Raw genomic sequence first — 230,686 nt, forward strand, 5'->3', positions numbered from 1 at the left:
GGGACCTGCTCGAGGAACTCGGCTGCGCGGGCGAGGTCGCCACCCAGGGCATCCCCTCACCGATCCAGGTCGGCAAACGGTGGGTGGTGGAACGCACCAACTCCTGGCACAACCGCGGATTCCGCAAACTGGCGATCTGCACCGAACGGCGCACCACCGTCATCAACGCGTTCATCGCTTTGGCGAACAGTGTCATCGTGATCCGCCGACTCATCCGCGAAGCCTGGCTGACCCACCGCTGGGATGCCCGGCCCCTCCGCTGCCCCTGAGCCTATTGGCGCATTTTCTTAGTTCCGCTCCGCCGGCCCGAGGCCGGTCGCCCTGCGGGGCCGGTGCCTGGTCCCATGGCCGCGGACTCCTTCGGGCGCCCCGGCTTTTACCTGCGCCATGCCGGCGCCTGTGATGCGATGGCCTCATCCCGGGTGTACAACAGGCGGCCCTGGGGCACCCGCCCCGGGGACTATGCGGCCTTCGCCGCCCGGGCCATCGGTTCCAGTGGTGGCCCGCTGCTCGCGGTGGTGGGGGAAGCTGTCGCTGCCATGGCGCTACTGCATGTCGCCGGTCGACGTGAGGCGGCCCGGGCGGGCACGAGTATGCTCATGCTCGACCTGGCTGCCGGAGCGGATCGCACTGCGAGTGCGGGGACATGCCCGCCCCCGCAGGGGGTTGGCGCAATGGGGCCACCCTGGGTCTGGGGCTGCTGCACTGGATCCCGCAGGTGGCGGCGGTGCTGTCAAAGCTGAGGGGCGGCTGGTGGATCAGGGGTCGATTTGGCTGGCTTCCCTGGACCGGGGCCCGGCCGGGTCCGACGCCTGCCTGAAGCTGCTGCGGGCCCATGGAGACATTGCCCGGGTCCGCACGGCGGGGGAGCTCGACGAGTTGGCGTTGGACGCCGGCATCGGCACCGTTTCGGTGCGCCATGCAGGATCCATGGCGCACTTGGCCATCTCGCGTGGGGAGCCCCGCCCGCCCTGTAGGATCAGGCCTCGGTTCCGCCGTCCACCCGCAGGATGACGCCGGTGATGAAGCTTGCCTGTTCCGAAAGCAGGAAGGCCGTTGCGTCGGCAATTTCCTCGGGACGGCCGAGTCGCTTCATGGGGATTTCCGCGGCGTAGCCGGCCTTGGCTTCGGGCGGCAGTGAGGCAAGAGCCGCCGTTTCGATGGCGCCGGGGGCCACGGCGTTGACGCGGATGCCCAGTGCCGCGTTTTCCTTGGCGACACTGCGGGTCAGTGAGACGACGCCGTGCTTCGCGGCACCGTACGGGGTGAGCTGCGGGGTGGCGCTGATGCCCGCCAGCGAGGCGATGTTGACGATGGATCCGTGGCCCTGGCCGACGAAGTGTGCAACCTGGGCCTGCAGGGAGAGGAACGTTCCGCGCAGGGTTACGTTGATGACGCGGTCCCACTCGGCCATGGTGATGTCCTGGACCGGCTTGGGCATGGCGCCGAGGCCGGCGTTGTTAACCGCCAGGTCCAGGCTGCCGAACGTCTCGACGGCGAAGGGGATCAGCGCCTGCACCTCGGCCTCGTCGGCCACGTTGGCGTGCTTGTAGGCGGCGCGCCCGCCGGCGGCCTCGATGAGAGCCACGGTTTCCTCGCCGGCGGTGTCGTTCACGTCGGAGACGACGATGGCGGCTCCGTCCGACGCCAGGCGCAGGGCGATGGCCCGGCCGATTCCTGCTCCGGCGGCGGTGACCAGGGCAACTTGGTTTTCAAACATCATGACGACACTCCTCTGAGAAAGAACTACTGTCCTTACGACAGTATATGCCTCTGCGTGCCCAGAGTGAAGGCACGGGGTTGTAGATAGTGGATTCCGGGTCGGCCGGCAACCCCGGCCGGCGGCCCGCGAGAGGCCGACGCATGCTGATGCCGTCCCAAAAATGCATTCTTGACCTGCGTTGATATGTAGGGCTTCGGGGTTCTGCCCGGATCGTCCAGAGATGCAGAGCCCTAGGTGATCGAGTTGCAGATCTCCTTGATCTGTTCGATGCAGGGCTCATTCTGCAGGCTGGTCGTATCACCGAGCGTTCCGCGCTCGAAGAGCTGGGTTAGCAGGCGGCGCATGATCTTGCCCGAGCGGGTCTTGGGCACATCGGGCACGAAAACGATCTCGCGCGGCTTGGCTATCGGGCCGATCTGCGTGGCCACATGCTCGCGCAGCGCGGCCGCCAGGTCCAGCTGCCGCTTTCGCGCCGCACCGGTGAGTCCGGTGCCGATCACCGAGGTGTCCAGCGGGACCACGAAGGCCGTTGCTGCATGACCGGTCTTCGCGTCGGTGGTCGGGCAGACCCCGGACTCGACCACGCCCGGGTGCGAGACCAGCGCGGATTCTATTTCGATGGTGGAGAGCCGGTGCCCGGAAATGTTGATCACGTCATCGGTTCGGCCCAGGATCCAGATGTCCCCGTCCGCGTCGAAACGTGCGCCGTCCCCGGCCAGGAACCAGCCCCGGTCCGCGTACTTCTCCCAATAGGAGGTGTAATAGCGTTCCGGGTTGCCCCAGATGGTGCGGGCCATGGCCGGCCCGGTGGCGGTGAGCACGATGTTGCCCTGGTGCTGGGGCCCCACCGAAATGGCCTCGTCGTCGACGATGTCAACGGCTACCCCGGGCAGTGCGCGGGTGCCGCACCCGGGCTTGTAGGTGTCCTCGTCCTGTCGCGGGGAGAGGATGGCGGCCCCGGTTTCGGATTGCCACCAGGTGTCGACCATTCCGATCCCCGCCGGTGTATTGCGGCCGACCTGTCTGCGCAGCCACTTCCAGGCCTCCGGGTTCACTGCCTCTCCCACCGTCCCGGCGAGCCGGATCGAGGAGAGGTCGTGGTGTTCAGGGACGCCGTCGGGGAACCAGCCCATGAGCGAGCGGACCAGCGTCGGGGCCGTGTAGTAGCTGGTGACTGCGTAGCGTTCGATGATCTCGAAGTGGCGGCCCGGGTGCGGGGCATTGGGCACCCCCTCGTAGATGACCTGGGTGACGCCATTGGATAGCGGACCGTAAATTTCATAGGTGTGCGCCGTGACCCAGGCCAGATCGGCGGTGCACCAGTGCACGTCATCGGCCCGGCGTGCCGGATCCGTGTTCGAGAACAGGAATTCGTGGCTCCAGGAGGCCTGCGTGAGGTAGCCGCCGGTGGTGTGAACCAGGCCCTTGGGCTGGCCCGTGGTGCCGGAGGTGTACATGATGAAAAGCGGAGTTTCGGCGTCGAAGGCCTGCGGCTCGTGGCGTGGCGATGCGGTATCCACCACCTCGTGCCACCATAGGTCCCGGCCCTCGGTCCAGGCGATGTCGCAGCCGGTGCGGCGCAGAACCAGCACGTGTTCGATGGCGTTGTCCCCGGAAACCGCGGCGTCCGCGTTGTCCTTCACCGGCACGGCAGTACCGCGGCGGTACTGCCCGTCCGTGGTGACCAGCAGCTTCGCCCCGGTGTCCTCGACCCGGAAGCGCAGTGCCTCGGCGGAGAAGCCGCCGAACACCAGCGAATGCACGGCGCCGATGCGAGCGCAGGCCAGGGTGATGACGATGGTTTCCACGAGCACCGGCAGGTAAACGACCACCCGGTCGCCCACCCCGATGCCCAGCTCCGTCAAAGCGTTGGCGGCCTTCGAAACCAGTGCCTGCAGGTCGGCATAGGTAATGGTGCGCATGTCCCCGGGTTCACCCTCGAAGTGCAGAGCGACCTTGTCCCCATTGCCAGCCGCGACGTGCCGGTCGGCGCAATTCACCGCGGCGTTCAACTTCCCGCCCTCGAACCAGCGCAATTCGGGGCCGCGTCGAGAGGGAACGTCGACCGGGGTGCTCGAATGCGTGGTGTGCCAGGGCTCGGCCCAGTCCAGGCGGCCGGCGGCGGCGTCCCAGAAGGCAAGCCGTTCGGCCTCGCTGGCATCGGGGCACGGCAGGTGCCGGGTGTTTTCGGCAGCGGAAAGGGCAGGTGTGTTCATGGCGGATCTCCATCGGTCCTGGCTGTAGCACCGGCCCCGGTCAGGGTGGTTGCTGCGGCGTCGTAGAGCCAGATCTCTCGGCCGCTCGGGATGGTTGCCGGCAGGATGCTGATCCGGCGGCTTTATGGCGTGCTCCCTCCGGTCCGAGGCATGAGCCGCGGACCGGGTGTCTTCCGGTGTTCGGTTCGGAAGGCGTGGAAGCCGGGGGTATTACCTGACGAGGTTCAGGTTGAAGACGAACCTCGGCAGCTGGCCGCGGTTGAAGTCTGCCTGCGCGCTGGAGGCGGCCATGATGTGGAAGACGAACAAGACAAGGCCCGCTAGGAAGAACAGGAAGCCCAGGTACGGAATGAACATGCCACCCGCGCAGATGACGCGCACCAAGGAGAAGTTCAGGTTCTGCCGGTGGTACTCGTCCGCCAGCTGGTTCTTGCCCTTCTCCGTGACATAAAAAATCAGTGCCGGAATCCAGGAGAAGAAGACGGAGAGCCAGAAGTTGAGCTGGACTGTGCCGGCTGCCGCGTGATGTGACGCCTGGGGGCTGTAGGGCTGCTGACCCTGCGGCAGATACTGCTGAGGGTAGCCCTGCTGACCCTGCGGCGGGTATTGCTGAGGGTAGCTCTGCGGGGGGTACTGCTGGGGTGGGTATCCCTGCTGACCCTGCGGCGGGTATAGCGGATTGACCGGAGCCGCCGGCTCGGACGGCGCAACGGGTTCCGGGACGGACGGCTGCGCGGATGCCCGAGGCCAGCTGCCGTCCCGAGGCGTCTCGGCATTTGGTTCTTCGCTCATGTTTGTCCTCCCATGACGCTTTGCTGATTGCTCCGGGCCATCACCGAAGCAGGTGTTGAGCCCAATCTACCGCCGATTTCCGGTGGCGTCGGTTATATTTCAGGCCCAACGGGCCACTGCCTTGGACTCCAGCAGGCCAAGCAGTGCATCGGTCAGTTTTCCAATGACCGCCAGCAGCACGATGGCCAGCAATAACCGGTCGGTGCGCCCGTTGTTCTGCGAATCGGTCAGCAGGAATCCCAACCCCATGGAGGAAGCGATCAACTCGGCCGCGACAAGGAACAGCCACGCCTGGGCCAAGGCCAGGCGCAGACCGGAGAAAATGGCGGGAACCACGGCGGGCAGCTGGACGGTGATCAGCAACCGCAGGCCGGAAAGCCCGAACGCGCGGGCCGCCTCGACCAGGTTCCTGTCTACATGGCGCAGGGCCAGGTAGACGGTGGTGAATACCGGGAAGAAGGCGCCGATGGCAATCAGCGTGATCTTCGAATCCTCCCCGATCTTCAGCCACAGGATCAGCAAGGGCACCCAGGCGAGTGACGGAACGGCGCGGAAGGCGCCGATGCTGGGGCCCAGTAGCGCATCTGCCAAGCGGGAGAGCCCGACCAGGGCGCCGGTCGCCAGCCCGAGTGCCGCACCGATGGCAAAGCCGATCAACACGCGCTGGGTGGAGATGCCGATGTGCTTTCCCAGCTCGCCGCGTTCAACCAGCTCGGTTCCGGCGGCCAGCACGGAAAGCGGCGAGGGCAGCAGGTTCGCCGACACCCAGCCCAGCGTGCTGGAAGCCTGCCAGATGACCAGCAGCAGCACCGGCACCACGGCGCCGAGCAGCCGCTTTCGCCCGGTCCCGCTGGCGCGGGGGCCGAGGCCCGGGGCGAGAGTAGTTCCCGGCCCGGCAATGGCCTCCTGGGCGACCGTGGTGCGGCTGGCTCCCAGCAGGCTCATCAGGAACCCTTGACCGCTGAGGCGTCGGCCTTCTTGGCGAAGCTGTCATCGATCAGAGAGTCCAATGCCTCGTCGACGTTCTTCTGCTGCGACACGTCGCCGGATTCGACGAAGATCGGGCCGACCTTGGCCAGCACCTTGCGCTGGGCCTCGCCCGGGACGCCGCTCACATCCAGGTTGGAGCGTTCGATGATGACCTTCTCGGCGACGCCCTGGTCGAGCCCGGCAACCCCGGCCAGGATGCCGGCGGTTTCCTTCTGGTGACCGGCGGCCCAGCCGCGGGCCTTTTCATACGTGTCGACGACGACCTGCGCGACCTCGGGGGATTTGGCCAGGAAGCCCTCGGTGGCGTTCAGGAAGCCGTAGGTGTTGAAGTCCAGCTTGCGGTAGAGGAGCGTGGCGCCCTTCTGCTCGGCGCCGGCCATGATCGGATCGAGTCCGCTCCAGGCGTCGACCGACCCGTTTTCCAAGGCGGTGCGCCCGTCGGCGTGCTGCAGGTTCTGCACCGTGACGTCCTTCGGGGACAGGCCCTCGGCCTCCAGTGCCTGGAGCAGGAAGAAGTAGGGGTCGGTGCCCTTGGTGGCGGCGATCTGCTTGCCCTTCAGGTCCGCAACGGAGGTGATCGGCGAATCCTTCGCCACGACCAGGGCGGCCCACTCGGGCTGCGAGAACACCGAGATGGTCTTGATCGGGGAGCCGTTGGAGCGGGCCAGCAGGGCGGCAGAGCCGGCGGTGGATCCCACGTCGATGGCGCCGGCCTTCAGTGCCTCGTTTGCCTTGTTCGAGCCGGCCGACTGGACCCAGTTCACCGTGATGCCCTGTTCCTTCAGTGAATCCTCGAGCCAGCCCTTTTCCTTGATGACCAGGCTCAGCGGGTTGTAGGTGGCGAAGTCGATGTTCAGCGTCTTGGTGGCACCAGCGGCGGGCTGGCCGGAGCCTTCCCCGGCACAGCCAGTGAGCAGTGCGGCGCTGGCGCCGAGGGCCGCTGCGGCCAGAAGCGTGCGGCGGGAGAAGAACGAGTGGTTCATGTTTTTTCCTTTGGGAATGGGCAGGCGCCGGAAGCCTGCTGGGCAGGGTAGGGGCAAGGGGGAGTCGCGGATGAGGGGGGGGCGCCCGGCGGTAGTGCCGGGCGCGAGAAGGGTGTGCCGCTAGTGGCGGTGGGAATCGACGCCGAGGCTCTGCAGCAGCGTGGAACGCATTCGTGCCAGCCCGGTGTCGGAGCGGTCGCGCGGCCTGGTGCCGGGGACCTCGAGCACCTGGGAGATGGTGGCTGCCGAATCGCCGTCGGTGCGGCCCAGAACCAGGATGCGGTCGGCCAGTTGCAGCGCCTCGTCCACGTCGTGGGTGACCAGCAGGACGGTGGCCGGGTAACTGCGGTGGACCTCGATGAGCAGGTCCTGCATTTTCAGCCGGGTCAGTGCATCAAGCGCGCCGAAGGGTTCGTCGAGCAGCAGGACACCGGGGCGGCGGGCCAGCGCCCGGGCCAGTGACGTGCGCTGGGCCATGCCGCCGGAGATTTCGCGGGGGCGCAGTGCCGCATGGGCGTCGAGCTCGACCAATTCCAGCAGATCGGCCACGCGGGCTCCCGCTTCGGCCTTGCCGGTTCCGCGGGGCAGTCCCAATGCGACGTTCTTGGCGATACTCTGCCAGGGCAGCAGGCGCGGTTCCTGGAACGCCACGGCGCAGCGTCCGTCGATACCGGAGACGGGTGTGCCGTTGATCAGCACGGACCCGGTGCTGGGGGAATCGAGTCCGGAGACGGCGCGCAGCAGGGTGGACTTGCCGCAGCCGCTCGGGCCCAGGATGGCTAGGATCTCCCCGGGTACCACCTCGAAGTCGACGTTGCGCAGTACCGTGCGCGCCGCCGGGCCGGTGCCGAAGCTACGGGACACGCCGCGGAAGGCAACGCCCAGTGCGGTGCTCGCCGCGGGGGCCGAGCTCGTGGCAGTCGAGTGCTCAAGTAGTGCTGTCATGGTTGACTCCATCGGTCCTGGCGGTAGCACCGGTCCCCCGAGGGGGTGGTTGCTGCGGCGTCATAGAGCCAGATCTCTCGGCCGCTCGGGATGGTATGCCTCAACTAAAGGGCATGCGGGGCGTCTGCGGCAAATCCGGAGCCTTGTCGCGAAATATTCGACGTAACACTTCCGTGTCGAACCTGCGTCGAATAATTCGTTTCAGCACCGCAAAAGGGTGTCGATTTATTCGATGCTCTTATCCGCTTCCCAGCAAAGCAAAAGGGGCACCGCACCCTGTGCTGACACTGGGTGCGGTGCCCCTTGGGGGGCCGGGCTAGGGCCCGCTAGCCGTTATTGGCGGCCCGGGGTGCTCCGATGCCCTGCTTGATCTGGTATGGTCCCGATGCCGACGGCCGGACATCGAAGTCGAACATCGCCGTGGGCAGGTACACCGTCGAACAGGAGTTCGGGATGTCAACGACACCCGAGAGCCGGCCCTCGATCGGTGCCGCACCCAACAGCAGGTAGGCCTGCTCCGGGGCGTAGCCGAACTTCACCAGGTAGTCGATGGCATGCAGGCACGCGCGCTGGTAGGACAGGTGCGAGTCCAGGTAGCGCTGTTCCCCGTCGAGCGTCACCGAGGTGCCGGAGAACGCCAGCCACTCGCTGAACTGCGGTTCCACCCGACCCGGCATGAAGATCGCGTTCTCGCTGACGCCATAGGTGTCCATGCCGCCCTTGATGATGTCAACGCGCAGGTCGATGAACCCGCCCATCTCGATCGCGCCACAGAAGGTGATCTCACCGTCGCCCTGCGAGAAGTGCAGGTCTCCGACCGACAGGTTCGCCCCGTCGACGAACACCGGGTAGAAGATGCGCGAGCCCTTGGACAGGTTCTTGATGTCCTGGTTGCCGCCGTTCTCCCGCGGCGGAGCGGTCCGTGCAGCCTCCGACCCGACGCGGCCCCACTGGTCGCGGTCCAGCCCGCCAAGTACCGCGTGCTCCGCCTCCGGCGGCAGCGCCAACGGGGGCATGCGATGCGGATCGGTGGCAATCAAGTCACCCTCGCGCTTGTTCCACTTCGCCAGCAGCTCCGCCGAGGGTGCGGTGCCCATCAAACCCGGGTGGATGAGGCCCTCGAACCTGACCTCCGGCACGTGCCGCGAGGTCGCGACCTGCCCGGTGAAGTCCCAGATGGCCTTGTAGGCGTCGGGGAACTGGTCGACCAGGAAGCTGCCACCGTTGTTCTTGGAGAAGATGCCGGTGTAGCCCCACCCCTGCCCGGCCAGCGGACCCGAATCCTCTTGCGGGATCGGACCCACATCGAGGATGTCCACTACCAGCAGGTCACCGGGCTTGGCGCCCTCGACGCGGAACGGTCCGGAGAGCTTGTGGACCGTCAGCAGCGGGGCGTCGAGGATGTCCTGGGCGGAGTCGTCGTTGACGATGGCCCCGTCAAACCATTCCCGGCAGTCGACGCGGAACGAATCGCCGGGTTTGACGGTGGCCACCGGCGGGATCTCCGGGTGCCACCGGTTGTGTCCGAGCTTCTCCTGGTCTTCGAACTTCTTGCCTGAATCGAGCGGAAAAAGTACTTCTGGCATGGTATTTCTCCTTAAGTGAACTCGTACTGGTTTTTGTTCTTCGGGCCCTAGGGCCGCGGAAGTTTCTGATGCAGCGGATTGGAGGTGTACCGGGCGGGTGCCTTCATGCCGCTGGAGGGGAGCCTGTTCGAGACCACCTCGGGTTCGTGGGCGCTGCGCTTGGTCGAATCGATCAGCTTGAACTCCGCAGAACCCGCGATCGACAGCTTCGGCGCGCTGATCCTGCGTCTGGACTGCTGCCCGCAGTCGGGACAGTCCAGCGACCCGGGGGCCTGGCTCATCGAAAAGGACGCTTCGAATGCTGTGCCTTCGGGGCAGCGGAATTCGTACAACGGCATGGAGGGCACTCCTGATGTGGGCGCGGACAAATGGTGGAAGGAAACTCGAATGGGTCGAAAGACTGAACGCCCGGTCAGCCGGCCTGGGTCATCGCTGCGGGAGCCGGCGCGTTAAGCGCCGCACGCCGACCCATGACGAAGGCGAAGATCAGGGCCAGCAGGCTCGCGGCGGCCATCCACAAGGCATTGGCCGTGGTGGATTTGAACGCGCCGGAGATCAACAGCAATGCCGGAATCGTGGCGGTGATGTGGGCGACTATCAGGGTGAACCAGCCGGTGGTGATGGCCAGGCTTTCCATATTCAAGCCCAGCAGCAGGAAGAACATGAACCAGAGAACCGCCCAGGTGTACCACATCACGGCGGAAACGGGGTCATCAAAGTGCACCAGCAGGACGCTGCCGATCACTATGGCGCAGACTGCCACGAACAGCGAGAACCAGCCCAGGCCTTCGCCGGGAAGTGAGCACAGCTGATTGAGGCCCACGTACAGGTAGGTGAAGCCAAAGAGGTAAAGCCCCGCTGCGCCAAAGATAATGGCCGGGTCTCCGTTGGCTTGGGAAATGATGATGGTGGGGAAGACCGTCTGCATGGCACCGACGAACAGGTTCATGATCGCGGCTGATTTTCCGGGAACCTTCCCGATGAGCATGAGGCCGTTGATGAAGAGAACGGCGCCAACGTATAGCAATCCGACATTACTCAAGTGAACATCCTTCAAACGCTTATATGGGTTGAGGGGTGGTGCGCCGGCGGACAAGGGAAGATGTCTCTGACCGGATCAATCACTGGCTTCCCATCAAGCTATCCTCAACACTCGGAGAACGTCAATGGGTGCGCGGGAAACGAAAACGACGAAAAAAGACGCGGGACATTCGCCATCGACAGGCCTAAGCGTGTAGACAGGTGTCATTACCATCCAGAGCGGCCGAGAGATCTGGCTCGATGACGCCGCAGCAACCCCAGCCCATTCAATGGGCGGAAGGTGCTCACGCCAGACCGATGGAGAGTGGACCATGGCCCTGGCGCCTGAAACAGTACGTGTACCAGCCGAAATCAATCTCGGGACCTTCGGAGCAGTGGACCTGGACGACCTTGGCGATGCGGTTCCGGCGCGGCACCTGATTAAACTCACCCCGGGCGTTCCCACCGGTTCGCATTACGACGAACTGGCGGCGATCTTCCGCCCGGTCTTCGCCCGCATTGCCGAAGGGGCGCGGGAGCGAGACTCTACCCGGACCCTTCCCTTCGAACAGGTGGGATGGCTGAACAAGGCCCGTTTCGGAGCACTGCGGGTTCCGGCCTCCCGGGGTGGCCACGGCGCCTCGCTGTCCGATGCGTTCCGGCTGCTGATTGAATTGGCCGATGCGGATTCGCAGGTCGCCCACCTGTGGCGCTCGCATATCGGCTTCGCCGAAACGGTGCTGCTGCTGCCCGACGACGAGCTGCGGGATACGTGGTTCGGGCGTTTCGCCGACGGACACATCGTCGGCAATGCCTACACCGAACGCGGCGGAAACACGCTGGGGACCCTCTCAACGAGGCTGGTTTCAGCCGGCGGCCGCTGGCGGGTCACCGGTGAGAAGTACTACTGCACCGGCACCATCTACGCCGATTGGGTGGCGGTTGCGGCCTCCCGCGAGGATGTCCCGGGCCGGCACATCGCCGTAGTGTCGACCCAACATTCCGGGGTGCGGATTTACGATGACTGGGATGGCTTCGGCCAGCAGCTCACCGGCACCGGGACCACGTCCTTCGATGCCGTTCCGGTGGACTCGCTGCTGCCGCAGGACGCAGACGGGGCCCACCCCGAATCCGCGATCTACCAGTTGGTGCTGCTTGCCGTGCAGGCCGGCATCACCCGGGCGGTGCTGCGCGATGCCCGCGAGCAGGTGCAGGTGCGCACCCGCTCCTTCAGCACCGGAAGCGGTGTGGTGCCGCGGCACGATGCCCAGGTGCTGCAGCTCATCGGTGAGATATCTGCCTCCGCTTTCGCCGTGGACGCCACGGTGCTGGCCGCCGTGGCCGAACTCGAATCGGTGCTCGCGGACGAGGCGCTGAACGCGGCCGAGCGTTTTGCCGTCGCCGAGCTCTCGGCCAACCGCGCCCAGACGGCGATCCAGCCGCTGGTCCTGGGCGCCGCATCGAAGCTTTTTGACGGGTTGGGGGCATCGGCCACATCAAGCGCCTGCAACCTGGACCGGCACTGGCGCAATGCCCGAACCGTGGCGACGCACAACCCGGCCATCTACAAGGCGCGCATCGTCGGGGACTACGAGGTCAACGGCACGGCTCCACGCAAGCTGAATTCGGTCGGCAATGCCGGCGCCCGCCACACTTCCACCCGGTTCTGAGCGGGCTCAACCCACCGCACCCACCATCCACCTCGCCATCGGCCCCGCACATCGCGCACGGCGGTCGATCCGCCCAGCCCGGGAATCATTGCCGGGAGCGGAAACCAAAGGAGAACCATGAGCAATTCACCGGCACGCCGACATATCCGCTTCAACGCCTTCGACATGAACTGCGTCGGCCACCAGTCACCCGGGCTGTGGCGCCACCCGCAAGACCGCTCGGCAGACTACACCGACTTGCATTACTGGGCCGACCTGGCCCAGACCCTTGAACGTGGACTGTTCGACGGGATCTTCATCGCCGACGTGCTGGGCAGCTACGACGTGTATGGCGGATCAGCCGCGGCAGCGCTGCGCCAGGGCACCCAGACCCCGGTCAACGATCCCTTCTTGCTGGTCTCCGCGATGGCCCTGGTCACCGAGAACCTGGGCTTCGGGGTCACCGCCGGGACCGCGTATGAGCACCCGTACCCGTTTGCCCGCCGGTTGGCGACACTTGACCATCTGACCCGCGGCCGGGTGGGCTGGAACGTCGTCACCGGGTACCTGCCCTCGGCGGCGCGCAATATGGGCAACGACGACCTGCTCGAGCACGATGAACGCTACGACCACGCGGATGAGTACCTCGAAGTCGTCTACAAGCTGCTTGAGGGCTCGTGGGAAGACGATGCGGTGGTGCGCGACGCGGCCACCGGAGTGTTCACCAACCCGGAAAAGGTCCACCCGATCAACCACGAAGGCAGGTATTTCAAGGTTCCCGGCATCGCCATCACCGAACCCAGCCCACAGCGCACCCCGGTGATCTACCAGGCAGGGGCATCCATGCGAGGCATTGCCTTTGCCGCCGGAAACGCCGAGGCAGTGTTCGTCGGAGCCCCGACCAAGGAAATCCTGAAGTCGACGGTGGCTAGGATCCGCGATGCGGTGCAGGCGACGGGCCGGGACCGTCACGACGTGCGCATCTACACGATGCTCACCATCATTACCGACGCGACCAGCGAATTAGCTGCGGCCAAGCACGAGGAATACCAGTCCTACGCTTCGGAGGAGGGCGCACTGGTGCTGCTCTCGGGCTGGCTGGGCATCGACCTGTCGGCCTACGGCCTGGACGACGAGATCGGTGATGTCGAATCAAACGCGATCAAGTCCGCCGTCGAGTCGTTCAGCAAGCTGCGCAGCGACGATGGAACCCCCTGGACGGTGCGGGACATCGCGGCGTGGGCGGGCATTGGCGGCATGGGACCGCGTGTTGTCGGTTCCGGGGCAGAGGTAGCGCGGGAACTCATCGCCTGGGTGGATGAGACCGATGTCGATGGCTTCAACCTGGCCTATGCCGTGACCCCGGGCAGCTTCGAGGACGTCGTTGAATTCGTGATCCCCGAGCTCCAGGCCTGCGGCGCGTACCCCACCGAATATGCCCCGGGCACGCTGCGCAACAAGTTGTTCGGACGCGGCGATAAGCTGCCCGAAACCCACCGCGGTGCGGCATTTACGACACGGAACCGGCTCGCCTCCCGGTAGCGTTCCGGGGCGCCGCCCGAACGGCTCCGGAGCTGTACCGTTGGGTCATGGACAACCACCTGCCCGGCGGCCACCTCAACGACCGGGAAACCATCAGCCGGCTGCTGACCACGCCCGCACGCTGGGCCGTGGTCGGCCTGTCGAATAACCCGCACCGGGTGGCCATCGGCGTCGCCTCCTTCCTGCAGCAATCACTGGGCATGAGCATCATCCCGGTGTCGCTCAAGGGCGATGACGTCCACGGGGAAAAGGGTTACCGGAAGCTCGCCGATGTCCCCGGACAGATCGACGTGGTCGACTGCTTTGTGAACTCGCAGAAGGTCGGCGCCGTGGTCGACGAGGCAATTGCCGTCGGTGCGCGCGCCGTCTGGCTGCAGTTGGGCGTCGTGGACGAGGCTGCAGCGGCTCGTGCCAAGGCAGCCGGGCTCGAGGTGGTCATGGACACCTGCCCGATGATCGAATACCCGCTCCTCTGACCGTATTTACCCCCTCCACCAGGGTCATCTGAAAAACCACACGTGCTAAACGTGCAACGAAGTTCATGCGTACGCTAGCCACGGCAATCAAAACAAGTTTGGCTCTCCTGACGTAAATGTGGGTGGTGTCATTTCTGGTATGGGAGCCGGGTGGTGACCGGTCCGCAGGCGAGCATGATCAGTGCCAGCGTGGCCTCCGGTGAATGGAACCCGTAGGAGCGTCTGGTCATGGTTCTGATCTTGTTGTTCAGGCCCTCATGCTTGCCATTGCTGATTCCTCGCGTCACCGCCTGGTAAATGCCTTCCATATGTCCGCGCAAGGTCGCTGCGGCCTTCCTGAACGGAGCCAGGGCGCTGGTGGTCGCGGCGTCGCACCAGGCGCTGATCATGCCCATGACGTCTTGGGTTTCAAGGTCCCCGGCGAAGACCTCCCGCAAGGACTCCTTGAGCAGGTATGCCTCCCAAAGTTCCCCTCCGTCCTGCTCCATTTGCTTCAGGGTCGCGCCCTGCTTTTCGGTGAGGTCCCCGGGATTTTTCAGCAGGGCCCAGCGGTTGCCCTTGTATTTTTTGGCGAAGGCCTTATCCGGTAGTTCACGGGCCTTTTGCCAGAAGGCACGACGGACGGCTTCCAGGGCGTTGGTGGCCAGCTGGACGCAGTGGAACGGATCGATGCAGATGGCGGCCTGCGGCGCATTCTTCTTCACGGATTTGATGAATGCCGCTCCCATGTCCATGCTGACCGCCTTGATGTCTTGGGTGTTTTCGGGGCCGATTTCCGTGAAGAACTGATCCAGGGTGGCGGCGTTCTTCCCGGCTGCTCCCCAAAGGATGGTGGAGGTTTCGTGGTCCGAAACCAGGGTGAGGTAGTTGTGGTGCTTTTTCCAGGAGATCTCGTCCACGCCCAGGTGCACCAGATTCTCAAAGCGTGTGTCGTCGAGTTGTTCCTCCACGACGCGTTCACAGATGGCTCCGACGGTGCGCCAGGCGATCCTGGTGAAGGCGGAAACGCTGGTCTTGTCCGCCCGGGTGACCAGCCAGGCGACGAGGTCCTCGAAGTCTCGGGTGAACCTCGCATTGGAGCGGGCGAAAGGCACGGCCTGGACCACGACTCCGTGTTCGGGGCAACGCAGCCGCCGGCGCAGCATTTTCAGGACCAGGGGGCTGCCGCCCAGATCCAGGTGCCTCCACCTGGATTCGGCCCACCGGGTGTCGTATCCGACCGTGGTGGCAAAGGGGCAGTGCGGGCAGGAGAGCTTCTTCCGGGCGGTGAGTTTCACCGTGGCGATGACCGCGCCATGACCATCGAATTCGACGTTGGTGATACTGGTGCCGCTGAATTTGAGGGCGCGATTGAGTAGAGTGGTAGCTCGCATGGGTAACTCCGGTTAAGTCTGATAGTTGAGGAACTTACAAACTTACCGGGTTGCCCATGCTTTCTCGTTTACCACGTTTTCCCTGACCCACATTTACGTCAGGAGAGCCACAAGTTTTGGGTGCTGGGGGGACCAAAGGAATATTGGCGATGCACGAACTGGGGGTTCACGCGTCGCGATCGGGCTGGATGGCAACCGGCCCGGTCACGGTGTTGGTTTTCAGCTGTGGTCCTCACCGCCCAGGCAGGCCGGCGATGAAACCGCGAACCAGGGCCCGACCGGCGACATCGCCGGGGCCGGGTCCACCCAGGGGCAGGCGGCATTGCAGGCCCAGGCGTCCCCGCGGGCTCTGGACCGGGACAAGGCCACGGAAGTGGAAGCCGTCAAGCCGGAAGCCAGCGGCGGCTATTCACTGCGGGTGACGCCCAGTCCGGCAAGCGGTACGACCCGCTGGCCCGGGGTGCCGATCGCCTGCACCACCACTGTTGCAAACACCGGTGGGCACACGCTGACGGGGATGGCGATCACAGCCCAGCCCGCCGGGTGGTAGCACCGGCGGCCCTCGAGCAGGACAGTGCGGAGCTCTCGGGTGGCACCTCGGACCCCGTCGGCAGCGCGCTGACCTGGACCGCCGGGGACCTGGCCGCTGGCGAAAGCCGGACCCTGAGCTACGCGGCCACCATTAACGATGGCGCCGCCGACCTGCTCCTGGTGAACGCCGTCACGAGAACCGGGAACGTCCCGGAGATACGCACCGAACACCACACCGCGGAATGCCATGGGGTCACCGATCCGGGATCCGCGGGCTGTGGTCATCGCGGCGGAAGAGTCGACGGCTGAGCTGCTGGTCGAGGAACCCGCGGTGGCATTGCCGGGTGCCGAACCGGTCCTCGTCCCGGCCTCCACATCGCAGGACGAGGCCGTCACTTCCCGGCAGAACGGTTCGTAGCCGGTACCTCTAGACTAGGGACGTGGACTACGAAGGATTGCGTGCGCTCTGCCTCTCGATGCCCGGCGCCTTCGAGGATTTTCCCTTCGGCCCGGAATCGGCAGTCTACAAGGTCCGCGGTCGTGCCGACGGACCGGCGAAGATGTTTGCCCTGCTCATGCAGGGCAACGAGGGCACCCGCATCAATCTCAAATGCGAACCTGTGCTCGCCGAACAGCTGCGTGCCGCCCACCCTGAGATCACCCCCGGCTACCACATGAGCAAAAAACACTGGAATACGGTGTCCGCGAACGGGGACCTGGATCGGGGCATGATCCACGACCTCGTCCAGGACTCCTGGGACCTCGTCGTCGATTCGCTGCCGGTGCCCGAACGCACGGCGCTGGGGTGGAAGCGGCTGGCGGGGCGTGGGTAGGCTGGAACCCATGTACTTCATCGTCGTGAAATTCCAGACCAAGCCCGAGCACACCGACACCTTCATGGAGCGGGTCGCCGACTTCACCGCGGCCACCCGCGCGGAGCCCGGAAACCTCTGGTTCGACTGGTCCCGCAGCATCGAAGACCCGGCCGAATTCGTGCTCGTCGAGGCCTTCGCCGATGACGAAGCGGCCGGATCCCATGTGAACTCGGAGCATTTCAAGGCCGGACTCGAATCAATGCGCCCGGCGCTGCTCGCCACCCCGAAGATCGTCTCGCGCAAGGTCGAGGGCGATAGCTGGGGCGACATGGGCGAACTGCAGATCGGCTAGTGCCCCCGATGCTTGACGTGCTCCGCGGAAAACTGCATACCACGTTCTCCACCCAGGGAAGCCACGGTCCGGTCTGGGAACGTGAGCTCGATGCCGGCGATGACGCCGGCTACTTCGCCCACGATTCCCCGGTCTGGGTAGTTCACGGCGGGATGAGCCCAATGGCGGCGGGCATCCGCGCGCTGCTCACCCAGGCCCTGCACCCCGGGGCCCTGGCTGGCATCGCCGAGCACTCTAACTACCAAAGCGATCCGCTGGCCCGGCTCGCCGGCACCATCCGCTGGATCTACACGCTCACCTACGGCGACACTAGGGCGGCGAATCGGGCCTGCGCCTGGGTGCAACGGCTCCACGTCCCGGTGACCGGCAGCTACACCTCCGGTTCGGGAGAGCAGCTGCAGTACTCGGCGAATGACCCGGGCCTGTCTGCATGGGTACACATCGCCTTTGCCGACGCGTTCTTGCGCGCCCATGAGATCTTTTCCGGCCCCGTCCCGCAGGGAGCCGATGCCTATGTTGCCCAATGGGCGAAGGCAGGCGAGCTGATGGGCGTTCTCGATCCGCCCCGCAGCGACGCCGAACTGCGCGCCGCCATCGCCGGGTACGAGTCCCGCGGCGAACTGGTCGGAGGGCCCCGTGTCGCTGAAGTCGTTTCGTTCCTGAAAAACCCGCCGCTTGATCCGATGATCCTGCCCGGCTACAAGCTGCTCTTCACAGCGGTGGTCGACACGTTGCCCGAAAGCCACCGCCGGCTGCTTGGCCTGGAACGCTCACGCCTGGGCCCGATCCCGCTGCCGAGCACCCTGGGCGGGAAGGCGGCGCTTGGCCTGGCCGGCATCACTCTCGCGAAAAAAGGCCCCGCTGAACTTGCCGCCCGCCGCCGCCTCTTCCGGCTCGGGGTGCTCAACGACCTGAGCTATCCGGGCCCCGGCCTGCTGACGCGCGTACCGGTGCCGCCGGGCTACCGCCTGATGACCCTGCGTGAACCGGTCGGCCACGGTCCCGCCGCCTTCGCCGCGCTCTTGGAGGGCATCATGAGCTGGGGCCTGCACGAACGCTCCGGGCTGCGCGTGCGCGCCGATGTCCCGCGCGTTGCCCTCGGCAGCCGCGTCGAACTGGGTTTCGGCACGGGCCCGGCGCGGATCACGGCACCCTGCCGCGTCGTGCGGCTCATCGACGAACCGACCCGCGCCGGCTTCGTCTACGGGACGCTGGCCGGACACCCCGAAAGGGGGGAGGAGTCCTTCGCCGCAGTGCTGGATGACGATGGCACCGTTTACCTGGAACTGCGCGCTGTCTCGCGGCACTCGAACTGGTTCTACCGGCTCGGCGCACCGGTCACCGAGTCTGCCCAGGCGCTCGCCACCCGGCGTTACGTCGCGGCTGCCCGGGACCTGGCGCGGCAATAAGGCGACCCCGGCGCCATCTTGGCACGGCCCGATTCCCTTGTCCCAACAGGTGAATATGGGTTATCCACAGGACTTGTGGACAGTTGACCCGAGTTACCCACAGTCTCTGTGGATAACCGGTGCTCGTTATCCACAGAGACTGTGGGTAACTTCGCTTCCGGTTATCCACAACGGCAGGGGATACCTTCCCTGCCGGCGCCGGATGCGCCATCGTGGAGACATGTCCAGCACCGGAATCGACCAAGCACTGACGGCATTCTGCCGCGCGCTCGCCCCGGCCGGGGATGACGTGGATGACGTGCGCCTGCTGTTGGGCCTGCAGGAATCGGCCCGCATCGTGGCAGCCCGGTTGGTCCCCCGGATCAGCACCCCGGTCCGTGCCGCAGCGCTGGTCCGCACCGCCGAACGCGCCCACCGCGACGCCGGGCACCTCCAATTCCAGGCCGCCGCCGTGGCCGCGCGTTGCCACATCGAGCACCTCACCGCCACTGAGCTCGACGGCATCGCAACGCTCTTCGCCGACACCGGGGAGTTCATCAGTGGCGGCATCCACCTGCCCGACGAACCGGACGCCGCACCGGCCGGCCGCCCGCCCTACGCCGATGCCGGCGCATTCCTGCAGGATCAGCTGAACCTGAGCCCCTTTGCCGCGGCGAACCGGATCGAGGCCGCGGGAAACCTAATTCCCCCGCCGGACCTGCGGGCCCTGCGAGATCCTCCGATAGGCGCCGGCCGTGATAAGGCCACCGGCGCCGCCTATACTGATTCAACTGCGGTTCAGGCTGTCGCGCCGGCCCGCTATCCGCTGCTGGCCCGCCTGCTGGAGGAGGGAAAGGCCGACCCGCGCGAGGTGGCCGCCGCCGCACGGAAACTTGGACAACTGCGCCCCGACATCGAACGACAGCCCGACCCGGCCGGCACCTTGGCCGACTTCGAGGCCCGCATTGCCTTTTTGTTGGCCGATACACATGCCGGGACGACCACCAAGCTGTTGCGGACCCTCGAGGCTGAACTCGCCACGAAGCCGGTGGAACCCGATGATGCGGCAAAGCGGGCCCGCTGCGGACTGACCTACCAGGGCATGAAATTTGGCCTGCACTACTACCAGCTGGTCTGCGACGGTGTCGACTCCGAGTACCTGCGCGGGTACTTCGACGCGCTGGACAACCCGCTGAGCAGTGCCGGACGGTCCCCGCGCCGGCCCCGTACCGAAGGCGCCGGCACCGCCCCGGGTCAGCCCCAGCGGGTGAGCACCGGCCCGGACGCCTCGCTACCGGGCAGGTTGCCGCAGGACGGAGCCGAGGACCCCGAGAGCGCCGGGTCCTTGGCTGCGGAGCCGGAACCGATCCCGGACTGGGCGATCGACCCGGCCACTCCGGCCGACCTGCGCCCCATTGCCGACTTCGCCGGAGACCCGCCGGCATCGGCAGCCGACTGGTGGCAGCCCGCCCCGACGCGCCCGGCCCAACGCCTTGCTGCGCTGCTGGAGGCCATGCGCCGGGCCGGCCGCCCCGAGATCGACCCCGGATCCGGTCCGGTGCTTCCCGCGGTGGAGATCCTCCTGCACATCGATTACGACTCGCTGCGCGGCCACATGGACCGGGCGGGAATCACGGCCCATGGCACGTTGCTCTCTGCCGAAACCCTTCGCCGGCTGGCTTGCAACTCGAACATCCTGCCGATCCAGTTCAGCGGGGACGGCGCGGTGCTCGACATCGGACGGAGCAAACGACGGTTCCCCGGCCACATGGTCCGCGCCATCGCAGCACGGGATGGTGGCTGTTGCTACCCGGGATGCACGATGGCGGCGGTGCGAACCGAAATCCACCACGTCATCTCGTGGCTGGATGGAGGGGTGACCAGCGTGGCAAACGGCTGTTGCCTCTGCGTCAACCACCATCACTCGCTGCATGCGGGGCGTTTCGCGATGGTGGTGCTCAAAGCGGTACCGCATGTGCTGCTTCCCCGGGACCTGGATCCCCCGCAGCTGCCGCGGCGCAATACCTATTGGCATCCGGACCGGCGTGCTGCCCGGCCCGCCGGATGAGGGGGACGGGTTACCGGCAGCTGTCCACCGGTTCCTTGCCGGCAAGCCGGTCGCCCGCCCATGCGACCAGGTCGCCGATCAGCGGCGAGTCGGCCTCCACCAGCGGCATATGCTCACGCCCCGGGTACTCCCGGTACTCCATCGGCTGTCCCGCCGCACAACGCTGCTTCACCCATTCACGCTGCATGCCCGGGAGCACCAGAGAATCGGCCTGCCCCTGCGCGACGAACAGCGGGTAGCCCACTGTCATGTCCGCCGAATTCCCACGCAGTTTCCCGCCCAGCGGACCGTCGATGGCAGTGTCGGGGAAGATCGGCTTGAACAGCTGGGTGCTGCCGATGACGCCGGCCAGCGCGTCGCGCCCGTCGAAGCACAGGTCGCCGATCCGTTCCACCGCCGGTACATAGCCCGGAGTCAGCTGACCCGCCACATCGAGCTCCGGATAGACCTCCTTCCAGGCTGCGGCAATGTACGCCGACACCACCTTGCCCGCGGCCCCGTCCTTGACCCCCTGGGCCAACGCCACCAGATTGGTGGCCGGAGCCAGCGCTGCGACACCCAGGATTCCTACCTCCGGTGCGTACTGGGCGGCGATCGCGGCCGACCACAGTGCCCCGTGCCCGCCCTGCGAGTTGCCCCAGATCAGGGTGTCACCGCGCAGGTTGAGCATGGGAACCTGCTGGGCCGCTGCGGAAACCAAGAGGGCGATGGCCACTGCGAGGGCCAGCACCGGAAGCGTTGCCCCGCGCCAGATCAGGGCGGTGAATCCGGCACCAGCCAGCAGGGCTCCGGAAGCGGCGTTCAGCCAGCCCGAGGCCCGCCATGGGGTGCCGTGTTCGGCGGAATCCATGATCCGGGTGATGCCGATGACCATCAGCCCGGCCGCTGACAGGATGATGAACAGCCGGACGGAGGCGGAGGAGTTCAGCGCAAGGATGCTGCACAGCATGACCAGTCCGAGGCCGAAAACGGGGTGGATCCAGCGCGGGAACCTGCCAATGGCCTGGGGCATGCCTGCCTTTCGTTGATGCGGCAAGCGGCGGTGCCCACCCGGAATCATTCTGCCGCATGTCCACATGCGGCTTCATGGAAGCTCCCGGTGACTGCCGGATTGTTTCAACTCCAAATCAACTCCAAGCCCAAATTTGGACTTGGAGTTAATTTGGAGTTCGGTGCACCTGCCGATTGAGCCGGTAGCTTCGGCCTCGGTTTGCTGCGGAGCATGAAAGAAGGGCGCCGGAGAAAATGCCCTCCGACGCCCTTCCGCGTGAACTACCTAGCCAAAGTACTTCGGCAGCGTTGCCTCGTGGGCCTCGCGCAGCTCGGCCAGGTCCAGGTCGAACTGGCCCTGGATCTCCAGCGAGGTGGCCGATGCATCGACGACACCGAGGCGAACGACCGGGAAGTTCCGGGCGGTGGCCATGTCATTGAAGCGGACCTCTTCCGAACGCGGGACGGCGACGATGGCGCGTGCCTGCGATTCGGAGAACAACGCGGTGAAGGCATCCACGCCGTCGCGGTGGCACAGGTCATCAAGCGCCACGCGGGCGCCGACGCCGTAACGCAGCGACATCTCGGACAGGGCCGCGGCAAGGCCGCCCTCGGAGAGGTCGTGGGCGGAGTCGATCATGCCATCGCGCGAGGCGTTGATCAGGATCGCGCCGAGGGTCTTCTCTGCCGCCAGGTCGACCTTCGGCGGAAGGCCGCCCAGGTGCCCGCGGATGTTCGCGAACTCCGAGCCGTCCAGCTCGTCGAACGTGGTGCCGAGCAGGTAGATGGCCTGTCCGTCGGCGTCCGCGCGCCACCCCGAGGGGGTGCGGCGGGCGACGTCGTCGAACTTGCCCAGCATCGCCACGACCGGGGTCGGGTGGATCGGGGTGGAGCCGGTCTGGTTGTACAGTGACACGTTGCCGCCGGTGACCGGCACGCCGAGCACCATGCAGGCGTCGGAGAGGCCACGGATGGCTTCGGCCAGCTGCCACATGACATCGGAATCCTCGGGGGAGCCGAAGTTCAGGCAGTCGGAGACGGCCAGCGGCACGGCGCCGGAGGTGGCGACGTTGCGGTAGGCCTCGGCCAGGGCCAGCTGTGCACCGTGGTACGGGTCCAGGAAGGTGTAACGGCCGTTGGCATCGGTGGCCAGGGCGACGCCCATGCCGGTTTCCTCGTCGACGCGGATCACTCCGGCGTCATCCGGGGTGGCCAGCGCCGTGTTGCCGCCGACGTAGCGGTCGAACTGGTTAGTGACCCAGGACTTGTCGCACATGTTCGGGCTGGCCATGAGCTCCAGCACGGAGGCCTTCAGCTCGTCACCGGTGGATGGCAGGTCGGCGCCGGCCTCCGAGGACTTGAACGTGTCGGCCTGCAGGGCATCCTGCCATTGAGGGCGGGCGTACGGGCGATCGTAGACCGGTCCGTCGTGTGCCACGGTGCGCGGGTCGACGTCGACGATGACCACGCCGTCCCACTTGATGATCAGGCGGCCGGTGTCGGTGACCTCGCCGAGCCAGGAGTACTCCACGGCCCACTTGTCCATGGCGGCTTCGAAGGCTTCCACGTTCCCGGGGGAGACCACGGCCATCATGCGTTCCTGCGACTCGGACATCAGGATCTCGCCCGGAGTCAGGGTCGGGTCGCGCAGCAGCACGGAGGTTAGTTCGACTTCCATGCCACCGTCGCCGTTGGAGGCCAGCTCGCTGGTGGCGCAGGAGATGCCCGCGGCGCCCAGGTCCTGGATGCCCTCGACGAGGGAGCCCTTGAACAGTTCGAGGCAGCACTCGATGAGCACCTTCTCGGCGAACGGGTCGCCGACCTGTACGGCGGGGCGCTTGGACGGCTTGGTGTCGTCGAAGGACTCCGAGGAGAGGATCGATGCACCGCCGATGCCGTCGCCGCCGGTGCGTGCGCCGAAGAGCACTACCTTGTTGCCCTTGCCCGACGCGTTGGCCAGGCGGATGTCCTCGTGGCGCATGACGCCCACTGCCAGCGCGTTCACCAGCGGGTTGCCCTGGTAGACGGAGTCGAAGACGACCTCGCCGCCGATGTTCGGCAGGCCCAGCGAGTTGCCGTAGCCACCGATGCCGGCCACGGCGCCGTGGATGACGCGGGCGGTGTCCGGGTGGTCGATGGCTCCGAAGCGCAGCGGATCCATCACGGCAACGGGGCGCGCGCCCATGGAGATGATGTCGCGCACGATGCCGCCGATGCCGGTTGCCGCACCCTGGTACGGCTCGATCATCGTCGGGGAGTTGTGTGATTCGATCTTGAAGGTGACGGCCCAGCCATCGCCCAGGTTGGTTACGCCGGCGTTTTCGCCGATGCCGACCAGCATGTCCTTCTTCATTTCCTCGGTGACCTTGTCGCCGAACTGGCGCAGGTGGTTCTTCGAGGACTTGTAGGAGCAGTGCTCGGACCACATGACCGAGTACATGGCCAGCTCAGCGGCGGTCGGTCGGCGGCCCAGGACCTTGACGACCTCGTCGAATTCGTTCTGCTTCAGGCCGAGTTCGGCCCAGGGCAGTTCGGTTTCGGGGGTGGCTGCGGCGTTCTCGACGGTGTCGATGTTGAACTTCTGGCTCACTTCTTGCCTCCAACGAGCTGGGTCAGGACGCTGGTGAAGAAGCCCAGGCCGTCGGTTCCGGTGTGGTCGGGGCCGAATCCGGCCTCTACTGCGTGTTCCGGGTGCGGCATGAGGCCCACCACGTTGCCCGCTGCGTTGGAGATGCCGGCGATGTTGCGGCGGGACCCGTTCGGGTTCCAGCCGACGTAGCGGAACGCGACGCGGCCCTCGGCCTCGAGGGCGTCGAGCGTCTTCTCGTCGGCGACGTACTGGCCGTCCTGGTTCTTCAGGACGATGGTGATTTCCTGGTCCTTGGCGTACTGGTTGGTCCAGGCGCTGGTGTTGTTCTCCACGCGCAGGACCTGGTCGCGGCACAGGAACTTCAGGTGGTCGTTCTTCACCATGGAGCCCGGCAGCAGGTGCGACTCGGTCAGGATCTGGAAGCCGTTGCAGATGCCCAGCACGGGCAGCTTGGCATCGGATTTCGCAGCGTCGACGATCTTGTCCATCATCGGGGCGAAGCGGGCGATGGCACCGGCGCGCAGGTAGTCCCCGTAGGAGAATCCTCCGGGAATGATCACCGCATCGACGTTCTGGAGATCGGCGTCGGCGTGCCACAGGGACACCGCCTCGGCGCCGGCAATGCGCACGGCACGTGCCGCATCCCGGTCATCCAGGGTGCCCGGGAAGGTGACGACGCCGATGCGGGCACCGTTCAGCTCGGTGCTCGGCGTGGAATAGTCGCCGATCAGTGGAAGTTCGGTGGCGTTCATTAGTCGGCGACGACCTCGACGTTGACCACGTCTTCGATGACCGGGTTCGAGAGCAGGGTTTCGGCCGCGGTGCGGGCCTGGGCCAGGATCTCCTCGGTCACCTCGCCCTCAACGGTCAATTCGAAGCGCTTGCCCTGGCGGACGCCGGCAAAGGCATTGAAGCCGAGTCGGGGCAGTGCGCCCTCGATGGCCTTGCCCTGCGGGTCAAGAATTTCGGGCTTGAGCATGACATCAACAACGATCCGGGGCATCCGGGTTCTCCTGTGGGCGGGGGTGGTTAAATGCCCACGGAATGCCGTCTCACACCAAGGCGATGGCGTTCCGCGAGCTTGCGACACAAGTCTACCGGGTTTGCCGGGCCGCCAATCCTCATTTTTTGTGGGCTAGAACACTGTGCTGCGCCTAGATGTAGCGGATGTCTACGTCGTGGTCGGCATTACTGGACAGGATTGCCTCTACGGCGCTCAGGCTCGCCCGCCCGGCGGCCCCGCTGTGGCGGACGAGCCCGGAGATCAGCACCTCCGTCAGGGCCATCGTAGGACTCAGGGCATCGAAGGCGGAGGGGGAGGCGACGGAGCAGGGCAGGACAATCGATGCATCGGTGCTCAGTGGACTCAGCCATGGGTCGGTGACCAGAATGATTTTGGCCCCGCGTTTGCGTGCCGCCTTGCCGAACTCCACGGTTTCGGGGGTGTAGCGGCGGAAATCGTATGCCACGACGATATCTCCGCGTTTCATATCGCGCAGCGTCGAGGCGCGGTCCAATTCGTTGCTCGAGACCAGAAAGGCCCCCGGGCGCAGCAATTGCAGGTGTGTCTGGAGGTATTGGGCGACCATGTGGCTGAAGCGGCCGCCGAGCAGGTGGACGGAACGGCCAGGTGTCGAGAGCATTTGGACCGCGTCTTCAATCAGGGCGCCGGGTACGGCATCGAGGCTCGCGCTGACCTGGCCGGCAAGAACCGCAGCGTCGGCGGCCAGCTGCACGGCCCCGGAGGATGGCTCCGGCGTATCGAGGGGGAACTGTTCCAGTGCCGACTTCGAGCGTTCTCCCAGCTCCGAGCGCAACTGGTCCTGGAACTCGAGGTACCCCTCGAAGCCCAGGAATATCGCGAACCGTGTCACCGTCGGTGCCGACACTCCTGCCCGGGCAGCCAGCCGGGCGGCCGTCTCCAGTCCCGCCCTGGGGTAGTCGGTGAGGATTTCCCGGGCAATCTCACGCCCCGCGGGTGTGAGCTCGCCGAGCTTCGAACGGAGAAGGTCGGAAACGGTGGCCACTGACATGAAATAATAATTTCATGGTGCGATTAGTTACGCAACCCATGAAATCCATATAACGTTGTGGACATTCAAGGTCGCCCGAGGGTATTCCTCTCGAGGCAACGGTCATGGCCGAAGTGAGGAAGATTTTGTGATTGATATGGATCTCAAGGCACCACCGCGCAAGCTCCGATCGTGGGAAGCTGCTGCGTTGTCCATTGGCTTCATGGGACCGGTGCTGGCCATGGCACTGAATGGAATCGGCGTAGCGGGCCTGGTCGGAACTGCCGTCCCGCTGACATTTCTTGTGGCCTTTGCGGGCACCTGCCTGATCGCCTACGGCTTCGTCAGGTTGACGCGGAAATTCAACCACGCCGGGTCCGTGTATGCGCTGGCCGGGCACACCATTGGCCCGCGCGCCGGATTCTTCGGAGGCTTCGCACTGCTGGGCACCTACTTGGCCTTTGCGGCCTGCACCCTTGCGGCGTGCGGGGTGTTCTTCGGCGCGTGGCTGGACCAGTCCGGCATCGCAAACAAGACTCCGTGGATCTTGGTCTCCGCGGCCGCCGGCGTCCTGGTCCTGCTGGCCAACCTGCGCGAATCACGGTTTGTCACCAGCATCCTGCTGGCCATCGGAGGAACCGGCATCCTGCTCATGCTTGGCCTGGGCGTCGTCATCCTCTACCAGGTCTCTACCGGTGCCGCTCCGGTTTCCGAACCGGCCGACCTCACTCCGTTCACGTTTGCAGGAACGACCCCGGGGATCATCATGACGGCCTCGGTCTTCGCTTTCCTCTCTTGGGCGGGCTTCGAATCCTGTGCCTCGCTGGGCGAGGAAACCCGCAACCCGAAGAAGGCAATCCCGCTGGCATTGGGCGGTTCGGTCGTGGGCGCCGGGATCATCTACGTCTTCATCATGTATGTCCAGACCGTAGGCTTCGGCAATTCCGCAGCGGGGGCCGCCGGGTTCGCGGCCTCCGAATCATCGCTCACCCAACTCGCGGCACAGTACATCGGCCCGGGCTACGCACAGCTGCTGGCATTCAGTGCCTTCGCCGTTGCCTTTGCCTCCACGCTCAGCTCCACGGCATCCGGTGCGCGGCTGGTCTTCGCCCTGGCACGTGACGGTTTCGGCCCGGCGTCTTTGGGAAAGCTCAACCCGAAGACCGGGACCCCGACCCGTGCCGTCGTAGCGGTGTTCGCCGTGACCCTGACGATGGCGCTGATCCTGTTCCTCAGCGGGGTCGGGGCCTTCGACAGCTACTACTGGTATGCGACGGTCGCCGTGTTATGCCTGCTCGTGGCCTACGGGACCACGACGGTCGGTGTGATCATGCACATCCTGCGCGCGGACTCCGGGATCCCGCGCTGGGAGCTGCTCATGCCGGTGCTGGGTCTGGCTTACCTCTGCTACGTCTTCTTCGTGCAGACAGTGGGGCAGGAAGCCCCCTACAGCTATTTCCCTTACATTGCGGCGGCCTGGTGCCTGCTGGGATTCATCGTGATCCTGGCACGGCCATCACTGGCCCGTTCCATCGGCGACCGCCTCGTCAACGAGCAGAACTAGGACTCCATGAACAACACAGAGCTGGCCTTCATCGCAACCAACGACCTTGGCGGGCAAACCCGGGGCCGGTCCATGTGGCTCGACGAGGTCGACCTGGACTCGGGCTGCGGCTGGGTCCCGGCAAACCTCGGCATTGGTCCCTTCGGAAAAATCATCGACGACAGTGGGTTCGGCTCGCAGGGTGACCTGCGCTTGGTCCCTGACCCTGCCTCCGCGACCCGTATCGAGGGCATCCCAGGGCGCCCGCCAATGACGCTATTCATGTCCGATATCAAACACACCGACGGCCGCGACTGGGCCTGCTGCCCGCGAAGCTTCCTGCGCGAAGCAATCAACGATTTCCGGACCGCCACCGGACTCGAGCTCTACGTCGCGTTCGAACACGAGTTCATGATGGTCAGCGACGAGGCTCCGGAGCCGCCGTTCTCCTTCCAGGCGCTGCGCCGCATGGAACCACTCGGGACCGGGCTGATGAACGTGCTCCGGGACGCAGGGATGGAACCGGAAACCTGGCTTCCCGAATACGGGGAGCACCAGTGGGAGCTGACGGTGCGCCCGAGCGACCCGCTGATGGCGGCCGATCGTGCGGTGATGCTGCGGGAGATCATCAGGGATTTCGCCCATGCCACCGGCCAGCGGGCCTCCTTCGCCCCGGTGCTGGAGCCCCAAGGCTCGGGCAACGGGGTCCACGTGCACTTCAGTTTCCGCGACGGCTCCGGTGCCCCGGCCATGTACGAGGCCGGCCGGCCGGGAAACATGTCGGCACTGACCGGCGCCTTCGCTGCCGGGGTGCTGGGCCATGCCAGGGCGCTGGTTGCGCTGTCGGCTCCGAGTGATATCTCCTACCTGCGCCTTGCTCCGCACAACTGGTCCTCCGCCAGTTCCTTCCTCGGAGAACGGAACCGGGAAGCGCTGCTGCGCATCTGCCCGACCATCGAGATCGCCGGACGAAACCCGGAAAGCCAGTACAACCTCGAATTCCGGGCCGGCGATGCCACGTCCAACCCATGGATCCTGCTGGGCACCTTGATTCGCTCGGGCCTGGACGGAATCCTTCGCGAACTGGACACCCCGTTCATCGTCGATACCGAACTCGAAGAGCTCAACGACGAGCAGCAGCAGGCCGCGGGCATCACGCCCCTGCCCAGCAGCCTGCCTGACGCACTGGCGGCGCTTGCGGCCGATGAGACCGTCTCCGGCTTCTTCGACCCGCAGCTGCTGGCCCTGCACCATGCCATTAAGGCCGATGAGATCCGGCAGCTGGCCGGACTGACCGACACGGAAAAGTGCGCCCGGTACGCCGCCGCGTACTAGGCCGCACAGCCCCTCCGGAATTCACTAAGGAACCACTCATGCCAGATATCTTCTTCGACCCCGCACTCGATCCGCTGACCGCCGGACCGCTGGTCGACCACCACTGCCACGGGGTCATCTCGCGGCAGATCGACCGGGTCGAGTTCGAGAACCTTTCCACCGAATCCAACTGGGCGCCCCCGGCTGGCAGTACGGTCTTCGATACTCAGCTGGGGTTCCTGATCCGTTCCCGCTGCGCGCCGCTGCTCGGCCTTCCGGCCCACGCCGCGCCCGAGTCCTACCTTGCCCGCCGCGCAGAACTCGGTGGTGCGGAGGTGAACCGGCGTTTGCTGTCCGCATCGGGAATCGGGACCTACGTCATCGAGACGGGCTACCGCGGGGATGAGATCACGACACCTGCCGAAACCGCGGCGCTGACCGCTGCCGGAAGCGCAGAAGTCCTTCGACTGGAGCGTCTGGCTGAACAGTTGCTGGATGAGGGAGTGCCCGCCGATGATTTCATTCGCCGGTACGACGATGTGCTGGCAGAAGCCGCTGGACACGCCGCGGGCTTCAAATCCATTGCCGCCTACAGGATAGGGCTGGATTTCGATCCCGCAGCCCCCGAGCACGAGGAGGTCCTGGCCGCCGTGATCCGATGGCGGGATGCCACGCCACAAGGCGAAAGTGCCCGGTTGCAGGACCCCGTGATCATCCGGCATCTGCTGGAGTGTGCCACGAAGCTCGGACGCCCGCTGCAATTTCACATCGGATACGGCGACGACGACGTGAATCTGGACCGCTGTAACCCGTTGCTGCTCACCGATTGGCTGCGCCGGATCCAGGACCGCGGGTCCGCGGTCATGCTGTTGCATTGCTACCCGTATCACCGGGAAGCCGGCTACCTGGCCCACGTCTTCCCTCATGTCTACGCCGATGTCGGACTTTCCCTGAACTACACCGGTTCACGGGCTACCGCGGTCCTGGCCGAATTCCTAGAGTTGATCCCGTTCCACAAGGCACTCTTTTCCTCCGATGCGTTCGGTCTGGCAGAGCTCTATCATCTGGGAGCCGCGTTGTTCCGTCGAGCCTATGGCGAGGTGGTCCGTCCCTGGATCGCCTCGGGAGACTGGTCGGCAGAAGATGCGCGCCGTGTCTTTGAGATGATCGGCTGGCGCAATGCCGAACGCGTCTATCGGCTAACGCGCCCATGACGACCACCAGCAGTGAAGCGATGCTTCGGGTGCTCCACGCGACGCTGAACATGGAGCTGGACGCCGAGCTGGAGCTGGGCATCGAGCTGCGGCACAGGGCACACGCAGAGCCATGCCTGTCCGGCGAGGAGGGGCCGGCGTCCGCGCTGCTGGCCAGGTACCTGCCAGGTGAACCCGAACCGGTGGCAGGAACGGGTTTCAGCCTGCGCGTGGGACCCGCCCAGGGAGTATCGATCGGTATCCGCACCGAGCTCGACGCACTGCCGATCGTCGAGGAAACGGGTGCGGAATTCGCCGCGTCGAACGGTGCCATGCATGCCTGTGGGCACGATGTGCATCAGGCGGCATTCGTCACCTTCCTGCGGGCAGCCTCCCGGGTCGACCTTCCGGTGGGGATTCTGGGCATTGCCCAGCCGCGTGAGGAAACCTACCCCTCTGGGGCAAAGGACGTTGTCGACTCGGATCTTTTCGAACGTCATGACGTGGCCCGGATGCTCGGCGTCCACGTCCATCCGGGCCTTCCTGCGGGTAAGGTCTCGACCGGGGCGGGCGGAATCAACGCATCTGCCGACGAATTCCTGGTGCGCATCGACGGACGCGGAGGGCACGGCGCCTATCCGCACACTGCGGTAGACCCGGTGCCGGTTGCGGCTCGGACCACGTTGGCGCTGTATGAAATACTTCGTTCGACCATTGATCCGGTCAACACCGCCACGTTGACCATTGGTCAGCTCGTGGCCGGTTCCGCCGCGAACGTTATTCCCGATACTGCCGAAATCAGGGGAACGGTGCGAGCCATGACCCCTGCCGACCGGGAGGCACTGCATGAGGGCATCGGACGGGTGTCAACGCATCAGGCTGCTTCGGCAGGTGCCACGGCGCAGGTGCTGGTGACTCGCGGTGAACCTGTCTTGTTCAACGATCCCGCGCTGGTGGCCGACCTTGACCCCTGGATCATCCGTTCCGGGATCGGGATCGTGGAACCGCTGCGTAGTTGCGGTGCCGATGACTTCTCATTCTTCACCGAACGGCTGCCCGGGGTCATGGCCTTCCTCGGTGTGGAATGCCAGGTCGCCGGGCAACAACCACCCCTGCACTCAAGCACCTTTCTTCCGGTTGATGAGACAGTCGACCAAGTGGCACGGTTGTTCGCGGCCATGTACGTGGGTGCTGTCGCCGGGTTGGCCTAATCTGGTGGAATGATCGAAAACGCACCTTGTCCCTGTCTCTCGGGAGATTCCTACGATGCCTGCTGCGGCAGGTTCCACACCGGGTATCTTCAGGCGGGGGACAAGTTCCGCTGGCCGGGTACCGCCGAGGCCCTGATGCGCTCGCGCTACAGCGCCTTTGCCAAGGGGGAGGCCGACTACCTGCTGGCCACCTGGCACCCGGATACCCGGCCAGGTTCGCTGGAACTCGACGGGGAGATGGAGTGGAAGCGGCTGGACATCCTCGATGTTCGCAAGGGTGGGCCGTTCGACTCGGAGGGCGTGGTGCTCTTCGAGGCGCGCTACCGGCTCGGCGGGGAACGCGGCGTTCAGCGGGAAGAGAGCAGCTTCCGGCGCATCGACGGTCGCTGGTACTACCTCGACGCCGTCGACTGAGCCGGCCCGCCGGAAATGGAAAAACGCTGCCCGGCAACTCGCCCCTGGAGGGGAGTTGCCGGGCAGTGTCGGTTCATCGGCCGGTTAGGCGCTGATGACCTGCGGCACGCCCAAGGCCTTGAGTCCGGCGACGCCGAATTCCAGACCGTAGCCGGACTGCTTGATGCCGCCGAACGGGATCAGCGGGTGCACACCGCCGTGCTTGTTGATCCATACGGTGCCTGCTTCGAGGCGGGCAGCGACTTCGCGGGCCTTGGCCTTGTCAGAGGACCAGACCGAGGAGCCGAGTCCGACCTCCAGGCCGTTGGCCTGGGTCAGGACCTCGTCGAGGTCCGTGTACTTGATGATCGGCAGCGCCGGGCCGAACTGTTCCTCGGCGACCAGCGGGTTGTCGTTGTCGATGTCGGCGATCAGCGTGGTCGGGTAGAAGTAGCCCTTCTGCTCCGGGTCCGGGTCTCCACCGAGCAGGACGCGGGCGCCGGAATCCTTTGCTGCCTGCACGAGGTTCGCGACGATGTCGAACTGGGCCTTGTTCTGGACCGGGCCGAGCACGTTTGCCTCGTCGGTGCCCACGCCCATCGGCATGGCCTTGGCGACGAGGGTCAGTTCGTGGCAGACATCCTCGTAGATGTCCTCGTGGACGTACAGGCGCTTGAGTGCGGCGCAGGTCTGGCCGGTATTGATGAAGGCGCCCCAGAACAGGTCCCCGGCGATGGCCTTCGGATCGGCGTCCGGCAGCACGATGCCGGCGTCGTTGCCGCCCAGTTCCAGGGTCAGGCGCTTCACCGTGTCGGCGGAGGAGCGGATGATGGCCTTGCCGGTGGCAGTGGAGCCGGTGAACATGACCTTGCCGATGGCCGGGTGCGAGGACAGTCGCGCACCGACCTCGCGGTCGCCGGCAACAACCTGCAGCAGGCCAGCGGGAAGCACCTGGTTCATCACGGCGGCCAGGGCCAGCACGCTGAGCGGCGTGTATTCGGAGGGCTTGACCACGATGGTGTTGCCCATGCGCAGCGACGGGGCGATCTGCCAGATCGAAATCATCATCGGCCAGTTCCACGGGCCGATGGCACCGACGACGCCGATCGGGCGGTAGTGCACCTCTGCATGGTTTTCGCCGTCATCGACGACGACCTCGGGCTCCAGCTCCAGGGCGGCGGCGGTGCGCAGCCATGCCGAGCAGCCGCCGACCTCGAAGCGGGCGTTGGGGCCGTTGAGCGGCTTGCCCTGTTCTCGGGTGAGCAGCTGGGCCAGCGCCTCGGCGGAGGCATCGATGGCATCGGCTGCGCGCACCAGGATCTCGGAACGCTCGGCGTGGGACTTGCTGCCCCAGGCAACCTGCGCCTGCGTTGCCGCAGCCACTGCCGCGTCGAGATCGGCAACGCCGTGCACCGGCGCATGGCCGACGATCTCGCCGGTGGCGGGGTTCAGGATTTCACGCGAGGTCGCGGTGGTGGGGGCAATGGCCTCAAGCAGGGTTTCCAGGGTTTCCATGTGACTTCCTTACCTGCCGCTGGTGCGGCGTGATCTGGCACTCGTTACTGCGGTTCTTCCTAGTATGGACGTCCTGATGGATTGCCCCCTTGACTTAGCGCGCAGTGAACTTGTCATTGCACGCACAGTTGGCTTGCGGTGCGCGGAATGCCCCGGGCCGCGGATGCGTTGAGAGGAGAACGGGGTCCCGCCCGGGCCGTGCTCGCGAAGGCCCCCGGGAAAGGCCAAGGCCAATCAAATGAACGGGTTGAAGCCATGAACCACTCGATGAAGGCAGTTTCCTACCGGGCCTACGGCGGGCTCGACGTGCTTGAGCTGGGCGACCGTCCAATGCCCCGGCTCTCACCTGGTTCAGTGCTCATCAAGGTGCGCGCGGCAGCCGTGAATCCGGTGGATTGGAAGATCATGGCAGGTGGCCTGGACCCCATCATGGACGTGCATTTCCCCGCCGTGCCCGGTTGGGACGTTGCCGGTGTGGTGGAGGCCGTGGGGTTCGATACCCCCGAGTTCTCCCCGGGGGACGAGGTGTACTCCTATGGCAGGCGTGATTCGGTGGGCGAGGGGACGTTTGCCCAGTACGTGGTGCTGCCGGCAGGCATCGTGGCGCACAAACCAGCCGAGCTGGATTGGGAACACGCGGCGGCACTGCCTCTAGCCGGGCTCACCGCCCAACGCACGCTCGATGCCCTCGGCTTGGGAGCCGGCGACACGCTGCTGGTGCACAACGGCTCGGGCGGGGTGGGCGGTTTCGCCATCCAGTTGGCGGCGCATGCCGGGGTCCGGGTCATTGCCACGGGATCCCCGGCCAGCCATGACAGGCTGCGCCGGCTCGGGGCCGAGCCCGTTTCCTACGGTCCGGACCTGGTCGCGGCGGTGCGTGTGCTGGCCCCCCACGGGGTGGCCGGCGTGGCCGACTTCATCGGCGGCGTGCTGGACCAGACCCTTGCCGTACTGGATGCGGAGGGGCGCCATGCCTCGGTGGCCGATTTGACGGTGGTCGCCCATGGCGGGCGTAATATCTGGGTGCGCCCGGATGCCCGGGAACTGGATCGGCTCTCTGCCCTGGTGGAGCAGGGCAAGCTGAGCATCGAGATCTCCGCAAGCTATCCGATGGAGCGGGTCGCAGATGCCTTCGCCGCCAGCATGGCCGGCAAGGCTGCCGGCAAGATCGTGCTGACACCGTTCAGCGCGTAGGAGCCGGGCGGGCCTAGCTGTGCTCCGGCGCGAACAGGGGCGCGTCGGGTTCGGCTTGGCGAAAGCGGCACCCCCAGGGTGCGTTGTTGGCTGGGTGCAGGATTTTTCTGCGGGTCAGTGGCCGACGGCTGCGGATTGCATATGCCCCCAGCAATGCCCCATGGATCTCCCCGCAATCCCCGCGAGGACAGGAGGAGCGCTTACCGGGCTCGTTCGACTGATCCGCGGTGGGCAGGAAAGCCTGCGAGAGGACAAGGCCAGCAGCAAGCATTGTGCCCGAGCCGCCGCCACGGAGTGTTTGCCCAGGCTCCGCACTTGATGTGCGTCAGCGTCTGGCGGAAATACGTCCCTGCCGTACTTTCCGAAGCATCGATAGGCTCAGCTCTATGGATACCCCAAGCACAGCCCAGATCAGCGCGCATGGAAGCGCGAATCCGCCGAGACTGGTGTTCCTCGCGAGCCTTTCCATTGAGGTTGCCACGCCGATAGAAGTCGGTCCCACGCTTGAGGGGACCCGCCGGGTCATCCCCATCCAGGGAGGAACGGTCAGCGGCCCCCGGCTCAATGGACGCATTCTCCCGGGAGGGGCCGACTTCCAACTCCTCACATCGGATACGCTCACCGAGCTCGAGGCGAAGTACGTCATCGAAACCACCAGCGGGGAGCGGATCTATGTGGCGAACTTCGGCCTGCGCACCGGGACGCCGGAGGACATTGCGGCACTCGTCCGCGGTGAGGAAGTTCCCCCGGAACGCATTTACTTCAGGTGCACGCCTCGACTGCTTTCCGCGGGTGAAGAATGGGGTTGGCTAGCCTCCAGAATAATCCTCGGTGTGGGCACCCGGCTCCCCACCGAAGTCCGGCTAGAGCTATGGATTGTCGAATAGCCCGGGCGCGCAGTTGCCGGTGAACCCGGAAATCCGGGAAACCGGCCTCGGGGTGCAGCGCTTATCGGTCCAGCGTGACGGTGCGCAGGTCCAGCCGGCGCAGCACACGGTCCACGAGCTCCGGGTCTGCGCCCGGTTCGTTGCGGGCCGCGAGCATTTCCTTCCGTGCGGAGTCCAGGGCCTCGCGCTGCACGTCGTCCATGATGGTCAGGATCCGCTTGATGCGCAGCATCTTCTCCGGATCGTCCTGGAAATCGCTTTCGAGGATGGTGTGCAGCGAGGACATGCGCCTGGCCAGGGCCTGGCGGCGTTCCAAGGGTAGGTGGGTGGCCGAGGGGGAGCGCTTCATGGCCTCCAGCGCTGCGCGTTCGGCCCGTCGGGCCAGGTGGCGCTCGGCCTTTTCCTCCTGGGCGGCATCGTTGGGCAGCTTGAGCTTGCGCATGAGGGCCGGCAGGGTGAGGCCCGGGGCGACCAGCGTGACCAGCAGGACCGCGCTGGCGCAGGTGATGATGAAGTTGCGTCCCACCAAAGGCTGCCCGTCGGCGAGGGTGCTGGGCAGTGCGAGGGCCAACGCCAAGGTGGCCAGGCCTCGCATGCCACACCAGGTCAGCACCAGCACTTCCTTCAGCGAGCCCGGTGTGCGGGTGCGCTTTTCGGCACCGCCGAGCTTGTAGATTCCCATCATCCACGCGAACCGCACCACTACCACCGCCGTGCAGACGGCGGCGATTCCCGGGACGAAGGTGAGGATGTTCCTGCCCTCGTCCTGCAGGATGTAGCGCATTTCGATGCCGACCAAGCCGAAAGCGACGCCGGTGGTGAGCAGCTCGACCACGTCCCAGAAGGCGGTGCGGGTGAGGCGTTCCTCGGAATCCTGCGGGCGTGCGCGGCGGCCGAGCTCCAGCGCGGTGACCACGACCGCGACGACGCCGGAGAAGTGCACCTCTTCGGCCAACAGGTAGACGGCGTACGGGGCGACCAGGGTGGTGGCCGAGCGGGCGACGAGGTTCGGCACGAAGCGGTTCAGTGCGCCCACCAGCCAGGCCATCGCCAGTCCGAGCACCACGGCGCCCGCGGCGCCGATCAGGAACCTCGGGGCGACTTCCCACCCGACCTCGCCGCCGCTGACCATGGCGGCCACCGCGGCCTGGAAAATCACAATGGCCATCGCGTCGTTGAACAGGCCCTCGGTCTGCAGCACGGTGATCAGCCGCCGGCGCATATGCACCTTGCCGGCGATGGCCTCCACCGCCACCGGGTCCGGCGGGGCCACGATGGCGCCCAGCGCGATGGCCGCCGGTAGTCCGATGCCCGGAACCAGCAGCCAGGTCACCCCGGCCACCACGGCCGTGGTGGCGACGATCAGCAGTACGGCCAGTAGCACCAGCGAACGCCAGCGGAGCTTGAAGATCGACCAGGAGCTTCGTTGCGCCGCGGCGAAGAGCAGCGGCGGGAGGAAGAGCGGAAGGATCAGTTCCGGCTCGATGTGGACCTCCGGAATGAAAGGGAGGAAGGCGATAAGGGCCGAAAATACCAGCATCAGGATCGGATAGGGCAGCCTGATGCGCTCTCCCAGCCCGACCACCAACACCGTTCCGAAGAGCAAGCCGACAAGGAGGATCAAGAATTCCATGGTGTATGCCTTTCCTGCACCAGTTTTTCATAGCCTGGCCGGAGCGGCGAAAGGATGTTGCGCGGTTACTCCCGCGCCCGGGGCGCCGGCGCCGTGCCGCGCGGGCTCAGGCCAGTGCCTCGGCGACCACGGCAAGCCGGGAGCGCAGGACGGAGGCCCTGTCGGCGAAGTCCTTTTGCGCCCGGACGTAGGCGGCTTTTCCTTCCGGGGTTTCGATCCGGATCGCCTCGTGGCCCCAGTCCGAGAGGTCGTACGGGGAGGCCCGCATATCCATGGTCCGGATCTCCCAGGCCAGTTCAAAGCAGTCCATCACCAGCTCGCTGGGCACGGCGGGGGTGAGCTTGTAGGCCCACTTGTACAGGTCCATGTTGGCGTGCAGGCAGCCGGGCTGCTCCAGCTCGCGCTGGGTCTCGCGGGTCGGCCGCAGCTCGTTAAGTTCGATGGCCTGCGGGGCATAGAAGCGGTACGCGTCGAAGTGGGTGCACTTGATCTTGTGCGCCTCGACTACCTGATCGGTGCCGGCGGAGCCCAGGCGCAGCGGCAGGTACTCGTGCCGGATTCCGTTTTCCTGCGACTTGTAGGCCATCGCCCATTCATGCAGCCCGAAGCAGGAAAAGTTTCCGGGACGGGCTGCCGTGCCGGACAGGATGATGCGGGCGAAGTCGATGGCCGGGCCGCGGGCCGCAGCAAACGCGTCGGCATCGAACATCACGCCCGGCTCCCCGGTGTCCGGGTCGGCATCCGGGCCATAGTACTTCCAGCCGAGCCGTTCGGTCGCTGCCCCGCCGGTGAGCAGCACGCCCCGTCCCGGATGCCAGCGGGCCAGCGCTCCGGGCTTCTGCGTGTAGTAAGTGAAGAGGAAATCCTCGATCGGGTGCCGTTTCCCGGTATTCCGGCGTTCGACGAAGGGCACGGAAAAGCGTTCGCTCCGGGAGCGGTGCGCCGCGGCCAGCGGAAGCCACGCCTCGGGGACCATGACGCGTACGGGGGAGGGAATCACGCCTTCCATTATCCGGCATCGGGCGTCGTTGGCTGGCCCGGCAGACGCGGAGGGGCGGGCACCGCCGGCGAAGGAAGGTGCCCGCCCCGTGGCGGAAGGCATGCGCGGGTTAGCGGCCGGTGCCGCCGTAGACCGTTGCATCCTGCTCGGCATCGAGGTCGAACGCCGCGTGGACGGCGCGCACGGCGGTGTCCAGCTTGTCCGCGTCGGTGACGATGGAGATGCGGATTTCCGAGGTGGAGATCATGTCGACGTTGACGCCGGCCTGGTGCAGCGCCTCGAAGAAGGTGTAGGAGACGCCCGGGTTCGAGCGCATCCCGGCTCCGACCAGCGAGAGTTTGCCGACTTTCTCGTTGTAGGAGATGTCCTCGAAGCCGACATCGGCCTGCGCGGCACGCAGCGCCTCCTGCACATGCTTGCCATCGACCATCGGCAGCGTGAAGGAGATGTCGGTGCGGCCGGTGCCGGAGGTGGAGATGTTCTGCACGATCATGTCGATGTTCGCGTGCGCGCCGGCGATGATCCCGAAGATCTGCGCCGCCTTGCCCGGGATGTCCGGGACACCGACGATGGTGACCTTGGCTTCGGAGCGGTCGTGGGCGACGCCGGAGATGATGGGCTGTTCCAAGGGTTCTCCCTCTTGAATCTTGATCTGGTCATCGGGGCTGGGCAGGACCCAGGTTCCCTCATTGGTGCTGAACGAGGAGCGCACATGCAGCGGCACCCCGAAGCGGCGGGCGTATTCAACGCAGCGCAGGTGCAGGATCTTGGCGCCGGAGGCGGCCATCTCGAGCATTTCCTCGCTGGAGATCGTATCGATCTTTTGCGCGGCCGGGACCACGCGCGGGTCCGCGGTGTAGATGCCGTCGACGTCGGTGTAGATCTCGCAGACGTCGGCGCCGAGCGCCGCCGCCAGGGCGACGGCGGTGGTGTCCGAGCCGCCGCGGCCCATCGTGGTGATGTCGTTCGATTCCTTGCTCATGCCCTGGAACCCGGCGACGATGGCCACATAGCCGCGGTCGATGGCCCGGCGCACGCGCTGCGGGGAGACCTCGATGACCCTCGCCTTGCCGTGGATCGAGTCGGTGAGCACTCCGGCCTGCGAGCCGGTGAACGACGCCGCCTTCGCGCCGAGCCCGTCGATGGCCATCGCGAGCAGCGCCATCGAAATGCGTTCGCCGGCGGAGAGCAGCATGTCCATTTCGCGGGCGGGTGCCTCGTCGGTCAGTTGGTTGGCCAGGTCGAGCAGCTCATCGGTGGTGTCGCCCATGGCCGAGACCACCACGACGACGTCGTTGCCCTCGGCCCGGGTGTCGATAATCCGACGGGCCACGCGTTTGATGCCCTGGGCATCCGACACGGAGGATCCGCCAAATTTCTGGACAATCAGGCTCATGCGTACGCACACTCCACTGCTGGGGTTTGGATGGGGTCCCGGTTTCCGGGGTCAGCCCAGTCTAGCGAGACGGCGCGCCGCGCAGGGACTTCGTGACCGGGGGCAGTCACAAACGGGTCATAAATTGCCCATCCGCTGGTCAATCGGCGGGGTCGGCAGTGACATCGTTGGGCACGGTGTCCAGCGCAAGGCCCTCTTCCCGGGCAGTCGTTGGAGTCGGAGCACATGCTTTCCGGGGCGGCCAGCTACTGCGTGAGCATGGACCGGCGGCCCTCGAAGGCCCGGCCCAGGGTGATCTCGTCGGCGTACTCCAGGTCCCCGCCCACGGGCAGCCCGGAGGCGAGCCGCGAGATCTCGATGCCCAGGGAACGCATGGTGCGGGTCAGGTAGGTGGCCGTCGCCTCGCCCTCCAGGTTAGGGTCGGTCGCGATGATGACCTCCTGGATCCGGTCGTCGGCGAGCCGGGTGAGCAGCTCTCTGATGTGAAGCTGTTCCGGGCCGATGCCACCGATCGGATTGATGGAGCCACCGAGCACGTGGTAGCGCCCATGGAACGAGCGCGTGCGCTCGACCGCCATCACGTCCTTGGACTCCTCCACGACGCACAGCACCGTGGGATCGCGGCGGTCGTCGCGGCAGATGTTGCAGGTGTCCTGCTCGGAGACGTTGAAGCAGACGGCGCAGAACTTCACCCGCTCCTTGACCACGCGGATCGCCTCGGAGAGCCGCAACATGTCATCGGCGTCGGCATCCAGGATGTGGAAGGCGATGCGCTGGGCGGACTTCGGTCCGATGCCGGGCAACCGCCCGAGCTCGTCAATCAGGTCCTGGACTGCACCTTCGTACACGGTAATTCACACTGCCTTGGCTGGATCACGATGAGGACTGGGGAATGATGTTGCCTTGATGGTCGCGCTCTTCGATCAGGCGCCCGTTGAGCAGGCGCTCGATGGCCGGGCGGCCGACCACGCCGGATTCTTCGATGGCGATGTCATCATCGCTGGGGATGTCCTCGACGTACTTCGATTCTACGGCCCGGCCCGGCTCCGGGGCGCTTGGCGCGTTGCCCCAGGTCCCCGGGGACGTTGCCGAGCTGTCGGGTGCCGTGCCGAACGCCGGACCCGGCTGCTCCGGTGCGAACGCCGAGGCGAATCCGCCCGATGCCGCAGGTGCCGAAGCTCCCGGGCCCTGGTTCATCAGGCGCTGGTAGCGGCTGACCTTCTGGCCCGGCCGGGTGTCGGAAGCAGCTGCCGGGGGCAGCGGCATGGTTTCCTGATTCGGTTCCGGTGCGGCCCACGTGGGGATGGCCATCGGTGCCGAGGAGCGGGGGGCCGATGCCGCGGTGTCCACCGGCGAGCCAGAACCGGCCGACACGGCAGACGCGGCAGACCCGGCCGGACCCGCGAATCCTGCCGGTGCCGGTGCGACGGGCAGGTCCTGCTCGCCCAGTGGCAATGCCGGCCCTGTGGTCGGGGAGGGCCGGGCTGCCCCCGGTGCCGGGAGGGAGGCCCCGGGGGCTCCTCCGGGTGCGGGGAACTCCCATTCCGGTACGGGCACGTTGTCCGCGCTCCAGTCGCCGGCGCCGTCATCCCAGGGTTCGTCGCCGAAATCGGGCTCCGGCCCGTAGCCCGGGTCCTCTTCGGTCGGGGCGGACGCCGGTGCAGGACCCCGGCGTCGGGAAGGTGCCGCAGCGGCAGGTGCCGGGGCAGCTGGAACGTCCTGAACGACCGGGGAAGCGGGGCTGTCGGCCTGCAAGGCGGGAGCCGGTACCGCAGGAACAGGAACGACCGGTCGCACCGTCTGTTCCGCGGGCGCGGGAACGAGAGGCGCAGGGGCCTCCGGGGGCTGCGTGGCAGCAGCCATCGGAACCGGGGCGGCGGCAGATGCCGGGGCCTGCGCGGTGGCGGGGCCATCGGGCGTGGTGGTGGGAACGGACCCCGTCGGGCGCGCTGAAGTCAGTGGAGTTACGGTCGAAGGCGCCGCCGGCTCCCGCCGGCGGTCAGCTTTTGGGCCCGAACCACCCGCCGGAGCGGTTCCTCCCGCGGTAATCACCAGTTGGCAGTCGACGCCGGTTACCCGGTTGATGCTCTGGCCAAGCAGCATCACGTTCTCCTGCTTGGCGGTGAAAGCGGTCAGCGCGCCGGTGTGGGCGAAGGAGACGGTGAGCGTGCGTCCGTCGTAGCCGGTCGGCGACGCATTGGGCTGGACCATCATCCAGAGGAACTTCTTCGCGTTCTTCAGGTCCTCGAGGATCTGCGGCCAGGCCTGCTGGAACGGTTCGATGGAACCGCCGGAGGCCGGGCCCCGGGTGTGCGCTTCGGGTGCGGGTGTCTGGGTGGCGGTGTCAGGGGCCTGCGGCAGGTCCGGCGGGGCCTGCTGTTGGGCCTGGCGCGCAGCGGCCGCGGGAACCTGGTCGACCTCGGGCGCGACGCGTTCCGGGACGATGCTGAACTGGGGAACCGGTGCGGCGGCCGGGGCGGGGGATGCCGCAACGGATGCGGCCGGGGTGCCGGTTGCCGGTTCCTGCTGCATGTCACCCCAGTCGCTGCCCCACTCGGCGTCGTTGGACGCGGGATCCGGTTCCGGGGCAGCGGGTTCCTGAGCCGTGGCCTCCTGAACCGCGGGTGCGGGATCTGCCGGGGAGGGCGCGGCCGACGGTGCGGGGCCGGTAACCGGTTCCGCACTGGCAGCGGGTGCGGTCGCGGGGACCGGTTCGGGTGTCGGGGCGGGGGTCCCCGGGGCTGCCGCAGCCGGCTCGCCGGCAACCTGTTGGCGGGCGGCACGCAGTGCCTCGCGCACGGCCGCTGCTCCACCGCCGAGGGGGGCCGAAGCCGAATCCCGGTCGAATCCGCCGGAGCCGTCGTGGGGGATCCGAGGAGCCGTGGCATCGACGGGGTCCGGTGCGGACCCGGTGGCGCCGGCCGCCATCGGGACGCCCGATGCCAGCAGGCGTTCGACCCGGTCGATGCGGGCGTTGATGCCGCGCTCGCCGGAATCGGTGGCGGGAAGCAGTAGCCGGGCGCAGAGCAGCTCGAGGTGCAACCGGGGCGAGGTGGCGCCGGTCATTTCGGTCAGCGCGGAGTTGGTGACATCGGCTGAACGGCTCAGCTCGGCCTGGCCGAGGTTCGCGGCCTGGGCCTGCATGCGCGCCAGCTGGTCCTCGGGAAGCCCGCGGATGATGCTGGCGGCGTTCTCCGGAACGGCCTTGACGATGATCAGGTCGCGGAAGCGCTCGAGCAGGTCCTCGACGAAGCGGCGCGGGTCGTGCCCGGTCTGCACTACCCGGTCCACGGCACCGAAGATGGTTGCCGCGTCGCGGGTGGCGAGCGCCTCGAGAACGTCATCGAGCAGCGAGGAGTGGGTGAAGCCCAGCAGCGAGACGGCCAGCTCGTAGTCCATCCCGTTTTCTCCGGCACCGGCCATCAGCTGGTCGAGCACCGAGAGCGAGTCGCGGACCGAACCGCCGCCGGCGCGGATCACCAGCGAGAGCACCCCCGGTGCCACGGCGACGGACTCGGCATCGCACAGGTGCTGGAGGTAGGCGTGCAGCGGTTCGGGCGGGACCAGCCGGAACGGGTAGTGGTGGGTGCGCGACCGGATGGTGCCGATGACCTTGTCCGGCTCCGTCGTCGCGAAGATGAACTTGATGTGTTCGGGTGGTTCTTCGACGATCTTCAGCAGCGCGTTGAAGCCGGCAGGGGTGACCATGTGGGCCTCATCGATGATGAAGACCTTGTAGCGGTCGCGCACCGGGGCGAAGGTGGCGCGCTCGCGCAGGTCGCGGGCGTCATCGACGCCGCCGTGGGAGGCCGCGTCGATCTCGATGACATCGAGTGATCCGGGGCCGCCGCTGGCCAGTTCCACGCAGCTGGGGCAGGTGCCGCACGGGGTCGGCGTGGGGCCCTGCGCGCAGTTCAGGCAGCGGGCAAGGATGCGGGCAGAAGTCGTCTTGCCGCAACCGCGGGGCCCGGAGAAGAGGTAGGCGTGGTTGACGCGGTCCTTCGAGAGCGCTGTCATGAGCGGTACGGTGACGTGTTCCTGCCCAATCACGTCCCCGAAATTATCGGGACGGTATCGACGGTAAAGGGCTGTACTCACACCCTCCAGCCTATCAGTCGGGGGACCCCCGGATCCCTTCCGGATTCCCGCCCGATGGCTACCGGCCGGACGGGGCTGCCGAATGGATCCAGGGCGCGCGCGGCAGCGCCGCGGGGTCGAACGCGGCAAGCGCCGCGGGAAGCGAAGAGGTGGGAAGGTTCAGCGAATCCAGGATCTGCGCACGCACCTGTGCCGCAGAGGTTCCGGCCAGTGCCAGCTGCGCCAGCGTCACCGCCCCGTCACGCTTGGCCAGGCGCGCGCCGGCGGCATTCAACGCCAGGGGGACGTGCGCGTATTCCGGTGCCCGATGGCCTAGCAGCGACGCCAGATAGGCCTGCCGTGGAGCGGAGGAGAGCAGGTCGTCCCCGCGCACCACCTGATCGATGCCCTGGGCCGCGTCATCGACGACGACTGCCAGGTTATAGGCCGGAACCCCGTCGTTGCGCAGCACCACGAAATCATCGACGGCCCCGGTGTATTCCCCATGCAGCAGGTCGGTGATGGTGAACTCGGTGGGCTCGGTGAGCAACCGCCAGGCGGCGGGCCGGACCTCGCGTTTGGCGGCGCGCCGGGCTTCGTCCAAGGTCCTGCAGGTGCCGGGGTAGGCGCCGGGTGCCGCGTGCGGGGCCGATGCGGCCTCTGCGATGTCGCGCCGGGTGCAGAAGCACTCGTAGAGCAGGCCCCGGGCCCGCAGCTGCCCGATGGCATCGTCGAAGAGGTCCAGGCGCTCGCTCTGGCGCACCACATCCCCGTCCCAGTCGAGTCCGATGGCGGCCAGGTCGTGCAGTTGTCCGGCCTCGGCTCCGGCCCGGGCGCGGTCCAGGTCCTCGATGCGCAGCAGGAAACCGCGGGAGCTGGAGCGGGCGAAGAGCCATGCCAGGATCGCTGTGCGCAGGTTTCCCACATGCAGGTCGCCCGAGGGGCTCGGGGCGAATCGTCCTGCTCCCATGGCCGCTCCTCGTCGTTTGCTGCGGAGACGTTAAAGGCCCCCCACGCACCTGCCAGAGCCCGCTTACCCTTGCTACCTTCCGGTCCTGGGGGAGTTCAGCGCGATGACACCACGTGGGGGGCCGTGAACCAGCATACCTGAAAAGCGGCACTGCCCGGGAACCGGGTTCAGCCGGGGGTCCCGCGGCCGGGATCGCGGTCGGCGTCCGGGCAGGCGGCCGGGGCCCCGGGTTCCCGGCCCGGCTCCGCTTCGGCACGGTCCTGCGGGGCTTCCGGGTGGACCTCTGCGGGGTCCCAGCCCAGCGCCTTGCGCGATGCGGCGTCCACCTGTGTTCCGGGGGGAAGCATCGGCTGCCGGAAGGGACCTAGTGCATCGGCCTGTTCCGGGACGTCCAGCACCACGACCCCGTGCGGGGAGCGCCACTGGAGCACACCGTTGCCGCGGTGCACCACCTCCCACCCCAGTACGTGCTTGTAGACCTGGTGCCGCCGGCAGAGCAATTGCGCATTGCCTGCCGAGGTCCGCCCGCCGGTGCCCCACGGCTCGATGTGGTCGAACTCGGTGAGTTCGGGGATCCTGCGGCAGCCGGGCATGCGGCAGTGCTCGTCGCGCAGGCGCAGGTAATCGCGCAGCGCCCGGTTGGGCCGGTAACTCTTGCGCCCCAGATCCAGCATGGCTCCGGTCCACGGGTCGGTGAGGATGCGTTTGAGCGAGGGAGCCCGGGCCGCGAGGCGCAGGGCGGCGCCGATCGGGATCGGCCCGTAGCCCTGCAGCTGTGCTATCCCGCGTTCCGGATTGCACAGCAGCTCAAGGGCTGGAATGCTCAGTCCGACGAAAAGCCCCCGTCCCCCGACCGGGGCACCGGGCCAGCCCTCGAGCACCGCATCGCGGAAGACGTCGGCCCGCAGCTGGCCCAGGTGCCGGCGTTCCTCGGGATCGCGCAGCGAGTTGGCGTGCACGCCCACCGTGTTGAAGATCGCCAGTACCTCCTCGGCCGGGAGGTACGCCTGCAAGATGGCCATACCGTCCTCCTCCGGCCACCAGGTCAGGGAGCGGCCGAGCTCGGCCCGGGAGCGGCGGTCGGTGATCGGCTCCGGGTGCAGCCGTTCGCGCTGGCGCTTGATATGCCGGGCCATGGAGGCATCGGACAGGGTCCCGGCCAAGCCCAGTGCCGACTGTCCTATCCGTCGTGCCGTCTCCCGAGGAAGCCCGCCGGTCTGCTTGACCAAGGTCGCGGCGGTGCGCCCGGTCATGTCGCCGCGGTAGAGGGCCAGCAGGGCGTCGTCGTGGACGTAGCGAAGTCCTTCGGCAACGGCCAGCGCGGAGAAGGCGCCGCGTTCGGAGGTGCGCAACGACAGCGCCGCTTCGGCCACCAGTGAGGAGCGGTTCAGGCCCCGGTCCAGACGCGAGAGCGGGTAGCCGTGCTCCTGGGTCCGCCCGTCGCCGGCGAATAGCGTCGGGTTTTGCTGCGCAAGCGGGGTGCTCAGCCCGCGCTGGACCATCTCGTGCGCATCGGCCAGCAGCGTCGCCTCCAGTCCGTCGAGCATCGAGCGGATCCGTCCGATGGCCGCCAGCTGGGCCAGGGAGCAGGCCGGTTCCGCCGGGGCCTCGGCGGCGGCGAGGTCGGCGACGGCCCTGGCCAGCGGCCCGGTGGACAGGCGGCGTTCAACTCCCATCAGCCAGGGCCCCTCGTCGGGGGCGAAATAGCGGGAGCCAGCCGGGGGGACGGACGCCTCGTCGGGCTCCGCCGCCGGTTGGTGAGCTGCGTATTTTCCCATGGGTTCATTCCAGCACCGCTGGGAGGGTGCGCCGGAAGGGGGTACTCCTTGGTGTGCATAAGCGGTGATTGGTTGTGCGGGGGCGGCATCGCCCGGTTTTCCGGGGCTTGCGGGATGCCAGTGAGCCCGATTCGTCGTTCGGGAAAATCTCCGCTATGCTGGTACCTGCTCTAGCAGCTACATGGAGGATTCGCCTAGCGGCCTATGGCGCACGCCTGGAACGCGTGTTGGGTTAACGCCCTCAGGAGTTCAAATCTCCTATCCTCCGCGGATACGATTCCGGCCCCGAACAAGGAAACTTGTCCGGGGCCGGAAGCGTTTAATCACGCACGACGTCCCCCGGTGGTCGCGCCGTTCGGGTATCGGCGGGGCTCATCGCGGCCGGGACTCGGCCGTCCACAAGGTAGAATCGCATTTCAACCCCGGGTCGCTTTACCCGGTGAAGTGTCTGTCGTGGGAGCAAGCATGGGTGTGGAAGATCGCCGGGTCGCCGTGGTCGTCGAAGACGATGAGGACATCCGCGGGCTCCTGGAAGCGGTTTTGCAGCAATCGGGGTTCCTCGTCCACTGTGCATCCGGTGGCGCAAGCGGCGTCGACATGGTCCTCACGCACCAGCCTGAGCTGGTCACCCTCGACCTCGGCCTTCCGGATATCGATGGTTTCGAGGTGGCCCGGCGCATCCGCGGCATATCGGATGCCCACGTGCTGATGCTGACGGCGCGCGCCGAGGAGATCGACATGGTGCTCGGGCTTGAATCCGGCGCCGATGACTACATGACCAAGCCGTTCCGCCCACGTGAGCTTCGAGCCCGGGTGGAAGCGATCATGCGCCGGCGCCATGGTGCTCTCAAGCGCGAGCAGGCTCCCGAGCCGGCCCCGCCGCTGGACGGGCAGCCCGACGTGCCCACTAATCCGGCGGAGGCGCCCGGATCCGCGGTGGAGCCGCTGCTGGAACTCAACGGCCTGTGCCTGGCCGTCCACTCGCATTCGGTAATGGTCGACGGGGCCGAGGTCGGCCTGACCCCCACCGAGTTCCTGCTGTTGAAGACGCTGCTCTCCGGCGGCCGGCGGGTGCACGCGAAGGCCGATCTGGTGCGCAGGCTGCGTGATGAGGACATGGACGCGGGAACATACGTGTCAGCGTCCGATGGCCGTGCCGTGGAGGTGCATTTGGGAAACCTGCGCCGCAAGCTGGGCGACAGCGCCCACGATCCGCGCTGGATCGAAACGGTGCGTGGGATCGGCTACCGTGCGGCGGCACGGCGCCAGACCCTCCGCACCTGCGGACCTAGGACGGAGTCGGCCACACGCCGGACAGGAACCGTTTCAGGTCCCTGACGGTGCGTGGCCCGATCTCCCTGACCTGTTCCAGCAGTGCAAGCTGTTCGGCTGGATCATCGTGCGCGAAGGCCAGGTGCAGGGCGGTGGCGACGGCGCCGAGCCGCAGGGCACCGCTCATGCAGGCGCTGGACTTCAGCGATAGCGCGGCATCCAAGCCCGCATCCCCGTCGTGATCGCGGATGGCCGCCTCGAGCTTGCAGATGCGCGCGGGCAGCATGGAGATGAAGCGGCATAGGAAAAGATTTGTCGTTTCGGTTCCGACGTTGACCATCAGGGTGTGCACGGTTCCCGAACACACCAGCTGCTGGCCCGGGGCGAAGACGACTGACATGAGTTCCAGTATTGGTGCCGATGCTCAGCATCCGCCCCACGGTTTGCGCAAGATCTGCTCAAGTTTGCCGTGGGATCTTGGGTAAACCTTGTGGCAATGTTTGCGTCGCCCGATGTCGGAACTTGATCCGGTGCGACCACACTAGTGGAGTAGCAACAACGGAATTCCGCTGATGGCGGTCGCCGGAAGTCGCAGGGTTCTTGGGGGATCCAGCGGCTTGGCCGGTGTGCAGCTGGTCGTTACAGCTTGAGGGTTGTGGCGGCCATTGCCAGGTGTTTAAGCGGCGAGTCCGAGGCCATCGACCGGCTTCCCGGCCCATTGGCTGCTATGCGGGAACCGTTAGCTCGGCCGAGCGCAGCGGCAGGTGCACGGTAAAGGTGCTGCCTACGCCGGGGGCGCTGGCGACCTCGATCTGCCCGTGGTGGGCGGCCACCAGCTCCCGGGTGATTGACAGCCCCAGGCCCGCCCCGGGAACCGCGGCCCGGCGCGCAGAGTCGGTCCGGTAGAACCGGGTGAAAAGCAGGGCCAGTTCGTCCGGGTTCATGCCCCGGCCGGTATCCCGAACCCGCAGCACCGCCTGCTCCGGGCCTGCCTCCAAGCTCACCGTCACCGTCCCGCCGGAACAGGTGTATTTCAGCGCGTTGGAGATCAGGTTGTCGGCGATCTGGGCCACGCGCAGTGGATCCGCCAGCGCCACCAGCATGGCGGGCAGCTCGGACACCAGCTCGATGCCGGCCACGGCGGCATGCGGCCTGGCCGATTCGATGCTCGCCAGGACCGTCTCGGAGAGGTCCATGTCGGTGAACCGGATTTCCCGGAGGACCGATGCGGAGGTAAGCAGGTCGTTGACCAGGTGCAGTAGCCGGTTCGAGTTCCGGGTGGCCACCGCCAGGTGCCCGGCGGCTGCGGCGGGAAGTTCCGGGTCATCGGCAACCAGCTCGAGGTAGCCGATGATCGATGTCAGCGGCGTGCGCAGTTCGTGGCTCACGCTGGAGAGGAACGCGTCCTTGGTATTGAGCGCATCCATCACGTCGCTCACGTCGTTGAAGATCACCACGGAGCCGGAATGCTCGCCCTGTGAGTCGCGCAAGCTGCGGGCCGAGGCGTTGAAGGCCCGCTGCCGGCCCGTTTCCCCGGCCCAGAACAGCTGGTTGGAGAATTCCTGGCCCAGGATGGCCCGGCGCACGGGCCGCTGATCCGCGGGCAGCGGATCCGGCAGCGGGCGCCCGGCTTCGTCGCTGCCGAACAACAGCATCTGGGCCTCCGTCGGATCCGGGTTGTCCTGCGGGATGCCCGAGCGGTGCTGTTGTCGCTGGAGCTCGTTCATCAGCATGTCGTTCCCGTCGCGGTCCACCACCACAACGCCGACGCTGACCGCGTTGAGCACCGCATCGAGCAGTGCGGCCTGCTGCCGGCTGGAGTCCAGCGCGGCACCCAGTTCACGGTCCTTGGACATGCGGCCGGCCTCGATCAGGACCGTTGTCACGGCCAGGGCGAAGATGACGATGGGTATCATCATCGGCCGCATGAGGTTGATGGGGGTGAGTCCCCGGCCCGAGTGCCAGACCTGCAGCCAGATGGCGGCCAGCGGGAACACCAGGGCTATGGCCAGCGTGGTCCGGGGAAAATATCCGGACCACGCAAGCCAGAAGACGGGGAAGGCTAGGAAGAGCGACATCCCGTTGAGCACGCCGAAGGTGCCGATCCCGATCAGCATGACGGCGAACAGGTTCAACGCCGGTAGCACCAGGTGCCAGCGCGGATCCCTCAATTCCCCCCCCCACGGCACCACCCAAGACAGCACGGTGATGGCGGCGACCGATGCGACGCCGGAGGCGAAGAACGGGTCCTTGAACAAGCGATCCGGGTCTACGGCCAGGGCCAGCAGGCAGCTCAGCAGCGTGGCCAGCGTGAGTGGAAGCTGCGAGAGTACCACCTTCTTGCGTAGCGAGAAGTGGTGAATCGGGCGAGTGCGAACCAGATTCCTGACCCTGCTCAGCAGCTGTGACATGCGTGGGATCCACCTTGGAGATTGAATGAGGGGGGCTGGAACTGCCCGGTTCCAAGTTCTTCGATTGTACGTGTGCTGGGCTGGGGGGACGCAGTGTGGTGAACTGGTACCGCCTCGGCACGCCGCCGGCGCCAAGCCCGGAAGCGTCACCAACTGCATCTGAAAGGTCGGCCTGATCCATGGGAAACCTGCTCGCAACGGAGATCACCTTCAACGACGGAAGCGTTTCGACGCTCGAGCAGTTCGCTGGAAAGGTCCTGCTAGTGGTCAATGTGGCGTCTGAATGCGGGTTCACCCAGCAGTATGCGGGGCTTCAGGAGCTTCATGAGACCTACCGGGACAGCGGCCTGGAGATCCTCGGGGTGCCCTGCAACCAGTTCGGCGGCCAGGAGCCTGGTACAGATGCCGAGATCGCTGCCTTCTGCTCCTCGACGTTCGCTGTCAGCTTCCCACTGACCGCCAAGACCGATGTCAACGGCGAAAACGCCCATCCGCTGTACCGCCAGCTGACCGCCTACCCTTCGGGCGAGGTGCGCGATGTGAAATGGAACTTCGAGAAGTTCCTGGTCAACCGCGACGGGCAGATCGTCGGTCGGTTCGGTTCGGCCGTCGAGCCGCTCTCCGAGGAGCTCGACGCGGCGGTGCGGGCAGCCCTGTGACGCCGGTGGCCCGCACTGCCGCCACCGGTCAGCCCAGCAGCGATCGCCAGTGGCGCAGGAAGGCCAGCCCGGCATCGTCATGGATGGTGGATTCCGGTTCGCCCAGTGTTGCGGCCGTCAGAATCGGGTAGGCCTTGGCCGGGACCCCGTCCGCCGGGCGCACATCGACATGGCTGACCTCATGCCCGTGGTGGTGCAGCCAGTCGGCCATGGCGTAATCGGTGCGTGAATCTCCGACGGTGTACCAGGCAGCGGGCAGGATCCCGTCGGCGGCAAGCAGCTCACAGGCCCTGGCGGCTCCGAGGTCCTTGCCGAGCCGCACCGATTCGATGTCGGTGGAGATGATGGTCGGGTCCACCCGGTAGTTGATGGCGTCGTCGCCGTCCGGATGGTGCGCGTCGAGCCTGGCGGCACCGAGCCCGTGCCGGGCCATGGCAGCGAGCGCATCGGCGTCGAAGTGCTGTTGCTCGGCCCGGTAATCGAGGTTGGACACGTCGATGTGCTGTTCCACCGAGACCATGGAGCGCTTCGTCTCGTCGAAGAACATGTGTGCGCAGTAGTGCTCGGCGACCAGCTGGCGGATGTCGGCTGCATACGCGGAGGGTACCGACAGCTCATGGTCGATGTGCACCATGCCGGGCCCGTCGGCGGTGAAACTGAACCAGGTGGCTCCCTTTTCACAGATGGCATGGATGCACAGGCCCGCCAGCATGCCAGCGGCGATCATCTGGTCCATGACCTGCTGCTTGATGAAGTCGTCAGAGCGCCCGGTGTTGAAGATGACGGGGATCCCGGCTACCGCCAGTTCCAGCAGCAGCCCGATGATCTCGGGCTTCACGTCGCGGGTGACGGGGCTCGCGATGGGCCCGTCGACGTCGAGGAGCAGGGCAAAGGCGGGGGTGGCGGTCATGCATCAATGATCCCAGCTTTCGCAGCGCAAGTGGTTCCCGGTGGCGGGCCTGGTGCCTAGCGCGCCAGCTGCGGGTAGTGGATCCGGGCGGTTTCCGGGTGGGCCCGCAACCAGCCCTTGAGCACGTTCGCCCCGTAGGAGGAGAGCATCGGGTTGGTCGGGTCCTCGGAGACGCCGCGGGCCTCGGCCGCCAGCTCGTCGGATAGCGGGATCGGTGCGATCACGGCATCGAGCCGCGGAGAGTAGAAGAATGGAACCGAGTAGCGGTCAACGCCGGGCGCCGGGGCCGTGACCCGGTGGATGGTGGCCATCAGGTAGCCGTTGGTGGCCACCTCGAGCATCTCGCCGAGGTTCACCACCAGGGCGCCGGGAATCGGATCGACCTGGATCCAGGCTTCCTGACCGTAGGGTTGGACCTCCAGCCCGCCCACAGCGTCCTGCAGCAGCAGGGTGATGAAGCCGTAGTCGGCGTGCGCTCCGACGCCCTGGGTCCCGGCCTCCGGGACCTGCCCGCCGACGTAATGCACCAGTTTGCCCATCCATGCCGGGACATCGGCGAACGGTTCGTCGAAGTAGTGCTCGTCGAACCCCAGCCCGACGGCCAGCGCGGAGAGCAGTTCCCGACCGACCGCATTCATCAGTGAAGCCCAGTCCATGGCGGCATGCGCGAGCGCGGGATAGCCGGCCGGCCACTGGTTGGGTCCCTGAAGCCCCAAGTACGGGCGGTCTGCCGGTACCTCGGCCAGTGCCGCGCGCTCGGGACCGAAGTCGATCTGCTCGCGCGAATCGGCCCGGCCGCGGGTGATTTCCTTGCCCAGCCGCGTGTACCCGCGGAATTGGGCCGACGTCCTGTTGTCCAGCTCCAGCCGTTCGGCCAGCGGGAGCTCGAAGAAGCCGGCAACGGTGTCCAGCAGGTTCTGCGCCTGCCCGGCCGACGCGCCGAAACCGGTGACTTGGAAGAAGCCGACGTGGTGCGCCGCGTCGCGCAGCCCGGCGATGAACCGGGGATCGAAGGAGCCGTCGGCGGTGCGCGCCGTGGAGAGGTCCAGGACCGGAACGGAGGTTCGTACTGTGCTCATGCTTCTAGCGTGCACCCGCCGGGCCCCCACGCAACAGGGGCCGTTACGCCAGGTTCCGTCGCATGACGGCATGCGTCCGGCACCCTTGACACGAGCGGGCCGGGTGGGTGTGCGGCGGCGCGGAGGAAATACTCCGCACGAATGATCCCACCGGCGTCCGATGTTCCCTAAGCTGGTGCAGTGATCTTCAAATCAGTTGGCGATAAGCGCCCGTACCCGGACCACGGCTACGTCACGCCCAAGGACTGGGCCGCCGTACCGCCGCAGCAGGTTCGGCTCGACGAGTTGGTGACCACCAAGAGCACCTTGGACCTTGCGGCGCTGTTGGCGGAGGATTCGACCTTCTTCGGTGACTTGTTCCCGCATGTCGTCCAGTGGCGTGGAAGCAAGTACCTGGAGGACGGTTTGCACCGGGCGGTGCGCACGGCGCTGCACCAGCGTTCGATCCTGCACGCCAGGGTCTTGGTGCTCGAGGGCTGACGGGGTGGCCGGCAGGGGGACAGATGGCGCCAACGAATGGCGTGGGCACCGGATCGTCACCGAAGATGAGCTGATCCGTGCCCAGCACCGGCTTTCCGATGAGCCGGCCTACCGCCGGGTCCGGCTGCGCCATGGGATCATTCTGGGTCTGCTGGCGGCCATCCTGGTGGGCGCCCTGCTCGGGGCCTACCTGGTCAAGACCGGGCAGTGGGTGCTTCCGGATTTGGCGCCGAAGCCTGCAGCTGTGGCACCCACCGCGGTTCCACCCTGTCCGGTACGGAAGTTCGATGCGCTCGAGCCGCGGCAGGTCAGGGTCAACGTGCTTAACTCGGCTGGCACTCCCGGGCTGGCCGGTGCGACGGCGACGTTGTTGAAGGAACGTGAATTCAGGATCGGGAAGACCGGGAACCTGACGTTGGATGATCCCGATGTCGTCGCGGTGATCCTCTCCGGCCCCGAGGGATACGCCCAGGCGCTGAGCGTTCAGCGGCAGTTCAAGGGCGCCGTCTTCATGCCGGATCCACGCAACACCGGAAGCACCGTCGATCTGGTGCTGGGCACCCGGTACAAGCAGATGATCGACCCGGCGCACGTGCAGGCCGGACCCGGAAGGTTGTCTTGTCAGCTCCCGAAGGGTTCGGCGACGCCGAAACCCTCCGGGACGAAGGCGGCTCCTTCCGGGAAGTAGGACGCTAGTTGCAGCCCTCGGGCCCGCACGCGGCGCCGTCGGCGGAGGCCGGTGCCATCATCTGCAGCGTGGTGCCGCCGATTTCCTCCCAGACCTGGGTCATGGCCTGTTCGAAGACCTCTACCGGTTGCGCGCCGGAAATCCCGTACTTGCCCTCCAATACGAAGAAGGGGACGCCGCTGATGCCCATCGCACGGGCCTGCTCGATGTCGGCCCGCACGGCGTCGGCGTACTGGTCCGAGGAGAGGACGGCCTCGACCTCGTCGCCAGGCAGCCCGGCTGCCACTCCGATCTCCGTCAGCGTTGCCGCGTCCCCGGTGTTGAGGCCCTTCACGAAGTGGGCGGCCAGCAGTGCCTCCTTGACCTGCTCGCCCTTGCCGTGGGCCTTGGCAAGATGCAGCAGGCGGTGTGCGTTGAAGGAGTTGGCAACCTTCAGGCCGTCGAAGTCGTAGCGGAGGCCCACCGCCGCGGCCTGCTCGGTGACATGTCCGAGCATCTGCTGGAGCTGCGCCGGGTCCATGCCCTTGGCCTTGGTGAGGTAGTCCAGTTCGGAGCCCGCATAGTTCTCCGGCAGGGTCGGGTCCAGCTGGTAGCTGTGCCAGGTCACATCGACCTTTTCGGCGAATGGCAGCGCGTTGAGCGCCGTTTCAAAGCGGCGCTTGCCGATGTAGCACCAGGGGCAGGCAATGTCGGACCAGATATCGATGTTCAGGCGTGTTTCACTCATGAAACGTTCAACAGGCCACCCGGGACGGGTATTCCCGACCGGGGGATAGGATGCAGGTGGCCGCCGTGGCCTTCCGCCCCGGTGTGGCGTGAGAAGCGATGGGGAGGCTGATCGGATGGCTGCATCTCTGGGCTGGCGCGGTATCGGCTATGCCGGCGGGTTGACCGGAATTGCCGGATTCGTCGACGGTGTGGCGTTCATTCACCTGGGCGGATACTTCGTTTCCTTCATGAGCGGAAACTCGACCCGCGCTGCCGCTGATCTGGCCCAGGGATGGATTCCGGAGTGGCTGCTCGCCGTCGAGCTGGTGGGCTCGTTCGTGCTGGGAGTCATGGTCGGCACCGTTGCCGGCCGGGTGCGGGATACACGGCGCCGGACCGTGGTCCTGTCCACCTCCAGCGCATTGCTGTTACTGTCGGCGCTCAGTTCACTGCCGCCGGGCGGCGGCACCGTGACGGCGCCGCTGATGGCTGCGGCGATGGGGGCCATGAACGTCACCTACACCCGGGGTGGGGAGGTTGCGGTGGGGTTGACCTACATGACAGGAACCCTCGTGAAGATGGGTCAGCACCTGACGACGGCACTGAGCGGTGGATCGCGCACGATGTGGATCCCGTATGCAGTACTTTGGTCGATGATCACGCTGGGGGCTCTCGCCGGCGCCTTGACGTACCGCTGGATCGGGCTGGACAGCCTGTGGGTGGCCTGCGCGGCGTTGGCCGGATGGACGGCGCTGGCAGCCTGCCGGGACCGCCGGGTGCGCCGCGCCTAGCCGGCGGGCCCAGGCCCCCGGTTAAGCAGTGGCCGTGGATGGCCCTGGACGGCGGTTCAACCGGCCATGGGCCAGGTAGTACACGCCGATCGCCAGTACGGTTAGACCTGAGAGCCCGGCGAACATTCCCGTATATCCCAAATATGGAATAAACAGCCCCAGGACTACCGGACCCAGCCCGATGCCGACGTCCAGCATCAGGAAATACGTGGAGGTCGCCACGCCCATCCGGGCGGGAGGGACTACCGAAATGGCGATGGCCTGCGCGCAGGGCATCAACGCACCGAAACCGAGACCTGCGAAGGCTCCGGCGCCCATGATGCTCAGGCTGCTGGGCTCCAGGGCCAGCGCCGCCATGCCTAGTGCGAACACCATCAAGAGTGGATACATCACCGCGTTGTCTCCGTATTTGTCCTGGATGCGGCCGGCAAACAGGCGCGAGACAAGAACCGTGAACGCATAGACCAGGAAGAACCAGCTGGCCGCCTCGGCCATCGATTCCTGAACCATGAATGGTGCCAGGAAGGACACAATGCCCGAATAGGCGACGCCGGTGACCAAGATGACCAGTGAGATTGGCAGTGCCGTGTGGTCAATGAGGGATCCGAGTGAGAAGCGGGAGCGGCTCCGCTTAGCGGGATGCCCTCCCGCCGTCCGCGGTGCTGCCTCGGGCAGCTTCAGGAAAACGGCGATCGCCAGGGCAATCGCCGAGGAAGCGGTGCAGAACAGGAAAACGGCGGTGAAGTTGCCGCTCGAGGCGAAAAGTACCGCCAGATAGGGCCCGGCGGCCGTGGACAGCGTGGTGGACAAGCCGAAGTAGCCGGTGCCTTCACTGCGCCTCGACGGGGGGATCAACGCCTGGATCGCGGTGGACAGGGCAGTGTTGCCGGCACCAAAAGCCATGCCGTGCACGAAGCGCAGGAGCAGCAGTAGACCGAGCGAACCGGTGGGTATATACAGCACCGAGCCGAGCACGAAGAAGGCCAGCGCGAAGACGAGCAGCCTTTTGCGCCCAAGCGAATCCATCAGCTTCCCGGCAAAGAGCCGCGCTGCCACCGAACCAATGATGAACATGCTCGAAGCCAGCCCTGCAGTGCTGTCCGAGGCCCGAAACCGTTCCACCGCATACAGGGCCATGGAGGTGATCAGCAGGTAGAAAACCATCGAGATGAAGAGGTTGGCGACGGACGCAAGAATGAAATTGCCGGTCCATAGCTTCGTCGGTGGGTGGATCTCCCCGGTCACGTGCTGCCCCTCGTATGCGTTTGTCGGGCTGTGAGACGCATACCGGAGGCCTCCGGGCGCATTCATCCATTATGTTCCACCTGTGGGTTACGGGAGGATCAAGACGGCCAACTGTGGGTACCCTCACGCGTGGCCGCTTTCACACGCGGCTGCCACGCCCACCAGCTGATCCGGAGGGACGGTGCTCTCCGATTGATGACGGGAACGCACCAGATTGATCAAATCTGGGCTTCGGGACAACCCCAACCGACTACTTCGCACAGGATCTAGGAATGAAAACAAGGTTTTTCCAAGGCCCCGAATAGACACTGTGTGCATCCATGAAGCTGATTCTCTTGGGGAGGACATCATGTCTAGGAATGCGAAAGATCTCAAACGTCATAATCGTTCAGTGCGGGGTAAACGGGGGCATCCGAGTGTGCCCCGAAAAATCCTGGCCGGGCTGCTCTCAGTGGTTCTGGGCGGTGGACTACTTCCGCTTGTCGGGGCACCATTTGCAGGCGCCGCACCAGTCGGCCAGGGCCTGACACTCAACGCCGGCGACATGAGGTTCATCCTCAAACAGATCAAGATCGCGGAAAACCACGCCATGAAGGAAGACTCGCAAGGAAACCCGGTAGCGGGCCAACCCCTGCTGGGCTCCGGTCCGAATCAAATTGCCAGCCCTCTGCTGCCCTATGGTCTGCGGACAGTGGACGGAACGGACAACAACCTCATCGTGGGGCAAGGCCATTTCGGTGCGGGAAGCCTACCCTTCCCGCGTTCAGCTCCGGCTGAGTGGCGCACCGACCAGGACGGCAAGTCCTATCAATCAGTGAATACATCGCTCCGGGACGCCGAACCACGATTCATTAGTAACGTCATTGTGGACCAGACGCCGAGCAATCCGGCCGCTATCGCCGCAGCAGGCAAGGCCCATCGTACGGTGAACGATGCCGCCACTGCGGTCCCCTGCACTGCCCCCGACACGCCAGCAAATTGCGTGAAGGCGGGTGAAACGCTGGACATCCCGAATGTCACAACGGACTTCGGCCTATCCCCGCCGTACAACGGCATGTTCGCCCTGTTTGGTCAGTTCTTCGACCACGGTGTCGATTTCACGAAGAAGACCAACAACCTCGTCATGATCCCGTTGGCCCCAGATGATCCGCTGGTGCTTGACGGCTCAGCCGGACAGGCTCCCTTCATGGTCCTGAACCGGGCAGAGAACCAGCCCGGTCCGGACGGGATCTTGGGTACCGAAGACGATGTCCAGGAAGCAACCAACACCGATTCACCTTGGGTCGACCAGAGTCAGACTTACGGTTCGCATTCCTCCCAGCAGGTTTTCCTGCGGGAGTACATGCTCAATGCTGCAGGCAAGCCTGTATCAACTGGTGATCTCATCGAGGGCGAGACCGGCGGAATGGCAACCTGGGCGAATATCAAGACCCAGGCGGCACAGAAGCTCGGGCTCGATATTTCCGATTCGGATATCGGAAACATTCCAATGCTGGCCACTGACCAATATGGACGTTTTCTGCGGGGACCCAACGGACTACCTCAGTATGTCGGCCAGGACCGGACCTTGACCGAAGGTAATCTGTCGGATCCGGTTGCTCCTCCTGCCAACGTTCAGCGCATTGGCTTGGCCTTCTTGGACGACATCGCACACAACGCCAATCCATTTGATGGCCGGACCGGCGCTGCCTTGACCCCAGACTCCGACAACACGGCATCTACGCCTTCATCGAACCAACCATCGGGAACCTACGACGATGAGATGCTTGATACCCATTTCATTGCAGGTGACGGACGTGTCAACGAGAACATCGGACTGACTGCGATCCACCAGGTCTTCCACTCGGAACACAACCGGCTTAGCGGCTACATGCAGGATCTGCTGACTTCCCTGAACCTCGACTTGAATGAATGGAAGCTGGATTCAGGGGATTGGAATGGTGAACGGCTCTTCCAGGCGGCACGCTTTGTGACGGAGATGGAGTACCAGCACATAGTCTTCGAAGATTTTGCCCGCAAGATCCAGCCGGGCATCAATCCCTTCAATGTCTTTACTCAGTCAGATACCGGCATCAACCCAGCCATCCAGGCCGAGTTCGCGCATGCCACCTACCGTTTCGGACACTCGATGCTGACCGATACGGTGGATCGGAAGACCAACGCGGGGGTCGACATCGGCGTTCCATTGCTGGATGCCTTCCTGAATCCTGCATCCTATTACGCCAGTGCAGCGGGGACGCTGACACCCGAAGCCGCCGCGGGTTCCATAGCGATGGGCATGACCGACCAGGTCGGTTCTGAGCTGGACGAGTTTGTCACCGACACCCTACGCAATAACGTGCTGGGACTGCCCCTCGATCTGGCCACGCTTAATATTGCCCGGGGACGCGACACCGGGGTTCCTTCGCTGAACAACTTCCGCAAGGAATTGTTCAAGACCAGTGGTGAATCCTCGCTCAAGCCCTATAGCAGCTGGGTGGACTTCGGGCAAAGCATGAAGCACCCGGATTCGGTGGTCAACTTCATGGCCGCCTACGGCATGCATGACACCATCCGGAACGCTACTTCGATTGACGCAAAGCGTGCTGCCGCGCAGCTTCTTTTCGACATGAATCCGGCCAACACGGCAACCCCAGTGGACTCCTACGACTTCGCCAATAGCGTCGGAGACTGGGCAACTGCCGGCGGAAAGTCAAAGACCGGCGTTGACGGAATCGACCTGTGGGTCGGTGGGCTCGCTGAATCCCAGAATCTGTTCGGCGGGCTCCTGGGCTCCACGTTCAACTACATTTTCGAACGCCAGATGACCGATCTGCAGGATGGGGACCGGTTGTACTACCTCTCGCGGACTTCGGGATTGAACCTGCGGGTACAGCTCGAGGGGAACTCCTTTGCAGAGTTGATCATGCGCAATACCGATGCCGTCGCGCTGAAGGCGGATGTATTCTCGGTTGCCGACTGCGAATTCGAGATGGCCAATATTGTGCAGACCACGGGAAACAACGTTGCCGACGACCCGGCCTCGGCCTGTGATGAATCCGCTCTGCTGATGCGCATGGCCGATGGCACGATTCGATACCGGATGACCAATACCGTTGACCGACCGGGCCTCAATGCCCAGTCCACCTACAACGGCGTGGCCGGACGCGACAGGATCTGGGGAGGCATCGATAACGACACTATTTGGGGCAACGATGGCGATGACATCATCGAGGGCAACGACGGTGCCGATACCATTCTGGGTGGTGAAGGCAACGACATCATCACAGACTCTCATGGAGACGACGTGATCAAGGGCGGTCCCGGAAACGACGCCATCGATGCAGGTCCCGGACTGGACATCATCATGTCCGGAGATGGAGACGATTTCTCCAACGGCGGTTTGAACGGGAACGAGACCTTCGCCGGAGAAGGCAACGACCTGGTGATCGCAGGCGACGGCCCGGACACGGTATTCGGAGGAGGAGGTGACGACTGGGTAGAAGGCGGAAACTCCAACGATCTGTTGCAAGGTGACAGTGGCGCTCCGTTCTTCGACGATATCAACAACCCCGGCCACGACGTCCTGATCGGTGACAGTGGCGAGGACGACTACGATGCCGAGGGCGGGGACGACATCATGGTCGCCGGTCCGGGCATCGAGCGCAACCACGGTGTCTACGGCTTTGACTGGGTCACGCATGCACGTTCCACCGAGCGAGGCGACTCGGACATGCGCATGGTCATCGTTGAGGGCCCCAACGCACTCAAAGACCGGTTCCTCCTGGTGGAAGCACTCTCCGGCTGGGATAAGGACGACATCCTGCGCGGCGACGACGCTGTTCCCTCTGACCCGGACACCGAAGTAGGCGTACCCGGGGCAAGCAACGTTCTCGATGCCGCGGGCATTGCCCGGATCAACGGTCTGAGTGATCTCCTGCCTCCGGGCACGACGAGCTTCGGCGCGGGAAACATCATCATTGGTGGATCCGGCAGTGACCAGATCTGGGGCAACGGAGCCGATGACATCATCGACGGTGATAAATGGCTAAACGTCAGGCTCAGCGTTCGTACGGACGTCAACGACCCGGCAACTGAAACCCGGACTGCAACCACCCTCAAGGATCTGCAAGCGGACATCATGGCCGGAATCATCGACCCGGGCAATGTCGCCATCGTCAGGGAAATCCTTTCATCCCCGGCGGCCACCGACATCGACACCGCCCATTTCTCCGGGGCCAGGTCCGAATACACCATCACTACGACCGGTGGGGTCACCATCGTTGCCCACCAAGACGGCAACGGCATTGATGGCACCGACCGTTTGACAAACATTGAACGGCTGCAGTTCAGTGACACCGTCGTCGACCTCACCGGTACGGTCGTTGAACCGGTTGATGCAGAGGCGCCGACCGTTACCGGACGGACGCCCGCGGTGAACGCCACGAACGTTCCGCTTGCCGAGAATGTCACGGTGACGTTTAGTGAACCGGTCACCGGGGTCAACGGGACTTCGGTCCGGCTGACCGCGCCCTCGGGAGCTACCGTGGCAGCGGTCGTGAGTTACGACGCCGCTACCCGAACGGCGACGCTGAACCCGAATGCCAACCTGGCGGCCAACACCCGTTATACGGTGGGGTTGACCAACGGGATCATGGATGGCACCGGGAACCTGTTGGTGGCCACGACGTGGAGTTTCACCACTGAGGCGGTCGTTGAACCGGTTGATGCAGAGGCGCCGACCGTTACCGGACGGACGCCCGCGGTGAACGCCACGAACGTTCCGCTTGCCGAGAATGTCACGGTGACGTTCAGTGAACCGGTCACCGGGGTCAACGGGACTTCGGTCCGGCTGACCGCACCCTCGGGAGCCACCGTGGCAGCGGTCGTGAGTTACAACTCCGCTACCCGAACGGCGACGCTGAACCCGAATGCCAACCTGGCGGCCAACACCCGTTATACGGTGCGGTTGACCAACGGGATCATGGATGGCACCGGGAACCGGTTGGCGGCCACGACGTGGAGTTTCACCACCGACGCGATGCCGACCATTACCGGGCGGTCACCCGCGGCGAACGCCACCGGCACCCTGCGGGGGGCTAATGTCACGGTGACGTTCAGTGAACCGGTCACCGGGGTCAACGGGACTTCGGTCCGGCTGACCGCACCCTCGGGAGCCACCGTGGCAGCGGTCGTGAGTTACAACTCCGCTACCCGAACGGCGACGCTGAACCCGAATGCCAACCTGGCGGCCAACACCCGTTATACGGTGCGGTTGACCAACGGGATCATGGATGGCACCGGGAACCGGTTGGCGGCCACGACGTGGAGTTTCACCACCGACGCGATGCCGACCATTACCGGGCGGTCACCCGCGGCGAACGCCACCGGCACCCTGCGGGGGGCTAATGTCACGGTGACGTTCAGTGAACCGGTCACCGGGGTCAACGGGACTTCGGTCCGGCTGACCGCACCCTCGGGAGCCACCGTGGCAGCGGTCGTGAGTTACAACTCCGCTACCCGAACGGCGACGCTGAACCCGAATGCCAACCTGGCGGCCAACACCCGTTATACGGTGCGGTTGACCAACGGGATCATGGATGGCACCGGGAACCGGTTGGCGGCCACGACGTGGAGTTTCACCACCGACGCGATGCCGACCATTACCGGGCGGTCACCCGCGGCGAACGCCACCGGCACCCTGCGGGGGGCTAATGTCACGGTGACGTTCAGTGAACCGGTCACCGGGGTCAACGGGACTTCGGTCCGGCTGACCGCACCCTCGGGAGCCACCGTGGCAGCGGTCGTGAGTTACAACTCCGCTACCCGAACGGCGACGCTGAACCCGAATGCCAACCTGGCGGCCAACACCCGTTATACGGTGCGGTTGACCAACGGGATCATGGATGGCACCGGGAACCGGTTGGCGGCCACGACATGGACGTTTAGGACGGGAGCCCGCTAGCCGTTCATCGAATGGCAGTGGCCAGGTTGCACATAATGCGACCTGGCCACTGCCATGATTTCTCCGCTCTGTTTGGCCATGGTCTGTGATTCGACCTCCGGCCAAGCATCCTCAGGGGGAAGTAAACGAGGCGCCGATCGGCGGATTTCACGTTGCTGAACGGGATCAAAATCTGGAATCAACTCATATCGGTGTTCGTTATGATCTCTGGCTGCGGAACCGAACGGGAGAGGGGGAGGAAGGTGCGGCCTGCTCCTCCCTGCGGGCCACCTATTTGAAGTCGCTTGCGGTCCCTGTCAGCCACGCGGGGATCGTCGGTACAGATATCTTTGAGTGACCGGGGTATCATCGGCGGGCGCCTGCGCCTCCATCTCCGGATTCCCAGAAGGATCCGTCCAAGTGGCGCGATGACTGAGATGGCGATCGGACTACGATCTTTACGAGAACCAGTCATTTCAATGAAAACCATGGTTGGGCGGTTCTAGTCCCCGACGCCGGATGGGGAAACTGGCAGGGTAGCAGTCAATGTAGTTCCCTGTCCGATTCTGGAACTGATGTCAAGGGATCCTCCAGTATCCGAAATTGAGTCGCGCATGATGGTCATCCCCAAATGTCCTGCTGGGGTTCCGGCCTCCGGATTGAATCCCACGCCATCGTCCTGAATCCTCAGGAAATGGAATTCCTCATTCGATCTTAAGGTGATTCGGACGAGGTCAGCCTGGGAATGTTTAAGGATGTTTGTCATTGCTTCTCTGGCAAAACGGTAAAGGAGTGCAGCTTGCACCGAATCTACCGGGGTGTCCTGCAACTCCATTCGTACATCGATCGATTTCGCGACCAGGGGTCCTCCCAGGAGCATCAGGGCCTTATTGAGTCCCAATTCCTTGAGATCTGAGGGATACAGCGAACTGGTCATCTCCCGCAGCCTGGTGACATTATCTTGGAGCAGTGTCCTGGCTTCTTTAAACACGGGGCGTTGCGCAGGCGGCCCGTGTTTTTCCTGGGACTCGAGCGCATATGCCAGGCCGGAAAGCCCCTGGATCACATCATCATGGAGGTGCTGAGCAATCCGCTTGCGTTCGATATTGGATGCGTCCAGCGACCGTTGGATTAATGATTGCTGGGCCAGTCGATGGCCTTGGATCCTGCGTGCAAGCCGAACTGCTGGAATCAATTGGGCTAGTTGGAGGGTCAACAAGGCTAGGATGACTGGCGGCAGAATGCTGAGCAGGATGCCGGCATGATGCCGACTGACCAGATCGGCATCGTAATATGCTTCCACGATCAGTGGTCGGCCGTCCGAAGCGGAGACGCCGACTAGGACGCCAACTAGATCGCCTGCATCGTTGTGATTCTCGTGTACGGCTTCGCTCTCGGCCGGAACTTCCATCGTGTTGTTGCTGCCGCGCAGCAGCTTGTGAGTGGGAACAGTAGACGTCGATAACTCACCAACATGGGAACTGACATTGGAATACACGACCCGACCCGAGTCGTCCCAGACCAAGATTTCCTCCACCGCGCCATGATCCAGCCAACCTTCCAAGCGGTCGTTGAGGCGCTCCAGTGAACCGCGATCTCCGGCCCTCAAATCTTCCGTAATCATCGGAGCAATTGCGAAATCAGCTAACCGTTGAGTCACGTTGTAGGCACTGTCTACGGTGTATTTCTCCGATACCGCACGAATCCAGAGCGTCGCGGGCGTCGCGACGACAATGACGGAAATCAAACCCATCAAGAGGAATCGTCGAATCGCGGCACGCACTTCGGAGTCGCTGTCTACCATCGTCGACGGCCTGCTGGTCGGCTGTCGGCGGCTCTCCGGGCTAGGCATTGTCTGCGGGCCCAAAAACACCAAGTTTCGTGGCAGCGGCTACAGCTTCCAGCTGTGAGTGCGACCCCAGCTTGGCCAAAATGGACTTTACATGTCCACGACAGGTATTCACTGAAATTCCTAGTCGTCTTGAGTTGGCCCTGACATCGTGTCCCTCGGCCATGAGGCTCAAGATTTCCAGTTCACGGGGCGTGAGACTCAGGCCGGTGGCATTTAGTGATTCCGGCTGTGCGTACTGGGCAATCAAAGCCGGGGGAACTATCATTCCACCGGGACGCGCATAACGCAGGGCGTCGAGCACGACGGCCAGCGAGCCTCCTTTGGCAAGGAACGCGGAGGCGCCGAACGAAGCTGCTTGTACTAATCCCTGAGGTGTTGGGTGACCAGTCAAGATGATGATCCTCGCGTGTGGCGCGTCGGCGAGTATCTTTGTGGCTGCTGAAATTCCGCTGCCGTCGGGGAGCTGGTGATCCATGATGACCACATCCGGATCAAGGATCAGGCACTGCTCGATGCCCGACGCTATGGTGCCGGCGGAACCCAGACTCAACAAGTCGGGCTCGCGATCCAGCGCGCCCGACAACAACTCGGCAAACGTGGCATGGTCGTCAATGATGAATACGCGTGTCTTGATGCAAGTATTTTGTGCAAGACTCGACATGCTTCTGCGCCCCCCATTGCCGCCCCTGATGGGAAGTATTGCATGGGTGACACCTATTTGACAGAGGCCGACCTTGCGCAGTGGAAGCAACGAGATGGATGAGACATCAACTCTGGGACCATTCCCTGTGCCGACATGGCTCGATTCCAGAATCAAGCGGTGGCGAGGGCCCACCTCAGGAAGGCATCCACTGCCTTGACTGCTTCATGCACCGACTCGTGAAGTCGGGGCGTGAAAAGCTGCGGTTCGGCAGTAGAAGGTTTTGCCGTTGCTGTCCGAAGCTCTTCATCCACCAACATCAGTGCCGAAAACACGTTGGATAATTCCCCGCCACACCATGAAGTCTTTTGCAGAAGCCTGGCATGTGCACCAATCAGAGCCGGATTAGGAGAGCACCCTAATTCTCGCCGGAATACCTGGCGACAACGTTCGTAGGCTTGCAATGCCTCCGCAGTTCGACCGGCACGTTCGAGCTCCATGACCAAGATGGTCCAGGCCCGCTCGCTGAGCCGGTCACCGGATAAGGCTTCAGTGGCCCAAGCGACTGACTCTTCTGGGCGTGAAAGTCTTGAAGCGGTTTCTGCCGCTAGTATCCGGGACTGGATCATTAGTGTCTCGTGGCTTAGCCGCTCACGTTCAGCCCATTCGGGTAGCGGTCCCTCGCCAAACAAAGGCTCGGTGGCGAGCTCAATGGCAGCGCACAGTAATGGGTAGGCTTTCTCGTCGGTTTCGGCCCGGTCGGCTGCTGCTCGTGCAGAGGCGAACGCGGTCAAATCAAGGTCGACCTGACTCCTGTCGAGCAGATAGCCGCCGGAAGTTGTCAGGATGGGACCGGACTTCGAGCGGCCAGGCTGTATGTGGCGCCGCAAGACACAGACGTAGCTTTCAAGGGTGTTGAGGGCTCCCGACGGAGGATGTCCGGCCCAAAGGCATTCGATGAGCGACTCCTTTGAAACGGGACTTCCCAAATGCAAAAGCAGGATTTCCAAGACCTGGCGGGTTCGCGCACCTCCAAGTTGCTGAGGGTCAAGGCAAATGTCGCCGCGTCTGATCCGCAGCGTCCCAAAGATTCTGACAGATAATACTTCGCTACGACACGGATTCAATTCCGATTTTGGCTTGCTCGCAATCAACGGTGTTCTCCCCCCAAGGTCAGGCTTCCATCCTCTGCCGAGGACGTAAAGCAGGTAAGCCCCGGTTAGGGGGGGGCTGGAACCCCTAATTGGGGGGGGTAGGACACTCTGAGCAAGGCTTCTTGAAATGTGAGCAGGCGTTAAATAACGGAGGATCCCCGAGCAGCTCTGCCAGTGGGGATCCTCCGTGGTGTGTGGGCGAGCGGCCGGGGCGGTGCTCCGGCCTCTCGACGGCGCGGCCGATCAGGCGATGGCCGGCTGTTTCGACTCGTGCAGGAAGCGGTTATAGGCCTGGACGGTGAGGAACGTCGGGAAGTCCTCGCGCAGGGCGCAGTTCTCGAAGATCTCGCGGGCATCCTCGAAGCGGTCGCCCTCGAACCGGTCCATCTTCTCGAATTCCTCCTCGGTGAGCTCCTCCATCCAGGCGCGGGTCACCAGTTCGCCCTCGTCGGTGACAGCCGCCTGCTGGATCCACTGCCAGATCTGCGAGCGGGAAATCTCGGCGGTTGCCGCGTCCTCCATCAGGTTGTGGATGGCGACGGCGCCGTTCCCGCGCAGCCAGGCCTCCATGTAGCGGATGCCGACCTCGATGTTGTTCCGGATCCCGCCCTCGGTGATCAGGCCCTTGGTGCCCGCGATGTTCAGCAGGCCCGCATCGTCGGGGACGACGTCCTCGCGCTGGCGATCAACCTGGTTCGGGCGGGAACCGAGCACGGCGTCGAAGACCTCCCGGGCCACCGGAACCAGATCCGGGTGGGCAACCCAAGAACCGTCGAAGCCGTCGTTGGCTTCGCGGGTCTTGTCGGCGCGGACCTTCTCGAAGGCCACCGCATTGACCGCCTCGTCCTTGCGGTTGGGGATGAAGGCCGCCATGCCGCCGATGGCCATCGCCCCGCGACGGTGGCAGGCACGAACCAGCTGCTCGGTGTAGGAGCGCATGAACGGTGCCGTCATCGTGACCATCGAACGGTCTGGAAGCACGAAGCGCGGGCCGCGGGAGCGGAAGTTCTTGATGATCGAGAAGATGTAGTCCCAGCGGCCGGCGTTCAGGCCCGCCGCATGGTCGCGCAGCTCATAGAGGATCTCCTCCATCTCGAAGGATGCGGTGATGGTCTCGATCAGCACGGTGGCACGGATGGTTCCCTGCTCGATGCCCAGCAGGTCCTGGGCCAGGACGAACACGTCGTTCCACAGGCGTGCCTCCAGGTGGTTCTCGATCTTCGGCAGGTAGAAGTATGGGCCACGGCCCTGTGCGATCAGGCGCTGGGCGTTGTGGTAGAAATACAGCCCGAAGTCGACCAGCGCACCGGAGACCGGTTTCCCGGCAACCAACAGGTTCTTCTCCGGCAGGTGCCAGCCACGCGGACGGACCACGATGGTGGGCAGGTCGGTGAGCCGCTCGCCGGTGAGCTTGTAGTCCCTGCCTTCCGGTGAGGTGAAGTCGATGGTGCGATCCAGCACGGCGCGCAGGTTCAGCTGCCCGTTGATGACGTTGGCCCAGCTCGGCGTGGAGGAGTCCTCGAGATCAGCCAGCCAGACCTTCGCGCCGGAATTCAGCGCATTGATGGTCATCTTGCGGTCTGTCGGACCGGTGATCTCGGTGCGGCGGTCTTCCAGGCCCGGGGCGACCGGGGCGACCCGCCAGCTGGTGTCCTCGCGGATGTGCGCCGTGGACTTCAGGAATTTCGGGTCCTGGCCGTTGGCGATGCGGGCCCGGTTCACTTGGCGGGTCTGCATCAGCTCGGCTCGGCGGGAGTCGAAGGCCCGGTGCAGTTGGGCGAGGAAGTCCAGTGCCTGGGGGGTGAGGACCTCTTCCTGCCGGCGGACCGGCGAAGCGATGAGGGTGATGCCGTTCAGGGTGATGGGATCGTTCATGGCGGTGGCTCCTTAGCGGGAAAAGTGCGGGGCGGCTGATGTGCGGGATTGATGGGCGGGCGACTTCGACGGGCGGGCGGTGCAGCCCGGCCCGGCCCGCCGGGGTCCTCTGCCCGGAAGGTTCGGCCTTGCGGGCGGAGGGTGGCTTGCGGCGTCCCGCTTCGGACGCCGCGCAGCCAGGGGGTTTAGTGGAACTGGCCGGCCTCGGTGGAGCCCGCCAGTGCCAGGGTGGACGCGTTCGGGTTCAGAATGCTGGCGATGTCATCGAAGTAGCCGGTGCCCACTTCACGCTGGTGCTTTGTTGCGGTGTAGCCACGGGATTCGGAGGCGAATTCTGCTTCCTGCAGCTCGACGTAGGCGCTCATCCCCTCACGGGCGTAACCGTGGGCAAGGTCGAACATCGAGTGGTTCAGCGAATGGAAGCCAGCCAGGGTGATGAACTGGAAGGTGAAGCCCATGGCGCCGAGCTCGCGCTGGAATTTGGCGATGGTGGCATCGTCCAGGTGTTTCTTCCAGTTGAACGACGGGGAGCAGTTGTAGGACAGCATCTGGTCCGGGAAGTCGGCCTTGACCGCTTCGGCGAACGTGCGTGCCAGCTTCAGGTCCGGGGTGCCGGTCTCCATCCAGATGAGGTCGGAGTACGGCGCGTAGGCCTTGGCGCGGGCGATGCAGGGCTCGATGCCGTTGCGGACCTTGTAGAAGCCCTCGGCCGTACGCTCGCCGGTGACGAATTCCTTATCGCGGTCATCGACGTCGGAGGTGATCAGGGTGGCCGCCTCGGCGTCGGTGCGGGCAATGACGACCGAAGGGGTGTTGGAGACGTCGGCAGCCAGGCGGGCCGCGTTCAACGTGCGGACGTGCTGCTGGGTCGGGATCAGGACCTTGCCGCCGAGATGGCCGCACTTCTTTTCCGAGGCGAGCTGGTCTTCCCAGTGCACTCCCGAAGCGCCGGAGCTGATCATCGACTTCATCAGTTCGTAGGCGTTCAGCGGGCCGCCGAAGCCGGCCTCGGCGTCGGCGACGATCGGGACCATCCAGTCTTCGACGGTTTCGATGCCCTCGGAGAACTCGATCTGGTCGGCTCGCATCAGCGCGTTGTTGATGCGGCGAACGACCTGCGGGACCGAGTTGGCCGGGTAGAGCGACTGGTCCGGGTAGGTGTGGCCGGAGAGGTTTGCGTCGGCGGCGACCTGCCAGCCGGAGAGGTAGACGGCGCGCAGGCCGGCCTTGACCTGCTGGACGGCCTGGTTGCCGGTCAGTGCACCCAGTGCGTTGGTATAGCCACCGGTCTTGGACTCCTCGGTGAGCTGCTTCCAGAGCTTTTCCGAGCCGCGCTTGGCGAGGGTGTTTTCCTCCTGGACCCGGCCTTGGAGCTTCACGACGTCCGTGCCCGAGTAGTCACGGGTGACACCGTTCCAGCGGGGGTTGGTGGCCCAGTCGTTTTCCAGTGCCGCGGCTCGTTCTGTGGGGTTCTGGTGCTCGGTCATCGTGCTCTCCTTCGGGTCTGCCGGTGCCGGCTCCGGGCTCGACTACTGCGTCGATTGCGGTGGGTTGTTCCGGCGTTCTTTCCTGTAAGCACTACTTTTCAGCACCTGCCAAGGACTTTCTAGCCCCTGTTGCTGGAAAGATTTGCGTTTCTTCGCGTATTCTCAAAAAGTGACGACTCCCACTTGGAATAGACCAGCAAAGCACCCGAGCGGCTCTTCTGCCCCGGAAACCGATGACGAACTGGACGTTATTTCGCTCGGACGCCGGATCAGGCACCTGCGCAAGGCCAAGGGCATGACCCTGGATGGCCTCGGCGCAGCGGTGAAGACGGCGCCAAGCCAGCTCTCGCTCATCGAAAACGGAAAACGCGAACCGAAACTGAGTTTGCTCAAGATCCTGGCCTCGACCTTCGGCGTCGGGCTGGACGAACTTCTGGGGGCCGAACCGCCGAGCAAGCGGGCGGCGCTGGAGATCGAACTGGAGCGCGCCCAGCGCGGGCCGCTCTACAAATCGCTGGGCCTGCCCAAGGTCAGGGTCACCTCGCGGTTGCCCATGGACGTGCTCGAATCGCTGGTCGGGCTGCAGGGGGAACTGGAACGCCGGCTCGATGAACAGGCCGCCACCCCGGAAGAGGCGCGCCGGGCCAACTCCGAACTGCGCGGTGAAATGCGCGAGAGCAACAACTATTACCGGGACATCGAGGCCGAGGCACAGAAGATGCTCGATGCCGTCGGGCACAGCGCAGGCCCGTTGTCCCACCATGTGGCGGCGGACATCGCCGAGCACCTGGGATTCTCGCTGCGCTTCGTCGGGGATCTGCCGCACTCCACCCGCTCGGTCACCGACCTGAAGAACCGGAGGATATTCCTGACCCAGGGCGGGAAATCGGACCACGACCCGCGCTCGGTGCTGCTCCAGGCCGTCGGGCACTACGTACTGGGCCATCGGACGCCGGAGGACTACTCCGACTTCCTGCGCCAGCGTGTCTACACGAACTACTTCGCCGCCGCCCTGCAGATGCCGGAAAAGGCCACAGTGGACTTCCTGGCGCGGGCGAAGTCCCGCAAGGAGCTCGCCATCGAGGACGTGCGCGACGCGTTCGCCGTGTCCTACGAGTCGGCGGCACACCGCTTCACCAACCTGGCCACCGAACACCTGGGCATCACCACGCATTTCCAGAAGGTGCACGAGTCCGGGATCATCCACAAGGCCTATGAGAACGACGGAGTCAATTTCCCCGCCGATCACACGGGGGCCATCGAGGGGCAGGCGGTGTGCCGGTACTGGACCAGCCGTGAGGTGTTCGATGTGGCGGACAAGTTCCGCGCCTACGAGCAATACACCGACACCGTCGCCGGGACTTATTGGTGCACGGCGCGGACCGAGAAGCACTCATCGGGCACCTATTCGCTGAGCATCGGGGTGCCGTTCGAGCATGTGAAGTGGTTCCGTGGCCGGGACACCACCGAGCGTTCGGCGTCCCGGTGCCCGGACGATACCTGCTGCCGGCGCCCCCCGGCGGATCTGTCGGCCCTCTGGGCGGGGCAGGCCTGGCCGGCGGCGCGAGCCAACTCGCATCTGCTCGCCGCGATGCCTTCCGGGGCGTTCCCCGGCGTGGACGAGACGGAGGTCTACCGCTTCCTGCAGGCCCACGCCGAATAGCGGCGGCCCCGGGCTCGGAGGGTCCCGTTGTGGTCGTTCAGGGACGTCGGCCTGACTGGCTCGAGGCTGGGTTCAGTCCATGTTCAATTCGACCAGCCCGTACTGCGTAGCCCGAATGAGGGTCTGTACGCGATCTCGGACGTCGAATTTGGCCATGATGCGGCCGAGGTGGGCCTTCACCGTTGCCTCGGTGATCTGCAGTTCCTTGGCGATTTCGGAGTTGTTGCGCCCCTTGGCCAGCGACTTGACGACATCGAGCTCGCGTTGGGACAACGGGACAGGCGGCTGGGGGGAATTGCCGTGGCCCAGGGCGCCGGTGCTGTTTCGGATCGTCTCGACCAGGTCCCGGGAGACCGATTGGGAGAGAGCGGCGTTGCCTTCGTGGACGGACCCGATGGCCGCTAGCAGTTCGGCGGGTTCGGCGTCCTTGACCAGATATCCGGCGGCTCCGGCACGAAGCGCGGGAACCAGGAATTCCTCCGAGGAGAAGGAGGTAATGGCCAGGACCCCGATCGTCGGATATTTCGCCGTGATGATTGCCGTGGCTTCGACGCCGTTCATGCGCGGCATCTGCATGTCCATCAGGATGATGTCGGGGGTCTCATGCCGGCAGAACTCGATTGCCTCGAGGCCGTTCGCCGCTTCGCCGATCCATTCGGTGGCCGGTGAGGTGTCGAGCACTATGCGTAGTGCCTGACGCATGAGATGTTCGTTGTCCACAACCAATACCCGAATAGCAGTCATAAGGTGCGAGTTTACTTGGGCTTTCCGCAAAGGAGCACCTGATCTGGGTCGTCGGCGAATAATGTAGACGAAAGTCGCTAACCCTAGGTAGCGCCCGACTGAGATAGTAAAGACATGAACCGTACTTCGCGCCTTGTCGCTACGCTCGCCGTTTCTGCTGCCCTCTTCATCCCCCTGGCCGCCCCAGCCAACGCCGCTGGACCAGTGCTGAAAAACCAGTTGGTCTCGGGCCCGATCTCGGCCGGCGGCGGAACCGGCGGACAGGTCAGCACCTACGGCGTATCGGATGCCGTGAACGACTGGATCTGCCGCAACCTCGGGGCATTGTGCCGCTGATAGGCCGCCATATTTCGTAGTTACGCGGTAGTCACCGATGATGGGGAGGTGACTACCGCTCAACGGCGTCCCCGTGCATGGGGAGCTCCCACCCTTCGCCACTGGGCCCTGATCGCTAGTAGTGCGATCACCCTGGTTTTTTTGGCAACCGATATTGCCACCTTTTTCAGCGAGCCGGACCCGGACCTGATAAGTCGACGGCTCGGAGGGATGTTTGCCGGCATCGGGTGCCTGGTGGCATTGAGCTTGATGTGGTTCCGTCCCCTTTACTCCGTCCTTGCCCTGGTTGTTGCCATGGCGCTGAGCGTGATGGCGGGAGAATATATCCTGACGCTTTTCGTCGTGCCGCTCATCCTTGTCTTGATAACCCTTGCGGAGGGCCGGAAGCTCTCGGTGCCCCTCTTGGCTGCGACGGGAGCATGGTGCCTGTCCATCGTGCTGGTGCGCCCCTATGACCTTGGGCTGCTGGTTCTGCTCGCGCCACTTCTGGCTATCGCTTATATATTCTCAAGGACGGCGAAGCGGGTGCTGGGCGAACGGGAACGGGACCGGGAGCGAATTGCCGCCGCCCGTCTGCGTCAGCGCGAGGCGGTCGAGGCCGAGCGCAAGGCGATTGCCAGGGACCTGCACGACATCGTCGCGCACGACATCACGATCATTGCGATGCAGGCGAGGGCTGCCGGCTTCTCCGGGAACGCGGACGTTGGCCAGGAAGCACTGAAAGTCATCGGTGATACTGCCAAGGAAGCCCTGCAGGATCTGCGGGTCATGCTCAATGTGCTGCGTACCGATGGTCCCGTGACGCGGACCGGTGAAGCCCTGGATGAATCGGCTGCCAATGCGGCGAGCAGCTTGGAAATCCTGATTGGCATCGAGCACTTCGCCAACCGGCTGACCGAGCTGGGCTACCGCGTGCGGACGGAGGCCGATCCGTCCATGGCAGGACTCTCGCAGAGCGCGCAGACCGCCCTGTATAGGGTGCTGCAGGAATCCACCACGAACATCGTCAAACATGCGGGGACTGGGGCCCTCTGCCGCATCGAAGCGACGGTCATCGACGGGCGGGCCCATCTGGAGGTGGCCAACTCGCTGACCCTGATGGGTGGATCGATGCTTGATACCCCGGGGCACCTCAGCTCGGGAATCGTGGGAATGGTCGACCGCATGGGTACGTTCGGCGGGACACTGTCGGCCGGGAAGGTGGATCGGGAATGGCTGGTGCGAGCCGCCCTGCCGATGCCGGCCTTGGCCTCCGGAAACCTTAGATCCACAAAAAAAGCCGAAAAAGACACAAAAGTGTAGACAAAGGTCCAATGTGCGGGGGATTGCTGGCTGGATAAACTTGAATCACGCCGGGAACATACCCGGCAGGGAAAGTTAGGTTGCACCGCTTCGGCGACTGCGTCGTATTTCCCATCCAGCTCAACACGTCAGATGGAACGCTGCTAGGCGATCGAATCCCCCAAGGTCGATCGCCGGGTGCTCGACCGGGACCCCCAAGACCTGTCGGGCAAGGCAATATAAGAGACAAGGGCTCCCCCGCCCCGAAAGTGCTCATTGCCTTGGCGTTCCATCGGACGTGTTGGTTCTGTTTAACGACCGCTTCAGCTGCCGGACCGGGTGGTCCACTGCCGTAGTTTCAGCAGTCGGACGGCGAAGCGGCATCCGCCCAGCTGCGCATCCCGCGAACGATTTCCTCCCCGGCCCGTACGCCGCGTCCCGTGGTGACGGTCAGTTTCCCATGGGTGAATCCGGTGCTTTCGAGCTCCCCATGGGCGGGGCGCAATGCGCGGTCGGCCGCCAACAGCATGCCCTGATCCAATAGCGAGTCACCCGCCGCCAACGTGGGACCGCCTCCCAAACGCAAAGCGACCTCTGCCAACGCGTCGTGCTTGGTGATCCCGTGGGGGACGCAATAGAGCTTACGGCCCTGCAACGACACGGCCCAGCCCCTCTCGTGGCACCAGTCGGTGAGCCCGTCCAGCACCTCCGCCGTGATCGCAGTGCGGTCTACCACGGCGTAGAGGAATCGCTTCTCCGCATCTCGCAGGCGCAGCATCCAGACGGCGAATTCCTCCCGGCGCAACTCGCGGGCAATCTCTTCCAACGGTGCCGCCGAGCAGGCGAGGATGGCATCGATCCGCGCCGTCCAGTCCCCGTCCACGACGCCATCGCGCAGGATGGTGCCACCGTTGCCGGTGATGGCATAGCGGGGGAGCGGGCCCGGGATCAGCATGCGCCGGTACTGCGCCGAGGTGCGGGTGGTCACCGGCACGAAATGGTGGGTCGCGGCGAGGTCGCCGAGCAGTTCGTGGGCGGCGACCGTGATGTAGGCGATGGGGCGGCCCTCGTGGATTTCCGCGACGCGCAGCGCGGGTGCGTCCGCGTCTTCCCCGTCGAGGTAGAGGGCGTTGAGCGAGAAGAACAGGGTGCGATCCAGGTCGCTGAAGACGATTGGGCGTCCCGCCGTGAGTGGTGGCCGGGTGGCGTCCATGTCAGGCCTCTTCCGTCGCGGTGCCGGTCAGCGGCCGGATGAGCCCGACGCAGCTGTAGGGAAGCCGCGGAACCTCAAGAATCTCCACGCCGCGTTGTTCGGCGAGCAGCAGCACGTGCCCGAGCTCCCGCAGGGCATTCGGGTTCACCAGCACCTTCCAGGGCACCCGGCGCAGCAGCACCCGAGTGGTCTCGCCGACGCCGGGCTTGATCAGGTTGATGTTTCCGATGCCGTATTCGGTGCCGATGGCCTCCACGGCGCGCAGCCCGCTGAAGGTGAGTGCCGGGGGTTCGGACAGCTGCTCCCGGGCGGTGGCCCGGGCGGTCTCCCGGACCTCGGGGAAGTGCGCGGCGACTGCGTCGATGAAACGAGTCGAGCGGTCGGCGTCACGGAGCCCGGCATAGAATTTTCCACCGTGGAAATCGTGCTCGCCGATCCATTCCTCGTTGAGCACTGTGCGTGACACCAGACCGGACACCGTCGAGTTCAGGCAGGCCGACGGCACCAGATAGTCGTCCCGGCTGCCGAAGATCGAGGCGCAGTGCCCGGGGTCGGCCAGGACCGCCAGTTCGGGGTTGAAGGAGCCGGGCCCGTCGTGGCTGAAGGCCGCCAGCGACGACACCAGGGTTTGCGTGACGGCTCCCTTGCCGGTCCATCCGTCGACGAAAAGGATCCGCGCCGGATCATAGGTCGCGGCCAGGTAGCGCAGCGCGTTGTGGTCCAGGCCCTTTCCGCGGATCACGCTCATGGTGTAGTGCGGGACATCGATCCCGTGGTTCCTGGCGATCCAGCGTTTCATCAACACGCCGACCGGGGTGCCGGCCCGGGCGAGGGACACCAGCACCGGGACGCCGTCGCGCTTGGCCATCGCGATCTCGGAGATCACGCCGACCGCGTGGGCCACCCGCTGCGCCGAGCGGGTGAGGGACTGCTCGAAGAGCCCCAGGTATGTGGGCGTGGGCTCGTATTCCACCGGCAGGGATTCGCAGTAGTGCGCCGCACCGCTCTGGATGTCCCGTTCGCGCCGCGCCGTGGGGGCTTCCAGTTCCAGGGTGCCTAGGTCCTTCAGCAGCCAACCGACATCGCTGGCGGCATAGGATCCGAACGCGGGGCCGCGCAGGGGCTCGGCGGCGGGAGGCGTCGCGGGGGGAGGTTCCGGAGCGGGGAACAGGGCCACGATGACCCGTTCCGCGGCGCCGGCCAGTGCCTCGGTGACGCTGCCGGGACCGGTGAGCTTCTCCGGGTCGGTGCCGGGTTCGGGCATCAGGATGATGGTCCGCGGGCCGCAGGCCCCCGAGACGTTGTAGGCGAAGCGCGGCCCGGGGCCATCGACCGTGTCATCGTGGCTGGTGAAGTCCAGCGCGCTGTTGATGGCGTAGTCTGCGCGGTCCATGGCGACGATGGGAGAGCGCGTGGTCGAGGAGAAGCGTACCGAGCCGGCGGCTGGACCGCGGGTGTTCAGCCAGTCGGCGACCAGCAGCGGGAAGTGTAGGAATTCCTCGGTGCCCAGCACCACGACGTCGTCGGCGGGGAGGCCGCCCAGCGCGTCGTTCAGCGCCGAGCCGGCGGCGGGGACCCGGTTGTCGGCGGGCAAGGTGCGGTTGCTGCCGTGGCGGTTCCCGGGAATCGTCCGGGAACCGTCTGCGGCGTTCAGCTCGATCAGCTCGATGGCTCCGGCGGGGCGCTGATGCGGGTTCCCCGCGGGGGGCAGCGTGTCAAGCAGCTGCCGGGCCGTTTCGAGCACGTCGTCCGGCAGGGCGACCCGGCCCCGGGCCAGAGCCACGACGCGGATCCGGGTGCCGAGTTCCGTGGCGATCCGCTCGAAGCGGGCGCGGTCATCCGCCGTGCGCATGTCCACCAGTGCGGCGACGACGTAGTACGGGCGCGGGGCGATGGCGTGCAGCTCGCGGATCGTGTTGATGATGGTGGTGCCGGTGCTCAGCTCGTCGTCGACCAGTACCAGCGTCGGGGACTGTGCGAGCGGACGCGGGTCGGTGGGCAGCAGCCGGTGCGAGGTGGCGTGGGAGTGCTCCTCTTCGAAGGCGCCGAACGCGGGGGTCCCGTTGCCGCTGTGCCGGGTGGAATGGATGTAGTAGGAGCCGATGGCACCAGCCACGAGTGCGCCGAGCCCGGTGGCGGTTTCCGCGTAGCCGAGCGTGGCCACCTCCGGGTGGTCCCGGCGCAGCGGTTCCAGCAGTTCCCGGGCCCGGGCGATGCGTTCGGCACCGGAGGCGTCCGTGGTGGTGCGCAGCGCGGCTCCCAGTTCGGCGGCGATCGCCGCCAAGGCGGCATCGTCGATCGCGGCCGTGGAGCAGGTGTCCGGCTCCGGTGCGAGAGCGCGCGCCACCAGCGCTCCGAGCAGCTCGCCGGCAGCAATCAGCAGCCCCGGATCGGTGGGAATGTGCTTGCCCAGGACGCTGGATACCAGGAGGTGGGCACGCTTGGGATTGCGGCGCAGTGCCATGCCGATCAGGTCCCGGGCGTCGAACAGGCTGCCGGTCGGGTCGGTGTGCACGCCGATTCCCAGCGTGTTCGCCACGTAGTCCCCGATCCAGATGGTGCCGTTCATCGCACGCTCGCTTCCAGCAGGTCGACGAAGTTGATATCGGGTGCCGCCACGCCGAAGGCGTCGGCTTTGAGCAGGGTCCGTTCGGCCCACGCCCGGTGAGGTTTGTGTTCGTTCATTTTGTTGCTGTACGGCGAGGCGGTGGCGCCACCGCCGGTGGGCGAGATGATGGCCAGTGCGTCGAGGTAGTCCTCGTGGCTGACCACCGAGAGCGCGTGGACTAGCGGGACGTGGCTGGGATGGATGACCGTCTTGCCGAGCAGTCCGTTTGCGTGGTCCAGTCCGATCTCGCGGATCAGCCCGTCCAGGTTCGATGTCAGCAGCCGCTGGCGCAGCGCATCCTCGTGGGCGGCGGCGAAGGGGGTGAGGCGCAGTTGCGGACGCAGCAGCCGTTCGTTGTTATCGAAGTGCTCCCAGACCGGACCGGAGATGACCAGTGCGTCCTCGGGCCGCCCCAGCATGTTCACGATGTCGGCGATCACCGAGGCGACGACCTGCACGTCGTAGATGGTCAGGTCGCGGGTGCGGCGCAGGCCGAACGCGCTGGAGAAGTCGGTGGCGCCGATGCGTACTGCCAGCACGTCGGCCCGGTTCTCCTCGATCACCTCCACGATGCGCGCAAGCGCCTGGGTACGGGTTTCACGGTGGATGATGGCGGGGGACTCGAGGATCGGCATGAGCCAGAACCTGGCATCGGTGGCGAGGCCGGGGGAGGACTGCGGGGCATCGAGGACCAGCCGGCGTACCTGTGCCAGTGCCTCGAAGTAGCGTTGCGCGGCGCCGGCCTCGTTCTCGAACTTCGGCACGGCGAAGCCCGAGAGCACCCGCATCGACGCCCCGCAGCGCCGGGCCAAGGCGAGCATCTGCTCCGGACTGCGCGGCCTCACGAAGAGCATCGGCACCGCCTCCGCGCCCGCGGACCCGGCCCGTCGGCTGTAGAGCAGTTCCAGCGCGGCGGCGACGTTCTCCTGTGCCGCCGCCACCTCGCCATCCGGGATGGAGTCCTCCAGGCAGATGACCATGCTCAGCACTCCCCGTGACCCGAGCTTGAGGATGTCGGAGGCTAGGTCCGGCCGGGTACCGGGGCTGTAGAGCGTGGCGCCCAGGGCGACGGCCAGCAGGGCCGGATCGGTGTCCAGGTCCAGCACGGCGGGCCGCCGGAAAAACAGGTGCTCGAGCTGGTCCTCGTCGAGGAAGCTGAAATGGCGCATGGGTGGTTTAGCTGGCTCCGGCAGAGGGTGGAAGGGGGACCGACATCTTGAACCCGAAGGCGCCCCAGATGGGGGCGTCGTCCAGGTCGGAAGGGGCTGGATCCGAACGCAGTTCGAGCAGGTGGCCCACGCGGGTCAGCAACAGGACGTTGCGCCGCCCGGGAGCAGGCTTCGGCAGTGCGAACGAGAGCCCGTCGTAGAGCGCGATGCTCAGCTCGGTGTCGGGGGCGCAGATGAACAGGGCTCGGCGCAGCTGGGCCACGTGGCGCAGGGCGATCAGCCCGCGGCCCGCCTCCAGGTCGACCAGCGGACGGTTCCCCGCTGTGGGGACGTAGCGGCCGAGCATCGTGCCGTTGCTCGAGGCGGACCCGGTGATGCCGGTGCGTGATTCCCACACGAGGGTTCCCCGGCTGATCAGTGACAGCGAGCCGATGGCCGACTGGCGCGCATTGAGGCGGACCATCGGGAGGGTGGCGGTGAGTTCGTGCACCTCGGCCGCCGTGGGTGCCGGGAAGGGGGCGGCCCGATCCGGGACCGCCGGTGGCGGGAGGACTGGCGGGGCGTGCCTGCCGATGGCCGCTACCGGAAGCGCGCCGAGGCTCAGCCCGGGGAACCCGGCGGGGGGCGATGCCGGCGCCGCTGCCGTCGGGGGCCGGACGCCGAGGCTCAGCCCCGGCGCGGGAGCCGCCGGCGCGGGGGTGGCAACGATTTCCGGGGGCATGGACACCGGTGCCGCGACGGGTGCGGCCATCGGGGCGGTAGCCCGGGCCGCCAGCGGGAGGGATGCCGGCCGCTGGTCCTCGGGCCTGATCCGTCGGGTCAGGAACGGCAGGTCGGGCCGCTTGTGGCGCTGGGAGATGTCCATGCTCAGATCGAGAGCCGGAAGTCGGCCGCGATGCCGCTCAGGCCATCGGTATAGCCCTGGCCGATGGCCCGGAACTTCCACCCGCCGGCATGCCGGTACAGGTCGCCGAAGATCATGGCCGACACGTTGGCCGCCGTGTCCGCGGGGATCGGGAAGCGCACCAGCTCGCGGCCGGAGGGGTCGGCAATGCGGATGTGGGCATCGCGCACCGAGGCGAAGGTCCCGGGCCCGCGCAGGTCTGGGTCGATGTAGACGACGAAGGAAATCTTGTGCACCTCGGCCGGGACGCGGGTGAGGTCGACGTCGATCTGTTCCCGGTCCTCGTCGCCGATGAACCGCACCGATGCCGCAGGGTCGATGATCTGGTTGAAGAACACCAGGTGCTCGTCGGAGAGTGCCGTTCCGTCCACCCCGCAGAGGATGGCCGTGGGGATCGGTTCGGACGCCGGGCCGCGGCTGGGCACGACGTTCCAGCCGATTCCGACCATGACGGATGTGAGTCCGGGGTTTTCCGCCGTCAGCGCGGCATTGGCCCCGGGGATCAGGATGGCCATCGGTTTCCTTCGTCTCGCAGTGTCAGTGCCGTGGTGTTGAATTTGTCCTGCAGGAAGCGGGCGTGGGTCGATAGTTCGGTGATGGCCCCGCTGCGCACCTGGTGGTCCAGGTCCAGTGCGGTGGAGTGCAGCACGGCCAGCTGCCCGGCGAAGAGCCGGGTAGTCCGTGAATCCTCCTGCCGGTCTGCTTGGCCGGTCAGCAGGTAGGTGTTCAGCGGGGTGGAGATGTAGTCGCCGACCATGGCAGCCAGCAGCACGCGCTGCTCGGTCGAGGCACCCTGGGACTTGATGTAGTCGGCCAGGGGGTGCAGTAGGTCATCGAGCTGGCGCAGCTGCGAGGAAATGATGCCCGGCAGCCGGTCCCCGGAGCCGCGGACCGTGGCCAGCAGCTGATCGAGGGCGGCCGCCAACAGCGAATCGTCGTCCTGCGCCGCCGCGGGGGCACCCGCGGGCACCCCCGGTTCGGGGATGCCGCCGCGCGGGGTGCCCCCAAACAGGGAACCGAATATTCGTGACGCCACCATCTGTGTCGGTGCCTTCCCGGAATCCCGCTAGTTGGTTTCGCCCTGGCGGGCGCGGTCCAGATAGGGGCTGGCCTTCTGCAGGCCGGCCTCCAGCGCGTGGACGGTGCCCTCCATGCTGGCCGCTGATTTCGCGCGGAACGTATCGATCGCGTCCATCGTCTCGAAGACGTTGTCGAAGGCCTTCTGCAGCGTCTCGACGCTGACACCGGAGCTGCCGGCCTGCTCGTGGATGCGTACTGTCTGCACCTTGAGCATTTCGGAGGTCTTCAGGATCATGTTGTTCGTCGTGGTGTTGATGGCATCGATCTGGTCCAGCACCATCTTCTGGTTGGCCAGCGCCTCGGCGACGATCACGGCGGTGCGCAGCGCCGCGATGGTGGTGGAGCGGGCGCGGTCCACGCCCTTGATCAGCTCGGTGTTGTTCTTACGGATCAGGTCCATGGCCAGGTAGCCCTGCACGGAGACGGCCAGCTGGGTCAGGATGTCCTGGTGGCGCTGGCGCACCGGGAAGAGCGCATCGGCTTCGAGTTTCTGCGCGTCCTCGATGCGGCCGGCCTGGCGGGCCTCGTCGATTTTCGCGACGCAGGCGGCATCGAGGGCCTTGGCGAAGACCGCGTATTCGCTGAGCTTCTCCATGGTTTCCCAAAGCTGGACCTTCTCGTTGGCCAGTGCCGCGTTGTCCTTGAGCAGCTCGTCCTGCCCGGCCATGAGCGCCTTGATGATGTGGTCCAGCTGGCCCTGCGCGTTCTCGTAGCGTTGGAAGTACTTGTTCAGCTTGTTTCCGCCCGGGATGAAGCCCAGGATTTTGCGGCCCATGCCCAGGTGGGCATCATTCGGGGCCAGGTCCTCGACGGTGCTGCGCAGCTCACCGAGGGTTCCGGCCACGGCGGCTTGGGCGCTGTTGCCCGATCGCTTGGCGCCGGCCAGCGACGTGCTCGAACGCTCAAGCATCCGCGAGGAGAAGGTGCCCGAGGCCAGCATCTCCTCACGCCCGAGCGCGGTGATGCCCTCGACCTGCGTGGTGAACTCCGGGCTGCGCGCATCGAGCGCGGCAATGGAGGACACGAAGGATGCCGCCTGCGCGTTGATTTCCGTTCGGCGCGCTTCCGGCACCGGAACCATGCCCGGCGCGTCGTCGGCCTGAACGATCATCGGTGCTTCGGGGGCCTGGAGCACCAGTGCTCCTTCGGATGCGTTCGGTGGTGTCAATGGGGTAGCCAAGTGCCTGGTCCTCTTTGCTGGTGGGTGGGGATGCGGAAATGGCGCGGACGCCGGTGGACGACACCTTGGTGAACGACGGGCCATCCACCAAGGTTCCCGTCCGGCTAGCCGAGCTGGACGCCGTGGTCGCCTGCGACGCCGGCCAGTCCGGTGGCGTAGCCCTGGCCAATGGCCCGGAACTTCCACTCGGTGTTGTGGCGGTAGAGCTCGGCGAAGACCATGGCTGTTTCCGGTGCAGCGTCCTCGCTGAGGTCGAAGCGCACGATTTCCTGCTCCGAGGCCTGGTTGACGACGCGGCAGTAGGCCCCGCGAACCTGGCCGAAGTTCTGTCCGCGGGCCTCGGCCTGATCGATCGAGACGACGAACATGATGCGCTCGACGTCGGCGGCGACCTTGCCCAGGTCGACCAGGACCTGCTCGTCGTCGCCCGCGCCCTCGCCGGTGCGGTTATCGCCCTGGTGCACGACCGAGCCGTCGGCCGCGGAGGGCTGGTTGTAGAAGATGAAGTCGGCGGAGGAGCGCACCTTGCCGTCGGCGCCGAGCAGCAGTGCCGAGGCGTCGAGGTCGAAGGCCGCGCCCGTGGTGGTCCGCGGATCCCAGCCGAGCCCGACGAGTGCCTGCGTCAGGCCCGGATCGGCCTTCGTCAGTGAGAGGTTGCTTCCTTTGGTCAGGGTAAGACCGGCCATGTTTGGCTCCTTCGTTGGATCGGTGACTGCTGGTGTGTGGGTGTAGGTGGGTGGGGGGCGGAGGGCTGTGGCCCTGCCGGATGGGGCAAGCCTAGTGCAGTGAGATGCCGAAATCGGTGACGATTCCGTGCAGCCCGGTGGCGTAGCCCTGGCCGATGGCGCGGAACTTCCATTCCCCGCGGTGGCGGTAGATCTCGCTGAAGATCATCGAGGTCTCCGAGGCCGCATCCTCGCTGAGGTCGTAGCGCACGACCTCCTGCTCGGTCTCCTGGTTGACCACGCGGCAAAAGGCGTCGCGGACCTGTCCGAAGTTCTGGCCGCGTTCCTCGCCCTGGTCGATGGACACGGCGATGACCACGCGGGCCACGTCGGCGGCGATCAGGTCCAAGTCGATCAGGATCTGCTCGTCGTCCCCGGCGCCGTCTCCGGTGCGGTTATCGCCCAGGTGGGTGACCGAACCGTCGGCCGCGACCAGCTGGTTATAGAAGATGAAGTCGGCCTGCGAACGGACCTTGCCGTTCTCGCTGATGAGCAGCGCCGAGGCGTCGAGGTCGAAGGCCTTGCCGCTGGTGGTCCGCGGATCCCAGCCCAGGCCGATGAGCGCCTTGCGCAGCCCCGGGTCGGCCTTGGTGAGGGAGAGGTTTCCGCCCTTGGAAAGGGTCAGTGAAGACATGTGTAAAACCGCCTGTATTGCTATTTAGAGGGACTGGGCAGCGGGAACGAGGAGGTCGGCCACGGTGCGGCCGGCGGCGCGATTGCCAATGGCCTGGAAGTTCCAGCCGTTGCCCGAGCGGGAGATCTTGGACATGACCATGGCAGTGTGGTCGCCGGAATCGGTGAGCTGGTAACGGGCGACCTCGTTGCCGGAGCCCGCCGAATCGTCGAGCAGGCGGCTGAAGGCGTTCTTCACCATGCTGAAGGTCTGGCCGCTGTAGCTGCTGATCACGAACACGATGTGGGCGACGTTGGCATTGACGGCGGTGAGGTCGACCAGGATCGTCTCGTCGTCGCCGTCGCCGGCACCGGTCAGGTTGTCGCCGGTGTGGACGGTGGAGCCGTCCTTGCTGCGCAGCTGGCCGAAGTAGACGTTGTCCAGGGCCGTGCCGTTGGCGTCGAAGAGGATCGCGGAGGCGTCGAGATCGATCTCGACGGTCTTCAGTCCGCCGAAGAAGCCGCGCTTGGCGGGGGCCGCCGAATCCCAGCCCAGACCGAGGCGGACCTTGGTCAGCGTGGCGCCGTTGCTCTTGGTCAGTGAAAGGGACTGGCCCTTCTGGAGGCTCAAAGCCATGGTTGGACTGCTCTCTGTTCGGCACTGCGGTGGTTGGTTCGGTCATGCTGTCGAGGTCGGCCGCTGGGGCCCGATGGATTCAGCCGGGTTCGTGGGGGAGCCGCGCCGTGGAAGGGGGCCGCGAGGGCAGGGAAGGGTGTTCGGAGCGCGCACAGATGAGGGTTCGGCGACGGGCGGAATCGACCTCGATGGCCGATGACCACTCGTTTCTCAGAATGAACACGATGGAAAGCTCCTACGGATCCGGTGCCGGTCCTCCGGCTTCGGGCCCCGGGCCGACGTTGGTGATGGGCTTCGGTCACAAATGTTCCCTGCTGGCAATAATAGACGCAATCCATGGGTAAAACCTGATGGCGCGGTGTGGATGACGGGTCCGGTGCGGCGTCCATGCCGGATTTCCCGGGGAAGTCCGGAGCTTAAATTACTGTCTGTACGACAGTAAAAGTGGTAGGGTGTTGTCAGTAGGACACCAAGGAGGGGCTCCGCGTAGCCGGAGACCACCAGCACGGAAGGAAGCGACCCAGCATGGGTGGAGACCACGAAACAGCGGGGCGGCCGCCGCATTCGGGCGACTACCGCTCGGACCTCATAGCATCGCTGACCCGGATCCTGGGCGAGTGGACGGCTCCCGAATTCCTGACGGCCGTTGCCGCCCGCGGGGGCGTGCACCTCGATGCCGCAGCCATCGTGACGGTGACCGTGCTGGCCAACCACGGCCCACAGCGGCCCTCGGCCCTGGCCGCGCACCTGGTGACCGGTGCTTCCAACGCCAGCAAGATCATCCGCCGCCTCACCGAGGCCGGGTTCGCCGTCCGCGAACCGGATCCGGAGGATGCCCGCGCCCAGCTGATCACACTGACCGAGGCCGGGCGCAAGGTCGCCGCCTCCTTCGTCTGCGCTGGCGACGGCCTGGTCGACGAGCTGCTCGAGGGCTGGTGCGCCAGCGACAGGGAAGTGTTCACCGACCTGCTGCAGCGCTTTGAAAAGGCGACGGTGGCTCTCGCCGCCGGACTCCGCCCCGCAACAACCCCCTAAAGCCGCACCACAAACCACCCGGAACACCAACGAAGGAGAATCATCGTGAACCGCACCTACGTCATCACCGGAGCCGGATCGGGCATCGGGGCCGCTACCGCACAGTTGTTGCGCGAACGCGGCGAAAACGTCATCGGAGTCGACTTGCGTGGAGCCGAGGTCGAAGCCGACCTCAGCACCCCGGAGGGCCGCACGGCGGCCGTGGCCGCAGCCGTCGAGCTGGCCGGTGACTCGATCGATGCCGTCATCGCCTGCGCGGGCATCGCCGCACCGTCGCCGCTCACGGTGAAGGTGAACTACTTCGGCGTCACCGAATTCCTGGAGCAGATCGCCCCGGTGCTGGCCAAGAGCCCGGCCCCGCGCGCCGTGGTGGTCAGCTCGATGGCCTCGCTGCAGCCGAACTCGGCCGAACTGGTCGAAGCGATGCTGGCCGGTGACGAGGAGCGCGCGGTGGAGATCGGTACCGCACTGAAGGAAGCGGGTCCCGGCCCGGCCTACCTGAACTACCCCTCCTCCAAGCGTGCCCTCTCGCGCTGGGTCCGGCGCGAATCCATCAGCGAGCGCTGGGCCGGGGCGGGCATCCCGCTGAACGCCATCGCGCCGGGAACGGTGATTTCGCCGATGACCACCGAACTGCTTTCCACCCCCGAGGGCCGCGAGCTGACGGACAAGCATGTGCCGATGCCGCTGAACTACCACTCGGAGCCGGTCGTGCTGGCCCGCCTGCTGGCTTGGCTGGCCAGCGAGGAAAACACCCACGTGACGGGTCAGACCATCTACGCCGACGGTGGAGCCGACGCGTCCCTGCGTGGGGATGATATCTGGGCCTGATCCCGGAGCTGTTCAAGGGCCCGGCGCCGCGGTAGCGGTGCCGGGCCCCCTTCGACACCCAGCCGTCCATGGGAAATGATGGGGAGATGGAAAACAGCGAGCAGCGACCCTGGGTCAAGAACTACCAGCCGGGGGTTCCGGCCGAGATCGAATTACCGAGCACGTCGCTGAGCGAGATGTTCGAGTTTTCGGTGGCCATGGCCGGGGACGCGCCGGCGCTGGAGTTCTTCGGGCGGCGCACCAGCTATGGCGACCTTGGCGGGAAGGTCGAACGTGCGGCCGAGGGCCTGCGCCGGCTCGGGGTCCGCTCCGGCGACCGCGTCGCGCTGATCCTGCCCAACTGCCCGCAGCACGTGATCGCGTTCTATGCGGTGCTGCGCCTGGGTGCCGTCGTGGTCGAGCACAACCCGCTCTACACCTCGCGGGAACTGCGCCACCAGTTCGAGGACCACCAGGCGAGGATCGTGATCGCCTGGGACAAGGTGGTGCCGGCGTTGCGGGAATTTCCGGCCGACGTGCAGCTCGATGCCATCGTCTCGGTGAACCTGCTCGATGCCTTCCCGCGTATCAAGGCGCTGGCGTTGAAGCTGCCGCTCAAGAAGCTGAGGGAAACCCGCGCCGCGCTGACCGGCCCGGCGCCGGGCACCACGCCGTTCGCCGATCTGATGTCCCATGGCCGGATCGATGCGGCGCATCCGCACCCCGGCGTGCATGAGCTGGCCGCGATCCAGTACACCTCCGGAACCACCGGCAATCCCAAGGGCGTGATGCTCAGCCACTACAACCTGCACGCCAACGCGCTGCAGGGCGAGGCCTGGATGCACGGGGCGCAGGAGCGCAAGGAGATCCTGTACGCGATCCTGCCGATGTTCCACGCCTTCGGGATGACGTTGTACCTGACCTTCGGCATCAGGAAGCAGGGGCTGCTGGTGCTCTTCCCGAAGTTCGACCCGGACCTGGTCCTGGCGGCGATGAAGAAGTCGCCGGCCACCGTGTACTGCGCCGTCCCGCCGATCTACGAGCGCACCGCGATGGCGGCCAAGGAGAAGGGCGTGTCGCTGCGCTCGACCAAGTACTGCATTTCCGGGGCGATGAACCTGCCCGACCACGTGGTTGAACTCTGGGAATCGGTCTCCGGCGGGCTGCTGGTGGAGGGCTACGGCATGACCGAGTCCTCCCCGGTGGCGCTGGGAAACCCGTTCCACCCGAGCCGCCGCGCCGGGACCATCGGCGTCCCGTTCCCCTCCACGCTGATGAAGGTCGTCGAACTCGAGGACCCGGACACCGAGGTGGAGCCGGGGGAGCCGGGGGAGCTGCTGATCAAGGGACCGCAGGTGTTCACCGGATACTGGAGAAACCCGGAGGAAACGGCGAAAACGCTGCTGCCCGGCGGCTGGCTGCGCACCGGCGACGTGGTCACCGTCGACGCCGACGGCTTCACGAAGATCGTTGACCGCTCCAAGGAACTGATCATCACCGGCGGGTTCAACGTCTCGCCCACCGAGGTCGAATCGGTGCTGCGCCTGCATCCGTCCGTGAAGGATGCCGCGGTCTTCGGCCGTCCGCTGGAACGCGGCGGGGAAATGGTCATCGCGGCGGTGGAGCTGGAGCCCGGTTCGGAGCTGGACGAGGATGCGCTGCGCGAGCATTGCCGCGGGCTGCTGGCCGAGTACAAGGTTCCCAGGCGCATTGTCGCTCTCGATGACCTGCCGCGGTCTATGCTCGGCAAGATCCTGCGCAAGGCGGTGCGCGAACAGGTGCTGCCCGCTCTCTGAGCACTCCGACCTGAGCGAACAAGTCGTGCCCAGGCTGGAAAACGTGGCGGGTCACGCCCCCGCCACCGGTGTTGTGCGAAACAATGGGGATATGGAGCACGTTGACCAGCAGCCCTGGGTTGAGCACTACCAGCCGGGAGTCCCGGCCGAGATCGAGCTGCCTACCGAGCCGCTGAGCGCGATGTTCGAGCGCTCCGTGGCCGAGGCGGGTGCCGCCCCGGCACTGGAGTTCTTCGGACGCCGCACCAGCTACAGCGAGCTCGGCGAACAGGTCGACCGGGCGGCCGAGGGCCTGCGCCGGCTCGGTGTCGGTGCCGGGGACAGGGTCGCCCTGGTTCTGCCCAACTGCCCGCAGCACGTGATCGCGTTCTATGCGGTGCTGCGCCTGGGTGCCGTCGTAGTCGAACACAATCCGCTCTACACCACCCGGGAGCTGGCCCACCAGTTCAGGGACCACCAGGCGAGGATCGTGATCGTCTGGGACAAGGCAGCGGCGGCGCTGCTGGCGCTGCCCGCCGATATCCAGCTAGACCACGTTGTCTCGGTGAACCTGCTCGATGCCTTCCCGCGCATCAAGGCGCTGGCGTTGAAGCTGCCGCTCAAGAAGCTGCGCGCCTCGCGTGACGCGCTGAGCACGCCGGCCCCGGACTCGCTGCCGTTCACCGGGCTGCTGACCCACGGCCGGATCGATGCGGCGCATCCGCGCCCCGGTGTGCATGACCTGGCCGCGATCCAGTACACCTCCGGAACCACTGGGCTGCCCAAGGGCGTGATGCTCAGCCATTTCAACCTGTATTCCAATGCGCTGCAGGGCGAGGCCTGGATGCCCGGGGCGCGGGAGCGTGAGGAAGTCCTGTACGCGATCCTGCCGATGTTCCACGTGTTCGGGATGACGTTGTACCTGACCTTCGGCATCAGGAAGCAGGGGATGCTGGTGCTCTTCCCGAAGTTCGACCCGGACCTGATCCTGGCCGCCATGAAGAAGTCGCCGGGGACGATCTTCAGTGCCGTTCCGCCGATCTATGAGCGCACCGCCGCAGCCGCCGCGCAGCAGGGCGTCTCGCTGCGTTCGGCCAAGTACTGCATCTCCGGGGCGATGAACCTGCCCCGGCATGTGGCGGAGCAGTGGGAGGCGGCGACCGGGGGCATGCTGGTGGAGGGCTATGGCATGACCGAGTCCTCGCCGATCTCCATGGGCAACCCCTTCCACGCCACCCGCCGCCCAGGCACCATCGGGCTTCCGTTTCCCTCCACGCTGATGCGGGTGGTTGACCTTGATGACCCGGCGACGGAGGTTCCCCGCGGCGAACCGGGCGAATTGCTGGTCAAGGGCCCGCAGGTGTTCACCGGGTACTGGAACAACCCCGGGGAAACGGCGAAGGCGCTGCTGCCCGGCGGATGGCTGCGCACCGGGGACGTGGTGACGGTCGACGAGGCCGGGTTCACGACGATCGTGGACCGGGCCAAGGACCTGATCATCACCGGTGGTTTCAACGTCTCGCCCACCGAGGTCGAAGCGGTGCTGCGGTCCTTCCCGGGGATCGGGGATGCGGCCGTGTTCGGACGGCAGCTTGAGGGCGGCGGCGAAATGGTCGTGGCCGCCGTGGAACTCGAGGACGGCACGGTGCTTGATGAAAAGCTCCTCCGTGACCACTGCCGGGTGCAGCTGGCCGCCTACAAGGTCCCGAAGCGGATTGTCGCCGTTGACAAGCTGCCGCGCTCGCTGCTGGGCAAGATCCTGCGCAAGGCGGTCCGGGAGCAGGTCCTGCCCGGGCTCTGATTCCCGGGCCGGCCGCGGCGGGTCAGCCGTGGCGCCGCAGGAACTCCAGCACCGGTCCGGCCAGCAGGGCGCCGTCCTGTTCGATGCCGCGTCGGGAATAGGCGACCTTGAAGGAGTGGTCCCCGCCCTCGGTCCACACCAGTTCGGCGTTCGGGCCGATGCGTTCCACCACGGGTTCGAGCTCCCCGGGCAGGGCAAAGGGATCCCGGGTTCCCTGCAGGAAGAGCAAGGGCAATTCCAGGCCGTAGAGATGGGCATCGCGCGGCTTCTGGGGCTTTCCGGGGGCATGCAGCGGGTAGCCCAGGAAGATGAGCCCGGCGGTTTCCATGCCCTGTTCCACCGCCATCGATGCCATGCGTCCACCGAAGGACTTCCCGGCTGCCCAGACCGGCGCCCCGCCTGCGCGTTCGGTCGCAGCAGCCAGGGCCGCCCGCCAGGCGGCGATGGCCACCGGCGGCCGGTCGGGGAACTTCTTGCCCGCGTCGATGTAGGGGAAGTTGAAGCGAAGTGTCGCGACGCCACTGGAGTTCAGCGCTTCGGCGAAACCGCCGATGAAGGGGTGGCCCATGCCCGCCCCTGCACCATGGGCGATGACCACCGTGGCCGACGGATGGTCGGGCCCGGAATGGATGGCCGAGGCGGGAGCCCCGTCGACGGCGAGGGTGAATGATTCTGCTGGTACTGGCATGGTTCCAAAGTTACCCGGCCGGGGCGCCCGGCGCCGGTGATCGGGGAAGCCGTCAGTGCGCGTGCGTGGCCGGGGGTCCATGCAGGTGGGCCCGTTCCCCGTCGTGGCTCAGGATGGTGAGGATTTCCACCGGGCCGTCGTGGGCGGTGATGGCATGCGGGACCATGGTGGAGAAGTCGGCCGCATCGCCGGCCTGCACCAGGATGGTGCGCTCGCCGAGCTGCAGCCGGGCGGTTCCGGCCAGGACGGTGAACCAGTCGCGGCCCGGGTGCACTCCCAGCTCTCCGGCTCCGGCGGGGAGTTCAGAGGTGATCCGCATCTTGGCGACCGTCACCCCGTGGAGCGAGCGTTCGTTGGACAGGATCCAGGTGGTCACTCCCCGGCTGCTGTCGGGCACCGGCCGGATGACCACATCGCCGTCGTCGGTGGACTCCACGAGCTGGTCGAGCGTGGTGTCCAGCGCCCGGGCCAGGGGAACCAGCTGGTCCAGGGCAATCCTTCGGTTCCCGGTTTCGATCCGGCTCAGCGTTGAGGGGCTCATATCGCACCGGGCAGCGAGGTTGTCCAGAGACCAGCCCCGGGCCAGCCGCAATCCTCGGATGCGTTTGCGGATCACTGTATCCAGATCGAGTTCTTGCGTCATAAGCAATAGTGTATGCCCCAAAGGCATTCGAGGAGTAGCTTTGAAACATGAGCAAGCACTCCCATCACCAGCACCACAACCGCGACCAACAGGGCGGGCGCCAGCAACACGGGCACCAGCACGACCACCACAACCACCGCGAAGAGGGGCTCGCGGAAACCCTGGACCTGGATGCCGTGGTCCTCGGCCCCTACCTGGACCAGGTCACCGAATGGGTGGCCGGGGTCGTGAACGCGGAACCGCGCCGGATCCTCGACCTCGGTGCGGGAACAGGCACCGGATCCCTGGCCCTGGCCCGGCGCTTCACCGCGGCCGAGGTTCTCGCGGTGGACAGGTCCCAAGCCATGCTCGAGCGGGTGACGGCCGCGGCGGGTTCCCGGGACCTGGGCGAGCGGGTGCTGCCCGTGCACGCAGACCTGGATGCCGGCTGGCCCGATCTCGACGGGGTGGACCTGGCCTGGGCTGCCTCCTCGATGCACGAGTTCGCCGACACCGAGCGGGTCATGCGCGATATCCGTGGCGCACTGAACCCCGGGGGCCTGCTGGTGGTCGTCGAAATGGACACCCTGCCGCGTTTCCTGCCCGATGACATTGGCCTCGGTCGGCCCGGCTTGGAGGCGCGCTGCCACGACGCGTTGTCGGCGGCGGGCTGGAACCACCAGCAGGACTGGCGCGCAGCGCTTGAACGGTCAGGGTTCGACATCGCCGCACAGCGTACCTTCGCCATCGAGGTCCGGACCTCGACGCCGGATGCGGCACTATATGCCGGCGGGTTCCTGGGCCGCATCCGCGCTGCCCTCCACGAAACGCTGGAGCCCGACGATCTCGCCGCACTCGACGCGCTGCTCGGTGATGGTCCGGAGGCCCTGGGGAACCGCCGGGACCTGCTGGTGCGCGGCAGTCGGACGGCGTGGGCGGCGCGTCGCCCATAGGGCCAGTACCTCGGGCGGAGGGACGCCGGGCGGGGACCTTGCCGGATCCGCGGTAACGGTAGGAGGGACAAGTCTTTACAGTCCATCGGCGCCGGCATGGCCATGTCAGGAATGGTGCCGGATTCGCGGAGTTGTGCCTGGCGTTGCCACGAACAACAGGTTCACTGCCACGACCCGGTCGGGAAATCGCCAGCATGCTCAAGGGACCAGCGGGTCGACCGTCGGGTGCTTAGGTCTTCGGCACCGTGAAACCCAGATCTGTATAGCCCGTGCGGCGCTTGGACCACGAGGATGCCAGCACCGGAGTTTGAACGTCGTGATAGTCGTGCACGACCGCGCTTTCCTTGCCCGGGTGGGACCGTGTCACCCGGCCTACATATTGGACTAGGCGGCCCTTGAAGGAAATTGGCGCGGCAAGGAAAAGCGTATCCAGCGCCGGTGCGTCGAATCCCTCACCGATCAGCGAGCCGGTGCCCAGTACGACGATGGCATCCCCTGGTGCGGCCGCGTTGATGGCTGCGACTGCGGCCGTACGCTCGGATCCCTTCAGCGAACCGGTCAGTAGGATCGGTTCGATGCCGCGGGCCGCCAGATCGAGAGCGAGCAAGTCCAAATGCCGTTTCCAGGTGGAAAGGACCAGTGACTTGGCGCCCGCAGCGTGGGCCAGGAGAACGTCGTCGATGATTTGTTTGCGGCGCTCGGCATCATCGATCAGGTCGCGGTAGATCCGGTGCAGCCCGCCGGGTTCGGATGGATCGGCGTCCCCGGTGTAGCGGAATGTGGTTTCGTGGAGGATGAGTTCGAGCTCCGGGGCCGTGGCGCCATGCTCATCCTCCGGAAGTTGACCCGCCACGGGACCGGTGTATTCATGGGTCGCCGTACCCAACTGGTGGTAGATCAGCTCCTCCAACCCGTCGCGGCGGTAGGGCGTGGCAGTGAGCCCCAGCCAGTAGGTGGCCGGGATGGCGTTCAAGACGTGGGTGAATGCGGCGGCCGGGATGTGATGGCACTCGTCGACGATGATCTGGCCGTAGCCGGCGCAGAGCTCGGCGACGTCCTTGCGCCGGGCGAGCGTGGGTAGCAAAGCCACGTCGATGACGCCGCGCAGCTTGGCCCTGCCGCCGCCCAGTTGTCCGGCCTTGCGGCCCAGCAGTAACAGGATCTGCGCCCGCCATTGATCGGCTAGGGCCTTGCGGTCCACCAGGATCAGCGTGCTTGTTTTCCGCGCCGCCGCAACAGCGAGTGCCATCACCGTCTTGCCCGAGCCCGGTGCAGCAACGAGCAGCGAGCTGTCCCGGGCCAGGGCGTGCTCGACAGCCTCGCGTTGGCCTCCGCGCAGGGTGCCGGTGAATTCGAGTTCCTGTGGTGTGCCGTGGTGGCGCTGGTCCTTGATGTGCAACGTGCTCCCGGCACTTTCGATGAGCTGTTTGAGCATCGGCAGGACACCGCGGGGCAGCACCAAATCGCCCTCGAGTGTTTCGTCGTAGCTGGTGAGGAAGCGTGGGGTGTCCCAAGTGGAGCGGCCCTGGCGTTGCTTTTCGTAGAACATCGGGTTGGGCAGCGAGGACGCATGCTTGAGCGCACTGGCCATGGCAGGGCCCAGGTCGGTGGCCCGCACCGTGATGCGCGCGGCCAGCGTCGCGTGGATCAATGCGGCGGGCAGCGGGACGATCTTGGTGGCCGTGGGCTGGCGGTACCGGGTTTTGCGCCCGGTGGCCGGGGTGGGCAGCTGTCGGATCAGGCGGTCGAGTTCCGCGGGGCTGAGCCGATCCAGCAGGGAAAGATAGGCCCACTGGTCCGGATGCGGTTCCAGGGTGGCGGTGTCCAGGAACAGGGTGGCGCCGCTTTGGCGACGTTTCCCCTGCAGTGGTGCGGCGATCAAGTTGCCCAGGCCCTTGCCCGAATGCTGGTCCTGGGAGGGGAAGAGCCGGTCATATGAAGCCAGCGACATGGAACCACGGATGTTCATGGCCTCCGTGAGCAGCCCGCTGGCGAGTTTGCGGGCCAGTACGGCCGGAACCTCCCGGGCGAAGAAGATCCAGACATGGGCGCCACGTCCCGATTGGGAGATTTCCAGCGCCGCCGGGATTCCCAGGTGGCGGGCTGCCTTCGTATAGGCAAGCGCATCGAGCAACGCCGGTGGCCCGTCGAAGTCGGCTGCAATGAAATGACAGCCATCGGATGTGCTCAGCGGGTAGAGTCCGAGGTGCTCCGAGCCCATCAGGTGGGCCTCGATGGCCGCCGGAGTCAGCGGCAGGTAGTTTGCCGTTTCACGGTCCATCCATTTGCGCCAGCCTCCTGGCACTGCAGGAACCCAGCCGGCAGTGCCAGCCCGGCGGTTTTCCCAGCGCAGGGCGTATATGTCGTCCCTGCCCCGGAAGAGCGAATGGAAGAAGGCGACCTTCGCCGCGGGTGTCGATGCGGCGGTGACCGGGCCGGTGTCGTGCAGTGCGAGGGCGGGCTGGGCATCGCGGGCCGCACGGGCCTCCTGGCCGCTGATCTGCAGAAGCCGGCGCAAGCGGGCATTTTCAGCGCGAAGATCGGCCAGCTCCCGGTCTGGAAGCAGGCGCTCATCACCCAGTGGCAGTTCCGGCTGCGTGGGAGAGGCCTCTGGCTTGGTCACAAAACCCATTGTGCATGAGAGTTCCGTCAAAGTGCCGTAAATCGGGCGAGTCAGCATGTGGATGCAAAGCAAGGAACCCCCGTCGCTCTTTCGAGCAACGGGGATTCCTTGTAATTCTTAGTGCCGCTTAACCGACTCGTGGGTCAGAGAAGCGGAGCGCTCTATTTAGAGCGGGCGAATGTTCTCTGCCTGGGGACCCTTGGGACCCTGAGCGGTGTCGAATTCAACCTTCTGGTTCTCGTCCAGCGAGCGGTAACCGCTGCTAGCGATGGCGGAGAAGTGTGCGAACACGTCTGCCGATCCATCGTCGGGCTCGATGAATCCGAAGCCCTTTTCAGCGTTGAACCATTTGACAGTGCCTGTAGCCAAGATAAATACCTTTTCCTCTTGTTGCGCAAAAAAACCGGGTGGCCGCGCAACCAGAACCAACCCGCTATAGACAATACGGGTATATCGGAGATCGCGCCATAGCTAGGGCGATCTAATTTCAAAATTCTTTCGTGAAAGTGACGGAAACGTCCCGCCTGAACTGAAGCCAGGCTCCGGACCCGGGTGTTCGAAGCGGCCAAAAATGAGCATATGCCCGCTTTTGGGGTTGTTTTTCAGGTCCTTGGAATCCTAAAACGAGCATCATTTTGGTATTTGGGGTGACGGGGATGATCTGTTGAATAAGTCCAAGGTCACAGTCCATTTTCGAGGAAATGGAGGTCGGCGGGGGCATGGGACCAGCTGACCTCCTGCCTGTGAAGTGGGGCCGGTAAGCAGATTGATGGGTCGAAGCGGCGTAAAGTTGCCCGTACTTCCCCAGGAATCGAGGCGCCCCCATGGGTGGTTTTCCAGAAATTTCTTCGAACCGGATTGTCGGTTTGGCCTTGGCGGGGGTCTTGGCTGTCGTGCTGGTCGGCGGAACATCCCAACAGGGACTCCCGCAAGCCGAAGCAACAGTCGTGGCGGAAACGGGAGGGGGGATGGCTGGACCGGCGACATCGGTGGCAGGTCCCGCCGTTGCTACTCCAGCGCAAACGCTGGCCAAGCTGACCCTGGATCAACGGGTCGGGCAGATTCTGATGGTGGGAGTTCCGGCCACCGGCGCCAGCGCATTGGATCTTTACTACCTGACCCACTACAAGATCGGGAACGTCTTCCTGAAGGGTCGCAACTATGCCGGAACTGCCTCGGCGAAGTCCGTCGTCGCGAAAATCAACGCGACAGTCAGCTCAACCACCACTGGATCCCAAAAACGCTTCATCGCCACCGATCAAGAGGGCGGCTACGTCCAGGTTCTGCAGGGTCCGGGATTCTCCGACATGCCCACGGCGCTCGGGCAAGGGGCCTGGCGGACGTCGACCATCCGAACCAATGCCACGAAGTGGGCCAAGCAGCTGAAGTCAGTGGGCGTCAACGTCAACCTGGCCCCCGTTGCCGATACGGTTCCCTCCGCGGCGTTCGCCCCCTATAACTCGCCCATTGGTTACTGGCACCGTGAGTTCGGCTTTAATTCAACGCAGGTCGGAAACGATGTGGTGGCCTTCGCCCAGGGGATGAAGGCGGGCGGGGTTGCGCCCACCGCCAAGCACTTCCCGGGGCTGGGGCGCGTCACCCGAAATACCGACACCTCGGTGAACGTCACCGATGCGGTCACCACCAGGCAAAGCGCCTATATCAGGCCCTTTGCCAAGGCCGTTGATGCGGGTACGAGGTGGGTCATGGTTTCCAATGCAAAATACTCGCGGATCGACGCGAAGAACATCGGCCCGTTCTCCCCGACGATCATGAAGACCATGTTGCGGGGGGATCTGGGCTTCACCGGGATCGTCATTTCCGATGACATGTGTTCGGCGAAGCAACTCTCGCCATGGACCTATGCCACCCGGGCCAGGAACTTCTTCAATGCGGGCGGAACCATGATGCTGTGCGTCAATGCATCGGCCATTCCCGTCATTCAGAAGTCGCTGGTTGCCGAGGCCAAGAGCAGCCCCGCCTTCCGGGCCAAGATCAACGCTGCGGCACTGAAGGTATTGGAAACCCGTGCCGGACATTAGCTGTCGCCGTCCCCCGGGTGTACCTGCAGCGCGGCGGGACCCTGCTCGAGACGCCACGTGATCAGAAAAGCAGAGTGTCGCGTTGCAATCCGGATCCAAACCCCCGTGGAGTCACTGCGACGATGGCCGCGGAGCGCCATCACGTCGAGCGTTCGCCACTTGCCCGGGGCCCCCGGCGGCGAGTCGGTAGCTGCGGTCAAGGGCCAACCACCAGACCGTTCATCTTCCAGCGGTCCAAGGGAGCACTCGCATGTGCCGCGGCTCCCATATCACGTCCGGGGCCTCGACGGTGATAAAGTCAGCTGAGATAGTTTTTCCTTTCCGCCACATGGCTGTGCCCGCCATCGCCGGTGCCGAAGGTCGAGAAACCCTCAAGATTTTTGAAGTCGCGGCCTCCCGTCGCGCACAGCATCCGCCGGATAGTACGAACGGAAATATTAATGAAGCGTCAGACCAAGCACAACAGCACCGAACCGCCGGCCCTCGCCAAGGGCGCCATGCGCATCATCGCATTGGGTGGCCTGGGAGAAATCGGCCGCAACATGACGGTCTTCGAAATCGCAGGCAAACTGCTGATCGTCGACTGTGGCGTCCTCTTCCCCGAAGAAGAACACCCGGGCGTCGACCTGATCCTGCCCGATTTTTCCTACCTGCGTGACCGCCTGGACGACATTGTCGGCTTGGTGCTCACCCACGGCCACGAGGACCACATCGGTGGCATTCCGTACCTGCTCAAGGAACGCCAGGACATCCCGGTGATCTCGGCGAAGCTGACCTTGGCCTTCATCAAGACCAAGCTGCAGGAACACCGCATCACCGCCAAGACCGTCCAGGTCAAGGAGGGCGAGCGAAAGAAGTTCGGCCCGTTCGACCTGGAATTCCTTGCAGTAAACCACTCCATCCCGGACGGCTTGGCAGTTGCCATCCGCACCGAGGCCGGCCTGGTGCTGGCAACCGGCGACTTCAAGATGGACCAGTTCCCGCTGGACAAGCGCATCACCGACCTGGCTGGCTTCGCCCGCCTCGGTGAAGAGGGCGTTGACCTGTTCCTGCCTGACTCCACCAACGCCGAGGTCCCGGGCTTCCTGGCGGCCGAGGCCGATCTGATTCCGGCCATCGATGCGGTCATGCGCACCGCGCCGCGCCGCGTAATCGTCTCCAGCTTCGCCAGCCACGTGCACCGCATCCAGCAGGTCATCGACTCGGCCCACCAGTACGGCCGCAAGGTCGCCTTCGTCGGCCGTTCGATGGTCCGCAACATGACCACCGCCCGCGAACTGGGTTACCTGAAGATCCCGCGCGGCGTCCTGATCGACTTCAAGGAAATCGAGAAGCTGCCCGCAAACAAGGCAGTCATCATCTGCACTGGTTCCCAAGGTGAGCCGATGGCGGCGCTGGCCCGCATGGCCAACCAGAACCACGTCATCGACCTGACCGAGGGCGATACCGTCCTCTTGGCCAGCTCGCTGGTCCCGGGCAACGAGACCTCGATCTACCGCCTGATCAACGACCTGACCAAGCTTGGCGCGAACGTCGTACACAAGGGCAACGCCAAGGTGCACGTCTCGGGCCACGCCTCGGCCGGCGAGCTCGTCTACTGCTACAACCTGGTCCGTCCGAAGAACGTCATGCCCGTTCACGGCGAGTACCGCCACCTGAAGGCCAATGCCGAACTGGCGATCCGCACCGGTGTCGACCCGAAGAAGACGTTCATCATCGAAGACGGTACCGCCATCGACTTGAAGGACGGCGTTGCCCGCGTCGTCGGCCAGGTTCCGGCCGCCTACGTCTACGTCGAGAACATGGTCGCCGGCGCAGCAACCGAAGAGGCGCTGCAGGACCGCATCCGACTGGCCGAGGACGGGGCGGTGACGGTGCTGCTGATCGTCAACCCGGACACCGGCAAGCTGGAAGAGGATCCGGAGTTCTTCACCGTTGGCTTCAGCTTCAACGACAAGGACGCCGAGAAGGCAACCGGTGTCGTCGAAAAGGCACTGGCTGGCCTGCGCCGCGAAAAGACCGGGCCGGATGCCGAGCGCATCATCGGCGAGTCGCTGCTGCGCTGGTCCGACCGCGCACTGCGCCGCAAGCCGGTCTACACGGTCATCACCGTCGACGCCTAAATCCTCTCGACACCTCCAGAGGCCCCGCACCCATGGTTGCGGGGCCTCTGGCCTATCCGGGACCGGTTGGTGCGCTGCTGCCCAAAGGCCGGAGGCCCCGGCCCGAAGACAGCCCTCAGCGTTTTCGCAAGGTGGTCCAGAGCAGGTATCCACCCAGTGCTCCGACCCCGCCGATACCTGCGCTAAACAGGGCTTTGGGCCAGTTCTGCCAACGTCCAGGCTGCCCGGCAACGAGTTCACCGATGGCGGTGATCAGCGCGGCGCTGACGATTCCCGCCACGATCCGGTTCCCGGTCCGATCTGCCTTCTCCAGCAACGCGTCCAGCTCTTCGGCACGAAGCCGGATGTCGAATCCGCCGCTATCGATGACCTCCATGACCCGTCGCAGCATATCCGGGGCCTCGGATCCCAGCAGTAGTGCCTCGGCGCCGGCCTTCTTCAGCCGTGCTGCCACCGCCTCCGGTGAGAAGGATTGCTTGACCAGACGCCGGGCAAAGGGAGCTAGTTCGGTGGTCAGCTCGAATCCGGGATCGAGTTGCTTGCCGAGCCCGTCGGCCATGATGAACATCTTCAGCATCAGCGCCGTCTCCCGCGGCAGGCGGAGGTTCTGCCGGCGCAGCACTGAGAGTACCTCCAGCACCACGGGCACGAGGGGGATCTCGGCGAGCGGCCGGTCGGTGTAGCGACCCAGCAGCCGGCCCACTGCGAGCTCGACCTCGCGCACGTTGGGTGTGCCGGGGGATTCGCACAGCTTGATCAGGGCCTTGGCCAACATGCGCGCATTCTGGTTTACGATGCCCATCAGGGCCTGGGCAAGCAGCGTCTTCTGATCCGCGCTGATCTTCCCGACCATGCCGAAGTCGATGATGGCCAGGCGCCCATCCGGCTCGACGAAGAAGTTTCCCGGGTGCGGGTCGGCGTGGAAGAAGCCGTCCTCCAGCACCATCTTCAGCAGCACGTTGCAGGCGCGGCGGGCCACCGCCCCCGGCTCCAGCCCGGCCTCGCGAAGAGCGTCGATGTTGTTGACCTTGATCCCGCCCATGAGCTCGATGCAGAGCACCCGCGAGGTGGTCTGCTCCCAGAAGATCCGCGGGATGCGCACGTCCGCATTGCCGGCGAAGTTCTGCGCGAAGCGTTCAGCGTTCCTGCCCTCGCCCACGTAGTCCAGTTCGGCACGTAGGCTCTGTGCGAACTCCTCGACCATGCCCGAGGCCTGGAACCCTGCAACCGCACGCGATGCCTGCTCGGCGCGCTTGGCGAACTCGGTGAGGATATCCAGATCCTGGTTGACCTGTTCGACAATGCCCGGACGCCGGATCTTGACCACCACGGAAACACCGTCGAGCACTGCCAGATGCGCCTGCCCGATGGAACCGGTGGCCAGCGGTTGATCGTGCAGGGTGGCAAGCAGCGTGGCGGCGGCCGGGCCGAGCTCGTCGGCGATGGCGGTGCGGATCTCGGTGGTGGGAACCGGAGGCGAAGCGTCCTGCAGCTTGGCCAGCTCGGTGACGAATTCCGGGGGAAGCAGGTCGGCGCGGGTGGAAAGGATCTGACCCAGCTTCACATAGACGACACCGAGTTCCTCTGCGGCGAGCCGGACCCGTTCCGGCAGCGAGGGATCGGTTCCGGCATCGGGGTCGTGGCCGATGCGCCGGTGCAGTTCCTGCGGCAGCCAGTGGCCCAGACCAGCCTGGGTGATGGCGAATCCAAGACCGTGCCGTCCGAGGATCTCCACGATCTGGAGCAGGCGGTCTTTGCGGGAGCTCATGAGCTGTGCCGTTGCCGTTGTTCATTCATGCCAGCTACCCTACAGGCCGCGGGCTGGACAACCCGGGCGGGGCACCTGGCCGTTCCCCGGCGGCGATTTGATGCGGGCATCGGAGCGTGGAAAGGCGCCGACCGACAGCCCGGGGGAAGGCCTGTGTCGATCGGCGCCGCTTACTCACTCATCACTCGCACCATCATGAGTCTCGCACCTTCATGAGGTAACTAAAACGATAATCGCGGCAGCTGAGTCAACGCTGTGTAAACCTTTGGAGATGACCGGCAATCTGAGCCGCGACGGCCGATGCTCGGGGCATGGAGACTCCCTCGGGCCCCGGCGTTCCGCTCTCTGACGGGATCAGCTCGGCGGTGAGCCTGCTACCTCTCCCTGGTGCCGGGCAGCCGCAACGGGCGGCTCTATGAAGGATGCGCCCCACCCGGATCCGTACTGACCGCGCTACTCGGCCTGCGATTCGCCGGGTCGCGGCGGCTAGTCCTCGAACAGCCCGCGCACGTCGTCCACGCTCAGCGCCGAGCCGAATTCGGCGTCGTCGTCCATCACCGAGGCAAACAGCCTGGCCTTCTTCTCCTTCAATGCCATGACCTTCTCCTCGATCGTGTCCTTGGCAACGAGCCGGTAGACCATCACGTTCTTGGTCTGGCCGATGCGGTGCGCCCGGTCCACCGCCTGGTTCTCCGAGGCGGGGTTCCACCACGGATCGAGCAGGAAGCAGTAGTCGGCCTCGGTGAGGTTCAGGCCGAATCCACCGGCCTTGAGGCTGATCAGGAACACCGGGGCCGTACCCTCGCGGAACGAGTCGATGACCCTGCCGCGGTTGGTGGTCGACCCGTCCAGGTAGGCGTATTCGATGCCCGCCGCGTCGAGGCGTTCGGCCGCCTTGCCCAGGAACGAGGTGAACTGGCTGAAGATCAGCGCGCGGTGGTCCTCGGCGACCAGGTCCTCGAGCTGTTCCATCAGGGCGTCGAGCTTGCTCGAGGGGACGCCGGCATAGGCCTCGTCGACCAGCGAGGGGTCCAGTGCCAGCTGGCGCAGCATGGTCAGCGAGCGGAAGATCGTGAACCGGTTCTTGTCCAGGTCCTCGAGCATGCCCAGCACCTTCTGGCGCTCGCGCTGCAGGTGGCGCTGGTAGATGACCCGGTGTTTGGGGGAGAGCGTGAGCTCCAGGACCTGCTCCTGCTTCGGCGGCAGGTCGGTGGCAACGACTTCCTTGGTGCGGCGCATGATCAGCGGCTTGATGCGGCGGCGCAGCTGGGCCAGCCTGGCCTTGTCGCCGTCCTTTTCGATGGGCTTGCGGTAGAGCTCCTCGAAGTTCTTCGCGTTCGGGAAGAGCCCGGGGGAGGCGATGGAGAAGAGCGACCACAGCTCCATCAGGTTGTTTTCCATGGGGGTGCCGGTGATGGCCAGCTTGAACGGGGCGCGGAAGGTGCGGGCCTGCTTGCTGGCGATGGTTGCCGGGTTCTTCACGAACTGGGCCTCGTCCAGGATCAGCCCGGCCCAGTCCGCCTTGTTGTACTCCTCGAAGTCGAGCCGGAACAGGCCGTAGGAGGCGATGACGATGTCCGATCCGGCGAGCAGGCCGGCCAAATCGGTGTCGTTGCGCGAAAGTGTCTCGGTCATGGCGCTCACGCGCAGGTGCGGGGCGAAGCGCCTGGTTTCGCTGGCCCAGTTCGGTACCACCGAGGTCGGGGCGATCACCAGGTAAGGCAGCTGGGTGCGGCCCTGCGCCTTCGCCGTGTTGTGGGCGTGGCAGATCAGCGCGAGGGCCTGCACCGTCTTGCCCAGGCCCATGTCATCGGCCAGCACGCCACCGAGTCCGTTGTCATGCAGGAAGGCGAGCCATTCGAAGCCCGCCTGCTGATAGGGGCGCAGCGTGGCATCCAGCTCGGCGGGCACCTCGGCGCGAGATACCGAGGAGATGTCGAGCAGGCCCGATACGGAGTCCTGCCAGCCCTGCGATTGTTCGGCAGTGGTGGCCAGCTCTGCGAGGTCCTCCCAGAGCGTGGCCTGGTGCCTGCTGATGCTCAGCGTCGTAGCATCGCGGTCCTGCAGCGAACGGGCCTCCTCGATGAGCCTGCGCAGCTGCTGGTATTCGGGCCACTGCAGCGAGAGGTAGTTGCCGTTCTCCAGCATCAGGAATTCCTCGCCGTGGGCCAGCGCCATGAACAACTCGTCGAAGGGGACCTCGGTTCCGCCGAGCGTGACCGTCACTCCCAGGTCGAACCAGTCGGTACTGTCGGAGTCCGATGCGGTGACCTTGATTTCGGGGGCTTCGGTCAGCTCGACGTAGTCAAGCGCGTCGCCCTCCTCGATCAGGGTGACCCGGTCCAGCGCTGCCAGCAGCGGCAGCGCATCGGCGGCAAAGCGGGCTCCGGCGACGTTGTGCAGCTCGACCGGAGCGCTGCTTCCGGGGATCGAGAGCAGCGGCCGCGGGAAGCTGGTTTCCCAGGCGGCGGAGAAGTCCTTGAGCGCTGCGGACACCTCGTGCAGGATCGCCGATTCGGTGTCCGGTTCCCGGAACGACTGCGTGTCGGTGGGCAGCGCGGCGGACGTGATGTTTCCGTTGAGCGTGTAGTCCCAGGTCCAGGAGAGTCGGATGCCGTGCACATCGGGGTTTTTGCGTAGTGCTTTTTGCCGGAAATGGGTGGCGGTCAGGCGCAGCCGCGGTGGCTCGTGGGCCGGGAGCTGAACCGAACCATCAGGTGACGCGACGGCGGCCCGGCGCACCAGCTCGGGGGCGAACGACTCGAGGAAGTCGGTGCGCCCGTTGCGCGGGATGTCGACGGGTTTTCCGGCTGCCAGCAGTCGGGCGGCGACCGGGGAGAAGGGTTCGGCCGCAGGGGCCAGATGCAGGGAGCGTTCTCGCAGTGCGATGTCCTCGTCCCCGTCGTACCAGAGCAGCCCGTGCCCCGGGCTGCCGATGATGTGCAGCCGGGCATCCGGGGAGAGGACGGCACCGGTGACGGCGGGTTGGAGGCGGATCTTCCCGTCGTTATCGAGTGCGTCAATGCCCAGCGTGACCGGCTGGTGAAAATCGAGCTTCTGCCCCTTGCCCGCCGCACGCAGGACGATGCCCGAGTCCTTGGCCTTGCCCAGCATGTCCCAGAGCAGCGGGCTGCCGAAATGCTCGAGGTAGATGATGGTATCCGCGTAGCCGCTCTGCTGGAGCGTGTAGAAGTCCTTCATCCACTGATTCTGTGCTTCGCTGAAGTCCTCCGACTGGTGGTCGTAGGCGTAGTAGTAGCCGCGGTCCTCGGAGGTGCGGAACGCGCCCCATTTCAGTCCGGCATAGACCCAACGGCCCTTGTCGTTCAGGGTGACTGGGCGCAGGCCCAGCATCACCGGCGACTTCTTGCGGTTCTTGTTCGTCTCGACCAGTTCGAACTGCACGCCCAGCGGGGAGGGAGTGGTCGGGGCCTCGTTTTCCTCCAGCAGCGCGGCGATCTTCCGTTGCCAGGGGGGAGGTGCCTTGACCTGCCCGATCGCCAACACCGTTTCCTGCGGGATGACCACGTAGGCCAGCAGCAGTGCGGCAATGTGCTTGCAGCGCTGCCGTACCGGGCAGCTGCACGCCGAGATGACCGGTTCGGGGAACTCGCCCTTGGTGAATGTGACAATCGCCGAATAGGGGACTTCGGCGTTGCCGACGATCTTTCCGCGCAATTGCCGGGCTTGTGGGTCCCAGATGTTTTCAAGGACCCGCTTGTGGGCCGTGTATTCAATGCCCCGCTGGTAGGTGTCGGCTCCAACGAAATTCCGGATTTGAAGCGCACCAAGTTGTGGCTGCGAAGGCAATGAAGGCATACACGGATTCTACCGGAGTGCGTAGTGCCCCACCGCAACCCAGAATGGCCAGGGTCTGGCCCCTTTGGCACTTCGGGAGCATGCTTGGGGGGAGTTTGTCATTCATTGAGCATGCTTCCGGGGGATGGCCGTTGGGTCTGGGTGTCGGCTTTCCGCTTTGGATCTTGAAGAAAACAGGGGACGACGTGGCTACTTACGAATATGCAACTGAAGAGACGACCCTCGGGTCAGCGCCCACGGTGCCAATTTCCAAGGGGCGCATCATCGTCAACTGGATCACCTCCACGGACCACAAGATCATCGGGTACATGTACCTGATCGCTTCCTTTACCTTTTTCTGTCTGGGCGGTGTGATGGCGCTTTTGATGCGTGCCGAGCTCTTCGAGCCGGGCATGCAGATCCTGCAGACGAAGGAGCAGTACAACCAGCTGTTCACCATGCACGGCACCATCATGCTGCTGATGTTTGCAACCCCGCTGTTCGCGGGTTTCGCCAACGTCATCATGCCGCTGCAGCTCGGCGCACCAGACGTCGCCTTCCCGCGACTGAATGCACTGGCCTTCTGGTTCTTCCTGTTCGGCTCGACGATCGCGGTCTCCGGCTACCTGACCCCCCAGGGTGCAGCATCGTTCGGCTGGTTCGCCTATGCACCGCTTGCTAATACCACCTTCACCCCGGGCGTCGGTGGTGATCTCTGGGTCTTCGGCCTGGCCCTCTCGGGCTTCGGCACCATCCTGGGCTCAGTCAACTTCATCACCACGGTCATCTGCCTGCGCGCACCGGGCCTGACCATGTGGCGCATGCCGATCTTCACTTGGAACACGCTCATCACCGCCATCATGGTCATCATGGCGTTCCCGCCGCTGGCCGCCGCACTGTTCGCACTGGGTGCCGACCGGCGGTTCGGAGCCCATATCTACGATCCGGCGGCCGGTGGACCCATCCTGTGGCAACACCTGTTCTGGTTCTTCGGTCACCCCGAGGTCTACATCATCGCGCTGCCGTTCTTCGGCATCGTGTCGGAAATCTTCCCGGTCTTCAGCCGCAAGCCGATGTTCGGCTACAAGGGCCTGATCTTCGCGACGATCTCCATCGCGGCGCTGTCCATTTCGGTGTGGGCTCACCACATGTACGCCACCGGTCAGGTCATGCTCCCGTTTTTCAGCTTCATGACGATGCTGATCGCGGTTCCGACGGGCGTGAAGTTCTTCAACTGGATCGGCACGCTCTGGCGCGGCTCGATCACGTTCGAGACCCCCATGCTCTGGAGCCTGGGCTTCCTGGTCACCTTCCTCTTCGGCGGCCTGACCGGCATCATCCTTTCGGCTCCGCCGCTGGATATCCACGTCTCGGATACCTACTTCGTGGTAGCCCACTTCCACTACGTGGTCTTCGGTACAGTCGTGTTCGCCATGTTCGCCGGATTCTACTTCTGGTGGCCGAAGTGGACCGGCAAGATGCTCAACGAACGCCTGGGCAAGATCCACTTCTGGATGCTGTTTGTCGGCTTCCACGGCACCTTCCTGATCCAGCACTGGCTGGGCGTCATCGGCATGCCGCGTCGTTACGCGGACTACATGCCCGAAGACGGTTTCACGCTCATGAACCAGTTCTCGACCGTGTTCGCCTTCATCCTGGGCCTGTCCATGATTCCGTTCTTCTGGAACGTGTGGAAGACGGCACGCGACGGCAAGAAGGTCACCGTGGATGATCCGTGGGGCTTCGGTGCCTCGCTCGAGTGGGCCACCTCGTGCCCGCCTCCGCGCCACAACTTCCACACGATCCCGCGGATCCGCTCCGAACGCCCGGCACTGGACCTGCACCACCCCGAACTGGGCCTGCGCACGACCCCGACCAACCCGGTGGCCAAGATCTTTGGGCCGGCAGACCAACGGGACAAATGACGATTAGAGCTGAGTGCGCCGAGTCGCTTTGGCGAGGTCTATAATCATGCCCGGAAGAGTGATGGTGATGCGGATTGGACGGCTAGAAGTTGAAGCACGTCGGGTGCAAACTGAATAAAAGTGATTAATTCATTGATTCTGCCGTTTTTTCAACCATTTATGAGCGAAAGTGTCGTGCCTCACTGTCGATTCGCGAGGGCCGGTTGCGGCGCACTCGCCAACCGGGCACCGTTGGTAGTCAAAGTGGGCTGAAGCTAACGGAATGGAGCAATGGATCATGGGCAGTGCAAAGGCGCCTGAGCATGTAGTCATCGTTGGTGCTGGATTCGTCGGACTATCGACTGCCTGGTACCTGCAAGAGCGCGGCACGAGGGTTACCGTGGTGGATCGCGGGGGCGTCGCCTCGGGTTCTTCCTGGGGAAATGCCGGCTGGCTGACCCCCGCATTGACCCTTCCGCTGAGCGAGCCTGCCGTGCTGAAATACGGGCTGAAGACCATGTTCGACCCGGCGTCCCCGCTCTACATCCCCTTCTCCGCAAACCCGCAGCTGTTGCGCTTCCTCATCGGCTTCGCCCGCCACTGCACGCCAGGTAAATGGCGTGAGGCCATGTCCGTTTTTTCAGAAATCGGCGCCACCGGACTCGATGCCTTCGACGAAATCGCCGAATCCACCGATGCCGGACCTGGCGTGAAGGAAAAGACGGTCGTCGCCGACCCGTTCCTCACTGCATTCAAGACGCTGGCTGACCGCGACGGTCTGCTGCATGAGTTCGAGGGTATCCGGGCCACTGGCGGCACGGTGGACTTTGACCTGATGACCGGCGATGAGATCCGATCCCTGGAACCCACGCTGGGCCACGAGGTGGTGGCGGGCGTCGCGATCAAGAACCAGCGCTTCCTCAACCCGCCGAAGTTCATGGACTCGCTGGCAGAATCGGTCCGAGCCCGCGGTGGGGAGATTATCGGTTCGTTCAACGTCACCGACATCCGCGACATCGGCTCCGGCGTGAAGGTCATCGGATCCGAGGGCCGTGAACTGCACGGCGACCACGTCGTCGTCGCCTCCGGCGCCTGGCTCAACCGGCTTGCCAAGGACTTCGGCGTCAAGCGGGTAGTCCAGGCGGGCCGCGGTTACTCGTTCACCGTGGTGCCCGAAAACATGCCCACACACCCGCTCTACTTCCCGGCCCAGCGCGTGGCCTGCACTCCGCTGGGTGACCGGTTCCGCGTTGCCGGAACCATGGAGTTCCGTGACGCCGACCACCCGCTGGAAAAGCGCCGCATCGAGGCCATCGTCGCGGCGGCCCGTCCGCTCTACACCGGCATCGACTGGTCGGAACGCAAGGAGGAATGGGTCGGTGCCCGTCCCTGCACCACCGACGGCCTTCCGCTGATTGGTGCCACACGTTCCCAACGCGTGCACGTTGCTGGCGGCCACGGGATGTGGGGCGTTGCCCTGGGCCCGCTCACCGGCAAGATGCTTGCCGCTTCCATCTGCGGCGAAGCAACCCCCTCCGTGATGCGCCACTTCAACCCGCTGCGCTAAATACCGACTGGTTTCCATCTGGCAACGTCCCGCCATTCCTCAAGGAACGACGGGACGTTGCCATGTGCCGTGAAGGCGGGCCCCGGTGGGAAGCGCGGCCTCCATCGGGGGCCTAGCGGGAAGAAGCGGGCGCCTGCTGTCCGAACTTGATGCCGAGTCGCTTCTCGCTCAGCCAGAGACTCAGTGAAATGCCGGCCATGGTAAACGCACAGGTCATCCACCAGGTGGACTGCCAGCCACCAGTGGTCGTGGCAATCCACGCCGCGATCGTCGGGCCCACGAAGCTGCCCAGGTTGAACAACTGCTGCATCAGCCCCATGGCGGCCGGTGCCGAACCGCCCTCCGGGGCCAGATCCACCGCCATGCGGGTCAGTGTTGCGGGGATGGCTGCACCGGTGAACGAGAACACCGCAACGCACAGTACCTGGAAGACCAGTCCGCCGGAGATCGACTCCCACGGCACGGCGAAGGCCAGCGTGGAGCTGGCGGCCATAAGTGTGAAACCGCTGATCAGGAGGACCCGCGGCGGGACCCCTCGTTGGAGCAGGGGTGCGGTGCAGATGTTGCCCACGGCGTTCAGCCCGCCCACCACTGCAGAAAGAATGCCGGGCCAGATGCCCGTGATCCCTTGGGCCTCGTAGATCCCGGGAAGGAAACCGACGACAGACACCCATTGGACGGTGTAGCAGGAGAAGGCCACGCCTGCCACCCACGGCTTGGGGGAACGGGCCGTGATCCCGATGCGTTTCAGCGCCGTGGCGGCGCCACCTGGGGCGGCCGGGGCGTCCACCGGAACGCGGCGCAGGATCAGCGGGATCGGGATCAGTGTCACCGCTGCCATGATGAACCACCAGGTCTGCCACGAAGCGATTTGCAGGATAAAGGCCGTGGTGATCAGGCCGACGAATGTCGCGAACCCCATGTAGGCGGTCCAGAAACCCATGGCGGTATTGAGCCGCCATGGTGTGGTGTGCAACCGGATCAGCCCGGGGGCCACGACCGTCACTAGAAGGAACCCCGCTCCTTCGAGCACCCTGGATGACATGAGCAGCGCCGCATCGTGGGAGAAGCCGCCCATCGCGGATCCGCCGATCAGCAATCCCAACCCGAGTATCAGGCAGCGGCGGGGACCGATGACCTCGGCGAGTAGCGAGATGGCTAGGCCGCCGAGCATGCCGGCAACCTGGACCAGGCCCAGCAGGACGCCGGCCTCTACGAGGGACAGGTCGAGTTGTTGCCGGATCAGGGGGACGGCTGCCGGGAGCTTCCAAATGTGCAGTGCGGCCACCACACCCGTGAACACGACGACTATCCAGATCGCGTTGCCGGAATCCCTGCTGGTGGCGTTGTTGACCATGCCTCCTCCTCACTGCGCGACGATGGCTGTATCACTTGTCACATGACACTATCGGGATAGTGAGGAGAAGGCCGATTACATGACGCGCGACTGCCCCATCTCCGGTGTGGGGACCGGCGAGGGCTAGCGGCTAGGCCTGCGGGTCGGCGTCCGGGGCTTCCGGCGCCGAATCCTTGGCGATTGGCGGGGTACCCGCGTCGGACGCCTGGTGACGATGGCCGAACGGGTCGATCCGGTAGGGGTGGCGCACTGGGATCCTGCCGCGCAGCCTGGCGGTGAGTTGGCGCAGGTTCAATAGCGGCGAGTCCTCGTTCGGGGCCTCGACCTCCAACCCGTAGAAGTCGCCGATGTGGTCGACGAACGCCATCCGCTTGGCCTTGTCGTAGGCCCGGGACTCACGCGAGAACGCCCGGTAGGTGGCCCAGCAGACCATGATCAGCACCACGCTGAACGGTAGGGCAATGATAATGGCCGCCGTTTTCAATGCTTCCAGACCGCCGGAGAGCAGCAGTGCGCTGGCCAGCAAAGAGGTCGCCAGCGTGAAGAAGATGCGCAGCCAATTCTTAGGTTCGACCTCCCCTCCACTGGCGAGCATTCCCATGACCAGGGCGCCGGAATCGGCGGAGGTGATGAAGAAGATGACGATCATGATGATCGCGCCGACGGTGAGCACGCTGCCTGCTGGCAACTGGGCAAGCGTGGAGAAGAGAGCTCCGGCGGTATCGACAGTGCCATCGGGGCCGACCAAGCCGCCGGGCCCATTGAGCTGCGAGTACAGGGCGGTGCCTCCCAGCACGCTGAACCACAGCAGCGTGATCAAGGTGGGGACCAGGATGACGCCGGCCACGAATTGGCGCACGGTGCGGCCCTTTGAGATCCGGGCGATGAAGATGCCCACGAACGGGGCCCAAGATATCCACCAGCCCCAGTAGAACGTGGTCCAGTTGGATTGCCAGGCCTCGCCTGCGTCGCCGGAGAAGGCGCTGACGTTGAAAGCCATTCCGAAGAAGCTCTGCAGGTAGTTGCCGGTGGATTGAACGAAGTTGCGCAGCAGGAACTCGGTGGGTCCGACGACCAGCAGGAAGACGAGGAAGGCGCCGGCCAGGATCAGGTTCGTGTTGGAGAGCCATTTCATGCCCTTGCCGACGCCCGAGAGGACGGAGACGAGTACGAAGGCAGTGACCACGATGATGATCACCAGGTCGATGGCCATGGAGGAGGTGATGAGTCCGGCGCTTTCCAACCCTGCGCTGATCTGCAGCACGCCCAGGCCCAGCGACGTTGCCACGCCGAAGATCGTGCCGACCAAGGCCACGACGTCGATGAGGTTGCCCACTCCGCCGCGCACACGGCGCCCCAGCAGGGGTTCGAGTGTCCAGCGGATGGAGACCGGGCGGCCGCGACGGTGGATGGCATAGGCCAGGGCTAGGCCGATGACCACGTAGATGGACCAGGCATGCACTCCCCAGTGCAGGAAGGTCTGGGACAGTGCCGCTTGTGCAAGGTCGCTCGGCGTTCCCGTGACGCCGGGTTTGGGGGACGCAAAGTGGCTCAGCGGTTCGCTGACGCCGTAGAATACCAGGCCGATGCCCATGCCGGCTGCGAAGAGCAGGGAGAACCAGGAACCGAGGGAGAACTCCGGCTCATCATCGTCCTTGCCCAACTTGATGTCTCCGAACCGGCCGAATCCGAGCCATAGGCAGAAGAGCACCAGCGAGGTGGCCAGCAAGACGTAGTACCAGTTGAAGTAGCCGACGATGGCGCCCTGGATACCGGCGAACAGGGCCTGCGCCGTATCGGGCACGATGATTGCGAACGAAGCGAAAACCACCACGATGATTGCGGCGGGCCAGAAGACCCAGCGGTGGACTTGAGGTTTTGATTTTGTCTCACTCATTTTGCCAGCGTAGGCCCATTTTCCGCTGTCAGCCGGGTTCGGGCGGAATGACTCGGGTGAGAAAAGTCAAACGAATGGTGAATTCACCCGGCGTGTCGCCGGGGTTTGGATGCGCATTGTCCTCCGGCCCGCTTGCTATCCAGCTCGGTCAAGGACCAACGGGCCGGCCACCGCGCGTGAGACACACGGCATGATCGACCCTGCCCGTTCTTGATCCTCCAGATACAAATCGCGGTGGTCTGGTTCGCCCGAGAGCAGTGACAGCTCACAGCTACCGCAGGTCCCGGACTCGCAGGAGCTGGACAGCTCGATGCCCGCGTCTTGCAAAGAATGCAGCAGCGTGCGGTCCGCCGGGACCTCGATGAGTTTTCCGGTGGGATTCCAGCGGGCGGTGAACGGGGCGGCCGCAGCAGCTCCCGTGCCGACCCCGGAGAAGTCCTCCAAATGGATATTCCGCCTGCGCCAGTGCACGGTCGAAAGCCGCACCTGTTCCATCAACGGGGCTGGCCCACAGCAATATACGTGCAACCCGTCATCCGGCACTGCCAAGTAGTCCCACAGGTCCGCCCGCCCGCCGCGCTCGGCGCTGGCATGAATGTCCACCCTGTGGGTGTCGGTTGGGAGAAGATCTTCGAGGTAGGCCATCTTCGATCTCTCCTTGCCCAGATACAGCAGTGTCGAGCTCGTTCCGGGGCGACGGGTCACGACCGTGGCCATGGAACGGATCGGTGTGATGCCGATGCCGCCGGCAATGAACAGGTAGCGTTCGGCCTTAACCAGCTCGAAGCCGTTGCGCGGCCAGGTGATGAGCAGATCTGTTCCCGGTGCCGCGTGATCAACCAGATCCATCGAACCACCACGTCCGGCTTCATCCCGGGACACGGCAATGACGTAGCGGTCGGTTTCCTCCGGGTCATTGGTCAAGGAGTAGCTACGCCGGATCCCGGAGGGCCCCTCGACGTTCAGGTGCGCGCCGGCTTCGAAGGGCAGCAGCGCCGATCCGTCCGGAGCCCGGAATTCGAATTCACAGATCACGTCGGTGAGCATGCGTTTGGCCGACAGGCGCAATACGGCTTCCCGTTTGCTCATCGGACTCCCTCCACGGCATGCTCCAACGCAATGTCCATGCCGGGCGCCAGGGTCCCGTTGCTGCGCACGTGGGCATAGAAGCCCATGATGGCGTGTCCGAAATGCTGCTTCAGCGCGGCTGGAATGCGTGTGTCGCGCCTGGCGGTAGTGGGGTTGGCGTCGGTCGCGGCGCACCTGACGGTTTCCTCGAACACCTCGAGTCGGGACCCTCCGATTTCCACTGTGCTTCCGAGCAATTCTCGCTCGGCAAAGGCCTCGGGGCCGTCGAAGTAGATGTTTGCGCGGAAGCGAAGCGGATCGATTTCGGTGCCTAGTTTGGCTTCGAGTGCGCGCACCGAGGCCAGATTGACCAACGATACGGCCTGCATTTCCTCGGGGCCGGCCGCGGCCAGGTCGGGGAAGCGGAGTCCAGCTTCGGAGGCAACCACCGGTTCAATGCCGCCGGGCAGGTCCAGAACCCTCGCCAGCAGGGCCGTGAGGGCGTGGCGGCCGGCCTCGGTAGAGAGATCGGCGTCGAGCAACCGATGGCCCTGGACGTCCACGGAAAGCACTGAGGATCCGGGTGCGAGGCGCGTCGATAGACCGGCGAGGCGCTCTTCGGTCACCAGCGCGTAAAACGCCTTTTTGCCCAGTAGCTGACTCGCCCCAGACCGGTAGGGCCCATCGGGGCGGGCCAAGGCAAAAATCCTGTCGGCGGGGAACCCCCGCCCGGCCACAAGGACCACATTCTCGAGCCGTTCCGGACTCAACCCCTTGACGGGGTATCGGAAGAGGGAATCGATGCGGCCAAGCGGGGTCGGCTTCACTAGTTTTTGGCTCGGGTCAGGAGTCGTTGCGTCGCAGGCCGGCACGGCCCATCGCATCGGTGTAAGCGGCAACCATTTCATCGAACCACTTCTGCTGGTTCGCCTCGGAGCCGATGAAGGAGCGACCGCCGGTGGAACGCACCGGATAGACCTTGATTCCACGTTCGCGCAGGATCAGGTCGCCACCGACCTTTTTGAAGTCGTTGATCAGGTTCACTGCCTGAGTCCCATGGGCGACGATGGCCGAGACGCGGTAGGTGAGTTCAAGGAACTGCTTGAACGGCTTCACACCCGTCTTGATCTGCTTGGGGGTCAGTGCCGTGCTCTGCTCCTCGGGCAGATCCCACGGGTGAACGTTCCACGGCATTCCGTACTTGTGATCCAGTCCGGCGGAGGCATAGACCTCAGACAAACGGATCGCCGTGGGGTCATCATTCTGCAGCGACAGGAAGCCGGAGCTGGTGCCTGGCCCCGGGGAAATCTGCAGGCTGATGATGCGGGTCTCATCGAGGTCGTGGACCGGGTCGATGAGCGGAACGCGGGAACCCGGGACGCTTTCCTGCAATTTCAGGCAGAGCTGCGTCACCGGCTCGATATTTTCGTCGTGGATCTTACCCATTTGGGCTTGCACGAAATCGGGTGAAGACATCAGCTGCATGAAGGCGTCCTTTGAATGGAGTTTTGGTCCTGCCGGGGCCGACGGCGCGGGCGCCGTGTCAGTCGTCCCCCTCCGAGCCTATGCCCGATTGCCCTCGGATGGGATCGTCGCGGTCAAAATGTTGCGTGGCGGCGGCGCCAGTGGACTGATTCCGTGCCGGTCGGAGCATGGCAACCGCCACTTCGCTGGCATGTGGGATGCGGGATCGATAAGTCCGAGAAATGACGTTGTTGCCGGCCAACGACGCGGAATCGATGTTTGTCAGCTTCTCGGAACGCCCGCCGAGCGCGCCCCGGGAAAGCCGCCGATCAGCCCGGGGTCCGGGTCTTCCCGCCGGGCGGGGGACGGCCTGGGGAAATCGCCAGAGTCCCGTGGTGTGTAGTCACTCTCGACCCGGGCCAGTGGCCTAATGCGCAAGCCTCAGACGTGGAAGGCCCGAGTAATGAGCATCCGAAAAATTGCCCCGCAGTGGTTGCTGGCGATGGCATTGGCTGCGGGACTTGCCGGGGTCGGCTTGGGTCCGGTGGACGCTGCTGCGCCCTTACCAGCCACCGCTTCCCAGGCAGCCGGCAGGGCGCTGGCGGCTGCGGCCAAGACAGCAACAACCATCAAGACCACGGCAAACGTGAACCTGCGGGTAAAGCCCGGGACGCAGCACGACCCTGTGGCTACCCTGAAAAAGGGAACCGTCGTTGTCGCAACCGGTAAGTCGAGCGGCAAATGGTGGCAGGTCACGGTCGGCAATAAGGGCGGCTGGGTCAGTTCAACGTACCTCAAGACCACCCCGGGCGTCGTGAAAACGGGGCCACTAAAACCCCAAGTGAAACCCGCTGCCGGCTCAAGCCGATGGAGCGACGGTACCCAGGCCATCTACGCCAAGGCCAACAAGACGTCGAAGCGGCTCATGGCCCAGACCAGTGGAGTCAAAGTCAAGCATCTCAAAACAGTTGGAAAGTGGTCCTATGTCCAGACCCACACGGGGAAAGGTTGGATTGAAGAGTCGGCGCTGGTAACCAGCGAGGCGAAGGCTATCGGTAATTCAAAAACCCACCGGTGGACTGTGGCCGATTCGCATGTGCGCAGCGGTGCCTCCAGGATGCATCGCTCCCCTGGAATCATCCCGGCCAACCAGAAAGTGGTCTACATCGAGACCGCCAACTGATGGTCGAAAATCAGGACGCCCAAGGGCACCACGGGGTGGATCAGAAACACTCAGTTGACCGCCATCGAATACCGCCCGTTGAAGGCGCTGCAGCCCAAGACCAAAGCGATGATTAGCGCGGTCAAGAAGCGATATGGAACATCGCTCACCGGGATCGGTGGAGTGCGCAACGGATCCAACGGCCACGGCGACGGACTCGCCGCGGACTTCATGCTGAGGGCCTACAACTCGGCGGCAGGGATCAAGGCCGGCGAAAAAATTGCCGCATATCTGGTGGCCAACCACGAGACACTGGATGTGGGTTTCGTTATCTGGCGGGACCGGATCTGGCTTGCGTACGACGGCCAGTGGGGGTCCTATTCCAAGGGCGGCTGGGGTAAACACCTGGAGGTTTCACGCGGCTGGAACACGACCACACGGCACATGGACCACTTCCACGCGGAGATCGAACGCTCCGTTCCCCGCAGCTAGCCTCGGAGGTACGGGGTGGGTCCCGGCCCGGGGGAACGGTGGTGTGTGCACCCGGGGTCGGATTTCAATTCGGGGCGGTCGCTCGGATACGTTGTCTTAGAGACCCTTCACCATCGTTGTTGGCACGCCCTTGTTCTTATCAGGGAGTCGAGGACCACCGGTGGCGATTGCCCCGCTGGAAGGAAATCGCGTTTCTCTTATGTCTGGAGCTCCCGCACCACAGGCCAAACCCAAGATTCCCTGGTTTTGGATCATGCCGATCCCCATCGCGTTGCTGATCGGCATCATCATCGGCATGCAGATTCCCACACCGGCCGGTTCCGCGGAGGCCCCGCCTGCTGCCATTGCCCAGCCGGGGGGAAGCCCCGACGCCGCCGAGGCCGCACCCCGGAAGATCAACGTCGAACGTCGTGAAGCAGACGACCCGACGGCCGTGGGTGACATTAACGCCCCGGTCACGATAGTCACTTACTCGGACTTTCAATGTGGCTACTGCGCAAAATGGGCCAACGACACGCTGCCGACGATCGTCCAGCAGTATGTGGATGCGGGAAAGGTACGAATCGAATACCGCGACATCATGTTCTTCGGTGAAAACTCACGCCAAAGTGCTGAGTTGGCCGTCGCAGCGGGCCATCAGGGCAAGTACCAGGAATTCCACGACGAGATCTTCGCCGATGGCGGTACCGCCAAGAACGCGGACTTTTCCGAAGCGGGGATCAAAGCCCTTGCCGCGAGCCTCGGGGTGGACCACGACCAGCTGGTCTCCGATGCCGGATCGAAGGAAACCTCCACCCTGGTCCAGAAGAACCACGACGAGGCAAAAGAGCTCGGCGTAACGGGAACCCCCACGTTCCTTGTCAATGGAACGCCCCTAGTCGGGGCCCAGCCGCTTGAGGCTTTCGTCAAGGTCATTGACGACGAGCTGGCCGGCTAGTCGGAAGGCAGCAGCCACATGGAAGTCGGGTTTGCCTACGCCCTCATGGGTGGAATGCTCGGGGTGTTCAGTCCCTGTAATGCGCTTTTGCTGCCCGCCTTCTTCGCAAACATCGCCGCTTCACGGGCCAAACTGCTGAGCCTCGGCACGGTGTTTCTCGCCGGGCTGCTCCTGACCCTGGTGCCGCTTGGTCTGGGGTTGGGCTGGCTCGGTGGAACGTTGAGCGTGGACCGCGGCGTACTGCTTGCAGGGGCGGGGTGGGTGCTGATCAGCCTAGGTTTGATCACTGCCCTCGGTGGTGGATTCGATGTCTCGCGATTCCTTCCGCGGGGCGGCCCGTCACCCGCGACCGGATCCCTGTTCGGCACCTTCGTCCTGGGTGCGGTATCGGGTGTTGCCGGGTTCTGCACCGGGCCGGTGCTCGGAGCCATCCTCACCCTCGCACTAACCTCGTCAACCCCGATAAAGGGCGGGCTGCTCCTGGGGCTTTATGGGATCGGCATGGTCATCCCGATCCTGATCATCGCCGCGCTGATCCGCAAGGCCGGGCACGGTTCGATCCGATGGATGCGAGGACGCAGCTTCTCGATGGGCCCGCTGAAGCTTCACACCACTTCGCTGCTGATGGGTGCCGTTACGGTTCTCGTGGGTTGGATGATGATCTTCACCAACGGCCTGGCATCGGTCCCCGAGCTGCTACCCTCGCCGTGGATCGCTTCGCTGGAGAACTTCGGCCGGTACCTAGATGCGGCCGTTCCCGCATGGGTCTGGACCGTGTTGGTGGGGCTCCTGCTGTTGGCCTGGTGGCTGAGGGAAGCTATTCGCCGATCCGGAAACGCAGCGAACGGTCCCGCTCCGGAGCCTGAAACGAGCTCCGCATCAGGGAAATAGGACTAGGTCAGGAAAAGGGCTAGCCGGGTTTGGCGCTCACCCTCTGCGGGTCCGCTGGTAGGCTCTAATCTAGAATCTATGTTCTAGGAAAGGTGGCTTGGATGTTTGGCAACAACCTGCCGATCCCTGCCGTTTCCGACACCACTCCGCGTGGATTCCCGTCTCCGGCGCAGGACTATTTCAGTGGTGGAATCGACCTGAATCGGCACCTGATCCGTGACCGTACCTGCACGTTCATCATGCGGGTCGAGGGAAACTCCATGGCCGACTCCGGTATCGCCAGCGGAGATGAAATCATCGTCGACCGATCACTCACGCCCAAGGACGGATCAGTCGTCGTCGTGGTGCTCGAGGGCGAGTTGTCGATCCGGCGGATCCGGCTTGGTGTCGAGGGGATCCGCCTGGAAACCAGCCGGACCGCAGACCCCGGGCTGCGCGTCGACGAACTGGCCGACCTGACCATCTGGGGTGTTGTCACCCGCTGCCTGCACCATGTCTAGGAACCCCATCGCGCTGGTGGACGTGAACAACTTCTACGTCTCATGTGAGAGGGTCTTCGATCCTTCACTGGAGGGGCGCCCGGTGGTGGTGCTCTCCAACAACGACGGGTGCGTCGTCGCGCGCTCGCAGGAAGCCAAGGACCTGGGTATCGAGACCGGGACGCCGTGGTTCAAGGTCAAGCCCTCGGCGGCGGCATGGAACCTGGTGGCGCGCAGCAGCAACTACGAACTCTATGGAGACATGAGTGCCCGGGTGATGGAGGTCGTGGGCCGCTTCGGCACCTGGCAGGAGGTCTACTCGATCGACGAGTCGTTCCTGGGCCTGACCGGCACCGAGGGACAACTGCGTGAGATCGGGGAAGAAATCCGGGCCGCAGTGGCGCGGCAAGTGGGGGTGCCTGTCTGCGTGGGCATCGCCTCGACCAAGACCCTGGCCAAATTCACCAACCGCATTGCCAAGCAGAACGCCGCCATGGGCGGTGTCTGCTCGCTGGATTCCATGCCGGTGGGGCAAGTGGAGACCATCCAGGAGCGGGTGCCGGTGACCGGGTTGTGGGGAGTGGGCGCGCGTACCGGAGACCGGCTCAAGGCCCAGGGCATCGTCTCGATCGCCGACCTGAAGCGGGCCGACCCGCTGGCGATCAGGAAGAAGTTCTCGGTGGTCTTGCAGCGTACGGTGCTCGAATTGAACGGAACCGCCTGCATCCCGCACACCGAGGAGCGGGTGGACAAGCAACAGATCATGTTTTCGCGCAGCTTCTCGACTCCCGTCACGACACTGGAGGAAATGGGACAGGTCTTCTCGATCTATGCCCAACGCGGGGCGGCACGGCTGACGGCCGGGGGCCAATGCGCCACGATGCTGACTGTCAGCGCCGGAACCAGCAGGTTCGCCGGCGGCGATGCGAGTTTCCCCGCAGTGACGTTGCGTCTGCCTGCTCCAACCAGCGATCCGATAGTGCTGACGCGGCTGGCCGTTTCGGCGCTGCGCGGGATGATCGTGCCAGGAACCTCCTATGTGCGAGCCGGTGTCATGCTCGGTGGTCTGGAACCAGCCCGGGGCCAGGAGCAGTTCGACACGTTTGTCGATGACCGCGAATCGCTGGACCTGGGCGGGCTGTTGGGCAGCGTACGGGCCAAATTCGGAGATACGGCGATAGGTCTCGGTGCCGGTGGTCTGGCCGAACCGCCGGGATGGTCAATGAAGCGGGAGCTCTCTTCTCCGCGCTACACCACCGAATGGGAGGACCTGCCAGTCGTTTCTGCCAGATAGCGGGCGGGTGCAGTTCCCCGCTTCAGACGGAAGACGTACCCGGGGCGGTGACCAGCCACAAGGGAGCGGTCGAGCCGGGGCGTCCCCACTGTGTGGTTTCCTCGGAGATCAGCCCCTCCAGCGCGTCGGACAGGCATTGTCGCAGGTGCCAGGGCACGGTGATGAACTCACCGACGTCCACGAGCCCGTCGGCTTGGATCCTCAACAGTTCCTCGCGCAGCAACTGTGCCAGGAAGGCCGAGGGGATACTGGGAACCCCTGGAAGGGCAAAGTCCCCGTTCCAGACGTCGATGGCCAGCGGGGGATCAGTGGAGGCCGCGCCGAGCAGCACCTCGAGCAGGAACGGTGAGATCATGTCGCTGAGGATCAGCAGGTGTTCGCCGCTGATCGACTTCTGGAAGTATGCGGTGGCGATAGTGCGCAATAGTTGTGCGCGGTCCGCGGGCGGCCCGTCGATCAGCAGCATGCCGTCCGGATTGCAACGGACACTGGTACGCGATTGACGGAGCAGTGGCAGATCCCGGAACAGTTCCCAGACCCGCATGAGTTCATCGATGGCCCCCATGGACCCGACCCTGCGCTCGGGAAAACGCGGCGTGGCCGGGAGTTCGATCGATCGGCCCACCAACCTAGCTCGCAAGCCCACACAGGCGGCCGCCTCGGGCACGTCCCGCAAGCGCAGGACAAGGGTGCTCGTGACATCTCGACCGGGGGCAATGAAACGGGCCATATCGGTAAAGTGCCGGGCAAAGGACGAATCAAGCAGCGCAGCATCGAGCTGGTCGGCGGGCAACTCCGGAATCCGAATTTCATATCCGGCGGGATCTTCGAACTCTTCGGCAGGCGCGGGGAGCCTGCTCGACGAAACGGCTGCGAGGGCCGCTTCATAGCTCAGGGGGTCCCCGGACCACTGCCCGGTATCCAGTAGGAACCGCAGGTACCCTGAAGCAACTAGGCCAAGCTCGGTGGCCCGCTCGGGCATGGTCGCTTCGAGATGACGGAGCGAAGAATGTAGGAACACGGGGTCCAAGTCCGTTGCCCGGGGATCCGTGGCCTGCTCGGAATAGGTTTCGAAGAGCGCCCGCAACAAGATCCGGCAGTCCTCAGTACCCAGCTGAAGCGTGCCCGTGGCGGCGTTCCAGTGGACGAAGTCGGATTCCAATGCATTCGTCGAACGTTCGAAGAGCACCCCGCAGATGGACACGACGTTGGTTACGGGCTGCCTATTGGCATGCTGGCCTGCCTGTTCCATGGTGGTGCCTCGCGTTCGCGTGGGGAGAGGAGCGGATGGACCTGGGTGCCGCCTGCACGGTGGGTTCAGCCTATTCCTTAGCGGGCCCGATGGAACCCCGAAACCGAAAAATATCCATCCGGATGGTCACCGGGCTGCAGCCGGACCGCATTCAGGGGCTTTCAGCTAGCCGGCACCTGCCCGGTCTGGTCCGCTGATTTCGTCGAAATACCGTGGCAGGTGCCTTTGCTCCGATATTTGCGCGGCGGTCCGGGTGTGCAAGGCTGGGGAAGGAAGACGCCGCTGTGCGCGGCGTCAGGCAAAAGGAGCAGGAGCAAGCAGATGCGCCCATCCTGGAGGGCCGGGACAGTCGGGCTCATGGCAACAACGTTGGTAGTGGGGATGCTCAGCGCCTGCGCAACGCCCACTCCACCCCCGACCGGCACCCCGGCCTCTTCGCCGAGTTCCACGCCGAGCGGGGAAAATGCGCCCCCGACCCAGTCCCCGACCTCAACCCGGAATCCGCCGTCCCCCAGCGCCTCGGCGATACGGCCGCCTTCGGCCAGCAGCCAGACAGCCAGCTCCGCGCCCTCGTCCGCTGCACAACGGGCGCTGGACGGCCTCAGCCTTGAACAGCGTGTGGGGCAGGTGCTGATGATGGGGATTCCTGCCACCGGCGCCGATGCTCCGACACTGCGGATACTGGGTGCCGATCATGTAGGAAATGTCTTCCTCAAGGGGCGCAGCAAGCTGGGCGTCTCCGGGACCAGGCACGTGGTTGACGCGGTGCGGGCCACCGGCGCACCCGCTGCTACCGGTGGCATCCGGCGCTTCGTGGCCACCGACCAGGAAGGCGGCGCGGTCCAGGTGCTCAGCGGCCCGGGCTTCAGTGCCATGCCTGCAGGAATCGTGCAGGGCGGCTGGACCGCCGACCGCCTGGAAGCCTCGGCCCGGACTTGGGCCGTGGAACTGGCCGACGCCGGTGTCGACGTAAACCTGGCTCCGGTCACCGACACCGTTCCCTCGGCTGCCTTCGCCCCGTCGAATGCGCCCATCGGTGCCTTCGGCCGGGAATTCGGCTATACCACCCAGACGGTGTCCACCCACTCGCTGGCGTTTTCCCGGGGCATGAAGTCAGGCGGCGTCCAACCCGTGGTGAAGCATTTTCCCGGCCTCGGCCGGGTCACCGCCAATACCGACACCACTGCCGATGTCCTAGACACGGTGACGACCCGGAACGATCAGTACCTTCAGCCGTTCGCGGCCAACATCGAGGCTGGAAACGGATGGGTGATGGTCTCCAACGCCCGCTATGAGCGCATCGATCCGGAAAATATCGCCCCGTTCTCGTCCAAGGTCATGGAGGGGATGCTGCGCTCGGACCAGGGGTTCTCCGGGATCATCATTTCCGATGACATGTGCAAGGCCGTCGCCCTCTCGGCGTGGGCGTACGGGAGCAGGGCAGTTAATTTCTTCAACGCCGGAGGCACGATGATGCTGTGCGTCAATGCTGCCGCTATTCCCGCCATCACCCGGGCGCTGGTCGCCGAGGCACGGGAATCATCGGCCTTCAGGGCCCGGATCGATGCGGCAGCATTGCTCGTCCTGCGGGCCAAGCTCGGGTAGGGAAGCGCGAGCCGGCGCGGCCTACCTGCCCAGCAGGGTCTTCAGCCGTCCCTGATTGAGAAGCCCGGATTTCTCGGCTTCTAGGAAGTATTCACGCTGCCAGTCCCGGGTCCTGCGGGCCTGGTTGCCGGGACATGGGGTCCACGGGGCATAGATGCGGAATCCGCGCTTGCCTTCCCGCCCGGGAACGGTGGCGATCCCGTGGCGTTCCAAGGCCTCGAAGGGCAACACGAACAGGCCGGATCCCAGGGCATCGACCAGATGGATCAGCGCCCCGTCGAGTCCGTCCGAGGCCAGCAGCGGACGGATCGGCCCGGATTCCGAGCGCCGCCACAGGGTCACGAAGGCGCCGGCCTTCTTCGGTGTGACAAGCGCCTGGCGGTAGGCCCACGCCAGTCCCCCGAGCCTGATGCTGTGGGCGGCGTAGCGGGCGCCTTGCGGATCGGTTTCGGCTTCGATCGCCGTTGTGTCGAGCCCGATCAGGCCGGGCAGTACATTTTCCGGGTTCACCCGCTAAGACTAGTGCCCGCACACCGCAGCGGCGCCCCGGACTGGTGTCCGGGGCGCCGCATAGGGGGGTGCTACGTGAGTGTTAGCCGTGGCCTCACTTGTGGCCGTGGCCCTTGGCTGGCTTCACGCGGATCGTACCGAGCTGGGCCCGGTCGCCATCGGAACCGCGCTTGCCGCTGAGGTCACCGGTGGCGTTGTGCAGGTGCAGGTACAGTGCCTTGGCTTCCTTCACCCCGGCCTTGGGGTGGGCGGTGAGCTTCTGCCGGTTCAGGTCGGTGAAGACCGTTCCGGTCCCGTTGCCCTCGAACCACAGGTTCGGGTTCAGCGCGTTGTACTTGATCCACCCCGTCTCATCGACCGGAACGTAAGCCCCGGTGTCGTCCAAGTTATAGGACGAATACGTGCTGACCCGGTACCGGATCGGTGCGCTGGTGCCGGTCAGGCCCAAGGCAGCCAACGACACGGGCAGCCCGACGACATTGGTGTCGAAGGTGTTTGCGTCGATGTCACCGGCCAGGCCGTTGGTGAACTGCAGATCAACCTGGTCCCCGGACCTCAGGTCGTAGGTGGCAACGACATCGAGATCCAGTCCGTCAACGGTGGTTGTGAAGACCACGAAGTCGGACTGGCCATCGTTGTCCACGTCGATGTCGACGTCGATTTCCGTTCCTCCGGCCAGGTGCGCCCAGTTTCCCCAGGTGCTGACGCCGAAGTTCAGCATGCCATCCGCCGCCCCGGCGCTGCGGGCGTCGGAGGAGGCGCCCACATATTGCAGGTCCATCTCGCGGGCTCCGGCAATGGTGTCGATGCTGCGCGGCTGGCGCTTGGACGTGGCTCCGAGCTCGAAGGCCGAAATCAGCGAAACGACCTGCTGGTCCCCGGTCCCCTGGAGGATGTCCCGGCCCGAGAGCTTGACCTCGGCGCTGTCGGACTTCTTGCCCGTGGTGGCCTTGGCAGTGGCGCGCATGTTACTGACGAGCTTCGGCGCGCCATGCACCGGAACGCGCAGCGTGGGTGCAGAGGAGGAAGCGAACTGCACGCGGCCCGAAATATCGGACACCCAGGCCCGCGGGACGCCGAGCTGTTCGCGGTCCATGGTCGGGTCCAGCGTCTTGGCGAACTTCTTCGGGTCGACTCTCAGCGTGACCTTGACCTTCGCCTTGCCGCCGGGCAGCACCGTGACCGAGCGGCTGTCCAGCGTGTAGCTGGCGCCGGGGATGGTGGTGGCCGGGAGGTAGGAGACCTTGTAGGTCTGGGTCTTTTTGGACTTGTTCACCACGGTGATCGACTTGGTGGACGTGTACTTCTTCTTGCCCACCTCGATGACGCCGAAGACCACGCTGGTCAAATCCGGTGCGTCGGTCGCAAAAGCGTAGGCCGGAGTGGAGACCGCGTTGGAGGCTATCACGCGGCCCGAGCCGACCCGGGCCGGTCCATAGACCGATCCGTTGGGGGCCCGGACGTCGGCCACGGCGGTGTTCATCACGATGGACTTGACCTGGTACGGGGTGTACTTCCCGCTACCGGCAACCAGGGCGGCAATGCCTGCGGTCAACGGTGTGGCCATCGAGGTGCCGGTCATGACTGCCGGCCCGTTTCCGGTGCCGACGCCTACCGAGCTGATGAGCGTGCCCATGGCCGCCACATCGGGCTTCACGATCCCTTCGGAGCCGTGGACGCCGCGCGAGGAGCTCGGATTCAACGTGTCCAAGGCACCGGATTCGGTGAAGGCGCTTCCGATCAGTGACGGGGACAGCTGGACCTGTAGCGTGCCCGCTGCAGCCGCCGGACGCAGCGCGTTGGAGTTGGCCAGGGTGAGCTGTGCACCGGGAATGGTCGCATTGCCGGCGATGCCGGCATCAAAGACGTTGACCTCGGAGTCAAGGAGCACCCCGGTGGCGCCGGCCGCCTGGGCGTTGTTGAACCGAGTGGCCGAGCCGCAGGGGAAGGCCCCATCTTGGCTCCATTGCAGCCAGACCCATTTGCCTTGCAGCGAGCCCGCCGCGAACGGCTGGCAGCCGAAGGCGTTGTTCTGGGGCCCCATGACGACATTGCCAGTCAACTGGGCTTGGGTTGCATTGGTGTAGTCGAAGTTGGCCGAGTACTGTCCGCCCTTGACCCCGGCCTGGTCAGCCGGTGCCAGGACGTTGATGCCGTCCAGCGTGATGTGGGAGCCGACGGAGTTTGCCACTGTCAGCGAGGACCGGGAATTGCCCGGGGAACCACCGATGTCGGTGATGTCAGCTGCATTGCCGGAGGCCACCACCGAGAGCACACCCTGTCGGGTCAACGCATCGACGATGGCGTTTTCCGGGTCGTCTGCGGGTGACTGATCCGAACCCAACGACATGTTCACGATCTGGGCCCGGTCATCGAAGTTACCGTCGTTGTTGGGGTCCAGCACCCGGTCCAGCGCCTGTCCGACCACGTCGGATGAACCATTGCAACCGAAGACGCGCAGGCTGACGAGCCGTGCCTCCGGCGCCGAGCCCGGCCCGATCCGCATGGCATGGACCTGGGCGGCGGTCAGCGATCCGTATTGTCCGCGGAAAGTTTTCCCCTTGGCGTTTACGCCGAAACCTGCAGCCGTGCCTGCCACGTGGGAACCGTGACCCTGGCAGTCCAATGGGTTGGAGTCCGGATGAGGGATCGGCTGGTAGGTGGCCGAAGTGGGGTCGGCATCGTAGTCGTCACCAACCAAGTCCCAGCCGCCGGCGAACTTGGTGGAGTCGAAGAGCCCGGAAGCCTTCGAAGGCAGCTCCTTGGAAGCCTGGGCCTTTTTAAAGGCCGCTACGGTACCGGGGCCACCAAAATCCGCATGGGTATAGTCCAGCCCGGTGTCCAGTACGGCTATGGTGACGCCCACGCCGGTCTGCTTCAGCGCCGTCCAGGAATCCAGTGCCTTGGTATCGACGACCGAACCCTTGTTGGTGAGCTTCTTCGGGACGATGGCACTGATCTTCACCACGTCTGCGCGGGAGGCCAGCGCGCGCAGGGCGTCCGCGTCTCCGCGCAGGGCAACACCGGGAAGCGTATTGGTGGTGTTGTAGATGACGTCGGCCTTCGCCTGCTTGGCCGCGGAATTACCCTGGGCCTTGATGCCGTCCCGGATCTTCTTGACCCGGGTGGGGTCCTTCTTGGGGGCTGCCAGTCCGCTCATGGCCGTGGCGGACTGCGTTTGCTCGAAGGCTCCATCGCCCGAGAACTGCACGAAGACGGATACCTCGCCCTTAGCTGCCGATAGAGGACCGGAGACCTTGAGGTTTTTCAGGCGGAGTGGTGCGGCTCCGCCAAGGGCCTGGGAATCGTTTCCTGGGGTGGAGTTGATCTTGGCCGAGCTGATGTTCAATGATGCGGCTGACGTGGGGACGGACATGGTGACGGCTAGCGCGAGGCCTGTTGCCGAAGCCAGGAGAGTCCTCGCGAGCCGGGGGCGGCGCGAGACTTTCATGATGCTCCTATAGATGCCGGTGGAGTGTGAATGCCAGTGGAGTGATGCGGAGCCTCGGCGACCACGGGGGCCGGACGCTCCTCGGGTTAGCTTATGTGAGCCCTGCCGTGTGTCAAGGGTTTGCTTGACGTTGTCATCACCGGGAGAACCCAGCGGAATTCCCTTGTCAAGCGCAATCCGAGGACCACCTGACACAATGCGAAAGGTGCTGATCGGAGCCTTAAATGCTGGTGGCGCCACCACTTGCCGGTGACGCCACTTGGGGGTTACGTTAGGGGGTTTAGCGGTTACCACCTTGCCACAGGGCGTCAAACGGGGCTGCCGAGGAAACCCGGTTCTTGATGCCCTCGGTTACGAAGGCCTTGGCGGTGCGCGCGGCCTCAAGCGGGGTGGCGCCCTTGGCCAGCTCGGCGGTGATGGCGGCGGCCAAGGAGCATCCGGCGCCGGAGACGGCAACCTCTCCGACCTTCGGGGCCGAGAGTACCTCGGTGACGGTTCCGTCGTAGAAGACGTCGACTGCCTCGGAGCCGGCAATCCGGACCCCGCCCTTGGCTAGGACCGCGGCGCCGGACGCCGCGTGGATCAGCCGTGCGGCTCGGGTGAGGTCCTCGACCGTGTTGATGGTGATGCCCGAAAGCGACTCCGCCTCGAAGTGGTTCGGGGTAACGAACGTTGCCAGCGGAAGCAGAATGGCCTTCAAGGCCTGGTCGGTGTCCAGTGCGTGGCCCGGCTCCTGGCCCTTGCAGATCAGCACCGGGTCAAGCACGATGTTCTTCCACTGCTGGGACCGCAGTGCCGTGGCTACTGTATCGATCGTGGCGGGGGAGCCCATCATGCCCAGCTTGACCGTATCCAGGTCTGCCGCGTAGCAGGTCTGCACGGCTTCCAGCTGGTCGGCAATGACCTGGGTGTCGACCGGGACGAAGCGGTGGTTCCAGTTGTCCTTCGGGTCGAAGGAGACGATGCAGGTCAATGCGGCGATGCCGAAGACGCCCAGTTCCTGGAAGGTCTTCAAGTCGGCTTGGGCGCCGGCGCCGCCGGTCGCTTCGGAACCGGCAATGGTCAAGGTGATGGCGGGACGGGATGCGGTTGTGCTCGAAGTCATGGCACAAGTTTATGGCCCAGGACACCGGGCTGCGGACAACGGTGACGCCGTAGGACGGCGCGCCGTCCGATCCTTTGGCCGGGGTCAGGCCCCACCCAAGGTGAGCGTCAGCAGCGGGGTGGCCTGCGACCAGCCCTCGGGCCGCAGTATGGCACGGCCGGTGTCCGCCTTCGTTGGAACCACCATGAACAACAGCCCATATCCGTGGCGTGCCGCTGCGGCGGCCAGGTTGGCCAGGGCGGCATCAACATAGGTGCTGGGGTCGACCCGGTCGCTGACCTGTGGTTCGCTGAGCAGCGCATGCCCCTCGCCGAAGACGATTCGGGCCCGGGCAACGGAGTGGTCGAAATCGGTGATTTCCACGACGTCGTAGTCATCCAGCGGCGCCTCGAAGAGCGTTGCCGTCTCCGGTAGCTTCGCAACCTGGGCGACATCCTCGGTCCGGGCCGCGAGCAACGTCCGCGTCTCGGTCGGGGCCCAGCCCTGACGGGCCAGCTCCTTGGCCAGGAAGGCGTCGGGCTGCCCCAATAGGGTCAGTCGGGTGCCGGGTGCTGAGGGGAGTGCGGCAAGCTGGTCGGCCAGGGCGCCGACCTCGCCCGGAGTCGGCCACCAGCGCAGCAGCTCGGGGCCGGTCAGGCCGCTTCCGGTCAGCACCATCGAGTAGCCGTCGACCGCCACCGGATGGAGGTCCCGGATCAGCGCGAGGGAGCGTACCCAGTGCGGGATCTTCTTGGATTCAGTGGGCATGTGCGGGCTCCGGTGTCGTGGTGGTGTCGGTGAGGTAGATGTTCCCGAGGACCGAGGCACGCCCGATGACGGCCAGCGAACCCGCGGCCAGCGCGATGGACAGCACGGCCCAGGTGTCCTTGGGCTCGTGCCTGGAGATGAACGGCGCGATGGCGAGCAGGCCGAAGACCAGGAAAAAGGCCACGCGATGCAGGGATTGCCGGGCGAGGGGCCGCAACGGCATGCCCGGTCCGATGGCCAGCGGCACGCAGAGAAGCAGGCTCCCCGCGAAGGCCGTGGCCCAAGTCCCGAGGAGACTGACCGTGGAGCTATCGGCACCGGCTGCCGCCCCGAAGGCCGTGGAGCACAGAAGGTAGCCCAGGGAGGCCAGGCAGAAGAGCAGGAAGGAAACCAGCCATCCCTTCGCCACGGCATACGGGCCGAATGCGACCAGATGCCGGTTCGCTACGGGGGCCCCCGTCGAGGTTGCCCGTCTACTCATTTCGCTCCTTGATCACTGGTGATTTGACTCTACGCGCATCGGTGGCTGGTGCCCAGCGATCGCGGGTCAGCTGCTGCTGCGAACCAGGGAGATGATGTCGTCCAGAATCGTGCGCACCACCGGCAGCCGGGAAAGTACGGCCAGCCGGGCAATGACCGGAGCCGCATTTCCGATCAACCGCAGGGTTCGTCGGGCATCCTCAGTGCCGTCGTAGGCCCAGAAGAGGATGATGCCGCGCTGGATGAGCCAGAGCAGCTGGGGAAGGTCCTGCCGGATGGCCAGCGGTGGCTGTGGCCGGCAGGTGGCAACTGCCTGGCGCCAAAGCCCGAACTCCTTGGCCTTGTTCACGTTTCCGGAGGCCGGGTCTCCTCCGGCGAAGGCTGCGCGGATGAACGCCGGGCCGAAGTCCCGGTAGGGGGCGAGGACCTCCAGTGTGGCCTCCAGGGTAAGCCGGACGTTGGTCTCCAGGTTGTTGCCTTCCTGCAACCGGGGCCATGCGAGGGCCCGCTGCCGGTCCTGCAGGAGGCGGAAGAGCTCGCCGACGAGCTGCTCCTTGGATTCAAAGTAGTAGTACGAGTTCCCCAGCGATAGTCCCGATTCTTCTGCAATGGCGCGCATCGTCGTGCCCTGAAAGCCGTTTTGGGCGAAGAGTTTCATGGCGGCGTTCAACAGCTTTTGCCGGGATTCGGTCCCTTTTGCGGTTTGCTTGGTCATTTTTTCCTTGTATTCAGGCGGGTCCGGGTCATTCTAACAAGAATTGAACATGTTCAAAAACTGGATTCGTGTCAGTAGAACCGAACAGCCGGTGAACAGCCGTGAACGGGTCGCGTGGGAGAATGGATGGTCAAGTGCTAATACAGCGGGCAGCCTGCGGAACGCGAACCATTCCCCGACAAGGAACGATGGATCGCCAATGCCGCGGGCGGGACCTGGCGAACCACTTCAAGATTGGGTATCCACCATGGGCGTTACTTCCGCCAGCAAAAAAACAGCAGCTCCGGTCAAGTCCGCGGTCTTCGCGGCAGCCGGTAGCCCGTACTTCTCCACCGTCATGGCCGTCATGGCCGTCGTGGTCATCCTGTCCAACATCGGCGCCGCCAAGGGCGTGACGTTCGGCCCCGTTGTCACCGACGGCGGATTTTTCCTTTTCCCGTTGGCCTACATCCTGGGCGACGTGATCAGCGAGGTCTACGGATTCCGCCAGGCTCGCCGGGCCATCGTCACGACCTTCGCCCTGGCCGCGTTTTCGGCCCTGTGCTTCTGGATCATGATCGCGCTTCCCGCCGCCGATTGGTATGACGGGCAGGATGCGCTGGAGCGCACGCTCGGACCGGTCTGGCGCATCGTGGCAGCCTCGCTGCTCGGGTTCCTTGTCGGCCAGACCCTGAACTCCCTGGTCCTGGTGAGGATGAAGGAACGCTTCGGCGAGCGGGGGCTCGTGGGCCGGCTGATGGGATCCACCGGTGTGGGCGAATTCGCCGATACGTTGATCTTCTGCTCGATTGCCGCCCCGGTGCTGGGTATTTCCGATGCCCCGACGTTCGTCAACTACGTGCTGGTCGGTTTCGCCTACAAGACGGCTGTGGAGTTCGCCTTCGTGCCAGTCACCGCGGCCGTCATCCGCTGGTTCAAGCGCCGTGAACCCAGCTACGAGCTCCCGCAGTAGCCCCCGGCAAGCCCGCGCGGTACCGCATTAGCCCGCTCCCGGGCGCCGCCTGCGCTCACCGGTCCGTCGTCCGCGCGGGGCAACTCATCCCTGTGCCGGATCCCCTTTGGCGTCCCTGTTCGATAGCGTGGGCTCCATGGACACCCACGCCGCACCGCTGATCTCCGCTACCGCCCTGGTCTCCGGGTACGGCGGGCTGGATATCTGTGGTCCGTTGGATCTTCAGCTCCGCCCGGGCACCGCCCTGGGGATCGTCGGATTCAACGCCGCTGGCAAGTCGACGCTGCTGCGCACCCTGGTCGGCTACCAGGAACCGGTCTCCGGTGACGTGTTGATCCTGGGTGCATTCACCGACGATTCCAGCTACCTGTACCGCCGCGCGGTTTCGGTGGTGTTGGATGAGGACGCGTTCTTCCCCTCGCTAAGCGTGCAGGAGCACCTCGACCTGGTGGCTCGCGGGCACGGCTTGGAGCATGCGGGGGAACTGGTCGAGCGGGAACTGGCGTTCTTCGACCTGGAGGGCGCACGCACCGCCTATCCGCATGCCCTGTCCTCGGGCCAGCGGCGCCGGCTATTGCTGGCTGCCGCCCTGATCCGTCCGGCGCGGCTGCTGGTGCTCGACGAGCCCGAACAGCGCCTAGACCCGCAGATGCGTGCCGGCCTTGCAGCCCGGTTGCGTGAGCGGGTCGCTGCCGGTGCCACACTGCTGGTGGTCACGCACGATCCGGGTTTCCTGGCTGTGGTGGCGGATCACGCGTTGGTCGTAGCGGATGGCGAGATTACTGCCAGAACAGTCGATGCCGCTGCAGCCGCGATCAGGGAATCCTAAGCATGGCAGCGGCAATGCTCAATGAACCCGTCGACTTCGACCCTTGGATTCGGTCCCGGACGGCCGAACGCGAGGCAAAACGAGGACGCTTCGGGGAGCGGGCAGCTGATGCCTACATGGCGGTGCTCGCCCTTTTCATGGTGGTCCTCTTTGCCACGGGCATCGCCCAGGCATTCACCCAGAACTTCCGCACCGGGCTGGAAGGCGGACTCCTGCGGCCCGGGCTCGGCGTCGTTCCCCCGGCCTCCGCCGCCTCCGCCCTGTTGATGGTGGCGCTGCTGGCCATGCTCTCGCTCTTCTCCCGGCTCGGCCCCTCCGCCGTGGACCGGGCCCAGGGTTTCTGGTGGCTGTCACTTCCGGTGCGCCGTACGCCGTTCCTGGCGCGGCTGCTGCGCCAGAGGCTGGTCTGGATCATCGCGCTGGGCCTGGTGCTGTGGATTCCGTTGGGCATAGCGTTGCTCGATGCCGGGCAACGGTTACCCGCTGCAGTCGGGATTGGTTTGGGCGCGCTGTGCCTCGGACTGATGCTTGCCGTGCTGGCGTTGATCGCCGCAGTGGCCCAGTTTGCCGGGCGGGCCCGTTGGATCCGCGGCGGTCTGGGGTTCGGAACGACAGCGCTGGCGCTGGTCTATGCATTGGACGCCGTGCTGCATGCAGCCGGACACCCGGGGCTGGAACGGCTCTGGGCGGTGCTTCCCGTGTCTTGGCCCGCTGCCGCCCAAGGTGGAGCCTGGTGGATCGTGCCGGCACTTGCGGCATCGGTAGCCGGGTTGTTCGCCTATGTGGCGCCGCGGCTGGAACGTAACTCCAGTCGCGAACTGATGGCCCGCGGTGCTTCGAGTGCCCATGCCGGTGCTGCATTGGCCATGCTCGATACAAAGGTGCTGGGCTCGGCCATCGAACAGGCCGGGGCGCACGAATCGCGGCGGCAGGCGGCCCAACGGGAATCGATTCGCCGTCGCGGCTCCGATGCCTTCGGCCGGATGCTCCCTGCCGCGCTGGCCCGCGGGCCGTTGGGTGCGTTGATGCGGGCCGAAGCACTGGTACTGCTGCGTACCGGTTCGGTATGGAGTTCGTTGGCTGCCGGGTTGCTGTTGCCCGTCGCCGGAACCTTGGCAGTGGGCGCGGGGCAGCCGGTGGCACTGTGCACACTGGTATTGATCGGGGCCTGCATCGCGGCAAAGGGGGCAGGTGCGGCAGCTGCCCAGGCCGCGGATGTCCCCGCGCTGGATTCAATCATCCCGTTGGGCCGCGGGGCCATCCGCCGGGCGCACGGGGCTGTCGCAGGAATCCTTCTAGCCGTCTACGGTGCGGTGCTTGCCGCCTACCTGGGCTGGGCGGTGGCATTGGACGGGAGATCGGTCGGCCTGCTGGTGGCGATCGGGGTCCTGGCTGGTATCGGGTTGGCCGCCGGCACGGTGCGCCTGGCCTACAGGCCGGGGCTGGACTGGGGTTCGGTGATGGTGCTGGCGCTGATGAACAAGGCCACCCAGCCTCTTCTCGCGCACTTTACCCGCGGTTATGACGTAATGGTGCTGGCCGTCATTCCGCTGCTGGTGGGCCTGTTCCTGGCACCGGTCCCCCCGATGCTGGCAGTGGTGGCGCTCGTTGTGGCGGGCGTCGCCTGGTTCACCGGAACCCACGTCGCGGACCGGCCCCCTCCCCGGAACTGAGGCCGGGGAGGCGGGTCAGGCGGCCCGGTGCTACAGGCCCTGCGGGTCCGGGTTCCCGGCGTAGTACTCGGCCATGACACGTGCCTTCATCTCGTGGAAGGTGCCGTCTTCGATGGCCTGGCGCGCGTCGTCGACCATCTTCACCACGAAGTATTCGTTGTGGATGGAGATCAGCGTGTGGCTGAGGATCTCCTTCGACTTGTACAGGTGCTGGATATAGGCGCGCGTGTAGTTGGTGCAGGTGTAGCACTCGCAGCCCTCGGCGAGCGGGGTGAAATCGGATTTGTACCGGGAGCCCGAGAGGTTGAAGCGGCCGTGCGGGGTGTAGAACGCCGAGTTGCGGGCTACCCGGGTGGGGGAGACGCAGTCGAAGGTGTCCGCACCGTTTTCGATGGCAGTGAAGATGTCGTCGGGCTCGGAAATGCCCAGCAGGTGGCGCGGCTTGTTCTCCGGCAGTTCCTGTGAGCACCAGCCCACGATGGTGCCGAGGTTCTCCTTCTCCAGCGCCCCGCCGATGCCGAAGCCGTCAAACTCCATGGCGCCGAGGTCTTGGCAGGCCTTGCGGCGCAGGTCCTCGTACTGGGCACCCTGGATCACACCGAAGAGCGCCTGGTATTCCTTGCCGGCACGCTGGTCGGTGAGCCTGAAGTGCTCGGTGATGCAGCGTTCGGCCCAGAGCCGGGTGCGCTCGAGGGACTCGACCTGGTAACCGCGGGAGTTCTGCAGCGTGGTCAGCTCGTCGAACGCGAACATGATGTCGGCGCCGATCTCGTGCTGGACGCGCATGGAAATCTCCGGGGAGAAGCGGTGCTTGGAGCCATCGAGGTGGCTCTTGAACCAGACTCCGTCGTCGTCGACGTTGGCCAGGCGTTCCTTGCCCGGTGCCACCGCGTCGTCGGGGCCGGACTGGTCGACGGATTTCATGTCGATGACCTTCTTGAAGCCGGAGCCCAGGCTCATGACCTGGAATCCGCCCGAGTCGGTGAAGGTGGGCAGCGGCCAGTTCATGAACTTGCCCAGGCCGCCAGCGGCATCGAGCAGTTCGGAGCCTGGCTGCAGGTACAGGTGGTAGGCGTTGGCCAGTACGGCCTGGGCACCGAGCTCCGCGACGGCCTCAGGCAGGATCGCCTTGACCGTGGCCTTGGTGCCCACGGCGATGAAGGCGGGGGTCTTGATGTCACCGTGGGGGGTTCTGATGACGCCGGTGCGCCCGAGGGCCGGGGAGCCGTCGGCATTGCTCAGGCGGGTCCCGACCTCAAAGGAGAAGTCCGACTGGCGGGGATGGGCTGGAGTGGCCTGCACGGCTGCGGCCGGGGCTTGGGTTTCGGAAAGGGAAGACACCACACTAGTGTGCCCCATGGAACAGGTGCCTGTTGGACCGCCCACAGTCGGGCCCCTCGGGACCGGAACCGCGGGACGGACGGGGAGCAGGGCCCTAGGCTGGAGGCTGGGCACGATGCCGGCGGTGACCAAGCGCACCGCACCGGGGTCGCTGCCCGCGGCGAAAGGCGGAGCATGAACAAGGGCATCGGGTCCCTGTTGACCCTGGGTCCGGGGAACCGGGACCACCTGATCGGGCTGCGGACGGCCCTGGGTATTTTCGTGCCGCTGGTGACCCTGCTGCTGCTGGACCGGCTGGACCTGACGGTGTTCGTGGTCTTCGGAGCCTTCACCGGAATCTATGGGCGGGTACAGGGCTACGGGAACCGGCTGTACGCCCAGGCGAGGGCCGGCGCCGTGTTCCTGGTGGTGATGGCGTTGGCCATGGCCGCATCGACGTACCTCATCGACCACAAGGATCCGAGCCGCGGCACCTGGACGATCGTCGGGCTGACGGCCCTGATGGCGGGTGTCGCATCCGTGGTGGTGGCCTGGCTGCGGCTGCGCCCGGCCGGATCGCTCTTCCACATCTTCGCCTTTGCCGCGATCGCCTCGCTGCCCGCCCAACCGCCGGTGGCCCAGGGGCTGGGCACGGCCCTGGCCACCATTGTGTTTTCGATCCTGTTGGGGCTGGCTGGGATCCTGCGCCCCGGATACCGCTCGCTGGCCCCGTTCATCCCGCGGCGCCCGGTCGGGGCGGTGGAACGGCGGATGATCCTGCTCGAGGGGGTGGGCTACCTCGTGGCCGCGGGCCTGGCCGGCAGTGCGGCGGCTCTGCTGGGCCCGGCGCTGTCCACGGGGCACCCTTATTGGGCGATGGTCGCCGCGGTAGTCCCGCTGGTCGGGCACACCACGGCGCACCGGATCCGCCGCGGACTGCACCGGGTGCTGGGCACGCTGGTGGGGCTCGGGTTGATGGCGCTGATCGTGGTGGCGCATCCGCCGGTGTGGGCGCTGATCCTGGTGATCGGTGCCGCCCAATTCGCGGCCGAGATGTTCGTGACCCGGAACTACTTCATCGCGCAGATCTTCGTGACCCCGCTGGCGTTGGTGGGCGTGTCCCTGGTGACGGGGCCCAGCGTGCAGCTGTTTTACGACCGGGCGCTGGAAACGGTGCTGGGTTCGGCGATCGGCGTGCTCGTGGTGCTGGCCCCGAAATTCTGGTGGGGCCAGCGCACCGTCTGAGGAATCCGCTCAGCCGTTGTAGCCGACGTGGGCCAGAGCCTGGCGGACCAGGTTCCCGCGGCCGCCGGCGAATTCGTTCTGGATCTCCGGGCTCAGTGCGTCGGCCGGGCTCAGCCAAGTCAGTTCGAGCGCGTCCTGGCGCGGCGTCAATTCCCCGCGCACCGGCACGATGTAGGCCAGCGACACGGCGTGCTGCCGCTCGTCGGTCAGCCCGGTCTCCGAGGGCGAGGGGAAGTACTCGGCGACGGTGAAGGGCACCGGGCTCGGAGGCAGCTGCGGAAGCGTCATCGGGCCCAGGTCCTTTTCGATGTGCCGGATCAGTGCCGCGCGGATCGTCTCGCGGTACATCACCCGTCCCGACACGAAGGTGCGCAGGAACCGGCCCTGGGCGTCGGCGGAGTAAAGCAGCCCGAGTTCGTTGACGTATCCCAGAGGATCCAAGCGAACCGGGATCGCCTCCACATACAATATCGGCATGCGTTGTCGGGCCTCGTGCAGGTCTTCGTCGGAGAGCCAGCCAGGGTACGGATCCGGGGTGCGAACGTTCATACTTCATGTTTAGCGCATCCCGGCGCGATCCACACGTATCTGAGCCGGCAATCTGGACGCGTCGGCCGGGTCGACCGTTCCCGCCCCCCCCCGAAGCGAAAGCCACCGGATGGAGGTGAGCCAGGGAATAGCGGGAAAGTGGCGTCGGTCATTAGACTGGAGAACTTGCCACCGCCGATTCCGGCGGCGGGCCCGCCAAACCATGAAGATGCTCAGATCGGGATCCCACCTTGCCGCGTACAACATCGCCCGTGACAGACCGACTTTCGAGGCGGGATAAGACCACCATCGGAGTGCTGCTCGTTGCTGCCTTCGTGGTGATCCTCAACGAAACCATCATGAACGTGGCGTTGCCGCGGTTGATGGAGGAATTCCAGGTCTCCGCCTCGGCCATCCAGTGGCTGGCCACGGCGTTCATGCTCACCATGGCGGTGGTCATCCCGATGACGGGCTTCCTGCTCCAGCGCCTGCCCATCCGCACCGTGTTCATCCTGGCGATCGGGCTGTTCTCCACCGGAACGCTGTTGGCCGGTGTGGCACCGGGATTCGAGGTGCTGCTGGGGGCCCGCGTCATCCAGGCTTCCGGCACCGCCATCATGATGCCGCTGCTGATGACCACCATCCTCAACCTGGTCCCGGCGCACCGCCGCGGGGGCGTCATGGGCAACGTGTCCATCGTGATCTCGGTGGCCCCGGCCATCGGCCCGACGATTTCCGGGCTGATCCTGCACTCGCTCCCGTGGCGCTTCATGTTCCTGATCGTGCTGCCGATCGCCCTCGCTGCCCTGGTGATCGGCGCCCGGCTGCTGCCGCGCGATTCCCGGCAGTCCACGGCGCGGATCTCGGTCCCCTCGCTGCTGCTCTCGGTCCCGGCCTTTGGTGGCCTGGTCTACGGCCTGAGCGGCATTGGTTCCCCGGATCCGGCGACGCGCACCATCGCGCTGGTGTCCCTGGGAGTCTCCCTGGTGGCCATGCTCGGATTCGTGCTGCTGCAGCTGCGCCTGCAGCGCACCGACGCGGCGCTGCTTGACCTGCGCCCGTTCACCTACCGCAACTTCACCCTCTCGCTGATCCTCATGGTCCTGGCCATGGTCGCATTGTTCGGCGTGATCATCCTGCTGCCGATGTACCTGCAGAACGTGCGTGGGCTCGACACCCTGGGCACCGGCCTGCTGATGCTTCCCGGTGGGCTGCTGATGGGTCTGCTGGCACCGCTAGTGGGACGGCTTTTCGACAGGGTCGGCGCCCGCCCGCTGATGATCCCCGGCGGCATCCTGCTGGCGGTCGTGTTGTTCAGCTACACCACCATCGGCGAAGCCACCCCGCTGTGGATGCTGATCGGCCTGCACCTGCTGATGTCCACCGGACTCGCATTGATCTTCACCCCGGCGTTCACCTCGGGCCTGAACCCGCTGCCGCATTCGCTGCACTCGCACGGCGCGGCCGTGCTCTCGACCCTGCAGCAGCTCGGCGGAGCAGCCGGGACCGCGCTGCTGGTGGGAGTCATGTCCGCCGGTACGCGCAATGCGGCGCTGGCGGGCCAGCGCGATATGGCGGCCCAGGCAGCTGGCTTCAACGGAGCTTTCCTGGTCGCTGCCGTTGTTTCGCTTGGAATCATCGTCCTGGCGTCGATGATCCGCCGTCCGGAGGGCTCCGGCACGACGGAGCCCAGCCAGGAGGTCGTGCTCGAAGCCCGCTAGCCTCATTCGTGGATACCGCGGAAAAGCTGAGCACCGATTCGTTTTTCGTCCGCCTGCGTTGTGCAGGATGATCCGACCGGGTCTGCTCAGTGCCCGATGCCGTCGATGACCTCCGCGCCGGGCAGTTCGCCGAGCAGGTATCCGGGAACCAACAGCTTTGAAGTCCTGAGCCCGGAACCGATGATGACCACATCGATCTCCAATGCCCCGGGATCGACCAGCAGGCGCCACCCGGCAGGAAGGCCCAGCGGGGTGATCCCCCCGTATTCCATGCCCGATTCCTCTACGGCCCTGTCCATCGCATGGAAGGAGGCGCTACGCACATCCAGGGTTCGTTTGACCAGCCCGTTCACATCGGCCCGCCGGTCAGCCCGAACCAACACGGCGGCGATGCGCTCGACGCCGGCACGCTTGCCCGAGACGATGACGCAGTTCGCGCCCATGTCGGCCGTCAGATCGTATTCGGCCATCATCGCGGCGGTGTCGGCCACGTCAGGATCGATGGCGACAACGGCGACTTCTCCGCCATGCTCCCAGCCACGCAGCGCGGCAAGCGTTGGCGCGGCCAGGAGTTCAGGGTGTTGCAGGGCAGGTAGTGAGGTCAAAGGCGCGATGGCAGGTAGGCTCATGCACCCCATGATGCACCACGGGGAAGGCTTTGGTTCAGCGTAGTTCCCGCAGAACGGTTACCACGCGGCACGCCAGTACTGGGCCGCCCGCGGCAGTTCGTCGCGATGGACGCCGAGCGCCGCGGCCGCGACGACGGGCCAGTTCGGTTGGATGAGTTCAGCGCGCCCGATGCTGACTCCATCGGCCTGATGCGTGACGAGGATCTGTTCGGCCTGGGCCGGTTCGGTGATCGCGCCCACCGCCGTCACGAACGATCCCGTCCCCTCCAGCGCGGTGCGCACGGCGGTGGCCAGCGGGACCTGGAATCCCGGTCCCGAGGGGCCGTGGTAGGCGCCGATCCCGGCGCTGGAGAGGTCGAAGGCGCTCACGCCCAAGTCGCGTATCTCGGTGGCGAAGCGGACGGTGTCCTCGATCCGCCAGCCCCCGTCGACCCAATCATCGCCGGAGAACCTGATGCCCAGCGGCTTGTGCGCGGGCCAGGCCTCGCGCACCGCGGCCACGACCTCGCGGGCGTAGCGGGTGCGGTTCTCGTAGCTGCCCCCATAGGCGTCATCGCGCTTGTTGGTCAGCGGGGAAAGGAACTGGTGGATGAGGTAGCCGTGGGCTGCGTGGATCTGGATGATGTCGAACCCGGCGGCCTCGGCGCGCTTGGCAGCGTCGACCCAGTCCCTGACCGATGCATGGATCTCGCCCACGCTCATCGCCCGCGGAGTGTCCAGCCCGAAGATCGTGGTTTCCGAGGGTCCGAGCGTTTCCCAGCCGCCATGCTCCGCAGTGATGGAACCGCGGTGTCCGGAGCTCGCCTGCTCGGGCAGCCAGGCATAGGTGGAGGCCTTGCCCCCGGCATGGGCCAGCTGGATTCCCGCGGCCGCGCCCTGGCTATGCAGGAAATCGACGATGCCGACCCAGGCGCCCGCCTGCGCGTCGTTCCAGATGCCGGTGTCTTGGTCCGAGATCCGCCCCTCGGGGCTCACTGCCGTGGCCTCGGTGAAGACCAGTCCGAACCCGCCGCCGGCGCGGGCGCCCAGGTGGGCCAAGTGCCAGGCATGGGGGACTCCGTCCTTGGCGTTGACCGAATACTGGCACATGGGGGCCAGCACCGTGCGGTTGCGCAGGTGCAGCCCGGGTCCCTGGGGTGCCCAGAGGGAGACCGGTTCGAAGAGTTTGCTCATGCCAGATGCCAACCGCCCGGTGGCGGCAGCTATTCCCCCAGAGGAGTCTTTCTTGTATGACGGAGTGCTTTCACGTTCCGGGCCGGAACAATTTAGGCTTTAGACCGGGTGGAGAACTGCACGACGGCGCCGAAAAGGATTGAACAGCAATGATGCACGAGGAATCGACGATGCCGGCAACCGCCGAACAGCAGCCGCGGCCGATCGTGATGGTCGGCAATGCGGCGAGCGGGAAATCTGCGGTCGGCCGGGCGACGGCCGGCGAACTGAAATGGCCGTTCGTCGATAGCGACCAGGTGATCGTGGCCCGGTACGGGGGAATCACCGACATTTTCGCCACCGGGGGAGAAGCGCAGTTCCGCCGCTACGAGGCCGAGGTGATCCGCGAGATCATCGCCGAGCGAGTCGGGCCCTACGTGCTCTCAGTCGGTGGTGGCGCCACCATGGATCCGGGGACCCGCGAACTGCTCGCGGGCCTGACGGTCATCTGGCTCGACGTCGACCTGGCCACCGTCCTGCCCCGGCTCACGGGCCGCACCGACCGCCCGATCATGAATGGCAATGTCGCCGAAACCTGGACGGCCCGCGATCAGGAGCGCCGCCCGGTCTTCGAGCAGCTGGCGGATATCCGCATCGATGCCCGAGGTGCGACTGCGGCCCGGGCCGTAGCCCGCGAGATAGCCCGCAGGATTCCGACCCGGACCGCCTGATGCCCCGACCTGCCCGGCGGCCTCCGGGGCTGCCTGCTGGGTCTGGCCCAAAGTGGCCAGCAGCTCGGCCAGCTGGGCCGGGGTGAACGGCACGTCCGGGAAGTCCGGCAGGCAGCCGATCGGGAAGGAGGCCATCATCGCGCCCAGTGGGTTCTCCGACTCGGAGTCGGTACCCTCCGGTGCCGCGGTCGCCTTCATTGCCGGCGGCAACCCGGGCTGGAACCCCTATGCCCGGGGCAACACCGCCCCCATGGTTTATGGCTACCCTCGCTCCGCCCCCGATGCAGGACGGATACGCGAGCGTGGCAGCGCTGCGGCCCGCCGCCTTGGCCGCGAAGTAGGTCCGGTGTCTACTCTGCGTGGCCGGTATGGCCATGCAGGCGTTCGCTGATCCGGAGCAGGGTTCCGTCGGGATCGGGCACCAGCACGGTGCGCCCGTGGGCCTCGTCGACCAGCGTGGCGTCAATCCCGCGCGAATGAAGGATGTCCAGCAGCTTCTGTGCCGCCCCGGCATATTCGAAGGACAAGGCAGCACCCGGTTCGCTGCCGGCATGGGCCGCGACCAGCCCTCCGTTCTTGGCACGGAACTGCTCCCACGTGCCGGCGTCCGAGGTGGTGTCGGGGCGGGCGCCGATATTGCGCAGGGTTGCCGAGGCCCCCGACACATCCGGCGTGTTCCAGAGCGCCAGCACGATCAGGCCCGGTTCAGTGCCTGCCGAGGGATCTCCCGGTGTTACCGGCTCGGCGAGGAACGAGAGCCCGTCGGGGCCCGTAATCCGCCCGGCACGGGAACTGCCGTCCCCGGTGATCGTCACCGGGGTTCCATCGGAGCGGGTCCAGTCGGCGAACTTGTCCAGGTCGCGGATTTCGAAGCCCAGCTCGGTCCAGGGCATTCCGGAGTCCAGGAGCCGGATCTTGCCGCCGGCCGCGGCGAATTCGCCATGGCCCCCGCTGGCCGGGAGTTCGATCAGGCCCAAAGTCGTCAGTAGCCGGGCCCATTCTTCGACATGGGGCGTGTGGTGGATCGGGCGGACGCGCAGCATTACTTCTCCTCCAGCTGGTTCTGCAATGCGGATTCCACGAAGGCGGACAGGCTGGAACCCTCGTCGATGGCCGCGTGTTTGATCCGGCGTACCAGGTCGGCGGGCAGATAGATGTTGAATTGGACCTTCGCCCGTGGATCGTCCGGTTCCTTCATCATGGCTAGAATGCTAGCAAGTTTGCCTTCGTGGCGGAAAAGGGAACGGGTTTTGCCCGGGGATTGGCCGCGGGGCGGGAAGCCCGGTTCAAGGGGAACCAGGGCCCCCCGCAGCAAGGACATCCAAGAGCGAACAGTCCGAGGTACTGCTTCCCGATGCGGCGGCATGGCGCGACTGGCTCGTCGAAAACCATGATTCATCCCCCGGGCATCCGGCTGGTGCTGCATAAGAAGGGCAGGAACGTCATGAGGCTGACCGCCGCCCAGGCGTGGGACGAGGCACGGTGTTTCGGCTGGATCGACGGCCAGCGCGGAGCCCGCGACGGGGAAGCCTTCAAGCGCCGCTACACCCCGCGCGGTGCCAAGAGCGCCTGGTCGGTGCGCAACGTCGAATACTTCGCCCGGCTGGCCGAGTCCGGACTCATGACACCTGCCGGGGATTCCGCCATCGCCGAGGCACAGGCCGACGGGCGTTGGGAAGCCGCATGCCATTGAGCTGCCAAGGCTGAACTTCCGGCCGCACAACGTGAAGCGCGAGGAAACTCGAACCCGGAAGATCGCCGAATACCTCGACGCGCCGCACCACGGACGTGGCAGCTAAACCCGGCGGCTAGCCGTTTCCATAGCGCCGTACGAAGTTCGCCAGCACCAGGCCCGGGGCGTCCACCTCGGCGGCCAGCGCGCGCTCCCGCAATTCAAGGGCCCGCTCCGGCGGGAAGTAGCCGGCGTCCTTGTAGGTCATGATGCGGCCCGCCAGCCCCGCGGGATCCAGCTCAGGATGGAACTGCGTGGCGTAGAGGTTCTCCTTGATCCGGAACATCTGCACCGGGCATGGGGCCGATGAGGCAAGCAGCACGGCATGCGCGGGTAGCGTGCGCACTGCTTCCTTATGTCCTACGAAGGCATCGAAGGAGTCGGGAAGCCCCCGCAGCATCGGGTCCGCGCGACCGGCATCCGTCACCACGATGCGGGACGTGCCCACGGGTTCGCCGAAGTTCCGATCGATCACGGCGCCCTGGTGGCTGCCCAGCGTTCCCACGCCGTAGCAGGCTCCGAAGAAGGGAAAATCGAGCTCTACCAGTACGTCGAGCAGCCGGTGCAGGTCGGCCTCGCAGCGCACCTGCACTGAGGACTTCCGCTCCGGCGGATCTGAGGCGTTGAACGGGCTGCCACCCAGGATGATGCCCGAGTAGGTGCGGACCCAGTCCGCGTCGACCGGGCCCAGCGTCTCGGACTCGAGCGGGAACGTGTGCAGGTCGGTGGGGTCCAAGCCGGAGGCCTGCAGCACCCCGCGCACCTCGTCTTCGGCAGTGAAGGCGTCGGACCGGGTGGAAATCAGCAGGAACGGCTTCATGGCCCGATCGTACGTCATCCGGGCAGGGGTTCTGGTGTGCCGGCGCGCGGGGTGCCTAGAGTGGGAAGCACCAGAGACCGGCAAAACCCGTGGAGGACACCTGATGCAGTTGAACGATGGCGTAGCACTGATCGCCGGGGGCGCATCCGGGCTGGGCGCCGAAACAGCCCGGGCATTGCATGCGGACGGGGCATCGGTGGTGATCCTCGACCTGCCCGGCTCCGCCGGAGCCGAGCTGGCGGCCGAGCTGGGTGAACGTGCCCGCTTTGCCGCGGCAGATGTGGGAAACGAGGGGCAGGTGCGTGCCGCCATTGCCGTGGCCTCCGATCTGGGACCGCTGCGCGTGCTGGTGAACTGCGCCGGAGTCGGCACTCCGGGCAAGGTGCTGGGCCGCGGGGGAGTGCTGCCGCTGGCAGACTTCCAGCGTGTGGTGAACATCAACCTGATCGGTACCTTCAACATGCTCCGGCTCGCCGCCGAGGCCATGGCAGCCACCGAGCCGTGGATGGACCCGGCCACGGGCACCGCCGAGCGCGGCGTCATCATCAATACCGCTTCGGTTGCCGCCTTCGACGGGCAGATTGGCCAGGCCGCCTATGCCGCATCCAAGGGCGCCGTGGCGGCCATGACGCTGCCGGTGGCCCGCGAACTGGCCCGCCAGCTGATCCGTTGCGTGGCCATCGCCCCGGGGATCTTCGAGACCCCGATGCTCGCCGGGCTGCCCCAGGCGGCCCAGGATTCACTGGGCGCACAAGTACCGCACCCGGCACGGTTGGGTAAACCGGCCGAATACGCGGCGCTGGTGCGTCATATTGTTTCGAACCAGATGCTCAACGGGGAAACGATCAGGCTCGACGGGGCCATCCGCATGGGACCCAAGTAGGCGCTCTAGATGGGCTTCTTTTCCCCGGCGGTGACGGGAACGGGAATCAGGTTTCCCGCCAGTGGGGCAGGGCAGACGGCGAATTCGGAGAAGGCCATCGGGTAGTTCAAGGTGCGGTTGAAGTCCACCCGCACCGCTGCGTCCGGGCCCGGGGCGGGAGCGGGGAACGAGACGTGGCGCCATGCGGCCGTATCGGCGCCGTTCGTTGAATCGAAGAAGGCAACGCTCAGGGTTCCATTCCCGTCGTCGCGTGCCGCCAGCGACACGGTCCGTCCTGCGATGTCCAGCAGAACCTCGCCATCGAACGCGGCCTCGAGCCTGGTGTCGGGCCGGTAGGTGTCGATCGTGGCCACGCGGGGCGCTTCATGGGGCTGGTAGGTGCCGCTCACGATCCACGCCGGAGAGTAGTCGAAAACCGGGACTCCCGTGAAGGAGGTGCGAAACGGATGTTCCTTCGTGCGGGTGCGGATCATGTACCGGCCGCCGCGCATTCCGAGCTCGACCAGGGTGTCGCCGTGGCGCACCCAGTGGATGGATTCGTCCTCGCCCACGCATCGAGTCAGGATACCGTCGACCGGATCCCCGTCGGTATTGGTGATTCCCTCCTCGGCTCCAACTTCCAGTCTGGCTCCGTCGGCATCGGCACTCCACCGACCGGGAAGCATGTCAACGGCCCCTGGCTCGGCCGGCAGCCACTGGTACGAGGTCAGAGTGAGCCAGCCATGCGGAACGGCCAGACCCTCTTCGCGCATGCGCCGCCAGCGGGTGAAGGCATCGATTTCGTTCATGCTTTCCAGTGTGCCACTACGCTGGAAACCATGCCTTCATTCCGCTCACAATTGAACATCACCGCCCTGCGGCCCGGCCACGCGCCGGAGGCCGTGATGGCTGCGGCCGTCGCTGCGCTCGCCGAATCCCACCATGTGGAGGGTAACCAGCTGGACATCGTTGCCGGGGTTCCCAGGATTACCCTGCGCTACACCGTCGAGGAATCGGGCTGGGCACAGGAAAATGCCACGGCATGCGCTTCGGCGGCGTTGATGCGTGCAGCGGTCGAACGGGTTGCCATCAGCGAACGGCTCGTGGTGCTGCGCAGGATCCGTGGACGCTGGAGCCCGGTGAACCGTTAGAAGATGGTGCTTTGGCCGCGGGCGGCACGGTGTTCGGCATGGTTGATCTGGTAGCGCCGGTTTTCGGCTGCCACGAGAACCACGAAGGCGCCGAGGCAGGCAGCCAGAGCCACCCAGACCGATGGGAAAGGCCCGAGCAGGCGCTCCGTTACCACCCAGAACATGCACCAGCCGAAGCCGAGGGCAAGGACCACCCGGCCACGTTCTGTCATGGCCCAGGCGGCGGCCAGGCACACCACTGCCATTAGGGCCAAGACGGCAAAAAACTGCTGAACCGGGCCGCGTCCGCCGAACAGTCCGGCGATGCTCGCCGGCGTCAGTGCCAGCATCCAACCGAGGAACAAGGCCACCGGCGCATCGGTGAAGACCCGTTCCCAGGTACTTCGCGCTGTGAGCAGGTTGAGCTGACGCAGGGCATAGCAAATCGCCGTCGTGGTTCCCATGCAGAGGGCCAGCGCCGGCAGCTCGAGCCCGGCGTGGGTGCACCACAGCCAGCCGAAACCCAACAGGAGCGCCGCGGCTGCCGGATAGCCCACGGCCCGTTGCCGGAGTGCCGAACGCTGGGAGGGGAACCACTGGTAGATCGCAAAGGCGATGAATCCGCTGAAAATGACGGGCCAGATCCATTGGGCCTCCGCGGCCGGTGCCAGGAGCGAGCGCCCGGGTGAGAACAGATGCCCCTCCGGGAACCCGAAGCCGAGGGCCTCGATCCCGGCCCACCACCAGAAGCCGGCCGGTACGAGCACCGCGACGAGGCTCACTAGTACCCGCCGCAGCATATCCGCACCGTTGGCCGGTGGATTCGGTGCCGTGGAGGGAAGGTCGTAGGGTGCTACGTAGAGCGGCGTCCGCGAAGCCTCGATGGCGGCACGGGCGGCTGAAACCTCGGCTTCGAGCCGTTCGGCCGATGTAGGTGGCGGAGGCAGACGGGCTTGGCGGGCCTCCGCGGCCAGCTGCGCGTCAAGGATGCGTTGATTGCGCAGGAAGGCATCGCTGACTGCCACTGCCTGGAACGCCACGAGCCGCTCCCTTTCAGCCAAGCGGTGTGCTTCGATGTCGGCTTGCTTGGCCGCGACGGCCAGATGCTCGGCATCCCGCTTCGCTTTCGCTACACGTTGTGCCTCCGCCCTCGCCTTGGCCTGTGCCTCCTGCTGGTCGGCGATGACCTGTGCGGCCTTGGCCGTGGCCTGGGCCTCGATGAGGTTCAGGCGTTTGGCCTCATGCTCGGCGGCGTTCCGAATCGCGCGGACCTTCGCCTGAGCGCGGGTTTCTCGGTAGGTGGTGGCAAGAACGGCAGGGGTGGCCATGACGCGGTCGCCGATGGCTTCCCAGTCCGGTTCGGGGATCCCGTCAAACCAGTTGCTGAGCGAAAAGCCGCCTTCCGGCGCTTCCGGAGCCGCCCCGGGTGCGGGGCGTTGTGGTGTCGGGGGGATGGCCGGTGCGTCCCGGGGGTTGAGCGGAATGTGTGAGCCAGAGGTTTCCCGACGCGGGGCTCCAGGCAGTGGAGATGACTGCGGCGCAGGTGCCGAGGCGCTGAGTCGGCGACGGGCCGCGGCCGCGGGGGATCGGTCGGTGTCGGAATCAACCATCGGTGGTGCACGCCCTTCCGTCGATGAGCCCGGGCCGGTGCGCCGGCATGGGTGACTCCGACCAGCGTACCTAACGGAGCCCAGAACTCAACGGAAATTTCCACCGGACCGGAAGAACGCTACCGCCGGCTAGGGGATTGCCGGGTACGGGCGCTCGGCCAATTCCATGGCCGAGCGGAAAGCGGCGTCCTTGCCGCTCAGCGGATCGGTGAAACACACGCCCCGGGCCAGCAGTTGCAATGGGTGTGCGTAATCGTCAGGTGCCTTGTCCAGCAGGTCGGGGTAGAAGGCGTCGTTGAGGATGCCCAGGCCGAGGGCAGCCATGTGCACGCGCAACTGGTGCGTCTTGCCGCTGTGCGGGCGCAGGACGAAGTGCCCGACCTCGCGCCCGGGCTGGTTGCCGTGGCTGTATCCGGTACCGATCAGATCGATCTCCGACTCGGCGTTCGGCTCCCCCGGCAGGACCGTCGACAGCAGCTCGCCCTTCGTCTTGCCCATCCGGTTCCTATGGGTCACCGGGAAATCGAGTGCCGCCATTGCCTCGTGCCGCAGCGGGTCCAGCGCCGAAACGCACTCGTATTCCTTGCGGATCTCGCGGCGCTCGAACAGCGTCTGATAGGCCCCGCGGGTTGCCGGGTTCACCGAGAACATGATGACCCCGGCAGTTGCCCGGTCCAAGCGGTGCATCGGGATCAGGTCGGGCATGTCCAACCTGTTGCGCAGCCGCACCAGCGCGGATTCCTGGACGAAGCGCCCGCCGGGGGTGGTCGGCAGGAAGTGTGGCTTGTCCACCACCAGCAAGTCGTCATCGAGGTGCATGATCGTTTCGGTGAAGGGAATCGGTTCCTCGACGGGCAGGGTCCTGTAGTACCAGAGGAATTCGTGCACACCCAGGGGCGTGGTGGGTGTCAGCGGTTCGGCGCCGAGGCCGACGATCTCACCGCACGCGAAGCGGCGGACGATTCCCTCGGGGTCTACATGCCCGAAGCGTTCGAGCATGTAGTCCATGACCGAACCCCAAGGCCCGGTATCCGGGATACGCAGACGGGTTGCATTGACGCCGTCACGGACGGGGAGGGGAGAGAGCATGGCCACCTATCCAGTCTCCCACGCCCGTGCCGATGCTCAGTCGACGCGGAAGCCGAGCTTGATCCCGACCTGCCAGTCGGCCACGACGCCACCCTTGATGTGGCCGCGGACCTCAGTGATTTCGAACCAGTCCATGTTGCGCAGGGTTTCCCCGGCCGTGCCGACTGCATTGTTCACCGCCGCTTCGATGCCCTGGGGTGAGGTTCCTACGAGCTCGGTGATCTTGTAGACGTGCTCAGCCATGACGTCCTCCCAAAACGGTTCCACGGCCCGGTGCCGGCGGAGTGCATGGGGTAAACCTAGCCCCGCCGACACCAAACGTAAATGGCCTACGCCCGGTTGGCCACCCGCAGCCTGACCGAATCGTCCACGGCCTGGCAGTTCGGGCAGAAGTACAGGTCACGTTCCACTATCTGGCCACCGGGTGCCTCCGGGTCCGCCATGCGTTCGTGGCTCAGCGTGCCACCGCAGCGCAGGCAGGGCTTGCCCGTGCGCCCGTACACCCAATAGGGATCGGGTCCCGATGCGCCGGTGGTCATGCGCCGGGCCCGGTCCTTGTTGGCCTGCAGCAGCTGGTGCGTCACCTCCACGACGTGGGCCAGGTCGGAAATCTGCCCGACCGGTGTGTGCGGGTTAATGCGGCTGATGAACAGCACCTCGCATCGGTAGATGTTGCCGAGTCCGGCAACGAGCCGCTGATCGAGCAGGGCCAGGCCGACGGGCCGCTCGGGATCGAGCAGCAGCCTGCGCTGGGCCTCCAGCGGATCCCAGGAATGCCCCAACGGGTCGGGGCCCAGATGGCCGATGGCTTCCGGTTCGTCGTGGGTGCGCAGTACCCGCAGGAAGCCCAGCTCGAAGCCGACCGCCTGGAAGGCCGAGTTGCCCAGCACGCAGCGGGCCTGGAAGGAGGGAGAACGCCAGCGTTCCCCGGAGGCATAGACGTCCCAGTGCCCCTCCATCAGCATGTGCGAGTGGATGCTGACCCCGGGTTGATGCTGGTGGGGGCCGGCGGGCGGCACCAGCCGGATCAGCAGGTGCTTGCCGCGGGAAACCACGGATTCGACGCGCCACCCAACGAAGTTCAGTGTTGCGTAGCGGGGGATTCGGAAATCGCTGATGTTCAGGACGTGTCCGGTCAGTGCGGCATCGAGCCGTCTGGCGGCACGGAATACTGTATCGCCCTCAGGCATTTGTCATCCCTCCGGTGGTGGCAGTTGGGCTCGGCCGGTGGAAGGGAGCCAAGCCGGGATTCCCCGAGGCCTCCTCGGGGGGCCATGCTGCTCCCTCCGTCCGCCGGTGAGATATCGGTACAGTGGTGACCTTTGACATCTGCAAACTCCCCTCCCCATGGTCGCGTCACTGGTCCATGCCCAGAAACGCCGACGTTCAACATGTGACCCGTGCCACCAGCCTAGTACGAAAGGCCGACAGCCCGCCGAAACTTTTCTTATTCATCTTTTGACCTGAGGTTATGGAAGTTCTATGACCTGAACCTGAGCCCCGAGGGAGAGGAATAGAAGCCTGCCGACAGCAGTGATGCCGCAAGAGGCGTATCCAAGATGGTGGCGCCATTCACTTTTTCCAGCGCCAGTTTCTGTACCCGTGCCCGACGCAACACGGCAACAAGGGCCTTCGCCATGGCGTCGCAGGCCTGCGGCGACTGCTCGAAGAGCAACAGCGTCTTGCCCCCGCGTTCCAGGTACAGGCCCAGCGAACCATCCAGCAGCACCACCAGCGCGCCGGCCTTGCGGCCGGGGCGGTGGCCGGTGGCCTGCTCATCGCCGGGCACCGGCCAAGGCAGCGCTGCGCCGTAGGGGTTGGCCGGGTCGGTGGCCGCCAGCGCGATGGCCGTGGGAACCCGTGACGGGGAACGGGTATCGTCCAGCGCCGCGTCAACCGAGTAGGTGCGCAGTCGGTCGACAGTCGCCGGAACCGAGAACTGTGCAGCGCCGAGCTTCTCGATGAAATAGCCGCGCCGGGTCCGCCCTGCCTCCTCCAACCGGGACAGCACCCGGTACATCTGCCCGAACCCGCCGGGGATCCCCTCGGACATGACCGAACCGCGGGTGAGTACCCCGTAACGGTCCAGCAGATACTCGGCGGAGGCGTGGGCCCTGAGCGTCGGATCCGCCTCGGGTGCTGGCAGCAGTGACCAACGCCCGGCCCCGTGGGCCGCACCGGGTGCCGTGGAACCCACCCCAACCCGGGCCTCTTCCGGACGTAGCCCGGATGCCGCTGCCAGTGATGCGCGAACTTGGCGCATCCTGCCGGGACGCGGCGCGCGTACCCGCGGTGCATGGGCGCGCTGCTTGTGCGCCGTCTTGCCGCCATCGAGCAGCCCACGTACCGGGGCGAACGTGTCGTTCCCGATCCATCCGGCCCACACCAGGTCCCACAGCCCCTGCAGCACCAGCGCGTCGCTGGGGCGCGGGGAGGGGGCATCGGCCAGCAGCCCGGTGATCTGGCGGAAGAAGAAACCACCGCCGTTGCCCAGGACTCCGAGCAGCGCGGCGTGTAGTTCGGAGGGCATGAAATCAGGATCCCTGGCCAGTGTCAGCGGGGCGGAATCGGCCAGGTGCAGCGCCAGCCAGCCGTCGTTGCCGGCCAGCGAACCGGCTCCGGAAAACAGCACCTCACCCGTGGCCAGGAGCTCGTCGAGCATTGCCGGCCCGTAGTCGGGCACACGGGCCGGCAGGACCAGCGATTCCCAGGCACTCGCCGGAATCGGGACCCCGGAGAGCTGGTCGATGACGGTTGCCACCCCATCCACCCCGCGCAGGTCCTCCCCGACGTACTGCCAGGGAGGCAGGAAGCGTCCATAGGTCGGCGCGTCGACGGGTTCGACCTCCGCCCGCAGCGCGGCCAGCGAGCGGGCACGGATCCGGCGTAGGACGTGGGCGTCGCAGTATTCGAGGCCGCCGGTGCTCCCGGGTTCCAGCGGGCGGAATTCGCCCTCCGCGACCCGGCCCTGGTCGACCAGGGCGCGCAGCGCGGGAGCCACGACGGCAATTCCGAGTCCCAGCGCCGCTGCAACCTCGGCGGCGGTGAAGGGACCGTGCGTGCGGGCATGGCGGGAGACCAGGTCGCCGAGCGGGTCGGCCACCGGCTCGATGAACGCCAGCGGCACGCCCATGGGCAGCGGGACCCCCAGCGCGTCGCGCAGCCGCGCGGCATCCTCGATGGCGGCGAAGACGGTTTCCCCGGCCAGCTTCAGTTCCAGCGCCCGACGGGAGCGGACCAGGGCCAGCAGGTGCGCCAGCGCTTCGGCCTCCGTGGAGTGGAGGGCGCCGGCACTCTCTCCGGCAGCCGGCTCCGGACGCAGCCGGGCGGCGGACTGGGCCGCGGATAGCGGGCCGAGCAGTCGCAACAGGTCGGCCGCCCCCTCGAGGCCGGCCAACCGGCGTGCGGGAACCAGCCGCTGGAGCTCGGCCTCGACATCGTGGATCACCCCGGCGTCGAGCAGCTCGCGCAGCTCGGCGCGGCCCAACAGCTCGCCCAGCAGCGCCGGGTCCAGTGACAGGGCGGCGGCCCGGCGTTCGGCCAGCGGCGAGTCGCCCTCGTAGAGGAACTGCGCGACGTAGCCGAAGAGCAGCGACTGGGCGAAGGGCGAGGGGGAGCGGGTAGTGGTCTCGACCAGCCGCAGGGTGCGCGAGGCCAGTGCGTCGGCGAGTTCACGCAGCGCCGGCAGGTCGTAGACGTCGGCCAGGCATTCGCGCACGGTTTCCAGGATGATCGGGAAATCCGGGTACTTCTTCGCCACGTCCAGCAGTTGGGCCGAGCGTTGGCGCTGCTGCCAGAGCGGGGTGCGCTTGGCCGGGTTCTGCCGCGGCAACAGCAATGCGCGGGCGGCGCATTCGCGGAAGCGGGCGGCGAAGAGCGCCGAGCCGCCGACCTCGCGGGTGACGATGTCCTCCAGCTCGTCGGCGGAAAAGTCGAAGAGCTCGGCGCCGGGCGGTTCATCGTCCATGGCCGGCACGCGCAGCACTATCCCGTCGTCCGCCGCCATCGCCGAGCCGTCCAGTCCGTAGCGCTGGTGCAGCCGCGCCCCGACGGCCAGCGCCCAGGGCGCATGGACCGGCAGGCCGTACGGCGAATGCAACACCACGCGCCAGTCCCCGAGCTCGTCGACGAAGCGCTCGAGCACCAGCGTCTTGTCATTCGGTACGGTCCCGGTGGCCTCGGCCTGGGCGTCCAGGTAGGAGCGCACATTTTGTGCCGCCCAGGGATCGAGCCCGATGCCCGCCAGCCTGGCCGCGGTGGCCGGCGGGGACAGCGCGGCGACCTCGCGTCGAAAGGCGCCCACGGCCCGGCCCAGCTCGTAGGGGCGGCCCAGGGTGTCGCCCTTCCAAAAGGGAAGCTTGCCCGGCTGCCCGAACGCCGGGGAGACCAACACCTTGTCGTGGGTGATGTCCTCGATCTTCCAGCTGGTGGCGCCGAGCGCGAACACGTCACCGACCCGGGACTCGTAGACCATCTCCTCGTCGAGCTCGCCGACCCGGCGCCCTCCCCTGGCGCTGTCCTCCGTGCCGATCAGGAAGACGCCGAAGAGCCCGCGGTCCGGGATGGTGCCGCCGGATGTCACTGCCAGCCGCTGGGCGCCGGGACGCCCGGTGATGGTCCCGGCCTCCCGGTCCCAAACGATGCGCGGGCGCAGTTCGGCGAACTCGTCGGAGGGGTACTTGCCGGCAAGCAGGTCAAGCGTCGCCTCGAAGGCCGAGCGCGGCAGCACGGCGAAGGGGGCTGAGGCGCGCACCATATCGAACCACTCCTCCACCTCGACCGGGCCCAGGGCGCAGGCGGCGACGGTCTGTTGGGCCAGGATGTCCAGCGGGTTGGCGGGGATCCGCAGCGATTCGATCTTCCCGGCGCGCATGCGTTCGACGGTGACCGTCGTATTGAGCAGGTCCCCGCGGTGCTTGGGGAAGAACACGCCGGTGGAGACCTCCCCGACCTGGTGCCCGGCACGGCCCACGCGCTGCAGCCCCGAGGCCACCGAGGAGGGGGATTCGACCTGGATGACCAGGTCCACCAGGCCCATGTCGATGCCGAGCTCCAGCGAGCTGGTCGCCACCACGCAGCGCAGCCGTCCGGTCTTCAGGTCGTCTTCGATGCCGGCGCGCTGCTCCTTGGAGACCGAGCCGTGGTGGGCGCGGGCCAGCAGCGGTTCGGCCCCGGCACTCGAGCCGGCCTGCGCCATGATTACCGCCGGCGTCGCCGGGGTGGTCCGGGTTGGGTGGCCCTCAACGATGCCGGCCGCCGTCGAACCCCTCCCGCCGGGTGCGGAGCCGTCCGGCGGCTCGGCTCCGGTGCGTTCGGCGTGGATCTCGTTGAGCCGCCCGGTCAGCCGCTCGGCCAGCCGGCGGGAGTTGGCAAACACGATCGTTGACTGGTTGACCTCGATCAGGTCGACGATCTTCTCCTCGACGTGCGGCCAGATGCTCGCCTTGGGCTGGAGCCCGGAGGCCGGGCCCAGGTCGTGCGCCGCGGCCGCCGAGGGAAGGTCGGTCATGTCCTGCACGGGCACGGTAATGCTCAGGTCCCAGGTCTTGGTGCCGGGAGGCGCGACGATCGATACGGGGGCCGCACCGCCCAGGAAGCGGGCGACCTCGGCATGCGGTTCCACCGTGGCGGAGAGCCCGATGCGCTGGGCCGGCCGGAGGAGCAGGGCATCGAGGCGTTCCAACGAGAGCGCCAGGTGGGCGCCGCGCTTGGTGCCGGCCACCGCATGGACCTCGTCGATGATGACGGTGTCGACCTCGGCGAGGGTTTCGCGCGCCTTGGAGGTCAGCATCAGGAACAGCGATTCGGGGGTGGTGATCAGGATGTCCGGCGGATTGACCAGCAGCCGGCGGCGTTCGTTGGCCGGGGTGTCGCCGGAGCGCACTCCCACTGCGATCACCGGCGTCGGCAGCCCCAGCCGGCGCGCCGTCTGGGTAATGCCCACCAACGGGGAGCGCAGGTTGCGCTCCACGTCCACGCCCAGGGCCTTGAGTGGCGAAATGTAGAGCACCCGCGTGCCGCGGGCCGGTTGCTTCTTTCCGGGCGGGGGAAGTTCCAGCGGCAGTTCGGGCTGCCCCTGGGCCCGGCGGATGAACGAATCCAGGGCCCACAGGAAGGCCGAGAGCGTCTTGCCCGATCCGGTGGGCGCCACGACCAAGGCGTGGGCGCCGGAGGAGACCGTGTCCCAGGCTCCGAGCTGGGCCGGGGTCGGGGCGCTGAAGGCGCCGGCGAACCATTCGCGGGTTGCCGGGGTAAAGCGGTCCATGACCGGGTGCGGGGCGCTGTTTTCTTCCATCGGGATCAGCTTACGACGCACCCGGGTCCGTAGTCCGCCGGGGTCCCCAAAAGTCCCGGCGGAGAACCATTGCCATCGGCTATACACGCGGGTAGCGTCCTATACGTGAGTACAGCATCGACGGATCTCACCGGTCGGGCACGGCTGCGGGATGCCGCCATCGAATGCTTTGCGGCGCGCGGATTCGGTGAGTCCCTCCGGGCCATTGCGGCACGCGCCGGCGTCACCGCGGGACTGGTCCGCCACCACTTCGGTTCCAAGGACGTGCTGCGGGCCGAGTGCGATGCCACGGTGCTCGAACGCTACCGGATGCTGAAAACCCAAAGCATGGATACCGACCCGGCGCTGCTCTTTTCCACGTTCCCCTCCTCCCGCGAGGGCGGGATCCTGATGCTCTACATCCTGCGCAGCGTGCGCGACGGCGGCACGGCGGGACGCGAATTCCTCGCGAACCTGGTCACCGAGGCGCTCGTCTTCACCCGGGACGCCGTGGCCCGCGGCATCGTGGTGCCCAGCCGCAACGAGGAGGCCCGGGTCAGGTTCCTGGTCCAGCAAGCGGTTGGCGGGCTGATCGTGAAGCTCGCCATGTACCCGGACACCGACCTCGATGACTTCAGCGGCGTCATGGAGTGCTTCTCCGCCGAAACCATGCTGCCCACGCTGGAGCTGTACACGGAGGGCCTGTTCGCCGACTCGGGCTACCTCGATCAATTCCTGGCGTACGCGGCGGCAACGCCGAACCCGCCCGCGGGCCCCGCGGGAGAACCAGCTCATCGGTAAGGAAAAACGATGTCCACGAATACCCCGGCCATCGAGGTCACCGGACTGCGCAAGCACTTTGGACGCACCAGCGCCCTGGCGGGACTGGACCTGAGGGTGGAGCAGGGCGTCGTCGCCGGTTTCCTCGGGCCCAACGGATCAGGCAAGTCCACCACCATCCGCATCCTGCTCGGCCTGCTGCGTTCCGACGGCGGCGACGCGAAAATGCTCGGGTCCGACCCCTGGCACGATGCCGTTGCCCTGCACCGGCGCATCGCCTACGTCCCCGGAGAGGTGAGCCTGTGGCCGAACCTCACCGGAGGCCAGGTGATCGACATCCTCGCCAAGCTGCGCGGCGGGGTGGATGCCTGCAGGCGCTCCGAACTGCTGGAGCGCTTCGAACTGGACCCGACCAAGAAGTCCCGCAGCTACTCGAAGGGAAACCGGCAGAAGGTGGCGCTCGTGGCGGCCCTGGCCTCCGATGCCGAACTGCTGATCCTGGACGAGCCGACATCGGGCCTCGACCCGCTGATGGAGCAGGTGTTCACGGCCTGCATCCAGGAGGTCAAGGAACAAGGACGCAGCGTGCTGCTTTCCAGCCACATCTTCGCCGAGGTGGAAAAGCTCTGCGACACGGTGACAATCATCCGCGACGGGAAGACGGTGGAGGCGGGCCGGCTCGAGGAGCTGCGGCACCTGCACCGCACCACCGTGTCAGTGCTGCTGGACCGCGACGCCTCGGTGCTGGCCGGGGTTCCCGGGGTCAACGACCTCGCAGCCGTGGGCAACAAGGCGGTCTTCACCGTCGGCGAGGCCGAACTCGGCTCCGTGCTGCGGGCTGTGTCGGCCTATTCGCCGCGCTCGTTGATCTCCAGCCCGCCATCGTTGGAGGACCTGTTCCTGCGCCACTACGGCGGCGGTCTCCGGCCTGGTCCGGCCCGGACGGCGGGCGTGCGATGAGCACCGCAACGGCCCGCACCCGGCAGGCCAGGCGGTCCCCGGCCCTGGCCGCGTCGTTGACCGGATTCATGATCGCCGTGCTGTTCATCGCCCGCCGCAACTGGTTGCGCCTGCTGATCTGGGCGGCGGTACTCGCTGCCATGATCCCGGTGGTCTACGACTCGCAGCAGCAGGCCTTCCCGACCCAGGCGGCCCGGGACGCCTACGCCCAGGTCGCCAACACCCCTGCCGTCGCTGCCATGACCGGCCTGCCCTACGCCGCCGGATCACTCGGCGGCATCCTGGTCATCAAGATCTGGATGACACTTGCCGTTGCGCTGGCCTTCGCCTCGGTCTTCCTGGTCACCCGCAATGGGCGGGCCGACGAGGAAACCGGCCGCACCGAACTGCTGCGTGCCTCGGTACTTGGCCGCCACGCCTATAGCCTGGCGAACTACGCCGTTGCTTCGGCCCTGAGCGTGGTGGTCGGCGTGCTGATCTCGGTGCTCTGTCTGGCGGTCTTCCTGCCGGTGACCGGCTCCCTGCTCATGGGGGCCTCGATCGCCGGGACGGGACTGGCCTTCGTTGGCATCTCCGCGATCTGCGGCCAGCTCAGCTCCACCAGCCGCGGGGCGAATTCGCTGGGGGTCGCCGTGCTGGCGGTGTTCTACTTCATCCGGGCCGGAGCCGACCTGCAGTCCGACGGTAGCAGCACCACGGCGCTGAGCTGGTTCTCACCCATCGGCTGGGCGCAGAACATGCGCGCCTTCGGCGAAGACAACTGGTGGCCACTGCTGGCACTGCTGGCTTTGGCCATGGCTGGTTGTGCCCTCGCCCTGCTCATCGAAACCAACCGCGACCTGGGCATGGGCCTGCTGCCCGAACGGCGCGGCGCTGCCAGCGCATCGGGATTCCTCACCCGGCCAGTCGGGCTGGCGTTGCGGCTGCAACGCTCCTCGCTGTTGGGCTGGCTGGCCGGCGCGGTGGTCGCCGGTGCGTTCTTCGGAGGTGTCGCGAAGGCCATGTCCACGCTGCTTGACCCCTCCAACGCTTGGGCCCAGGCCTTCGTCGGATCCACGGGCAACATGCTCAACGGGGTGCTGAGCATCTTCGTGTTGTTCAACGGCATGCTGGCCGGGGCGTTCGCCGTGCAGTGCCTGTCGATGGCCAGCGCCGAGGAGGCCAGCGGCCGGCTGGAACCGCAGCTGGCCGGGGCGCTATCCCGTTCCGGCTGGCTGGGCGCGCACGTACTGGTAGCTGCCCTCGGCTCGGGGCTGATGCTGGTGATCGGAGGTTACCTCACCGGTGCCGCCTCGGCCGGGGCGGCAAGCGGCTCCGACCTGGCATTGGCCAGCCTGGCCTACTGGCCTGCGGTACTGCTGATACTGGGTCTGCAGCTGTTCCTGCATGGCTTCGTGACCCGCCACGGCGTCAGCATCACGTGGGCCGTCTACGGGGTTTCGGTCATGGTCGCCATGTTCGGCGAACTGTTCTCACTCTCCGAACGGGCTATCAAGTCCACTCCATTCGGCGCCGTGCCGAGGCTCCCGGCCGAGGCTTTTTCGCTGACACCGCTGCTGGTGCTCATCGCCATCGCAGTGGTCCTGGCCGGGCTCGGGATCCGGCGCTTCGCCACCCGTGACATCGTGCAGGAGTAGCGCAGGGCCCGCTTCCCACCCGGTGGGCGGCGTTACACTGGGGCCGTGGATGAGGAGCAAGCCGGGCAGCAGCGGGCCACCGTGCTGCGGTTCAGTACCCGGGGCATAGCCCCGGGGGACCGGGTGACGATGTGGGAGGGGCACAACGCCCGCGCCCTGATCTCACTGGACATCAGGACCATCGACGAGTCCCCGATGCATGCCACCGAGTCGAACCTGCAGCTGGCCTCGCTGCGGCTCGCACAGGTCACCGGGACCCCGCAGATCGTGGAACGCTCCGAATCGTTCATCAGGGCCAACCCGACGGGTGTCGTGGCGGTCTTCTTCGCGCTCGAGGGAGAGGCGTTCTTCTACCACCGCGGCGGACACGAATCGCTGCGCCCGGGGCAGGCGCTGGTCTGTGACGCGGACGCGCCGTTCATGCGCGGGTTCTCGCGCGGGCTACGCGAAACGGTGCTGACCATCCCGAAGGAGCTCTACCGGGAAATCACCGGATCCCCGGCCCCTTCCAGCCCGCGGGTCTTCGAGTTCGGCCCCGGAGCCGGACCCCGCGAGCGGGCCCTGGCCCGGCTGCTGCACCGGACCCTGGCCCGGGTGCCGGTGGCACCCGGCGCCGAATCGTCGATCGCCGCTGCCGGAACGATCGAAAGCGAGGCCATCGACCTGCTGCGCCTGGTCCTGGGCGATGGCCATGGCGGTGCCGGCGGCTACATCGCGGCGGCCAAGGAACACATCGAACGCAGGCTTTCGGACCCGGCGCTGGACGTGGCCGAAATCTCCGCAGCCGTCGGACTCAGCGAGCGGCAACTGGGCCGGGTCTTCGCGGCCGCCGGAACCACCGTGGCGCGCTACCTGCTGGCCCGGCGGCTCGAGACCGCCCACGGTTACCTGGTCTCCCCGGCGCACGGGGCGCTGGCCATGTCGGAGGTGGCCGCGCTCAGCGGCTTCGCCTCGCCCAGCCATTTCGGCAAGCGCTTCCGCGAACACCACGGGAACACGCCGCTGCAGGTCCGCAGCGCGACCCGGGCAACCTTCCTGGCCGAGTACGCCAAGGCCCGGGTCGTACCGCCCACCGGGGCCTGAAACCCTCCCGAACAGGCGGTTTTATCCCGCCGCGGACGAGTTTTGTCCCGTCCCGGACATGATGACAGTGGCCCCCGTCACTACCGAATATCAGCTGCAACACTTCTGTCAACGGGATTCGATCCCCGACCCAGGACCACACCCACCCCCCATCCCCGCCGTCCCCGGTGGGCACCTACTTGGAGGACCCCCATGCCGGTATTCAACGATGGACTTGCAGCAACCGAAGCGCCCGAGGCGGGCCACGTCGTCACCACCGAGGTGCTCATCGTGGGCTCCGGACCGGCCGGCAGCGCCGCCGCTCTGTTCCTCTCCACTCAGGGCATCGAGAACATCATGATCACCAAGTACCGGTGGACGGCGAACACGCCACGGGCCCACATCACCAACCAGCGGACCATGGAGATCCTGCGCGATGCGGGCATCGAGGACCAGGTCCTGGCCGAGGCCACCCCGCACGAGCTGATGGGCGACACGGTCTACTGCGAGTCGATGTCCGGCGAGGAAATCGGCCGCCGCCCCACCTGGGGAACCCGCCCGGACCGCCGCGCCGACTACGAGCTGGCCTCCCCGTCGCTGCCGTGCGATATCCCGCAGACCCTGCTGGAACCGATCCTGGTCAAGAACGCCACCAAGCGCGGTACGCAGACCCAGTTCTCCACCGAATACCTCTCCCACGTGCAAGACGCCGAAGGCGTTAGCGTGCGGGTGCGCAACCGCCTCACCGGCCACGACTACACGATCCGGGCCAAGTATCTGATCGGTGCCGACGGGGCGCGCTCGAAGATCGCCGAGGACATCGGCACCCCGTTCGAGGGCGCGATGGACATCGGCGGATCCATGAACATCACCTTCAAGGCCGACCTGGCCCACCTCGCCGCTGAACGTCCCTCGATCCTGTACTGGGTCTTCCAGCCCGGCGCCAACATCGGCGGCCTCGGTGCCGGACTGATCCGCTGCGTGCGCCCGTGGAGCGAATGGCTGATCGTGTGGGGCTTCGACATCAACGGCGAGGAACCGACGCTCGATGACGACGAGGCGATCCGCATCGTGCGCAACATGACCGGGATCCCCGACCTCGAGGTCGAAATCACCGGCTACTCGCTGTGGGGAAACAACGAACAGTGGGCCACTCACATGCAGAACGGCCGCGTTTTCATTGCCGGAGATGCCGCGCACCGGCACCCGCCGAGCCATGGGCTGGGTTCCAACACCTCCGTCCAGGACGCCTACAACCTGGCCTGGAAGATCGCGGCAGTCATCCACGGCCAGGCCGGCGCCGAACTGCTCGAAACCTACAGCGTCGAACGCGCACCGGTGGCCAAGCAGATCGTGCAGCGGGCCAACCAGTCCTCGCGTGACTACAAACGCATCTTCGACGCTCTCGGGGTCACCGGTGCGACCAGCAACGAGGAGTACCTCGAGCTGCTCAAGCTGCGCAAGGAGCCCACGGCCGAGGGTGCCGCCCGCCGCACAGAACTGCGTGCCGCCCTGGACTACAAGGACTACGAGTTCAACGCCCAGGGCACCGAAATCGGCCAGTTCTACCAGTCCACGGCAGTCGTCACCGACGGTCTGGACCGCCCGGAAATGACCCAGGACCCGCTGCTTCACCACCAGAAGTCCACCTTCCCGGGACTGCGCCTGCCGCACGCCTGGATCGGGGATTCGCGCAGGAAGTACTCCACCCATGATGCGGCGACCGGAACCGGCTTCACGCTGTTCACCGGCATCACCGGCGCCCCCTGGGCCGAGGCTGCCCGCGAGGTGGCACTGGAGCTGGGCATCGAGCTGAAGTCCGTGGTCATCGGCGAGGGACTCGAGGTCCAGGACCTGTATGGCGACTGGCTGCACCAGCGCGAGGTGGCAGAGGACGGCATCGTGCTGGTCCGGCCGGACAAGCACATCGCCTGGCGCGCACAGAGCCTCGCGGCCGACCCGAAGGCGGCGCTCACCGCCGCGCTGTCCTCGATCCTGGGTCGCGGCGACGGTTCCGCCTCCATGCCGAGGCAGGAAGCCGCGCTCTCGGCCTCCTGAACCACCAACGGGTAGCCCGCCCGGCCCCGGTCTGCCGTGAAGGGTCCGTCATCGACGGGCCCTTCACGGCAGACCGGGGCCGTACCCCGAGGTCAGCTGGCCTAGACGTGGTGGTACGGGCGCCCTCCTGCGATCTCCTGGGCGCGGTAGAGCTGTTCGGCCAGGATCAGGCGCACCAGCTGGTGCGGGAAGACCAGCTTGGACAGGCTCCAAGTGAAATCGGCCCGCGAGTGGACCGAGGGGGCGACGCCGTAGGCGCCACCGATCACCACGGTGATGTTGCGCGAAGTATCCAGCGGCTGCTGCAGTGTGCGGGCCAGCGTGGGGGAGTCGATGTTCTTGCCGCGCTCATCGAGCAGGATCAGGTAGTCCCGGGTTTCCACCTTGGACAGGATGCGCTCCGATTCCTCGGTACGCGCCGAATCGCCCTCGCGCGATGAATGCGGCAGCAGTTGCCATTTGAGGTCGAAGGGCTTCTTCATCCGCTTCTCGTAGCGGTCGATGCCCTCGGTGACCCATGATTCGTGCTTTTTGCCGATGGCCAGAACGCGGATTGTCATGCACCCATTTTGTCAGGTCTCCGGGCGGGGTTCCCGGATTCGCCGGCGACCTTAACATGGAGGACATGATGAGTCCGAGGCGAGTGCCCAGCAATGCAGCAAGTCCCGACTATGGGAGGGGGTCGCCCAAGCGGCCCGGCGGGCGACGGGTCCTGTGGTTTGTCCTGGTCATCACCAGCGCGCTCTTCGGTTTGGCACGCAGGGTCCACCTCTCCATCGGCATGAAAAACGGCCCGGCATCCTGGGACCAGCCGATTCTGGAATGGATGGTTGCGCACCGGACTCCGGAGCTGAATCAGCTGGTCACGGGGTTCACTAATCTTGGCTCAACACCGGGCATGGCGACGATCGCGGTCATAGCCGTTGCCCTCTTGATGTGGCGCTCCCGTTCCTGGTGGCCGCTGATCCTGGTCGTCGTGACGGCGGCGGGTTCGCTGACTCTGACCTCCGTTCTCAAACAGTCCGTGGGCCGGTCGCGTCCGCCCCATGGTGAGGCAGTGCCGCCGTACGAGTCATCCCCGTCGTTTCCCAGCGGGCATACGCTGAACGCATCGGCGATCATCGCCGTCATTGCCTACCTGATGGTGCTGCAGCTGCGATCCACGCTGGCCAAGGCCGCGACGATCACCGGGCTCTCGCTGTTCATCTTCCTCATGGGGGTCAGCCGGAACTATCTCGGGCTGCACTGGTTCACCGATGTGCTGGCGGGCTGGATGATCGGGTTGGGCTGGGCCGCCCTGGTGATGCTGATCCATTACTTGGTGGTGGTTCGCGGGCGGCATCTGCCCTGGCGCTGGTAGGCCGGGCGGGCAGGGACCACTCGGCGTAGGCTGGGGCCATACGCGCAGTCATTTTGGGTGGAACCGGCAACATGGGTTCCCGTGTTGCCAGGTTATTGGAGGCGGATGGACACGAAGTCTTGGCAGCCAGTCGTGCCACCGGGGTAGACGCCTACACCGGTCAGGGCCTGGGGGAGGCGTTCGCGGGAGCCGACATCATTGTCGATTGCTTGGGCGCGGCCTCCAGGGGCGCCAAGGCCTGCATCGACTTCCACGTGACGACCGCGGGGAACATCATCCGTGCGGCACGGGCGGCCGGCGTCAACAGGCTGCTGTGCCTGTCGATCATCAATGCCCGGGAGCCCTCGGTCAATCGGTTTATGGGCTATTACCAGGGCAAGGCTGCCCAGGAACGGGCCTATTTGCTTTCACCGCTTCACGTCACCATCCTGCGAACCACGCAGTGGCATGATTTTGCGCGGCGATTCTCACGGACCATGCGCGTCGGGCGATGGGCCTTCGTGCCCCGAATGCAAAGCCAGCCTGTCGCCCCCGACGTCGTCGCCCGGCTGATGCGCGACACGGTGGAAGCGGCTGATACGTCCCCTCGGATCGTTGAGCTGGCTGGGCCGGAGGCTCGTGACATGGCCGAGTTGGCGAGGATTCTTTTGTCCGGCGAAGAGCCGGCGGTGCGCGTTGTCGGAATTCCGGGCCTCGGCCTCAAGGTCTTTTCCGGCGGTCTTCTCCCTCCGGTCGGCGTCCCGCTGGATTCCGAGACCTTCGATCAGTGGCTGGAAGGTGGCCGGAGGGCTTGACAGGCGCGGGAATCACAGGGGTGTCGGTCCATGGGTGATGGCACGGCGACAGTCCCGGCACATCGCCGTGACATTTGATCTGCGTGGAGACCCGATGTGCTCATCGTTCCAATGTTCATATATTGAGATTCAAATATCATTATATGAACACGCTTTGGCTGGCCCTTGAAGTGGTTCCTACGATGGCGGCGATGAGACGCTCGCACCACCAGTCATGCCCGGACTCCAGCGAGAGCAGTCGGAGTGAGCGCCGGAGCCGTAACAACAGAAAAGGGCGCCCCGGATTCTCCCCACTGGCGGAGAAATTTGACGGTCTGTTCCTTCGGATCCTTCGCGACCATTGGCGCGATGACTCTGCTCCTGCCCATTCTGCCGATCTACGTGGCCGGGCTCGGCGTGAGCGGCCAAGCCGCACTCACCCTGTGGTCCGGCGTTGCCTACGCCGCAACGGTCGTGATCGCGGCACTGACCGCGCCGTTGTGGGGCAGGCTGAGTGACAGGTTCGGCCGCAAGCCGATGTTGATCCGGGCCAGCCTAGGCATGGCAGTCGCGATGTCGCTCATCGGCATGGCCTGGAACATCGAACAGCTGGTTGCCTTGCGCCTTCTGGCCGGGCTGCTGGCAGGGTACGCCTCGGGATCCACGATCCTGGTTGCGGCTCAAACGCCCAAGCGCCACTCGGCAGCCGTGTTGGGTGTCTTCTCCTCGGCGATCATGGCCGGTCATGTCGTCGGACCGCTGGCCGGCGGTTTTATCGGTGAAATATTCGGTGTCCGGAACACGTTCCTTGCGGCCGGTGCGCTCATTTTTCTGGGATTCCTGGGTACCGCGTTCCTCTTGAAGGAAGAAAGGAAGTCCCCGGTCCGATCCCGGGCAACGCATGGCGGGGTAGGCGGGGGTGCCGCGAAAACGACTCATCCTCACGTTGCTGTCCCTCTCAGCACTACTGATGTTTGCGGTGATCTCGGTGGAACCGGTCATCACCGTGCACATCGAACACCTGTTGGCCGGGGAAGCGCCCGTCGCCGTGGTTGCGGGGATCGTCTTCGCGCTCGGCGCTGCCGGCGCCATCATCTCCGGACCTGGATTGGGACGGCTGGCCGATCGGATCGGGCACACCCGGGTCCTGACGCTGAGTCTGGCGGCAGCCACGGTGTTGCTGGCGTTACAGGCTGCTGCGCTCGATATCTGGCGGTTCGCACTTCTCGCTTTCTCATGGGAGTGGCGTTGGGCGGGGTAACTCCCACGCTTGTCGCCACCCTTGGCGGCCTAGTGCCGGAAAGCAGCGTTGGTTTGGTGTTGGGAAATAGCGTGTCGGCCCAGTACGCGGGCCAGGTGATAGGCCCGCTGGCAGCCGGCTGGGTGGGCGGGGTCCTGGGGACGAGCGCCGTCTTCTTCATGACCGCCATCGTGGCCGGGGCTGGAACGGTGTTGGCGTTCGGCATCCGTCGACGGCTGACTTCGCACGACGCAGTCAATCCGGGATAGTGCCGCGGCAGGCAAGGGCCACCCCTCAGCTAATTCTGGCAGGGCCCGACAAGCAATGAGACAAGCCGTCGCGTGGCCGTGGTCCACTGCTCGCCCCAACCCAGTGTCATCTCGCCAGGGCTGCCCCACCTGTGGAAGGGCGGCCCGAGAGGCCTATCGGCATCGGGCCACGCGGCCCACTGGCCATGGGGCTGTTTTGTTTGGCCTCCGGGCCTGTCGGCTTCATTCGTGATGGGTTCTCGAAAAGAACAGCCGTTGATGCCACAGGGGACCTTGATCGCGCTATCACCCATGCCATCGGAGGGCCCATTGCGCCAGCGTTGCTTGAACGCCGGCTTCCGCCTCGGGGCTGGGGCGGCGACCCGGTCACAGTGGCAACGGCGGGCGAATCGCGAGCCATGTCAGCTGCCGTGCCGTGGCTCGTTGCGCCGCTCGGAAACGGATGAGATCCGTGTGCCGGCATGTCCCTGATATCCGATTTGATTCTACGGATCGGTCAGGGGCTTGCCCCAGGGATAGTCCACCCATGGCCCGGTGCCCACTTCCGGGCACGCACTTTCCGCGCCTTTTCGAACGACGTGCGCATCGGCAGGGTAACGTCCGCCTTGGAGAACGGTGTCGTAGTGGACGTGAATTTCTTCGGTCCCATCGGCAAACCGGGCGTCGTAGTGGAAACAGCGGAACCGGCGCTTGAGGTAGAACGACCGACCCCAGTATGCCGTGGCCCGGAACGCAATCGGTAGTTGAGGATTCATTTATCCATCTTGGCACGGCCGTAAAACGCGTGAAAACGGTTGTGGCGGCAGGCAAAGCGGTATTTCCATGGCGACTGGGAGAAGGGCGCGACCAATTCCTGCCACCTGGCTCGATCGCCGTTCCTGGTCGGGGGCATTGCCCGCGAGCTGACCGATTGCCGGTCCCTGACATGGTCGATGCCTGCCAAGCGGGCCCCATCCGAAATGTGACCCATAAGAATCCATGGTTGCCGCAAGGCGTATCTGGTGTAAGTGGATCAAGCGTGCTGCCGACATATCGCTACCATCAGTGTTGACGGTGGAGATATTCGAGGGAAAACAAAAGAAGGCTCTTGGTTTCCTTTTCAAGGAAACCAAGAGCCTTCTTGCTCGCGGTGACGGTGGGATTTGAACCCACGGTACGGGGTTACCGTACACAACATTTCGAGTGTTGCACCTTCGGCCGCTCGGACACGTCACCAGACTGAACCACTGTACCGGAAGGAGGTCCCAGAACCCAAAACGGGGGTTCCCCGATGCAGAATGGGGCCATGTCCCGCCAAGCAGGCCCGCCGTACGCCCGAATTACTGTGTGCCTGTGCCTGGCCCCGTCAGGGCCTCGGCGGCTCATTGGGTGGCGCTACCGCGGTCGAGGTCTTCTTCCGTTCCAGGTGGACCCAGCCCGGCAGTGGATCGCACGCCCCGCCGCCGACAGGAAATTGGCGAGCAGGGACATCCATGAACTGCCCACGGATCGTGGCTGTACCTGCATCTGCGGTGCTCGGGACTTCGCCTCGGGTTTGCGTGTGAGCCAAGGGGCGCCCACGGCGGCCTTCCGCGCCATCGAAAAGATCGGTGTCGGCCGGGACGGAATCGCGATGCCCTAGCAGGCGACGCTCGCCGCGTTGGAACCTGCGTCCGGTCCGCTGGATCTGCGGGCATAGAAGGAAGCCGCCGGCGATGCGACACGGAACCCGGCTGGGGAGGGACGCAAGAAGGGTGCAGCCAGGACGCTGCCGACTGCCCGGGGCTTCCTGCAGGTGGACGCGCGGATCCGCCAGGCCTGCCACACCCGCCGCTGGGACACCAGGCCCAAATGCAAACCCTGACGGTCAGCACCTACTTCTTGGAGGACTTTCTCAGCGTGGGTTTTCGCACCGGTCCTTTTTGTCCCGCGGCTTCACGCTGGAGGGACTTTCCGCTGGCAGCTAGCCCGCTCATTCGATGACTCGTTTCGTGGATCCCCAGAAAGCCTGGAACCGACACTGGCAAGCCTTGATGCGCCTCCGCAACAATCTGCGAGGCCCTTGCTTTGCCTGTGCGGTGCGGTGGGCGTGACTCAGGTAACCTTTGATCAGCGGAAAATTGATCTCCAGCAGGAGCAACGTCGCTACGAAATGGGGAAGTGCAACGTGAAGGGAATTATCTTCAATCTGCTGGAGGAGGTTGTGGTCCGGCACCATGGCGAGGATGTTTGGGAAAACCTGCTCGATGAATCGGGTTTGGACGGCGCCTACACGTCTCTGGGCAGCTATCCCGATGCCGATGTTCTTCAGTTGGTCAGCATTGCCGCCCACACACTCGATTCGACCTCTTTCGAGGTGCTGCGCTGGTTTGGACGCCAAGCCATGCCGCTGCTCGCTGCCCGGTACCCGGTCTACTTCAGTGGACACTCGACCACCCGGCCTTTCGTGCTCAGCGTCAACAGCATCATCCATCCCGAGGTCCGCATGATCTATCCAGGTGCGGACGTGCCAACTTTCGGTTTTCGCGACGAACCGGATGGCTCGCTGTTGATGACCTACGCCTCAGCACGAAAGTTCTGTGCGCTGGCCCAAGGCTTCGTCGAGGGTGCGGCCGACGAATTCAGTGAAACACTTGGCTTCGAGCACCTGCAGTGCATGCACAATGGCGACGCGACATGCATCTGCCGCATCATCTTCCACGGTCCGAAACCGGCCTGAGTGACCATGGACCATATTGAGCAGGCCGAGGCGGAGACCTGGAAACTCCAACGACGGCTTGACCGGGAACGGCGAGCTCGCTTGGAAGCGGAATCGATTGCCGAGCAAGGTTTTCGGGACCTCTTTGAAAAGAACCAGCAACTACTCATGCTGGAGGCCATTGCCGATGCTGCGAATCAGGCGGATTCCATCACCGACGCCCTGCAATCCGCCCTGCGCACGGTATGCCGTTTCACCGACTGGCAGGTTGGCCACGCCTACATCGTGGAAGAATCCAAGGAGGGGCCGTACCTGGCACCAACCTCGATCTGGGACCGGGTGGAGGAAGAGTCCTTTCACGATTTCTATCTGTCCACCGAGACCCTCGAATTCAGGCCCGGTGCTGGCTTGCCCGGCCGCGTCCTAGCCTCAGCGGAGCCTGTCTGGATCAGGGATCTCGCCCTGGACTCCAATTTTTTGCGTACAGCCACGTCCGGTCGAGCTGGGCTGAAGTCCGCTGCCGCCTTCCCGATACTGCTTGGCACCGAGGTGACGGCCGTCCTGGAGTTCTTCTCCAACCGGGTGCTGGAACTCGATGAAACCCTGATGCGGCTGATGGCAAAAATCGGCACGCAACTGGGACGGGTAGTCGAACGCAATCGCGCCCAGGAACAACTGATTCACCACGCTTTCCATGACCCGCTGACGCGGCTGCCGAACCGTGCCCTTTTCGCGGACCGGCTGGCCCATGCGGTCGCACGCAGCCATCGGCATGGCGAGGACAAGTTTGCCGTGCTGTTCATAGACCTGGACCGCTTCAAGCTGGTCAACGACAGCCTTGGCCATCCGGCAGGCGATGACCTGATCGTGCAGGTGGCAGAGCGTTTGCGAGCCTGCCTGCGAGAGGAAGACACGCTGGCTCGGATGGGCGGCGATGAATACACTGTGCTGCTGGACAGTATCGAGGACGTCAATGACGCGATGCGTATCGCCGAACGCCTCATCAGCGCATTTCAGGAACACTTCGTGATAGCGGGTGAGGAACTGTTTGCCAGCGCGAGCATTGGTATTGCCACCAGCACCGGCGGCGGTGAGACTGCCCCAGAGATCCTTCGCCATGCCGATCTGGCCATGTATCGAGCCAAATCACTGGGCAAGGGCCGCTTTGAGCTTTATGACCCGGGCATGCATGAGCTGGCAGCCAGTCGCCTTGCGCTGGAAAACAGGTTGCGGCGCGCGTTGCATGAGAACGAATTTGTGGTTCATTACCAGCCGATCATCTCCTTGAGCGAAGGGGGCATCGTCGGTGTCGAGGCGCTGGTGCGCTGGCGTAAATCGGAGACCGAACTCGTCTACCCGGATGGCTTCATTTCCGTAGCCGAGGAGACCGGCCTGATTCTGTTTCTTGGTATGTGGGTGCTGCGAGAGGCGTGCAGCACCATGGTCCGCTGGCACAAGGAATTCCCCAGAACCCCCGAGCTCACCGTCAGCATCAACGTTTCTGCCCTCCAATTCGCCCAGAATGACTTTGTGCAGCAGGTCTCCAAGGTCCTTCGGGAAACCGGGATTCGTCCGGAAACGGTCAGTTTGGAGATTACCGAAAGCGTTTCCATGACGAATTCGGAACACACCATGACTGTGCTCGCCCGCCTGCGTGCACTGGGCGTGCGCATTAGCATCGACGATTTCGGCACAGGATATTCCTCATTGGCCTACCTGCACCGTTTCCAGCTGGACACTTTAAAGATTGACCGCTCCTTTGTGGCGCAGCTAGATGACAGCAAGGAGGGGCTGCACGTTGTGCAGTCCATCATGGATCTAGCACAAAACCTCGGCCTTAATGTTGTTGCCGAGGGTGCGGAAAACGCGCGGCACGTCGCTCAATTGACGGCGATGGGCTGTGAATTCGCGCAGGGATTCTATTACTCCAGGCCGGTCGAAGCAGGCGCCCTATCCGCGCTGCTGGAGGAACAAGGCCAGCAACCGAATTCGATAGTTGCCTGAAGCCCGCGCGCCAAGAGCGATCCTGGGTGGTTGAGCTGGACGCTTGGTTTTTAGGGATCCGGTTTCATTTGGGTTAGGCTCAGCGCATCGCCTTGAAGAAGTCCGAGAGCATCGACGCGCATTCTGCCTCGCGCACCCCGGGGAAGACCTCGACCCAGTGGTTCAGCCGGGGTTCGCGCAAGATGTCGAACACGGAACCGGAAGCCCCCGCCTTTTCGTCCCAGGCTCCGAAGACGACCCGGGGGATCCTGGCAAGGATGATGGCACCGGCACACATGGCGCAGGGTTCCAGGGTCACCACGAGGGTGCAGTCTTCCAGCCGCCAGCCGTCGTCGATTCCTGCGGCACGTAGTCGCGCTGCCGCATCGCGGATGGCCATGATTTCGGCGTGTGCCGTGGGATCCCCATCGGCCTCGCGCTCGTTGCGACCAGTGCCGAGGACCTCGCCATCGGGGCCCACAATGACCGCACCGATGGGCACGTCGCCGGTCTGCAATGCGGCCGTGGCCTCGGCCAGGGCCAGGCCCATCAGGGCCTGCTGGGTGGATTTGTCGCGAATCACGCTTCCAACTGTAGTTCCGGGGCCACTGGGGGTCGAACGGCTGGTAGTTTTGGAGCATGCGCGTACAGGTAATCGACCACCCGTTGGTGGCCCATAAGGTTTCGGTCCTGCGGGATAAGAACACCCCCTCGCCGGTCTTCCGGCAGCTGACCGACGAGTTGGTGACCTTGCTGGCCTACGAGGCCACCCGCGAGGTCAAGACCGTCCAGGTCGAGGTCGAAACCCCGGTGGCGGTGACCATCGGCACCGCTTTCGCCAAACCAACCCCGTTGGTCGTCCCGATCCTGCGTGCCGGGCTCGGCATGCTCGAGGGGATGACCCGTCTGGTTCCCACGGCAGAGGTCGGCTTCCTGGGCATGGCCCGCAATGAGGAAACACTCGACATCATCACCTACGCCGAGCGCCTGCCCGCCGATCTGACCGGCCGCCAGGTGTTCGTGCTCGATCCGATGCTCGCCACCGGCGGCACGCTGATCGAATCGATCAAGTTCCTCTTCGACCGCGGCGCCGAAGATGTCACCTGCATCTGCCTGATCGCCGCACCGGAAGGACTGGCCCGTCTGGAAGCAGCCTACGGAGACAACGACAAGGTGCACCTGGTGCTCGCCTCGCTGGACGAGCGTCTCGACGAAAACGCTTACATCGTCCCTGGCCTCGGCGATGCCGGTGACCGCCTCTACGGGGTGGCCCACTAGTCGACCGCCTCACTAAAAGGCGTCGCTTGCGCACCTCCTTCCCACACCTCGGGAAGCGGGTCGGAAGCGACGCTTTTTTACCGCGCCGGCCCGGTGGCGGTCAAGTCGTACAGCACCGTTCCATTGGCCTCGGTCGGGATGAAGGTGGCACTGACCCAGTCGTTGATCTCCTTGGATGTCCGCGATCCGCCATGGGACTTTTCCGGCAGTCCACCGCCGATCCAGTAGTGGATATCCCCTCGCGAGACCATGGTCTTGAACTGTGCAAGCGTGGGGAAGGGATCTGTGCCGTTGAATCCGCCAGCAGGCATTACCGGGAGCCCGGTGGCCAACTGGTAGCCGGCCGCGTTGTTCGCCCCGATGGCCGCCGCCACCCAGCGGTAGGAATCTCCACCCTCGCGAAGTAGCCGGACCGCCGCGGCGGAGGGGACAGGCGCCTGCACCAACCCGCCGGGAATCGTCGGGGCTCCGGCGGGGTGATGGCCGAACCCGGAGTGGTGCGCGATGGTCGGGCGCGGCCCGGCGATGATGATGGCGCCGGTCTTGGCCACCTGGGTTGTAGCCGCCGAATAGGCTGCCGGTGCAGCCAGTGCCGAGGCGATGGCGAGCACCGCAGCCACCGGGAGCAGGATCAGTGACACCCTCGAGTTCGCGGGACGCCGAGCGCAGAGGGCCAGCCCGATGGCGCCGGCCAGCGCAGCCATGGCCACGTACCCGCCCCAGCCCTGGAGGAAGCCCCGCCCGGTCAGGTACCAGGCCCAGAAGCCGGTGGCCGCGACGGCCGCGCCGAGCATCGTGATGGCCCCGGTGTGTTTGCGGTGCCGCCACAGCAGCCATGACCCAAGCCCGATCAGTGCGCCGATCGCCGGGACCAGCGCCACGGTGTAATAGGTATGAATGATGCCGCGCATGAACGTGAAGACCAGCCCGGTGAGCAGCAGCCAGGTTCCGAAGGCAATGACCATGCCGGTGAATTGCCGGCCAGCGGGGATCCGCCACGCCCGGGTTCGGTAAAGCACCCAGGCCGTGCCGCCGAGCAGGATCAATGCCGCGGGCAGCAGCCAGGAGGCCTGGATGGCGAAGCCTCCGCCGAAGAGCCTGAACAGCCCGGCGGTCAGTGTGCGCCGGGTGCCGACGCTGCCGTCCTCGGTGCCGCTGAGCCGGCCCAATCCGTTGTAGCCGAATGTCAGTTCAAGCACCGAGTTGTGCTGGGACCCGCCGATATAGGGCCGGGCGGACGCCGGCCAGAGCTCCACCAGCAGCACCCACCAACCAGCGGCGAGAACCAGGCCGGCAGCGGCCGCCAGCAGGTGCCCGATCCGCCGGACCCATCCGATGGGCGCCGCCAGCAGATAGGCGAGCCCGAACCCGGGCACCACCAGCAACACCTGCAGCTGCTTGGTCAGGAAGCCCAGCCCCAGTAGTGCCCCGGCCGCGAGCATCCACCACACTGCCTGTTTCCCGTTCTGCAGTGCCCGGCACAGGGCGTAGGCCGCCGCCGTCATCAGCAGCACCACCAGGGCGTCGGGGTTGTTGTACCTGAACATCAGCGTGGCCACGGGCGTCAGTGCCAGCACGGAACCGGCGAGTAGTCCTGCAGGCCGCCCGGCAACCCTGGCCACTGTGGCGTAGAGCAGGAAGAACGCAGCGAGTCCCATGAGTACCTGGGGCACGAGGATCGAGTAGCTGTTGAGTCCGAAGACCCGCACTGCCAGGGCCGGGATCCAGAGCGAGGCCGGTGGCTTGTCCACGGTGATCGAGTTCGATGCGTCGAAGGAGCCGAAGAGGAATGCCTCCCAGCTTTTCGATGCCGCTTGGATCGCCGCCGAATAAAACGGGTTTGCCCATCCGTTGACTCCCAGGTTCCACAGGTAGAGCACACCGGTTCCTGCCATGAGCACCACCAGCGCCCAAGCCTCGGCTGGCCGCGGTGGGCCAGTCGTTCGAGGAAGTGCTCCCGTGGCGGGGGAGCTCATGGCGTTTCTGGTTCAAATGCCGGTGCCTGCTCCTTCGAATGCGTACCCCGGGCAAAGACCCAGTTTCTGAACAGGACGAAGCGGAGCGCCGTGGCCAGCAGGTTGGCCGCGACGAGCACTGCAAGTTCGCCTGCGTGCGATGGCGTCGTCGTCGCATTCACCGCAAACAGCGCCCCGGCCGTCAGTGCCCAGCCCAGGGTGAAGATGGCCAGGCCCTGCAGGTGCTGGGTGACCACGGCGGTGCTGCCACGGATACCGAAGGTGAAGAAGCGGTTGGCCGCAGTGTTGCCGATGGCCGTGAGTAGCAGCGCGGTGAAGTTCGCGAACTGCGCCCCGGTGCCTTGGCGCACCAACCAGTAGATCAGTACGTAGGCGGCGGTGGAAGCGAGGCCGATCGCCGCGAAGCGGACCAGCTGGCTGAACAACGTGTGGGCCCCTTCGGTCGGCGGGATGCGGGAGAGTTCCCGGCGCACATCGCCGATCGGGATCCGCCCGGTGCCCAAGCAGAGCACCAGGCGTCCGACTCCACGCAGGTCGCCGGCCGCCGTGTGGACCACATGGACGCTGGAGACCGGATCATCCGTCCAGTCCACCGGGACCTCGGCGACGCGCAGCCCGGCCTGTTCGGCAAGCACCAGCAGCTCGGTGTCGAAGAACCATTCGTTGTCTCGGATCAGCGGCAGCAGGGCATCGGCGACATCCCGGCGCAGCGCCTTGAACCCGCATTGGGCGTCGCTGAAGTGGGTGCCCAGCACCGTATGCAGCAGCAGGTTGTAGCTGCGGGAGATCACCTCTCGCTTGGCACCGCGGCTGACGTGCGAACCGTGGGCCAGCCGGGTGCCGATGGCCACATCCGAGTGCCCGCTCAGCAGCGGCGCCAGGAGTGGGCCCAGCGCCGCGAGGTCGGTGGACAGGTCGACGTCCATGTAGGCCAGCACCTGGGCGTCGGATTGCTCCCAGACGGTGCGCAGTGCCCTGCCGCGGCCCTTTTCGGGCAGGTGGAAGACCCTCACGTCGCAGAACTCGCGGGCCAGGCGTTCGGCGATGGCCAGAGTGTCGTCGGTGCTTGCATTGTCGGCGATGCTGATCCGGGTGGCATAGGGCAGCGATGCCGTGACATACCCTTGCAGCTTGCGGATGCACGCCTCGATCCCGGCCTGCTCGTTATATACCGGGATGACGATGTCCACCACGGCGGCTGCGGGCGTCGTTGCTATCGGTGCCCGGTTCCGGAATCCGACCGAGGAATGGCCGGCGGCCGATTGGCGGGTCCGATGCTGGGAAAGGCTCATGGAACCACTGTGTGCCCCGATATTAGGGGGGAGGTGGGCGTTGGCTGTGGACAGTCTGTGAAGTGCCGGGAAACGACGGTTCATCGGAATCGGAGAGCGGCAGCCGCACCGCGAATTCGGTGCGTCCGGGCTTGGACGTCACGGTGATGGTTCCGGCGTGGGCTTCGACGATGGCCTTGACGATGGGCAGCCCCAACCCGGTGGTGCCCTCGGTGCCGGTGCGTGCCACATCGGCCCTGGTAAAGCGCTCGAACACCGAGGGGAGGAACTCCGCATCGATGCCGGCCCCGTTGTCCGTGACCGTCAGCAGTCCGTATTTTTCGTCCAGCGAGCGACCCACTTCCAGTTCGATCCGGGTGCCCGGATCGGTGTGCTTGTGCGCGTTGGCCAGCAGGTTGGTGATGACCCGGGTCATCTGCGACGCATCGGCATGCACGATGACCGGACCCGCGGAGACATCGAGCACCCAGTCGTCCTGCGGCGCCGTGACGGTGAAATCGGCGCAGATTTCCGTGGCCAGTTCGCTCAGGTCCACATCGGCGGGGGCGAAGCCGTGTTTTTCATCGAGCCGGGCCAACAGCAACAGGTTCTCCACCATCGATCCCATGCGCTGGCTCTGCTCGGTGACCCGTGAGAGCGCTCGGGTGCCGTCGACGGAAAAATGTTCGGTGGCGGCCAGCAGATCCGAATAGCCGCGGATGGCCGCCAGCGGCGTGCGCAGCTCATGCGATGCATCGGCAACGAAACGGCGCATGCGTTCCTCAGAGGCGGCCCGGACCTCGAGTGCCGATTCGACGTTGTCCAGCAGCGCATTCAGCGCATGGCCCACGTCCCCGGCCTCGGTTCCGGGCACCGAATCGGCGGGATCCACACGCTGGGCGAGCGTCACCTCGCCGGCATCCAACGGCAATGCCGCCACGGCAGAGGCCAGTGCGGAGACCCGTTCCAGCGGGCGCAGCGAGCGGCGGATGATCAGCGAACCGATCAGCGCGGTGGCGCTGAGCCCGGCGACGGAAACGGTGACCATGGTCCAGCGCAGCGCATCGAGGGTCTGGTTGGTGGCGGTCAGCGGCAACCCGGTGATCAGCGTTCCGTGGGTGATGGGGTCTTTGCGCGCCACCAGCCGGTAATCGCCGATGGACAGTCGAGCGCTGATGGGAGGACCGCCCGGGACCAGATCCGCCAGCGCCGGGACGTCCCTCTGCACGATGTCGCTGCGCTCGCCGGTGCGTGGATCGAGCACGCCGGAGGCCAGCAGCACGCCCGAGGGCAGTAGCCGTGCGTTCAGTGTGCCGGCGCCCTGGCCGGGAGCGAAGATCGGGTCGGAGGCCCCGGTGCTGCCCCCGGGAGCGGAGGAGGCGAAAGCCGCGGCGCGGGCGGCCGCGTTGGCCAGCTGCCCGTCGACCTGGCCATAGAGCGAGCTCTGCATGAGCGTATTGGTGGCCACGCCGATGACCATGCAGACCAGCGCCAGCAACCCGACAACGGCGATGAGTAGCCGGCGGCTGAGCGTCCAGGTCCGGGCCGGCCTGGTGCCGGCTGGCGCAGGCGGGTATGCACTCACGTGGCGGGCTTCAGCATGTAGCCGGCGCCGCGGACGGTGTGGATCATTGGCGGGGCGTCGGCCTCGATCTTCTTGCGCAGGTAGGAGACGTAGAGTTCGACGATGTTGGCCTGGCCGCCGAAGTCGTAGTGCCAGACGCCGTCGAGGATCTGGGACTTGGAGACCACTCGGCGGGAGTTTTCCATCAGGTAGCGCAACAGGTCGAATTCGGTGGCGGTGAGCGCTACCTGCTTCCCGGCCCGGGTTACCTCGCGGGTATCGGTGTTCAGGGTCAGGTCACCGACGACGATTTCGGCCTCGTCCGCCGTGGCGATGCCGGAGCGTTCCACCAGCCGGTGCAGGCGCAGCAGGACCTCCTCGAGGCTGAAGGGTTTGGTGACGTAGTCATCGGCGCCGAAGCGCAGCCCGTCGATCCGGTCCTCGACCGCGTCCTTGGCCGTCAGGAAGAGCGCGGGAATCCCCGGGCGGAAGGAGCGGATGCGGGTCAGCACCTCGGTGCCGTCGAATCCGGGAAGCATCCGGTCCAGCACCAGCACGTCGGGGGAGAAGGTCCGGGCCTCCGCGACGGCAGCCGGGCCGTCATGCGCCACCCGCACGTCCCAGCCGAGCATGCGGGTGCCCATGGAAACGAGTTCGGCCAGCGAGGGTTCGTCGTCCACGATCAGGGCCCGCACCGGGGTTCCGTCGGGGTGCTCAAGGCGAGGCAGCTGGCTGGGCGAGAAGCGAGAGGTCGACATGTGAACCACTCTCCGTGGCCGCGATGGGCCGGGTCTATGTTTGGGCTGTGCGTGGGCTGTGAATGCCATTGCTTCGCACCAGCCTATGCATCGCGGCGCGCTAATTCACCGCGTGCCGGCCGCAATAGTCAAGGGTGAAGGCGGCGTTCGGTGATGTCCGGAGTGTTGCGAACGGATAGCTCATGAAATGCCAAAACGTCGTTCGGTTGGTCAGATGGGTCAGTAAAATGACGTTCTGGTGCGCATACCGCAGGTGGTTTGCGTGTTCTGCGGCAAGATCTGAACAAGGTGACCATGGTCACTTATGCGACCACTCATCTCACCATGTGGACCAATGAGTTGAATATTACTTGCGGGTTGCCAATATTACGGGGAAACTGATCAATGTGAATAGCGACGCAGCAGTACCCGGAGCCCCGCAGCGGGGCAACAGGGCGGGCCCTGCCCGCGGCTTCTGTCGAATGCCCTGCTGAGCCCGGACTCCGTGTCCGGTGCTTGGAACCACTCGCATCGTCTAGTCGGCTCTGCCGGTGGGGCACCCCTGGCATTCGCGCCATCACAGGCACTTCACACGAGTTAGAGGTAAGCAAAGATGTCCGTTACGTCGGGATACGTCCACATCTCCATACGCAATGCCCAGAACCGGGCTGCCGCTCAGCGGCAGGCCGCAAGCCGCGGCGACTTCGCCCCGCAGGGCTATCGACAGCTCCACGCAGTGCCCAGTCATGAGGAGCCCCGGCCGATGACGGCGCCGACCCCGGTGGTTTCCGCCGGACAGGTCCCGTCGACGCCCGCGCCGGGAACCGATGCCGCGGCCCGAGGCTTCGTGCTCTACGTCGGACTCGACGAGTCAGTGGCCCAAGCCCAGGGCACCTCGTTGGGCAAGCTGGCCACGCAGGTCCGTGCCTTCCTGCAGACCCTGTCGCCGGAGGCCCAGACCCATGCAGCCGTGGCCCTCGCTCCGGCCAGCGCGCCGGGCGAGAACATCGACGTGGTCCGGCAGGCACTGGGGGACCCCACGGTCAACCGCCGCCCGCGCACCGAATCCCGCTCCGGGGCCGTCGCACCGCGCCCCTCCGGCGTGCTGATCGACCTGTCCCGCCGCGAGGTGCATCTGGACGGCGAGACGCTGAACCTCACGTTCAAGGAGTTCGAGCTGTTGAACTACCTGGTGGAGAACGGCACCCGAACCGTCGGGCGCGAAGAGCTGCTGGCCAACCTGTGGCGCAACGCCGACGAGGTGCCGAACGAGCGCACCATCGACGTGCACATCCGCCGCCTGCGTTCCAAGCTGGGCCGGTTGGCCAACACCGTGCGTACAGTGCGAGGCCAGGGCTACCGCTTCTACGAGCACCCCGAGGTCGTCGTCTGGGCGGCCCCGGAATACACGATCTAGCCCGGTACCACCTCCGGCACCCGGCGATGCGCCGGTCGTTCCCCGCTGCGGGAGCGGCCGGCGCATCGCCTTTTGCGTGCCCGGCGCCGCACAGCCGGTGCCCTGCGGGTCCGAAGGAGCATAGGCTTGGGTGCATGAGCAAGCATCACATCAAGCGGCTGCTTCTGCTGCGTCACGCCAAGTCAGACTATCCGCGCGGGGTCACCGACCATGAGCGCCCGCTGGCCTCGCGCGGTGACCGCGAGGCGCCCGCGGCGGGGGCCTGGATGGCGAAGGCCGGGATTTACCCGGACTACATCGTTTGCTCCGACGCGCTGCGCACGCGCTCCACCTGCGCTTGGGTGATCAGCGAGTTGGGCGAGAAGGCGCCCACACCGTATCTGGACTCGCGCATCTACACGGCGTCGTCGACGCAGCTGCTCTCCATCATCAATGAAACACCGGAGACGGTGGGCACGCTGCTTCTCATCGGGCACATGCCCGTGCTCCAGGACCTGGCCATGCGCCTGGCCTCCATCGATTCCGACGAGGAAGCGGTGATGGAGATGGCCATGGACTACCCCACGCTGGGACTGACCGTCTTCGCCGTGGACAAGCCGTGGGCCGAGCTGGACGGGCGCGATGCGCACGTGACCGATTTCGTGGTGCCAAGGCCCTAGCCGGCAGCGATTCGGGCGCCCAACGGGTCGGTCTGAAGGATCCGCTCAGCGGGGAATGAAGGCCGTGGCCGCCGCGACGCAGGCCCCGATGCCGCGTTCGGGGTGGAACACGTGCCGGTCCCTGCCCAGGATCAGCGTCGCACCGAACAACGCGGTGGCCATTGCCCCGGAATCGACGCCCGGCGTGGTGGGCAGGCGCTCGACCGCGGTGCGGACCACACCGAGCACCTCGTCGCGCATCACTGCCAGGGTGTCCGCCCAGATGCTCGGGGACTGCCACTGCTCGCTGATCCACAACTGTGCGAAGGAGGGGTATTCCTCCATGAAGCGCAGCGCGTCGGCCACCATGGTTTCCAGCCCGGCGCGCGGGTCCGTGAGCGCGGCACCGGAAACCAGCCGCTCGTGCAGGATGGCCGTGCCGTACTCGAGCAGCTCGCCGATCAGCTCCGACTTGGAGCCGAAGTTGTAGTAGACGGTTCCCTTGGAGACCCCCGCCGCCGCCGCTATCTCATCGACAGTGACGTTGTGGTGTCCACGCTCGCCGATGAGTTTCATCGACGCCTCGAAGAGCCGGTGCTTGGAGGAGGTGGCACGGATCCGGGTTCGTGGGGCGGGGGTTTCACTCATGCGCTCAGCTCCGGTTGCAGGGTTTTGATGGTCCAGGTCTTGTGCCTGCGCACGGCGATGGTGCTGGCCGCCAGGCCCAGCACAGTGTAGCCGATCAATGCTGCAACGATCGGTACCAGAACGCCCAGGTCCGCCCCGTACATCAGGTGCCGCAGACCCGTCACGACGTGCCCCATGGGCAGCCAGCGGTGGGCGATCTGCAGCGGGCCGGGAATGGTCTCCCAGGGGAAGGTGCCGCCGGCGGAGACCAGCTGCAACACCATGAGCACCAGCACCACCATCTTGCCCGGGGTGCCCAGCAGCGCGCAGACACCCTGGATGATCGCCGTGAAGGCCATCGAGGCGAGCAGGAACAACCCCCAGGTCATCCAGGGGTGGGCTGGGTCCAAGCCCAGCCACCAGAGCACCACCGAGTAGAGCACCGTGGCCTGCAGGATGGAGAGCAGCAGGAACGGCAGCCAGCCGCCGACGGCGATCTTCCAGCTTGCCGCATTCGATGCCAGCGCGCGCTTGGTGATCGGGCGCATGATCTGAATCAAGATGAACGCGCCGATCCAGATGGCCAATGTCATGAAGAACGGTGCCAGGCCCTCGCCGTAGGTCCCGGCCTTGGCCTGGTCGGTGCGTTCGATGGAGACAGGGTCCCCGATGACGTTGGATGCGCTCTCGCGCTGGCTGTCGTTGGGGTTCGGGACCTCGGAGGTTCCGTCGTCCAACCCGGTGGCCAGTTCGCCCGCTCCGTCTTTCAGCTCCCCGGCGCCGGTGGACAGCGTGCCGGTGCCGTCGAGCAGGGAATCGGTGCCCCCCGCCAGCGAATCAGTGCCGCCGGCCAGCTTCCCGGCTCCGACGTCGAGCTTCTTCGCCCCGGCCAGGGCATCCTTCTGCCCGGAAGCCAGTGTCGCGGCACCGGTGTGCAGGTCCCCGGCCCCGGCGGCCAGCGCATCGGCTCCGCTTGCCGCACCGGAGATGCCGGACACCAGTGCCGGCATGGAATCGGCAAGGGTGTCGGTCCCGGTAGCCAGGGTGCCCAGTCCTGAGTCCAGCGCGGCGGCCCCGTCGGCCACTTTGCGCGAGCCGGCGGCCAGTGCATCGATTTTCTCCTGGGCGCCCTTGAGGTCAGCCTTGGCGGTCTTCGCCTGGGCGTCCAGTCCGCTGGCATGGGCCTGGGTCTGCAACGACGTGCGGATCCGGGCAGCAAGCGCGTCGAAGGTTTCCGGGTCGGTGATGCCGCTGGCCTTCAGATCGGCCAGCGCCGTGTTGAGCCGTTTGTCGGCGTCGGCCTCCAGCTGGGTGATGGTGGCTGCGGCCGTGCCCACCTTGTCGCTGAGTTCCTTGTTGCCGTCGGCCACCGCCTTGGCGCCCTGGGAGAGCTGGCCGGAGGCCTTGGCCGCGGCCGCTGCGCCGTCCGAGAGCTGCCTGGTCTTATCCGGCAACTGCGCCGTTTTGGCCTTGAGCGTGGCCAGGCCGTTATCGAGCTGGGTGGCACCGGTATCTAGCTTGTCGGCGCCGACTGCCAGCTTCTGCGCGCCGGTGAGCAGCTTGCCCTGCCCGGTGACCAACTCCGAGGTGCCCCCGGCCAACGTGTGTGCGCCCTCGGACAGGTCCCGGGCCCCGGAATCGAGCTTCTTGGCCCCGTCGGCGAGGGTGCCGATGCCATCGGACAGCTTGATCGTGCCCTGGTGCAGGTCGGAGGCGCCATCGGCCGCCTTGGTCATCTCCGCATGGATGCGCCCGAACCCGGTGAGCAGTGCATCGGCTGTCTGCGTGCCGACCTCCCTGGCCACGGTGTCGTGCACCTTGTCGGCGAGCTTGTCGGCGAAGGTGCCGACCATGTAGTTGTTCGCGTCGTTGGTGGTGAGCTTGAGGATGGCCTGCTTGGCGGCATCGAAATCGGCGGGAGATGCGAGGTTGGCGGAGAAGTCCCGCGGGATGGTCAGGGCGAAGGCGTAGTCGCCGGCACTGACCCCGTTGGCGGCGGCGGCTTCAGAATCCGTGGCGACCCAGCCGAACGTTCCGTCCTCCATCAGGGACTCGACGACATCGTCTCCGACCTTGAGGTCCTTGCCTTCCAGCGTGGAGCCCTCGTCGAGGTTCACGATGGCGGCCTTGACGTTATTCAGGTGGGAATAGGGGTCCCAATTGGCGTAGAGGTAGAGCGAGCCGTAGAGCAGCGGGACCAGCGCCATGGCGATGATGGCCAGGCGCGGCAGCGTGCCGCTGGTCATGCGCTTGAGTTCGGACAGTGCGAGACGCAGGGTGGTCATGTTCAGGCCTCCAGTGCCGGGAACGGGTTGGCGTGGCCGACGCGCGCGACGGGAACGGAGCAGCGATCGGGAATGCGGCCGACGATCGCGACGACGGCGGGGTTCCGGCGGCCCCCCGCGACGCCGGAGAGGTAGTCGAGCCAGTCGGCGGAGGGGATGCCGTGGCGGTCCGGTGCGTCGAAGACCAGCAGATCGGCGTGGCTGGACTCGAGGGCCAGGTGGGTGAGCAGGCGCAGCCGGTCGAAGGGGTCGATGGCATCGAGCCATTGCCCGGACAGATCGTCCATCCCGTGGAGCTCCATCCACTTTTCGACGGCGCTCCGGCGCCAGAACGGACCGGGATGCAGCGCCAGGTCTTCGGCGACCAGATCCCTGACCTTCAGGTGGGCTTCGGGCTCGTTGATTTCGGGGGAATCGACAAGCGCGCTGATCCGGCGCACTCCGCGCAGCGTGGAATCGCCGCTCCAGGAAACGGCGCCGGCGCTGGGCCGCATCCGGGCGGTGAGGCCCAGTGCCAGCGCGGTGCGGGTCTGTTGCGGTTCGGCATGGACCAGCAGCAGCTCCCCGCGGGCGGCGGCGAGGCTAGTGGGTTCCAAGAGCGGGGCATGTCGGCCGTCGATGGCCAGTGAATCGGCAATAAGCACAATTCCAGAATAAACAAACTGACCGGTCAGTACAAATAAGCGTGCCGTCTGTTTCCTCACATGCGACTCCGGCGTCACCCTCGCTTCCCACTTTGCCGCGTTCCCATGCTGGTGGGTCAGGATATTGCCATGGACATCGGATTCTGGGTTGGCGGATACACGGGCAACGACGGCAACGCTCAGGGCATTTCACTGCTGGACGTCGTAAACATGCCGGGGGAGTGCCATCTGGCCGGCGCCGCGGCATCCCCGTCATGGGTGGCGGTGAACCCCCGTGTGCCGGTGCTCTATGCGGCTCTCGAGCGCGAGGGAAGGCTCGGGGTCTTCTCGATCACCGAGGAAGGGGGCCTTGAACCGCTCGGTGCCGGGCGTGAGGCCGGTGAGCTGGTCTGCCACGTTGCGGTTTCCCCCGACGGACGGCATGCCGTGGCCAGCTGCTACGGCGACGGCCGGGTCATCTACTATTCCCTCGCCGATGATGGAGCGCCGGGCGAACCGGTGATCGCCGCGGCAGCCCGCAACCCCCACGCGGCAGCCCGCAACCCCCACGCGGCAGCCCGCAACCCCCACGCGGCAGCCCGCAACCCCCACGCGGCAGTCGCCGGACGGCCCAGTCGCGCCCACCAGGCGCTCTTCCTGACGGACGGACGGCTTCTCACCACCGATTTGGGACTAGACCTGGTGCGGGTATGGAAGATATCGGACGGGGGACTGGAACTGTCCCAGGAGCTCGTCGTGGATCCCGGTAGCGGGCCCCGGCACATGGCAGCGCATCCGACGGGCGTCGTCTTCGTGGTCACCGAGCATTCGAACGAGATCCTGACTCTGGCCCCAGACGCCCGTGGTATCTGGCGGAAGATCGCCAGCGTTCCGGTGGCCGCCGGGCATGAACCGGGGCAGGACAGTCCTGCGGAAATCTGCCTCAACGAAGCCGGAACGATGCTTTACGCCGCTGTGCGTGGCGCCAACACGATTTCTACCCATGCCGTCGTCGGCGATTCCGTCGGCCTGGAATTACTGTCGGTGACCCCTTCCGGCGGAGATTGGCCGAGGCATCATCTGGTGTCGGGAGGGCGGCTATATGTCGCAAACCAGCTTTCTGACGGACTTAGCGTCTTCGAGCTTGATCCGGATTCAGGTGTGCCCCGTGAACCGGCGTCCGTAGTTCCGGTGCCCTCTCCGACCTGCCTCGCTCCGGTGTCCGTCGATGCTATTGCTTGAAGGGGCCTACCCCGCCGGATCCCTGGAATGACTGCCCGAAACGACGCGTCGCGCCCCCCCCGGAAACGCCCCAAACTGTCGGTGCCTGGGCGTAGATTCAAGGCATGGGAAGCATCAAGAATGTACCTCCCGAACTACGGGTGGACGCCGGAAGCCAAAGCGGTCTGGCGGGGATCATCGATCGCCTGAAGGGCAACGAGGGCAGACGCCGGGCGCTGGATGCCGAAGACGTCCACCTTCGCGCCTTGGCTACCGAGGCTGTCCTGAACGAACACCACAGGGCCCTTGAAGACGCCGTCGAACTGACCGGGGTCCGGCGTGATGCCAGCCCATCGGAAAAGCTCAGGGCCCTGGTCGGCAACGAAAACCTCGCACTGAACCAGTGGGTGGAAACCGTACTGGCCAGCGAAATCTCGGCGGCACTCGCCATCGGGGAACTGCAGGCACGGGGAATGATCAAGGAAGCAGCGGAGCTGCTCACGCATCGACGGAAGACCCTTGCCGCACTCGAAGGCGGCTCCATTTCATACCCGGCGGCCCGGATCATCCTTGAACACTGTGAGGCCCTCCAACCCCTGCTGCCTCCCTCGCGGCCGGTGCCAGCCACCAAAGCGCAGGCCCAGCATTACGACGCTCAAGTCGCCTCGTCCGCCGATTGCCTCGAGGAAGCCCGGGACCGGATGGAAGAGGCACTTCTCCTCTTTGCCCCCGGTCATACGGCCTCCCAGCTCCGAGCCAAGGGCCGCAGATTACGTGAACGCCTGAGTCCTACCGGCTTGGCTGATCGACACCACCTGGCAGTGGAAAACCGGAACGTGCGGGTCGAATATAGCGGTGACGGGATGTCTGAGATTCGACTATATGTTTCGGCAGCCATCGGCAGGGCCATAGGGGACCGGTTGGGCCACATCGCGCGACTGCTGGGCAAGGATCTGCCCACTACTTGCCGCTCGAGCCAGATGCGGGCGGACATCGCAGTGGAACTGCTCCTCGGCACCAGCACAAAGAGCTCCTGGGAAAATATTCATGCTGACCTCATGGTCGTTTTGCCGCATGAGGTTCTCACCGGGGAGCCGGGAGAAATCCCGTGGTACGGAATCCCAACTTCCGGCGTCGCCAATGAAACCGATGCTGGTAAACAGCGCACGGTCGCCACCTTGTTGGAAGGCCCGGCCGAAATCTGCGGGTTCGGCAGCCTCGATGCGGAAACGGTTAGGCGGTTAGCCAGCCAGGCCAAGACCTGGGGTCGGCTCTTCGCCACACCCGAAGGCTTGGCCATCACGGGTATGGCCCGTGAGCGGTATCGCCCCACCAAAGCCCAACGTCGGCTGCTGAAGGTCCGCGACGGAACCTGCACCCATCCGACCTGCAATCGCTGGGCGCTGAACGAGGTAGACCACATCCACGAATTCCAGGATGGTGGGCGGACCGACGTACAGAACCTCAGGCCCGGTTGCCGACTGCACCACCTGATGAAAACCCTCGGGCTCTGGGAAGTCGCAGCAAACCCCGACGGAAGCCTCACCCACCAGTCCCCAGCCGGGCTGCCCTACGTCTCCTGGCCCGAGCGGCCACTCGAATTCCTTGCACGCCCGAAGCTCCCGGGCAGTATCCTGCCCGCCGGATGCGCCGCATCCGAAAAATTACAGCAGCCCAAACGCTCCGCCATCAGAAGAACTCCCCGCACGCGGCGTTCCACCCGGGACACCCTGATAACCACGGAACCAGTCACGGCCACGCGAACGGTGGATCCATGGATCGCTACTGGGCGAGACGTGCAAAGGCCCGGCCCGGCGTTCTAGGCAAGGACTTGACGTTGTCGGAGCCATACCGCACCACCCGATATCCGACATACTGTGAGCATGGCTGTACGAAAAGTCGAAGCAGGCGGATACACGCTGGCCAGCACAGAAACGAACAATGCCCCGGGGCCAACATTCCTGTTGGTCCACGGAATCGGTATGGGAATCTCGTACTTTGCCCAGCTGAGCACCGCGCTGGAAAGCTACGGCAGGGTGGTGGCCATCGATCTTCCCGGATTCGGGGACGCTCCGGAACCCAGTAGCTCACTCACGATGGCCGAGATGGGCAAGGTCCTGATTGACTTCGTTGAGGTGGAGCATCTGGGAACACCGGTTCTGGTCGGACACTCCATGGGCACGCAGGTAGTTGCCGAGGCGGCAGCGCAACGACCCGATCTGTTCCCCGACGTAATCCTGGTGGCGCCGACCGTCAACCAACACGAGCGCTCGATTTCACGGCAGGTCTGGCGAATGACCCAGGACCTTTTCCGGGAAAGCCCGCGGGTCTTGGTGGTGGGTTTGAAGAACTATGCCAAGACCGGACCGCGATGGTTTATCAAGAAATTGCACAGCATGATGGACCACGCCATCGAGGATACGCTTCCGAAGATCCAGGCGCGCACCCTGGTCATCCGTGGCAACCGGGACCTGGTGTGTCCGCATGGATGGGTGTTGGAGGTCACTCGCATGATCCCGAATGCCCACATGGTTGAGGTCGACGACCGTGGGCACGAGACCATGGTCAAGGATGGAACCTGCGTCGCGGGCTACATCGTGGAGCATGTGAATCAGCGATGAGGTTGTTGGCGCGTGCCGGGTGGTGGGCCCTTGACTACCTCTATGCCGGATCGCGCCAAATAGTCTCGGTATTCCGTCGGCGGCCCCCGGAATCCTACGCACACGGGGATCCTTTGCGACCGGTCATCGTGCTGCTTCCGGGCGTATATGAGAGCTGGCTCTTCCTGGAGCCCGCGGCCGCACTGCTGAACACGGCTGGTTGGAGAGTTTTCTCCGTGCCGGGTCTTGGCTTTAACGTAAAGCCCATCCCGGAATCGGCCGGTCTTTTGGCCGAGGAACTAGCCCGGCTCCAGCAGCAGGGGGTGAGCAGCTGCATTTTTCTGGCCCACAGCAAGGGTGGATTAATCGGCAAGCGGGCCATGCTAGATGCCCATCAAACACATGGAGGCATGGCTGTCCTGGGGATGGTTGCCATTGGCACACCGTTTTCTGGTTCGGAATATGCCCGATACATGCCCACGCCAAGCCTGCGGCACTTCTCGCCCATGGACAAGGTGCTGCTTTCGCTACAGGAGCAGACCATTCTGAACTCGAAAGTGGTATCCATTTACCCGGAGTTCGATCCGCACATCCCGGCCGGAAGCGCGCTGACCGGGGCGCTGAACGTGCAAGTGCCCGTTTCTGGGCACTTCCGTACGCTGAGTCAGGCCGCGGTTTTGGATGAAGTGGTAGCCGCGGTCAGGACCTTTGAAAGGGAATCGGCTGGGTAATCGGTGGCCATTGGGCAGCCCGGCCCGTTCCAGGACCTGAGTTCAAGAAGTCGGGAAACCATAATGCCTCAGCGGGTGGGGTCAAAGCGGAAAAGCCACGATTTCTCGTGGCTTTTCGTGTGGTGCGCCCAAAGGGATTCGAACCCCTGACCTTCTGTTCCGTAGACAGACGCTCTATCCAGCTGAGCTATGGGCGCATATTTTATTTTCCGTCCGAGCTGTTCGGCTCGACCTCAAATAACTATACAGACTCCATGTCTCGTCTGCCCAATTCTTATGTGCGCGGCGCAGGGAATGGGTCGACGGCCACGAAAAGATCAAGATGGCAGTGTTAAAGCGGAAAAGCCACGATTTCTCGTGGCTTTTCGTGTGGTGCGCCCAAAGGGATTCGAACCCCTGACCTTCTGTTCCGTAGACAGACGCTCTATCCAGCTGAGCTATGGGCGCATATTTTATTTTCCGTCCGAGCTGTTCGGCTCGACCTCGAATAACTATACAGACTTACAGGAGGGGCGCCAAATCGAATTGGGCGAACCCTGCGGGAAATACTAATGAACGAATATGAATGTATACCGGTATACGTGACCTTCGTCACGTTTGATCAAGCTGAAACCGCGGGAATCCGGCATTTTCCGCGCAGTTTTCCGTCTCCGGTCGATAGTAGGGGATCTGTGTCACAACCGGAAAATTGAATACCCCCCTAGCATCGAAAGTACGCAAATCAGCCCAATGGAGGGAATGGATATGAGCGAGAGCTCGGACCAGCAGGTCATCGAAGCCGCACCGACAACGCATGCCAAGCTTGTTGCTTGGGTTCGTGAAGTTGCCGAACTGACGCAGCCGGACCAGGTCTATTGGGTTGATGGTTCGCAGGAGGAAAATGACCGCCTCGCGGCCGAGCTCGTTGCAGCAGGCACTCTGAAGCCACTGAACCAGGAAAAGTTCCCGAACTCCTTCGCCGCCTTCTCCGACCCGAAGGACGTTGCGCGCGTCGAAGAGCGCACCTTCATCTGCTCGGAAAATAAGCGCGATGCCGGCTTCACCAATAACTGGATGGACCCGGCCGAAATGAAGGCCAAGCTTAACGGCCTCTTCGCCGGAACCATGCGCGGGCGCACCATGTACGTGATCCCGTTCGTCATGGGCCCCCTGGATGCCGAGCACCCGCAGTTCGGTGTCGAGGTGACCGACTCGGCCTACGTAGTGACCTCCATGCGCATCATGGCCCGTATTGGCGATGACGTCCTGCGTAAGATGGAAGCCACCGAGGCCTTCTTCGTCCCGGCAGTGCACTCCGTTGGCGTGCCGATAGCAGAGGGTGAGGCCGATGTTGCCTGGCCGTGCAACGAGGACAAGTGGATCGTGCACTTCCCCGAAGAGCGTTCGATCTGGTCCTTCGGTTCCGGCTACGGCGGAAACGCCCTGCTGGGCAAGAAGTGCTATGCCTTGCGCATCGCCTCCGTGATGGCCCGCGATGAGGGATGGCTCGCCGAGCACATGCTCATCCTGAAGCTGACCAACCCGGAAGGCAAGTCGTACAACGTCGCGGCGGCCTTCCCATCCGCTTGCGGCAAGACCAACCTGGCCCTGCTCGATCCGACCATTGAGGGATGGAAGGCCGAGACCCTGGGCGATGACATCAACTGGATGCGCATCGGCAAGGAAGGCGAGCTTCGCGGCGTCAACCCGGAGTACGGCCTGTTCGGCGTCGCACCGGGCACCGGCTGGAGCACGAACCCGAATGCCATGCGTGCCATCGCCAAGGGCAACTCCATCTTCACCAACGTCGCGCTCACCGACGATGGCGGTGTGTGGTGGGAAGGCATGACAGATGAGGTCCCCGCGCACCTGACCGACTGGTTGGGCAACGACTGGACCCCCGAGTCCGGCCGTCCGGCAGCGCACCCGAACTCGCGCTTCTGCACCCCGATCGACCAGATCGACATGCTGTCCCCGGAGTACTACAGCCCGGAGGGCGTCGAAATCCACGCCATCCTCTTCGGTGGCCGCCGCAAGACCACCATTCCCCTGGTGACCGAGGCTCGCAGCTGGACCAACGGCATCTTCATGGGTTCGACCTTGTCCTCGGAGACCACGGCCGCAGCTGCCGGCGCGGTGGGCGTTGTCCGCCGCGACCCGATGGCCATGCTGCCGTTCATCGGTTATGACGCGGGCGATTACCTGAACCACTGGGACTCCATCGAAGCTAAGGCCAACCCGGCGCGTCTGCCCAAGATCTTCCTGGTGAATTGGTTCCGACGTACCCCCGAGGGCGGCTTTGCCTGGCCCGGATTCGGCGACAACTCGCGCGTACTGAAATGGGCCATCGACCGCATCGAAGGCAAGGCGGAAGCCCGTGAAACGGCTATCGGTTTCGTCCCGACCGGCGATTCCATCGACCTGACCGGCTTGGATATGACCCCGGCCGACGTCGAAGTTGCCGTCAAGGTCGACGCAGGCGAATGGGCCACTGAGCTCGCCAGTATCGAGGAGTGGTACGCCAAGTTCGGCGATTCGCTCCCGCAGTCGCTGCGCAATGAGTTCAATGGACTGAAGGAGCGCTTGGGCGCCTAGCGTCGTTCAAAACCACACGCCAGAGGCGAGTTCGACCCGGTTGAAGCCGGGGCGGGCTCGCCTCTGGCGTCTACCGGCCTAGGCCGCCACAATCGCTGTCCTAAATGAGGGAACACCTAGGCGACGTGTCATCATGGATTCATGATTCTTGCGCGGCTGATCCTCGGGCTTCTGAGCCTTTCACCCATGACCGGATATGAAATGAAGAAGCATTTCGACTCCAGCATTAATCATTTCTGGAATGCCGACAAGGCACAGATCTACCGGACCCTCGCGCAATTGGTCGCCGATGGCTACGCCACTGTGGAAACCATCAGACAGGACAACTACCCTGACCGGCAGGAACACCATCTGACCGATGCGGGCCGGGCTGCCCTGAACGACTGGTTGCGGGGGCCGGTTTCCGCCCCCTCCATCCGGGAGCCTTTCATTGCCCGGATATTCTTCGCCGGCGAAATGGAGCGCGATGAGGTCATGGATCTGGTCGGTCGCCGTCGGGTCGCCAGCACGGTGTTGCTGGCCGATTATCTTTCCCAACGCGAGGAAATCGACGGCCAGGCCATCGCCGATCGCAGGAACTTCCTGATGGCGGCAACCCTCGACCATGGAATCAAACACGCGTACGCGGAGTTGGAATGGTTGGATGCCGTTGAAAAGGACCTGCCATGAACAAGAAGTCCAACGAGGTGACCGTCGATCGGACGGCGCCCCTGGACGCTGTCAAGAAGCCGCCGCGACCAGTCAGGGAGCCGCGTCGGCCGCGTCTTTCGGAGCGTGGTCCGGACGCTTATCCGGAACTGCATGCGCCCACCAGGGCGCGCCGCGACGGCAAGGCCGCGCGGACACTGGTCTTCCTCCATGGAGGAAACCTGGCGAACTGGAGCTGGGATCCGCAGGTGAAGGCCTTTGCCGACTACGAGGTGCTCACCCCGCACCTGCCCGGCTTTGGTGCCCGGTCCGATGAAAACTGGGCCGGCCTCGACAGCGCCGCCGACGATGTCGCTGCCTTCATCGCCGACGAGGTCGAATCCGGTGGCGTGCACTTGGTCGGCATTTCCCTCGGTGGGTTGGTCGCATTGCGCGTCCTGGCCAGGCATCCGGAACTGGTCTCCTCGGTCGTGCTCTCCGGGGTTGCGGCCATGGGCGTTGACAGCACCACGCGGGCCCTGGGGCGGATGCAGGTCAACCTCTGGGGCAGGGAATGGTTCTGGCGTTTCCAGGCAGGCTCCTACGGCATGGCCCACGATGGCCGTCAACTGTTTGCCGACCACGGGGCGCGTATCCGTCCGGAGAACGCACGAGACATCATGAGCGAGGTCCATGCCGGAGGCGTGCCCGAGAGCCTCGGTGACTACGCCGGCCCGGCGCTGGTGCTGGCTGGCGCGAAGGAGCCCTCCGTGGTGGCCCGTTCCTTCCCGTTGATCGGCGGCGCCTTGCCCCAGTCCGAGTTCCGGGTGGTCCCGGGCAGGCACCACCAGTGGAACATCGAGGATCCGATCCTCTTTAACGCCACGGTGCGCGCCTGGGTTGAGAAGGGCGACATTCACCAGCGGCTGCGGCCTCTGCCGGCCAAGTAGAACAGCGCGAAGCGCGCGTTAAGTAGGCGATGACCGCACCCCCCCAGGTGCGGTCATCGCCTACTTTTCTGGCCTGCCCCGGTTAGGCGGCAAGCCACAGGTCGGGGCCGAACACTTCGTAGTGAATCGAGGTTGCCGGGATGCCGGCATCGATGGCCTGTGAGCGTATGGCTCGCATGAACGGAAGCGGCCCGCAGAGGTAGAGCTTGGCGTCGACCGGCAGTTCAAGGCCCGCGAGGTTCATGAAGCCGGCAGTGGCTTCGGTTCCCGCGTCCTTGTTTTCGAGGTCCTCGAGCCAGAGCCTGATCTCGGCGTTGGGTAGTGCGGCGACCGATTCGAGCATCTGGTACTTCAGCGCCCAGTTGGCTTCCTGCTGCTCGGCATGGAGGACCAGTACCTCCCGCTCGGAGCCGGCTGCGACCAGATTTGCCAGTGCGGAGGCGCTGGGGGTGCAACCGATGCCGGCGGTGGCAATCACGATCGGTGCGCCGACGGTATCGATGACCAGGTCGCCGTAGGGGTTGGAAAGTTCGATGACATCGCCGACCTGCAGGCTCTGGTGCATGAAAGGGGAGACCTCGCCGCCGCTGTCGATCTTGGTCGTGATCACACGCTCGGTGGTGGAGGTAACGTTGTCGCTCAAAGTGTACTGGCGGCACTGGCGAACACCGTCGGTGAGCTTGACTCGCACCGAGACGAACTGTCCTGGGGCGGCGACTGTTGCCGGGGTCTCGTCTGCCGGGGCGAAGCGGAATGTCACTGAATCCGTGCCCGCTTCTTCCTTGGAAGTCAGGGTCCAGGGGGTCCAGATCTTGTCGTTGGCCTGCTGGGCGTAGAGTCCCTTTTCGAGCTTGACCAGCGCGTCGGCCATCAACCAGTAGACCTCGGTCCAGGCCTCGGCCACCTCGGCGGTGACTGCATCGCCCAGGTCTTCGACGATGGCGGCAAAGAGGTGTTCGTAGACGATCGGGTACTGCTCTTCGACGATGCCCAACGAGGTGTGCTTGTGGGCGATGCGGGCGAGTACCGCTTCGGGAAGCGTGCCCGGGTTGTTGACCAGGTGGGTGGCGAAGGCGGCGATGGAGCCGGCCAACGCCTGCTGCTGCGTGCCGTTCTTCTGGTTGGAGCGGCTGAACAGTCCGTCAAGGAGTTCCGGGTGTGCGGTGAATAACCGGTTGTAGAAGATCGGGGTGATCTCTCCGATACGCGAACCGATCAATGGAAGCGTTGCCTCGATGACGGGGCGAGATTTGTTCGACAGCATCGTTGGTACTCCTTGGCGTTCAGCGTATCTTGTATTTGAGATGCAAGATTTGATATCTCTTTTCTACAGTATGTAGAACCCGTTTTGCAATTTGGCAGGTCCTGCGACGCCTCGGGAGGCTGCCTTGTCGTTAGCTGAAGAGGGGGAAGGGCAGGCGAACAAGAGCGGGATTGCTGGTCAGCTCACGCACTGTGAGGGGGTCGAGTTCAGCATAAAATGCCTGGCGAGCGCGGGAAAGCGCCGAGCGCAGCCGGCAGCCTGCAAGCAAGGGGCAGGATCGCCCGTCGGCTGTGACGCAATCGACGAGGTCTTGGTGCCCATCGAGTCGACGCAATAGGGCTCCGACGCTCAAATCAAGACCGGCCTCGGTGATGCGCGAGCCGCCCAAGCGGCCGCGGGTCACCTCCAGTGCCCCTGCATTGCGTAGGTCGAGCACAGCCTTGCTGACGTGGTTGTAGGGGATATCGATTTGCTCGGCAATCTCCCGGGTGGTCAGCTGCGTTTCGACCCGGGAGCCCAGCAGCATGAGCGTGCGAAGACACACGTCGGCAAAGGCATTGAGTTTCACGGCTACATTCTCGCAGGTGATTCCGGGAGCTTCCCGGGTTCGTAGTGCAAACAACAAGGGTACGGTCCCGCCAGAAGGTGGAACCGCACCCTTAGGTGTCTGGTGTGGAGCGGGTCAGGAGGCCCAGACCTGCAGGTCGCCGGCCTCGGCCTCGGGGTCCCCGAAGCTCCATTCCCCGTCTTCGTCAACGGGCGCCGCGTAGGTCTGGACCACGGCGACGGCACTGCCGAGGCTGTGCTCAGCCATGGCGTGGATGGCGTCGCTGTCCTCCTCCAGGAGGGTCACATCGGAGACGAATGCTATTGCGACGAGCTGGTCGCGCTGTCCGGTGAGCAGTTCGACCAGCTCGGTCATCATGACCTCGGTGTCGATGTCCGCCTCCGGATCCTCCTCGTCCTCGGTCGGCTGGATGGCCAGCAGGCGCAGCTCGCCGTCGATGGATTCCCCGCTGGCCGGCTCCAGACCGATGGCGAAGGGCAGGAACACGCCCTGGCCCTCGAGCTGTTCGCGGGCGACGCCCAGGGCGGTGCCCAGGACGCGGTTCAGGTCGGTCTGGCTCTGGTCGTCCAGCTCGGCGACGCGGTTTTCCTGCGGAGTGGTGGATTCGGTGCTCATGCGTTTCTCCTGACGATCTCCAGGACCCCGTCACGGACGAGCTCCATGGTCTTGCTGTCGATGGCTTCCCCGTTGAAACGGAGGAATGGTTCGGTGTTTGACGGACGCAGGTTGAACCAGAACGAGCCGTCCGCCGCGCAGACGGTGGTTCCGTCCATGGTGGACACCACGGTGCCACGTCCGGCGAGATCCCGGTGGCACGCGTCGCAGACGACTCCGGTGCCCTCGGCGTTGTCCCCGTGGCCGTTGGCGAATTCCTCCAGCACCGCTGCAACGGCCCCGGTCTTGTCCTCGACGGTCGAATTGATTTCACCGGAGGAGACATAGGGCTCGTACTCCTCGGCCAGCGCGCTCAGCGCCGTGTCCTGTTCGCCCAGTGCGGCCAGGACGTGCATCGCGGCCAGCATGCCGGTATCCGCGTTGTAGAAGTCGCGGAAGTAGTAGTGCGCCGAGTGCTCGCCGCCGAAGACGGCTCCCTCTTTGGCCATGACGGCCTTGATGAAGGAGTGTCCGACGCGGGTGACCACTGCGCGGCCCCCGTCGTGCTCGACCAGTTCGGGAACTGCGCGGGAAGTGATCAGGTTGTGGATGATCACCGGGGTTTGTTCGCCCAGCGCCTTGGCGCGGGCAATTTCTCGCCGGGCCACCAGGGCGGTGATGGCCGAGGGCGAGACCGGGTTGCCGAGCTCGTCGATGACGAAGCAGCGGTCGGCGTCGCCGTCGAAGGCCAGCCCGATGTCGGCGCCGTGTTCGATGACGGCTTCCTGCAGGTCGCGCAGGTTTTCCGGCTCCAGCGGGTTGGCCGGGTGGTTCGGGAAGGTGCCGTCCAGTTCGAAGTACACCTCGACGATGTCCAGCGGCAGGCCCTGGAGCAGTTGATCCCCGAGCACGGCGGGGGTAGTGAGGCCGGCCATGCCATTGCCCGCGTCGACGACGACCTTCAGCGGGCGGATGCCGCTCAGGTCAACCAGCGAGCGCAGGTAGCGGGCATAGCCCTCGAGCACGTCCAGCGCCGTGGTTTCCCCCTGCGGGCCATCGCCGGAGACCGGCAGGCCCTCGTCGAGGTAAATCTGGGCCAGGTCACGGATCTCGTACAACCCGGTATCCGAGGACACGGGCACGGCCCCGGCCTGGGCCATCTTGATGCCGTTGTAGGCGGCCGGGTTGTGGCTGGCGGTGAACACCACTCCGGCGGCCTCCATCGAGCCGCACGCGTAGTAGAGCTCGTCGGTGGAAATCAGCCCCAGCATCACCGGGTTGGCGCCACGGTAGGCGGCACCCCGGGCAAACGCCGCGGCGAACTCCGGAGAGGAGGGGCGCATGTCGCCGCCGACCAGCACCGTTTGGCCGGACAGCTTCAGGACATCGGCAAATGCCGCCCCGATCGCCTCGACCGCCTCGGCGGTGATGGTTTCGCCGACGATGCCGCGGACGTCGTAGGCCTTAAAGGACGCGGAAAGATCAATCTCTTCAGTCACGCCTCCGAGCTTAGCCGCTCCGGGCCCGATCCGGGGGTAGCGCCGGAGGTGAGGACGTTCACCTCCGGCATTGGCGGTGATCCCTGAAATACTGGTCCCATGGATGAGATGAACGGCGGCGGCCTGCGCGCCCAGGCAACAACGGTTCTACGCCGGCTGGTGGGGCGCGATGACGCGGAGTTCCACGACGGACAGTACGAGGCGATCGAGGCCCTGGTCGAGGGCGGGCGACGGGCCCTGGTGGTCCAGCGCACCGGTTGGGGCAAGTCCGCCGTCTACTTCGTGGCCAGCCTGCTGCTGCGTTCGCGCGGTGCCGGCCCCACGCTGATCGTCAGCCCGCTGCTGGCGCTGATGCGCGATCAGGTGGCGGCGGCCGAACGGGCCGGGGTGCGCGCCGAGGCGATCAACTCGGCCAACGCCGTGCAATGGGGCGAGGTCATCGCCAAGCTGGAGGCCGATGAGGTCGACGTGTTGCTGGTTTCCCCCGAACGCCTGAACAACCCTGCCTTCCGTGAGCAGCAGCTGCCCGAACTGATCAAGCGGATGGGTCTGCTGGTGATCGACGAGGCCCACTGCATCTCCGACTGGGGGCACGACTTCCGCCCCGACTACCGCCGGATCAAGGACCTGATCATGGCCCTTCCCGACGCGGTCCCCGTGTTGGCCACCACGGCAACGGCCAATGCACGCGTCGTGGCGGACGTGCAGGAGCAGCTGGCAGCCGGCGGCGCCGAGGTCTTCACGCTGCGGGGTCCGCTGGCCCGCAAGTCGCTGCGCCTGGGCGTGCTGCGACTCCCGGGCCCGCGCGCGCAGCTCGGCTGGCTGCTCACCCACCTGGGCGATCTGCCCGGCAGTGGCATCATTTACACGCTCACCGTCTCGGCCGCTGAGGATATCGCCCGGTTGCTGCGCGAGGCCGGACACAACGTGCTGGCCTACACCGGCCGTACCGACACCGAGGAACGCGCACGGGCCGAGCAGGCGTTGAAGGGAAACGAGGTCAAGGCGCTGATCGCCACCAGCGCGCTGGGCATGGGCTTCGACAAGCCGGACCTCGGCTTCGTCGTCCACGTCGGAGCTCCCAGCTCGCCCGTGGCCTACTACCAGCAGGTCGGCCGCGCCGGTCGTGGCACCGACAACGCGGACGTGCTGCTGCTTCCCGGAACCGAGGACCGGGAAATCTGGCGCTATTTCGCCACCAGTTCGATGCCCGATGCCGAACGGGCCCTAGCGGTACTCGGCGAGCTGGAGGCTGCCGGGACGGCCGTCTCGGTCCCGGCGCTCGAGGCCCGGGTCAATGTGCGCCGCTCCCCGCTGGAACTGTTGCTCAAGGTGCTCGCCGTGGACGGGGCGGTCGAACGCGTGCAGGGCGGCTGGATCCGCACCAACGAGCCCTGGTCCTACGATGCCCGGCGTTACGCCCGCGTCGCGGCGGCGCGCGTCGCCGAGCAGGACTCCATGATCGAGTATGAAACCACAGCCGGCTGCCGGATGGAGTTCCTGTCCCGGGCACTGGATGACCCGGACGCCGCACCCTGCGGCCGATGTGACAACTGCGCCGGTCCCTGGTTCGCTGCCTCCATCGACGACGGCGCGGCGAGCAGCGCCCAAGCGGCGCTGGGCCGGGTCGGCGTGGAACTCGAACCGCGGCTGATGTGGCCCGGCGGCATGGACCGGCTCGGGGTCCCGCTGAAGGGAAAGCTGAAACCCGAACAGCAGGCCACCACAGGACGGGCGCTGGCAAGACTCACCGACCTGGGCTGGGGCGGACGGCTACGCACGCTGCTCTCGGAAAACGGCGGCGAGCCCGATGCGCCGATCGAACAGGGAATGCTGCAGGCCTGCGTGCAGGTGCTGGCCAACTGGGGCTGGTCCGAACGCCCGGTGGCAGTCGTCTCGATGCCCTCGCGCTCCCGCCCGGCGCTGGTCTCCTCCTTTGCCCGGGGCATTGCCGAGATCGGCCGTCTGCCCTACTTGGGCGAGCTGGCCTATGGGAACGGAGGACCGCGCGGTGAATCGGGCGGAAACAGCGCCTTCCGCTTGGCCGCCGTCTGGGGCCAGCTCCAGGTCCCGGCGGAGATGGCCCAGCAGCTGGCCGGGGCACCGGGACCGGTGCTGCTGATCGATGACCGGGTGGATAGCCGCTGGACCGCCACCGAGGCGGCCCGTGTGCTGCGCGAAGCGGGCGCGCCCGGCGTGCTGCCGTTCGTGCTGGCCATCGCCGGCTGAGCCCGAGGCGTTTCCCGGCGGCGAGGATATCGGCGCCGGGGCCCGCTGGCCGTAGGATCGTCGGTATGGAACTTGCGCTCTGGATACTGCTGCCGTTGCTGATCATCGGGCTTGTCGTTGTCGGCATGAAACGACTGCGTGCCCGGAACTCGGCCGACGTGGCGGCGGCTATTTCGGCAGATGCCGCCCGTGCGGCCAGCTCGAGGCTCTCCGGGGACGAACACCGCGAGGTCTACCGGGCCCTGGCCCAAGGCAACTTCATGGCCGGGGTCCAGGCCTACCGCGCCGCCACCGGCGACGGGATCAAGAGCTGCATCATCGCCGTACGCAGCATGGAACACTACCCGCAGGCCTTCACTTCCGACCTGGAGCCCGAATCAGACCCGATCTCCGAGGCACTGGCCCGCGAGCGCGCGCACGATGCCGCAGGGGTTGCGCCGGTCGAGGCGCCCGCCGCCGAACGTGAGTCATCGGACCTCGAATCACCGGAGTCGTCAGAGGCCTTTGTCATCCCCAACGACTGGACCGAATCCTTCGGCAGCGATGCCGAACGGACCTCGACCTCGTTCAAGGTCTCGTACCTGCTCGATGGCGAAGCGCGCGAGTTCGGCAGCGAGGACCTTCCCCCGGCAGAACACGACCAGTTCCTGTCGCTGGTGCGCGATGGCGACCTGGACGGGGCCGGTGCGCTGATTGCCAAGTACTCCGGCCTGGACGCCGCCGAGATCCGTAAGATGCTCGAGGTCTCCCCGCTGAACGGGAACGTGGCGAACCCGGGCGCCAACATTTCGGACTTCAGCTTCGACGGCGACGGACCCGACGGTGCCGTGCGCTTCAGCGTGGGCGACCTGCCCGAGCCCGAACGCGGCCGCTTCCTCGAGCACCTGCGCATGGGGCGGGTCGATGAGGCCACGGCCATCGTCGCCCGGCACACGGGTCTTCCGGAGGACATGATCCGCACGCTGCTCACGGCGTTCGACGACGGCACGGACTGATCAGGCGGCCATCCGGCCGAACGCCGATGCCCCGCCGGGCCCTGGAAATCAGGATGTTCGGTGGGGCATCGTTGTTTTCGGCTCGGTGCGTGGGGCCCGGAAAAGGGCACAAAAAATGCCCCGGTAACCCGGAGCATTTTCAGCGGACACGGGGAGATTTGAACTCCCGGTCGAGTTTAACCCCGACACTTCATTAGCAGTGAAGCCCATTCGGCCGCTCTGGCACGTGTCCAATTGCTGTAACCAGCTCCCCTAGACTACCCAACGATGGCGTTCCATTCAAAACGGGACACGGTTGAGGTTTTATTCGGTGATTTTCCGCCACAGGAATTCATAGCTCGTGGCGAGCATCCGGGCACTTTGGCCGTTGTCGGAGGCCCCGGCGTGGCCTCCGTCCAGCGCCTCGTGGTACCAGATGTCGGGCACCTGCTTCGCGAGCATCTTCGCCGCCATCTTGCGCGCCTGCACCGGTCCGACCCGGTCATCGCTCGTCGCGCTCCAGAAGAGGGCCGGCGGGTAGGCCGCACCCTCGGGCAACGGCTCGTCGAGCCGGTGGTACGGGGAGAAGGTCCTGATGAATTCCCAGTCTTCGGCTACGTCCGGATCGCCGTACTCGGCGATCCAGGAGTGGCCGGCAGAGAGCCGGGTGTAGCGGCGCATGTCCAGCAGCGGCACCCCGCAGGACACCGCGCCGAACAGCCCGGGGTAGCCGGTGATCATGTTGCCCATCAGCAGCCCGCCATTGCTGCGCCCGGTGGCAGCCAGCCGCGCCGGGATTGTCACGTGGCGCCGGACCAGATCCCGGGCGATGGCAGCGAAGTCCTCGTAGGCGCGGTGCCGGTTTTCACGCAATGCCGCCCGGTGCCAGTCCGGGCCGTACTCCCCGCCGCCGCGAATGTTTGCCAGCACGTAGACGCCCCCACGGCCATCGGGTGTGCGGCGCTCGAGCCAGCCACGGCCCACAGTGCCCGAATACGACGGGGTCAGGGACTGCTGGAAGCCTCCGTAGCCGTTCATCAGCACCGGATTGCGCCCGTCGTGTTCCATGCCGGCGGGGGAGACCTGGAAGTACGGCACCCGGGTCCCGTCGTCGCTTATCGCGAAGAACTGTTCGACGATGTAGTTTTCGTCGGCAAAACGGTGCGCTGCCGACTTCACCGTGACCGGTGCGGGGCCGCCGAGGGTGCCGCGGGCCAGCGTGGTCGGGGTCAGGAACCCGGTGAGTGTGAGCCAGTAGTCCTGCGCGCAGGTCGGGTCCAGGTCATCGACGGCGGTGAGCTGGAAGCTCTGCAGCCCCGCACCCAGCTCCAATTCGGTGGTGGCGAAGCCGTTTGCCGGGTCGGCGGCCAGCGCCACGGAAACGACATCGCGCAGCACGTTCAGCAGCAGGTGGCTGCCGGTGAAATCAAACGATTCCAGCGAGGTATGTGCGGTGGGCGCGAAAACGGTGACCAGTTTCCTGTCGCCGGCGCGGAAGGCATCCAGCTCGGCCGCTAGCAGCGAGCCGGGGGCATGGACGGCACCGGATTCCTCCCACGGCGTCTGCGGGCTGAACAGCACCCACTGGCGGTGCAGGTGGACGCCCACATCGGTGGGGACATCGATGGCCTCCCACGCCCCTGCCACCCGGATGAAGGTGCGCGAATTGTAGAAGTCGATGATGTCGCGCCCGATGCTGCGTTCGAAGCCGGGCGTCGGATCGTGGACCACGCTGGCCAGGATGTGCTCGACGTCGACGGCAAACAGCTCCGGTGCCCGCTCCAGGGTGCCGCCGCGGGGCAGCTCGCGCACCGTGCGTGCGTAGGAGGAGCGCGTCAGCGTGCCCTCGCCGAAGTCGCTGGCCACATACAGGGCATCCGGACCATGCCAGGAAACATTGGTCTTGGCCACGGGAAGGTCGAACCCGCCGTCAACCCAGTCCAGGGAATCCAGATCGAATTCGCGTACCCGCACCGCATCGCCGCCATCGGGTGAAAGCCGGAGCAGTGCCCGTCGATATGGCGCGTCCGGTTCGGGGCGCAGCAGCTGGGCGCCGGCGAAGACCCACTCGATGCCCTCGGCCGCGGCCAGTGCGTCGAGGTCCAGCAGCACCTGCCACTGCGGGTCCTCCGATGCATACTGGGCCCAACTGGTCCGCCGCCAGAGGCCCTTGGGATTGACCGCGTCGCGCCAGAAGTTGTAATAGTGCTCTCCGCGCTTGGTGGCCATCGGAATGCGGTCCTGGGCATCGAGCACTTCGAGCAGCGAGGACTCCATGGCGTAGTAGGCGTCGTCGAACAGCGCGGCCTCGGTCTCGGTATTGCGGGCCCTGACCCATTCCATGGCGCGCTCGGAATGGATGTCCTCCAGCCACAGCAGGTCATCGTGCGGTTCAGGGGCTGTGTTTTGGCTACTCGTCATGGGCACATTCTATGGAGGAGCGGGGGAACGCGGGCGCAAGGCCCCGGCTGGGCGGCTGTCGGCGCATGCCCGGGCAGGCGATAAGGTGAATCCGTGAATAGGGGAGAGCGGGACCAGTCAGCCGGATACACCATAGCCATCGTGGGGGCCGGACCACGGGGAACCTCGGTGCTGGAACGTCTGCTGTCGGCGTTGGAAAACGACGGTGCCGATGCTGGGCGAGCCAGCCGGGGCCGTGCACTGAACATCGTGGTCATCGACCCGTATGACCCGGGGCCCGGACATGTGTGGTCCCCACACCAGTCCAGGCTCTACCTGATGAACACCCCCGCGCTGTTCCCCACCGTCGCACCCGAACGGACCCGCGCCGATTCCGCCGGGCTCAGCTTCGAGCAGTGGCGCGTATCCGGGGGTGACGGCGCCGCTCTCAACGCGGTGGAGGCTGCCGAATTGGCAGCCATGGGCCCGGGGTCCTACCCGCCGCGGGCCCTCTACGGCCGCTACCTGCTGCACGTCTACTCCCGGGTCGTCGGACGGCTTGCCGCCCACCCGGGCGTCGCCTCGATCAGGCACGAACGCGCAGAGGTCACCGGCCTGCACCGCAATGGCTCCGACTACCTGCTGGACCTGCTTCCGTTTACTGCCGGCCCTGCCGGGGGACCGGCGACGCCGGGAGACCCCGGGGAGCTGCATGCCGATGCCGTGGTCCTGGGCCTGGGGCATGTGCCGGCGCACCCGAACCCGAAGCAGGCGGCCGCCGGCGAACACGCTGCCGAACACCAACTGCACTACCAGCCACCGAATGTCCCCGCCGATGTGGACTGGGATGCCCTGCCCGAGGGCGAAGCGGTGCTGGTCCGCGGGCTGGGACTGAACTTCTTCGACGTGATGATCAGCCTGAGCGTGGGCCGCGGCGGCGAGTTCAAACCGGCCAACGCCGGAGCCGGCCGGACCCTCGATTACCAGCGCAGCGGGCTGGAACCGGTGCTGTACGCGGCATCGCGCCGCGGCACCCCGTACCGGGCCAAGGCCCAGGTCGATGCGTTCATTCCGGACTCGATCACGCTGGACTACCTCAGCTTCGAGGCGATCCACCAGTTGGCAGCCGATGGCGCGCCCGGTGAACCAGCGGGCCGGGTCTCCTTCGAAGCGCACATCTGGCCGCTATTGCACCGCGATGTGCTCGCCACCTACTACCGGACGATGGTTCGGACCACCCCGGGGCGTATCGGGGGCGACCCCGCAGCCTTCCTGCGCGACTTCGAGGCCGTCCTGGATGCCCCGCACCGCAACGGGGACCAGGTCTGGCTTTCACAGGCCCGGGACCTGGTGCTGGAGCGCGCGCCGGAGGCCGGGTGGCTCAATGTGCCGGCCATGGCCCACCCCTTCGCCGGGCAGGGCTTCGCCTGCGATGCCGACTACCAGCAGGCCGTCCTGGAGTACCTGGAGGCGGATGCCCTGGGGTCGGCGCGTGGCGAGGACGACCCGCTGAAGATGGCCATCGCCGCCATGAATGCCGGCCGGATGGTGGTCAAGCGGCTGGTCGCCGAGGCGCTGGTGGTTGATTCGAGCCGCATGGAGGAAATCCAGGGCTGGTTCGAACCGCTGGTCGAGGGCCTGGCCAGCGGCCCCCCGGTGCAGCGCATCGAGGAACTCGCGGCACTGTCCAGGGCCGGCATGGTGCGGTTTATCGGACCGGACCCGGTCTTTTCCCTCGACATCGAATCCGGTGTCTTCACCGGCTCCTCGCCGTGGGTGGATGCCGATGCCGTCGGCGCACGCTACCTGGTGGAGGCGATGATGCCGGCCAACAGGGTCATGCAGAGTGCATCGGAACTGTTGACCCAGCTACTGGCCGACGGGTTGGCGCGGCCCTACCCGATGACCACAGCCGATGGCGAGCAGGTCCCGGGCTCCGGGTTGGATGTGGTGGGTCCCGCCTACCGGATGGTCGATGCAGCGGCGATGCCGCACCGGGCCGTCTTCGTGATTGGGCTGCAGCTGTCCTCGGCCCAGTGGGGGACGGCGATCGCCGCAGAGGCCGGTGCGGACCTCGGCGACGGGGCCCGCACCATTGGCGATGCCCAGGCCATTGCCGGCGAACTGCTGCGCCTGGCCGGCCTGCGCTGAATGCAGGCGCGGCGGGTTGCCGGGTTGCCCCTGACGACCCGCCTCGCTACTAGCCGGGTCTACGACTCGGTGACCTGTGCGGTGACCCTGAACCGGGCACCGCAGCAATCGGCGATTGTGGCCAGGCGCCCGAACGGTGAATCGGCTGGCTCGTCGATGACGGTGCCGCCGTGTGCTACGGCTACCTTGCAGGCCTCTTCGACGTCTTCGACCAGCCAGTAGTTCATCCAGTGGGCGGGGACCTCGGCCGGAAGGAAACCGCTGCCGTCCATGATGCCGGCCAGTGCGTCATCTCCCTCGCCCAGCGTCGTATAGTGGAAATCGTCGCTGTCGGCCATCACCGAGGTCTTCCAACCGAAGGCCTTCTCATAGAAGGCGATGGTGCCCGCATAGTCCTTGGCGTAGACCTCGTGCCAGGCGGGGGCGCCGGGTTCGACCTCTACACCGAACCCATGATGCGATTCCGGCTGCCAGGCGCCGACCGCAGCCTGGCCCGCGTCGAGGTAGACGGCCATGTGGCCGAAGGGTTCGACGTGCATCGGCGGGGCAATCACCTGCCCGCCGGCGGCCTCGACGGCTTCTGTGGTCGTTTGGATGTCGTCGGATTTCAGGTAGACGCCCCAGACATCCGGGATACCGCCCATCGCCGGGTCGTAGGGGGAGAGCCCCGCAACGAGGCGCCCGTTCAGGAGGGCATTGGTGTATCCACCATACTGCTCGGGGTCGGGATCGGTCTGTTCATATTCCCAGCCGAACAAGGCCGTGTAGAACTTCTTGCTGGCCTCGAAGTCGCTGCACATCAGATCCGTCCAGCAGGGTGCGCCGGCCGGAATGGAATCGCGGTTTGTCATGATGTCCTCCCGTGGTGAGGGTGGCGGTGATCCGTCCTCCCGTGGACAGCTTAGGCATGGGCCGGGTGCGTGGCTATGAAATCCACCGGTGAACTTGCCTCCGGTTTCCGAGGAGGTGACATCGGAGTGAAGGGCACCTCATGGGGCTCGCGGCACCGCCGGGGGACACCGTTGTTGCCTACCGGGCGGCAAATGAAAGGAAGCGGCCCCCGGATCGGGGACCGCTTCCTTGACATCTGGCGGAAGGTAAGAGATTCGAACTCTTGGTACGGGGTTACCGCACACTGGTTTTCAAGACCAGCTCCTTAGGCCGCTCGGACAACCTTCCAGACCCCAAGACTATACGCCAGCACACGTCCATCTGGGAAAACATGACAGCGTGGCGGCCTCCGGTTCCCCTAGCGACCGGTATTCTCGGGATTAACCGGCCACCCAGCGCCGGACAACCATCTGGAAGTAAGGGGACGCCGTGCCGATCATGCGGGTAGTCGAATATTCAGCTGCTGGAGGACCCGAGGTGCTGGCGCTCGCCGAACGGGAGCGACCCGTGGCCGGAAACGGTGAGGTGCTGATCAAGGTCGCCGCATTTGGGCTGAACAGGGCCGACGTGCAGCAGCGTCGTGGGGTCTACCCGCCGCCTCCCGGTGCCAGCGACATTCCCGGGCTCGAGGTGTCCGGAACGATTGCCGCACTAGGATCCGAGGCCACCGGGTTTTCCATCGGAGACGAGGTCTGTGCCTTGCTGACCGGGGGAGGCTATGCCGAATATGTGGCGGCACCCGAAGCCCAGGTACTGCCCATCCCGGCCGGGGTCGGGCTGATCGATGCCGCCGGACTGCCCGAGGTCGTAGCGACCGTCTGGTCCAACCTTTTCATGGAGGCCGGGGTGCAGGCGGGGGATAACGTCTTGATCCACGGCGGCTCCGGCGGAATCGGTTCGATGGCCATCCAGCTGGTCGCCGGGGCCGGGGCCAGCGCCATCGTCACCTGCGGGTCCGCGGAAAAGATCGCGCATTGCCTACGTCTGGGTGCACGGGCCGGCATCAACTATCGCGAGCAGGACTTCGTGGCCGAGCTGGACCGGATCACTGGAGGGGCAGGGGCCGACGTGATCCTGGACGTGGTGGGGGCAAAATATTTGGAGCAAAACGTGAAGGCGCTGGCCCCGGATGGACGACTGGTGGTCATCGGGCTGCAGGGCGGGGCGACGGCCGAGCTGAACCTCGGAGTGCTGATGGGCAAGCGGGCCCGGATCATCGGCACCACGCTGCGCTCACGCGTGGTCTCGGAGAAGGGCCGAATCATGGCTGAACTACGCGAGGAGGTATGGCCGCTCCTGGAAAACGGGAGTGTGCTAAACCATGTGGATCGCCGCTTCTCGCTCCAGGACTACCGTTCGGCGCATGAATACTTCGATTCGGGGCTTCATCGCGGAAAAATCCTGATTACCGTCTGAGGGGCGACTACCCTAGCAAGTGATGCGCGCCGGGGGGATATTCCGACGCGTAAAAACATTCCATCACTCCAGACCCGCAAGGATCATCATGAGCGCACCAACGAGCCCGCCAACGGAGCTCCCGCCGGCCGGCATCGAGCCCGCCGTCGTAGCAGACGAAGACAGCAAATGGACACCGGCGAAGATCGCACTCTGGGTCGGGATCGGGCTGCTGGGCGGCGTCGCCTGGACCGTACTGGCCATCTCCCGCGGCGAGACGATCAATGCCATCTGGTTCGTCTTCGCCGCCGTCTGCACCTACCTGATCGCGTACAGGTTCTATGCGAAGTTCATTGAACGCAAGATTGCCAAGCCCGACGACTTCAGGGCCACCCCGGCGGAGTACAACTCCAATGGCAAGGACTTCATGCCCACGGACCGCCGGGTCCTGTTCGGCCATCACTTCGCTGCCATCGCCGGAGCCGGGCCGCTGGTCGGCCCGATCCTGGCCGCACAGATGGGCTACCTCCCGGGAACCATTTGGATCATCATCGGCGTGGTGTTGGCCGGGGCCGTCCAAGATTATCTGGTGCTCCACTTCTCGATGCGCCGTGGCGGCCGCTCTCTGGGCCAGATGGCCCGTGAGGAACTCGGTCTGATCGGCGGCACCGCCGCGCTGGTGGCCACCTTGGCCATCATGATCATCATTGTGGCCATTCTCGCCCTGGTGGTCGTCAATGCGCTGGGTGAATCTGCCTGGGGCGTCTATTCGGTGGGGCTGACTATTCCGATCGCCCTGTTCATGGGCATCTACCTGCGTTACATCCGTCCGGGCAAGATCATGGAAATCTCGGTCATCGGCTTCGTCCTGCTGATGTTCGCGATCATTTCCGGTCGCTGGGTCGCCGAGTCCGCGTGGGGTTCCGAATTCTTCCACCTCGACAAGACCACGATCGCCTGGGCCATCATCGTCTACGGTTTCATTGCCGCGATCCTGCCGGTCTGGCTGTTGCTGGCTCCGCGCGACTACCTGTCCACCTTCATGAAGATCGGCGTGATCGGCCTGTTGGCCGCCGCCATCGTCGTGGTCCGTCCGGAAATTTCCGTTCCGGCGTTTTCCGAGTTCTCCGGCCGTTCCGACGGACCGGTCGTTGCCGGTTCGCTCTTCCCGTTCCTCTTCGTCACCATTGCTTGTGGTGCCCTCTCGGGCTTCCACGCGCTGATTGCCTCGGGTACCACCCCGAAGCTGGTCGAAAAGGAACGGCAGACCCGCTTCCTGGGCTACGGCGGCATGCTGATGGAATCGTTCGTGGCGATCATGGCCCTCGTGGCTGCGATCTCCATCGACCGCGGCATCTACTTCGCCATGAACTCCGGGGCTGGAGCAACCGGCGGAACCGTGGAAGGCGCGGTGGCGTTCGTGAACTCGCTGGGCCTGACCGGTGTGAACCTGACTCCGGACATGCTCACCGAATTGGCCCGCAACGTGGGAGAGGAAAGCATTGTCTCGCGCACCGGCGGTGCTCCGACCCTGGCAGTGGGCATCTCGCACATCATGCACCAGTGGTTCGGTGGAACGGCGATGATGGGTTTCTGGTACCACTTTGCCATCATGTTCGAGGCGTTATTCATCCTGACTGCCGTCGATGCGGGCACCCGGGTGGCCCGCTTCATGCTGCAGGACACCATCGGTAACTTCATCCCGAAGTTCAAGGACACTTCGTGGCGTCCGGGAGCGTGGCTGTGTACGGCGATCATGGTCGCCGGCTGGGGCTACATTCTCATTCTGGGGGTCACCGACCCGCTGGGCGGCATCAACACCTTCTTCCCGCTTTTCGGCATTTCCAACCAGCTGCTGGCGGCCATCGCGCTGGCCATCGTGATGACGATCGTGGCCAAACAGGGCAACTTCAAATACCTCTGGATCATCGTGCTGCCGCTGGCTTTCGCCACCGTCGTGACCGTCACCGCATCGTTCCTGAAGATCTTCTCCCCGGTTCCGGCCGTGGGCTACTTCGCCCAGAACAAGGCGTTCAGCGCCGCGTTGGAACGTGGGGAAACGAAGTTCGGCACAGCCAAGACCGTCGAGGCAATGGAAGCCGTGGTGCGCAACACGGGGGTCCAGGGCTGGCTCTCGGTGGTCTTCCTGGTGCTCTCACTGACCGTGATCATCGCCGCGATCATCGCCACCATCAAGGCGTTCCCGAATGGAACCACGGGTAAGGACACCGAGGATCCGTATGTGGCATCAAAGATTTACGCCCCCTCCGGGCTCATCTCCTCCCCAGCGGAGAAGGAGCTCGAAGCCGCCTGGAAGGCTCTTCCGGAACGTCTGCAGCCCACTCGCGGCCAACACTAGCCATGAGTAAGACTGCATCCGGGTGGGAGCGTTACGGGAGCCGGATTTCCGGGGGGTGGCGCGGATTCGTCGGCTACTTCGAGGGAGTCATGGGGGCGGACGCCTATCGACGCTATCTGGAACACCAGCAACGAACCCATCCGGATGCAGAGCCCCTGGGTGAACGCGCGTTCTGGCGTGACCACATGGACTGGCAGGACAAAAACCCGCAGGGCCGCTGCTGCTAGCAAACCGACCTGAGGCACGAAGACGGCGGCCACCCCTCCCGGCGCTGGAGGGGTGGCCGCCGGTTGTCTTCCCGGATCCCGTGGCATCGGGCCGCCGACGTGGCAGGATGGTGCCATGACGGACCAACCAGCGAACCAGCATGCCGAATCCGTACAGCAGGGCACAGCCCCGGGAGCGGGCCCCCATCCGTTCCCGGCGCCGCAGCTGGGCGAACCGTTCCAGGTGTCGAACGTCATCGGCGAGCCGGGAAAGGTCATGCGGCTCGGTGGCATGGTCAAGCAGTTGCTCGAGGAGGTGAAGGCCGCACCGCTGGATGAAAAAGCCAGGGCGCACTTGGCCGATATCCATGAGAGGTCCGTCGCCGAATTGGAATCCGGGCTGTCCCCGGAGCTTGCGGCCGAACTGCACCGGATCCGGCTTCCGTTCCAGGAGGGAGTGATTCCCTCCGAGTCCGAGTTGCGCATCGCCCAAGCCCAGCTGGTCGGGTGGCTCGAAGGCGTCTTCCACGGCCTGCAGGCTGCCATGGCGGCGCAGCAACTGGCCAACCAGCAGTTGGCCCAGCGGATGCAGCTGCGCCAGCTGCCACCGGGAACGCAGGTGGCCCCTGGCATCGTCATTAACGAACGGGGTGAGCCCGAGCGCATGGAAGTGTCTAAGGTTCCACGGCAAAATGATGTCGAAGGCGGTCCCGGCCAGTATCTTTAAAGCTCCTGACGTATTAGAAAGCAAGGCAAACGGTTCCATGGGGTTTTTTTCGGCCGCTCGCGAGGCACGGCGCGATGAGAAGGAACTGGGCATCGGCGTCTGGCGCCGGGCCAACGACCGGTTCTCCCGGGGACTGGATCGCTTTCACCAGGTCATCGAGGGTATCCAAGACGATGACCTGTATAACGCGCTGGTCATGATGGCTAATCACCTGGCGGAGTTGCAGGACCGCGTACGCGCCGTCTGCACCAGCGCCCAGGCTCAGAGTCCCAGCGACGACTCGGATATTCCCCACCGTTACAACGCCGTGCACCGTGCACTGTCCAAGGCGGCAAACGATCTGGCCATGACCGCGCAGTCGGCTGCCATGGCCAGGCTCGATGGGGAACGTTGGGGTTACGCGTCGGCGGGGCTCGAAAACGTCGCCCGCCGGGCGGATACCGTCGGCTCCGGTGTGGCTGCGGCCGAAGCGGCGCTGGCCGAGGCCTTCGCCAATAACAGCTAGCCTGTCCGCCCGGAGCCTCAGCCCTCGTGCTCGAGGACCTGACCGGATTTCGAACCGCGGGTTCCGGTGCTTGCGGTCTCGCGCACGGCCATGTTCCCGGCCTGCACCGCGCCCCCTGCGCGTGTCAAGGTATCCATGCCCTGCATATGCCCGTGGACTCGCCGGTGACTACTGCCGGTTTCGCCTTTGGCGGATCACGCCCGCAGTGGCGGCGGCGCTCGCGGTCACGGTGGCAGGATGGTGGATATGAGCAACCTTTCCTCTCCAGTTCTGACTTTCAACGACGGCAACACCATCCCGCAGCTTGGCTACGGCGTGTGGAAGGTGGAGAACGATGTCGCGACAGACGTCGTCGTCCAGGCCTTCGCCGCCGGTTACCGCCACATCGACACGGCCAAGGTCTACGGCAATGAAGCCGGGGTGGGCGCGGCGATCGCCGCCACCGACGTGCCGCGCGAAGACATGTTCATTACCACCAAGGTCTGGAACGCAGACCAGGGCTACGCGGAAACCCTGGCCGCATTCGACGCCTCGATGGAGCGTCTGGGTCTGGACTACCTCGACCTGTACCTGATCCACTGGCTGCAGCCCAAGCAGGGAAAACACGTCGATACCTGGCGCGCCCTGATCGACTTGAAGAAGTCGGGCCGTGTGAAGTCGATCGGCGTCTGCAACTTCACCCTCGAGGGTCTGGCCGACCTGGAAGACGCCACCGGTGTCGTGCCGGTGATCAACCAGGTCGAGACCCACCCGTACTTCCCGCAGGCCGAACTGCGCGCCTACGAGGCATCCAAGGGCATCCTGCACCAGTCCTGGTCACCGCTGGGAAATGGCTCGGAACTGCTCTCGGAGCCGACGCTCGCCACCATCGCGGCCAAGCACGGGGTCACCCCGGCGCAGGTAGTCATCGCCTGGCACCTGGCCCTGGGCAACGTGGTCATCCCGAAGTCGGTGACCCCGGAGCGCATCGTGGAGAACTACGGTTCGCTTGAGCTCACCCTCGACGCCGACGATCTTGCCGCCATCGCCACCCTGGACAAGGGTGCTGCGGGCCGTATCTCCGCTGACCCGGCAGTCAGCGACTTCGCCTAACACCTGAAACGACCGAAGCCCCGGGGATCTGCCATGTGGCAGGATCTCCGGGGCTTCGTCGGTTTACCCGGCAGTTCAGCCGAGGATGGTCCAGGGCGCGATGCTGCGCTCATCAGCGGCCAGCAAGCCGGCGCTCCAGTCATCGCGGCGTTCAGCGCGCAGGGCCGCCCCCGAGCCAGGCCACTGCCTCGAAGCGGAAACCGTGTTTCTGGGCGACGCGGGCCGACCCGTGGTTGCCGGCGTAGGCGTTCCATCCGACCTGCTCCAGGCCTTCCGGCCGGGGAGTGAAGGCGAAGTCCAGGACCGCCGTGCCGGCTTCGGTGAGGAACCGCGGCCACGGAAGCACTCGACCATCCCATAGCCGATGTCGACGCCGCCGTCGGCTATCCGAGCAGTCCTGCCAGATGGCCGCCGGTGCGGATCGCCCAGAGCGGATCAGTTCCCGCTGCCCATCCGGCATCGCTGATCGATGTGGCGAATTCCCGGGCATCGGTGAGTGTATAGGGCCTTGGAGTCGGAACCCAGGCCTGGATCCGCGGCTCCTGGCAGGCCGCGAAGAGGGCCTCGGCGTCATCGGCGCAGGGTGCCACCAGTTCAAGGGAAACCGTGGCCAGGGCTATTTTCTCCACGTGGGGAATGGTAGTCCGGTGTGCCTACGCCAAGATCGACCAAGGCTGGACGGTGCGGTCGTCGGGCGCCAGCAGCCCGGCACCCCAATCGTCTTCGAGGCCGTCCCGCCCCACGGCGGCCAGGCGGGCGGTGCCCTCGAAACGAAAACCGAGCTTCTGTGCCACCCGGGCCGAGCCGCGGTTCCCGGCCAAGGCGTTCCATCCCACTCGGTGCAGGCCCATTCCCGCGGGCGCCGGCGCAAGCGCAAAGTCGAGTACCGCTGTGCAGGCCTCGGTGAGTAGGCCCTTCGCACGGAAGTCCGGCACCATCCAGAATCCGAGATCGGCTGCACCGTGGCCGATCCGGTATAGTCCCACGATCCCCGCGAACACGTCCCCGCTCCTGATGGTCCAGATCGCCGCCGTGCCATCGGCCCAGGAATCATCGCATTGGGCGCTGGCGTAGAGGATGCCGTCTGCTTCGGTGTAGGGGACCGGAATCGGGACCCAGCGCTGGATCTCCGGATCCTGGCAGGCGGCGGTCACTGCCGTGGCATCGGTCGCGCTCGGTGGCACCAACCGCAGGGAAGCGGTGGTCAAATTCTTCTTTTCCATGCTAGAAATCCTATCGACCGCAGTGTTGGCTGCCAGCCGAATGATCGTTGTCGGATGATGAACCGAGCCACCCCGGATACGCAGGATGCCCCACAACCTCAGTTGCGGGGCATCCTGGTGTTCAGAGCCTCCTGTCAGAATCGAACTGACGACCTTTTCATTACGAGTGAAACGCTCTACCAACTGAGCTAAGGAGGCACCGTGACCTTTGGGGTCACAATCATCCACTTTATAGGGTCGAATCAGCGCCGGTCAAAACGGGGTGTTTGGAACCGGGGGAACGATCCCGTTATCAGGGTCGATGGAGGCGGGATGGAGTCACAAATTACACGTCACCATTGATGTCACCATCGTTTACTTAAAGCGGTGATCAATCTGGCCTCGTTCCCAAGGCGGATGACACGCCTTACCTCATGGCGTTGAGTGTGCCCACAGGCGACACCCTTTGATTCGGAGCAGGCTGGAACTTCATCACATCACAGCAAGCACGGCCCGCAACCTTTTCGAAAAGCGGGAGCTTTCCCCCGTTGAACTGCTCGACGCGTCATCGACCGCATCGACAAGGTCGAGCCGGCAGTCAATGCGTTGACCAAGGAAATGCGCTACGAAGCGTATGCCGCGGCCCATGATGCCGAGGCCGGGTTCTCCGATCCCGCTGCCCGGATCCGCCCGCTGGAGGGTACACCGCTGCTGTTCAAGGAAGAGCAGCCGATCGCCAGGCGCATCATCGAAGAAGGTTCGCTGCTGGAGCAAGGCGCCATGGCCATTGCAAGCCACCCCCTAGTCGAGCGTTTCCCGGCCCCCGGAGGCTCCTCAGGCGGTGCCGGGGTGGCGATGGCATCCGGTGAGACGATCCGGGCCACCGGTTCGGACATCGGAGGATCCATCCGCATCCCGGCCTCCTTCTGTGGCCTGGACGGCTTCAAGCCGCCGTTCGGACGCGTGCCGGGAATGGCGCCCTTCAACTCCGATACCTACTGTGCCGACGGTCCGATGGGCCGCAGCGTCGCCGACGTCACCCTGTTGCAGAACGTCCTGCCCGGCCCGCACCACACCGACCTGGCCTCGATCCGTCCGCGCTACGAGCTGGCCATCCCGGCCGCGGCCGCGGCCGTCGGCATGCGCGTGGCATTGTGCGTGAACCTCGGCGACTTCGACGTGGATCCTGCCGTCGAGGCGAACGCCCGAGCCACCGCCTGGGCGCACTTCGGCGCCATCATGGGCCCGTTCATCAGCGAAATCGTCGGCGCCAACAGCGAGATGCTGATGCCCTACACGCTGAACGTCTCCGAGCGTGCCGCCCAGTCCGGGCAGCACGCGCGCGGGTTGGCGGCCGAGGCCGCCAGCTACGAGCCGCTGGGCAAGCTGCTCGAAGGCTACGACGCGCTGCTGTGCCCGAGCCCCACCGCCCAAGGCATGGCCGCCGAACCCGTGGGGCCGACGCACAGGTGAAGGCTGGCGATCAGACGGTCGGGTGGATGGAAACAGCCATGACCATCCCGGTAAATGTCATTGGCCGCGTCCCCGTCCTCGCCGTTCCCTCGGGCAGCGCACCCAACGGCGTGCCGACCGGCGTGCAGATCGTCGGACGGACCTACGACGACGCAACGCTCTTCACCCTCGGTGCGGCACTGGAACAAGCGCTCTCGCTGTGGACGGCCGATGCATGGTGGCCGAACATCTGAGCATCATCTGCCTTTCAGCTGGGCAAGGTCTCAGGTCCTCAGCACTTCAGGCCATCGGCCGGTGCCTTTCCATCGATCAGGAAGTCATCGACGGCATTGGTGATGCACTTGTTGCTCCGGCCGTAAGCCGTGTGGCCCTGGCCCTCGAAGCTGACCAGGACGCCGGTCTGCAGCTGCCCGGACAGCGCGATGGCCCAGTCATAGGGGGTTGCAGGATCCCCGGTGGTCCCGATGACCACGATCGGATGATCGGTGGCCGAGGATGCGGGCGCCTGTTTGCCGGTGGGCGGGTAGGGCCAGTCCTGGCAGGCGATGCCGCCATAGGCCATGTACTTGCCGATGGTGGGCGATGCGGCCTCGAGTTCGGAGGCATCCCTGCGCATGGTGGGGATGTCCGAGACCATCTTGTAGTCCAGGCAGTTGATCGCCCCAAAGGCGGCATTCGCGTTTCCATCATAGTGGCCGTCCTCCTGACGGCCCGCCGCGTCATCAGAGAGCGCCATCATCGCATCGGCATCCCCTGCAATGGCGTCGGAGAGTGCAACGCTCAGATCGGGCCAGAAACGGTCGTCGTAGAGCGGGTAGATGAAGCCGTTGACGAAGGTGGTCACCGGGAGCAGCCGTCCGTCGCTTGCGTGCATCGGGGTTTGCGCGACCGAATCGATGAGCTCATGCAGCTGGGCCATCGCAGCGTCGAGGGTGCCGCTGAATGGGCAGTCGCCCGAGTCCAGGCAGTCCTGCATATAGGCGCGGGTGGCACCCTCGAAGCCCTTGGCCTGGCCCAGGACCAGTTCCTCCTCGCTGAGTGCCGGATCCATGGCGCCGTCAAGCACCAGCCGGCCCACCTGCTGGGGGAAAAGCCCGGCATAGGTGGCGCCGAGCTTGGTGCCGTAGGAGAAGCCCAGGTAGTTCAGTTGCGGATCACCCACCAGGGCGCGGATCACGTCCATGTCGCGGGCCGCGCTGACCGTATCGACGAAGGCCAGCGGCGGCCCGGTGCGACGGTCGCATTCCTTCGCGTTGGCGGCCGACAGTTTTCGGATGGCCGCGAGATCCGCATCAGTGGTGGTGGGCAGGTCCAACTGGCGCTCGGCATCCATTTGGGCGTCGGTCTGGCATTTGACCGGGGTGGAGCGGGAGACGCCGCGCGGGTCGAAGCCCAACACGTCGTAGTTGTCCCGCAGCGCCTTGGAGAAGTAGAACTTTCCCGCGTCCCGGACCAGGTCGATGCCGGAGGCGCCGGGCCCCCCGGGGTTTACCAGCAGGGTCTTGGTGGCCTTGCGGCCCTCCATCTTGGCCAGCGCCAAGGTAATGGACTTGCCCGTGGGATCGGAGTAGTCCATGGGTACCTGCACCTCGGCACACTTGAGCCCGCCCTCGCAGGCGGCCCAGGAGACCGCCTGGTCGTAGAACCGTTCGAGGCCCGTGGGCACTGGAGCCGCATCGGTGTGGACCGGGACGGGGGCAGGGGGTGCCGAGGAACAGCCGCTCAGCAGCAGTGTGCCGGCGGCAACCGCAGCCAGTTCCCGGATCCGGAGGCGGGGACGTCTCATCATGTGGTGTTGCTCCTTGGTCCGGGGTGGCTCAGTAGGGGGTTAGCGGGTGGGTAGCAGAGTGACCATCATGGCCTCCATGGCCAACAGGGGTGCGACGTTCGACCCGATCCGGCGCCGGGCCTCGGCTATGGCATCGATCCGTTCCAGGCTCTGGGCCGCCGTGCCGTGGGTGGCGAAGGCCCTCAGATCCTCGGCGAGGTAGTCATTGACCAGCTCCGATCCGGTGCCCAGCTGCAGTGTCAGCACGTCCCGGAAGAACGTGCTCAGGTCAATGAGCGAACGGTCCAGCGCGTCGTGGGTGCCGCGGCGGGCCCGACGCTTCTGCTTTTCCTCCAGTGCCTTGAACTGGCTGCGCAATTGCGCGGGGATGCTCGCCTCGGCATCCAGACCCAGCGATTCGCGCAATGAAGCGGACTCGGCCGTGGCACGTTCCTCGGCGGACGAGCTGGCCTCTGCCGTGGAGAGGTCGACCAAGGCGGCTGCGGCCATCACCGCGTCGGAGACGGTGCGCAGTCCCAAGGGCATGCGCACCGTGCGGTCGCGGCGCAGCCGGGCACCCTCGTCGCGGGCCAGGCGCCGGGCGATGCCGACGTGGGATTGCGAGACGCGGGCGGCGAACTCCGCCTGTGCCGGGGTTAGCCCGTCTCGGCGCACCAGCAGCTCGGTCACCGCTGCACGGGAGGGGATGCGCAGTCCCACCGGGCGGCAGCGCGAACGGATGGTCACCAGCACATCGGCGGGGGAGGGTGCGCACAGGATCCAGACGGTATGCGGGGGAGGCTCCTCGATGGATTTCAGCAGCACGTTGGTGGTGCGCTCGGTCATCCGGGCGGCATCCTCCATGATGATGATGCGCCACTTCCCGCCGGAGGGCTTGTCCTGCGCCTTGGAGATCAGCTCGCGCACATCGGCAATCGCGTAGTTCACGTTCTCGGTGGACACCAGCGCCACATCGGGATTCGATCCGGCCAGGACGGTGCGGCAGGACGAACAGGTGCCGCAGCCGCGCTGGCGGGGGTCCGGGCACTGGCACAGCAGGGCGGCGGCGAAGGCACGTGCCGCATTTGACCGTCCGGAACCCGGGGGACCGGTAAACAGCCAAGCGTGGGCCGGCGCGTTCTCGGCAGCCGAACGGCGCAGCTGGGCGATCGCTGCATCCTGCCCCGGCAGGTCGTCCCAGACGTTGCTCACAGTCCGGCCACCCGTGCGTGGATCGAGGTGGCCAGCTCGGCGATCGGTGCGCCGGCATCAAGGACCAGATAGCGTTCGGGGGCCGCGGCGGCCAGCGCGGCGAACGCCGCCCGGATGCGCATGTGGAAGTCATCGGGCTCGGACTCCATCCGGTCCTCGGCGGCCTCGCCCGCCGTACGCCGTGCCCGGCCCGCAGTGGCGCTGACATCGAGCAGTACCGTCAGGTCCGGCAGCAGCCCGCCCGTGGCCCACTCGTTGATGCACGCCACATCCCCGGTGCCCAGCCCGCGGCCAACGCCCTGGTAGGCGATGGAGGAGTCGACGTAGCGGTCCGAAATCACGATGTTCCCGGCCTCCAACGCCGGTACGATGACCTGCTGTACGTGGGCGGCGCGGGCCGCCGCGAAGATCAGCGCTTCGGTGCGGGCATCAACGGCCCCCTGGCCGTGGTCCAGCACGAGGGAACGCAGGCGCTCGCCGATTTCCGTGCCACCGGGTTCGCGCGTGGGCAGCACCTCGCGGCCGGCCCCACGCAAGAAGTCGGCGAGCAGCCGGGCCTGGGTGGACTTGCCGGCACCGTCGCCGCCCTCGAAAACGATGAAGCGGCCGGGAAACATGGGGAAGGTCTGCTGCGGGGTCACCGTCCTAGCCTATCGTCCGTAACAGTTCGACGAGATTCGATGGAGGGTAAAGTGCGCGGGCATAGGCTTGGTTCCATGGATTCGCACGAACGCCCCGATTGGGCCCCGGACACCCTCGTAGTTTCGGCCGGCCGGCCACCACACACACCGGATTCGCCGGTGAACCCGCCGATAGTGCTTTCCTCCACGTTCCGCGGCACCGGGACCCCGGGCGCCGGTGAGCGGGTCTACGGCCGCTTCACGAATCCCACCTGGGACCCGCTCGAACAAGCCATTGCACAACTCGAATGCTCAGAGCTGCCGGCTCTGGTCTATGCCTCGGGAATGGCGGCCGTCGCCTCGGCATTCTCGCTGCTTCCGGCCGGCGGGACGCTCGTGGTTCCGCGCCATGCATACAACGGTTCACTGGCCCTGGCGGCCGACCTGGCGACTCGCTACGGAATCGTAGTGCGCGAGGCGGCATTGGAGGACACCGAGGCCACCATCGCGCTGCTCGACGGCGCCGACATGATCTGGCTCGAGTCCCCGACCAATCCGATGCTCGAGGTCGCTGACCTGCCGGCGCTGATTGCGGCGGCCCGCGCTGCGGGAGTGCTGGTGGTGGTCGACAACACGTTCGCCACCCCGTTGTTGCAGCGCCCGCTGACCCTGGGCGCCGACGTGGTGGTGCATTCGGCCACCAAGTACATGGGCGGGCATTCGGACGTGGTGCTCGGAGCGGTGGTAAGCAGCGACGAGGCGCTGCACGCCCGGCTGCACGGGCATCGGACCCTGCACGGGGCCATTGCCGGGCCGTTCGAGGCCTGGCTGACGCTGCGCGGGATCAGGACGATGGCGCTGCGGGTGGAACGTGCCGAGGAAAACGCCACGGAACTGGCCCGGCGCCTCTCCCGGCACCCCGCCATCGACGCGGTGCGCTATCCGGGCCTGCCCACCGACCCCGGCTACGGCCGGGCCAAGGCGCAGATGGACGGGTTCGGTTCGATCCTGGCCATCGAGGTGGCGGGCGGTGCGGACCGCGCCGAGAAGCTGCTCGAGGCACTCGAGCTGTGGACGCCCGCGACCAGTCTGGGCGGGGTCGAGTCGTTGGCCGAGCGCCGGCGCAGGCACCCCTCGGAGCCGGTCTCGGTTCCGGAGAACCTGATCCGGCTTTCGGTGGGCATCGAGAACATCGAGGACCTGTGGACCGACCTGGCTGGGGCGCTGGAGCGAAGCGCCTAGTCCGTCCGGGTCGCCCGGAGGTGCTGGGCCGTCGCCTCGACCCCGTCGAGCAGCGCCTCAATACCCATCTGGTACGCATCGGCGTCATCGAGCATTGACAGGGGATCGCGCAGCGCGTTGACGTGCGGATGGGTGGAGGGGCTCATCGGCAGCGAGCGCCGGAACCAGGCGCTGGTGTCCTCGAGGGGGCCCGATGCCCGGGCCGCCTCGCTGCGGGCAATGCCGGAGGTGTAGGCCAGGACGTAGGTCGAGATGGCGGCGTAGTGCCGCACCAGGTCATCGCCGCGCAGCCCGGCCTCGGAAAGGCACTCGAGCGTGAGTTCGACGACGTCCAGTTCGGCCGGCCCCTCGGTGCTCAACAAGATGGCGTGTTCGCCGATGGCCGGGTACTCCATGTACAGGTCGTAGAAGGCCTGGAACGATTGGCGCAGTCGTTCGCGCCACTGCTCGCGCGGGGCCGTCACGCGTTCGAGCGCCATCTCGGCGATCCGGTCCAGCAGCGCCTTCATCAGCGCATCCTTGTTGCGGAAGTGCCGATAGATGGACGTCGGGTCCGCATGCAGGGCCTTGCCGAGTTCCCGCACCGTCACCGATCCGGAACCCGGTTCCGAGGCGATCCGCAGGCCTGCCTCGATGATCAAGGCGGCATCGATGCGCGTCTTCGTGCCTGCCAGCTTCTTCACCGCGGCGCCCTGTGTCGGCATTTTTCCGGCTTCCTTCGTTCAATGATGTTTGTCCCGAGCATAACCTAATTCACGTTGTCAGCACTGTTGCCAGCAGTGTTGCCAACAGTGTTGACATAGAAGTTGCGCGTGATTAGGCTCACGTCCTAACGATGATGCATGTCACAGGACGATGAAAGTGGAAAAAATGGCGCACACGACCCCAGATGTGATCTATACCGGTGGCTGGATCTTCGCCCCCGGATCCGATGCCCCGGTGCGCCAGGGCGTGGCGGTGAGCGGCGCGTTGATCACCGCGGTGTCCACCGATCTAGAAATCGAGGCCTCTGCCGGAACGGAAACGCTCCGCGTCGACCTGGCTGGCGGCCTGCTGGTCCCCGGCTTCCAGGATGCCCACATCCACCCGGTCGCCGCCGGAATCGAATTGTTGCAGTGCGACCTCGCCGAGATCGAGGACGCGGCGCAATCGCTGGCCGCCATTGCCGCGTATGCGCAGGCGAACCCAGACGAACCGTGGATCCTGGGCGGCGGCTGGTCCATGGACCACTTTCCCGGTGGCACCCCCACCCGCCAGATGCTGGACGCTATTGTCCCCGACCGCCCGGTCCTGCTCTCCAACCGGGACCACCACGGTTCCTGGGCCAACACCCGCGCCATCGAACTCGCCGGACTCGACGAGAACACCCCGGATCCGGTGGACGGGCGCCTCGAGCGCGAGCCCAACGGTTTCCCGGCGGGTACCTTCCACGAGGGTGCCATGAACCTGCTCGATGAGGTGCGCCCGGTCATCGACGCCGGGCTGGCCTACGCCGGACTGCTCAAATCCCAGGCTGTGCTGATGGCCCAGGGCATCACCGGCTGGCAGGACGCGGCCGTCGGTGCCGTCTTCGGGACCCCCGACACCCTCGAAACCTATGCCCGTGCACTGGCCGAGGACACACTGAAGGTCCACGTCGTCGGCGCCCTGTGGTGGGAACGCAACCGCGGACTGGAGCAGCTGGAGAACCTGATTTCCCGCCGCGATGCGCTGATGCCCGGTGCCTCCGGCTCCTTCTCGGCCTCGACCGTGAAGATCATGGTCGATGGCGTGGCGGAAAACTTCACCGCCGCGATGATCAGCCCGTACTGCGACGGACATGGACACCACACCGAAAACTCGGGGCTCTCGTTCATCGACCCGGAACTGCTCAAGGAATACGTGAGCGCGCTGGACGCCAACGGGTTCAACTGCCACTTCCACGCGGTGGGCAACCGCGGCGTGCGCGAGGCGCTTGACGCCGTCGAAGCCGCCCGCGCAGCCAACGGTCCGAAAGGCGGACGCCACCACATTGCCCACATCCAGGTCATCGCGGCCGAGGACACCCCGCGCTTCGTGAAGCTCGGGGTGTCGGTGAACATGCAGCCGCTGTGGGCCTGCCATGAAGACCAGCTCGACGAGCTCACGCTTCCGTTCATGGCACCGGGCAGCGCCGACCGGCACTACCCCTTCGGCGAGCTGGAAGCCACCGGCGCCCACCTGGCGGCCGGCAGCGACTGGCCGGTTTCCTCGGCCAACCCCATCGCCGGAATCCACGTCGCGGTGAACCGCACGTCCCCTGGCTCGGGTCTCCCGGCACTTGGCGAGGAACGCCAGAAGCTTTCCCTGTCCACTGCCCACTGCGTTGCGCGCCTACACCGCGGGTACGGCATACCTCAACGGCTGCGAGGACAGCACCGGGTCCATCGCCGAGGGCTACCGGGCCGATCTGGTGGTATTGACCCCCAATCCGTTCGAGCTCGACTCCGCACTGATCCACACCACCACCGTCGAATCCACCTGGATCCGCGGCACCAACGTCTATTCAGCCGGCAACTAGCAATGCACGCTGACGAGGAGAACAACATGCCCAGGAAAAAGAATTTCCCCCGCCGGGGCCGTCCCATGGCTTTGGCGGCAAGCCTCGCCGCCGGCGCGCTGCTGTTGGCAGGCTGTGGCGGCGGCGCGAAGGAAGCCGGGCCCAAGGAGCCGGCGGCCTTCGAGATGACCGACCAGACGCCGGCAGCCAACGCTTCGGCCGGTACCATCAAGTGGGCCATCTACGCCGAGCCCGCGACGCTGGACTACACCCACGCGTTCGACTACCCGGACAACCAGGTCCTGGCGAACGTCTGCGATTCGCTGCTGCGCTGGAACAGCAACCTGACGATCTCCCCGGGCCTGGCCGAAAAGTTCTCGAACCCGACCCCGCTCACCTGGGTCTACCAGATCCGCCCCGGCGTGAAGTTCCACGACGGCACCGGACTCACCGCAAAGGACGTCGAGGCATCGCTGAACCGCCACCTGGATCCGAAGGTCAACTCCTACTGGTTCAGCGCCTACCAGCAGGTGAAGTCCATCAAGGCCACCGGGCCCATGGAAGTCACCGTTACCACCAACGTCCCCGACTCCCAGTTCAACAACGCCATGGCGGCCAGCCCGGGCGTCATCGAATCGGCAGCGACCCTGGCCCAGGCCGGGGCCGACTACGGCAACCCGTCCACCGGCGTGAACTGCACCGGACCATTCGAGCTGACCAAATGGAACTCCGGCAGCAGCATCGAAACGAAGAAGTTCGACGGCTACTGGGACAAGGAGCTCACCGCCAAATCCGATGGCATCGATTTCGTCTTCCTGCCCGATTCGAATGCCCGCATCAACGCCTTGAAGTCAGGCGAGATTGACGGAACCTGGCAGGTTCCCTCAAACGCCATCGGCCAGCTGCAGGCAGGCGGCTCCGGCAAGGTCCTCTTCGGCTTGAATACCACAGTCATGAGCGAGGTCGTCGGCGACACCGAGGGTGTGCTGGGCGACAAGCGCGTCCGCCAGGCCCTGCTGATGGCACTGGACCGCAAGAACCTGGTTGCCGCCGCCGAACAGGGCTACGCAACGGTCACCGACGCGCTGACCACCAAGAGCACGTGGGCAGGCGTCGATGAGGCAAACGTGGATGCGGCATTCGACGGGCTGGACAAGTACGACTTCGATCTCGAGGGAGCCAAGAAGCTCCTCGCGGATGCCGGCGCCGAGGGCCGGGAAGTCACCATCGTCTCGACGAACATCACCCCGGGCATGCCCATCGTGGCCCAGGCCTTCGGCGCCGCGGCGACGTCAATCGGCCTGAAGCCGAAGATCGAGACCGTATCGCCGGATAAGTACACCACCTTGTTCAGCGATCCCGCGGCACGCAAGGGTTTCGACCTGTTCACCACCAGCTGGTACCTCTCCACCCCGGATCCGCTGGAAATGTACTCGGTGCTGCGCACCGGCGACTTCAGCAACTACGGCAACTGGTCGAACAAGACCTTCGACAAGACAGTCAATGAGGCGATCCAGGTCATGGATCCGAATGGCCGGGCCAAGCTCTCCGCCGAGGCCCAGAAGATCACCAACGACGAACTGCCGTGGCTTCCGCTCTACGAAACCCCGAACACCGTCTACCTGAACGACCGCATCACCGGCCTCTCGCCGGCGATCAACTTCCTCTACTACCCCTGGGCAGCCACGTTGGGAACCCCGTAACAATGAACCAAAGCATGATCCTCTTTATCGGACGCAAGCTCGCCGTCCTGGTGGGCACCGTCTTGGCGGCCTCGGTACTGGTGTTCTTCTCGATGTACATGGTGGGTGACCCGATGGCATTCCTGCTGCGCGGGCGCAGTCCCAGCCCCGAAGCCGCCGCCGCGATCAGGGAACAGTTCGGACTCGACAAGCCCCTCCTCGTGCGGTACTTCGACTGGCTGTTCAACATGCTGCGAGGCGACTTCGGACGCTCGTTCCAGTTCCGCGAGGACGTCGCCACGCTGCTCGCCTCGCGGGCCATGGTGACGTTCTGGCTCGTGGTCCTCTCCGGAACCATGATCGCCGTTCTTGGCCTGGCCTCCGGCATCGTCGCCGCCCTGGCCCGTGGCCGGTTCGCCGACAAGGCGATCCTGATCGGTGCCACCGGCCTGGCGGCCATCCCCTCGTTCGTCGGCGCCATCGTGCTGACGGCGGTCTTCTCGGTGAAGCTGGGCTGGTTCCCGTCCTTCGGGGCGGGTGAGGGGCTGCTCGACACGATCTACCACCTGGTCCTGCCCGCGCTCGCGCTGGCGCTGACCTTCATCGCCCTGGTGGCGCGGGTGACCCGCTCCTCCATGGTCGAACAGCTGGACCGCGAACACGTCGAGGTGGCAACCAGCCGCGGCATGAACCGGGCCAGGGTCGTCCGCCGGCACGTGCTGCGTAATGCGCTGAACCCGATCCTGACGGTCAGCGGCCTGCTGGTCGCCGGCCTGCTGGTCGCCAGTTCCATCGTGGAAGCCGCCTTCGGCCTGGCCGGGCTCGGTTCCCTGCTGGTGCAGTCGGTGGACAAGCTCGACTTCCCGGTGGTCCAGGCGATCGTGCTGATCATCGTCGCATTGTTCGTGTTGGCCAATACGGTCGTGGACATTCTCGCCGGGGTCCTTGACCCCCGCACCAAGGCAGGAGCCGCGGCGCGATGAGTACACCGACACTCCTGAGCCGCATCCGCCCCCAGGCCGTGGCCGGAGCCATCTACCACACCAACAAGCTCTTCGTGCTCTCGACGGCCACGCTTGCCGTGGTCGTCCTGAGCGCAGTCTTCGCGCCCTGGCTGGCGCCGTACGACCCGGACTTCGTCGACCTGTCCAACTTCCTCTCCGGTCCCACGGCCCACCACTGGCTGGGCACCGACGGCGGAGGCCGGGATACACTCAGCCGGCTGATCTTCGGGGCCCGGGCCTCGATGCTCGCGCCGCTGATCGTTGTCGTCGGATCCACCATCCTGGGCATTGTGCTGGGCCTGACAGCCGGTTGGTTCGGCGGCTGGCTCGACGCGCTCCTGGGCCGGATCTTCGATTTGATCTTCGCCTTCCCGGCACTGCTGCTGGCCATGCTCGGCGTCGCGATCTTCGGCAAGGGCCTGGTGGCCCCGGTCATCGCGATGACGATCGCCTATACCCCCTACGTGGCGCGGCTGGTGCGCGCGCTGGTCACCGAGGAGAAGGCCAAGCCGTACGTCACCGCGTACGGCGTGCAGGGCTTCGCGACCCCGTGGGTGGCCTTCGGCCGGGTGCTTCCGAACGTGGTGCCCACCGTCGGCGCGCAGTCGACGCTGAACTTCGGCTACGTGCTGGCCGAACTGGCGGCCCTCTCCTTCCTGGGCCTCGGCGTGCAACCGCCGACCTCGGACTGGGGATCGATGATCAACGAGAGCCGGGGTGCGCTGATGAGCGGGCAGTTCCTGCCTGCATTATTGCCCTCGGTACTCGTGATCATCGTGGTCATAGCAGTGAATATCTTCGGAGAAGAACTCTCCGACCGCATCGGAGGAAAGCTGCCGTCATGACCCTGCTCGAAATCGACGACCTGGTCCTGGACCTGAAGAACGGGCTCCGCCTGCTCAACGGCGTCTCGCTGAGCGTAACGGCAGGGGAAACCGTCGCCCTGGTGGGCGAGTCCGGCTCGGGCAAGTCGCTGACCTCACGCACCGTGCTCGGCCTGTTCCCGGAGAAGGCCAGCATGACCGGTTCCATCATGCTCGATGGCGTCCAGATGCTGGGCGCCACCACTCGGGAAACCACCCGGCAGCGCCGGAATACCGTCTCGATGGTGTTCCAGGATCCGCGCTCCGGCATCAATCCGGTGCGTACCATCGGCGACTTCCTCACCGAATCGCTGGTGGCCTGCCAGGGCTGGAATCCGGCCGAAGCCAGGAAGAAGGCCATCGAGCTGCTCGCCTCGGTGGGCCTGCCGCGCCCGGAAACCCACATGCGGCAGTACCCCTACGAGCTCTCCGGCGGCATGCTGCAGCGCGTGATGATCGCCGGGGCCATGGGCAGCTCCCCGAAGCTGCTGGTGTACGACGAGCCGACCTCGGCACTGGACGTGACCACCCAGGCAGAAATCATCGGCGTGCTGCGCAAGCAGCAGCGGGAAAACAACACGGGCATGCTGTTCATTACCCATGATCTGAACCTCGCGGCGGCATTGTGCGATCGGGTCTACGTGATCCATCGCGGTGAGATCGTCGAGCAGGGCAACGCGGCGGAGGTCTTCGCTGATCCGCAGCACGACTACACCCGCCGGTTGGTCGCAGCGACCCCGCGCATCGGCGATAAGCAGGAAGGCCGGGTCGTTGCGCCGACGGCGTCCGCCATCACCGAGCCGGTCATCCAGGTGTCGAACCTGGAAAAGGCATACATGATTCGCCATGCGGACCCGGTGCGCGCCGTGAACTCGGTGACCTTCGAGGTCCAGGCCGGCGGCTCTCTCGCACTGGTCGGCGAATCGGGATCCGGCAAGTCGACCATCGCCCGCATGCTGGTGGGGCTGGAGGAACCGGACTCCGGGTCGATTCTGATCAACGGGGCACCTCGGCCCGCCGGACGGATGGACAAGGAGGCCAGGCTGGCCCAGGCCCGCAGCGCCCAGATCGTCTTCCAGGACCCGTACCTGTCCCTTGATCCCCGGATCACCGCCGGCGGAGCCATCGAAGATGCGCTGAGGTTGCACGGGAAGCTGGGCAAGGCCGACGCCCGCAAGCGCGTGCTCACGCTGCTGGAGCAGGTCGGCCTGTCCGAACGGATTGCCCAGTCGCGTCCACGGACGCTCTCCGGAGGCCAGCGTCAGCGTGTGGCCATCGCCCGGGCCCTGGCGGTTGAACCAAAGATCCTGGTCCTCGACGAGGCAACCAGCGCGCTGGATGTTTCGGTGCAGAGCCAGGTGCTGGACCTGATCGATGCGATCCGCGCGGAAACCGGCCTGACCATCGTCTTCGTCAGCCACGACCTGGCAGTGGTGCGCCGCGTCTGCGAAGACGCGGTGGTGCTGAAGGCCGGCGCTGCCGTTGAGGTCGGCAAGACGGCGCAACTGCTCGATGATCCGCAGCACCCATACACCCGGCTGCTCGTTGACTCGATCCCGCGTCCTGGTTGGAGGATCTTGCAGCCGCAGGGCTGATCCGGCAGCGGACCCGCACAGATGCCGTCAATGGCGGCTCTTTGGAAGATTCCTTTCCGAAGAGCCGCTGTTCCCGTACCTCGGTGGCGGGTTGCGCAGGGCAATCCCCGCGGGGGCGGGGTCCTGGGTCTAGGCTGGAGGCATGAACCTTGCCCTGATCTTTGAGTTCTACCTGATGCTGGCCCTGAGCGTCGTCGCCTTGCTGCTGGCCCTCTGGGCCTTCATTGATTGCCTGCGCCGTGCTGCGACGAATTTCCAGCGCGAGGGTAAGCGCACGAAGACCTTCTGGCTGGCGATGACCGGCGTCTCCGCCGTGGTGTGCCTGTTCAGCCTCCAGTTCACCGGTGGCGGCGGATTCCTGCAGCTGATCGCGGCCTGTATCGCCTCGGTCTACCTGGCTGATGTGAAGCCCGCAGTCGGCGGGGGCGGGAAGCGTTACCCCTACTAGGGGGCGTCCGGGATTTCAGGCGGCCGGATCCGCGTCGTCTGCCAGGGCCAGCCCCCCGGTCCGGGGTGCCACGCAGGACCAGTCGACCGTCAATTCGCCTAGGCGCCAGCGCGAGACACCGTCGAGTACCGGCCAGCCGGCTGTGCGTAGTGTCTTGCACATGGAAATCCAGCGCTGCCGGTTGCCGAACGATGCCAGCGGCGCGGCGGCCAGCCAAGCCCGGTCGGCCGCCTCGAGAAAGCCATGGACGCGTTCCCCGGGGATATTGCGGTGGATCAGCGCCTTGGGCAGCCGCTCGGCGACCTCCGAGGGGAGCGCGAAGTCCCCGAAGCGCAGGGAGATGCTCAGTGTAGTGGGCCCGTCGTTGGTGATCCCCACCCAGGAGCTGCGGCGTCCGATTTCATCGCAGGTGCCCTCCACCACGACTCCGTTGGGTGCCAGGCGGGAGCGCAGCGTATCCCAGATGGCCGGTACGTCGGCTTCCTCGTATTGGCGCAGGACATTGAATGCGCGGATGATCGTGGGGTTTTTTTCGGTGGGGATCTCGAATCCACCCACCCGGAATTCCAGTCCCGGCTGTTCAAGCGGTTTGGCCTGGGTCACGCGATCGGGCTCGATCTCGATCCCGATGACCTGGACCAGCGATTCGCTGGCTCGCAGCCGCTCGAAGAGCTCAACCGCGGTCCGTGGGGAGGCTCCGTAGCCCAGATCCACAGCAATGGGCGGGGCGCCGGTGGTTCCCGGGCGCAGGCGCCAGGCCTGCGGGCCGGTCAGCCAGCGGTCGACCCGGCGCATCCGGTTGGGGTTCGTGGTCCCGCGCGTTGGATTGCCAAGGGGACGGGCGGCGGATCGCCGGCCGCCGAGCCGAATCGCCTTTTGCACCATGTGATTAAGCGTAGGGTCGGAGCAGTGGCAGAAATGACACGTCACCATTGAAAGTAAGCGACTTCACCCTCGGTAGGATGTGTTTCATGACTTATACCTTGATCCTGCTTCGCCATGGGCAGAGCGAGTGGAACGAAAAGAACCTGTTCACCGGCTGGTACGACGTCCCGCTCACCGATAAGGGGCGTGCCGAGGCCACCCGCGGCGGCACGCTGATCACCGAGGCTGGACTTGTTCCGAACGTCCTGCACACCTCGCTGCTCAAGCGCGCCATCATCACTGCAAACCTGGCCTTGGAGTCAGCCGATCTGAGCTGGATTCCGGTCAAGCGCAGCTGGCGCCTGAACGAGCGCCACTACGGCGCACTGCAAGGTAAGGACAAGGCCCAGACCCTGGCCGAATATGGCGAGGATCAGTTCATGGAATGGCGCCGTTCCTACGACACCCCGCCGCCGGCCCTGGCCGACGATTCGGAGTTCAGCCAGATCAACGACCCGCGCTACGCGGACCTTGGCGACGACGCACCACGCACCGAATGCCTCAAGGACGTGCTCGACCGCATGCTCCCGTACTGGGAAGACTCGATCAAGCCGGACCTGTCCTCGGGCAAGACGGTGCTCGTCACCGCACACGGCAACTCGCTGCGCGCCCTGGTCAAGCACTTGGACGGGATCAGCGACGAAGACATCGCTTCCCTGAACATCCCCACCGGCATTCCGCTGGTCTACGAACTGAAGGAGGACTTCACCCCGGTCACCCGCGGTGGACAGTACCTCGATCCGGAAGCCGCTGCGGACGCCATCGAGGCAGTCGCCAACCAGGGCCGCCACTAGCCCCGGCTTTTAGAGGTCGGGCCCGTCGATTCCATCGTGAATTGGAGGGCCCGGCCTTTTTTGTTACCCGGACGCTCAGGTGGAAGCGCTAGCTGCCAAGATGGAATATTTTTGTGCCAGGCTCAAGGATTCTACGACTGTCCGTGAAGGTGAAAGGAAAATGGCTTGGTTCTTGCCCAAATCACCAAGGCCGATGCAGCGAATCCCCGGCAGCCCGACGGTTCTGCGGTGTTGATGATGTTGGCGTGCGCGTTGTTCGCCGTCCTGCCCATCGTCTTGGTTGCCCTGTTGGTGCTGCTGCTGGCCCGCTGGATACGCTCATCAAGCCTCGCTGCGGCGGAGTCCGGGGAGCTGGGTGCCGAGATTTCGCGCCGGGTGGATTCCATCGAGCGCCGTCTGAGCGGCATTGAAAAGACATTGAATGAAGTAGGGGAGCAGCCGTGACCGGCCTGGCGGTGATGGGGTGGCTCTCGCTGCTTTTTGTATTAGTGATGCTTGCGGCAGTGGTCTTCGGTGTCGTGCTACTTGTTCGACGGCACAAGGCAGGTAAGTCCATCCTGGCCGAGACCCGGCACCGGGACCGCGCCGTGTTGGCCCGGCTCGAGGAACTCGATAACCGACTCGAGCGCCTGGAGCGAACCCTGCATGAGCTGCCCTTCTAGGGGCTCGCGTGGTTGAGTGTCCACCCGGTTCCCTGAAACTGGCCATCAGGCTGGCGGCGATCGGCAGCGAACCGCGGCTGGCCATCTTGGCCGAGCTGGCCAGGGGGCCGCTGCATGTCAGTGGGCTGCCCCGCCGAGTGGGGAGGTCGCGCCAGCTACTCTATCTGCACCTTGCGATGCTCGGGCAGGCCCGCTTCGTTCGGGGCCTCGGCGACCACGGAAGAGGGACGATCGGTGAAGCTCTACCGGCTCGAGGACTTCCACCTGGTGATCGGCATCGGTTCGATCCTCACATCGTGCCGCTGAGCCGGAGAATGCCGGATGCAGCCCTCGGGCCCGGGTTTCGCGCAGGGCTAAGCCGCTGTGACATATTGGGCATGAGCCGTCGCAACCAGGGGTCGCGTCCGCTGGCCCGGCAAGGGCGTCTGGTCCGTAGAGGCATAAAAGTTTACTAGTCAGATAGATATTTGTCCTGATCCTCGGATCTCTCTCGGAGGAGTGTTGGGAATTTTTCCAGGCCTTTCATGACGGCTGCTGGGGCCGGCTAAACGTCGAGTGAATCACAAAAACGCCCTCAGGGAGGGTTCTTTGTGCATTCTGTGATCACATGGCCGGTTTCATGCTGTACTGTGCTATCTCGACGTACCAATGGTTAAAGAAGGAATGCATTTTCGTGGCAACTGATTATGATGAGGTCCGGCCTGACGTAGCTGAGGCGCGGAAAGCATCCCTGGAAGCGGTTAAGTCCGCTAACGCCCCGGATGCTCGAAGCGTATCGCGCGAGCTGGACGAAAGTGACACAAGTGACGGCGTCGAGCTCCCCGGAGCCGACCTGTCCTCCGAGGAGCTGACGGTTACAGTCGTTCCGCAGAAGGAAGACGAGTTCCTCTGTGGCTCCTGCTTCCTGATTCGCCACCGCTCGCAGCTTGCCCGCGAGAAGAACGGCGTGGGCTTCTGCCTGGAGTGCGAAGGCTAGATTTACCCCCACCCTGTCGGCCGCAAGGCTCGACACCAGTGGATTGAACGCCAAAGGGGCGGTCCGGCAATGCGGTGAAAACCGCGGCGTCGGCCGCCCCTTTGTCATGTGGCCGGAGGGCCGCTGACGTTAGAACCCGGCAGCGTCCGGATCCCATTCGCCGGTCACCAAGTAGTTGACCTTACGGGCCACCGAAACGCCATGATCACCGAATCGTTCCAGATAACGGCTGGTCAATGTGACATCGGCTGTGGTCGGGGCTGTTTCGGTCCAGTCAGGTGACGCCACCATCTTGAATACCGAGGCATGCAGTGCATCGATCTGCTCGTTAAGCTTGATGATCTGCCGTGCGATATCCAGCTCACGGGTTTCGAGTAGTTCGCCCAGCAACACGGCGATGCGGATGTCCAGCTCGGCCATCTCGGCGAACACCGGGGCAAGCTTGGCCGGGACGACCTGTTGCGGGAAGCGCAGCCGGGCCAGCTGGGCCACGTGTCGGGCCAAATCGCCCATGCGCTCCAGCGAGGCGCTCATGCGCAGTGAACCGACGATCATGCGCAGGTCCGAAGCCACGGGACCCTGCAGTGCCAGCACGTCGATGGCCCGCTCGTCGAGTTGGGTCTGCAGGAAGTCGATGCGCGCGTCCTCGGCGATGACCTCCTGGGCCAGCTCGGTGTCGACGTTCTCGAATGCCTCATAGGCCCGAGCCATGGCCTGGGCGACCAGCTGCGACATCTGGATCAGTTCCTCGCCGATCTGCTGGAGTTCGGCCTGGAAAACCTTGCGCAATCTTGGTTCCTTTCATAGCTGTCGGCCGATCCCGCGCGCGGAACCGGCCCTGTTGATGTCCATTCTTACAGCCTGGGGTGAACCGTGCGGGGGCCCAAGATGAACGTTGGGTGAATGGCGCCGCCACGACGGCCGATCGGCGCTTCCCCGGTCCCTTGGCCGGGCTAGGCTAGAAGCGTGAACGATGTCCTGATCTCCGTACTGTCCGGCCTCGTCGGGCTTGCGCTGGGCGTCGTAGGCATCTTGGCGTACCGTTCGAGCGTCCGCGCCCGGGTCGGGTTGCCCCACGTGGGTGAGCCGACGCTCCCCGAGGGGGCAGCCGAAATCCTGTCGGTGATTGGACGCGCCTTCGTGGTGGTCGACGATGTGGACGGCGTGGTCCGGGCCAACCCCGCGGCCTACGCCTACGGCTTGGTCCGCGGGCACACGCTGGTCCACGAGGAACTGCTGGTGCTGGCGCGGCGGGTGCGTGCAGACGGCGTCATCGCCGAGCGTGAATTCGAACTGCCGCGCGGCCCGCTGGGCCAGGGGACGATGATCGTGCATGTGCGGGTGGCCCCGCTCGGGGACGACTACATTTTGTTGCTGGCCGATGACCGGACGGAAATCACCCGCACCGAAGCGATCCGCAACGACTTCGTTGCCAACGTCTCGCATGAGCTCAAGACGCCGGTAAGTGCCATCTCGCTGCTTTCTGAGGCCATCGACGGAGCTGCAGACGACCCGGTGGCGGTGCACCGATTCACCGCACGGTTGTACAAGGAGTCGGCTCGGCTAGGGGCCATGGTGCAGGACATCATCGAGCTTTCCCGGCTTCAGGGAACCAACATAGTGGTCGAGGGCGAGGCGGTCGACATCAATGCGGTGATTGCTGAGGCAGTTGACCGCAACAAGCTTCCGGCTGAGGAAAAGCAGATCAACATTTCGGTGGGTGGCAAGAGCCTCGATCCGGTATTCGGCGATCGGGACCTGCTGATGACGGCGCTGCGGAACCTGATCGACAATGCCATCCGCTACTCCGGGCCCGGCACCACTGTGGGCGTCGGCATCCGGCAGCGTGACGGGCTGATCCAGGTCTCGGTGACCGATCAAGGGCCCGGTATCTCCGCCGACGAACAAGATCGGATTTTCGAACGCTTCTACCGTGTGGATGCGGCCCGCTCCCGCCAGACCGGCGGAACGGGGCTGGGTCTGAGCATCGTCAAACATGTGGTGGCCAACCATGGTGGAGAGGTCACGGTCTGGTCGCAGCCGGGCCAAGGCTCGACTTTCACCGTGCGCCTGCCGATCCTCGAGGACGGGCAATTGCCCGCAGAAGATTTCAGTGGGGGATCCGTCCCCCTCGATATAGCCGTCGCGGCACGTAAGGTGCGCGGCAAGGAAGGCCGGGTATGACCCGTATTTTGATTGTCGAGGACGAGGAATCGTTGAGCGATCCGCTCTCCTACCTCTTGGAAAAGGAGGGCTTCGAGATCCGGGTCGCCGAAAACGGTCTGGATGCCGTGAGCGATTTCGAGCGGCATGGTGCCGACCTCGTGCTGCTTGACCTGATGCTCCCGGGAATCCCGGGCACCGAAGTGTTCCGCCAGATCCGGCAGAAATCGCATGTCCCGGTCATCATGCTGACGGCGAAGGATTCCGAGATCGACAAAGTAGTCGGCCTGGAGCTGGGAGCAGACGACTACGTGACGAAGCCGTATTCGTCCCGCGAGCTGGTGGCCCGGATCCGTGCAGTGCTGCGAAGGCAGGGTGAGCCAGAGGACCTGGTCGCACAGACGGTCCAGGCCGGTCCCGTGCGCATGGACGTGGAACGTCATGTGGTGTCCGTGCGTAGCGAACCGGTGGCCATGCCGCTGAAGGAGTTCGAGCTGCTCGAACTCCTGCTGCGCAATGCCGGTCGGGTACTTACCCGTGGGCAGCTCATCGACCGAGTCTGGGGTTCGGACTATGTAGGGGACACGAAGACCCTTGACGTGCACGTCAAGCGGCTACGCTCGAAGATCGAACCGGACCCCTCGATGCCGGTGCACCTGGTGACGGTCCGCGGCCTGGGTTATAAGTTCGAGGCCTGAGCGTCGTGGGCCGGGAGGCCCACGAAAAGGTCCACGCCATTAGATCCGAGGATCTGCTGGCGCGGACCTTGTGGTTCGCCGGGCGGTGGGCCTAGTGTCCGGATTCAGACTTCGGCGACGGGGTCAGGTGCTGGGTGACCGAGCTGTCGTGGCCGCCCGGGACATACGGGCGGTACTCGACCAGGGTGCCATCAACGACCGGAACCTGAACCTCGGTGGAGACGTCTCCGACGGTCAACGTGGTTGGAACCTGGGCGCCGGCAATAACACCGGTGGAAGGGATGAGCGTCTTGTTGGCGTCCTTTTCGAATTCCTTAGAGGAATTCGCCGGGACGGTGAACTTCAGCGAGGTTCCGTTCACCTTCATGGACATGTTCAGCGGCTTATCCGTGGCGTTGACCAGGCTACCGAGCACTCGGGCCTCGGAGGTCTTGTCTGCTTCGACGAACAGCAGGTTGCGAACATCCAGTTCGCCGACGTTCACCACGAGTCCATCGGAAGCCGAGTACTGGAGGGCCGTCGACTGCTGATTGATGGCGCCACAGCTGGTGACACCCAGGGACAGGGCGGCCAAGGCTACCGCCGCGACAACAATGCGGCGTCCACGGTTTTTCTGTGCGGTCATCACGGCACAAGCTCCTCATCAAGATCGAGTCTGGTGGTTACTTTCGGGCGCGCGTTACGCGCCCGTTTAAGCAACTCTCAGCCCCTAGCCTAATGGTTGTTGGCCAGAATGGTGGATTCCTTGGCTCTGGGCGGTGGATTTGCCAGGTGCGGCGCTTTGCGACAAGGGCTATGTCATGACAGGAATTGCCGCTACGGAGCCCTTTCTTCTTACCATCGAAGACCTCGCTTGGGAAGGGCTAAATCCCCGTGATTACTAGGGAGTACGGGGTATCAGCGGCCCTGATTCGACTAATGTCGTGATAAACTGGGTAATGGGAAAGGGGATTATCCATATGGTTTTTGAGGTTGGCGAGACTGTTGTCTACCCGCACCACGGCGCAGCGATGATCGAAGAGATCAAGATGCGCACCATCAAGGGCGAAGAGAAAATGTATCTCAAGCTCAAGGTGGCACAGGGTGACCTGACGATTGAGGTTCCAGCGGAAAACGTTGATCTTGTCGGCGTGCGCGATGTCGTTGGTACGGAAGGCCTGGAACAGGTCTTTGACGTGCTCCGAGCAGAATTCACTGAAGAACCGACCAACTGGTCCCGACGCTACAAGGCGAATCTGGAAAAGTTGGCCTCCGGGGACGTCATCAAGGTGGCAGAGGTCGTTCGTGACCTGTGGCGCCGAGATAACGACCGCGGGCTGTCCGCCGGAGAGAAGCGCATGCTCTCGAAGGCCCGCCAGATCCTGATCAGCGAATTGGCCCTGGCCAAGAAGTTGGACGAGGAAAAGGCAGAAAGCGTTCTGGACGAGGTGTTGGCTTCCTGATCAGGAAGGCAACACTGTTTTAATCTTCTTATCCAAGGGGTTCGACCACCATGGCGGTGGGCGGGCCCTTTGGTATTTCCGGGCATCAGCACCCTAGGGTGGTGGGGTGCCCACAGAACAAGGAACCCCGCCCCCCGCACACCGCACTGCCGTGATTCTTGTAGCCGCAGGTTCCGGAACCCGGCTGGGATACGGAATACCCAAGGCCTTGGTACCGCTGGCCGGCAGGTCGCTTCTCGAACACGCGTTGGATGGCCTCGCCACCGGCTGTCCGGATGCCCGGGTGATAGTGGTGCTTCCGGAGGGCAACGCCGAGCTGGAAGGCATCTGTTCCCGCCACCGGAGCAGACCCGTCACGTGCACTGGCGGGGCGACGCGCAACGACTCGGTTCGGGCCGGGCTGGCCAGGCTGGAGCCGGGCACCGAATTCGTCCTGGTCCACGAT

Annotated in this window: 199 protein-coding genes, 7 tRNA genes, 1 other RNA gene, 1 pseudogene and 3 riboswitches (2 of these 211 only partly in view); of the genes and pseudogenes, 99 read left to right on the forward strand and 109 right to left on the reverse strand. The window is 65.5% G+C overall.

What is annotated here, in order from left to right:
• Positions 1 to 269 carry the end of an IS5 family transposase gene (locus E9229_RS06540; RefSeq protein ID WP_183510459.1) on the forward strand. 571 nt of this gene lie to the left of the window's left edge, so the window shows 269 of its 840 coding nt (coding positions 572–840); its start codon lies off the left edge, out of view; it ends in the stop codon at positions 267 to 269.
• 710 nt (positions 270 to 979) lie between these two features.
• On the opposite strand, the gene E9229_RS06545 is transcribed toward E9229_RS06540, so the two are convergent.
• The 9 genes from E9229_RS06545 to E9229_RS06585 form a co-directional block, all read right to left on the reverse strand.
• Positions 980 to 1,723, reverse strand: coding sequence for an SDR family NAD(P)-dependent oxidoreductase (locus tag E9229_RS06545; RefSeq protein ID WP_221184394.1), 744 nt, complete (start codon positions 1,721 to 1,723; stop codon positions 980 to 982).
• A gap of 230 nt (positions 1,724 to 1,953) precedes the next feature.
• Entirely contained in the window at positions 1,954 to 3,939 is a 1,986-nt protein-coding gene (gene acs, locus E9229_RS06550) for an acetate--CoA ligase (RefSeq protein ID WP_183510460.1), read from the reverse strand.
• Between the two features lie 6 nt (positions 3,940 to 3,945).
• Positions 3,946 to 4,036, reverse strand: a riboswitch (SAM riboswitch).
• Positions 4,037 to 4,149: 113 nt separating this feature from the next.
• A complete protein-coding gene (locus E9229_RS06555; protein ID WP_183510461.1) occupies positions 4,150 to 4,731 on the reverse strand; it encodes a DUF4870 domain-containing protein in 582 nt (193 codons plus the stop codon).
• 99 nt (positions 4,732 to 4,830) lie between these two features.
• A complete protein-coding gene (locus tag E9229_RS06560; protein ID WP_183510462.1) occupies positions 4,831 to 5,676 on the reverse strand; it encodes an ABC transporter permease in 846 nt (281 codons plus the stop codon).
• The gene (locus E9229_RS06565) at positions 5,676 to 6,704 is read right to left on the reverse strand and encodes an aliphatic sulfonate ABC transporter substrate-binding protein (protein WP_183510463.1); all 1,029 of its coding nucleotides are present in this window, start codon (positions 6,702 to 6,704) and stop codon (positions 5,676 to 5,678) included. Before E9229_RS06565 ends, E9229_RS06560 begins: the two co-directional genes overlap by 1 nt.
• A 120-nt stretch (positions 6,705 to 6,824) precedes the next feature.
• Entirely contained in the window at positions 6,825 to 7,649 is an 825-nt protein-coding gene (locus E9229_RS06570; RefSeq protein WP_183510464.1) for an ABC transporter ATP-binding protein, read from the reverse strand.
• A gap of 5 nt (positions 7,650 to 7,654) precedes the next feature.
• Positions 7,655 to 7,746: riboswitch (SAM riboswitch) on the reverse strand.
• A 229-nt stretch (positions 7,747 to 7,975) separates the two neighbouring features.
• On the reverse strand, positions 7,976 to 9,235 hold the full coding sequence (fmdA, locus tag E9229_RS06575) for a formamidase (RefSeq protein ID WP_183510465.1): 1,260 nt from the start codon (positions 9,233 to 9,235) through the stop codon (positions 7,976 to 7,978).
• A gap of 47 nt (positions 9,236 to 9,282) precedes the next feature.
• Positions 9,283 to 9,573, reverse strand: a complete 291-nt coding sequence (locus E9229_RS06580; RefSeq protein WP_183510466.1) for an FmdB family zinc ribbon protein — start codon at positions 9,571 to 9,573, stop codon at positions 9,283 to 9,285.
• A 74-nt stretch (positions 9,574 to 9,647) separates the two neighbouring features.
• Positions 9,648 to 10,277 (reverse strand): AmiS/UreI family transporter, encoded by a 630-nt coding sequence (locus tag E9229_RS06585; protein ID WP_183510467.1) that lies wholly within the window; start codon positions 10,275 to 10,277, stop codon positions 9,648 to 9,650.
• 206 nt (positions 10,278 to 10,483) lie between these two features.
• Positions 10,484 to 10,580: riboswitch (SAM riboswitch) on the forward strand.
• Positions 10,581 to 10,749: 169 nt separating this feature from the next.
• Here E9229_RS06585 and E9229_RS06590 point away from each other — a divergent pair.
• The 3 genes from E9229_RS06590 (at position 10,750) to E9229_RS06600 (ending at position 13,922) form a co-directional block, all read left to right on the forward strand.
• The gene (locus E9229_RS06590; protein ID WP_407671355.1) at positions 10,750 to 11,925 is read left to right on the forward strand and encodes an acyl-CoA dehydrogenase family protein; all 1,176 of its coding nucleotides are present in this window, start codon (positions 10,750 to 10,752) and stop codon (positions 11,923 to 11,925) included.
• Between the two features lie 117 nt (positions 11,926 to 12,042).
• Positions 12,043 to 13,446: an LLM class flavin-dependent oxidoreductase gene (locus E9229_RS06595; protein WP_183510469.1), complete on the forward strand. Its 1,404-nt coding sequence runs from the start codon at positions 12,043 to 12,045 to the stop codon at positions 13,444 to 13,446.
• Between the two features lie 47 nt (positions 13,447 to 13,493).
• Positions 13,494 to 13,922, forward strand: a complete 429-nt coding sequence (locus E9229_RS06600; RefSeq protein WP_183510470.1) for a CoA-binding protein — start codon at positions 13,494 to 13,496, stop codon at positions 13,920 to 13,922.
• A 128-nt stretch (positions 13,923 to 14,050) separates the two neighbouring features.
• Here E9229_RS06600 and E9229_RS06605 read toward each other — a convergent pair whose 3' ends face one another.
• Positions 14,051 to 15,295 carry an ISL3 family transposase gene (locus E9229_RS06605; protein ID WP_183510471.1) on the reverse strand — a complete coding sequence of 415 codons (1,245 nt, stop codon included), beginning with the start codon at positions 15,293 to 15,295 and terminating at the stop codon, positions 14,051 to 14,053.
• Between the two features lie 373 nt (positions 15,296 to 15,668).
• Here E9229_RS06605 and E9229_RS06610 point away from each other — a divergent pair, with 373 nt between their 5' ends.
• The 6 genes from E9229_RS06610 to E9229_RS06635 all read left to right on the forward strand — a co-directional run bounded on the left by E9229_RS06610 (position 15,669) and on the right by E9229_RS06635 (position 20,449).
• Positions 15,669 to 15,845 carry a hypothetical protein gene (locus E9229_RS06610; RefSeq protein WP_183510472.1) on the forward strand — a complete coding sequence of 59 codons (177 nt, stop codon included), beginning with the start codon at positions 15,669 to 15,671 and terminating at the stop codon, positions 15,843 to 15,845.
• Entirely contained in the window at positions 15,839 to 16,135 is a 297-nt protein-coding gene (locus E9229_RS06615) for a DUF11 domain-containing protein (protein WP_183510473.1), read from the forward strand. The genes E9229_RS06610 and E9229_RS06615 overlap by 7 nt, the downstream gene beginning before the upstream one ends.
• Before the next feature lie 131 nt (positions 16,136 to 16,266).
• Entirely contained in the window at positions 16,267 to 16,659 is a 393-nt protein-coding gene (locus E9229_RS06620) for an MmcQ/YjbR family DNA-binding protein (protein WP_183510474.1), read from the forward strand.
• Between the two features lie 10 nt (positions 16,660 to 16,669).
• A complete protein-coding gene (locus E9229_RS06625; protein ID WP_183510475.1) occupies positions 16,670 to 16,993 on the forward strand; it encodes a putative quinol monooxygenase in 324 nt (107 codons plus the stop codon).
• Between the two features lie 8 nt (positions 16,994 to 17,001).
• The gene (locus tag E9229_RS06630) at positions 17,002 to 18,402 is read left to right on the forward strand and encodes a DUF1990 family protein (RefSeq protein WP_183510476.1); all 1,401 of its coding nucleotides are present in this window, start codon (positions 17,002 to 17,004) and stop codon (positions 18,400 to 18,402) included.
• A gap of 220 nt (positions 18,403 to 18,622) precedes the next feature.
• Positions 18,623 to 20,449, forward strand: a complete 1,827-nt coding sequence (locus tag E9229_RS06635; RefSeq protein WP_183510477.1) for an HNH endonuclease — start codon at positions 18,623 to 18,625, stop codon at positions 20,447 to 20,449.
• A gap of 10 nt (positions 20,450 to 20,459) precedes the next feature.
• Here the strand turns inward: E9229_RS06635 and E9229_RS06640 are convergent, their stop codons facing one another.
• From E9229_RS06640 to E9229_RS06660, 5 genes are all read right to left on the reverse strand, one after another.
• Positions 20,460 to 21,461, reverse strand: coding sequence for a lipase family protein (locus E9229_RS06640; protein ID WP_183510478.1), 1,002 nt, complete (start codon positions 21,459 to 21,461; stop codon positions 20,460 to 20,462).
• A 264-nt stretch (positions 21,462 to 21,725) separates the two neighbouring features.
• Entirely contained in the window at positions 21,726 to 24,029 is a 2,304-nt protein-coding gene (purL, locus tag E9229_RS06645; protein WP_183510479.1) for a phosphoribosylformylglycinamidine synthase subunit PurL, read from the reverse strand.
• The gene (gene purQ, locus E9229_RS06650; protein ID WP_183510480.1) at positions 24,026 to 24,781 is read right to left on the reverse strand and encodes a phosphoribosylformylglycinamidine synthase subunit PurQ; all 756 of its coding nucleotides are present in this window, start codon (positions 24,779 to 24,781) and stop codon (positions 24,026 to 24,028) included. Before purQ ends, purL begins: the two co-directional genes overlap by 4 nt.
• Positions 24,781 to 25,032, reverse strand: a complete 252-nt coding sequence (purS, locus tag E9229_RS06655; RefSeq protein WP_183510481.1) for a phosphoribosylformylglycinamidine synthase subunit PurS — start codon at positions 25,030 to 25,032, stop codon at positions 24,781 to 24,783. The genes purQ and purS overlap by 1 nt, the downstream gene beginning before the upstream one ends.
• Positions 25,033 to 25,183: 151 nt before the next feature.
• Entirely contained in the window at positions 25,184 to 26,062 is an 879-nt protein-coding gene (locus E9229_RS06660; RefSeq protein WP_183510482.1) for a MurR/RpiR family transcriptional regulator, read from the reverse strand.
• Between the two features lie 136 nt (positions 26,063 to 26,198).
• Here E9229_RS06660 and E9229_RS06665 point away from each other — a divergent pair, with 136 nt between their 5' ends.
• Genes E9229_RS06665 through E9229_RS06685 form a run of 5 tightly spaced genes read left to right on the forward strand, consistent with a single transcriptional unit; the run spans position 26,199 to position 31,716 of the window.
• Positions 26,199 to 27,605 carry an APC family permease gene (locus tag E9229_RS06665; RefSeq protein ID WP_183511921.1) on the forward strand — a complete coding sequence of 469 codons (1,407 nt, stop codon included), beginning with the start codon at positions 26,199 to 26,201 and terminating at the stop codon, positions 27,603 to 27,605.
• A 6-nt stretch (positions 27,606 to 27,611) separates the two neighbouring features.
• Complete coding sequence (locus E9229_RS06670; RefSeq protein ID WP_183510484.1) at positions 27,612 to 28,919, forward strand: type I glutamate--ammonia ligase; 1,308 nt, start codon at positions 27,612 to 27,614, stop codon at positions 28,917 to 28,919.
• Between the two features lie 38 nt (positions 28,920 to 28,957).
• The gene (locus tag E9229_RS06675; RefSeq protein WP_183510485.1) at positions 28,958 to 30,112 is read left to right on the forward strand and encodes an amidohydrolase family protein; all 1,155 of its coding nucleotides are present in this window, start codon (positions 28,958 to 28,960) and stop codon (positions 30,110 to 30,112) included.
• Entirely contained in the window at positions 30,109 to 31,302 is a 1,194-nt protein-coding gene (locus tag E9229_RS06680) for a M20 metallopeptidase family protein (RefSeq protein ID WP_221184395.1), read from the forward strand. Before E9229_RS06675 ends, E9229_RS06680 begins: the two co-directional genes overlap by 4 nt.
• Positions 31,303 to 31,311: 9 nt before the next feature.
• The gene (locus tag E9229_RS06685) at positions 31,312 to 31,716 is read left to right on the forward strand and encodes a YchJ family protein (RefSeq protein ID WP_183510486.1); all 405 of its coding nucleotides are present in this window, start codon (positions 31,312 to 31,314) and stop codon (positions 31,714 to 31,716) included.
• Between the two features lie 84 nt (positions 31,717 to 31,800).
• Here the strand turns inward: E9229_RS06685 and E9229_RS06690 are convergent, their stop codons facing one another.
• Complete coding sequence (locus E9229_RS06690; RefSeq protein WP_183510487.1) at positions 31,801 to 33,210, reverse strand: aldehyde dehydrogenase family protein; 1,410 nt, start codon at positions 33,208 to 33,210, stop codon at positions 31,801 to 31,803.
• 255 nt (positions 33,211 to 33,465) lie between these two features.
• Between E9229_RS06690 and E9229_RS06695 the strand changes: the two genes are divergently transcribed.
• Together E9229_RS06695 and E9229_RS06700 are read left to right on the forward strand one after the other, a co-directional pair.
• Positions 33,466 to 34,404: an NADP-dependent oxidoreductase gene (locus E9229_RS06695; protein ID WP_246380386.1), complete on the forward strand. Its 939-nt coding sequence runs from the start codon at positions 33,466 to 33,468 to the stop codon at positions 34,402 to 34,404.
• Positions 34,405 to 34,790: 386 nt separating this feature from the next.
• Complete coding sequence (locus E9229_RS06700; RefSeq protein ID WP_183510488.1) at positions 34,791 to 35,291, forward strand: DUF3237 domain-containing protein; 501 nt, start codon at positions 34,791 to 34,793, stop codon at positions 35,289 to 35,291.
• A 61-nt stretch (positions 35,292 to 35,352) separates the two neighbouring features.
• Here E9229_RS06700 and E9229_RS06705 read toward each other — a convergent pair whose 3' ends face one another.
• The 8 genes from E9229_RS06705 to E9229_RS06740 all read right to left on the reverse strand — a co-directional run bounded on the left by E9229_RS06705 (position 35,353) and on the right by E9229_RS06740 (position 46,145).
• Complete coding sequence (locus E9229_RS06705; protein WP_183510489.1) at positions 35,353 to 36,924, reverse strand: Na+/H+ antiporter; 1,572 nt, start codon at positions 36,922 to 36,924, stop codon at positions 35,353 to 35,355.
• Between the two features lie 106 nt (positions 36,925 to 37,030).
• Positions 37,031 to 37,933 carry a 3-methyladenine DNA glycosylase gene (locus E9229_RS06710; RefSeq protein ID WP_183510490.1) on the reverse strand — a complete coding sequence of 301 codons (903 nt, stop codon included), beginning with the start codon at positions 37,931 to 37,933 and terminating at the stop codon, positions 37,031 to 37,033.
• A gap of 100 nt (positions 37,934 to 38,033) precedes the next feature.
• Positions 38,034 to 39,320 carry an aspartate kinase gene (locus E9229_RS06715; protein ID WP_183510491.1) on the reverse strand — a complete coding sequence of 429 codons (1,287 nt, stop codon included), beginning with the start codon at positions 39,318 to 39,320 and terminating at the stop codon, positions 38,034 to 38,036.
• 245 nt (positions 39,321 to 39,565) lie between these two features.
• Complete coding sequence (gene recR / locus E9229_RS06720; RefSeq protein WP_183510492.1) at positions 39,566 to 40,168, reverse strand: recombination mediator RecR; 603 nt, start codon at positions 40,166 to 40,168, stop codon at positions 39,566 to 39,568.
• A gap of 25 nt (positions 40,169 to 40,193) precedes the next feature.
• A complete protein-coding gene (locus E9229_RS06725) occupies positions 40,194 to 43,418 on the reverse strand; it encodes a DNA polymerase III subunit gamma and tau (protein WP_183510493.1) in 3,225 nt (1,074 codons plus the stop codon).
• A gap of 58 nt (positions 43,419 to 43,476) precedes the next feature.
• The gene (gene gluQRS, locus E9229_RS06730) at positions 43,477 to 44,367 is read right to left on the reverse strand and encodes a tRNA glutamyl-Q(34) synthetase GluQRS (protein ID WP_183510494.1); all 891 of its coding nucleotides are present in this window, start codon (positions 44,365 to 44,367) and stop codon (positions 43,477 to 43,479) included.
• A gap of 29 nt (positions 44,368 to 44,396) precedes the next feature.
• An RNA gene (ffs, locus tag E9229_RS06735) (signal recognition particle sRNA small type) lies at positions 44,397 to 44,493 on the reverse strand.
• Between the two features lie 41 nt (positions 44,494 to 44,534).
• Positions 44,535 to 46,145, reverse strand: coding sequence for an HNH endonuclease signature motif containing protein (locus E9229_RS06740; RefSeq protein ID WP_183510495.1), 1,611 nt, complete (start codon positions 46,143 to 46,145; stop codon positions 44,535 to 44,537).
• 183 nt (positions 46,146 to 46,328) lie between these two features.
• On the opposite strand from E9229_RS06740, the gene E9229_RS06745 reads away from it, so the two are divergent.
• Positions 46,329 to 46,413: transfer RNA gene (locus E9229_RS06745), tRNA-Ser, on the forward strand.
• A 203-nt stretch (positions 46,414 to 46,616) separates the two neighbouring features.
• Positions 46,617 to 47,483: a response regulator transcription factor gene (locus E9229_RS06750; RefSeq protein ID WP_183511925.1), complete on the forward strand. Its 867-nt coding sequence runs from the start codon at positions 46,617 to 46,619 to the stop codon at positions 47,481 to 47,483.
• Here E9229_RS06750 and E9229_RS06755 read toward each other — a convergent pair.
• Positions 47,434 to 47,817: an Hpt domain-containing protein gene (locus tag E9229_RS06755; RefSeq protein WP_183510496.1), complete on the reverse strand. Its 384-nt coding sequence runs from the start codon at positions 47,815 to 47,817 to the stop codon at positions 47,434 to 47,436. The two genes, E9229_RS06750 and E9229_RS06755, sit on opposite strands and share 50 nt — an antisense overlap.
• A 325-nt stretch (positions 47,818 to 48,142) precedes the next feature.
• Positions 48,143 to 49,828 carry a sensor histidine kinase gene (locus tag E9229_RS06760; protein ID WP_183510497.1) on the reverse strand — a complete coding sequence of 562 codons (1,686 nt, stop codon included), beginning with the start codon at positions 49,826 to 49,828 and terminating at the stop codon, positions 48,143 to 48,145.
• Positions 49,829 to 50,007: 179 nt separating this feature from the next.
• On the opposite strand from E9229_RS06760, the gene E9229_RS06765 reads away from it, so the two are divergent.
• Positions 50,008 to 50,487, forward strand: coding sequence for a glutathione peroxidase (locus E9229_RS06765; RefSeq protein ID WP_183510498.1), 480 nt, complete (start codon positions 50,008 to 50,010; stop codon positions 50,485 to 50,487).
• 28 nt (positions 50,488 to 50,515) lie between these two features.
• On the opposite strand, the gene E9229_RS06770 is transcribed toward E9229_RS06765, so the two are convergent.
• The gene (locus E9229_RS06770; RefSeq protein ID WP_183510499.1) at positions 50,516 to 51,397 is read right to left on the reverse strand and encodes a Cof-type HAD-IIB family hydrolase; all 882 of its coding nucleotides are present in this window, start codon (positions 51,395 to 51,397) and stop codon (positions 50,516 to 50,518) included.
• A 56-nt stretch (positions 51,398 to 51,453) separates the two neighbouring features.
• Positions 51,454 to 52,476 carry an isopenicillin N synthase family dioxygenase gene (locus tag E9229_RS06775; protein WP_183510500.1) on the reverse strand — a complete coding sequence of 341 codons (1,023 nt, stop codon included), beginning with the start codon at positions 52,474 to 52,476 and terminating at the stop codon, positions 51,454 to 51,456.
• 180 nt (positions 52,477 to 52,656) lie between these two features.
• On the opposite strand from E9229_RS06775, the gene E9229_RS06780 reads away from it, so the two are divergent.
• Positions 52,657 to 52,956, forward strand: coding sequence for a type II toxin-antitoxin system VapB family antitoxin (locus E9229_RS06780; protein ID WP_183510501.1), 300 nt, complete (start codon positions 52,657 to 52,659; stop codon positions 52,954 to 52,956).
• A 4-nt stretch (positions 52,957 to 52,960) separates the two neighbouring features.
• Positions 52,961 to 53,644: a LytR C-terminal domain-containing protein gene (locus tag E9229_RS06785; RefSeq protein WP_183510502.1), complete on the forward strand. Its 684-nt coding sequence runs from the start codon at positions 52,961 to 52,963 to the stop codon at positions 53,642 to 53,644.
• 4 nt (positions 53,645 to 53,648) lie between these two features.
• Here E9229_RS06785 and E9229_RS06790 read toward each other — a convergent pair whose 3' ends face one another.
• On the reverse strand, positions 53,649 to 54,371 hold the full coding sequence (locus E9229_RS06790) for a DsbA family oxidoreductase (RefSeq protein ID WP_183510503.1): 723 nt from the start codon (positions 54,369 to 54,371) through the stop codon (positions 53,649 to 53,651).
• A gap of 115 nt (positions 54,372 to 54,486) precedes the next feature.
• Between E9229_RS06790 and E9229_RS06795 the strand changes: the two genes are divergently transcribed.
• Entirely contained in the window at positions 54,487 to 55,143 is a 657-nt protein-coding gene (locus tag E9229_RS06795; RefSeq protein WP_183510504.1) for a YoaK family protein, read from the forward strand.
• A gap of 21 nt (positions 55,144 to 55,164) precedes the next feature.
• Here E9229_RS06795 and E9229_RS06800 read toward each other — a convergent pair whose 3' ends face one another.
• Positions 55,165 to 56,388, reverse strand: a complete 1,224-nt coding sequence (locus E9229_RS06800) for an MFS transporter (RefSeq protein ID WP_312855617.1) — start codon at positions 56,386 to 56,388, stop codon at positions 55,165 to 55,167.
• Positions 56,389 to 56,806: 418 nt separating this feature from the next.
• Here E9229_RS06800 and E9229_RS06805 point away from each other — a divergent pair, with 418 nt between their 5' ends.
• Positions 56,807 to 62,332: an Ig-like domain-containing protein gene (locus tag E9229_RS06805; RefSeq protein ID WP_312855618.1), complete on the forward strand. Its 5,526-nt coding sequence runs from the start codon at positions 56,807 to 56,809 to the stop codon at positions 62,330 to 62,332.
• A gap of 481 nt (positions 62,333 to 62,813) precedes the next feature.
• Here E9229_RS06805 and E9229_RS06810 read toward each other — a convergent pair whose 3' ends face one another.
• The 5 genes from E9229_RS06810 to aceA form a co-directional block, all read right to left on the reverse strand.
• Positions 62,814 to 64,115, reverse strand: coding sequence for a sensor histidine kinase (locus E9229_RS06810; protein ID WP_183510507.1), 1,302 nt, complete (start codon positions 64,113 to 64,115; stop codon positions 62,814 to 62,816).
• A 40-nt stretch (positions 64,116 to 64,155) separates the two neighbouring features.
• Positions 64,156 to 64,824, reverse strand: a complete 669-nt coding sequence (locus tag E9229_RS06815) for a response regulator transcription factor (RefSeq protein ID WP_183510508.1) — start codon at positions 64,822 to 64,824, stop codon at positions 64,156 to 64,158.
• A gap of 152 nt (positions 64,825 to 64,976) precedes the next feature.
• Positions 64,977 to 65,957, reverse strand: coding sequence for an AfsR/SARP family transcriptional regulator (locus E9229_RS06820; RefSeq protein ID WP_183510509.1), 981 nt, complete (start codon positions 65,955 to 65,957; stop codon positions 64,977 to 64,979).
• Positions 65,958 to 66,200: 243 nt separating this feature from the next.
• A complete protein-coding gene (gene aceB / locus E9229_RS06825) occupies positions 66,201 to 67,832 on the reverse strand; it encodes a malate synthase A (RefSeq protein WP_183510510.1) in 1,632 nt (543 codons plus the stop codon).
• 185 nt (positions 67,833 to 68,017) lie between these two features.
• Positions 68,018 to 69,319, reverse strand: coding sequence for an isocitrate lyase (gene aceA / locus E9229_RS06830; RefSeq protein WP_183510511.1), 1,302 nt, complete (start codon positions 69,317 to 69,319; stop codon positions 68,018 to 68,020).
• Between the two features lie 142 nt (positions 69,320 to 69,461).
• Here aceA and E9229_RS06835 point away from each other — a divergent pair, with 142 nt between their 5' ends.
• On the forward strand, positions 69,462 to 70,982 hold the full coding sequence (locus E9229_RS06835; RefSeq protein WP_183510512.1) for a helix-turn-helix transcriptional regulator: 1,521 nt from the start codon (positions 69,462 to 69,464) through the stop codon (positions 70,980 to 70,982).
• Positions 70,983 to 71,054: 72 nt separating this feature from the next.
• On the opposite strand, the gene E9229_RS06840 is transcribed toward E9229_RS06835, so the two are convergent.
• Entirely contained in the window at positions 71,055 to 71,726 is a 672-nt protein-coding gene (locus E9229_RS06840; protein ID WP_183510513.1) for a response regulator, read from the reverse strand.
• Between the two features lie 114 nt (positions 71,727 to 71,840).
• Between E9229_RS06840 and E9229_RS06845 the strand changes: the two genes are divergently transcribed.
• Both E9229_RS06845 and E9229_RS06850 read left to right on the forward strand, forming a co-directional pair.
• Complete coding sequence (locus tag E9229_RS06845) at positions 71,841 to 72,062, forward strand: hypothetical protein (protein WP_183510514.1); 222 nt, start codon at positions 71,841 to 71,843, stop codon at positions 72,060 to 72,062.
• Positions 72,063 to 72,110: 48 nt separating this feature from the next.
• Positions 72,111 to 73,364: a sensor histidine kinase gene (locus E9229_RS06850; RefSeq protein ID WP_183510515.1), complete on the forward strand. Its 1,254-nt coding sequence runs from the start codon at positions 72,111 to 72,113 to the stop codon at positions 73,362 to 73,364.
• Between the two features lie 337 nt (positions 73,365 to 73,701).
• Here the strand turns inward: E9229_RS06850 and E9229_RS06855 are convergent, their stop codons facing one another.
• The 10 genes from E9229_RS06855 to E9229_RS06900 all read right to left on the reverse strand — a co-directional run bounded on the left by E9229_RS06855 (position 73,702) and on the right by E9229_RS06900 (position 83,471).
• Complete coding sequence (locus tag E9229_RS06855) at positions 73,702 to 74,556, reverse strand: HAD family hydrolase (protein WP_183510516.1); 855 nt, start codon at positions 74,554 to 74,556, stop codon at positions 73,702 to 73,704.
• Between the two features lies 1 nt (position 74,557).
• The gene (locus tag E9229_RS06860) at positions 74,558 to 77,125 is read right to left on the reverse strand and encodes a phosphoribosyltransferase domain-containing protein (RefSeq protein ID WP_183510517.1); all 2,568 of its coding nucleotides are present in this window, start codon (positions 77,123 to 77,125) and stop codon (positions 74,558 to 74,560) included.
• Entirely contained in the window at positions 77,122 to 78,333 is a 1,212-nt protein-coding gene (locus E9229_RS06865; RefSeq protein WP_183510518.1) for an HpcH/HpaI aldolase/citrate lyase family protein, read from the reverse strand. Before E9229_RS06865 ends, E9229_RS06860 begins: the two co-directional genes overlap by 4 nt.
• 7 nt (positions 78,334 to 78,340) lie before the next feature.
• Positions 78,341 to 79,198 carry a hypothetical protein gene (locus tag E9229_RS06870; protein WP_183510519.1) on the reverse strand — a complete coding sequence of 286 codons (858 nt, stop codon included), beginning with the start codon at positions 79,196 to 79,198 and terminating at the stop codon, positions 78,341 to 78,343.
• 2 nt (positions 79,199 to 79,200) lie between these two features.
• Positions 79,201 to 79,752, reverse strand: a complete 552-nt coding sequence (locus E9229_RS06875; protein WP_183510520.1) for a TerD family protein — start codon at positions 79,750 to 79,752, stop codon at positions 79,201 to 79,203.
• Positions 79,740 to 80,276, reverse strand: coding sequence for a hypothetical protein (locus E9229_RS06880; protein ID WP_183510521.1), 537 nt, complete (start codon positions 80,274 to 80,276; stop codon positions 79,740 to 79,742). The genes E9229_RS06875 and E9229_RS06880 overlap by 13 nt, the downstream gene beginning before the upstream one ends.
• Before the next feature lie 27 nt (positions 80,277 to 80,303).
• Positions 80,304 to 81,452 carry a toxic anion resistance protein gene (locus tag E9229_RS06885; protein ID WP_312855619.1) on the reverse strand — a complete coding sequence of 383 codons (1,149 nt, stop codon included), beginning with the start codon at positions 81,450 to 81,452 and terminating at the stop codon, positions 80,304 to 80,306.
• A gap of 149 nt (positions 81,453 to 81,601) precedes the next feature.
• Positions 81,602 to 82,183: a TerD family protein gene (locus tag E9229_RS06890; protein WP_183510523.1), complete on the reverse strand. Its 582-nt coding sequence runs from the start codon at positions 82,181 to 82,183 to the stop codon at positions 81,602 to 81,604.
• Positions 82,184 to 82,274: 91 nt separating this feature from the next.
• Positions 82,275 to 82,856: a TerD family protein gene (locus E9229_RS06895; protein ID WP_183510524.1), complete on the reverse strand. Its 582-nt coding sequence runs from the start codon at positions 82,854 to 82,856 to the stop codon at positions 82,275 to 82,277.
• 24 nt (positions 82,857 to 82,880) lie between these two features.
• Positions 82,881 to 83,471, reverse strand: a complete 591-nt coding sequence (locus E9229_RS06900; protein WP_183510525.1) for a TerD family protein — start codon at positions 83,469 to 83,471, stop codon at positions 82,881 to 82,883.
• Positions 83,472 to 83,996: 525 nt separating this feature from the next.
• On the opposite strand from E9229_RS06900, the gene E9229_RS06905 reads away from it, so the two are divergent.
• The 4 genes from E9229_RS06905 to E9229_RS06920 all read left to right on the forward strand — a co-directional run bounded on the left by E9229_RS06905 (position 83,997) and on the right by E9229_RS06920 (position 88,892).
• Positions 83,997 to 84,506, forward strand: a complete 510-nt coding sequence (locus tag E9229_RS06905; RefSeq protein WP_183510526.1) for a MarR family winged helix-turn-helix transcriptional regulator — start codon at positions 83,997 to 83,999, stop codon at positions 84,504 to 84,506.
• Between the two features lie 45 nt (positions 84,507 to 84,551).
• Positions 84,552 to 85,337, forward strand: coding sequence for an SDR family oxidoreductase (locus tag E9229_RS06910; protein WP_183510527.1), 786 nt, complete (start codon positions 84,552 to 84,554; stop codon positions 85,335 to 85,337).
• 86 nt (positions 85,338 to 85,423) lie between these two features.
• A complete protein-coding gene (locus tag E9229_RS06915) occupies positions 85,424 to 87,112 on the forward strand; it encodes a long-chain-fatty-acid--CoA ligase (RefSeq protein ID WP_183510528.1) in 1,689 nt (562 codons plus the stop codon).
• Positions 87,113 to 87,203: 91 nt separating this feature from the next.
• A complete protein-coding gene (locus tag E9229_RS06920; RefSeq protein ID WP_183510529.1) occupies positions 87,204 to 88,892 on the forward strand; it encodes a long-chain-fatty-acid--CoA ligase in 1,689 nt (562 codons plus the stop codon).
• A 22-nt stretch (positions 88,893 to 88,914) separates the two neighbouring features.
• Here the strand turns inward: E9229_RS06920 and E9229_RS06925 are convergent, their stop codons facing one another.
• Together E9229_RS06925 and E9229_RS06930 are read right to left on the reverse strand one after the other, a co-directional pair.
• Positions 88,915 to 89,580: an alpha/beta hydrolase family protein gene (locus tag E9229_RS06925; protein WP_183510530.1), complete on the reverse strand. Its 666-nt coding sequence runs from the start codon at positions 89,578 to 89,580 to the stop codon at positions 88,915 to 88,917.
• Between the two features lie 52 nt (positions 89,581 to 89,632).
• The gene (locus tag E9229_RS06930; protein WP_183510531.1) at positions 89,633 to 90,223 is read right to left on the reverse strand and encodes a helix-turn-helix domain-containing protein; all 591 of its coding nucleotides are present in this window, start codon (positions 90,221 to 90,223) and stop codon (positions 89,633 to 89,635) included.
• A gap of 47 nt (positions 90,224 to 90,270) precedes the next feature.
• Here E9229_RS06930 and E9229_RS06935 point away from each other — a divergent pair, with 47 nt between their 5' ends.
• Entirely contained in the window at positions 90,271 to 91,155 is an 885-nt protein-coding gene (locus tag E9229_RS06935; protein WP_183510532.1) for a class I SAM-dependent methyltransferase, read from the forward strand.
• Positions 91,156 to 91,384: 229 nt separating this feature from the next.
• Here the strand turns inward: E9229_RS06935 and E9229_RS06940 are convergent, their stop codons facing one another.
• Positions 91,385 to 93,778, reverse strand: coding sequence for a TOTE conflict system archaeo-eukaryotic primase domain-containing protein (locus tag E9229_RS06940; RefSeq protein ID WP_312855620.1), 2,394 nt, complete (start codon positions 93,776 to 93,778; stop codon positions 91,385 to 91,387).
• A 165-nt stretch (positions 93,779 to 93,943) separates the two neighbouring features.
• The gene (locus E9229_RS06945; RefSeq protein ID WP_183510534.1) at positions 93,944 to 94,147 is read right to left on the reverse strand and encodes a cold-shock protein; all 204 of its coding nucleotides are present in this window, start codon (positions 94,145 to 94,147) and stop codon (positions 93,944 to 93,946) included.
• 455 nt (positions 94,148 to 94,602) lie between these two features.
• Between E9229_RS06945 and E9229_RS06950 the strand changes: the two genes are divergently transcribed.
• Together E9229_RS06950 and E9229_RS06955 are read left to right on the forward strand one after the other, a co-directional pair.
• Positions 94,603 to 95,820, forward strand: a complete 1,218-nt coding sequence (locus tag E9229_RS06950) for a glycoside hydrolase family 3 protein (protein ID WP_183510535.1) — start codon at positions 94,603 to 94,605, stop codon at positions 95,818 to 95,820.
• Positions 95,821 to 96,260: 440 nt separating this feature from the next.
• The gene (locus tag E9229_RS06955; protein WP_246380393.1) at positions 96,261 to 97,943 is read left to right on the forward strand and encodes a ribonuclease J; all 1,683 of its coding nucleotides are present in this window, start codon (positions 96,261 to 96,263) and stop codon (positions 97,941 to 97,943) included.
• Positions 97,944 to 98,058: 115 nt separating this feature from the next.
• Here E9229_RS06955 and E9229_RS06960 read toward each other — a convergent pair whose 3' ends face one another.
• Positions 98,059 to 99,711, reverse strand: coding sequence for an ABC1 kinase family protein (locus tag E9229_RS06960; protein WP_183510536.1), 1,653 nt, complete (start codon positions 99,709 to 99,711; stop codon positions 98,059 to 98,061).
• Positions 99,712 to 100,197: 486 nt separating this feature from the next.
• A complete protein-coding gene (locus E9229_RS06965; protein ID WP_183510537.1) occupies positions 100,198 to 103,530 on the reverse strand; it encodes a DEAD/DEAH box helicase in 3,333 nt (1,110 codons plus the stop codon).
• 185 nt (positions 103,531 to 103,715) lie between these two features.
• On the opposite strand from E9229_RS06965, the gene ctaD reads away from it, so the two are divergent.
• Both ctaD and E9229_RS06975 read left to right on the forward strand, forming a co-directional pair.
• Positions 103,716 to 105,434, forward strand: coding sequence for an aa3-type cytochrome oxidase subunit I (gene ctaD, locus E9229_RS06970; protein WP_183510538.1), 1,719 nt, complete (start codon positions 103,716 to 103,718; stop codon positions 105,432 to 105,434).
• Between the two features lie 277 nt (positions 105,435 to 105,711).
• Positions 105,712 to 106,980, forward strand: a complete 1,269-nt coding sequence (locus tag E9229_RS06975; protein ID WP_183510539.1) for an NAD(P)/FAD-dependent oxidoreductase — start codon at positions 105,712 to 105,714, stop codon at positions 106,978 to 106,980.
• Positions 106,981 to 107,092: 112 nt separating this feature from the next.
• On the opposite strand, the gene E9229_RS06980 is transcribed toward E9229_RS06975, so the two are convergent.
• The 5 genes from E9229_RS06980 to E9229_RS07000 form a co-directional block, all read right to left on the reverse strand.
• Positions 107,093 to 108,337 (reverse strand): MFS transporter, encoded by a 1,245-nt coding sequence (locus tag E9229_RS06980; protein ID WP_183510540.1) that lies wholly within the window; start codon positions 108,335 to 108,337, stop codon positions 107,093 to 107,095.
• A 130-nt stretch (positions 108,338 to 108,467) separates the two neighbouring features.
• Complete coding sequence (locus E9229_RS06985) at positions 108,468 to 110,234, reverse strand: BCCT family transporter (RefSeq protein ID WP_183510541.1); 1,767 nt, start codon at positions 110,232 to 110,234, stop codon at positions 108,468 to 108,470.
• A gap of 135 nt (positions 110,235 to 110,369) precedes the next feature.
• Positions 110,370 to 111,323, reverse strand: a complete 954-nt coding sequence (locus E9229_RS06990; protein ID WP_183510542.1) for a PDR/VanB family oxidoreductase — start codon at positions 111,321 to 111,323, stop codon at positions 110,370 to 110,372.
• Positions 111,320 to 112,210, reverse strand: coding sequence for an MOSC domain-containing protein (locus E9229_RS06995; RefSeq protein ID WP_312855621.1), 891 nt, complete (start codon positions 112,208 to 112,210; stop codon positions 111,320 to 111,322). The genes E9229_RS06990 and E9229_RS06995 overlap by 4 nt, the downstream gene beginning before the upstream one ends.
• A complete protein-coding gene (locus E9229_RS07000; protein ID WP_183510544.1) occupies positions 112,146 to 112,787 on the reverse strand; it encodes a uracil-DNA glycosylase family protein in 642 nt (213 codons plus the stop codon). The genes E9229_RS06995 and E9229_RS07000 overlap by 65 nt, the downstream gene beginning before the upstream one ends.
• Before the next feature lie 442 nt (positions 112,788 to 113,229).
• On the opposite strand from E9229_RS07000, the gene E9229_RS07005 reads away from it, so the two are divergent.
• From E9229_RS07005 to E9229_RS07030, 6 genes are all read left to right on the forward strand, one after another.
• On the forward strand, positions 113,230 to 113,949 hold the full coding sequence (locus tag E9229_RS07005) for an SH3 domain-containing protein (RefSeq protein WP_183510545.1): 720 nt from the start codon (positions 113,230 to 113,232) through the stop codon (positions 113,947 to 113,949).
• Positions 113,950 to 114,003: 54 nt separating this feature from the next.
• Positions 114,004 to 114,420 carry a hypothetical protein gene (locus E9229_RS07010; protein ID WP_183510546.1) on the forward strand — a complete coding sequence of 139 codons (417 nt, stop codon included), beginning with the start codon at positions 114,004 to 114,006 and terminating at the stop codon, positions 114,418 to 114,420.
• 253 nt (positions 114,421 to 114,673) lie between these two features.
• Complete coding sequence (locus tag E9229_RS07015) at positions 114,674 to 115,357, forward strand: DsbA family protein (protein WP_183510547.1); 684 nt, start codon at positions 114,674 to 114,676, stop codon at positions 115,355 to 115,357.
• Between the two features lie 18 nt (positions 115,358 to 115,375).
• Positions 115,376 to 116,248 (forward strand): cytochrome c biogenesis CcdA family protein, encoded by an 873-nt coding sequence (locus tag E9229_RS07020; protein WP_183510548.1) that lies wholly within the window; start codon positions 115,376 to 115,378, stop codon positions 116,246 to 116,248.
• A gap of 101 nt (positions 116,249 to 116,349) precedes the next feature.
• Positions 116,350 to 116,748: a LexA family protein gene (locus tag E9229_RS07025; RefSeq protein WP_183510549.1), complete on the forward strand. Its 399-nt coding sequence runs from the start codon at positions 116,350 to 116,352 to the stop codon at positions 116,746 to 116,748.
• Complete coding sequence (locus E9229_RS07030; RefSeq protein WP_183510550.1) at positions 116,741 to 118,021, forward strand: Y-family DNA polymerase; 1,281 nt, start codon at positions 116,741 to 116,743, stop codon at positions 118,019 to 118,021. Before E9229_RS07025 ends, E9229_RS07030 begins: the two co-directional genes overlap by 8 nt.
• Positions 118,022 to 118,043: 22 nt before the next feature.
• Here the strand turns inward: E9229_RS07030 and E9229_RS07035 are convergent, their stop codons facing one another.
• Positions 118,044 to 119,273, reverse strand: a complete 1,230-nt coding sequence (locus tag E9229_RS07035) for a hypothetical protein (protein WP_183510551.1) — start codon at positions 119,271 to 119,273, stop codon at positions 118,044 to 118,046.
• Positions 119,274 to 119,654: 381 nt separating this feature from the next.
• On the opposite strand from E9229_RS07035, the gene E9229_RS07040 reads away from it, so the two are divergent.
• Complete coding sequence (locus E9229_RS07040) at positions 119,655 to 120,878, forward strand: glycoside hydrolase family 3 N-terminal domain-containing protein (protein ID WP_281369563.1); 1,224 nt, start codon at positions 119,655 to 119,657, stop codon at positions 120,876 to 120,878.
• A gap of 21 nt (positions 120,879 to 120,899) precedes the next feature.
• On the opposite strand, the gene E9229_RS07045 is transcribed toward E9229_RS07040, so the two are convergent.
• The 6 genes from E9229_RS07045 to E9229_RS07070 form a co-directional block, all read right to left on the reverse strand.
• Positions 120,900 to 121,388 (reverse strand): MepB family protein, encoded by a 489-nt coding sequence (locus E9229_RS07045; RefSeq protein ID WP_183510553.1) that lies wholly within the window; start codon positions 121,386 to 121,388, stop codon positions 120,900 to 120,902.
• Between the two features lie 94 nt (positions 121,389 to 121,482).
• On the reverse strand, positions 121,483 to 124,839 hold the full coding sequence (locus tag E9229_RS07050) for a S8 family serine peptidase (protein WP_183510554.1): 3,357 nt from the start codon (positions 124,837 to 124,839) through the stop codon (positions 121,483 to 121,485).
• Between the two features lie 280 nt (positions 124,840 to 125,119).
• Complete coding sequence (locus E9229_RS07055) at positions 125,120 to 125,944, reverse strand: hydroxymethylpyrimidine/phosphomethylpyrimidine kinase (RefSeq protein ID WP_183510555.1); 825 nt, start codon at positions 125,942 to 125,944, stop codon at positions 125,120 to 125,122.
• A gap of 84 nt (positions 125,945 to 126,028) precedes the next feature.
• Positions 126,029 to 126,691 (reverse strand): hypothetical protein, encoded by a 663-nt coding sequence (locus E9229_RS07060; RefSeq protein WP_183510556.1) that lies wholly within the window; start codon positions 126,689 to 126,691, stop codon positions 126,029 to 126,031.
• Entirely contained in the window at positions 126,681 to 127,172 is a 492-nt protein-coding gene (locus tag E9229_RS07065; protein WP_183510557.1) for a hypothetical protein, read from the reverse strand. The genes E9229_RS07060 and E9229_RS07065 overlap by 11 nt, the downstream gene beginning before the upstream one ends.
• Before the next feature lie 66 nt (positions 127,173 to 127,238).
• The gene (locus E9229_RS07070) at positions 127,239 to 127,886 is read right to left on the reverse strand and encodes a TetR/AcrR family transcriptional regulator (RefSeq protein ID WP_183510558.1); all 648 of its coding nucleotides are present in this window, start codon (positions 127,884 to 127,886) and stop codon (positions 127,239 to 127,241) included.
• Between the two features lie 247 nt (positions 127,887 to 128,133).
• Between E9229_RS07070 and E9229_RS07075 the strand changes: the two genes are divergently transcribed.
• The 3 genes from E9229_RS07075 (at position 128,134) to E9229_RS07085 (ending at position 131,340) form a co-directional block, all read left to right on the forward strand.
• Entirely contained in the window at positions 128,134 to 128,838 is a 705-nt protein-coding gene (locus E9229_RS07075) for a queuosine precursor transporter (protein ID WP_183510559.1), read from the forward strand.
• 136 nt (positions 128,839 to 128,974) lie between these two features.
• Entirely contained in the window at positions 128,975 to 129,667 is a 693-nt protein-coding gene (locus E9229_RS07080; RefSeq protein WP_183510560.1) for an ABC transporter ATP-binding protein, read from the forward strand.
• Between the two features lie 2 nt (positions 129,668 to 129,669).
• The gene (locus E9229_RS07085) at positions 129,670 to 131,340 is read left to right on the forward strand and encodes a DUF6297 family protein (protein ID WP_183510561.1); all 1,671 of its coding nucleotides are present in this window, start codon (positions 129,670 to 129,672) and stop codon (positions 131,338 to 131,340) included.
• A gap of 30 nt (positions 131,341 to 131,370) precedes the next feature.
• Here E9229_RS07085 and tgt read toward each other — a convergent pair whose 3' ends face one another.
• A complete protein-coding gene (gene tgt / locus E9229_RS07090) occupies positions 131,371 to 132,699 on the reverse strand; it encodes a tRNA guanosine(34) transglycosylase Tgt (protein WP_183510562.1) in 1,329 nt (442 codons plus the stop codon).
• Between the two features lie 156 nt (positions 132,700 to 132,855).
• Here tgt and E9229_RS07095 point away from each other — a divergent pair, with 156 nt between their 5' ends.
• Entirely contained in the window at positions 132,856 to 133,905 is a 1,050-nt protein-coding gene (locus E9229_RS07095; RefSeq protein WP_183510563.1) for an FUSC family protein, read from the forward strand.
• Positions 133,906 to 133,914: 9 nt separating this feature from the next.
• Here the strand turns inward: E9229_RS07095 and E9229_RS07100 are convergent, their stop codons facing one another.
• Positions 133,915 to 134,454, reverse strand: coding sequence for an NUDIX hydrolase family protein (locus E9229_RS07100; protein WP_183510564.1), 540 nt, complete (start codon positions 134,452 to 134,454; stop codon positions 133,915 to 133,917).
• A 251-nt stretch (positions 134,455 to 134,705) separates the two neighbouring features.
• On the opposite strand from E9229_RS07100, the gene E9229_RS07105 reads away from it, so the two are divergent.
• Positions 134,706 to 136,154, forward strand: a complete 1,449-nt coding sequence (locus E9229_RS07105) for an MDR family MFS transporter (protein WP_312855622.1) — start codon at positions 134,706 to 134,708, stop codon at positions 136,152 to 136,154.
• Positions 136,155 to 136,240: 86 nt separating this feature from the next.
• On the opposite strand, the gene E9229_RS07110 is transcribed toward E9229_RS07105, so the two are convergent.
• Positions 136,241 to 136,783, reverse strand: coding sequence for a YbaK/EbsC family protein (locus E9229_RS07110; protein ID WP_183510566.1), 543 nt, complete (start codon positions 136,781 to 136,783; stop codon positions 136,241 to 136,243).
• 57 nt (positions 136,784 to 136,840) lie between these two features.
• Positions 136,841 to 137,956: an NADH:flavin oxidoreductase/NADH oxidase gene (locus E9229_RS07115; protein WP_183510567.1), complete on the reverse strand. Its 1,116-nt coding sequence runs from the start codon at positions 137,954 to 137,956 to the stop codon at positions 136,841 to 136,843.
• 149 nt (positions 137,957 to 138,105) lie between these two features.
• Here E9229_RS07115 and E9229_RS07120 point away from each other — a divergent pair, with 149 nt between their 5' ends.
• Complete coding sequence (locus E9229_RS07120; protein ID WP_246380400.1) at positions 138,106 to 138,666, forward strand: shikimate kinase; 561 nt, start codon at positions 138,106 to 138,108, stop codon at positions 138,664 to 138,666.
• 350 nt (positions 138,667 to 139,016) lie between these two features.
• Here E9229_RS07120 and E9229_RS07125 read toward each other — a convergent pair whose 3' ends face one another.
• Both E9229_RS07125 and E9229_RS07130 read right to left on the reverse strand, forming a co-directional pair.
• Positions 139,017 to 139,709, reverse strand: a complete 693-nt coding sequence (locus E9229_RS07125) for a VOC family protein (protein ID WP_183510568.1) — start codon at positions 139,707 to 139,709, stop codon at positions 139,017 to 139,019.
• Positions 139,709 to 139,867 carry a ribbon-helix-helix domain-containing protein gene (locus E9229_RS07130; RefSeq protein WP_183510569.1) on the reverse strand — a complete coding sequence of 53 codons (159 nt, stop codon included), beginning with the start codon at positions 139,865 to 139,867 and terminating at the stop codon, positions 139,709 to 139,711. Before E9229_RS07130 ends, E9229_RS07125 begins: the two co-directional genes overlap by 1 nt.
• Positions 139,868 to 140,056: 189 nt before the next feature.
• On the opposite strand from E9229_RS07130, the gene E9229_RS07135 reads away from it, so the two are divergent.
• Positions 140,057 to 140,359, forward strand: a complete 303-nt coding sequence (locus tag E9229_RS07135; RefSeq protein ID WP_246380402.1) for a YdeI/OmpD-associated family protein — start codon at positions 140,057 to 140,059, stop codon at positions 140,357 to 140,359.
• 115 nt (positions 140,360 to 140,474) lie between these two features.
• Here E9229_RS07135 and E9229_RS07140 read toward each other — a convergent pair whose 3' ends face one another.
• Complete coding sequence (locus E9229_RS07140) at positions 140,475 to 141,218, reverse strand: glutamine amidotransferase (RefSeq protein ID WP_183510570.1); 744 nt, start codon at positions 141,216 to 141,218, stop codon at positions 140,475 to 140,477.
• 103 nt (positions 141,219 to 141,321) lie between these two features.
• Between E9229_RS07140 and E9229_RS07145 the strand changes: the two genes are divergently transcribed.
• Positions 141,322 to 142,101 carry an SDR family NAD(P)-dependent oxidoreductase gene (locus tag E9229_RS07145; RefSeq protein WP_183510571.1) on the forward strand — a complete coding sequence of 260 codons (780 nt, stop codon included), beginning with the start codon at positions 141,322 to 141,324 and terminating at the stop codon, positions 142,099 to 142,101.
• Between the two features lie 5 nt (positions 142,102 to 142,106).
• Here the strand turns inward: E9229_RS07145 and E9229_RS07150 are convergent, their stop codons facing one another.
• Positions 142,107 to 142,889: a DUF1684 domain-containing protein gene (locus tag E9229_RS07150; RefSeq protein WP_183510572.1), complete on the reverse strand. Its 783-nt coding sequence runs from the start codon at positions 142,887 to 142,889 to the stop codon at positions 142,107 to 142,109.
• Between the two features lie 30 nt (positions 142,890 to 142,919).
• Here E9229_RS07150 and E9229_RS07155 point away from each other — a divergent pair, with 30 nt between their 5' ends.
• Entirely contained in the window at positions 142,920 to 143,231 is a 312-nt protein-coding gene (locus tag E9229_RS07155) for a hypothetical protein (RefSeq protein WP_183510573.1), read from the forward strand.
• Here E9229_RS07155 and E9229_RS07160 read toward each other — a convergent pair.
• The 5 genes from E9229_RS07160 to E9229_RS07180 all read right to left on the reverse strand — a co-directional run bounded on the left by E9229_RS07160 (position 143,228) and on the right by E9229_RS07180 (position 152,204).
• The gene (locus E9229_RS07160; RefSeq protein ID WP_183510574.1) at positions 143,228 to 144,820 is read right to left on the reverse strand and encodes a hypothetical protein; all 1,593 of its coding nucleotides are present in this window, start codon (positions 144,818 to 144,820) and stop codon (positions 143,228 to 143,230) included. The two genes, E9229_RS07155 and E9229_RS07160, sit on opposite strands and share 4 nt — an antisense overlap.
• Before the next feature lie 129 nt (positions 144,821 to 144,949).
• Positions 144,950 to 145,909 (reverse strand): pseudouridine synthase, encoded by a 960-nt coding sequence (locus E9229_RS07165; RefSeq protein WP_183510575.1) that lies wholly within the window; start codon positions 145,907 to 145,909, stop codon positions 144,950 to 144,952.
• 36 nt (positions 145,910 to 145,945) lie between these two features.
• Positions 145,946 to 146,152 carry a dodecin gene (locus E9229_RS07170; protein ID WP_183510576.1) on the reverse strand — a complete coding sequence of 69 codons (207 nt, stop codon included), beginning with the start codon at positions 146,150 to 146,152 and terminating at the stop codon, positions 145,946 to 145,948.
• 86 nt (positions 146,153 to 146,238) lie between these two features.
• Positions 146,239 to 147,099: an Fpg/Nei family DNA glycosylase gene (locus E9229_RS07175; RefSeq protein ID WP_183510577.1), complete on the reverse strand. Its 861-nt coding sequence runs from the start codon at positions 147,097 to 147,099 to the stop codon at positions 146,239 to 146,241.
• Positions 147,100 to 147,389: 290 nt separating this feature from the next.
• On the reverse strand, positions 147,390 to 152,204 hold the full coding sequence (locus E9229_RS07180) for an ATP-dependent helicase (RefSeq protein WP_183510578.1): 4,815 nt from the start codon (positions 152,202 to 152,204) through the stop codon (positions 147,390 to 147,392).
• Between the two features lie 105 nt (positions 152,205 to 152,309).
• On the opposite strand from E9229_RS07180, the gene E9229_RS07185 reads away from it, so the two are divergent.
• From E9229_RS07185 to E9229_RS07205, 5 genes are all read left to right on the forward strand, one after another.
• On the forward strand, positions 152,310 to 152,984 hold the full coding sequence (locus E9229_RS07185) for a TetR/AcrR family transcriptional regulator (RefSeq protein ID WP_183510579.1): 675 nt from the start codon (positions 152,310 to 152,312) through the stop codon (positions 152,982 to 152,984).
• Between the two features lie 9 nt (positions 152,985 to 152,993).
• Positions 152,994 to 153,923: an ABC transporter ATP-binding protein gene (locus E9229_RS07190; RefSeq protein WP_183510580.1), complete on the forward strand. Its 930-nt coding sequence runs from the start codon at positions 152,994 to 152,996 to the stop codon at positions 153,921 to 153,923.
• Entirely contained in the window at positions 153,920 to 155,560 is a 1,641-nt protein-coding gene (locus tag E9229_RS07195) for an ABC transporter permease (protein ID WP_183510581.1), read from the forward strand. The genes E9229_RS07190 and E9229_RS07195 overlap by 4 nt, the downstream gene beginning before the upstream one ends.
• 45 nt (positions 155,561 to 155,605) lie before the next feature.
• Complete coding sequence (locus E9229_RS07200; protein ID WP_312855623.1) at positions 155,606 to 156,643, forward strand: AraC family transcriptional regulator; 1,038 nt, start codon at positions 155,606 to 155,608, stop codon at positions 156,641 to 156,643.
• 192 nt (positions 156,644 to 156,835) lie between these two features.
• Positions 156,836 to 158,680 carry an FAD-dependent oxidoreductase gene (locus E9229_RS07205; RefSeq protein WP_183510583.1) on the forward strand — a complete coding sequence of 615 codons (1,845 nt, stop codon included), beginning with the start codon at positions 156,836 to 156,838 and terminating at the stop codon, positions 158,678 to 158,680.
• A 101-nt stretch (positions 158,681 to 158,781) separates the two neighbouring features.
• On the opposite strand, the gene rlmH is transcribed toward E9229_RS07205, so the two are convergent.
• Positions 158,782 to 159,240, reverse strand: a complete 459-nt coding sequence (gene rlmH / locus E9229_RS07210) for a 23S rRNA (pseudouridine(1915)-N(3))-methyltransferase RlmH (RefSeq protein WP_183510584.1) — start codon at positions 159,238 to 159,240, stop codon at positions 158,782 to 158,784.
• Positions 159,241 to 159,308: 68 nt separating this feature from the next.
• Between rlmH and E9229_RS07215 the strand changes: the two genes are divergently transcribed.
• The 5 genes and pseudogenes from E9229_RS07215 to E9229_RS20025 all read left to right on the forward strand — a co-directional run bounded on the left by E9229_RS07215 (position 159,309) and on the right by E9229_RS20025 (position 162,322).
• On the forward strand, positions 159,309 to 160,040 hold the full coding sequence (locus E9229_RS07215) for a phosphatase PAP2 family protein (protein ID WP_183510585.1): 732 nt from the start codon (positions 159,309 to 159,311) through the stop codon (positions 160,038 to 160,040).
• A 53-nt stretch (positions 160,041 to 160,093) separates the two neighbouring features.
• Complete coding sequence (locus E9229_RS07220) at positions 160,094 to 160,834, forward strand: SDR family oxidoreductase (RefSeq protein WP_281369475.1); 741 nt, start codon at positions 160,094 to 160,096, stop codon at positions 160,832 to 160,834.
• Between the two features lie 348 nt (positions 160,835 to 161,182).
• Positions 161,183 to 161,659 (forward strand): annotated as a pseudogene (locus E9229_RS20020) (MFS transporter); the annotation flags it as partial.
• 73 nt (positions 161,660 to 161,732) lie between these two features.
• Positions 161,733 to 162,074 carry a hypothetical protein gene (locus tag E9229_RS19290; RefSeq protein WP_246380408.1) on the forward strand — a complete coding sequence of 114 codons (342 nt, stop codon included), beginning with the start codon at positions 161,733 to 161,735 and terminating at the stop codon, positions 162,072 to 162,074.
• A complete protein-coding gene (locus E9229_RS20025; RefSeq protein ID WP_345075331.1) occupies positions 162,050 to 162,322 on the forward strand; it encodes an MFS transporter in 273 nt (90 codons plus the stop codon). The genes E9229_RS19290 and E9229_RS20025 overlap by 25 nt, the downstream gene beginning before the upstream one ends.
• Before the next feature lie 485 nt (positions 162,323 to 162,807).
• On the opposite strand, the gene E9229_RS07230 is transcribed toward E9229_RS20025, so the two are convergent.
• A complete protein-coding gene (locus E9229_RS07230) occupies positions 162,808 to 163,077 on the reverse strand; it encodes a hypothetical protein (protein WP_183510587.1) in 270 nt (89 codons plus the stop codon).
• 372 nt (positions 163,078 to 163,449) lie between these two features.
• A tRNA-Ser gene (locus E9229_RS07235) sits at positions 163,450 to 163,537 on the reverse strand.
• A gap of 853 nt (positions 163,538 to 164,390) precedes the next feature.
• On the opposite strand from E9229_RS07235, the gene E9229_RS07240 reads away from it, so the two are divergent.
• Together E9229_RS07240 and E9229_RS07245 are read left to right on the forward strand one after the other, a co-directional pair.
• Positions 164,391 to 165,020: a heme NO-binding domain-containing protein gene (locus E9229_RS07240; RefSeq protein ID WP_221184400.1), complete on the forward strand. Its 630-nt coding sequence runs from the start codon at positions 164,391 to 164,393 to the stop codon at positions 165,018 to 165,020.
• A gap of 6 nt (positions 165,021 to 165,026) precedes the next feature.
• Positions 165,027 to 167,003, forward strand: coding sequence for a putative bifunctional diguanylate cyclase/phosphodiesterase (locus E9229_RS07245; protein WP_183510588.1), 1,977 nt, complete (start codon positions 165,027 to 165,029; stop codon positions 167,001 to 167,003).
• A 79-nt stretch (positions 167,004 to 167,082) separates the two neighbouring features.
• Here E9229_RS07245 and tadA read toward each other — a convergent pair whose 3' ends face one another.
• Positions 167,083 to 167,565: a tRNA adenosine(34) deaminase TadA gene (gene tadA / locus E9229_RS07250; protein WP_312855624.1), complete on the reverse strand. Its 483-nt coding sequence runs from the start codon at positions 167,563 to 167,565 to the stop codon at positions 167,083 to 167,085.
• A gap of 56 nt (positions 167,566 to 167,621) precedes the next feature.
• Here tadA and upp point away from each other — a divergent pair, with 56 nt between their 5' ends.
• On the forward strand, positions 167,622 to 168,260 hold the full coding sequence (upp, locus tag E9229_RS07255; protein ID WP_183510589.1) for a uracil phosphoribosyltransferase: 639 nt from the start codon (positions 167,622 to 167,624) through the stop codon (positions 168,258 to 168,260).
• Between the two features lie 77 nt (positions 168,261 to 168,337).
• On the opposite strand, the gene E9229_RS07260 is transcribed toward upp, so the two are convergent.
• The 4 genes from E9229_RS07260 to E9229_RS07275 form a co-directional block, all read right to left on the reverse strand.
• A complete protein-coding gene (locus E9229_RS07260) occupies positions 168,338 to 170,155 on the reverse strand; it encodes an ArnT family glycosyltransferase (RefSeq protein WP_221184401.1) in 1,818 nt (605 codons plus the stop codon).
• Between the two features lie 77 nt (positions 170,156 to 170,232).
• Positions 170,233 to 171,528: a bifunctional glycosyltransferase family 2/GtrA family protein gene (locus E9229_RS07265; protein ID WP_183510591.1), complete on the reverse strand. Its 1,296-nt coding sequence runs from the start codon at positions 171,526 to 171,528 to the stop codon at positions 170,233 to 170,235.
• 22 nt (positions 171,529 to 171,550) lie between these two features.
• The gene (locus E9229_RS07270) at positions 171,551 to 173,092 is read right to left on the reverse strand and encodes a sensor histidine kinase (protein ID WP_312855625.1); all 1,542 of its coding nucleotides are present in this window, start codon (positions 173,090 to 173,092) and stop codon (positions 171,551 to 171,553) included.
• Positions 173,089 to 173,829, reverse strand: coding sequence for a response regulator transcription factor (locus tag E9229_RS07275; RefSeq protein ID WP_183510592.1), 741 nt, complete (start codon positions 173,827 to 173,829; stop codon positions 173,089 to 173,091). The genes E9229_RS07270 and E9229_RS07275 overlap by 4 nt, the downstream gene beginning before the upstream one ends.
• A 592-nt stretch (positions 173,830 to 174,421) precedes the next feature.
• Between E9229_RS07275 and E9229_RS07280 the strand changes: the two genes are divergently transcribed.
• Both E9229_RS07280 and E9229_RS07285 read left to right on the forward strand, forming a co-directional pair.
• Positions 174,422 to 175,225, forward strand: coding sequence for a winged helix-turn-helix domain-containing protein (locus tag E9229_RS07280; protein ID WP_183510593.1), 804 nt, complete (start codon positions 174,422 to 174,424; stop codon positions 175,223 to 175,225).
• Positions 175,226 to 175,359: 134 nt separating this feature from the next.
• Complete coding sequence (locus E9229_RS07285; protein WP_183510594.1) at positions 175,360 to 175,884, forward strand: SixA phosphatase family protein; 525 nt, start codon at positions 175,360 to 175,362, stop codon at positions 175,882 to 175,884.
• Positions 175,885 to 175,929: 45 nt separating this feature from the next.
• Here the strand turns inward: E9229_RS07285 and E9229_RS07290 are convergent, their stop codons facing one another.
• From E9229_RS07290 to E9229_RS07300, 3 genes are read right to left on the reverse strand one after another with little or no spacing between them, the layout of a single operon-like run.
• Positions 175,930 to 176,511: a TetR/AcrR family transcriptional regulator gene (locus E9229_RS07290; protein ID WP_183510595.1), complete on the reverse strand. Its 582-nt coding sequence runs from the start codon at positions 176,509 to 176,511 to the stop codon at positions 175,930 to 175,932.
• Entirely contained in the window at positions 176,508 to 178,775 is a 2,268-nt protein-coding gene (locus E9229_RS07295; RefSeq protein ID WP_183510596.1) for a YhgE/Pip domain-containing protein, read from the reverse strand. The genes E9229_RS07290 and E9229_RS07295 overlap by 4 nt, the downstream gene beginning before the upstream one ends.
• A 2-nt stretch (positions 178,776 to 178,777) precedes the next feature.
• Positions 178,778 to 179,419 carry an ABC transporter ATP-binding protein gene (locus E9229_RS07300; protein WP_183510597.1) on the reverse strand — a complete coding sequence of 214 codons (642 nt, stop codon included), beginning with the start codon at positions 179,417 to 179,419 and terminating at the stop codon, positions 178,778 to 178,780.
• A 129-nt stretch (positions 179,420 to 179,548) separates the two neighbouring features.
• On the opposite strand from E9229_RS07300, the gene E9229_RS07305 reads away from it, so the two are divergent.
• The 4 genes from E9229_RS07305 (at position 179,549) to E9229_RS07320 (ending at position 183,950) form a co-directional block, all read left to right on the forward strand.
• The gene (locus E9229_RS07305; RefSeq protein ID WP_183510598.1) at positions 179,549 to 180,640 is read left to right on the forward strand and encodes a lactonase family protein; all 1,092 of its coding nucleotides are present in this window, start codon (positions 179,549 to 179,551) and stop codon (positions 180,638 to 180,640) included.
• A gap of 104 nt (positions 180,641 to 180,744) precedes the next feature.
• Entirely contained in the window at positions 180,745 to 182,442 is a 1,698-nt protein-coding gene (locus E9229_RS07310) for an HNH endonuclease signature motif containing protein (RefSeq protein ID WP_183510599.1), read from the forward strand.
• A 60-nt stretch (positions 182,443 to 182,502) separates the two neighbouring features.
• Positions 182,503 to 183,240 carry an alpha/beta fold hydrolase gene (locus E9229_RS07315; protein ID WP_281369476.1) on the forward strand — a complete coding sequence of 246 codons (738 nt, stop codon included), beginning with the start codon at positions 182,503 to 182,505 and terminating at the stop codon, positions 183,238 to 183,240.
• 113 nt (positions 183,241 to 183,353) lie between these two features.
• On the forward strand, positions 183,354 to 183,950 hold the full coding sequence (locus tag E9229_RS07320) for an esterase/lipase family protein (protein WP_246380411.1): 597 nt from the start codon (positions 183,354 to 183,356) through the stop codon (positions 183,948 to 183,950).
• 120 nt (positions 183,951 to 184,070) lie between these two features.
• Here the strand turns inward: E9229_RS07320 and E9229_RS07325 are convergent.
• Positions 184,071 to 184,147 (reverse strand) — tRNA-Arg (locus E9229_RS07325).
• Between the two features lie 173 nt (positions 184,148 to 184,320).
• Positions 184,321 to 184,397: transfer RNA gene (locus E9229_RS07330), tRNA-Arg, on the reverse strand.
• Positions 184,398 to 184,694: 297 nt separating this feature from the next.
• Between E9229_RS07330 and E9229_RS07335 the strand changes: the two genes are divergently transcribed.
• The 3 genes from E9229_RS07335 to E9229_RS07345 all read left to right on the forward strand — a co-directional run bounded on the left by E9229_RS07335 (position 184,695) and on the right by E9229_RS07345 (position 188,101).
• Positions 184,695 to 186,524 carry a phosphoenolpyruvate carboxykinase (GTP) gene (locus E9229_RS07335; protein ID WP_183510602.1) on the forward strand — a complete coding sequence of 610 codons (1,830 nt, stop codon included), beginning with the start codon at positions 184,695 to 184,697 and terminating at the stop codon, positions 186,522 to 186,524.
• Between the two features lie 141 nt (positions 186,525 to 186,665).
• Positions 186,666 to 187,193 carry a PadR family transcriptional regulator gene (locus E9229_RS07340; RefSeq protein WP_183510603.1) on the forward strand — a complete coding sequence of 176 codons (528 nt, stop codon included), beginning with the start codon at positions 186,666 to 186,668 and terminating at the stop codon, positions 187,191 to 187,193.
• A complete protein-coding gene (locus E9229_RS07345; protein ID WP_183510604.1) occupies positions 187,190 to 188,101 on the forward strand; it encodes an alpha/beta fold hydrolase in 912 nt (303 codons plus the stop codon). The genes E9229_RS07340 and E9229_RS07345 overlap by 4 nt, the downstream gene beginning before the upstream one ends.
• A gap of 82 nt (positions 188,102 to 188,183) precedes the next feature.
• Here the strand turns inward: E9229_RS07345 and E9229_RS07350 are convergent, their stop codons facing one another.
• From E9229_RS07350 to manB, 4 genes are all read right to left on the reverse strand, one after another.
• Positions 188,184 to 189,365 carry a globin domain-containing protein gene (locus E9229_RS07350; protein WP_183510605.1) on the reverse strand — a complete coding sequence of 394 codons (1,182 nt, stop codon included), beginning with the start codon at positions 189,363 to 189,365 and terminating at the stop codon, positions 188,184 to 188,186.
• A gap of 130 nt (positions 189,366 to 189,495) precedes the next feature.
• Positions 189,496 to 189,933 carry an RrF2 family transcriptional regulator gene (locus E9229_RS07355; RefSeq protein ID WP_183510606.1) on the reverse strand — a complete coding sequence of 146 codons (438 nt, stop codon included), beginning with the start codon at positions 189,931 to 189,933 and terminating at the stop codon, positions 189,496 to 189,498.
• A gap of 114 nt (positions 189,934 to 190,047) precedes the next feature.
• Entirely contained in the window at positions 190,048 to 190,548 is a 501-nt protein-coding gene (locus tag E9229_RS07360; protein WP_183510607.1) for a hypothetical protein, read from the reverse strand.
• Positions 190,545 to 192,026: a phosphohexomutase domain-containing protein gene (gene manB, locus E9229_RS07365; protein WP_183510608.1), complete on the reverse strand. Its 1,482-nt coding sequence runs from the start codon at positions 192,024 to 192,026 to the stop codon at positions 190,545 to 190,547. The genes E9229_RS07360 and manB overlap by 4 nt, the downstream gene beginning before the upstream one ends.
• Positions 192,027 to 192,125: 99 nt before the next feature.
• Here manB and E9229_RS07370 point away from each other — a divergent pair, with 99 nt between their 5' ends.
• Positions 192,126 to 194,255 carry a RecQ family ATP-dependent DNA helicase gene (locus E9229_RS07370; RefSeq protein WP_183510609.1) on the forward strand — a complete coding sequence of 710 codons (2,130 nt, stop codon included), beginning with the start codon at positions 192,126 to 192,128 and terminating at the stop codon, positions 194,253 to 194,255.
• A 65-nt stretch (positions 194,256 to 194,320) separates the two neighbouring features.
• Entirely contained in the window at positions 194,321 to 195,250 is a 930-nt protein-coding gene (locus tag E9229_RS07375) for a hypothetical protein (protein WP_183510610.1), read from the forward strand.
• A gap of 143 nt (positions 195,251 to 195,393) precedes the next feature.
• Here the strand turns inward: E9229_RS07375 and E9229_RS07380 are convergent.
• Positions 195,394 to 195,482 (reverse strand) — tRNA-Ser (locus E9229_RS07380).
• Positions 195,483 to 195,553: 71 nt separating this feature from the next.
• Entirely contained in the window at positions 195,554 to 197,650 is a 2,097-nt protein-coding gene (locus tag E9229_RS07385) for a prolyl oligopeptidase family serine peptidase (RefSeq protein WP_183510611.1), read from the reverse strand.
• Between the two features lie 93 nt (positions 197,651 to 197,743).
• On the opposite strand from E9229_RS07385, the gene E9229_RS07390 reads away from it, so the two are divergent.
• Entirely contained in the window at positions 197,744 to 199,780 is a 2,037-nt protein-coding gene (locus E9229_RS07390) for an FAD/NAD(P)-binding protein (RefSeq protein WP_312855626.1), read from the forward strand.
• Positions 199,781 to 199,839: 59 nt separating this feature from the next.
• Here E9229_RS07390 and E9229_RS07395 read toward each other — a convergent pair whose 3' ends face one another.
• Together E9229_RS07395 and E9229_RS07400 are read right to left on the reverse strand one after the other, a co-directional pair.
• Entirely contained in the window at positions 199,840 to 200,631 is a 792-nt protein-coding gene (locus E9229_RS07395) for a VOC family protein (RefSeq protein ID WP_183510612.1), read from the reverse strand.
• 237 nt (positions 200,632 to 200,868) lie between these two features.
• Positions 200,869 to 200,959 (reverse strand) — tRNA-Ser (locus tag E9229_RS07400).
• A gap of 150 nt (positions 200,960 to 201,109) precedes the next feature.
• Here E9229_RS07400 and E9229_RS07405 point away from each other — a divergent pair.
• From E9229_RS07405 to E9229_RS07430, 6 genes are all read left to right on the forward strand, one after another.
• On the forward strand, positions 201,110 to 202,087 hold the full coding sequence (locus E9229_RS07405) for an NAD(P)H-quinone oxidoreductase (RefSeq protein WP_183511935.1): 978 nt from the start codon (positions 201,110 to 201,112) through the stop codon (positions 202,085 to 202,087).
• Positions 202,088 to 202,175: 88 nt separating this feature from the next.
• Entirely contained in the window at positions 202,176 to 204,425 is a 2,250-nt protein-coding gene (locus E9229_RS07410) for a carbon starvation CstA family protein (RefSeq protein ID WP_183510613.1), read from the forward strand.
• Positions 204,426 to 204,427: 2 nt separating this feature from the next.
• Positions 204,428 to 204,652 carry a YbdD/YjiX family protein gene (locus E9229_RS07415; RefSeq protein WP_183510614.1) on the forward strand — a complete coding sequence of 75 codons (225 nt, stop codon included), beginning with the start codon at positions 204,428 to 204,430 and terminating at the stop codon, positions 204,650 to 204,652.
• Positions 204,653 to 204,767: 115 nt separating this feature from the next.
• Positions 204,768 to 205,358, forward strand: coding sequence for a proteasome activator (locus E9229_RS07420; RefSeq protein WP_183510615.1), 591 nt, complete (start codon positions 204,768 to 204,770; stop codon positions 205,356 to 205,358).
• Between the two features lie 37 nt (positions 205,359 to 205,395).
• Positions 205,396 to 205,863 carry a hypothetical protein gene (locus E9229_RS07425; protein WP_183510616.1) on the forward strand — a complete coding sequence of 156 codons (468 nt, stop codon included), beginning with the start codon at positions 205,396 to 205,398 and terminating at the stop codon, positions 205,861 to 205,863.
• A gap of 237 nt (positions 205,864 to 206,100) precedes the next feature.
• Positions 206,101 to 206,955 (forward strand): aldo/keto reductase, encoded by an 855-nt coding sequence (locus tag E9229_RS07430; protein ID WP_183510617.1) that lies wholly within the window; start codon positions 206,101 to 206,103, stop codon positions 206,953 to 206,955.
• Between the two features lie 151 nt (positions 206,956 to 207,106).
• Here E9229_RS07430 and E9229_RS19300 read toward each other — a convergent pair whose 3' ends face one another.
• The 4 genes from E9229_RS19300 to E9229_RS07445 all read right to left on the reverse strand — a co-directional run bounded on the left by E9229_RS19300 (position 207,107) and on the right by E9229_RS07445 (position 208,376).
• The gene (locus E9229_RS19300) at positions 207,107 to 207,301 is read right to left on the reverse strand and encodes a GNAT family N-acetyltransferase (protein WP_246380413.1); all 195 of its coding nucleotides are present in this window, start codon (positions 207,299 to 207,301) and stop codon (positions 207,107 to 207,109) included.
• A 37-nt stretch (positions 207,302 to 207,338) separates the two neighbouring features.
• Positions 207,339 to 207,584 (reverse strand): GNAT family N-acetyltransferase, encoded by a 246-nt coding sequence (locus E9229_RS19305; RefSeq protein WP_312855627.1) that lies wholly within the window; start codon positions 207,582 to 207,584, stop codon positions 207,339 to 207,341.
• Positions 207,585 to 207,608: 24 nt separating this feature from the next.
• Positions 207,609 to 208,178: a GNAT family N-acetyltransferase gene (locus E9229_RS07440; RefSeq protein WP_183510618.1), complete on the reverse strand. Its 570-nt coding sequence runs from the start codon at positions 208,176 to 208,178 to the stop codon at positions 207,609 to 207,611.
• A 125-nt stretch (positions 208,179 to 208,303) separates the two neighbouring features.
• Positions 208,304 to 208,376, reverse strand: a tRNA-Thr gene (locus tag E9229_RS07445).
• A gap of 387 nt (positions 208,377 to 208,763) precedes the next feature.
• Between E9229_RS07445 and E9229_RS07450 the strand changes: the two genes are divergently transcribed.
• Both E9229_RS07450 and E9229_RS18980 read left to right on the forward strand, forming a co-directional pair.
• Positions 208,764 to 209,630, forward strand: a complete 867-nt coding sequence (locus E9229_RS07450; RefSeq protein ID WP_221184402.1) for an amidase family protein — start codon at positions 208,764 to 208,766, stop codon at positions 209,628 to 209,630.
• Positions 209,631 to 209,668: 38 nt separating this feature from the next.
• Positions 209,669 to 209,863, forward strand: a complete 195-nt coding sequence (locus E9229_RS18980) for an amidase family protein (RefSeq protein ID WP_221184403.1) — start codon at positions 209,669 to 209,671, stop codon at positions 209,861 to 209,863.
• Between the two features lie 38 nt (positions 209,864 to 209,901).
• On the opposite strand, the gene E9229_RS07455 is transcribed toward E9229_RS18980, so the two are convergent.
• From E9229_RS07455 to tmk, 3 genes are read right to left on the reverse strand one after another with little or no spacing between them, the layout of a single operon-like run.
• Entirely contained in the window at positions 209,902 to 211,419 is a 1,518-nt protein-coding gene (locus E9229_RS07455; protein WP_183510619.1) for an alpha/beta hydrolase, read from the reverse strand.
• A 39-nt stretch (positions 211,420 to 211,458) separates the two neighbouring features.
• Positions 211,459 to 212,610 (reverse strand): DNA polymerase III subunit delta', encoded by a 1,152-nt coding sequence (locus E9229_RS07460; RefSeq protein WP_183510620.1) that lies wholly within the window; start codon positions 212,608 to 212,610, stop codon positions 211,459 to 211,461.
• Positions 212,607 to 213,227, reverse strand: coding sequence for a dTMP kinase (gene tmk / locus E9229_RS07465; protein ID WP_183511936.1), 621 nt, complete (start codon positions 213,225 to 213,227; stop codon positions 212,607 to 212,609). The genes E9229_RS07460 and tmk overlap by 4 nt, the downstream gene beginning before the upstream one ends.
• Before the next feature lie 99 nt (positions 213,228 to 213,326).
• On the opposite strand from tmk, the gene E9229_RS07470 reads away from it, so the two are divergent.
• Positions 213,327 to 214,472: a trans-sulfuration enzyme family protein gene (locus E9229_RS07470; RefSeq protein ID WP_183510621.1), complete on the forward strand. Its 1,146-nt coding sequence runs from the start codon at positions 213,327 to 213,329 to the stop codon at positions 214,470 to 214,472.
• On the opposite strand, the gene E9229_RS07475 is transcribed toward E9229_RS07470, so the two are convergent.
• Positions 214,469 to 215,176, reverse strand: a complete 708-nt coding sequence (locus E9229_RS07475; RefSeq protein WP_183510623.1) for a TetR/AcrR family transcriptional regulator — start codon at positions 215,174 to 215,176, stop codon at positions 214,469 to 214,471. The two genes, E9229_RS07470 and E9229_RS07475, sit on opposite strands and share 4 nt — an antisense overlap.
• A 166-nt stretch (positions 215,177 to 215,342) precedes the next feature.
• Between E9229_RS07475 and E9229_RS20180 the strand changes: the two genes are divergently transcribed.
• The 5 genes from E9229_RS20180 (at position 215,343) to E9229_RS07505 (ending at position 222,582) form a co-directional block, all read left to right on the forward strand.
• Positions 215,343 to 218,693: an ABC transporter substrate-binding protein gene (locus tag E9229_RS20180; protein ID WP_425570091.1), complete on the forward strand. Its 3,351-nt coding sequence runs from the start codon at positions 215,343 to 215,345 to the stop codon at positions 218,691 to 218,693.
• 14 nt (positions 218,694 to 218,707) lie between these two features.
• Positions 218,708 to 219,655: an ABC transporter permease gene (locus E9229_RS07490; RefSeq protein ID WP_183510625.1), complete on the forward strand. Its 948-nt coding sequence runs from the start codon at positions 218,708 to 218,710 to the stop codon at positions 219,653 to 219,655.
• Entirely contained in the window at positions 219,652 to 220,521 is an 870-nt protein-coding gene (locus tag E9229_RS07495) for an ABC transporter permease (protein WP_183510626.1), read from the forward strand. The genes E9229_RS07490 and E9229_RS07495 overlap by 4 nt, the downstream gene beginning before the upstream one ends.
• Positions 220,518 to 222,134, forward strand: a complete 1,617-nt coding sequence (locus tag E9229_RS07500) for a dipeptide ABC transporter ATP-binding protein (RefSeq protein WP_183510627.1) — start codon at positions 220,518 to 220,520, stop codon at positions 222,132 to 222,134. Before E9229_RS07495 ends, E9229_RS07500 begins: the two co-directional genes overlap by 4 nt.
• A gap of 142 nt (positions 222,135 to 222,276) precedes the next feature.
• Positions 222,277 to 222,582, forward strand: coding sequence for a DUF2516 family protein (locus E9229_RS07505; protein ID WP_183510628.1), 306 nt, complete (start codon positions 222,277 to 222,279; stop codon positions 222,580 to 222,582).
• Positions 222,583 to 222,597: 15 nt separating this feature from the next.
• Here E9229_RS07505 and E9229_RS07510 read toward each other — a convergent pair whose 3' ends face one another.
• Positions 222,598 to 223,467, reverse strand: coding sequence for a class I SAM-dependent methyltransferase (locus E9229_RS07510; RefSeq protein ID WP_183510629.1), 870 nt, complete (start codon positions 223,465 to 223,467; stop codon positions 222,598 to 222,600).
• 86 nt (positions 223,468 to 223,553) lie between these two features.
• Here E9229_RS07510 and E9229_RS07515 point away from each other — a divergent pair, with 86 nt between their 5' ends.
• From E9229_RS07515 to E9229_RS07530, 4 genes are all read left to right on the forward strand, one after another.
• Positions 223,554 to 224,300, forward strand: a complete 747-nt coding sequence (locus E9229_RS07515; RefSeq protein WP_183510630.1) for a phosphoglyceromutase — start codon at positions 223,554 to 223,556, stop codon at positions 224,298 to 224,300.
• Between the two features lie 165 nt (positions 224,301 to 224,465).
• On the forward strand, positions 224,466 to 224,744 hold the full coding sequence (locus E9229_RS07520) for a hypothetical protein (protein WP_183510631.1): 279 nt from the start codon (positions 224,466 to 224,468) through the stop codon (positions 224,742 to 224,744).
• On the forward strand, positions 224,741 to 224,962 hold the full coding sequence (locus E9229_RS07525; protein WP_183510632.1) for a hypothetical protein: 222 nt from the start codon (positions 224,741 to 224,743) through the stop codon (positions 224,960 to 224,962). The genes E9229_RS07520 and E9229_RS07525 overlap by 4 nt, the downstream gene beginning before the upstream one ends.
• A 673-nt stretch (positions 224,963 to 225,635) precedes the next feature.
• Positions 225,636 to 225,938, forward strand: a complete 303-nt coding sequence (locus tag E9229_RS07530) for a DUF4193 domain-containing protein (protein ID WP_183510633.1) — start codon at positions 225,636 to 225,638, stop codon at positions 225,936 to 225,938.
• Between the two features lie 129 nt (positions 225,939 to 226,067).
• Here the strand turns inward: E9229_RS07530 and phoU are convergent, their stop codons facing one another.
• Positions 226,068 to 226,727, reverse strand: coding sequence for a phosphate signaling complex protein PhoU (gene phoU / locus E9229_RS07535; RefSeq protein ID WP_183510634.1), 660 nt, complete (start codon positions 226,725 to 226,727; stop codon positions 226,068 to 226,070).
• 177 nt (positions 226,728 to 226,904) lie between these two features.
• On the opposite strand from phoU, the gene E9229_RS07540 reads away from it, so the two are divergent.
• Together E9229_RS07540 and E9229_RS07545 are read left to right on the forward strand one after the other, a co-directional pair.
• The gene (locus E9229_RS07540; protein WP_183510635.1) at positions 226,905 to 228,122 is read left to right on the forward strand and encodes a sensor histidine kinase; all 1,218 of its coding nucleotides are present in this window, start codon (positions 226,905 to 226,907) and stop codon (positions 228,120 to 228,122) included.
• Positions 228,119 to 228,799 (forward strand): response regulator transcription factor, encoded by a 681-nt coding sequence (locus E9229_RS07545; protein WP_183510636.1) that lies wholly within the window; start codon positions 228,119 to 228,121, stop codon positions 228,797 to 228,799. The genes E9229_RS07540 and E9229_RS07545 overlap by 4 nt, the downstream gene beginning before the upstream one ends.
• Before the next feature lie 91 nt (positions 228,800 to 228,890).
• Here E9229_RS07545 and E9229_RS07550 read toward each other — a convergent pair whose 3' ends face one another.
• Positions 228,891 to 229,424: a hypothetical protein gene (locus tag E9229_RS07550; RefSeq protein ID WP_183510637.1), complete on the reverse strand. Its 534-nt coding sequence runs from the start codon at positions 229,422 to 229,424 to the stop codon at positions 228,891 to 228,893.
• Positions 229,425 to 229,758: 334 nt separating this feature from the next.
• Here E9229_RS07550 and E9229_RS07555 point away from each other — a divergent pair, with 334 nt between their 5' ends.
• Positions 229,759 to 230,241 (forward strand): CarD family transcriptional regulator, encoded by a 483-nt coding sequence (locus E9229_RS07555; protein WP_183510638.1) that lies wholly within the window; start codon positions 229,759 to 229,761, stop codon positions 230,239 to 230,241.
• 106 nt (positions 230,242 to 230,347) lie between these two features.
• Positions 230,348 to 230,686, forward strand: partial view of a 2-C-methyl-D-erythritol 4-phosphate cytidylyltransferase gene (gene ispD / locus E9229_RS07560; protein ID WP_183510640.1) — the beginning only. Its footprint extends 417 nt past the window's final position; only the first 339 of its 756 coding nucleotides appear in the window; it begins with the start codon at positions 230,348 to 230,350; the stop codon falls past the right edge of the window.

The sequence above is a fragment of the Paeniglutamicibacter cryotolerans genome (genome assembly GCF_014190875.1).
Classification (GTDB): domain Bacteria; phylum Actinomycetota; class Actinomycetes; order Actinomycetales; family Micrococcaceae; genus Paeniglutamicibacter; species Paeniglutamicibacter cryotolerans.

Coding starts and splice junctions, on each gene's coding strand:
- E9229_RS07115 (WP_183510567.1), bottom strand. CDS start 137,956: ATGAGCAAACTCTTCGAACCGGTCTCCCTCTGGGCACCCCAGGGACCC.
- rlmH (WP_183510584.1), bottom strand. CDS start 159,240: ATGACAATCCGCGTTCTGGCCATCGGCAAAAAGCACGAATCATGGGTC.
- E9229_RS07000 (WP_183510544.1), bottom strand. CDS start 112,787: ATGCAGCTGATGTCTTCACCCGATTTCGTGCAAGCCCAAATGGGTAAG.
- E9229_RS07180 (WP_183510578.1), bottom strand. CDS start 152,204: ATGGAAGAAAACAGCGCCCCGCACCCGGTCATGGACCGCTTTACCCCG.
- E9229_RS06935 (WP_183510532.1), top strand. CDS start 90,271: ATGAGCAAGCACTCCCATCACCAGCACCACAACCGCGACCAACAGGGC.
- E9229_RS06565 (WP_183510463.1), bottom strand. CDS start 6,704: ATGAACCACTCGTTCTTCTCCCGCCGCACGCTTCTGGCCGCAGCGGCC.
- E9229_RS07475 (WP_183510623.1), bottom strand. CDS start 215,176: ATGCCGACACAGGGCGCCGCGGTGAAGAAGCTGGCAGGCACGAAGACG.
- E9229_RS07025 (WP_183510549.1), top strand. CDS start 116,350: ATGTTTGGCAACAACCTGCCGATCCCTGCCGTTTCCGACACCACTCCG.
- E9229_RS06865 (WP_183510518.1), bottom strand. CDS start 78,333: ATGCGCCATTTCAGCTTCCTCGACGAGGACCAGCTCGAGCACCTGTTT.
- E9229_RS06715 (WP_183510491.1), bottom strand. CDS start 39,320: ATGAGCCTGATTGTCCAGAAATTTGGCGGATCCTCCGTGTCGGATGCC.
- E9229_RS06960 (WP_183510536.1), bottom strand. CDS start 99,711: ATGAGCTCCCGCAAAGACCGCCTGCTCCAGATCGTGGAGATCCTCGGA.
- E9229_RS06870 (WP_183510519.1), bottom strand. CDS start 79,198: ATGGACATCTCCCAGCGCCACAAGCGGCCCGACCTGCCGTTCCTGACC.
- E9229_RS07345 (WP_183510604.1), top strand. CDS start 187,190: ATGAACAAGAAGTCCAACGAGGTGACCGTCGATCGGACGGCGCCCCTG.
- E9229_RS06905 (WP_183510526.1), top strand. CDS start 83,997: ATGGGTGGAGACCACGAAACAGCGGGGCGGCCGCCGCATTCGGGCGAC.
- E9229_RS06985 (WP_183510541.1), bottom strand. CDS start 110,234: ATGAGTGAGACAAAATCAAAACCTCAAGTCCACCGCTGGGTCTTCTGG.
- purS (WP_183510481.1), bottom strand. CDS start 25,032: ATGCCCCGGATCGTTGTTGATGTCATGCTCAAGCCCGAAATTCTTGAC.
- gluQRS (WP_183510494.1), bottom strand. CDS start 44,367: ATGGGAGCAGGACGATTCGCCCCGAGCCCCTCGGGCGACCTGCATGTG.
- E9229_RS07395 (WP_183510612.1), bottom strand. CDS start 200,631: ATGACAAACCGCGATTCCATTCCGGCCGGCGCACCCTGCTGGACGGAT.
- E9229_RS06755 (WP_183510496.1), bottom strand. CDS start 47,817: ATGTCAGTCGTCTTCGCCCCGGGCCAGCAGCTGGTGTGTTCGGGAACC.
- E9229_RS07120 (WP_246380400.1), top strand. CDS start 138,106: ATGATGCACGAGGAATCGACGATGCCGGCAACCGCCGAACAGCAGCCG.
- E9229_RS06845 (WP_183510514.1), top strand. CDS start 71,841: ATGAACCGTACTTCGCGCCTTGTCGCTACGCTCGCCGTTTCTGCTGCC.
- E9229_RS20025 (WP_345075331.1), top strand. CDS start 162,050: ATGGGAGTGGCGTTGGGCGGGGTAACTCCCACGCTTGTCGCCACCCTT.
- E9229_RS07415 (WP_183510614.1), top strand. CDS start 204,428: ATGAGTAAGACTGCATCCGGGTGGGAGCGTTACGGGAGCCGGATTTCC.
- E9229_RS06660 (WP_183510482.1), bottom strand. CDS start 26,062: ATGTCAGTGGCCACCGTTTCCGACCTTCTCCGTTCGAAGCTCGGCGAG.
- E9229_RS07065 (WP_183510557.1), bottom strand. CDS start 127,172: ATGAGTAGACGGGCAACCTCGACGGGGGCCCCCGTAGCGAACCGGCAT.
- E9229_RS06625 (WP_183510475.1), top strand. CDS start 16,670: ATGTACTTCATCGTCGTGAAATTCCAGACCAAGCCCGAGCACACCGAC.
- E9229_RS07550 (WP_183510637.1), bottom strand. CDS start 229,424: ATGACCGCACAGAAAAACCGTGGACGCCGCATTGTTGTCGCGGCGGTA.
- E9229_RS07280 (WP_183510593.1), top strand. CDS start 174,422: ATGTCCGTTACGTCGGGATACGTCCACATCTCCATACGCAATGCCCAG.
- E9229_RS07335 (WP_183510602.1), top strand. CDS start 184,695: ATGAGCGAGAGCTCGGACCAGCAGGTCATCGAAGCCGCACCGACAACG.
- E9229_RS07085 (WP_183510561.1), top strand. CDS start 129,670: ATGGCAGCGGCAATGCTCAATGAACCCGTCGACTTCGACCCTTGGATT.
- E9229_RS07190 (WP_183510580.1), top strand. CDS start 152,994: ATGTCCACGAATACCCCGGCCATCGAGGTCACCGGACTGCGCAAGCAC.
- E9229_RS07425 (WP_183510616.1), top strand. CDS start 205,396: ATGGGGTTTTTTTCGGCCGCTCGCGAGGCACGGCGCGATGAGAAGGAA.
- E9229_RS07495 (WP_183510626.1), top strand. CDS start 219,652: ATGAGTACACCGACACTCCTGAGCCGCATCCGCCCCCAGGCCGTGGCC.
- E9229_RS07135 (WP_246380402.1), top strand. CDS start 140,057: ATGATTCATCCCCCGGGCATCCGGCTGGTGCTGCATAAGAAGGGCAGG.
- E9229_RS07515 (WP_183510630.1), top strand. CDS start 223,554: ATGACTTATACCTTGATCCTGCTTCGCCATGGGCAGAGCGAGTGGAAC.
- E9229_RS06595 (WP_183510469.1), top strand. CDS start 12,043: ATGAGCAATTCACCGGCACGCCGACATATCCGCTTCAACGCCTTCGAC.
- E9229_RS06770 (WP_183510499.1), bottom strand. CDS start 51,397: ATGACCGCCACCCCCGCCTTTGCCCTGCTCCTCGACGTCGACGGGCCC.
- E9229_RS07050 (WP_183510554.1), bottom strand. CDS start 124,839: ATGAAAGTCTCGCGCCGCCCCCGGCTCGCGAGGACTCTCCTGGCTTCG.
- tmk (WP_183511936.1), bottom strand. CDS start 213,227: ATGTTTCCCGGCCGCTTCATCGTTTTCGAGGGCGGCGACGGTGCCGGC.
- E9229_RS07245 (WP_183510588.1), top strand. CDS start 165,027: ATGGACCATATTGAGCAGGCCGAGGCGGAGACCTGGAAACTCCAACGA.
- E9229_RS06710 (WP_183510490.1), bottom strand. CDS start 37,933: ATGGAAGGCGTGATTCCCTCCCCCGTACGCGTCATGGTCCCCGAGGCG.
- E9229_RS07125 (WP_183510568.1), bottom strand. CDS start 139,709: ATGCTGCGCGTCCGCCCGATCCACCACACGCCCCATGTCGAAGAATGG.
- E9229_RS07340 (WP_183510603.1), top strand. CDS start 186,666: ATGATTCTTGCGCGGCTGATCCTCGGGCTTCTGAGCCTTTCACCCATG.
- E9229_RS06890 (WP_183510523.1), bottom strand. CDS start 82,183: ATGGCCGGTCTTACCCTGACCAAAGGAAGCAACCTCTCACTGACGAAG.
- E9229_RS07165 (WP_183510575.1), bottom strand. CDS start 145,909: ATGCTCTCTCCCCTCCCCGTCCGTGACGGCGTCAATGCAACCCGTCTG.
- E9229_RS06560 (WP_183510462.1), bottom strand. CDS start 5,676: ATGAGCCTGCTGGGAGCCAGCCGCACCACGGTCGCCCAGGAGGCCATT.
- E9229_RS06925 (WP_183510530.1), bottom strand. CDS start 89,580: ATGCCAGTACCAGCAGAATCATTCACCCTCGCCGTCGACGGGGCTCCC.
- E9229_RS07100 (WP_183510564.1), bottom strand. CDS start 134,454: ATGAACGTTCGCACCCCGGATCCGTACCCTGGCTGGCTCTCCGACGAA.
- E9229_RS07315 (WP_281369476.1), top strand. CDS start 182,503: ATGGCTGTACGAAAAGTCGAAGCAGGCGGATACACGCTGGCCAGCACA.
- E9229_RS06640 (WP_183510478.1), bottom strand. CDS start 21,461: ATGCCCCAGGCCATTGGCAGGTTCCCGCGCTGGATCCACCCCGTTTTC.
- E9229_RS07350 (WP_183510605.1), bottom strand. CDS start 189,365: ATGCTGTCGAACAAATCTCGCCCCGTCATCGAGGCAACGCTTCCATTG.
- E9229_RS07215 (WP_183510585.1), top strand. CDS start 159,309: ATGAGTCCGAGGCGAGTGCCCAGCAATGCAGCAAGTCCCGACTATGGG.
- E9229_RS07440 (WP_183510618.1), bottom strand. CDS start 208,178: ATGGAAAAGAAGAATTTGACCACCGCTTCCCTGCGGTTGGTGCCACCG.
- E9229_RS07195 (WP_183510581.1), top strand. CDS start 153,920: ATGAGCACCGCAACGGCCCGCACCCGGCAGGCCAGGCGGTCCCCGGCC.
- E9229_RS07230 (WP_183510587.1), bottom strand. CDS start 163,077: ATGAATCCTCAACTACCGATTGCGTTCCGGGCCACGGCATACTGGGGT.
- E9229_RS06900 (WP_183510525.1), bottom strand. CDS start 83,471: ATGGCTTTGAGCCTCCAGAAGGGCCAGTCCCTTTCACTGACCAAGAGC.
- E9229_RS06705 (WP_183510489.1), bottom strand. CDS start 36,924: ATGGAATTCTTGATCCTCCTTGTCGGCTTGCTCTTCGGAACGGTGTTG.
- E9229_RS06860 (WP_183510517.1), bottom strand. CDS start 77,125: ATGAACGGCACCATCTGGATCGGGGACTACGTGGCGAACACGCTGGGA.
- E9229_RS06840 (WP_183510513.1), bottom strand. CDS start 71,726: ATGACTGCTATTCGGGTATTGGTTGTGGACAACGAACATCTCATGCGT.
- E9229_RS07170 (WP_183510576.1), bottom strand. CDS start 146,152: ATGGCTGAGCACGTCTACAAGATCACCGAGCTCGTAGGAACCTCACCC.
- acs (WP_183510460.1), bottom strand. CDS start 3,939: ATGAACACACCTGCCCTTTCCGCTGCCGAAAACACCCGGCACCTGCCG.
- E9229_RS07040 (WP_281369563.1), top strand. CDS start 119,655: ATGCTCAGCGCCTGCGCAACGCCCACTCCACCCCCGACCGGCACCCCG.
- E9229_RS06930 (WP_183510531.1), bottom strand. CDS start 90,223: ATGACGCAAGAACTCGATCTGGATACAGTGATCCGCAAACGCATCCGA.
- E9229_RS06555 (WP_183510461.1), bottom strand. CDS start 4,731: ATGAGCGAAGAACCAAATGCCGAGACGCCTCGGGACGGCAGCTGGCCT.
- purQ (WP_183510480.1), bottom strand. CDS start 24,781: ATGAACGCCACCGAACTTCCACTGATCGGCGACTATTCCACGCCGAGC.
- E9229_RS07305 (WP_183510598.1), top strand. CDS start 179,549: ATGGACATCGGATTCTGGGTTGGCGGATACACGGGCAACGACGGCAAC.
- E9229_RS06690 (WP_183510487.1), bottom strand. CDS start 33,210: ATGGAAACCCTGGAAACCCTGCTTGAGGCCATTGCCCCCACCACCGCG.
- E9229_RS06980 (WP_183510540.1), bottom strand. CDS start 108,337: ATGGTCAACAACGCCACCAGCAGGGATTCCGGCAACGCGATCTGGATA.
- E9229_RS07295 (WP_183510596.1), bottom strand. CDS start 178,775: ATGACCACCCTGCGTCTCGCACTGTCCGAACTCAAGCGCATGACCAGC.
- E9229_RS06990 (WP_183510542.1), bottom strand. CDS start 111,323: ATGAGCAAACGGGAAGCCGTATTGCGCCTGTCGGCCAAACGCATGCTC.
- E9229_RS07275 (WP_183510592.1), bottom strand. CDS start 173,829: ATGTCGACCTCTCGCTTCTCGCCCAGCCAGCTGCCTCGCCTTGAGCAC.
- E9229_RS07410 (WP_183510613.1), top strand. CDS start 202,176: ATGAGCGCACCAACGAGCCCGCCAACGGAGCTCCCGCCGGCCGGCATC.
- E9229_RS07555 (WP_183510638.1), top strand. CDS start 229,759: ATGGTTTTTGAGGTTGGCGAGACTGTTGTCTACCCGCACCACGGCGCA.
- E9229_RS07130 (WP_183510569.1), bottom strand. CDS start 139,867: ATGATGAAGGAACCGGACGATCCACGGGCGAAGGTCCAATTCAACATC.
- E9229_RS07080 (WP_183510560.1), top strand. CDS start 128,975: ATGGACACCCACGCCGCACCGCTGATCTCCGCTACCGCCCTGGTCTCC.
- E9229_RS06790 (WP_183510503.1), bottom strand. CDS start 54,371: ATGAGTGAAACACGCCTGAACATCGATATCTGGTCCGACATTGCCTGC.
- E9229_RS07260 (WP_221184401.1), bottom strand. CDS start 170,155: ATGGCAGGAACCGGTGTGCTCTACCTGTGGAACCTGGGAGTCAACGGA.
- E9229_RS06685 (WP_183510486.1), top strand. CDS start 31,312: ATGATCGAAAACGCACCTTGTCCCTGTCTCTCGGGAGATTCCTACGAT.
- E9229_RS06545 (WP_221184394.1), bottom strand. CDS start 1,723: ATGATGTTTGAAAACCAAGTTGCCCTGGTCACCGCCGCCGGAGCAGGA.
- E9229_RS06605 (WP_183510471.1), bottom strand. CDS start 15,295: ATGCGAGCTACCACTCTACTCAATCGCGCCCTCAAATTCAGCGGCACC.
- E9229_RS06895 (WP_183510524.1), bottom strand. CDS start 82,856: ATGTCTTCACTGACCCTTTCCAAGGGCGGAAACCTCTCCCTCACCAAG.
- E9229_RS06765 (WP_183510498.1), top strand. CDS start 50,008: ATGGGAAACCTGCTCGCAACGGAGATCACCTTCAACGACGGAAGCGTT.
- E9229_RS07510 (WP_183510629.1), bottom strand. CDS start 223,467: ATGGTGCAAAAGGCGATTCGGCTCGGCGGCCGGCGATCCGCCGCCCGT.
- E9229_RS06965 (WP_183510537.1), bottom strand. CDS start 103,530: ATGCCTTCATTGCCTTCGCAGCCACAACTTGGTGCGCTTCAAATCCGG.
- E9229_RS07005 (WP_183510545.1), top strand. CDS start 113,230: ATGAGCATCCGAAAAATTGCCCCGCAGTGGTTGCTGGCGATGGCATTG.
- E9229_RS07060 (WP_183510556.1), bottom strand. CDS start 126,691: ATGCCCACTGAATCCAAGAAGATCCCGCACTGGGTACGCTCCCTCGCG.
- E9229_RS20180 (WP_425570091.1), top strand. CDS start 215,343: ATGGCGCACACGACCCCAGATGTGATCTATACCGGTGGCTGGATCTTC.
- E9229_RS07360 (WP_183510607.1), bottom strand. CDS start 190,548: ATGAGCACCGAATCCACCACTCCGCAGGAAAACCGCGTCGCCGAGCTG.
- E9229_RS06675 (WP_183510485.1), top strand. CDS start 28,958: ATGCCAGATATCTTCTTCGACCCCGCACTCGATCCGCTGACCGCCGGA.
- E9229_RS07030 (WP_183510550.1), top strand. CDS start 116,741: ATGTCTAGGAACCCCATCGCGCTGGTGGACGTGAACAACTTCTACGTC.
- E9229_RS06580 (WP_183510466.1), bottom strand. CDS start 9,573: ATGCCGTTGTACGAATTCCGCTGCCCCGAAGGCACAGCATTCGAAGCG.
- E9229_RS07455 (WP_183510619.1), bottom strand. CDS start 211,419: ATGATGAGACGTCCCCGCCTCCGGATCCGGGAACTGGCTGCGGTTGCC.
- E9229_RS07145 (WP_183510571.1), top strand. CDS start 141,322: ATGCAGTTGAACGATGGCGTAGCACTGATCGCCGGGGGCGCATCCGGG.
- E9229_RS06680 (WP_221184395.1), top strand. CDS start 30,109: ATGACGACCACCAGCAGTGAAGCGATGCTTCGGGTGCTCCACGCGACG.
- E9229_RS07420 (WP_183510615.1), top strand. CDS start 204,768: ATGACGGACCAACCAGCGAACCAGCATGCCGAATCCGTACAGCAGGGC.
- E9229_RS06995 (WP_312855621.1), bottom strand. CDS start 112,210: ATGAAATGGTTGCCGCTTACACCGATGCGATGGGCCGTGCCGGCCTGC.
- E9229_RS07095 (WP_183510563.1), top strand. CDS start 132,856: ATGAACAAGGGCATCGGGTCCCTGTTGACCCTGGGTCCGGGGAACCGG.
- aceA (WP_183510511.1), bottom strand. CDS start 69,319: ATGACCGAGCACCAGAACCCCACAGAACGAGCCGCGGCACTGGAAAAC.
- E9229_RS07385 (WP_183510611.1), bottom strand. CDS start 197,650: ATGACGAGTAGCCAAAACACAGCCCCTGAACCGCACGATGACCTGCTG.
- E9229_RS06760 (WP_183510497.1), bottom strand. CDS start 49,828: ATGTCACAGCTGCTGAGCAGGGTCAGGAATCTGGTTCGCACTCGCCCG.
- E9229_RS07430 (WP_183510617.1), top strand. CDS start 206,101: ATGGTGGATATGAGCAACCTTTCCTCTCCAGTTCTGACTTTCAACGAC.
- E9229_RS07370 (WP_183510609.1), top strand. CDS start 192,126: ATGGATGAGATGAACGGCGGCGGCCTGCGCGCCCAGGCAACAACGGTT.
- aceB (WP_183510510.1), bottom strand. CDS start 67,832: ATGAACGATCCCATCACCCTGAACGGCATCACCCTCATCGCTTCGCCG.
- E9229_RS06880 (WP_183510521.1), bottom strand. CDS start 80,276: ATGGTGGCGTCACGAATATTCGGTTCCCTGTTTGGGGGCACCCCGCGC.
- E9229_RS06570 (WP_183510464.1), bottom strand. CDS start 7,649: ATGACAGCACTACTTGAGCACTCGACTGCCACGAGCTCGGCCCCCGCG.
- E9229_RS07035 (WP_183510551.1), bottom strand. CDS start 119,273: ATGGAACAGGCAGGCCAGCATGCCAATAGGCAGCCCGTAACCAACGTC.
- E9229_RS06740 (WP_183510495.1), bottom strand. CDS start 46,145: ATGGGAAAATACGCAGCTCACCAACCGGCGGCGGAGCCCGACGAGGCG.
- E9229_RS07175 (WP_183510577.1), bottom strand. CDS start 147,099: ATGCCTGAGGGCGATACAGTATTCCGTGCCGCCAGACGGCTCGATGCC.
- E9229_RS07070 (WP_183510558.1), bottom strand. CDS start 127,886: ATGACCAAGCAAACCGCAAAAGGGACCGAATCCCGGCAAAAGCTGTTG.
- E9229_RS06875 (WP_183510520.1), bottom strand. CDS start 79,752: ATGGCCATCCTGATCCCCGGGGCCAATGCCGCGCTGACGGCGGAAAAC.
- E9229_RS18980 (WP_221184403.1), top strand. CDS start 209,669: ATGACCATCCCGGTAAATGTCATTGGCCGCGTCCCCGTCCTCGCCGTT.
- E9229_RS07075 (WP_183510559.1), top strand. CDS start 128,134: ATGGGCGTTACTTCCGCCAGCAAAAAAACAGCAGCTCCGGTCAAGTCC.
- E9229_RS07310 (WP_183510599.1), top strand. CDS start 180,745: ATGGGAAGCATCAAGAATGTACCTCCCGAACTACGGGTGGACGCCGGA.
- E9229_RS06920 (WP_183510529.1), top strand. CDS start 87,204: ATGGAGCACGTTGACCAGCAGCCCTGGGTTGAGCACTACCAGCCGGGA.
- E9229_RS06810 (WP_183510507.1), bottom strand. CDS start 64,115: ATGGTAGACAGCGACTCCGAAGTGCGTGCCGCGATTCGACGATTCCTC.
- E9229_RS07205 (WP_183510583.1), top strand. CDS start 156,836: ATGCCGGTATTCAACGATGGACTTGCAGCAACCGAAGCGCCCGAGGCG.
- E9229_RS06950 (WP_183510535.1), top strand. CDS start 94,603: ATGGGTGGTTTTCCAGAAATTTCTTCGAACCGGATTGTCGGTTTGGCC.
- E9229_RS06795 (WP_183510504.1), top strand. CDS start 54,487: ATGGCTGCATCTCTGGGCTGGCGCGGTATCGGCTATGCCGGCGGGTTG.
- upp (WP_183510589.1), top strand. CDS start 167,622: ATGCGCGTACAGGTAATCGACCACCCGTTGGTGGCCCATAAGGTTTCG.
- E9229_RS07375 (WP_183510610.1), top strand. CDS start 194,321: ATGGAACTTGCGCTCTGGATACTGCTGCCGTTGCTGATCATCGGGCTT.
- E9229_RS07285 (WP_183510594.1), top strand. CDS start 175,360: ATGAGCAAGCATCACATCAAGCGGCTGCTTCTGCTGCGTCACGCCAAG.
- E9229_RS06695 (WP_246380386.1), top strand. CDS start 33,466: ATGAACCACTCGATGAAGGCAGTTTCCTACCGGGCCTACGGCGGGCTC.
- E9229_RS06600 (WP_183510470.1), top strand. CDS start 13,494: ATGGACAACCACCTGCCCGGCGGCCACCTCAACGACCGGGAAACCATC.
- E9229_RS07470 (WP_183510621.1), top strand. CDS start 213,327: ATGGATTCGCACGAACGCCCCGATTGGGCCCCGGACACCCTCGTAGTT.
- E9229_RS07110 (WP_183510566.1), bottom strand. CDS start 136,783: ATGAGCCTACCTGCCATCGCGCCTTTGACCTCACTACCTGCCCTGCAA.
- tgt (WP_183510562.1), bottom strand. CDS start 132,699: ATGGGGCACACTAGTGTGGTGTCTTCCCTTTCCGAAACCCAAGCCCCG.
- E9229_RS07545 (WP_183510636.1), top strand. CDS start 228,119: ATGACCCGTATTTTGATTGTCGAGGACGAGGAATCGTTGAGCGATCCG.
- E9229_RS06635 (WP_183510477.1), top strand. CDS start 18,623: ATGTCCAGCACCGGAATCGACCAAGCACTGACGGCATTCTGCCGCGCG.
- E9229_RS07500 (WP_183510627.1), top strand. CDS start 220,518: ATGACCCTGCTCGAAATCGACGACCTGGTCCTGGACCTGAAGAACGGG.
- E9229_RS07160 (WP_183510574.1), bottom strand. CDS start 144,820: ATGGTTGATTCCGACACCGACCGATCCCCCGCGGCCGCGGCCCGTCGC.
- E9229_RS06815 (WP_183510508.1), bottom strand. CDS start 64,824: ATGTCGAGTCTTGCACAAAATACTTGCATCAAGACACGCGTATTCATC.
- E9229_RS07015 (WP_183510547.1), top strand. CDS start 114,674: ATGCCGATCCCCATCGCGTTGCTGATCGGCATCATCATCGGCATGCAG.
- E9229_RS07020 (WP_183510548.1), top strand. CDS start 115,376: ATGGAAGTCGGGTTTGCCTACGCCCTCATGGGTGGAATGCTCGGGGTG.
- E9229_RS06975 (WP_183510539.1), top strand. CDS start 105,712: ATGGGCAGTGCAAAGGCGCCTGAGCATGTAGTCATCGTTGGTGCTGGA.
- E9229_RS06670 (WP_183510484.1), top strand. CDS start 27,612: ATGAACAACACAGAGCTGGCCTTCATCGCAACCAACGACCTTGGCGGG.
- E9229_RS06955 (WP_246380393.1), top strand. CDS start 96,261: ATGAAGCGTCAGACCAAGCACAACAGCACCGAACCGCCGGCCCTCGCC.
- E9229_RS06630 (WP_183510476.1), top strand. CDS start 17,002: ATGCTTGACGTGCTCCGCGGAAAACTGCATACCACGTTCTCCACCCAG.
- E9229_RS07150 (WP_183510572.1), bottom strand. CDS start 142,889: ATGAACGAAATCGATGCCTTCACCCGCTGGCGGCGCATGCGCGAAGAG.
- E9229_RS06665 (WP_183511921.1), top strand. CDS start 26,199: ATGGATCTCAAGGCACCACCGCGCAAGCTCCGATCGTGGGAAGCTGCT.
- E9229_RS07155 (WP_183510573.1), top strand. CDS start 142,920: ATGCCTTCATTCCGCTCACAATTGAACATCACCGCCCTGCGGCCCGGC.
- E9229_RS07505 (WP_183510628.1), top strand. CDS start 222,277: ATGAACCTTGCCCTGATCTTTGAGTTCTACCTGATGCTGGCCCTGAGC.
- E9229_RS07055 (WP_183510555.1), bottom strand. CDS start 125,944: ATGACTTCGAGCACAACCGCATCCCGTCCCGCCATCACCTTGACCATT.
- E9229_RS07265 (WP_183510591.1), bottom strand. CDS start 171,528: ATGAGCCTTTCCCAGCATCGGACCCGCCAATCGGCCGCCGGCCATTCC.
- E9229_RS07290 (WP_183510595.1), bottom strand. CDS start 176,511: ATGAGTGAAACCCCCGCCCCACGAACCCGGATCCGTGCCACCTCCTCC.
- E9229_RS07405 (WP_183511935.1), top strand. CDS start 201,110: ATGCGGGTAGTCGAATATTCAGCTGCTGGAGGACCCGAGGTGCTGGCG.
- E9229_RS06700 (WP_183510488.1), top strand. CDS start 34,791: ATGGATACCCCAAGCACAGCCCAGATCAGCGCGCATGGAAGCGCGAAT.
- E9229_RS06855 (WP_183510516.1), bottom strand. CDS start 74,556: ATGGACGCCACCCGGCCACCACTCACGGCGGGACGCCCAATCGTCTTC.
- E9229_RS07490 (WP_183510625.1), top strand. CDS start 218,708: ATGATCCTCTTTATCGGACGCAAGCTCGCCGTCCTGGTGGGCACCGTC.
- E9229_RS07140 (WP_183510570.1), bottom strand. CDS start 141,218: ATGAAGCCGTTCCTGCTGATTTCCACCCGGTCCGACGCCTTCACTGCC.
- E9229_RS06775 (WP_183510500.1), bottom strand. CDS start 52,476: ATGAGCACAGTACGAACCTCCGTTCCGGTCCTGGACCTCTCCACGGCG.
- fmdA (WP_183510465.1), bottom strand. CDS start 9,235: ATGCCAGAAGTACTTTTTCCGCTCGATTCAGGCAAGAAGTTCGAAGAC.
- E9229_RS06915 (WP_183510528.1), top strand. CDS start 85,424: ATGGAAAACAGCGAGCAGCGACCCTGGGTCAAGAACTACCAGCCGGGG.